This window comes from Inhella crocodyli, assembly GCF_004004565.1.
GTDB lineage: Bacteria > Pseudomonadota > Gammaproteobacteria > Burkholderiales > Burkholderiaceae_C > Inhella > Inhella crocodyli.
Genome location: NZ_SACM01000002.1, coordinates 385,996 through 584,397 on the forward strand (window position 1 = coordinate 385,996; position 198,402 = coordinate 584,397).

General features: G+C 68.2%; 174 protein-coding genes, 2 tRNA genes and 1 other RNA gene (1 of these 177 only partly in view). 112 read left to right on the top strand and 65 right to left on the bottom strand.

The genetic code is table 11. The features are described 5' to 3' along the window. The 6 genes from EOD73_RS09860 to EOD73_RS09885 form a co-directional block, all read left to right on the top strand. Positions 1-568, top strand: partial view of a porin gene (locus EOD73_RS09860; protein ID WP_164846020.1) — the 3' portion only. 404 nt of this gene lie to the left of the window's left edge; the window shows 568 of its 972 coding nt (coding positions 405-972); its start codon lies beyond the left edge, outside the window; the stop codon is at positions 566-568. Positions 569-718: 150 nt separating this feature from the next. Then, positions 719-1,810, top strand: a complete 1,092-nt coding sequence (locus tag EOD73_RS09865; RefSeq protein ID WP_164846021.1) for a porin — start codon at positions 719-721, stop codon at positions 1,808-1,810. 143 nt (positions 1,811-1,953) lie between these two features. After that, positions 1,954-2,937 (top strand): ABC transporter permease, encoded by a 984-nt coding sequence (locus tag EOD73_RS09870; RefSeq protein ID WP_127682822.1) that lies wholly within the window; start codon positions 1,954-1,956, stop codon positions 2,935-2,937. Positions 2,938-2,950: 13 nt separating this feature from the next. Continuing rightward, on the top strand, positions 2,951-3,880 hold the full coding sequence (locus EOD73_RS09875) for an ABC transporter permease (RefSeq protein ID WP_127682823.1): 930 nt from the start codon (positions 2,951-2,953) through the stop codon (positions 3,878-3,880). Positions 3,881-3,891: 11 nt separating this feature from the next. After that, positions 3,892-4,887: an ABC transporter ATP-binding protein gene (locus tag EOD73_RS09880; RefSeq protein ID WP_127682824.1), complete on the top strand. Its 996-nt coding sequence runs from the start codon at positions 3,892-3,894 to the stop codon at positions 4,885-4,887. Continuing rightward, positions 4,884-5,882: an ABC transporter ATP-binding protein gene (locus tag EOD73_RS09885; RefSeq protein ID WP_127682825.1), complete on the top strand. Its 999-nt coding sequence runs from the start codon at positions 4,884-4,886 to the stop codon at positions 5,880-5,882. The genes EOD73_RS09880 and EOD73_RS09885 overlap by 4 nt, the downstream gene beginning before the upstream one ends. A 9-nt stretch (positions 5,883-5,891) precedes the next feature. Here the strand turns inward: EOD73_RS09885 and lptM are convergent, their stop codons facing one another. Continuing rightward, a complete protein-coding gene (gene lptM, locus EOD73_RS18010) occupies positions 5,892-6,053 on the bottom strand; it encodes an LPS translocon maturation chaperone LptM (protein ID WP_375137438.1) in 162 nt (53 codons plus the stop codon). A 21-nt stretch (positions 6,054-6,074) separates the two neighbouring features. Between lptM and cyaY the strand changes: the two genes are divergently transcribed. Then, a complete protein-coding gene (gene cyaY / locus EOD73_RS09895; protein WP_127682827.1) occupies positions 6,075-6,413 on the top strand; it encodes an iron donor protein CyaY in 339 nt (112 codons plus the stop codon). Here the strand turns inward: cyaY and EOD73_RS09900 are convergent. Further along, on the bottom strand, positions 6,403-8,751 hold the full coding sequence (locus EOD73_RS09900) for a penicillin-binding protein 1A (RefSeq protein ID WP_127682828.1): 2,349 nt from the start codon (positions 8,749-8,751) through the stop codon (positions 6,403-6,405). The two genes, cyaY and EOD73_RS09900, sit on opposite strands and share 11 nt — an antisense overlap. A 220-nt stretch (positions 8,752-8,971) precedes the next feature. On the opposite strand from EOD73_RS09900, the gene EOD73_RS09905 reads away from it, so the two are divergent. From EOD73_RS09905 to EOD73_RS09960, 12 genes are all read left to right on the top strand, one after another. Further along, a complete protein-coding gene (locus EOD73_RS09905) occupies positions 8,972-10,051 on the top strand; it encodes a pilus assembly protein PilM (RefSeq protein WP_127682829.1) in 1,080 nt (359 codons plus the stop codon). Continuing rightward, positions 10,048-10,659, top strand: a complete 612-nt coding sequence (locus EOD73_RS09910; RefSeq protein ID WP_127682830.1) for a PilN domain-containing protein — start codon at positions 10,048-10,050, stop codon at positions 10,657-10,659. Before EOD73_RS09905 ends, EOD73_RS09910 begins: the two co-directional genes overlap by 4 nt. 1 nt (position 10,660) lies before the next feature. Continuing rightward, positions 10,661-11,356, top strand: coding sequence for a type IV pilus inner membrane component PilO (locus EOD73_RS09915; protein WP_127682831.1), 696 nt, complete (start codon positions 10,661-10,663; stop codon positions 11,354-11,356). A 62-nt stretch (positions 11,357-11,418) separates the two neighbouring features. After that, on the top strand, positions 11,419-11,883 hold the full coding sequence (locus tag EOD73_RS09920; RefSeq protein ID WP_240660663.1) for a pilus assembly protein PilP: 465 nt from the start codon (positions 11,419-11,421) through the stop codon (positions 11,881-11,883). Beyond that, a complete protein-coding gene (locus EOD73_RS09925) occupies positions 11,880-14,030 on the top strand; it encodes a type IV pilus secretin PilQ (RefSeq protein ID WP_127682833.1) in 2,151 nt (716 codons plus the stop codon). The genes EOD73_RS09920 and EOD73_RS09925 overlap by 4 nt, the downstream gene beginning before the upstream one ends. Before the next feature lie 28 nt (positions 14,031-14,058). Continuing rightward, complete coding sequence (locus tag EOD73_RS09930; protein ID WP_127682834.1) at positions 14,059-16,254, top strand: Ig-like domain-containing protein; 2,196 nt, start codon at positions 14,059-14,061, stop codon at positions 16,252-16,254. After that, entirely contained in the window at positions 16,251-16,802 is a 552-nt protein-coding gene (locus EOD73_RS09935; protein WP_240660664.1) for a shikimate kinase, read from the top strand. Before EOD73_RS09930 ends, EOD73_RS09935 begins: the two co-directional genes overlap by 4 nt. Before the next feature lie 56 nt (positions 16,803-16,858). Continuing rightward, complete coding sequence (gene aroB, locus EOD73_RS09940; RefSeq protein ID WP_127682991.1) at positions 16,859-17,950, top strand: 3-dehydroquinate synthase; 1,092 nt, start codon at positions 16,859-16,861, stop codon at positions 17,948-17,950. A gap of 5 nt (positions 17,951-17,955) precedes the next feature. Then, positions 17,956-19,089, top strand: coding sequence for a deoxyguanosinetriphosphate triphosphohydrolase (locus EOD73_RS09945; protein ID WP_127682993.1), 1,134 nt, complete (start codon positions 17,956-17,958; stop codon positions 19,087-19,089). A 69-nt stretch (positions 19,090-19,158) separates the two neighbouring features. After that, a complete protein-coding gene (locus EOD73_RS09950) occupies positions 19,159-19,860 on the top strand; it encodes a transposase (protein WP_127682835.1) in 702 nt (233 codons plus the stop codon). 183 nt (positions 19,861-20,043) lie between these two features. Further along, a complete protein-coding gene (locus tag EOD73_RS09955) occupies positions 20,044-24,819 on the top strand; it encodes a glutamate synthase-related protein (RefSeq protein ID WP_127682836.1) in 4,776 nt (1,591 codons plus the stop codon). Positions 24,820-24,844: 25 nt separating this feature from the next. Beyond that, positions 24,845-26,332 (top strand): glutamate synthase subunit beta, encoded by a 1,488-nt coding sequence (locus tag EOD73_RS09960; protein WP_127682837.1) that lies wholly within the window; start codon positions 24,845-24,847, stop codon positions 26,330-26,332. Positions 26,333-26,362: 30 nt separating this feature from the next. Here EOD73_RS09960 and EOD73_RS09965 read toward each other — a convergent pair whose 3' ends face one another. The 7 genes from EOD73_RS09965 to EOD73_RS09995 form a co-directional block, all read right to left on the bottom strand. Next, positions 26,363-26,941, bottom strand: coding sequence for a hypothetical protein (locus EOD73_RS09965; RefSeq protein ID WP_127682838.1), 579 nt, complete (start codon positions 26,939-26,941; stop codon positions 26,363-26,365). Between the two features lie 115 nt (positions 26,942-27,056). Continuing rightward, entirely contained in the window at positions 27,057-31,346 is a 4,290-nt protein-coding gene (locus EOD73_RS09970) for a pilus assembly protein (protein WP_127682839.1), read from the bottom strand. A gap of 32 nt (positions 31,347-31,378) precedes the next feature. After that, positions 31,379-32,029: a pilus assembly PilX family protein gene (locus EOD73_RS09975; RefSeq protein ID WP_127682840.1), complete on the bottom strand. Its 651-nt coding sequence runs from the start codon at positions 32,027-32,029 to the stop codon at positions 31,379-31,381. Then, positions 32,023-33,054 carry a PilW family protein gene (locus EOD73_RS09980; RefSeq protein WP_127682841.1) on the bottom strand — a complete coding sequence of 344 codons (1,032 nt, stop codon included), beginning with the start codon at positions 33,052-33,054 and terminating at the stop codon, positions 32,023-32,025. Before EOD73_RS09980 ends, EOD73_RS09975 begins: the two co-directional genes overlap by 7 nt. Further along, a complete protein-coding gene (pilV, locus tag EOD73_RS09985) occupies positions 33,054-33,542 on the bottom strand; it encodes a type IV pilus modification protein PilV (protein ID WP_127682842.1) in 489 nt (162 codons plus the stop codon). The genes EOD73_RS09980 and pilV overlap by 1 nt, the downstream gene beginning before the upstream one ends. Further along, the gene (locus tag EOD73_RS09990; protein WP_164846030.1) at positions 33,536-34,165 is read right to left on the bottom strand and encodes a GspH/FimT family pseudopilin; all 630 of its coding nucleotides are present in this window, start codon (positions 34,163-34,165) and stop codon (positions 33,536-33,538) included. Before EOD73_RS09990 ends, pilV begins: the two co-directional genes overlap by 7 nt. Beyond that, the gene (locus EOD73_RS09995) at positions 34,159-34,602 is read right to left on the bottom strand and encodes a type IV pilin protein (RefSeq protein WP_127682844.1); all 444 of its coding nucleotides are present in this window, start codon (positions 34,600-34,602) and stop codon (positions 34,159-34,161) included. Before EOD73_RS09995 ends, EOD73_RS09990 begins: the two co-directional genes overlap by 7 nt. Positions 34,603-34,850: 248 nt before the next feature. On the opposite strand from EOD73_RS09995, the gene EOD73_RS10000 reads away from it, so the two are divergent. The 6 genes from EOD73_RS10000 to EOD73_RS10025 are packed head-to-tail and all read left to right on the top strand — an operon-like array spanning position 34,851 to position 38,678. Next, positions 34,851-35,660 (top strand): ABC transporter ATP-binding protein, encoded by an 810-nt coding sequence (locus EOD73_RS10000; protein WP_240660680.1) that lies wholly within the window; start codon positions 34,851-34,853, stop codon positions 35,658-35,660. Continuing rightward, on the top strand, positions 35,657-36,439 hold the full coding sequence (mlaE, locus tag EOD73_RS10005; RefSeq protein WP_127682846.1) for a lipid asymmetry maintenance ABC transporter permease subunit MlaE: 783 nt from the start codon (positions 35,657-35,659) through the stop codon (positions 36,437-36,439). The genes EOD73_RS10000 and mlaE overlap by 4 nt, the downstream gene beginning before the upstream one ends. A 27-nt stretch (positions 36,440-36,466) precedes the next feature. Then, positions 36,467-36,940, top strand: coding sequence for an outer membrane lipid asymmetry maintenance protein MlaD (mlaD, locus tag EOD73_RS10010; RefSeq protein ID WP_127682847.1), 474 nt, complete (start codon positions 36,467-36,469; stop codon positions 36,938-36,940). Further along, complete coding sequence (locus EOD73_RS10015) at positions 36,937-37,662, top strand: MlaA family lipoprotein (protein ID WP_127682848.1); 726 nt, start codon at positions 36,937-36,939, stop codon at positions 37,660-37,662. Before mlaD ends, EOD73_RS10015 begins: the two co-directional genes overlap by 4 nt. A 55-nt stretch (positions 37,663-37,717) precedes the next feature. Further along, on the top strand, positions 37,718-38,362 hold the full coding sequence (locus EOD73_RS10020) for an MlaC/ttg2D family ABC transporter substrate-binding protein (protein WP_375137439.1): 645 nt from the start codon (positions 37,718-37,720) through the stop codon (positions 38,360-38,362). A gap of 1 nt (position 38,363) precedes the next feature. Then, positions 38,364-38,678, top strand: coding sequence for an STAS domain-containing protein (locus EOD73_RS10025; protein ID WP_164846022.1), 315 nt, complete (start codon positions 38,364-38,366; stop codon positions 38,676-38,678). Between the two features lie 13 nt (positions 38,679-38,691). Here the strand turns inward: EOD73_RS10025 and EOD73_RS10030 are convergent, their stop codons facing one another. From EOD73_RS10030 to EOD73_RS10040, 3 genes are all read right to left on the bottom strand, one after another. Further along, the gene (locus EOD73_RS10030; protein WP_127682995.1) at positions 38,692-39,555 is read right to left on the bottom strand and encodes a MurR/RpiR family transcriptional regulator; all 864 of its coding nucleotides are present in this window, start codon (positions 39,553-39,555) and stop codon (positions 38,692-38,694) included. A gap of 11 nt (positions 39,556-39,566) precedes the next feature. Beyond that, positions 39,567-41,015, bottom strand: coding sequence for a glucose-6-phosphate dehydrogenase (gene zwf / locus EOD73_RS10035; RefSeq protein ID WP_127682850.1), 1,449 nt, complete (start codon positions 41,013-41,015; stop codon positions 39,567-39,569). Positions 41,016-41,135: 120 nt separating this feature from the next. Next, positions 41,136-42,701, bottom strand: a complete 1,566-nt coding sequence (locus EOD73_RS10040; protein ID WP_127682851.1) for a S8 family serine peptidase — start codon at positions 42,699-42,701, stop codon at positions 41,136-41,138. A 336-nt stretch (positions 42,702-43,037) separates the two neighbouring features. Here EOD73_RS10040 and tal point away from each other — a divergent pair, with 336 nt between their 5' ends. The 3 genes from tal to EOD73_RS10055 are packed head-to-tail and all read left to right on the top strand — an operon-like array spanning position 43,038 to position 46,239. Further along, positions 43,038-43,979: a transaldolase gene (gene tal / locus EOD73_RS10045; RefSeq protein WP_127682852.1), complete on the top strand. Its 942-nt coding sequence runs from the start codon at positions 43,038-43,040 to the stop codon at positions 43,977-43,979. Further along, positions 43,976-45,604 carry a glucose-6-phosphate isomerase gene (pgi, locus tag EOD73_RS10050; protein ID WP_127682853.1) on the top strand — a complete coding sequence of 543 codons (1,629 nt, stop codon included), beginning with the start codon at positions 43,976-43,978 and terminating at the stop codon, positions 45,602-45,604. Before tal ends, pgi begins: the two co-directional genes overlap by 4 nt. Positions 45,605-45,609: 5 nt before the next feature. Next, complete coding sequence (locus tag EOD73_RS10055; RefSeq protein WP_164846023.1) at positions 45,610-46,239, top strand: HAD family hydrolase; 630 nt, start codon at positions 45,610-45,612, stop codon at positions 46,237-46,239. On the opposite strand, the gene EOD73_RS10060 is transcribed toward EOD73_RS10055, so the two are convergent. The 8 genes from EOD73_RS10060 to EOD73_RS10095 all read right to left on the bottom strand — a co-directional run bounded on the left by EOD73_RS10060 (position 46,233) and on the right by EOD73_RS10095 (position 52,887). Continuing rightward, a complete protein-coding gene (locus EOD73_RS10060; RefSeq protein ID WP_127682855.1) occupies positions 46,233-46,433 on the bottom strand; it encodes a DNA gyrase inhibitor YacG in 201 nt (66 codons plus the stop codon). The genes EOD73_RS10055 and EOD73_RS10060 overlap by 7 nt on opposite strands. Further along, positions 46,433-47,188, bottom strand: a complete 756-nt coding sequence (zapD, locus tag EOD73_RS10065; protein ID WP_127682996.1) for a cell division protein ZapD — start codon at positions 47,186-47,188, stop codon at positions 46,433-46,435. Before zapD ends, EOD73_RS10060 begins: the two co-directional genes overlap by 1 nt. A gap of 20 nt (positions 47,189-47,208) precedes the next feature. Beyond that, on the bottom strand, positions 47,209-47,811 hold the full coding sequence (gene coaE / locus EOD73_RS10070) for a dephospho-CoA kinase (RefSeq protein ID WP_127682856.1): 603 nt from the start codon (positions 47,809-47,811) through the stop codon (positions 47,209-47,211). Between the two features lie 10 nt (positions 47,812-47,821). Continuing rightward, positions 47,822-48,745, bottom strand: a complete 924-nt coding sequence (locus EOD73_RS10075; protein WP_127682857.1) for a prepilin peptidase — start codon at positions 48,743-48,745, stop codon at positions 47,822-47,824. A gap of 3 nt (positions 48,746-48,748) precedes the next feature. Beyond that, a complete protein-coding gene (locus EOD73_RS10080) occupies positions 48,749-49,975 on the bottom strand; it encodes a type II secretion system F family protein (RefSeq protein ID WP_127682858.1) in 1,227 nt (408 codons plus the stop codon). 32 nt (positions 49,976-50,007) lie between these two features. Next, positions 50,008-51,732 (bottom strand): type IV-A pilus assembly ATPase PilB, encoded by a 1,725-nt coding sequence (gene pilB / locus EOD73_RS10085; RefSeq protein ID WP_127682859.1) that lies wholly within the window; start codon positions 51,730-51,732, stop codon positions 50,008-50,010. 103 nt (positions 51,733-51,835) lie between these two features. Next, a tRNA-Pro gene (locus EOD73_RS10090) sits at positions 51,836-51,912 on the bottom strand. 45 nt (positions 51,913-51,957) lie between these two features. Further along, a complete protein-coding gene (locus EOD73_RS10095; protein WP_127682997.1) occupies positions 51,958-52,887 on the bottom strand; it encodes a polyprenyl synthetase family protein in 930 nt (309 codons plus the stop codon). A 245-nt stretch (positions 52,888-53,132) separates the two neighbouring features. Here EOD73_RS10095 and rplU point away from each other — a divergent pair, with 245 nt between their 5' ends. The 4 genes from rplU to proB all read left to right on the top strand — a co-directional run bounded on the left by rplU (position 53,133) and on the right by proB (position 55,994). Continuing rightward, on the top strand, positions 53,133-53,444 hold the full coding sequence (rplU, locus tag EOD73_RS10100; protein ID WP_127682860.1) for a 50S ribosomal protein L21: 312 nt from the start codon (positions 53,133-53,135) through the stop codon (positions 53,442-53,444). Between the two features lie 15 nt (positions 53,445-53,459). Further along, positions 53,460-53,717 (top strand): 50S ribosomal protein L27, encoded by a 258-nt coding sequence (rpmA, locus tag EOD73_RS10105; protein WP_127682861.1) that lies wholly within the window; start codon positions 53,460-53,462, stop codon positions 53,715-53,717. 91 nt (positions 53,718-53,808) lie between these two features. Then, positions 53,809-54,864 carry an Obg family GTPase CgtA gene (gene cgtA / locus EOD73_RS10110; protein ID WP_127682862.1) on the top strand — a complete coding sequence of 352 codons (1,056 nt, stop codon included), beginning with the start codon at positions 53,809-53,811 and terminating at the stop codon, positions 54,862-54,864. Beyond that, positions 54,864-55,994: a glutamate 5-kinase gene (gene proB / locus EOD73_RS10115; protein WP_127682863.1), complete on the top strand. Its 1,131-nt coding sequence runs from the start codon at positions 54,864-54,866 to the stop codon at positions 55,992-55,994. The genes cgtA and proB overlap by 1 nt, the downstream gene beginning before the upstream one ends. Here proB and EOD73_RS10120 read toward each other — a convergent pair. After that, the gene (locus EOD73_RS10120; RefSeq protein ID WP_127682864.1) at positions 55,984-56,601 is read right to left on the bottom strand and encodes an RNA pyrophosphohydrolase; all 618 of its coding nucleotides are present in this window, start codon (positions 56,599-56,601) and stop codon (positions 55,984-55,986) included. The genes proB and EOD73_RS10120 overlap by 11 nt on opposite strands. 137 nt (positions 56,602-56,738) lie before the next feature. On the opposite strand from EOD73_RS10120, the gene EOD73_RS10125 reads away from it, so the two are divergent. Genes EOD73_RS10125 through EOD73_RS10135 form a run of 3 tightly spaced genes read left to right on the top strand, consistent with a single transcriptional unit; the run spans position 56,739 to position 60,159 of the window. Further along, positions 56,739-58,481, top strand: coding sequence for a proline--tRNA ligase (locus tag EOD73_RS10125; protein WP_127682865.1), 1,743 nt, complete (start codon positions 56,739-56,741; stop codon positions 58,479-58,481). 5 nt (positions 58,482-58,486) lie between these two features. After that, positions 58,487-59,554: a DUF418 domain-containing protein gene (locus EOD73_RS10130; protein ID WP_127682866.1), complete on the top strand. Its 1,068-nt coding sequence runs from the start codon at positions 58,487-58,489 to the stop codon at positions 59,552-59,554. Next, positions 59,551-60,159: a lytic transglycosylase domain-containing protein gene (locus tag EOD73_RS10135; RefSeq protein ID WP_127682867.1), complete on the top strand. Its 609-nt coding sequence runs from the start codon at positions 59,551-59,553 to the stop codon at positions 60,157-60,159. Before EOD73_RS10130 ends, EOD73_RS10135 begins: the two co-directional genes overlap by 4 nt. A 22-nt stretch (positions 60,160-60,181) precedes the next feature. On the opposite strand, the gene EOD73_RS10140 is transcribed toward EOD73_RS10135, so the two are convergent. The 7 genes from EOD73_RS10140 to hemA all read right to left on the bottom strand — a co-directional run bounded on the left by EOD73_RS10140 (position 60,182) and on the right by hemA (position 65,389). Further along, positions 60,182-60,754: a UbiX family flavin prenyltransferase gene (locus tag EOD73_RS10140; protein ID WP_127682868.1), complete on the bottom strand. Its 573-nt coding sequence runs from the start codon at positions 60,752-60,754 to the stop codon at positions 60,182-60,184. Continuing rightward, positions 60,751-61,065 carry a Grx4 family monothiol glutaredoxin gene (grxD, locus tag EOD73_RS10145; RefSeq protein WP_127682869.1) on the bottom strand — a complete coding sequence of 105 codons (315 nt, stop codon included), beginning with the start codon at positions 61,063-61,065 and terminating at the stop codon, positions 60,751-60,753. Before grxD ends, EOD73_RS10140 begins: the two co-directional genes overlap by 4 nt. Positions 61,066-61,119: 54 nt before the next feature. Then, positions 61,120-61,662 (bottom strand): hypothetical protein, encoded by a 543-nt coding sequence (locus tag EOD73_RS10150; protein ID WP_127682870.1) that lies wholly within the window; start codon positions 61,660-61,662, stop codon positions 61,120-61,122. Positions 61,663-61,736: 74 nt separating this feature from the next. Further along, positions 61,737-62,540: a peptide chain release factor N(5)-glutamine methyltransferase gene (gene prmC, locus EOD73_RS10155; RefSeq protein WP_127682871.1), complete on the bottom strand. Its 804-nt coding sequence runs from the start codon at positions 62,538-62,540 to the stop codon at positions 61,737-61,739. Further along, positions 62,537-63,631, bottom strand: coding sequence for a peptide chain release factor 1 (gene prfA / locus EOD73_RS10160; RefSeq protein ID WP_127682872.1), 1,095 nt, complete (start codon positions 63,629-63,631; stop codon positions 62,537-62,539). The genes prmC and prfA overlap by 4 nt, the downstream gene beginning before the upstream one ends. Continuing rightward, positions 63,628-64,092, bottom strand: a complete 465-nt coding sequence (locus tag EOD73_RS10165) for a GNAT family N-acetyltransferase (protein WP_127682873.1) — start codon at positions 64,090-64,092, stop codon at positions 63,628-63,630. The genes prfA and EOD73_RS10165 overlap by 4 nt, the downstream gene beginning before the upstream one ends. A gap of 43 nt (positions 64,093-64,135) precedes the next feature. Further along, complete coding sequence (gene hemA, locus EOD73_RS10170; protein ID WP_127682874.1) at positions 64,136-65,389, bottom strand: glutamyl-tRNA reductase; 1,254 nt, start codon at positions 65,387-65,389, stop codon at positions 64,136-64,138. Between the two features lie 27 nt (positions 65,390-65,416). Here hemA and EOD73_RS10175 point away from each other — a divergent pair, with 27 nt between their 5' ends. Together EOD73_RS10175 and EOD73_RS10180 are read left to right on the top strand one after the other, a co-directional pair. Further along, entirely contained in the window at positions 65,417-65,692 is a 276-nt protein-coding gene (locus EOD73_RS10175) for a hypothetical protein (RefSeq protein WP_127682875.1), read from the top strand. Positions 65,693-65,805: 113 nt separating this feature from the next. Continuing rightward, complete coding sequence (locus EOD73_RS10180) at positions 65,806-69,126, top strand: S41 family peptidase (protein ID WP_127682876.1); 3,321 nt, start codon at positions 65,806-65,808, stop codon at positions 69,124-69,126. 18 nt (positions 69,127-69,144) lie between these two features. Here the strand turns inward: EOD73_RS10180 and EOD73_RS10185 are convergent, their stop codons facing one another. From EOD73_RS10185 to EOD73_RS10195, 3 genes are read right to left on the bottom strand one after another with little or no spacing between them, the layout of a single operon-like run. Next, positions 69,145-70,755 carry a GMC family oxidoreductase gene (locus tag EOD73_RS10185; RefSeq protein ID WP_127682877.1) on the bottom strand — a complete coding sequence of 537 codons (1,611 nt, stop codon included), beginning with the start codon at positions 70,753-70,755 and terminating at the stop codon, positions 69,145-69,147. 7 nt (positions 70,756-70,762) lie between these two features. Continuing rightward, positions 70,763-71,260, bottom strand: coding sequence for a hypothetical protein (locus EOD73_RS10190; RefSeq protein WP_127682878.1), 498 nt, complete (start codon positions 71,258-71,260; stop codon positions 70,763-70,765). A 9-nt stretch (positions 71,261-71,269) separates the two neighbouring features. Next, positions 71,270-72,682, bottom strand: a complete 1,413-nt coding sequence (locus EOD73_RS10195) for a coniferyl aldehyde dehydrogenase (RefSeq protein WP_127682879.1) — start codon at positions 72,680-72,682, stop codon at positions 71,270-71,272. Positions 72,683-72,872: 190 nt separating this feature from the next. Between EOD73_RS10195 and EOD73_RS10200 the strand changes: the two genes are divergently transcribed. Both EOD73_RS10200 and EOD73_RS10205 read left to right on the top strand, forming a co-directional pair. Further along, on the top strand, positions 72,873-73,817 hold the full coding sequence (locus EOD73_RS10200) for a formylglycine-generating enzyme family protein (RefSeq protein WP_127682998.1): 945 nt from the start codon (positions 72,873-72,875) through the stop codon (positions 73,815-73,817). Beyond that, the gene (locus EOD73_RS10205) at positions 73,814-74,614 is read left to right on the top strand and encodes a substrate-binding periplasmic protein (protein ID WP_127682880.1); all 801 of its coding nucleotides are present in this window, start codon (positions 73,814-73,816) and stop codon (positions 74,612-74,614) included. Before EOD73_RS10200 ends, EOD73_RS10205 begins: the two co-directional genes overlap by 4 nt. A gap of 15 nt (positions 74,615-74,629) precedes the next feature. Here the strand turns inward: EOD73_RS10205 and EOD73_RS10210 are convergent, their stop codons facing one another. The 4 genes from EOD73_RS10210 to icmF are packed head-to-tail and all read right to left on the bottom strand — an operon-like array spanning position 74,630 to position 82,464. After that, the gene (locus EOD73_RS10210; protein WP_127682881.1) at positions 74,630-75,802 is read right to left on the bottom strand and encodes a CaiB/BaiF CoA transferase family protein; all 1,173 of its coding nucleotides are present in this window, start codon (positions 75,800-75,802) and stop codon (positions 74,630-74,632) included. Then, entirely contained in the window at positions 75,799-78,333 is a 2,535-nt protein-coding gene (locus EOD73_RS10215) for an EAL domain-containing protein (protein ID WP_127682882.1), read from the bottom strand. Before EOD73_RS10215 ends, EOD73_RS10210 begins: the two co-directional genes overlap by 4 nt. After that, complete coding sequence (locus EOD73_RS10220) at positions 78,314-79,126, bottom strand: alpha/beta fold hydrolase (RefSeq protein ID WP_127682883.1); 813 nt, start codon at positions 79,124-79,126, stop codon at positions 78,314-78,316. Before EOD73_RS10220 ends, EOD73_RS10215 begins: the two co-directional genes overlap by 20 nt. Before the next feature lie 53 nt (positions 79,127-79,179). Continuing rightward, complete coding sequence (icmF, locus tag EOD73_RS10225; protein ID WP_127682884.1) at positions 79,180-82,464, bottom strand: fused isobutyryl-CoA mutase/GTPase IcmF; 3,285 nt, start codon at positions 82,462-82,464, stop codon at positions 79,180-79,182. Positions 82,465-82,672: 208 nt separating this feature from the next. Between icmF and EOD73_RS10230 the strand changes: the two genes are divergently transcribed. The 3 genes from EOD73_RS10230 to EOD73_RS10240 all read left to right on the top strand — a co-directional run bounded on the left by EOD73_RS10230 (position 82,673) and on the right by EOD73_RS10240 (position 84,797). Continuing rightward, on the top strand, positions 82,673-83,110 hold the full coding sequence (locus EOD73_RS10230; protein WP_127682885.1) for a hypothetical protein: 438 nt from the start codon (positions 82,673-82,675) through the stop codon (positions 83,108-83,110). A 156-nt stretch (positions 83,111-83,266) separates the two neighbouring features. Then, positions 83,267-83,926, top strand: a complete 660-nt coding sequence (udk, locus tag EOD73_RS10235) for a uridine kinase (protein WP_127682886.1) — start codon at positions 83,267-83,269, stop codon at positions 83,924-83,926. Positions 83,927-83,993: 67 nt separating this feature from the next. Further along, positions 83,994-84,797, top strand: a complete 804-nt coding sequence (locus EOD73_RS10240; RefSeq protein WP_127682887.1) for an alpha/beta fold hydrolase — start codon at positions 83,994-83,996, stop codon at positions 84,795-84,797. A 103-nt stretch (positions 84,798-84,900) separates the two neighbouring features. Here the strand turns inward: EOD73_RS10240 and EOD73_RS10245 are convergent, their stop codons facing one another. From EOD73_RS10245 to EOD73_RS10255, 3 genes are all read right to left on the bottom strand, one after another. Then, on the bottom strand, positions 84,901-85,491 hold the full coding sequence (locus EOD73_RS10245; RefSeq protein ID WP_164846025.1) for a chalcone isomerase family protein: 591 nt from the start codon (positions 85,489-85,491) through the stop codon (positions 84,901-84,903). Between the two features lie 145 nt (positions 85,492-85,636). Next, entirely contained in the window at positions 85,637-86,248 is a 612-nt protein-coding gene (locus EOD73_RS10250; protein WP_127682889.1) for a response regulator transcription factor, read from the bottom strand. Further along, complete coding sequence (locus tag EOD73_RS10255) at positions 86,241-88,142, bottom strand: sensor histidine kinase (RefSeq protein WP_164846026.1); 1,902 nt, start codon at positions 88,140-88,142, stop codon at positions 86,241-86,243. Before EOD73_RS10255 ends, EOD73_RS10250 begins: the two co-directional genes overlap by 8 nt. 146 nt (positions 88,143-88,288) lie before the next feature. On the opposite strand from EOD73_RS10255, the gene EOD73_RS10260 reads away from it, so the two are divergent. From EOD73_RS10260 to cobA, 13 genes are all read left to right on the top strand, one after another. Continuing rightward, entirely contained in the window at positions 88,289-89,317 is a 1,029-nt protein-coding gene (locus tag EOD73_RS10260; RefSeq protein WP_127682891.1) for a TRAP transporter substrate-binding protein, read from the top strand. A gap of 25 nt (positions 89,318-89,342) precedes the next feature. Next, positions 89,343-89,993 (top strand): TRAP transporter small permease, encoded by a 651-nt coding sequence (locus EOD73_RS10265; protein WP_127682999.1) that lies wholly within the window; start codon positions 89,343-89,345, stop codon positions 89,991-89,993. Further along, on the top strand, positions 89,990-91,270 hold the full coding sequence (locus EOD73_RS10270) for a TRAP transporter large permease (RefSeq protein ID WP_127682892.1): 1,281 nt from the start codon (positions 89,990-89,992) through the stop codon (positions 91,268-91,270). The genes EOD73_RS10265 and EOD73_RS10270 overlap by 4 nt, the downstream gene beginning before the upstream one ends. A 46-nt stretch (positions 91,271-91,316) precedes the next feature. Further along, entirely contained in the window at positions 91,317-92,813 is a 1,497-nt protein-coding gene (locus EOD73_RS10275; RefSeq protein WP_127682893.1) for a protein adenylyltransferase SelO, read from the top strand. A 121-nt stretch (positions 92,814-92,934) separates the two neighbouring features. Further along, entirely contained in the window at positions 92,935-94,878 is a 1,944-nt protein-coding gene (locus EOD73_RS10280; protein WP_164846027.1) for a methyl-accepting chemotaxis protein, read from the top strand. Positions 94,879-94,936: 58 nt separating this feature from the next. Continuing rightward, on the top strand, positions 94,937-95,545 hold the full coding sequence (locus tag EOD73_RS10285; protein ID WP_127682895.1) for an ANTAR domain-containing response regulator: 609 nt from the start codon (positions 94,937-94,939) through the stop codon (positions 95,543-95,545). Positions 95,546-95,863: 318 nt separating this feature from the next. Next, positions 95,864-97,054 carry a CmpA/NrtA family ABC transporter substrate-binding protein gene (locus EOD73_RS10290; protein ID WP_240660682.1) on the top strand — a complete coding sequence of 397 codons (1,191 nt, stop codon included), beginning with the start codon at positions 95,864-95,866 and terminating at the stop codon, positions 97,052-97,054. A gap of 10 nt (positions 97,055-97,064) precedes the next feature. After that, on the top strand, positions 97,065-97,955 hold the full coding sequence (ntrB, locus tag EOD73_RS10295; RefSeq protein ID WP_127682897.1) for a nitrate ABC transporter permease: 891 nt from the start codon (positions 97,065-97,067) through the stop codon (positions 97,953-97,955). After that, complete coding sequence (locus tag EOD73_RS10300) at positions 97,948-98,742, top strand: ABC transporter ATP-binding protein (protein WP_127682898.1); 795 nt, start codon at positions 97,948-97,950, stop codon at positions 98,740-98,742. Before ntrB ends, EOD73_RS10300 begins: the two co-directional genes overlap by 8 nt. A gap of 19 nt (positions 98,743-98,761) precedes the next feature. Continuing rightward, positions 98,762-101,260 carry a nitrite reductase large subunit NirB gene (gene nirB, locus EOD73_RS10305; protein ID WP_127682899.1) on the top strand — a complete coding sequence of 833 codons (2,499 nt, stop codon included), beginning with the start codon at positions 98,762-98,764 and terminating at the stop codon, positions 101,258-101,260. Beyond that, on the top strand, positions 101,257-101,646 hold the full coding sequence (nirD, locus tag EOD73_RS10310) for a nitrite reductase small subunit NirD (RefSeq protein ID WP_127682900.1): 390 nt from the start codon (positions 101,257-101,259) through the stop codon (positions 101,644-101,646). The genes nirB and nirD overlap by 4 nt, the downstream gene beginning before the upstream one ends. A 138-nt stretch (positions 101,647-101,784) precedes the next feature. Beyond that, entirely contained in the window at positions 101,785-104,550 is a 2,766-nt protein-coding gene (locus EOD73_RS10315) for a nitrate reductase (protein ID WP_240660666.1), read from the top strand. Beyond that, entirely contained in the window at positions 104,547-105,302 is a 756-nt protein-coding gene (gene cobA / locus EOD73_RS10320) for a uroporphyrinogen-III C-methyltransferase (protein WP_127682901.1), read from the top strand. The genes EOD73_RS10315 and cobA overlap by 4 nt, the downstream gene beginning before the upstream one ends. 37 nt (positions 105,303-105,339) lie before the next feature. Here cobA and EOD73_RS10325 read toward each other — a convergent pair whose 3' ends face one another. Further along, positions 105,340-107,046: a methyl-accepting chemotaxis protein gene (locus tag EOD73_RS10325; protein WP_127682902.1), complete on the bottom strand. Its 1,707-nt coding sequence runs from the start codon at positions 107,044-107,046 to the stop codon at positions 105,340-105,342. Between the two features lie 111 nt (positions 107,047-107,157). Between EOD73_RS10325 and EOD73_RS10330 the strand changes: the two genes are divergently transcribed. Beyond that, positions 107,158-107,931, top strand: a complete 774-nt coding sequence (locus tag EOD73_RS10330; RefSeq protein WP_127682903.1) for a type III pantothenate kinase — start codon at positions 107,158-107,160, stop codon at positions 107,929-107,931. 17 nt (positions 107,932-107,948) lie between these two features. Here EOD73_RS10330 and EOD73_RS17795 read toward each other — a convergent pair whose 3' ends face one another. The 6 genes from EOD73_RS17795 to EOD73_RS10360 all read right to left on the bottom strand — a co-directional run bounded on the left by EOD73_RS17795 (position 107,949) and on the right by EOD73_RS10360 (position 114,211). Continuing rightward, the gene (locus EOD73_RS17795) at positions 107,949-108,683 is read right to left on the bottom strand and encodes a potassium channel family protein (protein ID WP_240660667.1); all 735 of its coding nucleotides are present in this window, start codon (positions 108,681-108,683) and stop codon (positions 107,949-107,951) included. 45 nt (positions 108,684-108,728) lie between these two features. Further along, the gene (hslU, locus tag EOD73_RS10340; protein ID WP_127682904.1) at positions 108,729-110,060 is read right to left on the bottom strand and encodes an ATP-dependent protease ATPase subunit HslU; all 1,332 of its coding nucleotides are present in this window, start codon (positions 110,058-110,060) and stop codon (positions 108,729-108,731) included. Further along, complete coding sequence (gene hslV / locus EOD73_RS10345; protein ID WP_127682905.1) at positions 110,057-110,602, bottom strand: ATP-dependent protease subunit HslV; 546 nt, start codon at positions 110,600-110,602, stop codon at positions 110,057-110,059. The genes hslU and hslV overlap by 4 nt, the downstream gene beginning before the upstream one ends. An 84-nt stretch (positions 110,603-110,686) precedes the next feature. Next, positions 110,687-112,489, bottom strand: coding sequence for a hypothetical protein (locus tag EOD73_RS10350; RefSeq protein ID WP_127682906.1), 1,803 nt, complete (start codon positions 112,487-112,489; stop codon positions 110,687-110,689). A gap of 18 nt (positions 112,490-112,507) precedes the next feature. After that, entirely contained in the window at positions 112,508-113,020 is a 513-nt protein-coding gene (gene dksA / locus EOD73_RS10355; RefSeq protein WP_240660668.1) for an RNA polymerase-binding protein DksA, read from the bottom strand. 111 nt (positions 113,021-113,131) lie between these two features. Next, on the bottom strand, positions 113,132-114,211 hold the full coding sequence (locus EOD73_RS10360; RefSeq protein ID WP_127682907.1) for a CobW family GTP-binding protein: 1,080 nt from the start codon (positions 114,209-114,211) through the stop codon (positions 113,132-113,134). 93 nt (positions 114,212-114,304) lie between these two features. Here EOD73_RS10360 and EOD73_RS10365 point away from each other — a divergent pair, with 93 nt between their 5' ends. Genes EOD73_RS10365 through EOD73_RS10395 form a run of 7 tightly spaced genes read left to right on the top strand, consistent with a single transcriptional unit; the run spans position 114,305 to position 122,001 of the window. After that, positions 114,305-115,183 carry a CorC family transporter gene (locus tag EOD73_RS10365; protein WP_127682908.1) on the top strand — a complete coding sequence of 293 codons (879 nt, stop codon included), beginning with the start codon at positions 114,305-114,307 and terminating at the stop codon, positions 115,181-115,183. Beyond that, the gene (gene lnt / locus EOD73_RS10370) at positions 115,180-116,667 is read left to right on the top strand and encodes an apolipoprotein N-acyltransferase (RefSeq protein ID WP_164846028.1); all 1,488 of its coding nucleotides are present in this window, start codon (positions 115,180-115,182) and stop codon (positions 116,665-116,667) included. Before EOD73_RS10365 ends, lnt begins: the two co-directional genes overlap by 4 nt. 56 nt (positions 116,668-116,723) lie before the next feature. Next, complete coding sequence (gene glyQ, locus EOD73_RS10375) at positions 116,724-117,653, top strand: glycine--tRNA ligase subunit alpha (protein ID WP_127682910.1); 930 nt, start codon at positions 116,724-116,726, stop codon at positions 117,651-117,653. Beyond that, positions 117,653-119,791: a glycine--tRNA ligase subunit beta gene (glyS, locus tag EOD73_RS10380; protein WP_205702445.1), complete on the top strand. Its 2,139-nt coding sequence runs from the start codon at positions 117,653-117,655 to the stop codon at positions 119,789-119,791. Before glyQ ends, glyS begins: the two co-directional genes overlap by 1 nt. Positions 119,792-119,801: 10 nt before the next feature. Next, entirely contained in the window at positions 119,802-120,410 is a 609-nt protein-coding gene (gmhB, locus tag EOD73_RS10385; protein WP_127682911.1) for a D-glycero-beta-D-manno-heptose 1,7-bisphosphate 7-phosphatase, read from the top strand. Then, complete coding sequence (locus tag EOD73_RS10390) at positions 120,410-121,183, top strand: lysophospholipid acyltransferase family protein (protein WP_127683004.1); 774 nt, start codon at positions 120,410-120,412, stop codon at positions 121,181-121,183. The genes gmhB and EOD73_RS10390 overlap by 1 nt, the downstream gene beginning before the upstream one ends. A gap of 2 nt (positions 121,184-121,185) precedes the next feature. Next, positions 121,186-122,001: a M48 family metallopeptidase gene (locus EOD73_RS10395; RefSeq protein ID WP_127682912.1), complete on the top strand. Its 816-nt coding sequence runs from the start codon at positions 121,186-121,188 to the stop codon at positions 121,999-122,001. Between the two features lie 188 nt (positions 122,002-122,189). Here EOD73_RS10395 and EOD73_RS10400 read toward each other — a convergent pair whose 3' ends face one another. Next, positions 122,190-123,254, bottom strand: a complete 1,065-nt coding sequence (locus EOD73_RS10400; RefSeq protein ID WP_127682913.1) for an MBL fold metallo-hydrolase — start codon at positions 123,252-123,254, stop codon at positions 122,190-122,192. A 159-nt stretch (positions 123,255-123,413) separates the two neighbouring features. On the opposite strand from EOD73_RS10400, the gene EOD73_RS10405 reads away from it, so the two are divergent. Next, complete coding sequence (locus tag EOD73_RS10405; RefSeq protein WP_127682914.1) at positions 123,414-124,172, top strand: TonB family protein; 759 nt, start codon at positions 123,414-123,416, stop codon at positions 124,170-124,172. 103 nt (positions 124,173-124,275) lie between these two features. After that, positions 124,276-125,031, top strand: coding sequence for an energy transducer TonB (locus EOD73_RS10410; RefSeq protein ID WP_127682915.1), 756 nt, complete (start codon positions 124,276-124,278; stop codon positions 125,029-125,031). Positions 125,032-125,043: 12 nt separating this feature from the next. Here the strand turns inward: EOD73_RS10410 and EOD73_RS10415 are convergent, their stop codons facing one another. Beyond that, a complete protein-coding gene (locus tag EOD73_RS10415) occupies positions 125,044-127,431 on the bottom strand; it encodes a heavy metal translocating P-type ATPase (RefSeq protein ID WP_127682916.1) in 2,388 nt (795 codons plus the stop codon). A 40-nt stretch (positions 127,432-127,471) separates the two neighbouring features. Here EOD73_RS10415 and EOD73_RS10420 point away from each other — a divergent pair, with 40 nt between their 5' ends. Next, the gene (locus tag EOD73_RS10420; protein WP_127682917.1) at positions 127,472-127,678 is read left to right on the top strand and encodes a heavy-metal-associated domain-containing protein; all 207 of its coding nucleotides are present in this window, start codon (positions 127,472-127,474) and stop codon (positions 127,676-127,678) included. Here EOD73_RS10420 and EOD73_RS10425 read toward each other — a convergent pair. Beyond that, positions 127,657-130,395, bottom strand: a complete 2,739-nt coding sequence (locus EOD73_RS10425) for a DUF3857 domain-containing protein (protein ID WP_127682918.1) — start codon at positions 130,393-130,395, stop codon at positions 127,657-127,659. The two genes, EOD73_RS10420 and EOD73_RS10425, sit on opposite strands and share 22 nt — an antisense overlap. 156 nt (positions 130,396-130,551) lie before the next feature. Between EOD73_RS10425 and EOD73_RS10430 the strand changes: the two genes are divergently transcribed. The 13 genes from EOD73_RS10430 to EOD73_RS10490 all read left to right on the top strand — a co-directional run bounded on the left by EOD73_RS10430 (position 130,552) and on the right by EOD73_RS10490 (position 143,643). Continuing rightward, positions 130,552-132,174, top strand: a complete 1,623-nt coding sequence (locus EOD73_RS10430) for a carboxyl transferase domain-containing protein (protein WP_127682919.1) — start codon at positions 130,552-130,554, stop codon at positions 132,172-132,174. Next, positions 132,174-132,710 carry a GNAT family N-acetyltransferase gene (locus EOD73_RS10435; protein WP_127682920.1) on the top strand — a complete coding sequence of 179 codons (537 nt, stop codon included), beginning with the start codon at positions 132,174-132,176 and terminating at the stop codon, positions 132,708-132,710. The genes EOD73_RS10430 and EOD73_RS10435 overlap by 1 nt, the downstream gene beginning before the upstream one ends. Beyond that, a complete protein-coding gene (locus EOD73_RS10440; protein WP_127682921.1) occupies positions 132,707-133,498 on the top strand; it encodes an enoyl-CoA hydratase/isomerase family protein in 792 nt (263 codons plus the stop codon). The genes EOD73_RS10435 and EOD73_RS10440 overlap by 4 nt, the downstream gene beginning before the upstream one ends. Beyond that, positions 133,486-134,394: an alpha/beta hydrolase gene (locus tag EOD73_RS10445; protein WP_127682922.1), complete on the top strand. Its 909-nt coding sequence runs from the start codon at positions 133,486-133,488 to the stop codon at positions 134,392-134,394. Before EOD73_RS10440 ends, EOD73_RS10445 begins: the two co-directional genes overlap by 13 nt. Positions 134,395-134,399: 5 nt before the next feature. Continuing rightward, positions 134,400-135,692 carry an adenosylmethionine--8-amino-7-oxononanoate transaminase gene (gene bioA / locus EOD73_RS10450; RefSeq protein WP_127682923.1) on the top strand — a complete coding sequence of 431 codons (1,293 nt, stop codon included), beginning with the start codon at positions 134,400-134,402 and terminating at the stop codon, positions 135,690-135,692. Beyond that, positions 135,685-136,857 carry an 8-amino-7-oxononanoate synthase gene (gene bioF / locus EOD73_RS10455; RefSeq protein ID WP_127682924.1) on the top strand — a complete coding sequence of 391 codons (1,173 nt, stop codon included), beginning with the start codon at positions 135,685-135,687 and terminating at the stop codon, positions 136,855-136,857. Before bioA ends, bioF begins: the two co-directional genes overlap by 8 nt. 9 nt (positions 136,858-136,866) lie before the next feature. Continuing rightward, positions 136,867-137,868 carry a GGDEF domain-containing response regulator gene (locus EOD73_RS10460; protein ID WP_127682925.1) on the top strand — a complete coding sequence of 334 codons (1,002 nt, stop codon included), beginning with the start codon at positions 136,867-136,869 and terminating at the stop codon, positions 137,866-137,868. A 47-nt stretch (positions 137,869-137,915) separates the two neighbouring features. Next, the gene (gene bioD, locus EOD73_RS10465) at positions 137,916-138,662 is read left to right on the top strand and encodes a dethiobiotin synthase (RefSeq protein ID WP_127682926.1); all 747 of its coding nucleotides are present in this window, start codon (positions 137,916-137,918) and stop codon (positions 138,660-138,662) included. Further along, positions 138,659-139,657, top strand: a complete 999-nt coding sequence (bioB, locus tag EOD73_RS10470) for a biotin synthase BioB (RefSeq protein ID WP_127682927.1) — start codon at positions 138,659-138,661, stop codon at positions 139,655-139,657. Before bioD ends, bioB begins: the two co-directional genes overlap by 4 nt. 31 nt (positions 139,658-139,688) lie before the next feature. Beyond that, positions 139,689-140,303, top strand: coding sequence for a DUF4126 domain-containing protein (locus EOD73_RS10475; RefSeq protein WP_127682928.1), 615 nt, complete (start codon positions 139,689-139,691; stop codon positions 140,301-140,303). Further along, complete coding sequence (locus EOD73_RS10480; RefSeq protein ID WP_127682929.1) at positions 140,300-140,650, top strand: DUF3147 family protein; 351 nt, start codon at positions 140,300-140,302, stop codon at positions 140,648-140,650. The genes EOD73_RS10475 and EOD73_RS10480 overlap by 4 nt, the downstream gene beginning before the upstream one ends. Positions 140,651-140,734: 84 nt before the next feature. Continuing rightward, a complete protein-coding gene (locus EOD73_RS10485; protein WP_127682930.1) occupies positions 140,735-142,738 on the top strand; it encodes an acetyl-CoA carboxylase biotin carboxylase subunit in 2,004 nt (667 codons plus the stop codon). Then, a complete protein-coding gene (locus tag EOD73_RS10490) occupies positions 142,735-143,643 on the top strand; it encodes a hydroxymethylglutaryl-CoA lyase (protein ID WP_127682931.1) in 909 nt (302 codons plus the stop codon). The genes EOD73_RS10485 and EOD73_RS10490 overlap by 4 nt, the downstream gene beginning before the upstream one ends. 18 nt (positions 143,644-143,661) lie before the next feature. Here the strand turns inward: EOD73_RS10490 and EOD73_RS10495 are convergent, their stop codons facing one another. The 4 genes from EOD73_RS10495 to EOD73_RS10510 form a co-directional block, all read right to left on the bottom strand. After that, positions 143,662-145,899 (bottom strand): putative bifunctional diguanylate cyclase/phosphodiesterase, encoded by a 2,238-nt coding sequence (locus tag EOD73_RS10495; protein WP_127682932.1) that lies wholly within the window; start codon positions 145,897-145,899, stop codon positions 143,662-143,664. 91 nt (positions 145,900-145,990) lie between these two features. After that, positions 145,991-148,360: a YgiQ family radical SAM protein gene (locus EOD73_RS10500; protein ID WP_240660669.1), complete on the bottom strand. Its 2,370-nt coding sequence runs from the start codon at positions 148,358-148,360 to the stop codon at positions 145,991-145,993. Between the two features lie 133 nt (positions 148,361-148,493). Beyond that, positions 148,494-150,713 (bottom strand): molybdopterin-dependent oxidoreductase, encoded by a 2,220-nt coding sequence (locus EOD73_RS10505; RefSeq protein ID WP_127682933.1) that lies wholly within the window; start codon positions 150,711-150,713, stop codon positions 148,494-148,496. Next, on the bottom strand, positions 150,710-151,084 hold the full coding sequence (locus tag EOD73_RS10510) for a PilZ domain-containing protein (protein ID WP_127682934.1): 375 nt from the start codon (positions 151,082-151,084) through the stop codon (positions 150,710-150,712). The genes EOD73_RS10505 and EOD73_RS10510 overlap by 4 nt, the downstream gene beginning before the upstream one ends. 179 nt (positions 151,085-151,263) lie before the next feature. Between EOD73_RS10510 and EOD73_RS10515 the strand changes: the two genes are divergently transcribed. Continuing rightward, a complete protein-coding gene (locus EOD73_RS10515) occupies positions 151,264-151,746 on the top strand; it encodes a 3'-5' exonuclease (protein ID WP_127682935.1) in 483 nt (160 codons plus the stop codon). Positions 151,747-151,750: 4 nt separating this feature from the next. Here the strand turns inward: EOD73_RS10515 and EOD73_RS10520 are convergent, their stop codons facing one another. Further along, on the bottom strand, positions 151,751-152,206 hold the full coding sequence (locus EOD73_RS10520; protein ID WP_127682936.1) for a hypothetical protein: 456 nt from the start codon (positions 152,204-152,206) through the stop codon (positions 151,751-151,753). 65 nt (positions 152,207-152,271) lie between these two features. Here EOD73_RS10520 and pyrC point away from each other — a divergent pair, with 65 nt between their 5' ends. From pyrC to EOD73_RS10550, 6 genes are all read left to right on the top strand, one after another. Continuing rightward, positions 152,272-153,318, top strand: a complete 1,047-nt coding sequence (pyrC, locus tag EOD73_RS10525) for a dihydroorotase (protein ID WP_127682937.1) — start codon at positions 152,272-152,274, stop codon at positions 153,316-153,318. Further along, positions 153,315-154,337 (top strand): NYN domain-containing protein, encoded by a 1,023-nt coding sequence (locus EOD73_RS10530; RefSeq protein WP_240660670.1) that lies wholly within the window; start codon positions 153,315-153,317, stop codon positions 154,335-154,337. The genes pyrC and EOD73_RS10530 overlap by 4 nt, the downstream gene beginning before the upstream one ends. Further along, positions 154,334-155,023: a DUF3025 domain-containing protein gene (locus EOD73_RS10535; RefSeq protein WP_127682938.1), complete on the top strand. Its 690-nt coding sequence runs from the start codon at positions 154,334-154,336 to the stop codon at positions 155,021-155,023. Before EOD73_RS10530 ends, EOD73_RS10535 begins: the two co-directional genes overlap by 4 nt. A 43-nt stretch (positions 155,024-155,066) precedes the next feature. Further along, positions 155,067-155,541: RNase P RNA component class A (gene rnpB, locus EOD73_RS10540), an RNA gene on the top strand. A 20-nt stretch (positions 155,542-155,561) separates the two neighbouring features. Continuing rightward, positions 155,562-156,785: a multidrug effflux MFS transporter gene (locus EOD73_RS10545; RefSeq protein WP_127682939.1), complete on the top strand. Its 1,224-nt coding sequence runs from the start codon at positions 155,562-155,564 to the stop codon at positions 156,783-156,785. A gap of 47 nt (positions 156,786-156,832) precedes the next feature. Continuing rightward, on the top strand, positions 156,833-157,711 hold the full coding sequence (locus tag EOD73_RS10550; RefSeq protein WP_205702446.1) for a carbonic anhydrase: 879 nt from the start codon (positions 156,833-156,835) through the stop codon (positions 157,709-157,711). Here the strand turns inward: EOD73_RS10550 and EOD73_RS10555 are convergent. After that, positions 157,695-158,045 (bottom strand): hypothetical protein, encoded by a 351-nt coding sequence (locus EOD73_RS10555; protein ID WP_127682940.1) that lies wholly within the window; start codon positions 158,043-158,045, stop codon positions 157,695-157,697. The genes EOD73_RS10550 and EOD73_RS10555 overlap by 17 nt on opposite strands. Positions 158,046-158,298: 253 nt before the next feature. On the opposite strand from EOD73_RS10555, the gene mraZ reads away from it, so the two are divergent. The 17 genes from mraZ (at position 158,299) to EOD73_RS10640 (ending at position 177,165) form a co-directional block, all read left to right on the top strand. Continuing rightward, a complete protein-coding gene (mraZ, locus tag EOD73_RS10560; RefSeq protein WP_127683008.1) occupies positions 158,299-158,727 on the top strand; it encodes a division/cell wall cluster transcriptional repressor MraZ in 429 nt (142 codons plus the stop codon). A gap of 10 nt (positions 158,728-158,737) precedes the next feature. Beyond that, positions 158,738-159,682: a 16S rRNA (cytosine(1402)-N(4))-methyltransferase RsmH gene (gene rsmH / locus EOD73_RS10565; protein WP_127682941.1), complete on the top strand. Its 945-nt coding sequence runs from the start codon at positions 158,738-158,740 to the stop codon at positions 159,680-159,682. 15 nt (positions 159,683-159,697) lie between these two features. Further along, entirely contained in the window at positions 159,698-159,994 is a 297-nt protein-coding gene (gene ftsL, locus EOD73_RS10570) for a cell division protein FtsL (RefSeq protein ID WP_240660671.1), read from the top strand. Continuing rightward, positions 159,991-161,784: a peptidoglycan D,D-transpeptidase FtsI family protein gene (locus EOD73_RS10575; protein WP_127682943.1), complete on the top strand. Its 1,794-nt coding sequence runs from the start codon at positions 159,991-159,993 to the stop codon at positions 161,782-161,784. Before ftsL ends, EOD73_RS10575 begins: the two co-directional genes overlap by 4 nt. Beyond that, on the top strand, positions 161,784-163,283 hold the full coding sequence (locus tag EOD73_RS10580) for a UDP-N-acetylmuramoyl-L-alanyl-D-glutamate--2,6-diaminopimelate ligase (protein ID WP_127682944.1): 1,500 nt from the start codon (positions 161,784-161,786) through the stop codon (positions 163,281-163,283). Before EOD73_RS10575 ends, EOD73_RS10580 begins: the two co-directional genes overlap by 1 nt. Continuing rightward, complete coding sequence (locus EOD73_RS10585) at positions 163,280-164,680, top strand: UDP-N-acetylmuramoyl-tripeptide--D-alanyl-D-alanine ligase (protein ID WP_127682945.1); 1,401 nt, start codon at positions 163,280-163,282, stop codon at positions 164,678-164,680. Before EOD73_RS10580 ends, EOD73_RS10585 begins: the two co-directional genes overlap by 4 nt. Continuing rightward, positions 164,677-165,855: a phospho-N-acetylmuramoyl-pentapeptide-transferase gene (gene mraY, locus EOD73_RS10590; protein ID WP_127682946.1), complete on the top strand. Its 1,179-nt coding sequence runs from the start codon at positions 164,677-164,679 to the stop codon at positions 165,853-165,855. Before EOD73_RS10585 ends, mraY begins: the two co-directional genes overlap by 4 nt. Positions 165,856-165,857: 2 nt before the next feature. Further along, complete coding sequence (locus EOD73_RS10595) at positions 165,858-167,744, top strand: Mur ligase family protein (RefSeq protein WP_127682947.1); 1,887 nt, start codon at positions 165,858-165,860, stop codon at positions 167,742-167,744. Continuing rightward, positions 167,744-169,063: a putative lipid II flippase FtsW gene (gene ftsW / locus EOD73_RS10600; RefSeq protein WP_127682948.1), complete on the top strand. Its 1,320-nt coding sequence runs from the start codon at positions 167,744-167,746 to the stop codon at positions 169,061-169,063. The genes EOD73_RS10595 and ftsW overlap by 1 nt, the downstream gene beginning before the upstream one ends. Beyond that, positions 169,060-170,154 carry an undecaprenyldiphospho-muramoylpentapeptide beta-N-acetylglucosaminyltransferase gene (murG, locus tag EOD73_RS10605; RefSeq protein ID WP_310733055.1) on the top strand — a complete coding sequence of 365 codons (1,095 nt, stop codon included), beginning with the start codon at positions 169,060-169,062 and terminating at the stop codon, positions 170,152-170,154. Before ftsW ends, murG begins: the two co-directional genes overlap by 4 nt. After that, on the top strand, positions 170,151-171,554 hold the full coding sequence (gene murC, locus EOD73_RS10610) for a UDP-N-acetylmuramate--L-alanine ligase (RefSeq protein ID WP_127682949.1): 1,404 nt from the start codon (positions 170,151-170,153) through the stop codon (positions 171,552-171,554). The genes murG and murC overlap by 4 nt, the downstream gene beginning before the upstream one ends. Before the next feature lies 1 nt (position 171,555). Then, the gene (locus tag EOD73_RS10615) at positions 171,556-172,533 is read left to right on the top strand and encodes a D-alanine--D-alanine ligase (protein WP_127682950.1); all 978 of its coding nucleotides are present in this window, start codon (positions 171,556-171,558) and stop codon (positions 172,531-172,533) included. A 9-nt stretch (positions 172,534-172,542) separates the two neighbouring features. After that, on the top strand, positions 172,543-173,388 hold the full coding sequence (locus tag EOD73_RS10620; RefSeq protein WP_127682951.1) for a cell division protein FtsQ/DivIB: 846 nt from the start codon (positions 172,543-172,545) through the stop codon (positions 173,386-173,388). Continuing rightward, complete coding sequence (ftsA, locus tag EOD73_RS10625) at positions 173,388-174,614, top strand: cell division protein FtsA (protein WP_127682952.1); 1,227 nt, start codon at positions 173,388-173,390, stop codon at positions 174,612-174,614. The genes EOD73_RS10620 and ftsA overlap by 1 nt, the downstream gene beginning before the upstream one ends. Before the next feature lie 95 nt (positions 174,615-174,709). Next, entirely contained in the window at positions 174,710-175,951 is a 1,242-nt protein-coding gene (gene ftsZ, locus EOD73_RS10630; RefSeq protein WP_127682953.1) for a cell division protein FtsZ, read from the top strand. A gap of 85 nt (positions 175,952-176,036) precedes the next feature. Continuing rightward, complete coding sequence (gene lpxC / locus EOD73_RS10635; RefSeq protein ID WP_127682954.1) at positions 176,037-176,972, top strand: UDP-3-O-acyl-N-acetylglucosamine deacetylase; 936 nt, start codon at positions 176,037-176,039, stop codon at positions 176,970-176,972. Positions 176,973-176,982: 10 nt separating this feature from the next. Next, positions 176,983-177,165, top strand: coding sequence for a hypothetical protein (locus EOD73_RS10640; RefSeq protein WP_127682955.1), 183 nt, complete (start codon positions 176,983-176,985; stop codon positions 177,163-177,165). 13 nt (positions 177,166-177,178) lie between these two features. Here the strand turns inward: EOD73_RS10640 and EOD73_RS10645 are convergent, their stop codons facing one another. The 9 genes from EOD73_RS10645 to EOD73_RS10685 form a co-directional block, all read right to left on the bottom strand. Further along, positions 177,179-177,481, bottom strand: coding sequence for a hypothetical protein (locus EOD73_RS10645; protein ID WP_127682956.1), 303 nt, complete (start codon positions 177,479-177,481; stop codon positions 177,179-177,181). 1 nt (position 177,482) lies between these two features. Then, positions 177,483-179,252, bottom strand: coding sequence for an ABC transporter ATP-binding protein (locus EOD73_RS10650; RefSeq protein WP_127682957.1), 1,770 nt, complete (start codon positions 179,250-179,252; stop codon positions 177,483-177,485). Continuing rightward, positions 179,249-181,000 carry an ABC transporter ATP-binding protein gene (locus EOD73_RS10655; protein WP_127682958.1) on the bottom strand — a complete coding sequence of 584 codons (1,752 nt, stop codon included), beginning with the start codon at positions 180,998-181,000 and terminating at the stop codon, positions 179,249-179,251. The genes EOD73_RS10650 and EOD73_RS10655 overlap by 4 nt, the downstream gene beginning before the upstream one ends. Continuing rightward, positions 181,000-181,572, bottom strand: coding sequence for a crossover junction endodeoxyribonuclease RuvC (gene ruvC / locus EOD73_RS10660; RefSeq protein ID WP_127682959.1), 573 nt, complete (start codon positions 181,570-181,572; stop codon positions 181,000-181,002). The genes EOD73_RS10655 and ruvC overlap by 1 nt, the downstream gene beginning before the upstream one ends. Further along, positions 181,572-182,576 carry a phosphatidate cytidylyltransferase gene (locus EOD73_RS10665; RefSeq protein ID WP_240660672.1) on the bottom strand — a complete coding sequence of 335 codons (1,005 nt, stop codon included), beginning with the start codon at positions 182,574-182,576 and terminating at the stop codon, positions 181,572-181,574. The genes ruvC and EOD73_RS10665 overlap by 1 nt, the downstream gene beginning before the upstream one ends. Next, positions 182,573-183,202 carry a lysophospholipid acyltransferase family protein gene (locus EOD73_RS10670; RefSeq protein WP_127682960.1) on the bottom strand — a complete coding sequence of 210 codons (630 nt, stop codon included), beginning with the start codon at positions 183,200-183,202 and terminating at the stop codon, positions 182,573-182,575. The genes EOD73_RS10665 and EOD73_RS10670 overlap by 4 nt, the downstream gene beginning before the upstream one ends. A gap of 28 nt (positions 183,203-183,230) precedes the next feature. After that, positions 183,231-184,589: a tRNA (N6-isopentenyl adenosine(37)-C2)-methylthiotransferase MiaB gene (gene miaB / locus EOD73_RS10675; protein WP_127682961.1), complete on the bottom strand. Its 1,359-nt coding sequence runs from the start codon at positions 184,587-184,589 to the stop codon at positions 183,231-183,233. Further along, on the bottom strand, positions 184,586-184,963 hold the full coding sequence (locus EOD73_RS10680; protein ID WP_127682962.1) for a hypothetical protein: 378 nt from the start codon (positions 184,961-184,963) through the stop codon (positions 184,586-184,588). The genes miaB and EOD73_RS10680 overlap by 4 nt, the downstream gene beginning before the upstream one ends. Positions 184,964-185,050: 87 nt before the next feature. Then, positions 185,051-185,127 (bottom strand) — tRNA-Met (locus EOD73_RS10685). A 49-nt stretch (positions 185,128-185,176) separates the two neighbouring features. On the opposite strand from EOD73_RS10685, the gene ftsY reads away from it, so the two are divergent. Beyond that, on the top strand, positions 185,177-186,388 hold the full coding sequence (ftsY, locus tag EOD73_RS10690; RefSeq protein ID WP_127682963.1) for a signal recognition particle-docking protein FtsY: 1,212 nt from the start codon (positions 185,177-185,179) through the stop codon (positions 186,386-186,388). Here ftsY and EOD73_RS10695 read toward each other — a convergent pair. Continuing rightward, positions 186,351-186,914, bottom strand: a complete 564-nt coding sequence (locus EOD73_RS10695; RefSeq protein ID WP_127682964.1) for a DUF2726 domain-containing protein — start codon at positions 186,912-186,914, stop codon at positions 186,351-186,353. The genes ftsY and EOD73_RS10695 overlap by 38 nt on opposite strands. A 61-nt stretch (positions 186,915-186,975) precedes the next feature. Beyond that, a complete protein-coding gene (gene ffh / locus EOD73_RS10700) occupies positions 186,976-188,337 on the bottom strand; it encodes a signal recognition particle protein (RefSeq protein WP_127682965.1) in 1,362 nt (453 codons plus the stop codon). 85 nt (positions 188,338-188,422) lie between these two features. Between ffh and EOD73_RS10705 the strand changes: the two genes are divergently transcribed. The 8 genes from EOD73_RS10705 to EOD73_RS17650 form a co-directional block, all read left to right on the top strand. Continuing rightward, positions 188,423-189,190, top strand: coding sequence for a cytochrome C assembly family protein (locus EOD73_RS10705; RefSeq protein ID WP_240660673.1), 768 nt, complete (start codon positions 188,423-188,425; stop codon positions 189,188-189,190). Positions 189,191-189,211: 21 nt separating this feature from the next. Next, positions 189,212-189,439 (top strand): PP0621 family protein, encoded by a 228-nt coding sequence (locus tag EOD73_RS18015; protein WP_375137440.1) that lies wholly within the window; start codon positions 189,212-189,214, stop codon positions 189,437-189,439. A gap of 2 nt (positions 189,440-189,441) precedes the next feature. Then, positions 189,442-191,148, top strand: a complete 1,707-nt coding sequence (locus EOD73_RS10710) for a sensor histidine kinase (protein WP_127682966.1) — start codon at positions 189,442-189,444, stop codon at positions 191,146-191,148. Between the two features lie 2 nt (positions 191,149-191,150). After that, positions 191,151-192,590: a sigma-54-dependent transcriptional regulator gene (locus EOD73_RS10715; protein ID WP_127682967.1), complete on the top strand. Its 1,440-nt coding sequence runs from the start codon at positions 191,151-191,153 to the stop codon at positions 192,588-192,590. After that, positions 192,577-193,179, top strand: a complete 603-nt coding sequence (gene ampD, locus EOD73_RS10720) for a 1,6-anhydro-N-acetylmuramyl-L-alanine amidase AmpD (protein ID WP_127682968.1) — start codon at positions 192,577-192,579, stop codon at positions 193,177-193,179. The genes EOD73_RS10715 and ampD overlap by 14 nt, the downstream gene beginning before the upstream one ends. Positions 193,180-193,594: 415 nt before the next feature. Continuing rightward, complete coding sequence (locus tag EOD73_RS10725) at positions 193,595-196,477, top strand: ribonucleoside-diphosphate reductase subunit alpha (RefSeq protein WP_127682969.1); 2,883 nt, start codon at positions 193,595-193,597, stop codon at positions 196,475-196,477. Positions 196,478-196,746: 269 nt separating this feature from the next. Beyond that, positions 196,747-197,886 carry a ribonucleotide-diphosphate reductase subunit beta gene (locus EOD73_RS10730; RefSeq protein ID WP_127682970.1) on the top strand — a complete coding sequence of 380 codons (1,140 nt, stop codon included), beginning with the start codon at positions 196,747-196,749 and terminating at the stop codon, positions 197,884-197,886. Positions 197,887-198,110: 224 nt separating this feature from the next. After that, positions 198,111-198,402: hypothetical protein (locus tag EOD73_RS17650; protein WP_205702447.1), on the top strand; the 292-nt coding region annotated here is incomplete at its 3' end.

The following is a 198,402-nucleotide window of genomic DNA, read 5'->3' on the forward strand; positions in this document are numbered from 1 at the left end:
CTTCCTGGACCGCAACCGCATGGACAACCAGGTGGCGTATTACCTGCCCAAGCTGGGCGACTTCTACGGCAACGTGGAAGTGACGGCCGGCGAAGGCAACACCACCACCTCGGGCAAGAGCACCGTGGGTCGAGCGGGCTACAAGACCAAGCAACTGCACCTGTCGGCGGCTTACGGCCAATTCGGTGCCCTGAACAAGTTGAAGCTGTCGGCCCTGGGCGCCAGCTACGACTTCGGCGATTTCCAACTGCTGAGCAGCTACAGCCAGTACAAGCAGGGTACTGCCTCCCTGAAGGTGACCAACTTGGGCGCCACGGTCAAGGTGGGATCGGGCAAGGTGCTGGCGTCCTATGGTCGCGCCACCGGGGCCAGCAACCGCGAAGCCAACCTGCTGGCGGTGGGCTACGACTACAGCCTGTCCAAGCGCACCACGCTGTACACCACCTTCGGCAGCATCGACAACAAGGGCACGTCCACCTTCGCGCTGGCCGGCGCTGCGGGCGCCTCCCTGCCCACCGCCGGTGGCAAGTCGCGCGGCTACGAGTTTGGGGTCCGCCACAACTTCTGATCGTCGGACGACGGTTCAGGGTCAGGCCGCCTTCGGGCGGCCTTTTTCATGGGCGGCCCCTTTGCAGAGATGTTGGATGTGTGCAACAGCGCGGTTGGGCGACTTGGGGCTTGGCGAGAATCTATTGCATCTCAACCGGAGACATCCCTCATGAGCATGAAGCGTCTTTTCACTGTTTCTGCCCTGGCCCTGGCCAGTTCGGCCGCTTTGGCCCAGTCGAGCGTCACGATTTACGGCGTGATCGACGCGGCTTATCGCGTGGAGTCGACCGTGGCCGCCGGCACGACCGGAGGCTCGATCAAGTCCCTGGCCCCGGGTGGCATGTCGCAAAGCCGCCTCGGCATCAACGTGAACGAAGACATGGGCGACGGCTGGCGCGCGCTGGTGAACCTGGAGCACCGCCTGATGTCCGACACGGGCGCCGCCAGTTCCTCGAGCGACTTCTGGCGCCAAGCTTGGGTGGGCCTGACCACCCCGGTGGGTCGCGTGACCTTGGGTCGTCAGTACAACGTGCTGTTCGACCTGACCACGAGCACCTTCGCTGCCTACAAGTACTCGCCCTACATCGAGCAGTTCAAGCCCGAGCTGGGCGTGGCCGTGGGCAACCGCCAGAGCAACATGGTGAAGTACGCCATCACCGTGGGCGACCTGACGGCCGAAGCGCAAGCCAGCGCCGGTGAAGCCACGGGCGACCGCACCATCGGCGGCATGGCGCGCTACCAGCTGGGCAGCTTCGCCCTGGGCGCGGGCATGATCAACTCCAAGGACCCGGCGGGCAAGCAAGTCAAGGGCACCGTGTTCGGCGGCTCGTACGCCTCCGGTCCGCTGTACGTCAACGCGGCCTACGGCAAGAACAAGTTCGACGCGGGCTTCAACCCGACCCTGATCGTGGCCTACTCGACGGCCCTGGTCAGCCCGGCCACCCCGGCGAACCAGATCCTGTCGGCCATCGCCTTCGACGTGAAGGATCGCGACCTGACCTCGTTCGGCTTCACCTACCAGCTGACGCCCCAATTCAACCTGGGCGCCCAGTACTACCAGTTGAAGCAGTCGCACCGCAGCACCACCCGCGAGAGCAAGGCCAACATGTACTCGATCGTGGGTCAGTACGCGCTGTCCAAGCGCACCGACACCTACGTCGAGTACGACAAGATCGGCATCGCCGCCAGCAGCCCCACGACGTTTGCCAACGGCAGCCGTTCGCGCACGGGCTACATGGTGGGCCTGCGCCACCGCTTCTGACGCGTTCCTGCGTCCAAGCCAAGGCCACCCTCGGGTGGCCTTTTTTATGCGCGGATAACCTTTCGACCTAGGGCGTTTCCGCTTGCGATGCCGAGGCGGGGCCGTGATGATGCGCAGCTTTGCCGGCGCGAGATCGGGTCGATATGTGGGTGTTTGTGATGCGCCGCATGATGCAGGCGCTTTTGGTGATGGGCGCGGTGGCGCTGATTGCCTTTTCGCTGTTCCAGTTCGTGGGCGATCCGGTGTCCAACATGCTGGGGCAGGACGCCACGCCCGAGCAGCGCGATGCGCTCCGGCGCGACCTGGGCTTGGATCGCAGCGTTCCGGTTCAGTTCGCCGCATTCGTGGCCAATGCGGTGCAAGGCGACTTCGGCCTGTCGTTGAAGCAGGGCCGCAAGGTGTCTACGCTCATCGCCGAGTCGTTTCCGGCCACGATGGAGTTGGCCTTGGCAGCGGCCTGCTTCGCGGTGATGGTGGGCATCCCCTTGGGGGTCTACACGGCCTTGCGTCGCGGCAAACCCCTGGCCCAGTTGGCCATGGCCGTTTCCCTGGTGGGGGTGTCCTTGCCCACCTTCTTGATCGGCATCCTGCTGATCATGGTGTTCGCCGTGAACCTGCAATGGTTGCCGAGCAACGGCCGCGGTGAGGTGCTGCAACTGGGGTTCTGGAGCACGGGCTTGCACAGTTGGGAGAGCGCGCGTTACCTCATCTTGCCCGCCATCACCTTGTCGCTGTTCCAACTCGCACTCATCCTGCGCTTGGTTCGGTCCGAGATGCTGGAGGTGCTGCGCACCGACTACATCAAGTTCGCCCGCGCGCGTGGCTTGCCCGAGCGGGTGGTGCACTTCTCGCATGCCCTTCGCAACACCTTGGTGCCTGTCATCACGATCACGGGCTTGCAACTCGGCTCGCTCATCGCTTTCGCGATCATCACCGAGACCGTGTTCCAGTGGCCGGGCATGGGCCTGTTGTTCATCCAAGCGGTGCAGTACGCCGACATCCCGGTGATGGCCGCCTACCTGTGCCTGATTTCCTTGATCTTCGTGACCATCAACCTGTTGGTCGACCTGCTGTACGTGGCCGTGGACCCGCGTTTGCGCGTGGACGGTCGGGCGTCGGGTCATTGAATTGGACGGTGTGATGACCTCTGTGGCGCAAGAGCCCAGCGCGTGGCAGCGCTTTTGGGCCGGCGATGTGATGTATTCCTTCCGCCGCTCGCCGGTGGCGGTGGTGGCGGCCGTGGTGCTGCTGGTGTGCGTGCTGGGCGCGGTGCTGGCGCCCTGGGTCGTGCCGCACAACCCCCAGGACTTGGCCAGCCTGAACCTGATGGATGCCCAATTGCCGCCGGCATGGATGCCTGAGGGGCGGGCGACCTACCTGCTCGGAACCGATGGGTACGGGCGCGACATCCTGTCGGCCCTTTTTTATGGGGCCCGCGTGTCGCTGCTGGTGGGCCTGGGGGCCGTGGCCTTGTCGATGGCCATCGGCATCAGCTTGGGCTTGGTCGCGGGCTTTTTCGGGGGGCGCCTGGACGCCGTGCTGATGCGCGTGTGCGACGTCATGCTGTCGTTCCCAGCGATCTTGGTGGCCTTGTTGATCAATGGTGTGGGGCGCGCCTTGTTCCCGAACGCGAGCGACTCGCTGGCGTATGGCGTGCTGATCCTGGCCATCGCGTTGAGCGGCTGGGTGCAGTACGCCCGCACCGTGCGTGGCTCGACCTTGGTGGAACGCAACAAAGAGTACGTGCAAGCCGCGCGGGTGGTGGGCGTGCCTTCGCTGCGCATCATGCGCCGCCACGTGCTGCCCAACGTGCTCGGGCCGGTGCTGGTGTTGGCCACCATCCAAGTGGCCTCGGCCATCATCACCGAAGCGACCTTGAGCTTCTTGGGCGTGGGCGTGCCCCCGACCAATCCGTCCCTCGGAACCTTGATCCGGATCGGGAATGAGTTCTTGTTCGCTGGGCAGTGGTGGATCACGCTGTTCCCGGGGCTCATGCTGGTGGTCATCTCGCTGTCGGTGAACCTGCTGGGCGATTGGTTGCGCGACGCGCTGAACCCGCGCTTGCGTTGAAAACGGTGTCCATGAATCACTCGAAATCCAGCGCCCCGCTGCTGTCGGTGCGCGATCTTTGCGTTGAATTCCCCACGCGGCATGGCGTGTTGAAGGCCCTGGACCGGGTGTCCTTCGACATCGCACCGGGCGAAATCCTTGGGGTCGTGGGCGAGTCGGGGGCGGGCAAGTCGCTCACGGGGGCGGCGCTGATCGGATTGCTGGAGCCGCCCGGCCGCGTTGCTTCGGGTGAGATTTGGTTCGAAGGCCAGCGCATCGACCAGTTGCCCGCCGATGGCATGCGTCGGCTGCGTGGGCGAAAGATCGGGGCCATCTTCCAAGACCCGCTGACGTCATTGAACCCACTGTTCACCGTCGGGCAGCAACTGGTTGAGACGATTCGGGCCCACCTTCCGCTGAACGAGCGGGAAGCCCGCGAACGTGCCATTGACTTGCTGCGGCAAACCGGCATTCCCGCGCCGGAAGCACGCGTCGACCAGTACCCTCACCAGTTCAGCGGGGGCATGCGCCAACGCGTGGTGATTGCCCTGGCCTTGGCGGCCGAGCCCAAGCTGATCGTGGCCGACGAGCCGACCACGGCGCTGGACGTGTCCATCCAAGCGCAAATCATTGGCCTGCTGCGCAGGGTGTGCCGAGAGCACGGGGCGGCCGTGATGCTGGTGACGCACGACATGGGCGTGATTGCCGAAACCTGCGATCGCGTTGCGGTCATGTACGCCGGGCGTGTCGTGGAAGTGGGTCCCGTTCAACAGGTCATCCATTGCCCGGCGCACCCCTACACCATTGGCCTGATGGGGTCGATTCCTTCCATGAGCAGCGACCGCGAACGCCTTCAGCAGATCGATGGGGCCATGCCCCGGCTCAATGCCATGCCGGCGGGCTGTGCGTTTCACCCGCGCTGTGACCAAGCGGGGCCGCGTTGTCGCCGTGAATTGCCCGCCTTGATGGACGTGGGCAGCACCCGTGCAGCGTGCTGGGTGCATGACGCGGGCGGGGTGGAAGCATGAGTGCCGCGCCCTTGGTGCAGGTCGACGACCTGCAAATGCGATTCGACGTCTCGGCGCCTTGGCTCAACCGGGTGTTGGAGCGCAAGCCGAAGCAGTTCGTCCATGCGGTCGACGGCATCAGCTTCCACATCCAGCGTGGCCAAACCTTGGCCTTGGTGGGCGAAAGCGGCTGCGGCAAGAGCACGGTGGCCCGGTTGTTGGTGGGCCTGTACCGCCCTTCCGGTGGCGACGTTCGCTTCGAGGGGCGAAGCACGCGCGATTGGTTCGCTGCGGCCGACGCGCCTGCGCTGCGGCGCCGTCTGCAGATGATCTTTCAAGATCCCTACGCCAGCCTCAATCCGCGCTGGAAGGTGCGGGACATCGTGGCCGAACCCCTGCGGGAGCACGCGCTGGTCGTGAACGCAGCCGAAGCCGAAGCGCGGGTGGGGGAGTTGCTGTCGCAGGTCGGCCTGAACCCAGCGGATGCGAGCAAGTTCCCGCACCAGTTCAGCGGCGGGCAACGCCAACGGATCTCGATCGCACGGGCCCTCGCCACGGCGCCAGAGTTCTTGGTGTGCGACGAGCCCACCAGTGCGCTCGATGTGTCGGTGCAGGCGCAGGTCCTGAACTTGATGCGCGATCTGCAGCAGAAGAACGGGCTGACCTACCTGTTCATCAGCCACAACCTGGCCGTGGTTCACCACATGGCCGACGAAGTGGGTGTGATGTACCTCGGGCGTTTGGTGGAGTTGTCGGACAAGAAGCGCTTGTTTGCCCAGCCCCGACACCCCTACACACGGATGCTGTTGGACGCGATTCCCGACATCCAACTCACGGGGCGGCAGCGGGCGGCCGTGCAAGGCGAGGTGCCCAATCCCCTGAGCCCGCCGAGCGGTTGCAGCTTCCACCCGCGCTGTCCGCACGCCAACGAACGGTGCAAGACCGAGCGCCCGGTCTTGAGCGAGTTCCAAGGCATTCGCGTGGCCTGCCACGCCGTCGCCGAGGGACGCCTCTAACGCGTCGCCTTAGGGCGAAGGGGCTTCGCTGAAGGCGCTGGGTGGTGGCAAGCGCAGCGGCCCCTTTTGGCCGCACCCCGACAGGGCCCCCAATGCCATCAGGGCCAGCGCCCAGACGACCCCACGTTGCCATGCCATGGCTCCTACACTGCGCGCCCGTTGTGCTTTCATGCCGCCCAGTGTAGAGATGCCATGGCTTCGTTGACCGACTTCGAATACCACCGACTGACCGACAGCCTGCTGCGCCGGATCGAGGCCCAGGCGGACGCGTGGTTGCAAGACGACGTGATCGACATCGACGCCCAGCGCACTGGCGGGCTGTTGGAACTGAGTTTCCCGGACCGCAGCAAGTTGGTGGTGAACACCCAACCGCCGCTGCACGAGGTCTGGCTCGCCAGCAAGGCCGGGGGCTTCCACTTCGCGTGGCGGGAGGGCGATTGGCGAGACACCAAGACCGGGACCCCGTTCGAAGCCGTGTTCAACGAGCAGGCCAGCCTTCAAGCGGGCCGCTCGTTGCGGCTCAGCGCTTGAACAGGTCCAAGATTCCGCGCTTTTCTTCTTCGGTGCCGGGCTTGGGGGCCTGTGCGTCGTCGTCGGCGGTCAAGGCTGAGACTCCCGCCTTGCCGCTGTACTCGTCGAAGTAGTACTCGCCATTGACGACGATCACGCCCTCGGGCGGCTCGTAGGGGCTCACCGGGGTGTTGCGAAGCGCAAACTGCATGAAGTCGATCCAGACGGGCAGGGCGAGTCCGCCGCCGGTTTCCCGGCTGCCCAGCTTTCTCGGCTGGTCGTAGCCAATCCACACCACGGCCACGAGGCTCGGTTGGTAGCCGGCGAACCAAGCGTCGATGGAATCGTTCGTGGTGCCCGTCTTTCCGTACAGGTCAGGTCGCTTCAAGGTGGCTTGGGCCTTGGCGGCCGTGCCGCTGCGAGTCACTTCCTGCAACAGGCTCGACATCACGAAGGCATTGCGCTCGTCGAGCGTGCGATTGGCTTCGGTCAGGCCGGGCTCGGCCGCGCGGTACAACACGCGCCCCTTGTCGTCGGCCACGCGTTGAATCAGCGTGGAGGGCAGGTAATGCCCGCCGTTGGCGAAGACGGCGTAGCCCTCCGCCATCTGGAGGGGGGTGACCGACCCGGCCCCCAGGGCCATGGTCAGGTAGGCCGGATGCTTCTCGGCTTCGAAGCCGAACCGCGTCAGCCATTCCTGGGCCGGGTGCACGCCCACCGAGCGCAGCACCCGGATGGACACCATGTTCTTCGACTTGGCCAAGGCCGTGCGAAGGCTCATGGGCCCTTCGAACTTTCCGTCGTAGTTCTTGGGCTCCCAAGGCTGGCTGCCCGTGACGCCGGCGTCGAAGAACAAGGGCGCATCGTTGACAGTGGTGGCGGGCGTAAAGCCGCGGTCCAAAGCAGCCGAGTAGATGAAGGGCTTGAAGCTGGAGCCGGGCTGTCGCCAGGCTTGGGTGACGTGGTTGAACTTGTTCTTGTTGAAGTCGAAACCACCGACCATCGCCCGAATTGCGCCCGTGTTGGGGTCCAGGGCCACCAACGCGCCTTCGACCTCGGGCACTTGGGTGATGGTCCAGGCACCTTTGGCGTCGGCGAGCAGGCGCACGACGCTGCCACGGCGGATTTGGACCTTGGGGTTGGCGCGATCCGTCAAGCCCGAGCGGACCGGATTCAGGCCCTCACCAGTGATGGTCACGGACTCGCCGCTTTGGAGCAGCGCTTGCACCTGCCGGGGCGAGGCGCTGAGCACCACTGCCGCGACCAGTTCGCCATTGGGGGGGTGGTCAGCCAGGGCCTCTGCCACACGAGCGTCCACCGCGGAGTTGTCGGCGGGCAAGTCAACGTAGGCCTCTGGGCCGCGATACACCTGACGGCGTTCGTAGTCCAAGAGCCCGCGCCTCAATGCGCGGTAGGCCACTTGCTGCTCGTCCGCACGAACGGACAAGGTGACGTGCAGGCCGCGGATGTAGGCCTCGTCGCCGTAGCGCGACACGATTAGTTGTCGGGCGGCTTCTGCGGCGTAATCGGCGCTTGCGGTGCTCACCAAGCCCCGACGAACGTGCAGTTCCTCTTTCTTGGCCTGGGCATGTTCTTCTGCGGTGATGTAGCCGTGCTCCAACATCCGGTCGAGGATGTACTGCTGACGAATGTGGGCTCGGCGCGGGTTGGTGATGGGGTTGTAGGCCGATGGCGCTTTGGGTAATCCGGCGAGCATGGCCGCTTCGGCAATGCTGATGTCCTTCAAGGGCTTGCCAAAGTAGACCTCGCTGGCGGCTGCAAACCCGTAGGCGCGGTGCCCCAGAAAGATTTGGTTCATGTAAACCTCGAGAATCTTCCGCTTGGGCAGGGCGGCTTCGATCTTGAGGGCCAGCAGAATCTCGTAAATCTTGCGGGTTAGGGTTTTCTCGGAGCTGAGGTAGAAGTTCCTCGCGACCTGCATGGTGATGGTCGACGCGCCTTGACTGCGGGATTCCGCCAGATTGGCCAGGCCGGCTCGGAGCACGCCCACATAGTCCACGCCACCATGCTGGTAAAACCTCGAATCCTCGATCGCCAGCACGGCGTTTTGCATGACGGTGGGAATTTCATCGATGCCAAGGTGCTGGCGGCGTTCCTCCCCGAATTCGGCCAGCAACTGCCCTTCCGCTGACCAAACCCGCAAGGGCTGCCTGGGTCGGTACTCGGTGAGCCCCGAGACGTCAGGCAAGTTGGGGTAAGCGCTGGCCAAGACCACCGCCAGCACCAACAAGCCGGCCACGCCCAGTGCCACCAATCCCAGCGCCACCTTGCCCAGGGCTCGCCACCAGCCGAACGGGGTGTGGTGGGGACGGGCATCTTCTGGCGTGGGTGCGTTCATGTGGAATCCAAAGCGAACGAGAAATTATAGAAATCAGGGTTTGCCATCCCAGGCAAACCATGAGTGTGGCCTGAACGCCTCGTTACACCTTGCGGTTGGCCTGCCACGGCTGCACGATTCCTTGCCGTTGGCGGGCGGGAAAGTGAAGGCCCACAAGGGCTTTACTGCTAGCATGCAAGTAAGTTCTTAAGTCATTGGCCATGATGGCCTTGGGGATGACATGGGGTTTCTTGACGGATTGATGGGGCGAAAGCACCCGCCCATGTTGGGGCTGGACGTCAGTTCGACCAGCGTGAAGTTGGTGGAGTTGTCGCAAAACAAGGCTGGCGAATACGTGGTCGAACGTTTCGCCTCCGAGCCCTTTGAGCGAGGCTGGATCACCGACGGCAACATCGAAAAATTCGATGAAGTGGTGGATGCCGTGCGGCGCGTCGTCGCGCGCAGTGGCACCAAAACACGCAACGTCGTCATCGGCATGCCGACGTCGGCCGTGATCACCAAGCGGATCATGCTGCCGGCGGGTTTGCGGGAAGACGAAATGGACGTGCAGGTCGAGGCCGAAGCGAACCAGTACATCCCGTTTTCGCTCGACGAAGTTCGCCTCGATTACTGCGTGGTCGGTCCGAGCACCACGTCCGTGGGGGACGTGGAAGTGTTGATCGCGGCGTCCCGCAAGGACAAGGTGCAAGACCGCCAAGGGGTGGCCGAGGCGGCGGGCCTCAAGCCGGTGGTGCTGGACGTCGAGTCGCACGCGGCGAGGATGGCGATGGCGCGCTTGATCGCCACCCTGCCCAACGAGGGCAAAGACGCCTTGGTGGCCTTGTTCGAGATTGGCGCGGAGACGACCAGTTTGAAGGTGCTTCGCGACGATGAGTTGCTGTACGAGCGGGACCAGGCCTTCGGCGGGGCCCAACTCACTCAACTGATTGCCCGCCAGTACGGGTTGTCGTTCGAGGAGGCCGAGCAGAAGAAGCTCAGCGGCGAATTGCCGGAGGACTACGGCACGGCCGTGTTGGAGCCCTTCATCGACAGCCTCTCGCAAGAGATCGGTCGTGCGCTCCAGTACTTTTTCACCAGCACCCCGCACCACAAAGTGCACTACGTGATGCTGGCGGGCGGCACGGCAACCCTTTTGGGGCTCAAAGAGCGCGTGACCGACCTGACAGGGTTCACGTGCTCGGTGGTGAATCCCTTCGAAAACATGGCCGTGGGCGGCGGCGTTCGTGAAGGGCGCCTACAGCGGGAAGCCGCGGCTTACCTCACGGCCTGCGGATTGGCCATGCGGAGGTTCTTCGAATGATTTTGATCAACCTGCTCCCCTACCGCGAGGAGCGCCGCAAACGACGCAAGCAGGCCTTCTTCGCCGGCATCGCACTTTCACTGCTGTTGGGCGTGGGCGTGTTGGGCTTGGGGTGGCTGTTGCTGCAGCAGCAGATCGACAACCAGAAGCAGCGCAACGACTACCTGACGAGAGAGAACGCCAAGCTCGACGACGAAATCAAGAGCATCGCGTCTTTGCGTCAGGAAATCGAGGACTTGGTTCGTCGCCAAAAGGCCGTGGAGGCTTTGCAAGGCGAGCGCAACCTGCCGGTCAGCATGCTGAACGAATTGGTGCGATTGGCGCCGGAGGGCGTGTACCTCACGGCCGTGAAGCAGAGCGATCGGTCGGTGGAGGTCACGGGTTTGGCGCAAACGCAGGAGCGGGTCTCGGAGTTCTTGCGTGCCGCCTCTCGCGACTCCCAGTGGCTGATCGAGCCGCGTTTGGGCGAAATCAAGCTCGCCAACGTGAGCACCAATGGCAAGGATGCCAAGCGCCTCTTCGATTTTTCGATCCGCTTGAAGGTCAAGTCCATGGCCCCGGAGGCCGATCCCAAGAAGCCGGGCGCCGCGCCGGCAGCGAAGGGTTGAAATGGCAGAAACGTCACGATTCAATGTCCAAGAGTGGGCGCAACAAGCCGGTGAGCAGTTCAAAGGCTTAGACCCGAACGAGCCGGGCCAGTGGCCGTGGCTGCCCAAGCTCGTCACGTTTGCGGCGGTGGCCATCGCGGCCATCGTGCTGGGGTGGTTCTTGGTGCTGGCCGACGTGCAGGCTCAACTGGATGCCGAGGTGGCCAAAGAGCCCGCCTTGCGCGCTGACTTTTCATCCAAAGTGGCCCAGGCGGCCAACCGCCCCGAACTGGAGAAGCAGAAGAAGCAGGTTGAGGAGTACGTGATCCAGTTGGAAAAGCAGCTGCCGAGCAAGGCCGAAATGGATGCGCTGCTGTCCGACATCAACCAAGCGGGCATCGGCCGTGGTTTGCAGTTCGAGTACTTTCGCCCGGGCTCCGAGGTGGTCTTGGATTACTACGCCGAGCAGCCCATCGCAATTCGCGTCAACGGTCGGTATCACGATTTCGGCACTTTTGCCGCCGATGTGGCGAACCTCTCGCGCATCGTGACCTTGCACAACCTGCAGATCGGTCAGGCCACCGCCAAAGAGCCGGGTCTTTTGTTCCTGGAAACCACGGCGCGAACCTACCGCTACTTGGATGCGGCCGAAGTCGATGAGCAAAAGCGCATGAAGGCCAAGGAAAAGGAAAAGGCCAACAAGGGAGGTAAGTCATGAAGCCCTCACTGAATTGGCTGCCGTGCCTGCTCTTGGTTGGATTGGCGGCCTGCGCCTCCGACATGGATGAGTTGCAAGGGTGGGCCGATGCCGAGCGCAAAGCGGCCAAGCCTTCCGTGAAACCCATCGAGGCCCCGAAGCGCTTTGTGCCGCAGGCGTACGAGTCCATCGCGGCGGTCGAGCCGTTCAGCATGCAGAAGCTGAGCGTTGCGGGGAAGCAAGATGCGGTGCAACCGAATTCCTTGCTGACGGCAGAGTTGGCCCGTCGCCGTGAACCGCTCGAAGCCTTTCCGCTGGACAGCATGGACATGGTGGGCAGCATGGCCCGCAAGGATGGCCGGTACGCCATCTTGCGGGTGGACCAACTGCTGTATTACGTGAAGCGCGGTGACTACATCGGCCAGAACTTCGGGCGCATCCTGAAGATCGACGAGGCCGAAATCACCTTGCGGGAAGTGGTTCAAGATTCCACGGGCGATTGGGTAGAGCGAGTGAGCACGCTGCAACTCCAGGAGGCTGCGCGATGACTAAATTGCAGGAGAGCTTTGTGAAGCGAATTGGATGGGCGCTGACCGCCGCGTTGACTTTGACCCTTCCTGGATTGGCCTGGGCGCAAAACGCCATCCGCGCAATTCAATCCTCTCAACAAGCCGGCGTTGACGTGGTTCGGATCGAGTTCGACCAAGCGCTGTCGGCCGTGCCAACGGGATTCACGGTTCAGAACCCGCCCCGAATTGCCTTGGACCTGTCGGGCGTCGCCAACGGGCTGGGGCGCCAAGCGGTCGAAATCAACCAAGGCAACCTGCGCTCGGCCGCGGTGGCACAGTCGGGTGAGCGCACCCGCTTGGTGTTGAACCTCCGCCAGGCCACGGGCTACAAAGCCGAATTGCAGGGCAAATCGCTCGTGCTGGTGTTGGAGCAGGCGGGGACCTTGGCCAGTGCCGGTGAGGCGGTCCACTTTGCCCCCAGCCAGAACGCTGCGCCGCAAGCGCTGCGGGACATCGATTTCCGTCGCGGCGCCGATGGCTCGGGTCGCGTTGTGGTGGCCCTGCCCAATGCGCAAGTGGGCGTCGACATCCAACAACAAGGCCGATTCTTGGTGGTGGACTTCCTCAAGTCGAGCTTGCCGGCCGATCTGCGTCGGCGATTCGACGTGACCGATTTCGGCACGCCGGTGCATTCGATGACGGCCAGCCAGTCGGGCGACCGCGTGCGTCTGACGGTCGAGCCCCGTGGCGACTGGGAGCACAGCGCCTACCAAAGCGACAACCAGTTCGTGCTGGAAGTTCGGCCTTTGCGCGTCGACCCCAACAAGCTCACGCAAGGTCCGGGCTACAACGGTGAGAAGGTGTCCTTCAACTTCCAGAACATCGAAGTTCGGGCGCTGTTGCAGGTCATTGCCGATTTCACGCAGTTCAACGTCGTGACCAGCGACACCGTGGGCGGTTCCATCACCTTGCGCCTCAAAGACGTGCCCTGGGACCAGGCCCTGGAAATCATCTTGCAAGCCAAGGGCCTGGGCCTTCGCAAGAGTGGCAACGTGCTGTGGATTGCCCCCAAGGAAGAGTTGGCGGCCAAGGAAAAGGCCGACCTGGAAGCGCGCGCGGCCGTGGCCTCTTTGGAGCCCGTCAAAACACAGGCCTTCCAACTGAACTACGCCAAGGCCGAGCAGATCAGCAGCCTCTTGATGGGCAGTGGCGGCGGCGCAGCGGCTGGCGGTGGCAGCGGGGCGGCGCCGACGCGCGTGCTGTCCGTGCGCGGCAACGTGGCCTTCGAGCAGCGCACCAACCAACTGTTCGTCACCGACATCCCGTCCAAGCTGGAAGAAGTGCAGGCCCTGCTTCAGCGCGTGGACATTCCTGTTCGCCAAGTGCTGATCGAAGCGCGCATCGTGGAGGCCGACGACCGTTTCGGCCGCTCTTTGGGCGTGAAGCTCGGGGCGTCGGACGTGCGTGGTTTGCAAGGCGGCGTGCCGGGCTACAACCTGAGCGGCAACAACTACCTGAGCTTTGGCAACAACTACGGGGCGTCCTTGAACCAAACGGGTCAAGCCCTGGGCTCGGAGTTCAACAACACGACCTTCTTGAACTTGCCGGCGGCCTCGGTCAACAGCGTCAGTCCGGCCACGATCGCGGCCACGCTGTTCAGTGCCACGGCCAATCGCTTCTTGAACTTGGAGCTTTCTGCGCTGGAAGCCGATGGCCGCGGCAAGGTGGTCTCGAGCCCGCGCGTGGTGACGGCCGACCAAACCAAGGCGCTGGTGGAGCAGGGCGAAGAAATCCCCTACCAGCAGGCCACCAGCAGCGGTGCAACGTCGGTGTCGTTCAAGAAGGCCGTGCTGAAGTTGGAAGTGACGCCCCAAATCACGCCAGAAGGCAGCGTGATCTTGGACGTGGACGTCAACAAAGACAGCCGCGGCATCTTGACGCCACAGGGCTACGCCATCGACAACAAGCACGTTCGCACCCAAGTGCTGGTCGAAAACGGCGGCACTGTGGTCATCGGCGGCATCTTCACGGTTTCCGAAAACGACAACGTCGCCAAGGTGCCGGTGCTGGGCGACATTCCTTACGTGGGGGCGCTGTTCCGCAACAAATCGCGCACCCAGAACAAGACCGAGCTTTTGGTGTTCTTGACCCCCAAGGTCATCAGCGACCGCACCGCGCTGCGCTGAGATTGAGAGGCTTACGATGATTTCTTGGATGGATGCAGTTGTCGTGCGTCGGATCGCGGCGTTGGTGGTCTCGTTGAGCTTGGCCGCTTGCGGCGGTGGCGGTGGATCTGCGGGCGACCCGGTGCTTGGCGGCGGCAGCCCCCCGTCAGGCGGGGGCGGCGGCGGTTCCAGCACGCCCATCGCCAGCATGACCGTCACCCTGTCGTCGACCACCGTGACTGTCGCTTCGCCGGCCACGGTCACGGTCAAAGTGGTGAACCGTGCAGGCACCGCCTTGCCGGGCCAGGTGGTGGAGTTCTCGACCACCCTGGGTTTGGGCAAGTTCAGTGCGCCCTCCGCCCTGACCGACGCCAACGGCGTGGCCACCGTCCAGGTGTCGCCGGCCACGTCGAGCGCGACCGGGGCCGACACCGTGACCGCGCGCACCACCGTGTCCGGCACCGAAATCACGGCGGGCACGGGCTTCCAATTGACGGCGACCAACGTCACGCTGACTTCGTTCACCTCGGACCTGGGCACGAGCCCCTTGTCGGCCTATGGCCAAACGGGCCTGACCGTGGTGCTGGGCAATGCCACCGCGGGCAATCCGGTGAACGTGGTGCTGACGTCCAGTTGCGTCACCCAAGGCAAGGCCACCCTGACGCCGGCTGCCGTGACGACCTCGACTGGGCGCGCTGTGTTCACGTACCGGGACAACGGCTGCGGCGCCCTCGCGGGCACGGACGCCATCCAAGCGTCGGTCACCGGGACCTCGTTGACGGCCTCGCTGTCCTTGAGCCTGACCCAGCCCACCGTCTCGTCGATCGCGTTCGTTTCCTCGACGCCCGACACGATCTACTTGAAAGGATCGGGTTACGTCGAGAACGCCAATGTGAAGTTCCGCGTGGTTGACGCCAACGGCAACGGCGTTCCCCAACAGCAGGTTTCGTTCGAGCCCACCACCCTGGCGGGCGGCTTGCTTGTGGATGGCTCTTCGGCCCCGGCGTCCAAGGTCACCGACTCGAACGGCGAAGTCATCGTTCGCATCAACTCGGGCACCGTGCCCACGCCGGTGCGCGTGCGGGCCACCTTGGTGGGCAGCAACATCTCTACCGTCTCGAGCAACCTGTCGATCGCGGTCGGCTTGCCGTCTCAGCTGAACTACTCGCTGAGTCAAGGCACGATCAACATCGAAGGCTACGACTACGACGGGACGGCCAACACCTACACCATCATTGCGTCCGATCGCTTGGGCAACCCGGTGCCGGAAGGCACCTCGATGAACTTTGTCGCCGAGGGGGGTCAGATTCAAGCCGTGCGCCAATCGACGGTGGCCAATGGGCTGTCCACGACCACCGCCAACTTCCTGAGTTCGGAGCCGCGGCCCTTGGATGGGCGCGTGACGATCGTGTCGTACGCCTTGGGCGAAGAGAGCTTCTTGGACGCCAACGGCAACAACGTTTACGACGCTGGCGAGGACTATCAAGACTTGGGCGACATTTTTGTCGACCGCCTCTTTAACTTCGGTGGCAGAGAGAAGGGAACGGTTTACGTCAGCAGCCGTTTCGATCCGCTCTCGGGCTACTCGGCCTCGGAGGATCAGTTCATCTCGCTGGGCAACTCTGGCAGCTCTGCGTGTGCCACGCCAACCTCACCGCTGCTGGACCTGCGCATTTCGATCCCGGTCAAACCCAATTCGTGCAATCCGGGTTGGGGGCGGGCGTACGTGCGCAGGGCGACGGAAACGATCTTGTCGCGCTCGACGCCGCGACTGTTGTTTGGCACCACGGGCCAAGTCATGTCGCCCGGAACGCTTCAAGCGGCTTCGCTGGCTGCGTGTCCCAGCAAGGTGTCCCTCCGGACGTATTACGACGGAAGCGACGTTCCGCAAACCACCGATTTCTACGTTGCAGGCACCGGTGGCACGTTCTACAACACCGGCACGCAGGGGTCGTTCAGCCTGATCGTGGCCGATGCCAACCCCGTGGCCTACAACCCGATGCCCGCAGGAACGGTGGTGGCCGTGACTGCAACCACGGGCTTGGCCGCAACGGTCTTGGGTGGTTCGCCGGTGCCGAGCACGCCGTATCCGACCGGTCTCGGTGTCAGTTACAAGTTCGATGACACGACCCAAGCGGGCGCCATCACGTTCACGACCACGACGCCCAAGGGTGTGGTGGTCAGCAGCGGCACCATTTCACTGGTCCGTGACGCCGCCTCGGGAACCGTTGTCGCTTGCCCGTGATCGTTAGCCTCGTGGGCTTGCCCGGGTCGGGCAAGTCCAGCGTGGCCCGGCAACTCGGCCGCTCTTTGGGGTGGGCCGTGGTTGACACGGACCACGCGATCGAATCCCGCATCGGCATGCCGATTCGGGATTTTTTTTCCTTGCACGGCGAGCCGGCCTTTCGTGACTTGGAAACCGAGGTTTTGGCCCATTGCCTCCAGCCCACGGAGCCGACGGTCTTGGCGACGGGGGGAGGCATCGTCCTGCGCGACGTGAACCGGGATGCGCTGCGGGCACGCTCCAAAGTCTTCTACCTGCGCACCAGCGTGGAGGAGCTCGTTCGCCGGCTCCGGCACGACACCAGCCGTCCGCTGCTGCAGGGCGTTGATCCGCGCCAAAAGCTGCACGAGTTGTACGCCCAGCGCGACCCGCTTTACCGCAAGGCGGCGCATTACGTGGTGGAAGCCCACCGCCCTTCGGTGATGGGGATGGCCCACTGGATCCAGATGCAGCTGGAGCTCGGCGGACACCTGAACGGCCAGGGGGCCGCGCCTACACTGAGCGCGTGACCACGCCAACCCCTGCTGCTTCCGCCACGTCCGTCGAGCGATTTCCCGCGCTGACGCTGTCTCCATTCAATCCCACGCCCAATGCGGATCCCCTGTGGATCGAGCTCGGGGCTCGTCGGTACCCCATCGCCTTCGGGGCCTGGAACGCCGCGTCGGCTTCTTCGGCGCTGGCCCTCGTGGTTACCAACGAGGTGGTGGCCCCCTTGTACGCCGCCCGGTTGCAAGAAGTGCTGAAGCGCCAACATCGGCTTGTCGACGTCTTGGTGCTGCCCGATGGCGAGGTCCACAAATCTTGGCCCTCGGTGTCCTTGATCCTGGACCGTTTGCTGGAGTTGGGCGCGGACCGTCATGCGGTTGTGTACGCCCTGGGCGGCGGCGTCGTGGGCGATCTGGCCGGTTTCGCGGCGGCCATTTACATGCGCGGCCTGGCCTTCGTCCAGGTGCCTACCACCTTGCTGGCCCAGGTCGACTCGTCGGTGGGGGGCAAGACCGGGTTCAACCATGCGCGCGGCAAGAACCTCATCGGCGCCTTCCACCAACCGCAAGCGGTTTGGATCGATTTGCAAACCTTGGCCACATTGCCCGACCGCGAGTACCGCGCCGGATTGGCGGAGATGGTGAAGTACGGCCCCATCGCGGACCCGGCGTTCTTTGATTGGCTGGAGCGCGAGGCCGACGCCTTGAACGCGCGAGACCCGGCCATCTTGTCGGTTGCGGTGCGCCGCAGTTGCGAGATCAAGGCTGCGGTGGTGGCCGCCGACGAGCACGAGGGCGGTCTTCGCGCGGTGCTCAACCTGGGCCACACCTTTGGCCATGCCCTGGAGGCTGGGCTGGGCTATGGCGAGCTCTTGCACGGTGAAGCGGTGGCCATGGGCATGGTGATGGCAGCGCAAGCCTCGGTGGATGCGCTGGGCTGCGACCCCGCGTTGCTTCGCCGACTTCAGGCCCTGTTGGCGCGGTTGGGCTTGAGCACCGTGGCGCCACGCTTGGGGGCCGACCGCTTCATCGCGCTGATGATGGGCGACAAAAAGAACCAAGGCGGCGCCATTCGCTATGTCTTGTTGGAGGGGATGGGGCGACCGGTCTTGGCCAAGCTCCCCCATGCCCTGGCGCTGCAGGCCATCGCCGCCCACAGCGTGGCCCAGTGAGCGCCTTGGCGCCTTACGCCAGCGACCCGGCCCAGACGCGGGGCCGCCGGACCCACGAAGCCCCCGCGTGGGACCGGGATGCGTTTCAGCGCGACCGCGATCGGATCGTCCACAGTTCGGCTTTCCGCCGTTTGGTCTACAAAACGCAGGTCTTCCTCAACCACGAGGGCGACCTGTTTCGCACGCGCCTGACGCATTCCCTGGAAGTGGCGCAGTTGGCGCGTTCCATGGCCCGCCAGTTGGCCTTGAACGAGGACCTGACCGAGGCCATCGCGTTGGCCCACGACCTTGGCCACACGCCGTTTGGCCATGCCGGTCAAACGGCGTTGAACCAGTGCATGCGGGCGCACGGTGGTTTCGAGCACAACCTGCAAAGCTTGCGCGTGGTGGACCACCTGGAGCGCCGGTATCCCACCTTCGATGGCTTGAACCTGTGCTTTGAAACCCGCGAGGGCATCCTGAAGCACTGCAGCGCGCAGCACGCGCGGGAGCTGGAGGGTCAGGAGCCTGGGGGTGTCGCCGCGCGCTTCTTGCTCGGCAGGCAGCCTTCGTTGGAGGCGCAGTTGTGCAACCTGGCCGATGAGATTGCCTACAGCGCCCACGACATCGACGATGGGGTGCGGTCCGGGCTCTTGGCCATGAGCGAACTCCAGCAACAGCCCCTAGTGGCGCCCATGCTGCAAGAAGCGCTGGACGACGGGGCAGTGCCAGCCGAAGGCAGTCGCGTTTGGCTGTACACCGCGCTGCGTCGCCTCTTGCGCTTGTGTGCCACCGACTTGGTGGCTTCGACGAGAGAGCGCTTGGTCCAAGCGGCGCCCACGGATGCCGAGGCCGTGCGAGTGGCGCCGCCGCTGGTGGGCTTCAGCGAAGCTTTGCGCGCGGAGTTGTCGGAACTCAAGCGCTTCTTGTTCCAGCACTTGTACCGGCGGCCCGAAGTCGAAGGACAGATGGCGAAAGCGCGCCAGGTGCTGACCGATCTTTTCGAGCATCACCTGCACGCCGGCGTGCCGACCACGCCCCCCCCGAATACCTCGCGCGAGCGGGCGGTGGCCGACTACTTGGCCGGGATGACCGATCGGTTTGCGTTGCGCGAGCACCAGCGCCTCACCGGACAGCGCTTGTTCGATTCCCCCGCCTGACGGGGTGCCCAGCGTGCGTTCCAGCGCGCAAAATCGGGGACAGAGTCCTTCCGCGCTTCGCGCCCCGCCATGGCCCGTCAATCTCGCCTGGTCGTTCCCGGCCACCTTCACCACCTGCTGCAGCGCGGCAACAACCGGCAAGCGGTGTTCCTCGACGACGACGACCGCCGCCACTACCTCGACCACCTGCGAGAGGCCACCCGCCTGCACGGGGTTCAGGTGCACGCCTACGTGCTGATGCCGAACCACGTCCATCTCTTGGTCACGCCCAGCACCGACGATGGTTTGGCGCGGGCCATGCAGACCCTGGGGCGCCGTTACGTCACGCAGTTCAACCAGCGTCACGGCCGCAGTGGAACGCTCTGGGAGGGGCGCTTTCGCACGGCCTTGATCGAATCGCCAGCGCACTTCTTGGACGCCTTGGTGTACGTTGAGCAGCACCCGGTGCGCGCGGGCCTGGTCGAGAACGCGTCCGACCACGCTTGGAGCAGCGCTCCCCACCACCTCGGCCTGCGCCGAGATCCCTTGATCGCTGAGCACCGCGATTTCTGGGCCCTGGGCAACACCCCATTTGACCGGGAGGCGGTCGTGCGGCAGGCCTTGGCGCAGGGCCTGCCGGCGCGCACCTTGGACATGCTGGGCCGCCATGCCCACAGCGGCTGGCCCTTGGTGGGGGAGCGGTGGGCGCGAGAGTTGGCCGAAGCGCACGGCCGCCCCGTTCGACCGCGGCCCCGTGGCCGTCCGGTGGTTCCCAAGAAGCCTTCCACTTAACTCTGTCCCCATTTAATCCGGTTGGCTGTTGGGTGTTGTCTACTAAACGACTCTGACCCCATTTGGTTTCGCGTGAGCAACAAGCGCTTCGCGCGTAGGCTCCGACCTGTCATCGCCCTCGGCCCATGGCTCGCGCACTTCCTGCGGCGAGCCTCACCCGGGGAAGCCAGTCGGAGTCTTGCCATGTCCCTGTCCCAAGCCCCCTCGGTTGCCCAGCGCGACCAAGAAATCCAAGCCCTGGCCGAGCAGGGCCTCTACCGGCCCGAGGCCGAAAAGGACGCCTGCGGCGTGGGCTTCGTGGCCCATATCAAGGGCCAACGCAGCCACGCGATCGTCGAGCAGGGCCTGAAGATCCTGGAAAACCTCGACCACCGCGGCGCGGTAGGGGCCGACAAGCTGATGGGCGACGGCGCCGGCATCTTGATCCAGTTGCCCGACGAGTTCTACCGGGCCGAGATGGCCGCCCAGGGCATCGCCCTGCCGCCGCCCGGCGAGTACGGCGTGGGCATGGTCTTCCTGCCCAAGGAACACGCCTCGCGACTGGCCTGCATCCAGGAGTTGGAGCGCGCGGTCAAGGCCGAAGGCCAGGTGGTGCTCGGCTGGCGGGACGTGCCGGTGGATCGCGACATGCCCATGTCGCCCACCGTCCGTGAGAAGGAGCCGGTCCTCAAGCAAATCTTCATCGGTCGTGGCCCCGACGTCATCGTGCCCGATGCGCTGGAGCGCAAGCTCTACGTCATCCGCAAGACCGCCAGCTCGGCCATCCAAGCCCTGCACCTGACGCACAGCCGCGAGTACTACGTGCCCAGCATGAGCTGCCGCACGGTGATCTACAAGGGCCTGTTGCTGGCCGACCAGGTCGGCACTTACTACAAAGACCTGCAAGACCCGCGCGTGGTCTCGGCCCTGGCCCTGGTGCACCAGCGCTTCTCAACCAACACCTTCCCCGAATGGCCGCTGGCCCACCCCTACCGGATGGTGGCGCACAACGGCGAGATCAACACCGTCAAGGGCAACTTCAATTGGATGCGCGCCCGCGAGGGCGTGATGAAGTCGCCCGTGCTCGGCGACGATCTGAACAAGCTCTACCCCATCAGCATGGAAGGGCAGAGCGACACCGCGGTGTTCGACAACGCGCTGGAGCTGTTGGTGATGGCCGGCTACCCGCTGGCCCATGCCGCCATGATGATGATCCCGGAGGCCTGGGAACAGCACGAGCTCATGGACGAGCGCCGTCGCGCCTTCTACGAGTACCACGCGGCCATGATGGAACCCTGGGACGGCCCGGCCGCCATGGTGTTCACCGACGGGCGACAGATCGGCGCCACCCTGGACCGCAACGGCCTGCGCCCGGCGCGCTACATCGTCACCGACGACGACCTGGTGGTGCTGGCCTCCGAATCCGGCGTCCTGCCCATCCCCGAGAACAAGATCGTCAAGAAGTGGCGCCTGCAGCCGGGCAAGATGTTCCTGATCGACTTGGAGCAGGGCCGCATCGTCGAGGACGATGAACTCAAAGCCCAACTCGCCAGCAGCCGTCCCTACCGGCAGTGGATCGAGAACGTGCGCATCAAGCTCGACAGCATCGACGTGCCCGCCACCGGCCCGTCCGCGTTCGCCGACAGCCTGCTCGACCGCCAACAGGCCTTTGGCACCACGCAGGAAGACATCAAGTTCCTGATGAGCCCCATGGCCACCAACGGCGAAGAGGGCATCGGTTCGATGGGCAACGACTCGCCCTTGGCCGTGTTGAGCGACAAGAACAAGCCGCTCTACAACTACTTCAAGCAGCTGTTTGCGCAGGTCACGAACCCGCCAATCGACCCGATCCGCGAAGCGATCGTGATGTCGCTCAACAGCTTCATCGGCCCCAAGCCGAACCTGCTGGACATCAACGCCATCAACCCGCCGGTGCGCCTCGAGGTGGACCAGCCGGTGTTGGACTTCGCCGGCATGCGCCGCCTGCGCGAGATCGCGCAGCACACCCACGGCAAGTTCAAGAGCTACGAACTGGACATTTGCTACCCCGTGGCCTGGGGCAAGGAAGGCATCGAGGCCAAGTTGGCCAGCCTGTGCGCCGAGGTGGTGGACGCCCAAAAGAGCGGCCACAACATCATCTTGATCACCGACCGCCACGCCAGCCGCGAGCAAGTGGCCATCCCGGCGCTCTTGGCCCTCTCGGCCATCCACCACCACCTGGTGCGCGAGGGCCTGCGCACGACGGTGGGCCTGGTGGTCGAGACTGCTTCGGCCCGCGAGGTGCACCACTTCGCGGTGCTCGCCGGTTATGGCGCCGAGGCCGTGCACCCGTACTTGGCCCTGGAGACCCTGGTCGCCCTGCACAAGGACCTGCCCGGTGACCTGAGCGCCGAAAAGGCGATCTACAACTACACCAAGGCCATCGGCAAGGGCCTGTCCAAGATCATGTCCAAGATGGGCGTGAGCACCTACATGTCCTACTGCGGCGCCCAGCTGTTCGAAGCCGTGGGCCTGCAGAAGGACCTGGTGAGCAAGTACTTCCGCGGCACGCCAACGCAGGTGGGGGGCATTGGCATCTTCGAAGTCGCCGAAGAGGCGCTGCGCATGCACCGCGCCGCCTACGGCAACGACCCCGTGTTGGCCAACGCCCTGGACGCCGGCGGCGAGTACGCCTGGCGCGCCCGCGGCGAAGAGCACATGTGGACGCCGGACGCCATCGCCAAGCTGCAACACAGCACGCGCGCCAACAGCTTCGAGACCTACAAGGACTACGCGCAGATCATCAACGACCAGAGCCGTCGCCACATGACCTTGCGCGGCCTGTTCGAGTTCAAGGTGGACCCGACCCAGGCCATTCCCCTGGAAGAGGTCGAACCGGCATCGGAGATCGTCAAGCGCTTCGCCACGGGCGCCATGTCGCTCGGCTCCATTTCGACCGAGGCGCACTCCACCCTGGCCATCGCCATGAACCGCATCGGTGGCAAGAGCAACACCGGCGAAGGCGGCGAGGACCCGGCGCGCTACCGCAACGAGCTCAAAGGCATCCCCATCGCCGATGGCACCAAGGTGAGCCAGGTCATCGGTGCCAAGGTCGTCGAGGCCGATTACACGCTGAAGGCCGGTGACAGCCTGCGCAGCAAGATCAAGCAGGTGGCCTCGGGCCGTTTTGGGGTGACCACCGAGTACCTGGTCAGCGCCGACCAGATCCAAATCAAGATGGCCCAAGGCGCCAAGCCGGGCGAGGGCGGGCAGCTGCCTGGCGGCAAGGTGTCCGACTACATCGGTTTCCTGCGCTACTCGGTGCCGGGCGTGGGCCTGATCAGCCCGCCGCCGCACCACGACATCTACTCCATCGAAGACCTCGCGCAGCTCATCCACGACCTGAAGAACGTGAACCCGCGGGCCGACGTCAGCGTCAAGCTGGTGTCCGAGGTGGGGGTGGGCACCATCGCCGCTGGCGTGGCCAAGTGCAAGGCCGACCACGTGGTGATCGCCGGTCACGACGGCGGCACGGGCGCCTCGCCCTGGTCGTCCATCAAGCACTGCGGCACGCCCTGGGAGCTGGGCCTGGCCGAGACGCAGCAAACCCTGGTGCTCAACCGCCTGCGCAGCCGCATCCGCGTGCAGGTGGACGGTCAGCTCAAGACCGGCCGTGACGTGGTCATCGGCGCCTTGCTCGGTGCGGACGAGTTCGGCTTCGCGACCGCACCGCTGGTGGTGACGGGCTGCATCATGATGCGCAAGTGCCACCTCAACACCTGCCCCGTGGGCGTGGCCACGCAAGACCCGGTGCTGCGTGCCAAGTTCACCGGCCAGCCGGAGCACGTCGTCAACTACTTCTTCTTCATCGCCGAAGAAGTGCGTGCGCTGATGGCGCAGCTCGGCGTGCGCAAGTTCGACGACCTGATCGGTCGCGCCGACCTGCTCGACACCCGCAAGGGCATCGCGCACTGGAAGGCCAAGGGCTTGGACTTTGGTCGCGTGTTCCACCTGCCCGAGGTGCCGGCCGAGGTGCCCCGCCGCCAGGTCGAGACCCAAGAGCACGGCCTGGAAAAGGCCCTGGACAACAAGCTGATCCAGCGGTGCCTGCCGGCCTTGGAAAAGGGCGAGCGCGTGCAGTTCATGGAAGACGCCAAGAACCTCAACCGCTCGGTGGGCGCCATGCTCTCTGGCGAGTTGATCCGGCGCCGTCCGGAGGGCCTGCCCGACCACACCATCTTCATGCAGATGGAAGGGCACGGCGGCCAGAGCTTCGGGGCCTTCCTGGCCACGGGCATCACCCAGTACTTGATTGGCGACGCCAACGACTACGCCGGCAAGGGCCTGAGCGGCGGCCGCGTGGTGGTGCGCCCCAGCATCGACTTCCGCGGTGACGCCAGCAGCAACATCATCGTGGGCAACACGGCGCTGTACGGCGCCACCAGCGGCGAGGCCTTCTTCCGCGGCGTGGCCGGTGAGCGTTTTGCGGTGCGCCTGTCTGGCGCCACCGCGGTGGTGGAAGGCACCGGCGACCACGGCTGCGAGTACATGACCGGCGGCACCGTGGTGGTGTTGGGCAAGACCGGCCGCAACTTCGCCGCGGGCATGAGCGGCGGGGTGGCCTACGTGTACGACGAGGACGGCCAGTTCGCCAAGCGCTGCAACCCGAGCATGGTGGCCCTGGACAAGGTGCTGCCGCGCGAAGAGCAGGAAGCGACGAGTGCACCGGCCAGCTGGCACCGTGCCGGTCAGGGCCCCGAGACCGACGAAGCCATCTTGAAGCGCCTGATCGAGTCGCACCACAAGTGGACGGGTTCCTTGCGCGCCCGCCAGTTGTTGGACCACTGGGCCGACAGCCGCGCCAAGTTCGTCAAGGTCTTCCCGCACGAGTACAAGCGCGCCCTGTCGGAAATGGCCGCCAAGGCGGCCAGCGTCGAGGCAACCGAAGTCGTGGCCAAGGCCGCGGGCAAGGGCAGCAAGACCCGCGCCCCCGCCAAGTAATCAGCAAGCAAGCGAGAGATCCATCATGGGAAAAGTCACCGGCTTCATGGAGTACGCGCGGCTGGAAGAGGGCTACGAGCCCGTGCCCAAGCGCCTCAAGAACTGGAAAGAGTTCGTCATCGGCCTGAGCGCTGAAGACAGCCAAAAGCAGGCCGCGCGCTGCATGGACTGCGGCACGCCGTTTTGCAACAACGGCTGTCCCGTCAACAACATCATTCCGGACTTCAACGACCTCGTTTACCGGCAGGATTGGCAGCAGGCGATTGCCGTGCTGCACAGCACCAACAACTTCCCCGAGTTCACCGGCCGCGTGTGCCCGGCGCCCTGCGAGGCGGCGTGCACGCTCAACGTGAACGACGACGCCGTGGGCATCAAGTCCATCGAGCACGCCATCATCGACCGCGCCTGGCTGGAGGGCTGGGTGCAGCCGCAACCGGCCGCCGTGAAAACCGGCAAGAAGGTCGCCGTGGTCGGCTCCGGGCCCGCTGGTTTGGCAGCCGCCCAGCAGCTGGCCCGGGTGGGCCACGCCGTGACCGTGTTCGAGAAGAACAGCCGCATCGGCGGTCTGCTGCGCTACGGCATCCCCGACTTCAAGATGGAGAAGTCGCACATCGACCGCCGCATCGACCAAATGAAGGCCGAGGGCGTGGAGTTCCGCATCAACACCCTGGTGGGCGATCTGCCCAAGGACGGCCCGGCCGCCAAGGTCACCAACGATGCCACCACCACCATCACGCCGGCGCAGCTGCAGGCCGAGTTCGATGCCGTGCTGCTGACCGGCGGGGCCGAGAGCCCGCGCGACCTGCCGGTGCCCGGCCGCGAGTTGGAAGGCGTGCACTTCGCCATGGAGTTCCTGCCCCAGCAAAACAAGGTGGTGGCGGGCGACAAGCTCAAGGATCAGTTGCGCGCCGAGGGCAAGCACGTGGTCGTGATCGGCGGTGGCGACACCGGCAGCGACTGCGTGGGCACCAGCAACCGCCACGGCGCGGCCAGCGTCACCCAGTTCGAGCTGATGCCCCAGCCGCCCGAGGTCGAGAACCGTCCGATGACCTGGCCGTACTGGCCGGTCAAGCTGCGCACCAGCTCCAGCCACGAAGAGGGCTGCGAGCGTCAGTTCGCCATCGCGACCAAGTCGTTCAACGCCGGCACCGGCAAGGACAAGGGACGCATCAAGAGCCTGACCACCGTCAAGCTCGAATGGAAGGGTGGCAAGTTCACCGAGGTGCCCGGCAGCGAGCAAGAGTGGAAGGCCGACCTCGTGCTGCTGGCCATGGGCTTTGTCGCACCGATCGCGTCGGTGCTGGACGCCTTCGGCGTCGACAAAGACGCCCGCGGCAACGCCAAGGCCAGCACCGACCTCAGCGGCGGCTATGCCACGAACGTGCCCAAGGTGTTCGCCGCGGGCGACATGCGCCGCGGTCAGTCGCTGGTGGTGTGGGCCATCCGCGAAGGGCGCCAAGCCGCCCGGGCGGTGGACGAGTTCCTGATGGGCGCGAGCGACTTGCCTCGTTGATTCAGCGCGGGTGCGAGCCCGCGCCTGACGTCAGCGGCGCTTGTTGCGGTCGAAGCCAAGGCAGGCCCGGGCGGTTTCCGCCTGGCGGCCGGCATGCACTTGCAGGTCGATGCGGTGTTCGCGCGCATCGAATCGCACCGTCCAGCAGCCCCGCTGCCCCTGCGCAGCGGGGTCGTCCACGGCCCGGTCCAGCGCGCTGCGCACCTGGGCCTCGAAGGCGCTGGTCAGGCCCGGGCTCGTCTGGGATTCCCAGGCCACCAGTTCGCCCTGTGCGCCGCGCTGCCAGAACACCCGCACCTGGGCCTCTTGGCCCTCCGGCAACAAGGCGTCGGGCCAATGCACTTGGTCGACCAAGGCTTGTTGCCAGGTGCCGGCGCCGGCGTCCGATGGCGCGGCGGACTCATCGACTTGGAAGTCGATGGCCGACAAGTCGGGCAAGGTGCCGCCTGGCGGCAAGCCGGGGTCGGCCGGGGGCTCGGGAGTCGAGCGCTGCGGCGGGAGCAGCCGGACCGACAGGCGCTCCTCGTGTTGCGACACCGTGCCCAGCTTGGCGTCCCACCGGGTGCCCCAAGGGCCTTGGGCGAGCGGCAGCGCGATCCAAAGCAGCACGCTCGCGTGAAGGAAAGCCGAGGCCAGGGCCGCCCACCGGTGCGATCGTACCGAAGGCAAAAAAACGCCCGACGCTTGGGGCGTCGGGCGTGAGGTCGAAGCAGGAGTCAGGGACTCAGTTGCCACTCAGGTCGCGCCACGAATGGCGTTTGATGCCGCCCGCGTTCGCGTTGAAGGGCGGGGAGTTGACCTCGGGTCCGCGGGGACGGTTGGACACGGTGGTGTACGAGCGCAGTTGCCCCCCTGGCAGCATGCCCACGGTCGACCGCGAGCCGATGCCGTTGTTCAGGTACACACCGGCAACGCCCAAGGCCGTCGGTACGGTGGCGCCCGTGGAGTAGTCGATGAAGTTCAGCCAGCTGCTGCCACCCACTTTGCATACATCGCCTTCGGTGATGATGTTGCTGGTGACGATGAGCGTGCCTAGGGCCAGAACGGGGTCGGTGTTGACCCGTTCGCTGGACACCGGCAGGTCCACGTACCAGCCGCCGTTCGTGGCCAAGTTCACCGGCTCTGGGCTGGGAACCGTGCGCACTGACTCAGCCGCCGAGCAACTGGTGGCGCTGGCCGGGCAGGTGCCCAAAGCCAGGGTCTGTCGAACGAAGGCATTGGCCGAGTCCCGCACGTTGCCGTAGTCTTCGGCGGTCAAGCGGTCCTTGATGCCGTAGATCGACTGCGTCGTCGTGTCGGTCAAGTCGCTGGAACCCATGTAGCGCCCCGTGCCGACGAAGACCATCACGTACGGCCCCACTTGGCCCAGTTCTGGGCGCGAGGTGACCGGTTGCACTGCGTTGCTGGCGTTGCGCAGCGTCGCCAAGCGCTGCGCGTCAAAGTCTGGCGCGCCGACGTTGTCGTTGATGTCAAAGCGCCAAACGTTGCCCAGGTTGTCGCCGCCGTACACCCGCTTGATGGTCGCGTCGGTTTCCCCGTCCTCAAACCATCCCCGGATGTGCGCAAGGCCTGCAGGAGTCGAGGTGCTCCCCTGGTTGGTGCCGATGGTGCGGATGATGGCGCCTGTTGCGACGTTCAAGACGTACAGGTACCCCTTTCCGTCGCCGGTATTGACGTTGTTGTAGCCCGATGCCACGAGCGCCACCCAGGTCCCGTTCTCCAGTTTGCCGATTTCGGGCTTGCCAAAGGTGTAGCCCAGGTTGGTGTCCGTGAATTCCCAAAGCGCGCGCGGGTTGGCCGGGTCCGTCACGTCCAAGGCGAAGTAACTCCGCCCCCCGGCCCCCAAGCCACTGACCAGCACGGTTCGCCATTGGCCGCTGATCTTTACGTCTGCCACCGTCGCGGTAGCGTCCACAAAGTACTGGTGCTTGCCGGAGTACTCCTTGTCGGCCAGTTTGTACAGGTTGGGCAAGACCGCCGTGGGTACGTAGGCCCACTGCTCCACGCCGGTTTCGGCATCGAACGCGTGCAACATGCCATCGTTGGCGCCGATGTACACCATCTTGGCGCGCCCTGACTGGGCACTCTTGTACGCTGCGTAGCCGCTCTCGGTCAGCCCCAATGCCGGGGCTCCCACGTAGACCGCTTCGGAGTTCACCACGTCGCCCAACAGGCTGACACGTTGGCGGAAGGCTTTTTCCACCTCGGAGGGCTGGCCTTCTTGGCTGCGTGCCCCAGCGATGTAGTCCACCAATTGCTCGCCTGCCTTGGCTGCTTGGTCTGCCAGGCTCACGCAGTAGGGGCCCAAAGCACAGAACTGCGAAAGGGCACGACCCGTGGCGGTGATGTGGGGCAATTGGAAGTAGGCACGCTCGCTGGAGGTCATCACGTCCCAGTCGAAGGCCTTCAGCTTGGTGCTCGACGCCGAATCGCCGTCGAACATGAGCACGCGCCGGTTGGTGTTGCTGTTCAACAGGGTTGACGCCGACCAGTCTTGTGCACTGGTTGCCATCACGTCGCCAGTGTCGACGTCAATTCGCTTGCCCAGCAATTCCCCGGTCCACTCGCCGCTCTTGAACGACGACACGAAGATTTGGTTGTCGCCCGCAGTGATGTTGGGGTTGCTCGTCGTGGCCGCCGCCGTGGAGCTCTCGCGAGTGTCGATGAGTTTCAATGCTTCGTACAGGCCGCTGTACAGCGCCGCGGGGTCCCGAGCGCTGAAGTACTTGCCTTCGCCGTTCACGGCGGCATGCCAAAGGTCGTCGACGTTCTGCTGAGAGTTGTTGGCGGGTGCCGGCCACGTGCAAGCCCCCGAGGTCTGCCAGGTGCACACCCCACCTGCAGCGTTTGGCGTCAAGCCGTTTTTGACCGCGTAGAAGTCGCCAGAGTTGTCGTTCTCGTAGTTGGACTTGAACTGCATGAAACCGTTGATGCCCAAGCCCAAGGTGAACGTGCGCATGAACTGGCGCTCGTCCGGCGTGTTCGGATCTGTGCTGTTGCCGCAAACGTCTACGCCGACGGCCCCAGTGCAGTTCGAAGTCGTTCGCAGGTCGGTGTTCCGGTAGTACGCCGCGGCGTCGGCCAGGGTGTTCGATACCGGCACCCGGTCCTTTAGCGCAAATTCGAGCGCGGAGTCCTGATCGCCCACGTTAGAGCCGTCGAGCTTGATGGGGTTGGTGGATTCGTTCCAGTACCCATCGGTCGACAGCAGCGTGTAGTTCGTTTGGCAGGAGTACTGCATGGGGTCGCTGACCGTGACCCCGTCGATCGTGGTGTTCTTCAGCACCCCGCCAAAGTACCGGCCTGCCTGGGACAGCGTGGCCTTCAGCGGCGTTGCGCCACTTGGGGCGGCGGCCCGCATTTTGGCGAACCAGTTGGATTTGTGCGTGCCCGTGAAGGTGTCGACGTTCAGCCAGTCGTAGGTGACGTTCTTGTTCAGCGTGGTGTAGCCCACGCGACGGTTGTCCCCCACGCCCACGAAGGCCCGAGACGCCGACGACTTCATCGATTGCATCCGGGTCTTGTAGTAAGCGTACCAATTGGCGAAGTTGGTCATCTCCTCTTCGTAGGTGCAACTGTCGCCTGCGCAGTCGCTGCGACCCTGGCCCTTGGGGTAGGTGGTGTCGGGCAGGATGTCCACGCGCTCGAACCTGCCTTGGAAGGTGCCCGTCGATGCTGCCGTGTAGCCGCTGAATCGGGGCGCTTGAGACAGCGACCAATTGCAGTTGGCGTGCGAGGTGGCGCTCTTGTTCAAGGTCGCCGTCACGGTCAGGTTGCCGGCGCTCACAGGCGCTGTGATCGTGAAGGTGTCGTTGCTGCCACCGGCAGAGTACCCCGTGGTGCCGGTTTTGGCGTTGATGTTGGCGCGTATGGCGGTGGCCAAGGTGGAGGCGTTTCTCGTCAGCGCAGTGCTCACGCCTTGGAACAGATCCACGCCATTCACGATCAGGGAGCTCACGGCCACCTGCTGAGAGCTGCTGCAGCCCGACGACAGCGTGATGCGAACGCTCGGCGTGCTGGCTGGCACCGCAACGGTTCCCACGACCGAGTACTTCGTCGGGTAGCGGGCGTGCGTGTACGTCGATGTTCGGTTGGCTTGGCAGGAATAAGGGGCCGGGGTGGAGGCTCGCGCATTGGCGTCCGAGTTGCACCACCGCACGGGCGCAGGGACGGTGGCCGTTGCGCTGGATCCGTGCTGGCAATTGCGAAGGTTCTCGCTGTCGCAATACTCGCTGGGCACGATCCGGTAGTAATGCGGCCCGAACTTGCGGTTTTCTTTGGTGGCGGCATCGGGGCTGCCCACGGCGATCTGGCCTTCGCCTGTGGCCACCACCGCATTGAAGACCGTGTAATCGACACCGCCAATCCGCCCCGGCAGCACGTAGTTGCCGTTGCGCAGGCAGTCTGCGGCATTGGTCGTGGAGCACCAGGCCGTGTCGGGGTAGGCGGAGACCAAATTCCGCGTCGATGTTGACTGGACCCCGTACTGGTCGTAAGGGACTGCCGTCCAATTCGAGGTGTTGGTGGCGTTCATCGACGGCCGCTCCGTGCCGTCGGCGTTCACGGCGGGCAGGTAGCGGATGGCCGGGTTGTAGGCTTGGCCATTGAAGTCGGCCGACAAGAAGGGCGGGTGCCCACGCTGGGAAAAAGTGCCTCGATCGATGTCCAGGCAGGTTGCGCTGTTTTGGGCGTTTTGGCAGCACAGGCTGGTGAAGCGGCCCGAGTAGAACGCACTCTCCAAGCCAGCGCCGGTGGACCGGCAGTTTTGACCGCTGCTCCCGTCGGAGCCCACGAAGTCGGGCGCGTAGTCCCAGTCCATCGAGCCCGAATCGTCCAAGATGAACATCAAGTTGGGCTTGACGCTGTTCAAGTTGCTCACCACCAAGGGTGAGGAAGCGATGTCGATCAGGCCCGATTGCGCCGGACTGGCCAGCAGCAATGCCGCGCACAGCCCCGCCACGGATTGCAAGACGGGACGCTGCAGGCGGACGTTGGAGTTCAGGAGTTTGCGCATGACAACCTCACAACAAGGGGGAGACGCGGACGTCAGAGGGAAACGATCGACTGGTGGAAGGCCACGGTGTTGCGCGGTCCGGCCACCCGAACGGTGATGCGGTAATAGATGCGGCCGGGCAGCTTCAGCTTGACACCGGCGCCCTTGCTGCTCGTTTCGACCGAGCTGCTCTGAACGGGCTGGCCTTCGCAATTGCCCGAGACCAAGGGATCACCTTCTGCCGCACAGAGTCGTTGGATGATGTACCCCACCGTGTTGCCGGCCGCATCGGTGGGCAAGGTGTTGACCCAGTTGCCAGCAACCGCCACTTGCTGCCAAAACTGTTCCCAAGTCTGTTGCACCGTCGGGTCCGGGTCTTGGCGCTGGGCCTGGTAGGCCACCGGCTGTCCTGCGCCGATTTCCTTGGTGGTGAACAAGGTGTTCGCTGGCACGTTTTGCGACACCCAAAGTCGCGATTGCTGCTCCAGCCAGGCAATGGCCGTTTCGGTGCCAATCTCTGCAGAAGCCGCCGCCGATTGTTGGAACGCAAGGTTGCCCGCAACTCGGTTGCTCGTGAGCACCGAGCGCATCAGGGCGATGGCCGCCAGGGACATCGCAACCAGCACGATGATCGACAGCAACAAGACCATGCCGCCTTGGCGCTTGCGCATGGTCGAGCGCTGGAGGGTGGAGGGGGTCAACATCCGGTGATCACTCCTTGCCAGGTGACGTTTCGCAGGGCCACCGTGCTTTCGAAGGTCTTGTAGCGGTAGCGCTGCCAGTCCGCATTGCCAGACAAGTCGATGGCCGCACCGGAGGCGCCCGACCATGCAGGCGCCGCCGCGGTGACCGTTTCCTTCTCCAGTTGACCGTTGCGCAACACGAGCGAAAGGCGCAACACCGGCCGGCGATACCAACTGCAAGCCGTGTTGTTGTTGGTTTGGTCGAAGGTGTCGACCACGCTGTCCATGGTTGCCGAGCTGTCAACCCCGTACTGGGCACGCAGGCTCACCACGCCATCGGCCAATTCGGTCCAGTTGGCAGCTGCGGCCGACGTGCAGTCCCGGGTCAGGAAGTCGCACACGACCAATCGCCCGTTCGAGACCCGGTACACCTGAATCACGGGGGCTCGACCCCAGTTGTGCAGTGCGCCATTGGCCACGCCGGCTGCGCCGACGTCGACGCTGACGGTCGAACCGGCAGGTGGGCCATTCACTTGCGTCAGCGCGACGTTGCAAGCCACGCCGCGGTTCTGGGGGGTGGCCACCACAAAGTCCTCGTCGATAAAGGCCTGCGGTGCCGCGACCAAGTAGGTGGTGCCCGCTGGTTGGGCCTGGATGCGGGTGCCTTCGGGCGAACCGATGCCCGTGCCGTACACCACCCGCAGGGTGTCGGTGTTGGCGTCACCCGCCGGCACGGTGGGGTCGTTGATGAAGACGCCCGACAGGTTTGTGACCGTGCGCCCGTTGGGCATGGTCAAGGTGCAGCCGAGCAAATTGGCGTGGCTCAAGCCTTGACCCGCTTGACGCAGGTCCCGTTGAAGCAGGCTCATGGCGATGGCGCCGGTGGTGCCGGCATCGTCGCCGCCGGTGGTGGTGCGCCGTTGGCCCTCAAAGACCTGGAACACTTGCATGATGACGATCACCGCGATCAGGGCCACGGCCACGCCGACCATGAGCTCGATCAGGCTGAAGCCTCGTTGCGCGCGAGGGGACGGGATGCGGTTCATCAACGAATCTCCGTCACCATGGTGTAGTTGCGAACCGGATCGGCCGTGGTGTCGGATGGCATGCGCCACCGCACCGTGATCGTGATGCGAGAACTCGCCGTGATGCCGACTCCGGGTGCCGACGCTGGCAGCGGATTGACCTGCTGGACATCCACGATCGGTGCGTAGGTGCCCACTTGGGGCAAGGTCGCCGCCACGCGGGCTCGCCAAGCGGCGTAGCCCGCCCCGGCGTTGTCACTGTCAAATTGGGCTTGCAGCGTTGCGAAGTCGCGCGGGCCGGACCACATTTGGCCCACCAGTTCGTTGGCCAGCAGCGACGCGTCGGCCCGGGCCTTTGCCATGCCCGACTGCTGCACGGCGTTTGCTTGCAATCCCACCAAGCCGAGGATCCCGACGGCAAAGATCAAGATGGCCACCAGAACCTCCAGCAGCATGAAGCCTTGTTGGGCCTGCAGGCCGCTGCGGTGGCGTGGATGGATGGCTAGCATCGCTGGGGATCTCCAATTGGGACGCTGTCGCTGCACATGCGGACTTGACCCGCGGGCGAGACCAAGACGCGCAGGCAGGTCAAATCGCCGCCCGACTCTCGACACTGGTTGGTGTTGGCCCCAGTCACCGCAAACTCGATTTCGCCGCTGGGCACGGGCGTCAAGCGCCCCAAGCCATTGAACACAACCTCCGTGATCGCTCGGTTCGCTGCGGACCCTTCCACCCGGGTGCTGCCAGTGCCATCCCTGGCGGGTTTCTTTTGAAGGATGCTGGGTGCCGCAGGGGTGTCGTTGATCGGGTTCAACTGGCAATTGCCTTCTACCGAGTCGTCCGCCGCGTCGACCAAATCCACCACCCAATTCGATCCGATGCTGGTGCGTTGGCAAGTGGCGGACAAGTCGGTGACCAACTGAAACCGCACGCTGGCGTTTCGTGCCGTCGCTTCCGCCCGGCTGTACTGCAGGCCCGAAAGAATCGATTCCGCGGTGCCACGGATGCGAATGTTGTCCATCCAGGTGGCGAATGCAGGGACGCCCCAGGCAATCATCACGCCAAGGATGGTGACAACCACCATGGCTTCGATGACGGTGAAGCCGCGACGGGGTGAGGCGCGCATCAGCATTGCCCGTTCTTCTTGGTGACCCAGCACCCGGCGGTTTGGGTCCATCCGGTTGGCAGCGAGGGCGACGACTTCACGTTGGCCTGCGTCACCGTGTACCGAAAGCCCGCCATCTGGCCCTTGCCAACGGCCTGAAGCGTGTACGTCGTGGCATTTGGTAAGCCATCGCAAGAAAAATCAAAGTACTGGCTGGACGAGGAGTCGAGCGTGCAAGGCGGCGCGTTTTCGTAGGTGCGGGTGTCTTGGTAGTACTGCTCCATGCGCACTTGTCGGGCCGCCAGCCCGCTGGTGGCTTCCGGAATCTTGGCTCGGACCACGTAGTCGGTGTAGGCCGGCACGGCCACGGCGGCCAGGATCGTCACGATCACCACGGCCACCATGATTTCCATCAGGGTGAAGCCGCGCTGCGAAGCGGGGTGGGAGCGGTGGGTCAGGGACATGGGATTCCTTTCGGCTGTGGGGATTGTCAAAAACCGGTCCGCATTCGGCCATGCCGCTCGTCGCTGCGGGCCGATCGCTGATCGGTTCGGGGGGTGGTTCGTGTGCGCTATTTCACAGGCGAACCCCGGGGATAGAGGGCGATGCCAATCCCGCGCTTCGCTTGCCCATCCGTGTTTCCCCCTATCATCCGCGCCTTCGCGGGGCGGGGACGCCCGGCCTCTTCAGCCATCCGAATGGGCGAACCTGCTTGAGCAACGACACCCTGATCGAGATCGACAACGTCACGTTCGGCTACGACGCGAGCCGGACGATTTTGTCCAACGTCTCGCTGAAGTTTCCACGCGGCAAGGTCACGGCCATTTTGGGCGGGTCGGGCTGCGGCAAGACGACCCTGATGCGGCTCATCGGTGGCGTGTACGCCCCGACTTCTGGACGCGTCGTGTTCGATGGCGAAGTGATCGACACGCGCAACAAGGCGCAGTTGTTCAAGCTCCGCCGCCGCCTGGGCATGCTGTTTCAGTTCGGGGCCTTGTTCACGGACTTGTCGGTCTACGACAACGTGGCGTTTCCGTTGCGGGAGCACACCGACCTGCCAGAGCCCATGATCCGCGACATCGTGTTGATGAAGCTCAACGCAGTGGGGCTGCGCGGCGCAGCGGGGCTGAAGATCTCCGAAGTCTCGGGAGGCATGGCGCGTCGCATCGCTTTGGCACGCGCCATTGCCCTGGATCCCGAACTCATCATGTACGACGAGCCCTTCGCGGGGCTCGACCTCATCAGCATGGGTGTGGCCGCCAAGTTGATTCGAACCCTCAACGACGTGACGGGAGCGACTTCGCTGGTGGTCAGCCACGACGTGCCCGAATGCATGGCCATCAGCGATCACGTGGTGTTGTTGGCGGCAGGCGGTCGGATCGTGGCGCAAGGCACCCCGGCGGAGTTGATGGCCTCGACTGACCCGGAAACGCGCCAGTTCGTCCGGGGCGAGCCCGATGGGCCGGTCAAGTTCCATTTCCCAGCGCCGGCCATGGGCGTGGATTTCGGGGTGGCGTCATGAGCGACTGGTTGGCCCGCTGGGGCGCGACGGCCTTGGATCAACTGCGTGGCTGGGGCCATGCGGCCTTTTTCGTGTGGGAAGTTCTGAAGGCGACTCCAGCGTCCTTGCGACGCTTTGGGTTGGTGGTGGCGCAGGTCCACGCCATTGGCAACCGGTCCCTCGTCATCATCATGGCGTCCGGCCTGGCGGTGGGCTTTGTGCTCGCCCTGCAGATGTACTACGCGCTCGTGACCTACGGGGCGGCGGAAAGCTTGGGCTTGATCGTCAATTTGGCCCTGGTGCGCGAGTTGGGTCCGGTGGTAACTGCCCTGCTGTTTGCGGGGCGTGCGGGAACCTCGTTGACCGCAGAGATTGGCCTGATGAAGGCGGGCGAGCAGTTGGCAGCGATGGAATTGATGGCCATCGACCCCAAGGCTCGCGTGCTGTCGCCCCGCTTGCTGGGGGGCATCGTCTCCATGCCGATCTTGGCGGTGCTGTTCTCGTCCGTCGGCATCTTGGGCGCCTACGTGGTGGCGGTCCAACTCATTGGCATTGACGCGGGCAACTTCTGGTCGATCATGCAGTCGCAAGTGGACGTGTGGCGCGACGTGGGCAACGGCCTGGTGAAGGCCTGTGTGTTCGGCGTCATTTGCACGGTGGTCGCGCTCTACCAAGGTCACGAGACCGAAGCCACGCCCGAGGGCGTGGCCTACGCAACGACGCGCACGGTGGTGATTGCGTCTCTCTGGGTGCTGGGCATGGACTTCGTGCTCACCGCCCTCATGTTTTCAACGCCCTGAGCCAGGGCGCGGGTGGGAGCGAACGGAATGAACAAACGAAGCATCGAAGTGGGCGTGGGCCTGTTTGTGCTGCTGGGCCTGCTGGGCTTGGTGTTTCTGGCCTTAAAGGCGGCCAATTTGGGCAGTGCCAGCGGTGGCGATGTGTACGCCGTGAGCGCCAAATTCGACAACATTGGCGGCTTGAAAGTGCGTGCGCCGGTCCGCATGGCCGGCGTGACGGTCGGTCGCGTGACGTCCATCAGCCTGGACCCCAAGACCTTTCAGGGTTTGGTGAAGATGGACATCGACAAGGCCTACCAGTTCCCGAAGGACACCTCGGCGAAGATCCTGACTGCCGGGTTGTTGGGCGACCAGTACGTGGGCCTGGAGCCTGGCGCTGACGAGAAGAACCTGGCGGCAGGCGACGCCATCAAGCTGACGCAATCGGCCGTGGTGCTGGAAAACCTGATCGGTCAGTTCCTCTACAACAAGGCCGCCGACGGCGGGAGTGAGACCAAGTGAAGCGCACGGGCGCGGTTCTCGCGCTGGTGCTCGGGCTGAGCGGTTGTGCGAACGTTGCGCCACCCGCCGGCGATCGCCACCCGCAAGACCCCTACGAGGCGATGAACCGAAAGGTCTTCGCCTTCAACGAGCGGCTGGACACCCGATTGCTCAAGCCCACCGCACAGGCCTACGAAAAGTCGGTGCCTGCGCCGGTGCGTGAAGGGGTCCGCAACTTTTTCGGCAACTTGGGCGACGCCTGGTCCGCGGTCAATTGGCTCTTGCAGGGCGAGTTCAACAAGGGCGTCGAACAGGGGGCGCGTTTTGCCTGGAACACGACCTTGGGCCTGGCCGGCGTGTTCGATGTGAGCACGCACTTTGGCTTGGAGAAACGCAGCCAGGATTTCGGTCAAACCTTGGGTACTTGGGGTGTCGAGCAGGGCGCGTACTTGGTGCTGCCGGTGTTGGGGCCGTCCAGCCTGCGCGATGCGGTGGCTTTGCCGGTGAACACCATGGCCGGCAACGGCTACTGGTTCGACAGCCGGACGACTCAGATCGCTGTGCAAGCGCTGGACGTGATCAGCCTGCGAGCCAGCCTGCTGAAGGCGGGTGACTTGGTGGAGGGCATCGCCTTGGACAAGTACACCTTCTTCCGGGATGCCTACTTGCAGCGCCGCGCCACCAAGCCAAAAACCAAGGCCGATGACGACGATTTCGAGGTTCTGCCAGACGCCAAGCCTTGAGCCTGTGCACGCGGCCTTGGTTGCAGCCGTTGAGGGCTCGATTCATCACCACCCCATGCAAAAGACCATGAACACCTTCGCCACATCCCTTCGTCGTTGGGCTTTCGCCCTGAGCGCCGGCTTGGCGGTGCACCTCAGCGGCATGGCCGCCGACAACAGCACCGCCGATGGTTTGGTTCGACAACTCTCCACGGAGGTGGTGGAGGCGGTCAAGGCCGACAAGGCGATCCAAGCGGGCGACCTGGGGAAGATCCAGGCCTTGGTTGACACCAAGGTGCTGCCCCATGTGAACTTCAAGCGCTTGACGGCTTCGTCCGTGGGGCGCTACTGGCGCCAGGCCACGCCCGAGCAGCAAGAGCGCTTGCAGGCGGAGTTCCGCACGCTATTGATGCGCACTTACGCCGGGGCATTGGCCCAGGTGAAGGACCAGCAATTGGCCTTCCGGCCTCTGCGCGCCGCACCCGAAGACACCGAGGTGGTGGTTCAGACCCAAGTGCGTGGCAAGGGCGACCCCATTCAGTTGGACTACCGACTGGAAAAGACCGACAAAGGCTGGTTCATCTACGACATGAACGTGCTGGGCATTTGGCTGGGTGACCAGTACCGCAGCAGCTTCGCGCAAGAGATTTCGGCCAAAGGCATCGACGGCCTGATCAAGACCTTGGCTGAACGCAACGCCAAAGCCGGCAAGGGCGCCTGAGGTGGGCGACACCCTGCTCCGCCTGCCCGCCACGGTGCAACTGGCCAACGCCAGTGCCCTGTGGCGCGAGTGGGAGTCCAAGTTGCGCGCCGAGGCCGCGGGCGTGAGCGCCCAAGCGGGGCGCGAGGTGCGCCTGAACGCCGCCGAGCTGACAGCTTTCGATTCGTCGGCCCTGAGCTTGTTGTTGAGTTGCGCTCGCTTGTGCCGTCAGCATGGCCTGAACTTGGAAGTGCACAGCGCTCCGCCGGCCCTTCGCGATCTGGCCCGCTTGTACGGGCTGGACGTGCTGCTGTGGCCCGGGGCGGTGCCTGCCTGAGCCGGCCTCCGGTTCAGCCGGCTGCGTAGCGCTTGCTGCGCAAGGTTTTCTTGATTTCCTGCAGCATGGGCCGCAGCCGCTCGCCCAGCCGCAGGGCCACCCCGGTGGTCAGCACGTCAACCGCGGTGAGTTGCAGCAAGCGAGACACCATCGGGCTGTAGCGCTCGAAGTCTTCGGGGTGGTCGATGGCCAGCAAGATCTGGCCGGGTGCTTGGCCCATCTGGGCGAGCGGGGAGCCGCTGGCGGTCAAGAAGATGCCCGTGGCCCCTTTCTTGCGGGCGATCTCGGCGGCGTCCAACAGGTCGCGGCTGCGGCCGGAGTTCGACAAAAAGACCGCGCAATCGCCCGGGTTGAGCATGGTCGCGCTCATCATCAGCACGTGGCCGTCGCTGCACCAACTGCTGTGCACGCCCAGGCGGAAGAACTTGTGGTGCGCGTCTTGCGCCACGATGCCGCTGTTGCCCACGCCGAAGAAGTCGATGCGACGTCCGTCGCGACCGGCCTGCGCCAACGCAGCGATGGCGCGGTCGAACGCGGGACCGCTCGCGTCGTTGCGGTAATGAAGCAAGGCCGCAATGGCGTTGTCCACGACCTTGACGATCAGGTCGGCCGGCTTGTCGTCCTCTTCCACGGCGCGGTGCACGAAAGGCACCCCTTCGTTCACGCTGCCGGCCAATTTCAATTTGAAGTCGGCGAGACCGTCGTAGCCCACGCTGCGGCAAAAGCGCACCACGGTGGGCTTGCTCACGGTCGAGCGCTCGGCCAGTTCGCTGACCGGCAAGTTGGCAAACGCCCGCGGATCGGACAGCAACAGGTGGGCCACGCGTTGTTCTGCTGGCGGCAGGGCGGGCAGGGCGGCTTTGATCCTCTCCAGCAGCGCACTCATGGTCACACTTCCTCAGGCCAGGTGAAACCGTCGCGGGCCACCATGGCGCTGGAAGCGGCGGGCCCCCAGCTGCCGGCCGTGTAGGGGCGGGGGGGCTCCTCGCTCGCCGCCCAGGCATCCAGGATGGGGCCCACCCAGCGCCAGGCTTGTTCTTGCTCGTCGCTGCGCACGAACAGGTTCAGCTTGCCGGCGATCGCGTCCAGCAGCAGGCGCTCGTAGGCGCCCACGCGTGCGGCGCCGCTGAAGGCCTTGTCGAAGTCCAGGTCGAGCGAGACCGGGGCCAAGGCCTCGCCAGGGGCGCCGCCTTTGGCGGCCAGCAATTCCAACTCCAGGCCGTCCTCGGGCTGCAGCTTGATGATCAGGCGGTTGGCGCGCTGTGCACCCGGGAAGATGGCGTGCGGCACCTGGCGGAAGTTGATGACGATCTGTGCGTCCCGCGCGGCCAGGCGTTTGCCCGTCCGCAGGTAAAACGGCACGCCGGCCCAACGCCAGTTCTGGATCTCGGTGCGCAGTGCCACGAAGGTTTCGCAGCGGCTGTCAGCGGGCACCTTGGCCTCTTGCAAGTAGCCAGGAACCGACTGACCACCCACGCTTCCGGCCCGGTACTGTCCCCGCACCACGTCCCGAACGACGCTGTCGGCGGTGAAAGGCTTGAGCGCGCGCAGAACCTTCAGCTTCTCGTCGCGGATCGCGTCGGCATCGTTGCTGGCCGGCGGCTCCATGGCCAAGATGGTCAACAACTGCAGCGCGTGGTTTTGGATCATGTCCCGCAGCGCGCCCGTGCCGTCGTAGAACGGTCCTCGCGTGCCAACGCCCAGCGACTCGGCGAGGGTGATCTGGATGTTGGCAATGCTCTCGCGCCGCCACAAGGGCTCGAAGAAGGCGTTGCCGAAGCGCAGGGCCATCAGGTTCTGGACCGAGGGCTTGCCCAGGTAGTGGTCGATGCGGAAGGCTTGCTGCTCTTCGAACACCGAACGGACCACGCGGTTGATCTGCTGTGCGCTGGCCAGGTCGTGGCCCAGCGGCTTTTCCAGCACCACCCGAACGCGGCTGTGGTTCAAACCGGCTGCGCCCAACTGCTCGCAGATTTGCGTGAACAGGTGGGGGCTGGTGGCCAGGTACAGCACCACCGTGTCGGCTTGGCGCTCGCCCAACCACTCCTTCAGCCGCGTGTAGTGCTCGGGCTGGCTGAGGTCCATGCGCCGGTAGAAGACCATGGCGGCGAAGCGCTGAAACTCTTCGTCGCTGGGGCGCTTGTCGCCCTCGACTTCTTTGAAGCGCTCGCGCAGCCAGTCGCGGTACTTCTCGTCGGTTTGCTCATCCCGGGCCACGGCCAAGATGCGGCCGCCTTCGGGCAGCTTGCCATGGCGGAAGGCCTGAAACAGGGCTGGCATCAGCTTGCGCCAAGTCAGGTCGCCAGTGCCACCAAAGAAGACGAGATCGAAAGACATCGGGCTGAACATGTAATTTAGTTACGTCCGGAATGATGCACGGGTTTCGTAACTCGGTCAAATCGACGCCGTCAAAAAAAACGCCCCGGCGAGCCGGGGCGTTCGTCAATCGCGAATGGCTCAGTTGCCGCAGCCCAGGGCCTTGATGCGATCGTCGGCCGCCTTGGCTTGGACCAAACCGAACCCGAACTTGGTGTCGCGACCGACCGGCCCGAGGTCCAAGGCACTCTTGTTCAGCGAGTTCCGCAGTTGGGCGGCCGTGCAGTTCAGGTTGCGGCTCCACACCAGGGCGGCCACGGCCGACACGTGGGGGGTGGCCATGGACGTGCCGTCGAAGTACGCGTAGTTCGAAGGGCCAACGGTCACCGTGGCCGTTTGGCCCAATTGCGTCAGCATGGCGGCGCCATCGGTGTCGGTGGCGGTCACGGACGGGATGGTGGTGACCGTGGTGCCAAGCGTGCCGCCGAAGGCGCCTGCCGTGTTGTTGTAGACGATGGCGCCCACGCCGCCGCTGGCTTGGCAGTTGCTCACCTTGGTGGCGAAATCGACGGTGCCGCGTTGGATCAAGCACACCTTGCCGGTCATGGCGCCGGCCTGCACCGTGTCACCCAATCCAAAGTTGGCCAGGGCGCCGCTGCGGCTGGCGTTGGGCGAGCCTTCCATGTCACCCGGCGTGTACGCGACGCCGGCCACGCTCAAGCTGGAGGCCTTGCCGCTGCCCATGGGCACGGTCGACAGCACCGCCACGCCGGGGCCGGCGATTTCGACCTGGCTGTTGTACTGGGAGAACGTGGCCCAGGCCTTGTTTTCGTCCACCGCCGCCACCGACATCACGCTGCTGTACGAGGCGGGGTAGCTCATGGTGGTGTTGCCGTCATTGCCCGCCGCGGCGATGGACAGGATGCCGCCGCTGTACAGCGAGTCAAAGGCACGCTGCTCGGTCTTGTTGGCGCGACCGCCGCCCAAGGACATGCTGATGACGTTGGCGCCGGCGGCTTTGCACTTGTTCGCCGCCGTGGTCAGGCTGGAGGAGTACGCCCAACCTGCCGCCCCGAACACCTTCACGATGTGAAGCTTGATCTTCTTGTTGGGGTTCACGCCCACCACGCCGGTGCCTGCGTTGTTCACCGCGGCAATGGTGCCGGCCACGTGGGTGCCATGGTGGTTTTCGTCGGTGTACCACCAACCCGTTCCGCTGTCGTACTCGCCCGTCACGTTGACCGAGCTGTCGAGGTCCTCGTGGGCGCGGTCGTAGCCCGAGTCGATGATGCAAATCTTGCGGTTGCCAGCCAGGTCATCGCTCAGCAGATCGGCTTGAACTTGCTTGATGCCGTAGGGCACCTGCTGTCCCAGGGCATAGGGGGTGCCGGTGGACGGCGAGGTCGCCGCAAAGGGGTAGCGCTTGGTGTCCTCTTCCACGTACTCGACGTGGGGGTTGTTTTCCAGCCCCTTCAGGGCCTGCACGGGCACCTCGATGGCCATCGCATCCATGCCGAAGATCTCGTGCTTGATCTGGCCTTTGGCGGCGGCCACCGCCTGCTTCACGGAGGCCTTGCCGCCAGCCTTCATCGACACGATGACGCGAACGGTTTCAGCGGGGGCCGCAATCGCCGGGGCGGACATGGCCAACACGCCTGCCACCGACATGAGCGTCGTGAGGGTGGACGCCTGAATCAAGCTCTTCATGGATCTACTTCCTGGGGGAGTGAAAGGAGGGCGGGTGGCGCCCTGGGGTGGACAAGCGCATCGCTGCCGACGGGGTGGTGAACGGAGGGCCTGCGCTTCGAAGGACTGTAAGAAAACGCATCCAAAAAAGGATGGGGAGCACCCCCAAGAAGACGGAAGGAGATTCCCTATGCGGGTCAACCCGTTACCTGCGGTTACGGACTGCGGGTGGCGGTGTCCCAAGGGCGTGAGCGGAGGTGCCCGTGTCGCCATGAAACCCATGGGGGTGGCAGGCCCCGACAATCGCGGGCCTGCCGTCGCGGCCGTTGTCGTTCTCCCTCACCGCTTCCAATCCCCATGAACCAACTCGAACAACTCAAGCAGCACACTACGGTGGTCGCCGACACCGGCAACTTCCTGCAACTCGCGCAGTTCGCACCCAGGGACGCCACGACCAATCCCTCGCTCATCCTGAAAGCGGTGCAGCAACCCGAGTACGCGCCCTTGTTGGGCGAGGTGGTTCGTGCCTACCCCGGCCTGTCCATGGACGAAGTGGTCGACCGGGTGCTGGTGCGCTTTGGCTTGGAGATCCTGAAGTTCGTCCCGGGCCGCGTGTCGACCGAGGTGGACGCCCGCTTGAGTTTCGACCGCGACGCCACCTTGGCCCGCGCCCGCCGGCTCATGGCCCTGTACGAGGCCGCCGGTGTCGGTCGCGATCGCGTCTTGATCAAGATTGCCGCCACTTGGGAAGGCATCCAAGCCGCGGCCGAGTTGGAGCGAGAGGGCATTCACTGCAACCTCACCTTGCTGTTCGCGTTTTGTCAGGCAGTGGCCTGTGGCGAGTCGGGCATCACGCTGATTTCGCCGTTCGTTGGCCGCATCTACGACTGGTTCAAGAAGTCCGCGGGCGCCGCTTGGGTGGAGGCGGACAACGCCGGTGCCAACGACCCCGGCGTGAAGTCGGTGGCTCGCATCTATCGCCACTTCAAGCAGCATGGCTTGCAGACCGAAGTGATGGGCGCCAGCTTCCGCAACGTGGGGCAGATTCAGGCCCTGGCCGGTTGCGACCTGCTCACGATCAGCCCGGACCTGTTGGCCCAGTTGCAGTCGCTGTCGGCCCCGCTTCCGCGCGCTTTGTCGGCCGCCGGCATCGACAGCCCTCGCGTGCAATTCAACGAAGCGGCATTCCGCTACGCGCTGAACGAGGACGCGATGGCCACGGAAAAGTTGGCCGAGGGCATCCGCTTGTTCGCCGCTGACGCGGTCAAGTTGGAGGCCTTGATCGAGGCGCAGCGATGAGCCGGCGCTGCGACCGCACGAGCGCCTGGTCGGCCCTGCAAGCGCACTTTGCCGCCCAGGGGGCGGCCCAAGACGTGCGTGATGCCTTTCGCCAAGACCCCGAGCGGGCGCGTCGCTGGACCGTCGAGGCGGCCGGTATTCGGGTCGACCTGTCCAAGAATCGGTGGGACGACACCGCCTTGCGCCTGCTGTTGCAGCTGGCCGATGAATGCGATGTGACCGGGCAGCGCGACGCGCAGTTCCGGGGCGACTCCATCAACCACACCGAAGGCCGCGCCGTGTTGCACACGGCGCTGCGCGCGCCTGCTGGCATGGCGCCCTTCGGCGACGAGGTGCAGGCGGCCCTCGACGAGATGTTGGCCTATGCCGAGTCGGTCCGAGAGCGAGCCCGGCAGGGCGGCTTGACCGACCTGGTGCACATCGGCATCGGCGGCAGCGACCTGGGGCCGGCCATGGCGGTGCAGGCGCTGGCACCCTTTGCGCTGCCGGGACTGCGGCTGCACTTTGTGTCCAACGTGGACGGCCACGACCTCGCGGCGGTGTTGCCCCAACTGCGCGCCGATCGAACCCTGTTCGTCGTGGCCTCGAAGACCTTCACCACCCAAGAGACCTTGGCCAACGCGGAAGCCGCCAAGGCTTGGTTCTTGGCAGCCGGAGGTACGGACATCGCGGCGCACTTTGCGGCGACGAGCAGCAACCGGGCCGCGGCATCGGCCTTTGGCATTCGGCACGTGTTTGGCTTTTGGGACTGGGTGGGCGGACGCTACTCCCTGTGGTCGGTCATCGGCTTGCCCTTGGCCATCGCGATCGGCAGCGCCCACTTTCGGTCGTTCCTGCAAGGCGCCCATGCGATGGATCGCCACTTCGCAGAGGCGCCGCCTGCGCAGAACCTGCCCCTGCTGTTGGGGCTGCTGGACGTCTGGTACCGCAACTTCCACGGCTTTGGCAGTCGCTCGGTGGCGCCCTATCACCAAGGGCTTCGCCGGTTCCCGGCCTACCTCCAGCAACTCGAGATGGAGAGCAACGGCAAGTCGGTGGACCGTGATGGAGAGCCACTGCCGTACGCCACCTCGCCCGTGGTTTGGGGCGAGGCCGGCACCAACGGCCAGCACGCCTACTTCCAGATGCTGCACCAGGGCACCGACGTCGTGCCGGTCGAGTTCATCGCCGTGCGTCAGCCGGCGTACGGCTTTCAGCCGGAGGGCGAGTTGAAGGCGCGCTTGGCCGATCAGCACCGCAAGCTGTTGGCCAATTGCTTGGCGCAGGCGCAGGCCCTGCTTCAGGGAAAAACGGCAGAAGAGGCCGCCGCAGAACGCGCCCCAACGGCCAATCCGGCGTTGGCGCCCGAGGTCCTGTCACGACACCGCAGCTTCCCCGGCAACCGGCCTTCGACCTTGTTCTTGTTGGAGCGCTTGGACCCCGCCAGCTTGGGCGCCTTGATTGCCTTGTACGAGCAGCGGGTCTTCGTGACGGGGGCGATTTGGGGCATCAACAGCTTCGACCAGTGGGGAGTTGAACTCGGCAAGGCGCTGTGCAATCAGTTGCTTCCCAGACTGGACACCGGAAACGTCGAGGGCCTGGACGCCTCCACGGCCGCGGCCTTGCTTTGGGCCCGCGGCGGGTGACGGCCTTGGGCTCCCCGCGCGTGGTGTTCGATTTCGGCGCTGTGCTGTTTCGCTGGCGGCCGGCGGTGGTCATCGCGCAGGTGTGGCCCGATTTGGCGCAATCACCGCAGCGCTTGGAGCGCGCGGTGGCCGATTGCTTTCAAGGCTACGACGGCGATTGGGGCCTGTTCGATCAAGGCCTGATCGATGCCGAGGAATTGGCCCAGCGCCATGAACGGCGCTTGGGCTGGCCCGCAGCCCGTGTGCGGGACTTGGTCACTGCGGCTGCTGCCGAGTTGCAGCCGCAGCCCGACGTGCTGGCGGTGCTGTTGGCGCTGCGCGCCCAAGGGCACCGTCTGTCCTTCTTGTCGAACATGCCCAAAGACCTTGTGGCGGCTTTGCGGGAGCGCTACCCCCTGAGCGACTGGTTCGAGGACGGGGTGTTCTCCAGCGAGGTCAAGCTGCGCAAGCCAGACCCGGCCGTGTTCGCGCTTGCCACGGCACGCTTCGGCGAGGCCGTGGGCGACTGCCTGCTGATCGACGACCACCCCAGCAACGTGGCCGCTGCACGGGCGCACGGGTGGCAGGCCGAGCTCTTCACCGATGCCGGGTCGCTGCGAGTCGCCTTGGTTCGACGGGGGCTTTTGCCTCAGTGAACGGCAGGCGGCGCGTCGTCGGGCGGATCGTCGTGGCTGGGTTGGACGGGGACGCGGAATTCTTCGTTGGCCCAAGCGGCGAAGTCGCCCGTGTGGCAGCGCTCGCTGCAAAACGGGCGCCAGCGGTTGCTGGGCGCAAAGATCGCGTCGCCCTGACAGCGCGGGCAGCGCACGATGCGCGGGTTCGCGTCCATCAGGCGCAGAGGCTCAGTTCCAGGGCGGCGTCCTCGGTGGCCGGCCGCAATTTGCCATCGGCGTCCTGACGCATCAAGCGGATCGACACCATCAACCGGTGCCCGATGATTTCCGGCACCAAGCCCAAGTCATGAGCAATGCGTAGGCGCAGCAGTTGATGCTGCTTGGCCCCGCTCAAAGACTGCTGGTACACCCCGCCCTGGGCGGCCACCTTGTGGGGGCTGCCGCTTTCGCGCAACAAGGACAGCAGCAGCGCCACGGCCTGGGCCATGGGCACGACGCTGTCCATCCATTGCAGAAGGTCTTGGCGGCGCTGCGCCGCACTCAGCTGTTGCCAAGCGTGGTAGGCCGGCAGGTCGAACTCGCAGGTGCCGCCCGGGATGGCAAGACGGCTCTTGACGCCCATGAGCATGTCGTTGTTCGCCAACCCAGCGCCCGCTTTGCCGCTCTGGGCATTCAAGGCTTGGAATGCGGCGTCCAGGCGCCCCACCACATCGTCCAGCGCGGACTCCGACACGGCCGGGTTGCCGCGAAAGCTGTTGAACTGCGCCTTGTGCCGTTCCAAGTCCTTGAGCATTTCGCTCTTGAGGTCCGAGCGGGCGCTCGCCTCCAGGACTTCGAACAAGGTGACGATGGCGAAGTGGTGATCGATCGCAGATTCACGGGTCACCAATTGACCCAGGCGGTCGAACAGGTGCTCCAGGCGCAACAGCGTGCGAACGCTTTCGTTGAAAGGAAACTCGTACAGCAACACGGGGCGCACCGAAGGCGAAATCAAGCGCTGGATTCTTCCACAGGCCCTCGCCAATGGCGGCTCAGACCTCGCAAGCTTGCGTTCAATTCAGCAATCGTCAGTTGCGAGTTGTCGATCACGGCGTCGGCCACTTGCCGGCGTTGTGTCCGTGTGGCCTGTGTGGCGATGACCGAGCGCGCCTGCTCGGCGCTCCAGCCTGGGCGTTGCGCTACGCGGCTGACCTGCACTTCCTCGGCGCAATCGATCACCAGCACGCGTTCCACCCGGGCGCGCCAATGGTGCGACTCGGTCAGCAAGGGAACGTCGAAAACCACGGCCGGGGCGTCTGCCGCCTGGCGCAGCGCGACTTCCACGATCAGGGGGTGCAAGATCCCTTCGAGTTGCGCTTTGGCCTGCGGGTCCTCAAAGACCCGCTTTCGCATGGCGACCCGGTCGAGTCCGCCATCCGGGGCGATGAGGTGCTGTCCAAATCGACTCGCGATGGCCGCCATGGCAGGCCCGTCAGGCTGGGTCAATCGGCGAGCAATGGCGTCCGTGTCAACGCAACGCCAGCCCAGGGACTGCAGCATCGCGGCAGCGGTGCTCTTGCCGCTGCCGATGCCTCCAGTCAGCCCGATACGCACGCGGCGCCGCTCAAGCCCAGCCCAGCCAGGCCATGACGCGTTCCTTGCCTGCAAACATGACGACCAGCGCGGCCCCCGCCAAGAAGGGCCCGAAGGGCACGTAACGGCCTTCGCGAAGTGCGCCCGTTGCCTTCATGCCGATGCCGACCACAGCCCCAATGGCCGAGGCCGCCAGCACGATCGGCAAGAGCATCTGCCATCCCAGCCACGCGCCCAGCGCCGCGAGAAGCTTGACGTCGCCCATGGCCATGCCCTCCATGCCGCGCAGCCATTTCCAGGCCTTGGAGATGCCGCCCAACGCCAGGGCGGCACCCACCACGCCCCACAGGGCGTCATTCAGCGGCAGGGTCCACCCCAGCGCAGCGGCCACGAGTCCGGCCCACATCAGGTTCAACGTGAAAACGTCCGGCAGAAGGGTGGTTTCCCAGTCCACGAACGAGGCCGCCAGCAGCACCGCGGCGAAAGCGCACCACAGCAGCGTTTTGGGCTCGGGACCGACGTGCCAGGCGATGGCCGCAAAAAGCGACCCCGTCGCCAGTTCCACCAGGGGATAGCGCGCACTGATCGGCGTCGCGCACGCCGAGCAGCGACCACGCAAGCGCAACCAACCCAGCACGGGCAGGTTTTCGTGCCAGGCCAGTTGATGCCCGCAGGCCGGGCAGGCAGAACGGGGTATCCACAAGTTGTAGCGCGGCAACTTGGCCAAGCCGTCGAGCAGGGCCTGTGCCCGGTTGGCCAGGCCTTGGGCCTCCGTCGCCGAAACGGCCCCGGTGGCGGCCACTTCCTCGTGGGAGGTCAGGATTTCCGCTGCCTCGGTGCTCCATTGCCGCACCAGCATTTTGGGCAGGCGGTGCACCACCACGTTCAAGAAGCTGCCCACGCACAGGCCCAGCAGGCCCAAGGCCCAAGGTGAGTACCACCACTCCATCGGCATGGCTCAAACCACCTGACCGATCTTGAAGATGGGCAAGTACATGGACACGACGATCCCGCCAATGATGGTGCCCAAGATGACGATGATGAAAGGCTCCATCAAGCTCGACAGGGCCGCAACCGCTTCGTCCACCTCGTCTTCGTAAAAGTCGGCCGCTTTGCCCAGCATGTGGTCGAGCGAACCGGACTCTTCCCCGATGGACGACATCTGCATGACCATGACGGGGAAGAGGCCAGAGCCTTGCATGGCCGCGGTCAAGGCCGTGCCGGTCGAGACTTCCCGCTGAATTTGCTCGGTGGCTTCGGCGAACACCGCGTTGCCCGACGCGCCGCCCACGGAGTCCAGGGCCTCCACCAGGGGAACGCCCGCGGCGAACATGGTCGACAAGGTTCTCGTCCAACGGGCCACGGCCGACTTGTAAAGCAGGTCGCCAAACACCGGGATCTTGAGCAGCAGGCGGTCCATGGCCTTCTGCATCTTTTCGCTGCGTTTCCAGGTCTGAAAGAAGAAGTACAGCCCCAGGCCGATCGACCCAAAGATCAGGTACCAATAGGCGACGAAGAACTCTGACATCCCCATCACGAACAGGGTAGGGGCGGGCAGGTCGGCGCCGAACGACGTGAAGACTTCCTTGAAGGCGGGGATCACGAAAATCATGATCACCGCAACGACCACGAAGGCGACGATCAACACGGCGATCGGGTAGGTCAAGGCCGACTTGATCTTGTTCTTCAGCGCCACGGTCTTTTCTTGGTAGATCGCCAAGCGGTCCAGGAGCGACTCCAAGATGCCGGCGGCTTCGCCAGCTTCGACCAAGTTGCAGTACAGCGCGTCGAAATAGATCGGGTGCTTGCGGAAGGCCGTGGAAAGACTGGTGCCCGACTCAACGTCCAAGCGAATGTCGTTCAGCAACTTCGTCAGGCGCGGGTTGGTCGAGCCACGAGCAACGATGTCGAAAGACTGAAGCAAGGGCACGCCGGCCCGCATCATGGTGGCCAGTTGGCGCGTAAAAACGGCAATGTCCTTTTGCTTGATCGGCTTGCCGCCCACCTTGCGCTGCTTCTTGATCTTGCCGACCACGATGCCCTGGCGGCGCAGCGCGACGCTCACCACCGCTTCGGTGGCCGCGCGCATCTCGCCTCGCATGATCTTGCCGTTGCGGTCCTTCCCCTCCCACTCGAACAGATGTCCCTGCTCGCCGCGTTTAGCCGCCGCGCTTGCCGTTGCCATCAGACCTCCAATGTTTCACAGGGCTTGTGCCCCTATTCGTTCGTTGCTGCGAGAACCTCTTCGAGCGAGGTGATCCCCAATCGCACCTTGGACAAGCCGGCCTGGCGGAGGTCACGGACGCCTTCCTTTTGCGCCTGGGTCGCGATGTCCACCGCGGTTCCCTGGCTCAGGATGATGCGTTGCATGTCTTCCGTGATGGGCATCACTTGGTAAACGCCCACGCGGCCCTTGTACCCGTTGTTGCACGCCGAACAACCCACCGGTCGGTAGGGGCGCCACGTGCCGTCCAGGTCTTCCTCTTTGAACCCAGCCCGGAGGAGGGCGTCGATTGGGTAGTCCGCGGGTTGTTTGCAGCTTTCGCACAGACGTCGTGTCAAGCGCTGTGCGGTGATGAGGATCACACTCGATGCGATGTTGAAAGCGGCGACGCCCATGTTCATCAACCGGGTCAAGGTTGTGGGCGCGTCGTTGGTGTGCAGGGTGGACAGCACCAAGTGACCCGTTTGCGCGGCCTTGATGGCGATGTCGGCGGTGTCCAAATCTCGGATCTCGCCCACCATGATGATGTCCGGATCTTGGCGCAGGAACGACTTGAGCGCGGCCGCGAAGTTCAGGCCCGCTTTGTCGTTCACATTGACTTGGTTGATGCCAGGCAAGTTGATTTCTGCGGGGTCTTCAACGGTCGAGATGTTGACGCCCGGCTGGTTCAAGATGTTCAAGCAGGTGTACAGGGACACCGTTTTGCCTGAGCCCGTGGGCCCCGTCACCAAGACCATGCCGTAAGGGCGTTGGATCGCGTGCATCAAGCGATCCTTCTCGATCTTTTCGTACCCCAGGGCATCGATGCCCAACTTGGCCGACGACGGATCCAAGATGCGGATCACGATCTTTTCGCCAAACAGGGTCGGCAAGGTCGAAACTCGAAAGTCAATCGCTTTGGAGCCGAACTTCAGTTTCATGCGCCCGTCTTGGGGCACCCGCCGCTCGGCGATGTCCAACCGCGAAATGACCTTGATTCGCGACGACAGCTTGTCTTTGATGGCGATCGGCGGCTGCGTGATCTCGCGCAGTTCTCCGTCGACGCGAAACCGCACACGGTAATGGAACTCGTAGGGCTCGAAGTGCAAGTCGGACGCACGAAGGTTGATGGCATCCACGAGCATCTTCTGCAAGAAGCGCACCACGGGCGCGTCTTCCACCTCGGCCAGTTCTTGGGCGTCGTCCTTCTTGTCGGTTTCTTCTTCGGCGATGTCGAAGTCGATGTCGCCCGACGTCATGCTTTCCAAGGACTCGGTGGCCGACGTGGCCGCACCTTGGAGGAATTTGGCGAGCTTGTCTTGCTCAACGATCACCCAATCCGATTGCAATTGGGTGGCGAACTTGATGCGTTCCACCACCTCCTGCTCGGTCGGGTCCGCGCCGCCAATGATCAGCCGGTTGCCCCGGCGCCCAAGTGCGACCACTTGGTACTGCACCGCCAATTTGCTGTCGAGGACGTCGCGCGGGAGTCGCTGCGGGTCCACGGCCGACAGGTCGATCAGCGGGACCGACAAGGCTTGCGACAGCGTGTGGGCCAAATCGGCCGCGGACATGGCATTGGCGCCCACGGCGGCCGCAACAAAACTGATCTTCTTGTCGCGCGCTTGCTTGACCAAGTCGTCGGCCGCGCGCTCTTTCAGCTTGCCGGCGTTGACCAAAACGCGTGCCGCGCCCGTCAGCTTGGTGGGCGCGTCGTTGCCAGGGGCATCAGCTTGCATCGGTGACAGTCCAGTGCGTCATTCCGGCACTGTAAACCCAGCGGAGCCGGATCAACCGTTGTGGCAGATACCGATGGCAAGTGATTGATCCAGCGTCAAAAACTGGTCGGGGTGAGAGGATTCGAACCTCCGGCCTCTACGTCCCGAACGTAGCGCTCTACCAGGCTAAGCTACACCCCGATGGTTCGGTCTGCGGGCGGTCACCGACCGCGCCTCATAAGCGCTTTACGAAGAGCGCTCCACCGAACGAGCCGCAAATTCTAGCAGACCTTTTGTCCACTGATTGGCTGGCAGGTCGGCGATGCTTTGCCGTGCATGGTCCGCCTCGGCCAACGCGGCTTGGCGCGTTGCGTCCAGGGCGCCACACCGTTGAACGATGCGAATGATTTCAGGCAGGCGTTCCACCTCGCCGTGAATGACCGCCTGGCGCAAGATCTGTTGGTCTTCGGCAGCGGCCATCTTCATGGCCAGCAGCAAGGGCAGCGTCGGCTTCCCCTCCCGCAGATCGTCGCCCACGTTTTTGCCCAGAAGTTCTGCATCGCCCTCGTAGTCCAGGATGTCGTCGACCAATTGGAAGGCCGTGCCCATGGCGCGTCCGTAGGCGGCGGCGGCAGATTCGGTCGCCGCATCGGCATCGGACAGCAGCGCCCCGAGACGCGCGCTGGCTTCGAACAATTTGGCGGTCTTGTAGCGAATCACGCGCAAGTATTGATCCACCGTGGTGTCCGGGTCGTGGACGTTCATCAGTTGGAGCACTTCGCCTTCCGCGATGACGTTCGTGGCTTCGGCCAGCACATCCAACACGCGCATGCGGTTGCACGACACCATCATCTGGAACGCACGGGAGTACAAGAAGTCGCCCACCAACACACTGGCCGCGTTGCCAAACATGGCATTGGCCGTTTGCTGTCCGCGGCGCAAGGTGGATTCGTCCACCACATCGTCATGAAGCAAGGTCGCTGTGTGGATGAACTCCACGACGGCCGCCAACTCGTGCCGGTGGTTGGCGGGGTCGCCAAGTGCATTGGCGAACATCAACAGCAACTTGGGGCGCATGCGTTTGCCCCCCGCGTGGACGATGTAGCCGGCGATCTGGTTGATCAGGGCGACGTCGGACTGCAGTCGCTGCGCAATCAGCCGATCCACTTGGAGCATTTCGTCGCCGAGGGCTGCGAGGGTCACGGCGTGCGCGTCAGCGCTGGCAAGGGTCTGCACTGTCAAGGATCGGAAGCGAACAAGACTGGAATTATAGGAACGCCCCCTTGCGACCTTCCCTCCGCGGCCAGGGCTGGTGCATTGACCAAGGGTTTGTGCTAGACTCTTGGGCTCTTCGCGCGGAGGCGTGAGGATCGGTGGTCGCTCGGCGCAGGCGGGGCGACAAGTATCTTGAAAGGTCAAACATGTACGCGGTCATAAAAACCGGCGGCAAGCAATACAAGGTTGCTGCTGGCGAAAAGATCAAGGTAGAACAGATTGCTGCGGACGTTGGCCAAGAGATCGTGATCGACCAAGTGCTCGCCGTTGGCAACGGCGCCGAGCTCAAGGTGGGCACGCCCTTGGTGACGGGTGCGACGGTCAAGGCCACGGTGGTGGCCCATGGCAAGCACGACAAGGTGCGCATTTTCAAAATGCGTCGCCGCAAGCATTACAAGAAGAGCCAAGGTCATCGTCAAACCTACACCGAGCTGGCCATCAGCGCGGTCAACGGCTAAGCGCAGGAGTCAGCAATGGCACAGAAAAAAGGCGGCGGCTCAACCCGCAACGGTCGCGATTCGAAGCCGAAGATGCTCGGCGTCAAGGCCTTTGGCGGTCAAGCCGTCACGGCTGGCTCGATCATCGTGCGCCAGCGTGGCACCAAGTTCCATCCCGGCACCAACGTCGGCATGGGCAAGGATCACAGCCTGTTCGCACTGGTTGATGGTCACGTCAGCTTTGCCGTGAAGGGCCCGCTGGGTCGCCACACGGTGATCGTTACGTCGGCCTGAAGCCCGGCGTTTCGACGCGCAAGGCCCCGCATCGCGGGGCCTTTGTTTTTTGGCGCCTAGGATGGGCGCTCAGGTCCACGAGGAGGGATGCATGAAATTCGTAGACGAAGTGACGATCGACGTGGTCGCCGGCAACGGTGGCTCCGGCTGCGCCAGCTTCCGGCGCGAGAAGTTCATTCCATTCGGTGGACCAGACGGCGGCGACGGCGGCAAAGGAGGCAGCGTCTTCGCCGTGGCGGACGTCAACCTGAACACCTTGATCGACTACCGCTATGCGCGGCGCCACGAGGCGCGCAATGGCGAGGCCGGGCGTGGCTCTGATTGCAACGGCGCGGCGTCCGACGATATCGTGCTGCGCATGCCGGTGGGCACCATCATTCGGGACTTGGAGACCGACGAGGTCATTGCCGAGCTGTTGGAGCCTGGCGTCAAGGTGCTGATCGCCAAGGGCGGAGACGGTGGCTTTGGCAACCTGCATTTCAAGACCAGCACCAACCGAGCGCCGCGCCAAAAGACACCCGGTTGGCCGGGCGAAGCCAAAACGCTCAAGTTGGAAATGCGCGTGTTGGCCGACGTGGGCTTGCTCGGGCAGCCCAATGCGGGCAAGTCGACGCTGATCGCTGCAGTGAGCAATGCCCGCCCCAAGATCGCGGATTACCCCTTCACCACCCTCTATCCCAACCTGGGGGTGGTCCGCGTCGGGCCGGAGAAGAGCTTTGTGATGGCCGACATCCCCGGTTTGATCGAGGGGGCCGCTGAAGGCGCGGGATTGGGCCATCAGTTCCTGCGCCATTTGCAGCGCTCGCGCTTGCTGTTGCACCTCGTGGACTTTGCGCCACTGGACGAGAACGTCGATCCGGTGGCCGAGGCGAAGGCCATCGTGGCGGAACTCAAGAAGTACGACGAAGCGCTCTACAACAAGCCGCGTTGGCTCGTGCTGAACAAAGTGGATATGGTCGACGCCGCGGAGCGCGAGGCGAAGGTCAAGGACTTCATCAAGCGCTTCAAATGGAAAGGCAAGGTTTTCACCATCTCCGGCCTGACGCGCGAGGGATGCGAAGACCTCTTGCGCGCCATCTACGACCACGTGAAGGCCGAGAAGGCGCCGCCTGTGAAGGAACACGATCCGCGTTTTGATGAGGTGTGATGTCGGGCTTGTTGGTCGGTGCCAAGCGCATCGTCGTGAAGGTGGGATCCAGCCTCGTCACTGACGAGGGGCGAGGCGTGGATGCTCGAGCGATCGGCGACTGGTGTCGCCAACTGGCTGAACTCCGCCGCGCTGGGGTGGAATCGGTGGTGGTGTCCAGCGGCGCCATTGCCGAGGGCATGAAGCGTCTGGGCTGGTCGGCCCGGCCCCGTGAATTGCACGCCTTGCAGGCGGCTGCGGCCGTGGGGCAGATGGGCTTGGCCCAGATGTACGAGACCCACCTGCGAGCGCAAGGACTGGCCAGCGCTCAAGTCTTGCTGACGCATGCCGACTTGTCACACCGGGAGCGTTACCTCAATGCCCGCTCGACCTTGACCACCTTGCTGGCCCATGGCGTGTTGCCGGTGATCAACGAGAACGACACGGTGGTCAACGACGAAATCAAGTTCGGTGACAACGACACCCTGGGGGCGTTGGTCACGAACCTGTTAGATGCAGATGCACTGGTCATCCTGACCGATCAACAGGGGCTGTACAGCGCCAATCCCCGGACAGACCCTGGGGCCACCTTGGTGCGCCAAGCGGCCGCCGACGACCCAAGTTTGCCCAACATGGCCGGCGGCGCGGGCTCTTCGATCGGCCGAGGCGGCATGCTCACCAAGGTGCTGGCGGCCCAGCGCGCCGCGCGCAGCGGCGCCCATACCGTGATTGCCTATGGTCGCGAGCCGGACGTGCTCCTGCGCTTGCATCGGGGCGAAGCGATTGGCAGCGCGCTGCGGGCCACCAGCGCCAAGTGGGCCGCGCGCAAGCAATGGATGGCCGATCACTTGCAATTGGCCGGACGCGTGACGGTCGACGACGGCGCGCGACGTGCGCTGTGCGAGCAGGGCAAAAGCTTGCTGCCCGTCGGCGTGCGCGAGGTCCAAGGCGATTTCCATCGCGGGGACGTCATTGCGGTGGTGGATGCCTCAGGGCACGAATGGGCCCGCGGCCTGAGCAACTACGCCAGCGCCGAGGCGCGCCTGATGGCCGGCCGGACTTCGGTCGACATCGAAGGATTGCTCGGTTACGTGGCCGAGGCGGAGTTGATCCACCGCGACAACATGGTGCTCAGCGGCGTCAGTCCGTAGTCGACGAGGGATCGGGCGGCTCTTGTGCCGCGACGTCTTGCGCATGGGCGGACTGCGCCACCGCGCCGAAGGGCGACCGTGGCGGCGCGGGCCGGGCGCCGCCCCGCAGGTAGCGGTTTTGGTGGGCATGCCCGGTGCGCGGCAGGAAGCGTGCCAACTCCGTCAGAGCGAGTTGGTAGACCCCACGCTTGAACTCGATCACCGCGTCCAAGGGCACCCAGTAGTCGTTCCAGCGCCAGGCATCGAACTCCGGATGGTCGGTCGCGCGCAGGTTCAGGTCGCTGTCGCGGCCCTCCAACTGCAACAGGAACCAGATCTGCTTCTGGCCCTTGTAGTGGCCCCGGGCTTCGCGCCGGATGTAGTGGTCGGGCACCTCATAGCGCAGCCAGTCGCGGGTGCGCGCAATGATGCGCACGTGCTCGTGGCGCAAGCCCACTTCCTCGTGGAGCTCGCGGTACATCGCCTGCTCAGGCGTTTCGCCGTACTTGATGCCGCCTTGCGGAAACTGCCAAGAGTGCGTCCGGATGCGTTTGCCCCAGAACACCTGGCTTTTGTGGTTGAGCAGGATGATGCCGACGTTAGGCCTGAAGCCTTCTCGGTCGAGCATAATCAACCTCGAATAATGAACTGCCTCGATTGTGCACCGCCAAGGTGCCTGGCTTGGGGCAGTGAAACCCTGGTTCTGACGCGGGCTTGCTGTGTTGCGCGGCAGGCCCGTTTTTCCTTCTGCATGCCGTCCCCGCCATGAAAGCCTCGCAGTTCCTCATCTCCACCCTCAAAGAAGCCCCTGCCGACGCCGAAATCGTCAGCCACAAGCTGATGATGCGGGCCGGCATGATCAAGCGCCTGGGGGCGGGCATTTACAACTACATGCCCATGGGCCTGCGGGTCATCCGCAAGGTCGAGGCCATCATTCGTGAAGAGATGGTGCGCGCTGGGGCGGTCGAGCTCTTGATGCCGGTCGTTCAGCCCGCTGAGCTTTGGCAAGAGACCGGTCGGTTCGACAAGATGGGCCCGGAGCTGCTGCGCGTGAAAGACCGCCACGGTCGCGACTTCGTCATTCAGCCGACCAGCGAAGAGGTCATCACCGACATCGCACGCCAGGAGTTGCGAAGCTACAAGCAACTGCCCAAGAACCTGTTCCACATCCAGACCAAGTTCCGCGACGAACGCCGTCCTCGCTTTGGCCTGATGCGTGGCCGCGAGTTCACCATGAAGGATGCGTATTCCTTCGACCGCGATGCCGAGGCGGCCGGCAAGAGCTACGACGCGATGTTCGCGGCCTACTGCCGCATCTTCGATCGCTTGGGCTTGGAGTACCGCGCGGTGGCCGCCGACACGGGGGCCATCGGGGGCGATCGCTCGCACGAGTTCCAGGTGATCGCGGACACCGGGGAAGACGCCATCGTCTACTGCCCCACCAGCAGTTACGCGGCCAACATCGAACTGGCGGAGGCGCTGGCGCCGGAGGCTGGGCGCCAAGCGGCGACCCAGGCGCTGGCATTGACGCCGACCCCGGGCAAGAGCACCTGCGCCGATGTGGCGGCCTTGCTGGGCCTGCCGCTCACGCAAACCGTGAAAAGCTTGGTGCTGGCCACCGACACGCGGGATGAGCAGGGCAACGTCGTGGCGTCCCAAGTGTGGCTGCTGCTGGTGCGCGGCGACCACGACTTGAACGAGGTCAAGGCCGGCAAGGTCGAAGGGCTGAAAGAAGGCTTCCGCTTTGCAAGCACGGGCGAGATCGAGGCGCACTTTGGGTGCAAGCCGGGCTACCTCGGTCCCATCGGCCTCCAGGGCGTGAAGGTGGTGGCCGATCGAACGGTGGCCGCGATGAGCGACTTCGTCTGCGGGGCCAACCAAGTCGACCACCATTACACCGGTGCGAACTGGGGCCGCGACCTGCCCGAGCCCGACTTGGTGGCGGACATCCGCAACGTGGTGGCCGGGGAGCGCTCGCCCGACGGGCAAGGGGTGCTCGCGATCCAACGCGGCATCGAGGTGGGCCACGTTTTCTACCTGGGCAAGAAATACTCCGAAGCCATGAACGCGACCTTCCTGGCCGAGGATGGCAAGCCCCGCCCCTTCGAAATGGGCTGCTACGGCATCGGGGTGACGCGCCTGCTGGGGGCCGCGATCGAGCAAGGCCACGACGAGCGAGGCATCGTTTGGCCGGTGAGCATGGCCCCGTTCGAGGCGGTGATTTGCCCCATCGGCATGGACCGCAGCGAGGCGGTGCGTGACGCTGCTCAGCAGTTGTATGCCGCGCTGCAGGCAGCCGGGGTGGACGTGCTGCTGGACGACCGCGGCGAGCGGCCGGGGGCCATGTTTGCCGACTGGGAATTGGTCGGGGTGCCGGTGCGCGTGGTGCTGGGAGACCGCGGCTTGAAAGACGGCGTCGCCGAAGTCCAAGGCCGCCGCGATGCGGCAGCCACGGCCGTGCCGGTGGGTGAGCTCGTGGCCCAGGTGAAGGCGCGACTGCAAGGGTGAGCGCCATGCCGCGAGCGCGGGTCGCGTCGGTCGACGCGCTGCGCGCCTTGGCACTGCTGCCGGTCGTGGTGGTGAACGCGATGACCTACGCCGAAATGCCCGGGGGCGGCTTCTTCCCGGCGCTGAGCGACGCCCAGCCCGTGGACTTGGCCGCCTTGCTGCTGGTGGCGACCTTGCTGCAGGGCAAGGGCATCGCCTTGCTCATGTTTTTGTTCGGCTACAGCCTGAGTTGGTCGCGCGACGCGCGCCAGCGCGTGCGCCGCTTGCTGCCGGTGGGGCTGCTGCACGGCAGCTTCGTGTACCTGGGCGACATCGTGCACCAGTACGCCCTGGTCGGTGTGTGGGCTGGGCGCTCGCTGCGTTGGCCCGCGCGGCGATTGCGCCGAGCGGTTTGGGTATGGGGCGGCTTGAGCGGGGTGCTCCTCCTTCTGCTGGGGTGGGCCACGCTGGCGTTCGGGGGCGGTGGGGACGAGCTGGGACCGCGCTTGGTGAACACCACCGCCTGGACCGACTGGTGGTGGCTCAATGCCACGTCCTTTTGGGCCGACTTGCCTTGGGGCTTGCTGGGCTTGGGACCCGTGGCGCTTGCGCTGGTGTACCTGGGGGTGTGGGCGGGGCGCATGCGCTGGTTGCACCACCGGCGCTGGCGGGCGCATTGGGTCCGTTGGGCGCGCTGGGCGCCCTGGACCTTGCTGGCCAACCTGGCGTACGCCGCTGCCACGGTCGTGGCGTTGCAGCACGCACCCCGCGACGCGCCCGGGCTGTTGATTTGGATGGGCTGGCTCGGGCCCTTGACCGTGGCCACTTGGGTGCCTTGGTTGCTCTTGCGTGCGCGCTGGCCGCGCTGGCTGGTGCTGGCGGGTCGAAACACCCTGTCGATGTACGTTGCCGCATCGGCTGGCACCGTGCTGTTGCTCGTCGGCCCGGGCCTGGCATGGCGCCCGTCGGTGGCCGCCTTGGCCCTGGCGGCCGTGGCGCTCTGGCTGGCCTTGGCGTTGGCCAGCGCCGGGTTGGCGGCCACCGGCCGTCGTGGGCCTTTGGAGGCCTGGGTGGGCCGAGGGAGGCCCGCATGAGGCGGCGCGATTGTTGGCTGCCGCTGGCCGGACTGGCCCTGCCGGGGGCGGCACGTGCAGGCGGTCAGTTGGAAGAGCCCCTGGCCGATGCCGTGCGTTCGGCCCTCAGCGCCGCCATCGCGCAAACGGCCCCGCCCAAGGTGCGCATCGAGCGATTCGAAGACCGCGTGACCTACTTGCGCTGGCTGGGTGAGATGGGTGACCGGCTCAAGCGCCGCAAGCCCGAACAGCAAACCCGGTTGGAGTTCTTGGAGACGCTTTGGTACGAGACCAAGCGGGCCGGCCTGGAGCCGGCGCTGGTGCTGGGCTTGATCCAGGTGGAGAGTGGCTTTCGCAAGTACGCCATCAGCAGCGTGGGCGCCCGCGGGTACATGCAGGTGATGCCGTTTTGGGCCCGCTTGATCGGCGACGGCCACGTGCCCAAGTTGTTCCACCTGCAGACGAACCTGCGCTTCGGCTGCGTGATCTTGCGCCACTACCTCGACCTGGAGAAGGGCAACCTGTTCATGGCCCTGGGGCGCTACAACGGCAGCCGCGGGCGGGCCGAGTACCCGAACTTGGTGTTCGGTGCGCGGCGGCAGTGGTTGATGCCCGGCGAGTCCTGACAGGCTCACCGAGCCGGGCCGTTCAGTTCCTCAGGCCGCCCCAGGCTTGGGGCGAGGCGCCCTGAATGCCGCTCAGTTGCAGGACCCGCTCGACCGACTCGTCGATCAAGGCCTGGATGCTGGTGGGCTTCAGGTAGAACGCCGGCAGGGGCGGGAACACGATCCCGCCCATTTCGGTCACCGCGGTCATGTTGCGCAAGTGCGCCAGGTTGAAGGGCGTCTCGCGCACCATCAGCACCAGGCGCCGGCGTTCTTTCAAGGTCACGTCGGCCGCACGGGTGAGCAGGTTGTCGCCCATCCCATGGGCCACGGCGGCGAGCGTCTTCATCGAACAAGGGGCCACCACCATCGCCGCAGTGGCAAAACTGCCGCTCGCGATGCAGGCCCCCACGTCGCCTGGCGCATGGGTGTGATCGGCCTCGGCGGCCAAGGCGTCGCGGCTCAAACCCAGTTCGTGGTGGGCGTTGAGCACGCCCGCGGGCGTGACGACGAGGTGGGTTTCGACCCCCAGCGCGCGCGCGCGGCGCAACAGCCCCAGGCCATAGGCCGCGCCCGTGGCCCCGGTGATGCCGACGACCAGGCGTTGGGGCGTCAAGCTTTGGCCAGCAACTGCTGCAACTCGCCGGACTCGTACATCTCCATCATGATGTCCGAGCCACCGACGAACTCACCGCCCACGTACAGCTGGGGAATGGTGGGCCACTGGGCGTAGTCCTTGATGCCCTGGCGCACATCCGGGTCCTCCAGCACGTTGAAGGTGTGCAGGTCGTTGACGCCGCAGGCCTTCAGGATCTGGACGGCGCGGCCGGAAAAGCCACACATCGGGAACTGGGCGCTGCCCTTCATGAACAGCATGACGCGGTGGCCTTTGACCATCTCGTCGATGCGCTGCTGAACGTCACTCATCTCAACCTCGCTGGAAACAAGGCCGCGATTATCCCGGCCTGCGCCGGGATGGCGTCAGAAGCGGTAGCTCACCCCCACTTGCAGGACGGGCGTCCACTGCAGGCGGCGAAGGCTGTCGTCCAGGCTTTGGGCGAAGACCCCGGTGCTGCTCAGGCGCAGGCCGCTGCCGCCCGAAACCGCCAAGCCCAGGTCAGCGCTGAAGCCCCAACCGCCCTTGAGGCTGTGCTGGCTGTAGCCCAGGCCCAGGTAGGGCTGCTGCAGCTGTGGTTCGTCGGCCCAGGCGTTGAGGGTGCGCTGGCTGAAGCCTAGGGTTTGCGGGCCGGCCGGTGCCAGGCCGGTGCCGACCAAGGAGCTGGGGCCGAGCAGCAGCCCGCCGCTCAAGCGCAGGCCGCTGCCAGTGCCGGCCACGTAGAAGTCGCCCAGCAGTTGGGCGCCCAGCAGGCGCGAGCCTTGCAGGCCTTCGCTGGCCACCAGTTGGACGCGGGCCTTGAAGGGGCCGGTTTGCTCGGGGTTCACCCGCAGGCCGGACTCGGCGTGCGCGCCCCAGCACATGGCGGCCAGGGCGATCAGCAGGGGACGTTGGATGCAGCGGGGCATGGCGGTCTCCAGGGCGGGTTGGGGCTTGATGCTAAGCCGCGCCGCGCCGACCGGGTGAGGAATAAGCCCGGTGTTTACAAACGCCAACAGCCACCGGTACAGCGGCGGTGCCCGGCCAGGTCGCAACGGTGCTGCAGGTCCTGGAAGCCGGCCGCCTTCAAGAGGGCCGCCACGGCATCGGCCTGGTCCCAACCGTGCTCCAGCAGCAACCAGCCGCCCCGCCGAAGGTGGGCCGGGGCGCCGCCGACGATGGCGCGCAGGTCGGCCAAGCCGTCCGGACCGGCCGCCAGCGCCGTGCGGGGCTCGTGGCGCAGGGCGGGCAGGTGGGGGTCGTCGTCTCGGATGTAGGGCGGGTTGCTGGCGATGAGGTCGAAGTCCAGGCCGGCCAGCGGCGCGAACCAGGACCCGAGGTGCCAGCTGACCGAGAGGCCCAGGCGCGCCCCGTTGGCTTGGGCGGTGGCCAAGGCCCCGGCGCTGGCGTCCACGGCGTGCACCTGGGCCGCGGGCCGGCGGTGGGCCAGCGCCAGGGCGATGGCGCCGCTGCCGGTGCCCAGGTCCAGCACCTGGGCGGACGTGCCTGGGGGCAGCAGGTCCAGCGCCCAATCGACGAGGGTTTCCGTGTCGGGGCGGGGGACCAGGGTGTCGGGCGTGACCCGAAGGCTCAGCCCGTGGAACTCTTGGGTGCCGGTCAGGTAGGCCACAGGTACGCCGTCCAGGCGCCGTTGCAGCAGCGCCAAGCAGCCTTCGGGGAGGGGGGCGTCGTCGTGGGTCAGCAGCCACGTGCGCGTCTGGCCCAGGGCGTGCGCCAGCAGGGTCTGCGCCTCCAGCCGGTCCAGGCCCTGCTGGCGGGCCCAGGCCAGGGCCTCGGCCACCGTCATCGCCCTTGCTCCAAGGCGGCCAATTGGTCGGCGGCCTGGGCCTGGGTGAGGGCGGCAAGCACGTCGCCCAGGTCGCCCTCCATCACCTGGCCCAGCTTGTAGAGCGTGAGGTTGATGCGGTGGTCGGTCAGCCGGCCTTGGGGGAAGTTGTAGGTGCGGATGCGGTCGCTGCGGTCGCCGCTGCCCACCAGGCTCTTGCGGGTGGCGGCTTCTTGGGCCTCGCGGGCGATGCGCTCGCGGTCGCGCAAGCGGGCCAGCAGCACGGCCAGGGCCTTGGCCTTGTTGCGGTGCTGGCTGCGGTCGTCCTGGCACTCGGCCACGATGCCCGTGGGCAGGTGGGTGATGCGGATGGCCGAGTCGGTCTTGTTCACGTGCTGGCCACCCGCGCCGCTGGCGCGGAAGGTGTCGATGCGCAGCTCGGCCGGGTTCAGCGCCACCTCGGGGTTCTCGTCGCCCTCGGGCAGCACGGCCACGGTGCAGGCGCTGGTGTGGATGCGCCCCTGCGCCTCGGTGGCGGGCACGCGCTGCACGCGGTGGCCGCCGCTTTCGAACTTGAGCTGGCCGTACGCGCCGTCGCCCTCCACGCGAACCACCAGCTCCTTGTAGCCGCCCAGGTCGGAGGCGTTCTCGCTGACGACCTCGGTGCGCCAGCCGCGGGCGTCGCAAAAGCGCAGGTACATGCGGGCGAGGTCGGCGGCGAACAGCGCCGACTCTTCGCCGCCGGTGCCGGCGCGGATTTCCAAGAAGGCGTTGCGCGCGTCGTCGGGGTCCTTGGGCAGCAGGGCCAGCTGCAGGGACTGGTCCAGCGCGGCCAGTTCGGCCTCGGCCGCGGCCACGTCGTCGCGGGCGAGCTCCGCCACATCCGCGTCCATGCTGGGGTCGTCCAGCAGGGTGCGGCTGTCGGCCAGTTCTTGCTCGCGCTGCTGGTAGCGGCGCCACTGCGCCACCACGCCGGCCACCTCGCTCTGCTCGCTGCCGAGCTTGCGCAGGCGGGCGATGTCGCGGTGCGTGGCCGGGTCTTGCAGGGCGGCGTCCAACTCGGCCAGGCGCAGGGCCAGGCGCTCGAACTGTTGGCGCAGGCTGTCTTTCACAGGGGCTTGACCATGAAGAGGCTGTAAGGGTCGGGCGCGTAGCTGCCGAAGGGGCCGCACAGCGCAAAGCCGGCGCGCTCGTACAGGCGCTGCGCCTCGGGCTGGCGGTTGCCGGTCTCCAGCAGCAGGCGCTGCGCACCGCGCTCGCGCGCCATGGCCGTCAGGCGGGCCAGCAGGCGCTGGCCCAGGCCGGTGCCGCGGGCTTCGGGGGCGACGAACATGCGCTTGATCTCGGCGCTCACCACGCCGTCCACCTCGGCCACCCAAATGCCGGCGCAGCCCAGGGCCAGGCCCGCGTTGTTGCGGGCCACAAAGAAGCTCATCTCTGGGCGGCACAACGCGGCGATGTCGATGCCGTGGAAGCTGGACAAGGGGTACAGCGGCTTCTGATAGGCGTCCAGCGCGTCGATGAGGGCGCGGACGTCGGGCTGGTCAGGGGTTTCGAGGCGGATCGTGGGCATGGCCAAGCGCGGCCCTCGCGGGCCGCGAAGCAGGGTGGGGGCGCTAGCGCTGGCGCAGAAAGAGGCGCTGCAGCAGGGCTTCGAGCTCAGCGCGCTCGGGGCCTTGGGCGGCGTGCAGCTCGGCCAGCAGGCCGTGCAGCAGCTTGTGTTCAACCTGCTGGGCGAAGCCGTCCAACACGGCCTCGGGGGCGTCGCCCTTGGCGAGGTTGCGGCGGGCACGGGCCAGGCTTTGCTCGCGCCACTCGCCCATCTGCGCTTGCAACGCTTGGATCAGCGGCACCGAACGGCGCTGGTCCAGCCAGTGCACGAAGCCCTGCACCCCGGTTTCGACGATGGCCTCGGCCTGCGCCACGGCGGCCTGGCGCTTTTCGCTGGCGGTTTGCACGCGCTGGCTGAGGTCGTCCACCGTGTAGAGGTAGACGTCGCTGAGTTGCGCCACCTCGGGCTCGATGTCGCGCGGCACAGCCAGGTCGACCATGAACATGGGGCGGCGCTTGCGCGACTTGATGGCGCGTTCCACGGCGCCCAGGCCAATGAGCGGCAGGCTGGAGGCCGTGCAGCTGACGACGATGTCGAACTCGCCCAGGCGTTGGCTCAGGTCGGTCAAGGCGATGGCCTGGCCGCCAAAGCGGTGGGCCAAGGCCGCGCCGCGCTCCCGCGTGCGGTTGGCCACCACCAGGGCTTTGGGCGTGCGCGCGGCGAAGTGCGTGGCCGCCAGCTCGATCATTTCGCCGGCGCCCACGAAGAGCACGCGGGTCTCGGCCAGGTCTTCGAACAGCTCGGCGGCCAGGCGCACGGCCGCGGCGGCCATGCTGATGCTGTGCGCGCCGATCTCGGTGCTGGTGCGCACCTCTTTGGCCACGGCGAACCCGCGCTGGAACAGCTGGTGCAAGGTGCTGCCCAGGGTGCCGGCGTCGCCGGCCTCGCGAACGGCGTGCTTGAACTGGCCCAGGATCTGCGGCTCGCCCAGCACCATCGAGTCCAGCCCAGCGGCCACGCGGAAGGCGTGGCGCGCGGCGTCGCCGTGGCGGTGCAAGTAGGTGTGGGCGCTCAAGCTGGCGGCGTCCAAGCCGGCCGTTTCCGCCATGAAGGCCAGCGTGGGCTGGGCCAACTCCGCGGGCCCGGCGACGTAGATCTCGGTGCGGTTGCAGGTGCTGAGCAAGGCCGCTTCGCCGCCGCCCAGTCGGGCCTGCAGGCCCTTCAAGGGGGCCTTGAGCGCGTCGGTGCCGAAGGCCAAGCGCTCGCGCAGCGCCAAGGGGGCGCTGGCGTGGTTGAGGCCCAGGGCAAAAACACTCATAGACCCGGATTCTAAAATTTCCTTCCTATGAGCCCCCTTGATGCTTTGTTGCACCTCGTCAATCTTTTTGCAGCCCCGGTCTGGACGAGCCTGATCTTGGTGGCCTTGGCCAAAGGGTGGGTGTGGCGGCAGGCCTTGCGAGGCGTGGCCTGGCGGCGCTTGTGGGCCGAGTCGGCCCTGCTGGGCAGCGTGGGGGTGGTGATGGCCCTGGTGACCTTGGGGGCCGATGGCAAGCTGCTGGGCTACGGCCTGTGGCTGCTGCTGGCCAGCGTGCCGCTGGGCTGGCGCTTGGCGCGCGCCTGAGCGGGGGTACCCCCGCGGCCCAGGCTGGCCGGGGGCTGGGGTGCCCTTTGGCATTTGGCACGGAGGGCGCAGGCGGCTAGCGTGCAGGGTTTCGTCCCCTGAGTTCTTCGACCATGCGCCATCCCCTCGCACTGGCGGCCAGTTTGCTGGCCGCGTCCCTGTCGGTCTCGGCCGCGCCCACCGGCTTGTTGCGGCAGCCGGCCGTGTCGGCCCAGCACCTGGCCTTTGTGCACGGTGGCGACCTGTGGGTGGCCGATCGCAGCGGTGCCCATCCCCGGCGCCTGACGAGCCACGCCGCCAGCGAGTTCGCGCCGCGCTTCTCGCCCGACGGGCAGCGCATCGCCTTCAGCGCCGCCTACGACGGCAACGTGGACGTGTACGTGGTCCCGGTGGCGGGCGGCACGCCCCAACGCCTGACTTGGCACCCTGGGCGCGACGTGGTCAGCCGGTGGAGCCGCGACGGCCAGCGCGTGCTGTTCGCCAGCCCGCGCGAGGTGCTCAACGGACGCAGCAACCAGCTGTACGAAGTGCCGGTTGGCGGCGGGTTCGAGCGCAAGGTGATGGAGGCGCAGGCCTTCGAAGGCAGTTGGTCGCCCGATGGGCAGCGCCTGGCCTACCGCCCCTACAACATGGCGTATGCCGGCCCCAGCGGCTGGCGCTTGCACCGGGGCGGTTCGACGCCGCCGGTGTGGATCGTCGACCCCGTGCGCCAAACCTGGGCGGCCATCCCGCACGTGAACGCCAGCGACTCCAACCCCGTGTGGGTGGGCGACGAGGTGGTGTTCATTTCCGACCGTGATGGCAAGGCGGCCAACCTGTTCGTCTTCCACACCAAAACCCAGGCCCTGCGCCAGCTGACCCGCGAAACGAGCTGGGACGTCAAGAGCGTGGACGCCCACGGCAGCACCCTGGTCTACGAGGCGGGCGGCCGCCTGAAGTCCATCCAAGTGGACGGCAGCGGTGCCGCCGACCTGGCGGTGGACCTGCGCGCCGACAGCCCGCAGCTGCGCGCGCAGTGGAAGGACGCGGCCGGCAGCATCGAAGGCGCCAGCCTGAGCGCGACGGGCAAGCGCGTGGTGATCAGCGCCCGCGGCGAGGTCTTCACCGTGCCGGTGAAGGACGGCAGCCTGCGCAACCTGACCGAGACCAGCGGCGTGCGCGAGAAGGACGCCCTTTGGAGCCCCGATGGCCAGCGCATCGCCTACCTGAGCGACGCCTCCGGCCGCCGCCACCAGGTCGTGATCCGCCCGCAAAACGACGCCGGACAGCCCGGCCCCGCGGTGACGCACCTGCTGCCCGCCGACGACTACTTCACCCTGAGGGCCTGGAGTCCCGATGGCCAGCGCTTGATCTTGGCCGACCAGCGCTTGCAGTTGCACGCGCTGGACCTGAAGGCGGCCAAGCCGGCGCTGCAGCGCATCGCCGTCAGCCCGCGGCGGCAGGGCTTCGGCGGGGGCTTTGACCTGAGCTTCTCGCCCGACAGCCGTTTCCTGGCCACGACGATCCGCGAGGCCAACCACCTCACGCGCGTGGTGGTGTTCGACTTCCAGACCGGCCAGTTGCAGCCCGTGAGCGACCCGCTGGTCAGCGCCGAGAACCCGGTGTTCTCGCGCAAGGGCGACCTGCTGTTCTTCACGGCCAGCACCAACGCCGGCCCCACCCGCGTGGGCTTGGACATGAGCACCCAGGAGCGCCCGCTGCGTGCCGGCGTGTACGCCGCCGTGCTCGCGGCCGACGGGGCTTCGCCCCTGCTGCCCAAGGCGGGCGACGAAGAGGCGCCGAAGGACGAGCCGAAGCCGGCCGCCCCCGCCGCCGGCACCAAACCCGAGGCCGCCAAGGCGCCCGAGCCCAAGGTCAAGCCGGTGCGCATCGATTTCGCCGGCTTGGCCCAGCGCATCGTGCCCCTGCCGATCCCCGAGCGCGACAACCAGGCGCTGGCCGTGGCCGCCGACGGTGCGCTGTGGCTGCTCGACCGCCGCCAGCCCGGCATCGTTCGCGACGGCAATGCCGGCGGCGATGGGCCCGCACCGGCCGACCTGCATCGCTTCGACTTCGAAGAGCGCAAGGCCAAACTCGTTCGCGCCGGCGTGGCCGATTTCAGCCTGAGCGGCGACGGCAAGAAGCTGCTGCTCGACCTGGGCCGTGGCCGCTTGGAAGTGGCCGACGCCGACGCCAAGGCCGACGCCAAGCCCTTGGACCTGAGCGGCCTGAAGGCCCGCATCGACCCGCGCGCCGAGTGGAAGCAGATCTTTGACGAAACCTGGTGGATGCAGAAGGCCTTCTTCTACGACCCCGCGATGCACGGCTTGGACTGGGACGGCGTGTACCAGCGCTACCTGCCGCTGCTGGCGCACGTGCAGCGCCGCGAGGACCTGAACGAGCTGCTGGTGGAGATGATTGGCGAGCTGCAGGTGGGCCACAACCGCCTGGGCGGGGGCGACGTGCACCAAGAGACGCCCGTGCCCGTGGGCCTGCTGGGCGCCGACTTCACGCACGAGCAAGGCGCGTGGCGCATCGCCAAGATCCACACTGGCGACGCCTTCAACCCCTTCCTGCGCAGCCCCTTGGCCGTGCCGGGGCAGGCCGCCCAGGTGGGCGACTTCTTGTTGGCCGTCAACGGCCAGGCCTTGAGCGGCACGCGCAACCTGTACGCGCTGCTCGAGAACCAGGTGGGCAAGCAGGTCACGCTGACCCTGGCCAAGTCGGCCGACGGCACGCAGGGCCGCCGGCAGATCGTGGTGCAGCCCATCGCCAATGAGGCGGCGCTGCGCCAGTGGACTTGGGTGGAGCGCAACCGCGAGGCGGTTGACAAGGCCAGCGGCGGCAAAGTGGCCTACGTGTACCTGCCCGACACCGGCGCGGGCGGCTTCACCTACTTCAACCGCATGTACTTCGCGCAGGCCGACAAGCCGGCGCTGATCGTCGACGACCGCCGCAACGGCGGCGGCCAGGCGGCCAACTACATCACCGAGCTGCTGGCCCGACCGTACTTGGGCAGTTGGAAGGACCGCGACGGCCTGGTGTTCGACACCCCGGGCAGCGCGATCTACGGCCCCAAGGCCATGCTGATCGACCAGGACGCCGGCAGCGGCGGCGACTTCTTGCCCTACGCCTTCAAGCGCTTGGGCCTGGGTCCCTTGATCGGCAAGCGCACCTGGGGCGGGCTGATCGGCATCTCGGCCAACCCGCCGCTGATCGACGGCGGGTTCGTCACCGTGCCCTTCTTCCGCTTCTTCACGCCCGAGGGCGAGTGGCGCATCGAGAACGAAGGCGTGGCGCCGGACCTCGAAGTCGAACTCGACCCGCTGGCCGTCAACGCCGGCCGCGACCCGCAGTTGGAGGCGGCCATCGCCGACGTGCTGCGCCGCCTGCCGCAAGCCGACCCGAACCTGCCGCGCAAGCAGGCACCGGCGCCTGCGGCCTTGGGCAAGTAAGCGGGAACGCCAGCCCGGTCAGGCCAGCGCCACGGGCTTCGCGCCCAGGCGCTGGGCCAGGCCGTGGCTCAGCCGCGTCACCAAGCCGTAGATGCTGAGCTGCGGGTTGGCGCCGATGCTGGTGGGAAACAGGCTGCCGTCGTGCACGGACAGGTTCTCCCACTGCCAATGGGTGCCATCCGGCCGCGTGACGCCCCGCTCGGGGCTGCTGGCCATGCCGCAGCCGCCCATCACGTGCGCGCTGACGACGCGCGTGAACAGAGGCTTGAGGTCCAGGCTTTGGATGCCAGCGCGGGCGTCGGCCCAGGCGCCGTACGCCGGTGCTTGCTCGTGCAGCGGCTGCACGGTGCGGGCGCCGGCCGCGAACTGGATCTCGGCCATGCTCAAAAAGGCGCGACGCACCGCTTCCATCACCGGGGCGTTGAGCGGGTAGTCCAACTCTGGGCTGCCGTCGTTCTTCAGGCGCACGCGGCCGCCCTGGCTGTCGGGGTGGAAGCCGTCGCGCAGCAGCGCCAGCAGCACCTGGGTGTGGGGGAACTGCGCCAGCTGGGCGACTTGCTCTGTCCCAAAGCCGGCCATGGTCGTGGCCATGATCACCGGGTACAGCGGCGCGGCCTCGAGCTTGTAGCCCAAGGGGCCGTCCACCGGCTGCGTGCCCAGGAAGTGGTCGCTGTAAACGGTCTGCGGCGCGCCGGACCAGCCGTCGATGCGCGCGTCGAAGGTGGCCGCCGACACCACCGTGGGGTGCAAAAAAGTGCGCCGACCCAGGCGACCGTGCGGGTCGGGCGCCTTCGAGCGCAGCAGCAGCGCCGGCGTGTTGATGGCGCCGCCGGCCAGCACGACGTGCCGGGCCGAGACCGTGCACTCCTCGCCCGTGGGCGCGCCGTTCAGGCCGACCGACACGCAGTGCAGGCCCTGCACGGTTTGGCCTTGCACCAGCAAGCGTTCGACGCGGGTCTGCACGAAGAGCTGGGCGCCTGCGTTCAGCGCGGCGGGCACCGTGGTCACCAGCATCGATTGCTTGGCGTTGGTGGGGCAGCCCATGCCGCAGCTGCCCAGGTTCCAACAGCCCTTCACGTTGCGGCGGATGCGCGGCGCCGGGATGCCCAGCTTGGCGGCACCGGCGGCCAGCACGCTGTTGTTGGGGTTCGGGTCGGTGACCCAGTCGTCGACGTTGACGCGGCGCTCGGCCTGCTCGAACCAGGGGGCCAAGGCCTCGGGCGTGAAGTCGCCCAGGCCGAAGTGCTCGCGCCAATGCGCCAGCGTGGGCGTGGGCGTGCGAAAGCTGCTCGTCCAGTTGACCGTGGTGCTGCCGCCCACGCAGCGCCCTTGCAGGATGCTGATGCCCTTGTCGGCGGTCTTGCGGCTGCCGGCGTCTTGGTAGAGCTGTGGGTAGGCGTCGCTTTCGCGCTGCTTGAAGTCGGTGCTGCTGCGCAGGGGGCCTTCCTCGATCAGCAGCACCTTCAGGCCGGCGCAGGCCAGCAGCTCGGCGGTGATGCCGCCACCGGCACCGCTGCCGACCACGGCCACGTCCACGGTGAGGCGGTCGGGCAGGGGGCCGTGCTCGGCGCCCAGGACCTTCCAGCCTTGGGCCAGGCCTTGGCGGATGGGATCGGGCAAGGAACTCATGGGGGACTCAGATCGTCATGGGGCCGGGGTAGCCCATGCGGGCCCAGGCTTCGGGTTGGGCGTAGTGCGTGCCGCAGTGCAGCTCGCGCAGGCCGAAATAGGCCTGTTGGCGCAAGGAGATGCCCGACAGGCGCATGCCTTGCAGGCTGTGGCGCAGGGCCTCGGGGCCGCGGCTTTCCAGCGGCGCTTGGTGGCCGAACAGGCCCACCCGGCCGGCGCCGTTGACCAGCAGGCCCAGCAGCAGGCCGAGCTCGTCGCGCACGGCCGGCTGCAGGGCCCCGATCAACTCGTCGATGCGGTCCAGGTGCCGGTTGAGCGAGGCGGTGTCGGCGGGCAGGGCCTCGGCCAAGAAAGCGCGGGCCAGGGCACCCATGGCCGCGCGGGCCTCGGGGCTGAGCTTGCCCTCGCGCAAGCCCGGCTTCCACAGGGCGGCGGCGCCACCGGCCACGGCCAGCACCACGGCGCTGGCCGCGCCCAGCTGCAGGAATCGGCGGCGTTGGAGCATGGACACCCTTCAGGCGATCTTTTTCAGCACCTTCAGCAGCGCCGCGAAGGCCGTGCCGTAGGGCGGGGCCAGCAGCTGCGTGGCGGCCAGCGAGGGGTTGCTGAACACTGGCTTGCGGTGGCTGAAGGTGTTGAAGCCCCACACGCCGTGGTAGGCCCCTTGGCCGCTGGCGCCCACGCCCCCGAAGGGCTGGTCTTCTTGGCCCAGGTGCCACAGGCAGTCGTTCAGGGTCACGCCGCCGGCGTGCGTGGCTTGCAGCAGGCGCTCGCACTCGGCCCCCACGTCGCCGAACCAGTACAGGGCCAGCGGGTGCTCGCCGCGGCGGATGGTGTCGATGGCGTCGTCCAGGCGGTCGTAGGGCACGATGGGCAGCACCGGCCCGAAGATCTCCTCCTGCATCAACTGCATGGAGGGCCGCACCTTGGTGACGACGGTGGGCATCATCTTGCGCGTGCCGTCGAGCTTTTCTTTGTGCGAGGTGTGCAGCTTGCCGCCTTGGGCCTTGGCGTCCACCACCAGGGCTTGCAGGCGCGCCAGGTGGCGGGCGCTGACGATGGCCGTGTAGTCGCGGTTCTTGGCCAGCGTGGGGTAGAGCTTGCGCATGGCGGCCACGATGGCCTTGGCCAGGGGCTCGACCTGGTCGCGCGGCGCCAGCACGTAGTCGGGGGCCACGCAGGTTTGGCCGGCGTTGAGCAGCTTGCCGTAGGCGATGCGCTCGGCCGTCAGGGCCAGGTCGGCGCTGTCGTGCACCACCACGGGCGTCTTGCCGCCCAGCTCCAGCGTCACGGGCGTGAGGTTCGCCGCGGCGGCCTTGGCCACGACGCGGCCGATGGCGGTGGAGCCGGTGAAGAACAGGTGGGCGAAGGGCAGTTCGGCGAACTGCTTGGCCACGTGGGCGTCGCCCGTCATCACGGTGAACTCGTCGGGCGCGAAGTACTCGGCCACGGTGCGCGCCAGCAGGGCCGAGGTCTTGGGCGTCAGCTCGCTGGGCTTGAGCATCACGCGGTTGCCGGCGGCCATGGCCGCCAGCGCGGGCGCAAAGGCCAGCTGCACCGGGTAGTTCCAGGGCGAAATGACGCCCACCACGCCCAGGGGCTGGGGCATGAGCTTGTTCAGGCCGGGCAGGAAGTGCAGGGCGGTGGGCATGCGCCGCGGCTGCATCCAGCCCTTGAGGTGCTTGAGCGTGTGCTTGATGCCCGCCTGCAGCATGAACAGCTCGGCCAGGTGGGTTTCGTGGTGGCTGCGGTGGCTGAAGTCGGCGCTGATGGCCTCGGCGAAGGCCTCGCCGTGCTTGTCGATCAGGGCCTTGAGGCGGTGGATGCGGTCGCGACGAACCTCCAGCGACGGGTACGGCTCGCGGTGGAAGGCGGCGCGTTGGCATTCGAACTGCAGGTGCAGTTGCTCTTTGAGGGTCGTGTCCATGGGAGGGGCGCGGCGGACCGCCGTTACTGCAAGAAACCAAACAAGGCTATCGCCCGAGTGTGGTGCACCAGGGCAGGGCTTGCCCGGGCTTAGAGGGGACGACCTAGTGCGAAAGTGGTGCATCAGCGTCGATTTGGAGCCCCGATTGCCCGTGTTCGTCCCCTTGATCGCCTGGGTGCTGTTGGCCGCGATGGCGTCCGCCCAGGCCCAAGCCCCCAGTGCCCCCAACCGCTTGGGGCAGCGTTTCGTGGCCATCCCGGCCGGCACGTACCCCATGGGCAGCAGCGACACGCCCGAGCAGCTCGCACGCGATTTCCCGGGCTACCCGCTGGAGCGCTTGCGCGACCTGGCCGACGAAGGGCCGGCTCACCGCGTGCGCTTGCCGGCCTTCGAGCTCGGGCAGACCGAGGTCACCCGCGGGCAGTTCCGGCGCTTCTTGGCCGAAAGCGGCCACGTGCCGCAGTCTTTCAGCGACGGGGGCGGCTACGGCTACGACCCCGCGCACCGGGGCGGCGATGCGTTTGCAGGGCGCGACCCCCGCTACTCGTGGCTGAACCCCGGCTTTGCGCAGGACGACGCGCACCCCGTGGTCAACGTCACCTTCCACGACGCGCAGGCCATGGCCGCCTGGCTGACGAAGGTCGAGGGCCGTCGCTACCGCCTGCCCACCGAGGCCGAGTGGGAGGTGGCCTGCCGCGCCGGCCAGCCCACCCGCTGGCCCCACGGCAACGCGCCCGAGGGTTTGAAGGGCCAGGCCAATGTGTTCGACGCGCGCTCGGCCCGCGACTGGGCGCAGTGGCAGGACTTCGCGCTGCCGCACGACGACGGCTTCGCCTTCACCGCGCCCGTGGCCTCGTTCGCGCCCAACCCCTGGGGCCTGCACGACATGGCCGGCAACGTGTGGGAGTGGGTGCAAGACTGGCACGCGAACTACGAGGTGCCGGCCGACGGCGTGCGCAACAACCCCCAGGGCCCGGCCGACGGCAGTGTGCGCGTGCGCCGCGGCGGTTCCTGGCACACCTGGGGCCTGTACAGCCGCTGCAGTTACCGCAACTGGAACAGCGAAGACACCCGCTACGTCCTTGTGGGCTTTCGGCTTGCCCGCGACATCGCGCCCACCACAATGGCGCAATGAGCCTGAGACGCGTGATCGCCCGGGTCATGGCGGTCTTCCTCAGCGGGTTGGGGGTGGCCGGCCATGGCGCTGCAACTTCGGCGCCGCCCGTTCGCATTGCCACGGGCGAGTTGCCCCCCTACGCCACGGCAGCGCGCCCCGACCAGGGCATCGCATTGAACATCGTGCGACGCGCTTACGAAAGCGTCGGCTACACGGTGCAGTTCACGTTTCTGCCCTGGTCCCGCGCGCAGCTGGAGACCCAGCAGGGCCTGTGGGATGCCTCGGCGCATTGGGGCGCCTCGGCCGAGCGGCGCGCCAAGTTCCTGCTCAGCGACAACCTGCTCACCGAGCAATGGCAAATGCTGCACCTTCGCGACTTGAAGTTCGATTGGCAGCAAGGCTCGGACCTGCGCGCTTACACCCTGGGCTTGGTGCGCGACTACACCTACACGCCCGAACTGTGGGCCGAAGTGCGCGCGGGGCGGCAGCGGTTCGAGCAACCGAGCAACGACGTCTCCGGCTTGCGCATGCTGCTGGCCGGTCGGGTCGACGTGCTGCCGCTGGAGCGCCACGTCGCCTGCGACTTGATGGCCAAGCACCTGAGCCCCAGCGAGCGGGCGCGCCTGATGATGCACCCACGCCTGATGACCGACAGCTTCACGACGCACGTCATCTTTCCACCGCAAAAGCCGGGCAGCGAGGCCCTGCGCCAGGCCTTCAACCGGGGGCTGCAAAAGCTCAAGGACAGCGGCGAGTACAAGCGCCTGCTGCGTGCGGGCGTGGACTGCCCGGCCGATTGGCCCGCCAGCCGCTGAAGCTGGCGCCCAAGCTCAGCGGCCCAGCCAGTCGCTCAACACCGCGTCGCGGTCGGCGTTGAGTTGGGGCGGCGGGCGGTGCAGCGCGGTGGGCGTGGCGCTCAGCCGCAGCGGGCTGCCCACCAGCCTGAGGTCGGGCTGGGCCGGGTGCGGGCTCGGCCACAGCATGTCTCGCGCCAGCACCTGCGGGTCGCCCAGGGCCTCGTCGATGCGCTGCACCGGCCCGCAAGGCACTTTGGCCGCGTGCAACGCCGCCAGCCAGTCGGCCCTGGGCGCCTCGCGCAGGCGATCGGCGATCTGTGGCGTGAGCGTGGCGCGGTGCCGCACCCGCTCGGGGTTGGAGGCGTACTCGGGGCGTGCGTGCCAGTCGCGGTCCAACACCTGGCAAAAGGCGGCGAACTGCCGGTCGTTGCCCACGGCCACCACGAGCGGGTGGTCGGCCGTGGCAAAGGCTTGGTAGGGCACGATGGTCGGGTGCGCGTTGCCCAGGCGCTGCGGCACGGCACCGCTCACCAAGTGGCTGGCACCCAGGTTCGCCAGCATCGCCACCTGCACGTCCAGCAGGCTCAGGTCCAGGTGCTGGCCCTTGCCCGTGGCCTCGGCGTGGCGCAGCGCGGCCAGGATGCCAATGGCCGCGTACAGGCCGGTGGACAAGTCGGCCACGGCCACGCCCACTTTCTGCGGCTCGCCCTCGGGCGCCCCGGTCACGCTCATCAAGCCGCCCTGGGCCTGGATGGCGAAGTCGTAGCCAGCTTCGTCGCACATCGGCCCTGTGTGCCCGTAGCCGGTGATGGAGCACACCACCAGAGAGGGCTTCAAGGCCAGCAACTGCTGCGGGCCCAGCTCAAAGCGCTCCAAGTCGCCGCGCTTGTAGTTCTCCACCACCACGTGGGCCTCCTGGGCCAAGGCACGCAGGGTGGCTTGGTCGGCTGGGTCGTGCAGGTCCAGCGCGATGCTGCGCTTGTTGCGGTTGGCGCTCAGGTAATAGGCCGACTCGGCCGAATCGCCCCCTGCGAACGGTGGCCCCCAAGCGCGGGTGTCGTCGCCCGAGCCGGGACGTTCGACCTTGACGACATCAGCGCCCAGGTCGCCGAGGATTTGGGTGCTCCAGGGGCCGGCGAGCACGCGACTGAGGTCGAGCACGCGAACGCCGCTCAGGGCGCCAGGGACAAATGGGGAGAGGGTCATGAGACGGACGACCAAGTGCGTTCACGAGCCAAGGGCCACTGTGACATCAGGCCTTCTAGGGGTTCGGGCTTGTGCAAGAAGTAGCCCTGCGCATATCCAACTCCCAATGCCTTGATCCGCTCCATGACCCGTTCGCAATCCACGAACTCGGCCACGGTCAACAGCCCCTTGACTTCCGCGACTTCAACAAAGCAGCGGACTGTGACGGCATTCAGTTCGTCTTTGTCCAGGTTGGTGATGAATTGGCCGTCAATTTTCAAAGCGTCTACGTCCAAGCCCCGCAAGTAGCCAAATGACGACGCACCAGCGCCAAAGTCATCGAGGGCGACTCTGACGTCCAAACGGCGCAGTGCGCTGACGAACTGAGACGCCTCGCTCATGTGGGTGATTGCCACCGTCTCCGTGATCTCTAGCCACAGCGCTTTGCGCAACTGCGTGGGTAGCTTGGCAAGCTCTGCCAGTACATCCTGCTGAAACATGCGGTCGGCCACCGACAGGCCCGACAGATTGATGCTGAGGGTGCCTCGCATTCCCTCCAGGTCTTGTCGCAGCAGTTCGAGTACTTTGCGAATCACCCACCTGTCGATGCGTGTCGCCAAATGGAAGCGCTCAGCCGCAGGCATGAACGCGCCCGGGCTGATCAGCGCGCCATCCGGCCCCCGCAAGCGCAACAGCACCTCAGCGTGAGGAGCCGAGTCTGAAGGATTGACCGGTTCGATGCGCTGGCCGAACAGCACAAAACGGTCTTCATCCAGCGCTTCCTCGAGCGTCGATGCCCAGCGGATTTGGCCTTGCCGTTCGTTGATGCTGGCGTCCGCGTCGACCCAGACGTGAACCCGGTTGCGACCTTCTTCCTTGGCGGCCAAGCAGGCGGCATCTGCTGCGTGCATGGCCGCGTCGGCCGATTCCCACCGTGTGTCAATCGGCGCCAGTCCGATGCTGACGCCAACCCGAAAACGCTTGCCCTCGTGTTCAAAACGGAAGTCGTCGAGCCGGGCGCAGATTTGTCGACCGACCCGCTCCGCCTGCTTCACCGTGCAATGCTCCAGCAGCACGGCGAACTCGTCACCGCCCAGTCGAGCTAGGGTGTCTCTGGCACGCAAGCACTCTTGGAACAAGCGTGCCACCTGTTGCAGTAGCCGGTCGCCAGCCGCATGACCGCAGGTGTCGTTGACCACCTTGAAGCGGTCCAGATCCAGGGCCATCACGGAGTGCGTGACGTTTTGGGTGCAGGCCCTATCAAAAGCCTGGTTCAGACGCATCCCGAACTCGGCCCGGTTCACGAGTCCGGTTAACGAGTCGTGCTGTGACCTGAACTTCATCTCATTGGCCAAACGGCGTCGTTGGGTCACGTCGTGGAACACCAAGACAGCCCCGATGAGTTGCCCGTCGCTGCGCATGATGGGCGCGGCTGAATCCTCGATGCCGTACTCGCGACCGTCCCTTGCCAACAAGGCCGTGTCCTCAGCGAGCCACACGACCTGGCTCTTGGATAGGCACGCATCAACTGGGTTGGCGGCCGGTGCTCGCGTCAACTCGTGCACGATGTGGAAAACAGTGTGAATCGATTGGCCTCGGGCCTCATCGGTCGGCCATCCGGTCATCGCCTCCGCCACCGGGTTGAGCCATGTGACGACGCCCTGGGCATCGGTGGTGATGACGGCATCTCCAATCGAGTGCAGGGTGACTTGCAAAAGTTCGCTTTGCTCGGCAAGCGCCTTCATGAGTCGATGACGCTCGCTCACGTCTTGGGCGGCACCCACCCACACACGACCCGTCCCTGCTCGCAACTCCGGAACGCCGACGATGTGCAAGACGCGTGACCCAAGGTGCGTGGAAGAACCCGATGCCATCGTCAAGGTCTCGTCCAACCCCCGTTGCTGTCGCACGCTGCGCATGCCGGCCCGCAGCAACCGAAACCGCTCTCTCGGGCCAAGTTGCTGCATCAAGTCGGAGGGATTCCTTGCACCGCTGCCGGTTTCCAGCAAGTCAGCCAATTCCTGAGACACGGTCACAACGGAAGTTACAGGGTCCCATTCCCAGCCGCCCACAGCAGCCAAGGCGCCGGTTCGGCGCAACGCGGCTTGGCTTTCCATCAACTGGGCCAGCGCCGCTTCTGCCCGAGCACGAGCATGTAACAACTCGGCCTCAAAGCGGCTGCGTTGCGTGGCTTGTAACAGTACCCAGCAGTAGCTGGGGCGACCTTCCCAATTCAGGCGATGGCCATTCAACAGCACGGGCATGTTGCTTCCCGACGGCTGTCGCAACTCAAGGTAGGCCTCGGCGACCAGGCCGTCCCGCAGGACGGTCGGCCAGACGTGCGTTTGCATGAAGACGCGGCTGGGGACTGTTAGCAATCGGTCCAGCGCCGGTGCCGAGTCGTCGTCCTGCCGCGCATCCAGCCAAGACCGAGCGACGGCATTGCAGCGAAGCAACTGCCCGTGTTGGTCGGTCAGCACCACCGCAACCGGCAGCGCATCGATCAGACCATTGGGGTCGACGAGCGCAGATTCAGCCGACGGCTCGGTCAAGGTAGTCACGCATCGCGTTGATGACCAGTTCCGGATTGCTCATGTGGGCGCAGTGACCCACGACGTCCAAAATCCGCAGATCACTCCCTGCCAAATGTGCGTGCATGTACTCGCCCACCGCCAAGGGGGCCAGCGCATCTTGGGCGTGTTGCAAGATCAAGCAGGGACGTGTGACCTTGGGCAAGTCGTCGCGGTTGTCGGCGAAGAAGGTCGCCTCAGCGAAGGTGCGGGCAACGAGCGGGTCGGTGGAGCAGAAACTGTTCGAGAGCTCGCCCGCGACGCGCTCTCCGCCGCTGGCGCCCGCCACCACGGGTGCGAGGTAACTCGCCCACCCCATGTAGTTTTGGTCCATCAAGCGCAGCAGGCCCTCGAGATCCTCGCGTGCGAAGCCTCCGACGTAGCCCGGTGGGTGGTTCACGAAGCAAGGGGAGGGCCCCACCAACACCAGCCGTTCGAACAGTTGGGGCCGTTGGATGGAGGCCAGCAGACCGATGGTGCACCCCACCGAGTGCCCCACAAAGACCACGCCCTCTTGGCAGCCCACTGCCTCGCACACCTCCAAGAGGTCTTGGGCATAGCCAGCGAGGTTGCGGTAACGCGTCGGGTCGTAGGCGGAGCGGTCCGACTGGCCGCTGCCCACGTAGTCGAACAAGACCTGTCGGTGGGTGCCCTCGAAAGCAGGCGTCACGGCCCGCCACATCTGTTGGTCGCAGCCGAAGCCGTGGGCGTAGACCAAGGTCGGCCCTCGCCCCTGGCCGATCACCTTCACGTTGTTTCGCTTCAAAACGTTCACAGCGTTAGCTCCTGCCAGGGGTGGGGCCAATCGCTTGGCCCTGGTTGCTTAGCTTACAGGTTGCGGCGGTACTGCCCGCCCACCTCGAACAGCGTGTTCGTGATCTGACCGAGCGAACACACGCGCACCGCGTCCATCAGCACCTCGAACACGTTGGCGTTGTCCATCACCGCCTGCTGCAGGCGCTGCAGCATGGGGCCGCTGGCCGCCGCGTAGCGTTGCTGGAAGTCGGCCAGGCGGGTGAGCTGGCTCTGCTTTTCTTCGGAGGTAGAGCGCGCCAGCTCGATGTGCTCGGGCACCGGGTCGCCCTTGGGGTTGCGGAAGGTGTTCACGCCGATGATGGGGTACTCGCCGGTGTGCTTCAGCATCTCGTAGTGCATCGACTCGTCTTGGATCTTGCCGCGCTGGTAGCCGGTTTCCATGGCGCCCAGCACACCGCCGCGCTCGGCGATGCGCTCGAACTCGGCCAGCACCGCTTCTTCCACCAGCTCGGTCAGCTCGTCGATGACGAAGGCGCCCTGGTTGGGGTTCTCGTTCTTGGCCAGGCCCCACTCGCGGTTGATGATGAGCTGGATGGCCATGGCCCGGCGCACGCTCTCGTCGGTGGGCGTGGTGATGGCCTCGTCGTAGGCGTTGGTGTGCAGGCTGTTGCAGTTGTCGTAGATGGCGATCAGCGCCTGCAGCGTGGTGCGGATGTCGTTGAACGCGATCTCTTGCGCGTGCAGGCTGCGGCCGCTGGTTTGCACGTGGTACTTGAGCTTCTGGCTGCGCTCGTTGGCGCCGTACTTGTCGCGCATGGCCGTCGCCCAGATGCGGCGCGCCACGCGGCCCAGCACGGTGTACTCCGGGTCCATGCCGTTCGAGAAGAAGAAGCTCAGGTTGGGCGCGAAGTCGTCGATGTGCATGCCGCGCGCCAGGTAGGCCTCCACGAAGGTGAAGCCGTTGCTCAGCGTGAAGGCCAGCTGCGAAATGGGGTTCGCGCCGGCTTCGGCAATGTGATAGCCGCTGATGCTCACCGAGTAGAAGTTGCGCACGTTGTGGTGCACGAAGTAGCTGGCGATGTCACCCATCACTTTGAGTGAGAACTCGGTGCTGAAGATGCAGGTGTTCTGGCCCTGGTCTTCCTTGAGGATGTCGGCCTGCACCGTGCCGCGAACGTTGGCCAGCACCCATTCGCGGATCTTGGCGGCCTCGGTGTCGCTCGGTGCGCGGCCGTTGTCCTGCTCGAACTTGTCCAGCTGCTGGTCGATGGCGGTGTTCATGAACATCGCCAGGATCGTGGGCGCGGGGCCGTTGATCGTCATGCTGACGCTGGTCGCCGGGTCGCACAGGTTGAAGCCGCTGTACAGCACCTTCATGTCGTCCAGCGTGGCGATGCTCACGCCGCTGTTGCCCACCTTGCCGTAGATGTCGGGGCGCGGGGCCGGGTCGGCGCCGTAGAGCGTGACCGAGTCGAAGGCCGTGCTCAGGCGCTTGGCTGGCATGCCCTCGCTCACCAGCTTGAAGCGGCGGTTGGTGCGGAAGGCGTCGCCCTCGCCGGCGAACATGCGGGTCGGGTCCTCGCCCTCGCGCTTGAAGGCGAACACGCCGGCCGTGTAGGGGAAGCTGCCGGGCACGTTCTCCAGCATCAGCCACTTCAGCAGCTCGCCGTGGTCCTCGTACTGCGGCAGCACCACCTTGCGGATCTTGGTGCCGCTCAAACTTTGCTGTACCAGCTGCGTGCGAATCTCCTTGTCGCGGATCTTGACCACGTACTCGTCGCCGGCGTAGGCCGCCTGCAGCGCGGGCCACTGGTCCAGCAGCTTGCGGGCTTCAGGCAGCAAGCGCGCTTCGCGCTCGGCCGCCAGGTCGCCCAGGGCGTTCACGGCGCCGTTCTTCTCGGGGTTGGCCGCGGTCAGCATGGCCTGGCTGGCCTTGAGCTGTTGCACCTCGCGCGCCAGGCGCGCTTGGGCGCGGGCGCGGGCCTTGTAGCCGCGCACGGTGTCGGCGATCTCGGCCAGGTAGCGGGTGCGCGCGGGCGGCACGATGGGCACCTGGTGCGTGCTGTGGCGCGTGCTCACCCGCGGCAAGCGGCCTTCGCCCAGGGCCAGGCCGCGCTCGGCCAGCGCGCCCTTGAGGGCTTGGTACAGCGCGGTCACGCCGTCGTCGTTGAAGCGGCTGGCCATGGTGCCGAACACCGGCATGGTGTCGGGGCTCACCGTCCAGGCCTCGCGGTTGCGCTGCACCTGCTTGGCCACGTCGCGCAGCGCGTCCTGCGCGCCCTTGCGGTCGAACTTGTTGATGGCCACGAACTGGGCGAAGTCCAGCATGTCGATCTTCTCGAGCTGGCTGGCCGCGCCGAACTCGGGCGTCATCACGTACATGGGGATGTCCACCATCGGCACGATGGCGGCGTCGCCCTGGCCGATGCCGCTGGTCTCCACCACGATGAGGTCGAAGCCCGCGGCTTGGCACGCCGCGATGCAGTCGGGCAGGGCCTGGCTGATCTCGCTGCCGAAGTCGCGCGTGGCCAAGGAACGCATGAAGACGCGCGGGCCTTGGCTCCATGGCGAAATCGCGTTCATGCGGATGCGGTCGCCCAGCAGCGCGCCGCCGCTCTTGCGGCGGCTGGGGTCGATGGAGATCACGGCGATGCGCAGGCGGTCGTCCTGGTCCAGGCGCAGGCGGCGGATCAGCTCGTCCGTCAGGCTGGACTTGCCCGCGCCGCCGGTGCCCGTGATGCCCAGCACCGGGGCCGTCTTGGGCGCGGCGTGCAGCGCGGCGGTGAAGGCGGGGTCGGCCTGGCGGTTTTCCAGCGCCGTCAAGGCTTGCGCCAGCGCGCGCCACGCGGCTTCGGTGTGGCCTTGCAGGGCGCTCAGGGTCTTGGGGGCCAGGGGCGACAGGTCGCGGTCGCAGGCCATCACCATCGAGCCGATCATTCCGGCCAGGCCCATGCGCTGGCCGTCCTCGGGGCTGAAGATGCGCACGCCGTGCTGGGCCAGGTCGGCGATCTCGGCCGGCACGATCACGCCGCCGCCGCCACCGAAGACCTGGATGTGCGCGCCGCCGCGCTCCTTCAGCAGCTGCACCATGTACTTGAAGTACTCGACATGGCCGCCCTGGTAGCTGCTGACCGCGATGCCCTGCGCGTCTTCTTGCAACGCGGCGGTGACCACTTCGTCCACCGAGCGGTTGTGCCCGAGGTGGATCACCTCCGCGCCCATGCTTTGCAGGATGCGCCGCATGATGTTGATGGCGGCGTCGTGCCCGTCAAACAGGCTGGCGGCGGTGACGAAGCGCACCTTGTGGGCGGGCTTGTAGCTGGCCAAGGCTTTGGCTTCGGCGGAAAGGTCGGTCATGGATCGGGTCTTCCAAGGTTCGGCCCAGGTCGCGCGCGGCGCCTCGTGAGCACCGGCCGGGAGGGCGGGGGTGGCAGTTTAGGTTTCTTGGGGTTTCGGGCGCTGTCCTCGAAGTCGACCGTGCTGGCTCCTTCGCCCCCCAAGCTGGGAGATCCTTGTGGCGCCCCAGGCCCTCAGAATGCGCTGCGACACAGAAAAAGGGGGCGTCATGAACAAGGTTGGTGGGTGGGTGGGAGCGCTGGGCTTGATGCCCTTGGCGGCCCATGCACTTGGCGGAGAAGGGCTCGTTGGGGGCGTGTTGTTCGGCCTGGGCCTCTTGCTGGTGGTGGTGCTTGGTGGCCTCTGGGGCCTGTGGGGGCTGTTCTGGCGTTCGAAGTGGCGCTGGCTGTTGGGCAGCTTGGGGGGCGCCTTGGCTGGCACCGTTTGGCTGTCCCTGCAGATTTGCAAGCCCGGTGTCTACGGGCAGACCTGCCTCTCGGTAGGGGGGTCGGGAGAAGGCGTTGCCGGCGCACTGGACCTCCTGCTCGTGGCGTTTGTGCTGTTCCTGCTGGCTTTGGCCCTTGGGTCTCGATTGGTCCTGGCTTTCATTGGCGCTGGGAACAGTGGGACCCACGGGGAGGCAAGCGATTCGCCCACGGGGCATTGACCTCAAGCCTGGGGCAGAGTTCCGACGGCAGGGTGGTGCCTTGAAGGGAGAACCACATCGTGACGGGCTGCCAATCGGCCCGGCAGTTCTGCCGAAGGTCAACCAACCGCGGCCGCTTGAGACAATCGCTTGCCGTTCTGTCGTCCTGCCCCTGCCATGCCCAAGCCCCACGCCCCCAAACCTTTCGTCATCGGCGTCGCCGGGGGCAGCGGCAGCGGCAAGTCCACCGTGACGCGCCAGGTGCTGGCCGCCGTGGGGGAAGAGCGCGTGGCGGTGGTCATGCAGGACGACTACTACCGCGACCAGTCGCACATGCCGCCCGAAGACCGGCGCAAGCAGAACTACGACCACCCGGACGCCTTCGACTGGCCGCTGATGGCGCAGCACCTGGCGGCGCTGCGCAAGGGCGAGGCCATCGAGATGCCGGTGTACGACTTCGCGGCCGACAACCGCTCGCACGAGACCATCACCGTCAAGCCCGCGCCCATCATCCTGGTGGAGGGCCTGTTCGCGCTGTACGACACCAAGCTGCGCAACATGATGTCGCTCAAGATTTACGTGGACACGGCCTCGGACGTGCGCTTCATCCGCCGCCTGCAGCGCGACATCACCGAGCGCGGGCGCAGCACCGAGAGCGTGGTGAACCAGTACCTGGACACGGTGCGGCCCATGCACAAGCAGTTCATCGAGCCGACCAAGCGCAACGCCGACGTGATCCTGCCGCATGGGGCCAATGGGCCGGCGGTGGACATCATCACCACCAAGGTCAAAAGCCTGCTGCGCGACCTCGAAGGCGAGCCCGCGGCCCAGACTTGAGCCTGGGGGCCTCTCCGTTCGGCCGTCGCAGAATGGCTGGCATCGCACACGACTGAAAGACCCCGCCATGCCCACGACCCGCCGTCGCCTTTGGACGCAAAGCTTGGTCTTGGGGTCGGCCGCCGCCTTGCCGATTGCCGCGTCGGCCCGCCCACCCCGACACTGGGTCTTGGTGCACGGGGCTTGGCATGGCGGGTGGTGTTGGCGCAAGTTGGTGCCACTGCTTCAAGCCCTGGGGGACCGGGTGTGGGCGCCCACGCTCACAGGCTTGGGAGAGCGCGCGCACCTGTTGGCGCCCGAAGTGGACCTGGACACGCACGTGCGCGACGTGGTGGGTCTCTTGGAAATGGAAGACCTGCACGACGTGGTGTTGGTGGGTCACAGCTACGGCGGTATGGTGGTGACCGGCGTGGCCGATCGCGTGAATGAGCGGGTGGCGGGCTTGATTTACCTCGATGCCTTCATGCCCGAGGACGGCAAGGCCATGCGCGACTACACGCCCCGCCCCGCCTCAGCGCCCACGGCGGCCAGTGCCACCCCAGTGCCGCCGCGGGACTGGCGAGTGCCTCCGCGGCAAACGGCCCTGCAGTTCGGCATTCAGGACCCCGTTGAGGCGGCTTGGGTGCAAGCGCGCTTGCGGCCCCAGTCGGCCGCGACCTTTGCGCAGGCGCTGGCCTTGCGTGAGGGCTTCCCGCATGGGCTGCACCGGGCCTACATCCGGTGCACGGACGATGCATGGTTCGTCGAAGCCGCCCAGCGGGCCGGTCGGCAGGGCATGGCCGTGCGCGAACTGCTCGGCCATGGGCACGATGCCATGTGGACCGCGCCCGAGGCGTTGGCGCGTGTGCTGGCGGAGATCGCACGCGGGTAAGGTGCCGGTCACCGCAGGCACTGCTGCGGCCGCTGCCCATGAAAAACGCCCGCGACTGCGGGCGTTTTGCCGGATGGGCCTGGCAGCCCCAGACCTTGGCGCCTCAGACCTTGGCACCCAGCAGCGCGGCCTTGAGCTTGGGGTCGGCCGGGCGTTCGCCGATGTAGACCTGGAGCATGCAGCCGAAGAACTCTTTGGCGTCGATGGTGGCGACCTTCTCTTGGTTGACCTTGACCACCGTGCCCTGACCGGGCACCGAGTCGAGCGTGAAGCTGTCGCCGGCGACCATCTTCTTCTTGACGGCGAATAGCTCCGACATCTTCAGCACGCCGGGCAGGCAGGCCGATACCTCTTTGGCGCTGAGGTTGCTGTTCATGCCCTGCGACAAGGCGGCGCCCATGAGCTTGCCTTCCATCTCGCGCAGCATTTGCACGTGCAGGCGCTTGGGGCCGGGGGCGCCGGCCACTTCGATGAGGCTGCGCGATTTGCGCGAGACGTAGAGCGCGGCCACGTAAAGCTTGGCGTCGCCCTCGGCGCGCACGCCGGCGCCGTTCAAGGGCACGCGGTGCCCGACGACGAAGTTGTCCACCTCGATCTTGGCGCCGCCCACGTCGATGGTGGGCGAGGCCTGGGCGAGCACGGAGGCCGGAACGACCAGGGTGGCGGCCAGCAGGCAGAGGGCGAAGAGGCGCATGGGGGCGAAAAAGGGCTGTCGCAAAAGGTGAGCGATGTTGCCGCGTGTGAGCGCCGATCCCCTCGGGCGAAACCCGGCCATAGAGGGGGCTCTCCAGGGGCCTGGGGACCCGCGCGTGGCAAAAGTCGCGAGCGACGCCCTAGGGTCAACCCGCGGCCTGCTGGGCGAGCAGGGTGGCCACCTCGGCGGCCGAGCGCACGCCGAGCTTGGCGAACACGCGGGCGCGGTGCACCTCCACCGTGCGCACCGACACGCACAGCTCGTCGGCGATCACCTTGTTGAGCTTGCCGGCGGCCACGCGCTGCATGACCTCGCGCTCGCGCTCGGTGAGGCTGGCCAGGCGCGCGCCGCGCTCGGCCGCTTCCGCGCCTTCGGCGTGCATCGCCCGGGCCACGGCCAGGGCTTGCTCCAGACGGTCGACCAGGGCGTTGTCGCTGTAGGGCTTCTCAAGGAAGTCGAAGGCCCCCTTCTTGAGGGCGGCCACCACCATGGGGATGTCGCCGTGGCCGGTCAGGAACAGCACCGGGTTGGGCAGGCCGCGGGCCAGCAGCTCGTCGTGCAGGCGGGTGCCGCTCAGCGGCTCCATGCGCACGTCCAGCAGAAAGACGCCGGGCGGCGGCGCGCCCAGGGTGTCGAGGTGGGCCAGCAGCGCCGGGCCGCTGTCGAACGCCTGCACGTCCAGCCCGCGGGAGCCCAGCAAAAAGGCGAGTGCATCGCGCACCGCCGCTTCGTCGTCGACGAGGTAAACGTCAGCCATCGTGGGATTCTGTCGAGGCCTCGCCGTCGGGCATGGCCGGCAGGCTGAACGAGAAGCGGGCGCCGCCCAGCGTGGCGGGCCCGACGTCGAGCGCGCCGTGGTGCGCCTCGACGATGGAGCGGCAGATGGCCAGGCCCATGCCCATGCCTTCGGGCTTGGTGCTGTAGAACGGCGCCGTCAGCTGCTCGGCCGTGCGGCCGCCCAGGCCGGGGCCGTTGTCGCACACGTCCACCACCACGAAGCCGCCGGCCTGCCGGGTGGCGATGCGCACCAGGCGCGGCGGGGGCTGGGTCGTCAAGGCGTCGGCGGCGTTGCGCAGCAGGTTGACGACGACCTGCTCGATCAGCACGGCGTCCATCTCCACCGCGGGCAGGTCGGTCGCGAGTTGCAGGTCCAGCTGCACCTCGCGGCGGGCCAGTTCCTTGGCCAGCAGCTGGCAGGCGTCGTGCACCACGGGGTTCAGCGCGGCCGGCTCCAACTGCGGCTCGTGCCGGGTCAGGAACTGGCGGATGCGCTGCACCACCCGGCCCGCCTGCGCCGCTTGCTCGCCCAGGCGCTGCAGCGCGCCCAGCACGCGGGCGTCGTCCACGCCCAGGGTGCGCAGGGAGTTGACGATGCCGGCGTTGTAGCTGGCGATGGCCGTGAGCGGTTGGTTCAGCTCGTGCGCGAGGGTGGACGCGATCTCGCCCAGCATGGTCAAGCGGGCCGCTTGGGCCTGGGCTTCGACCTGCCGGGCCTCGCGCTCGGCCAGGCGCTTGCGCTCGGTGATGTCCAGGCTGGTGCCCAGCCAGCCGACCTGCTGGCCGCGGGCGTCCACCAGGGGCGACTCGAACACCAGCACGTCGATCTCGCGTCCGCTGCGGTGGCGCCAACGGGCCTCGTAGCCCTCGCGCGGGGCGCCCCCGGCCAGGCTGCGCTGGCTGCGTTGCATGACCTCGTCGATCGCGTCAGGCGGCCAGTAGGGCATGGGCGGGGCGCGGCCCACCAGCTCCTCGGCCGACCAGCCGACCATCTCGCAAAAAGTGCGGTTCACGCTGAGCAGGCGGCCCTGGGCGTCGCGGGCGCGCAGGCCCACCAGGGCCGAGTCTTCGATGGCCGCGCGCCAAGCGGCCTCGGTGCGCCAGGCGGCTTCGGCGGCTTGCAGGCGGTGCAACTGGCGGCGCAGCAGCCAGCTGGCCCAGGCGCTCAGGGGCAGGAAGCCGGCGATGAGCACCAGCGCCAGGGGCCGCAGGCCCGAGCCGGTCGGGTCGCGCAAGGTCAGCTCCAGCATCAGGTCGGGGGCCAGCACCTCGTCCAGCTGCACCCGGTGGCTGGGTCGCAGGCCGGTGGCGCCCACGCGCACCGGGGCGTTGACGAGCGAAGCCACGACCTGGTCGGCGCTGTCCACCAGTTGCACGTCGTGCCGGCGGGCCAGCCACCAGGGCACGCCGCGCTGGAGCAGGCGCTCGGGGTCGTAGCGCAGCACCAGGGTCCAGCCCGGCCGCCGTGGGTCGGTCGCCGTGAGGTGCAAGGACAGGGCCCCATCGCCGCGGCTCAGGGGGCGGGCCGGGTACTGGTCTTGCGGCACGTTGGCCGCGTCCAGCAGGGTCACGCTGAGCCACACGCCGGCCATGCCGTCTTCGAGTTCTCGCAGGTCCCGCAACCCGTGCTGGGGGCCGAGTTGGGCGGCCAAGCGGGCCAACCGCGCCTGCTCGTCGGCCAAGCGGGCGCGCAACTGCTGCGCGGTGCTGAGCGCGTCGGCGATCAGCGACTGCCGCTCGGCCTCGCGCTCCTTGGCCTCGTCGGCCCGCGTCCACAACAGCACCGCGGCCACGAACACCAGGGCCAGGGCCAGGGGCAGGGCCCACAGCCAGCGGCGCAGGCCGTCGAGGCGGGGGGCGGCGGAGGGCGTCATGGCGCGCACTCTACGCAGGCCGGCGGCCGGCATGGGAGGGTTCTCCCGAGGGGGCGGCGCGAAATGTGGAAGTCCACAACTACCCGCGCAAGGACACGGTTTCCACAATCGCCAGCACCCCGTTCCCACCCTCCCGGAGACCGACCATGAAAGCCTTTGCCCGCACCCGTTTGACGCTCCTGGCCTCGGCCACCGCCCTGGCGCTGTTCGCCTCGCCCCTGAGCGCGTGGGCGCAAACGCCGCTCGTCATCAAGTTCAGTCACGTGGTGGCGAACGACACGCCCAAGGGCAAGGCGGCCGAGTTCTTTGCCAAGCGCGCGGCCGAGCTGACGGGCGGCAAGGTCAAGGTCGAGGTCTACCCCAACAGCACGCTCTACAAAGACAAGGAAGAGATGGAGGCGCTGCAGCTGGGCGCGGTGCAGATGCTGGCCCCGTCGCTGGCCAAGTTCGGCCCGCTGGGCGCCAAGGAGTTCGAGGTCTTCGACCTGCCCTTCATCTTCGACAACTACGCGGAGCTGCACAAAGTGACGCAAGGGCCCGTGGGCCAAATGCTGCTGGGCAAGCTCGAAGGCCGTGGCATCAAGGGCCTGGCCTTCTGGGACAACGGCTTCAAGTCCTTCAGCGCCAACAAGCCGCTGAAGAACGTGGACGACTTCAAGGGCCAGAAGCTGCGCATCCAGTCCAGCAAGGTGCTGGAAGCGCAAATGCGCGCGGTGGGCGCGCTGCCGCAGGTCATGGCCTTCAGCGAGGTCTACCAAGCCCTGCAAACCGGCGTGGTGGACGGCACCGAGAACCCGCACAGCAACCTGTTCACGCAAAAGATGCACGAGGTCCAGAAGCACGTGACGGTGAGCGACCACGGCTACCTCGGCTACGCCGTGATCACCAACAAGAAGTTCTGGGACGGTCTGCCGGCCGACGTGCGCGGCCAGCTGGAAAAGGCGATGGCCGAGTCCACGGTCTACGCCAACAAGATCGCCAAGGAAGAGAACGACGCAGCCCTGGAAAAGGTGCGCGCCAGCGGCAAGAGCGCCATCTACGTGATGACGCCGGCCGAGCGCCTGGCTTTGAAGAAGGCCATGGTGAAGGTGCACACCGAGATGGCCTCGCGCATCGGGCAGGACACGATCAACGCGGTCTACAAGGAAACCGCCTTCGACCCGAACAAGCTCTGAGCGGCACTGAAAGAACGCCATGCTCATGCGCATCCTCGACCGGCTGGAGGAGTGGCTGATCACCCTCCTCATCGGCACCGCCACCGTGATCATCTTTGCCTCGGTGCTGCACCGCTACCTTTCGGGTTTCGCCATCCCGGGCCTGCAGAACTGGCTGCTGGGCCTCAACTTCGGTTGGGCCCAGGAGCTCTGCATCATCCTGTTCGTGTGGATGGCCAAGTTCGGCGCCGCCTACGGCGTGCGCACCGGCATCCACGTGGGCGTGGACGTGCTCATCAACCGCCTGAACGAAGGCACGCGCAAGCACTTCATCACCTTCGGCCTGCTGGCTGGCGCGTTGTTCACCGGGATCATCGCCACGCTGGGTGCCACCTTCGTGTGGGAGAACGGCGCGCACTACGCCTTCTTCAAGGCGTTTGCCAGCGTGCCCGAGGGCCTGTACGAGGGGCCCACCACGCCCGACCTGGAGTGGCCGACTTGGATCGTCTACTCGGCCATCCCGCTGGGCTCGAGCCTGATGTGCTTCCGCTTCCTGCAGGTGGCCTGGGCCTTCGTGAAGACCGGCGAGCTGCCCCACCACGACCACGGCCACGTGGACGGCCTGGACGAGGAGCCCGATGCGATGTACCGCATGGACGACAACCTGCACCCGCACCCCGGAAAGGGAACGCCATGAGCGCGGCGATTATTTTTGGCCTGCTGCTGGTGCTGATGCTCACCGGCATGCCGATCTCCATCTCGCTGGGCCTCACGGTGCTCGGCTTCCTGTTCACCATGACGCAGGTGCCCATCGAATCGGTGGCGCTCAAGCTGTTCACCGGCATCGAGAAGTTCGAGATCATGGCGATCCCGTTCTTCATCCTGGCGGGCAACTTCCTCACGCACGGCGGCGTGGCCAAGCGGATGATCCGTTTCGCCACGTCCATGGTCGGCCACTTCCACGGTGGCCTGGGCCTGGGGGGCGTGCTGGCCTGCGCGCTGTTCGCGGCGGTGTCGGGCTCCAGCCCGGCCACGGTGGTGGCCATCGGCTCCATCCTGCTGCCGGCCATGGTCAAGGCCGGCTTCCCCAACCGCTTCGGCGCCGGCGTCATCACCACCTCGGGCGCGCTGGGCATCTTGATCCCACCGTCCATCGTGATGGTCATGTACTCGGTGTCCACCAACACCTCGGTGGGCAAGCTCTTCATGGCCGGCGTGGTGCCGGGCTTGCTGCTGGCCTTCTTGCTGGGCTTCACCACCTGGTGGCGCGCCCGCAAGTTCAACTACCCGCGCCAGCCCAAAGCCAGTTGGGCCGAGCGCGGCAAGGCGCTGAAGGAGTCGTTCTGGGGCCTGCTGCTCATCGTCATCGTGATGGGCGGCATCTACAGCGGCATGTTCACGCCCACCGAGGCGGCGGCCATGAGCGCCGTGTGGGCCTTCATCACGGCGGTGTTCATCTACGGCGACATGGGCCTGAAGGACGTGCCGCGCGTGCTGCTGGCCAGCGCCAACATGAGCGCCATGCTGCTGTACATCATCACCAACGCGGTGCTTTTCAGCTTCTTGATGACGCACGAGAACATCCCGCAGGCCATGGCCGACGCCATGATCGGCACGGGCGTGGGCGTGATCGGCTTCCTGATCATCGCCAACATCCTGCTGCTGGCCGCGGGCAACTTCATGGAACCCAGCTCCATCGTGCTGATCCTGGCGCCCATCCTGTTCCCCATCGCGATGAAGCTGGGGATCGACCCGGTGCACTTCGGCATCATCATGGTGGTCAACATGGAGGTCGGCATGTGCCACCCGCCGGTGGGCCTGAACCTGTACGTGGCCTCGGGCATCACCAAGATGGGCATCACCGAGCTGACCATCGCCACCTGGCCTTGGTTGCTGACGATGCTGGGCTTCCTGGTCTTGGTCACCTACTGGCCGGGCCTGTCCCTGGCCCTGCCGCGGGCGCTGGGCATGTGAAGCCCTGGGCGGGCGGGGCGGGCGGCAATGGCGCAGACTGCGCGCCATGAGCGCCTTCCCTGCCTTGCCCCGACTTGCGTTTGACAACAGCTACGCCCGCGACCTGCCGGGCCTGTACGCGCCCTGGCGGCCCGCCACCGTGGCCGCCCCCCGTTCGCTCTACTTCAACGAGGCCTTGGCCCGCGAGCTGGGCCTGGACCCTGCCGTGTGGGGGGGCGAGGCCGGTGCGCCGGTGTGGGCCGGCAACGTCGTGCCCGAGGGGGCCGAGCCCCTGGCCCAGGCCTACGCCGGACACCAGTTCGGCGGCTTTTCGCCCCAGTTGGGCGACGGGCGCGCGCTGCTGCTGGGCGAGCTCATCGACACCCACGGCCAGCGCCGCGACCTGGCGCTCAAGGGCTCGGGCCGCACGCCCTACTCGCGCGGCGGCGACGGCAAGGCCGCTGTGGGCCCCATGCTGCGCGAGGTGCTGATCGGCGAGGCCCTGCACGCCCTGGGCGTGCCCAGCACGCGCGCGCTGGCCGTGGTCGCCACGGGCGAGGACGTCTACCGCGACGAGACCCTGCCCGGCGCCGTGCTCACCCGCGTGGCGAGCAGCCACCTGCGCGTGGGCACCTTCCAGTTCTTCGCCGCGCGCGGCCAGCTGGACGAGCTGCAGCGCCTGCTGGACCACGCCGTGGCCCGCCACCAGCCCGAGGCCGTGGGCGCGCCCGACCGCGCGCTGCGCCTGCTGCAGGGCGTGGCCGAGCGACAGGCGGCGCTCGTCGCGCAGTGGATGAACCTGGGCTTCATCCACGGCGTGATGAACACCGACAACATGACGATCTCGGGCGAGAGCATCGACTTCGGCCCCTGCGCCTTCATGGAGGCCCACGACCCGGCGGCCGTGTTCAGCAGCATCGACCGCAACGGTCGCTACGCCTTCGGCAACCAAGCCGCCATCGCCCGCTGGAACCTGGCCCGCTTGGCCGAGGCCCTGCTGCCCCTGTTCCCCGGAGTGGACGAGGACCCCGAGCCTGCGGTGGCCCAGGCCACGGCCGTGATCGACGCCTTCCCGGGCTTGTTCGACGCGCACTGGCGCGCCGGCCAGCGCGCCAAGCTGGGCCTGCAGAGCCCCCAACCCGGGGATGCGGCCCTCGCCGACGACTTCCTCGCGCTGCTGCACGCGCAGCGCATGGACTTCACGCTCGCCTGGCGCCACCTGGCGCCCGCGGCCGAGGGCGACGAGGCCCCGCTGCGCGCCTTGGCCGCCGAGCCCGAGGCCCTGACGCCTTGGCTGGCCCGCTGGCGCGCGCGCCGGGCGGGGGAGGGCTCGGTCGCTGACGTGGCGCGTCGCCTGCGCGCCGCCAACCCTTGGCTCATCGCCCGCAACCACCAGGTGGAGGCGGCGCTGCAGGCCGCGTCCGACGAGGGCCAGCTGGCGCCCCTCCAGCGCCTGCTGGCGGCGCTGCAATCGCCCTTTGCCGAGGCGCCCGCCTGGACCGACTTGGCCGAACCGGCGCCGCCCGCGGTGACCGCCTGCTACCGCACCTTTTGCGGCACGTGACACGCCGGGCGCGGCGGCGGCGCCCGACCCATCGAAAACCCTAGCGCTGAAGGGGTGAAGGCGAGCGCGGCCTGCACATAGCATGGCCGCAACCGATTGCGTCTCCCCCAAACGAACGACCATGCTCGCCACCTTCTTTGCCCCCGCCGTGCGCCTGATGCGACAACTTCCATTGATTCGGAAGTTCTTCGTCGTTTGTTTTGCCTTCATGCTCCCGCTGGGCTACCTGCTGGTGACCCTGCTTGGCGACCGCCAGGCGGCTCACGAGTTCACGGCCCGCGAAGTGCAGGGCGTGCAGGCGATCGACGCTTTCGAGGACGGCATGCAGCCGGTGTTGACCTGGCGCGGGGCCTACGCGGGTGCGGCGGCGCAGCAGGCCGGCGCCGCCGAGCGACGCGATCAAGCTGCGGCCAAGGCCGACCAGGCCCTGGATGCCTTTGCCCTGCACCTGCGCAACACCAACGATGTGTTGGGCTTGGGCCCCGAGTTCAAAAAGCTTCGCGAGGCCTGGAACGCCACCAAGGCCCACACGCCCGCCTCGGCCCACGAAGGCTTCGAGAAGGCCGACGCCATGGCGGCCCAGGTGCGCAACTTCATCGGCTTCGTCGCCGTGCAGTCCAACCTCGCCCTGGACCCCGACGCCGACAGCTACTCGCTCATGCTGAACTACACCAGCGAGCTGCCCCGCATCCGCGACGCCGCCGCCCGGGCGCGCAGCCTCGGCCGCTTCCTGGCCGACGGCGGCATCGCCGACGACCCCGAGCTGTTCATGGCCTTGCACAACGCGGACGCCCTGATGGGCGATGGCGTCGACCGGGCGCGGCGGGCCTACGCCGACGCCGCGGCCGCCAATCCCGAGGCCATGAAGCCCCTCAAGCTCGAGGTGCTCACGGCGCTGGAGACCCAGGTGCAGGACCGCATCGACCGCGACTTCGCCTGGGGCCGCGCGCCCACCGCCAAGGGCAGCGAGTGGGCGAACCACGTCAACGCCGTGCTCGAGCAGGTGGAGGTGCTGGAAGACCAAACGGCGGCCATCCTGACCGGGCTGCTGATGAAGCGCGAGGCCCTGCTCAAGCGCCAAATCTGGGTGGCGGTGGGCCTGTCCTCGGCCTTCATCGTGCTGGGCCTGTACCTGCTGGCGGGCTTTTACCTGGCGGCGCAAAGCACCTTCAGCGCGCTGGGGCGGCGCATCGAGCGCCTGGGCCACGGCGACTTCACGGCCTTCAAGCCGCTGCTGGGCAAGGACGAGATGGCGCGCGCCGGCAACCTGCTGGGCGAGGCCGTGGACAACCTGGTGATGCTGGTGCTGCAGGTGCGCTCCACCGCCGACGAGATCGCGGGCAGCGTCGACCAAATCGCCGCCGGCAACCAAAGCCTGTCGGAGCGGGGGGCGCAGCTGGCGGCCGTGGTGGAGCAAACCACCGCCAGCACGGCCACGCTGGAAGACGCCGTGGCCGAGAACCTGAGCAGCGCCCAGGAGGCCAACGCCTTGGTGCAAAACGCCTCGGCCGTGGCCGGCCGTGGCGGCGCCGTGGTGGAGCAAGCGGTGCAGGCGATGAACGAGATCACCGCCAGCAGCCGCAAGATCGGCGACATCATCCAGGTGATCGACACCATCGCCTTCCAGACCAACATCCTGGCCCTGAACGCGGCCGTGGAGGCGGCCCGCGCGGGCGAGCAGGGCCGTGGCTTTGCCGTGGTGGCCGGCGAGGTGCGCGCGCTGGCGCAGCGCAGCGCCGAGGCCGCGCGCGAGATCAAGTCCTTGATCCAGGCCTCGATCGAAACGGTGCAGCAGGGCGGCCAACACGTCAACGAGGCGGGCAACACCATGAACGAGATGGTGGCCGCCGTGGGCCGCGTGACCGAGCTGATGGGCGACATCACGCGCCAAAGCCAGCAGCAAACCGAGCAGATCCGCCAGCTGGGCGCGGCGATCCGGGAGGTGGACGCCACCGTGCAGCAAAACGCCGCCATGGGCGAGGAGACGGCCGCCGCCACGGCCACCCTCAGCGACCGCGCCCGCACCCTGTCCGAGGCCGCTGGGCAGTTCCGCACCGACGTTTGAGGCCGCCAAGCGCCCTGTCGGGGGGGGCGCTTGGCGCGAATCTTGCAAGTCAGAGGGCATGCCCAACGCCGCCCTCCCATCCACCCCGAGCCTGCGCGTGCTGCTGGTGGACGACGGCGCGCACCGCGTGCGCCACATCGCCGAGGCCCTGATCCAGCAGGGCCACGTGGTGGTGGGCGTGCTGGCCGAGGCCACGCGCATCCACGATGCCGTGCAGAGCATGCGGCCCGATGTGGTCATCGTCGACGCCGAATCCCCCACCCGCGACACGCTGGAAAACCTGGCCCTGCTGAACGAAAGGGCCCCGCGCCCCGTGGTGATGTTTGCCGAGGACGAGGCGGGCGAGGCCATGCGCGCGGCGCTCAAGGCCGGCGTCAGCGCCTACGTGGTGGCGGGACTGAGCCCGCAGCGCCTGCTGCCGGTGATGCAGGTGGCGCAGGCCCGCTTTGAACAGGAGCAGGCCCTGCGCACCGAACTGGCCGAGGCCCGCAGCGGCGCGGGCCAGCGCAAAAAGGTGGACGAGGCCAAGCGCATCCTCATGGCGCAACTGCGCCTGAGCGAGCCCGAGGCCCACAAGCGCCTGCAAAAGCTGGCCATGGACCGCGGCGTGACCGCCGCCGTGGTGGCGCAGCAGGTGATCGACGCGCACCAGTTGCTTCAGGGTTGACCCCGCCCTGGTGCAGGTGCCCTGCTGCGGTGCACCAAAAGGGCGCAAACCGGGGCGCTTTCCCCAGGGAAAAAAGCTGGCACAGCTCCTGCAATAGAGAAGACGTCACCCGCAACGGGGTGGGTGACAAAGCCCGAAGCCGCAAGGCCGAGGGTGAGTGAGCTGTGTTGGACAAGGGCGTCCAACCAGGCAGGAGCCGCGCTGAATGTCTCCCAGCAACGCACCGACCTGGTTGTGACGCCCTTTTTTTTTGCCTGAGAGGAACCTATGAACCATGCAGACGACACGAACCACGGCCTCAACCGCCGTTCGATCCTCATGACCGGCGCCGCCATGGCCGCCACGGGTGCACTCCCTCAGGCCTGGGCGCAAGGCTCCGACAAACCGGAGAAGGAAGAAGTTCGGATCGGCTTCATCCCCTTGACCGACTGCGCCTCCGTCGTGATGGCCTCGGTGCTCGGCTTCGACAAGAAGTACGGCATCAAGATCATCCCCACCAAGGAGGCCTCTTGGGCCGGCGTGCGCGACAAGCTCGTCAACGGCGAGCTGGACATGGCGCACGTGCTCTACGGCCTGGTGTACGGCGTGCACCTGGGCGTGGGCGGCCCCAAGAAGGACATGGCCGTGCTGATGACCCTGAACCGCAACGGCCAGGCGCTGACGCTGTCGAAGAAGCTGGCCGACCAAGGGGCCGTGGACGGCGCCTCGCTGGCCAAGGTGATGGCCAAAGAAAAGCGCGAATACACCTTCGCGCAAACTTTCCCCACCGGCACGCACGCCATGTGGCTGTACTACTGGCTGGCCAGCTACGGCGTGAACCCGATGAAGGACGCCAAGGTCATCACCGTGCCGCCGCCGCAGATGGTGGCCAACATGCGCGTGGGCAACATGGACGGCTTCTGCGTGGGCGAGCCCTGGAACCACCGCGCCATCATCGACGGCATCGGCATCACCGCCGCCACCACGCAGGACGTCTGGCCCGACCACCCCGAGAAGGTGCTGGGCACCACGGGCGACTTCGTCAAGAAGTACCCCAACACCGCGCGCGCCGTGATCATGGCCGTGCTGGAAGCCGGCCGCTGGATCGACGCCGGCCTGAAAAACAAGCAGCAGATGGCCGAAACCATCGCCGAGAAGGCCTACGTCAACACCAGCGTGGACGCCATCAACCAGCGCATCCTGGGCCGCTACCAAAACGGCCTGGGCAAGACCTGGGACGACCCGAAGCACATGAAGTTCTTCGACGACGGCGCGGTGAACTACCCCTACCTGAGCGACGGCATGTGGTTCCTCACGCAGCACAAGCGCTGGGGCCTGCTCAAGAGCCACCCCGACTACCTGGCCGTGGCCAAGCAGGTCAACCAAACGGCGCTGTACACGCAGGCGGCCAGCCAGCTCAAGGTCAGCGTGCCCAAGAGCGATCTGCGCACGAGCAAGCTGATCGACGGCACGGTGTGGGACGGCAAGGACCCCGCGAAGTACGCCGACTCGTTCAAGGTGAAGGCTTGAGGAGCCCCGCATGGTCGCCGCTGTCTTTCACCTTCCCGCCGATGCCCCACCCGCCGACGGTGCCGCGCCCCTGGCAGTGCGCCCCGCCGAGCCCAAGGCCCCGGCGCCAGCGCCGCGTGTCGAGCGCCGCTTCGACGCCAAGCGTTGGGTGCTTCCCGTCGCCGCTCCGCTGCTGGGCCTGGCTCTGCTGATTGGCGTGTGGGCGCTGCTCACGCAAAACGGCGGCTCGTTTCCGACCCCGAAGGCCACCTTCGAGGCGGCCGTCAAGCTCTTCTCGGACCCGTTCTACAGCAACGGCCCCAACGACCAAGGCATCGGCTGGAACATCCTGAACAGCCTGCAGCGCGTGGGCATGGGCTTCGGGCTGGCGGCCTTGGTGGGCATCCCCTTGGGTTTCGCGCTGGGGCGCTTCGCTTTCTTGGCGCAGATGGTCAACCCCTTGATCAGCCTGCTGCGCCCGGTGTCGCCCCTGGCCTGGTTGCCCATCGGGCTTTTGGTGTTCCAGCGGGCCGACCCGGCCGCCATCTGGACCATCTTCATCTGCTCCATCTGGCCCATGATCCTCAACACCGCCCAGGGCGTGCAGCGCGTGCCGCAGGACTACTTGAACGTGGCGCGAGTGCTGAACCTGTCCGAGTGGAAGGTCATCACCAAGATCTTGTTCCCTGCCGTGCTGCCCTACATGCTGACGGGCGTGCGCCTGAGCGTGGGCACCGCCTGGCTGGTCATCGTGGCCGCCGAGATGCTGACAGGCGGCGTGGGCATCGGCTTCTGGGTGTGGGACGAGTGGAACAACCTCAACGTCGCGCACATCCTGATCGCCATCTTCGTCATCGGCTTCGTCGGCCTGCTCTTGGAGCAGCTGCTGGTCGCCATCGCCAAGAGGTTCAGCCATGAGTGAGTTCATCGAGATCCAGCAGGCCGAGATGGTGTTCAGCACCGGCCGGGGCCGCTTCCATGCCCTGGCCGATGTGAACCTCACCATCGCCAAGGGCGAGTTCGTCACCCTCATCGGCCACAGCGGCTGCGGCAAGAGCACGCTGCTGAACCTGATCGCCGGCTTGCTGTTGCCCACCAGCGGCACTTTGCTGTGCGACAACCGCGAGATCGCCAAGCCCGGCCCGGAGCGCGCGGTGGTGTTCCAGAACCACTCGCTGCTGCCCTGGCTGAGCTGCTTCGACAACGTGATGCTGGCCGTGGAGCGCGTGTTCGGGGGCAGCGAGAGCAAGAGCCAGCTGCGCCAGCGCACCTTGGCCGCGCTGGAGCTGGTGGGCATGGGCCACGCCGCGGGCAAGCGGCCGGCCGAAATCAGCGGCGGCATGAAGCAGCGCATCGGCATCGCCCGCGCGCTGGCCATGGAGCCCAAGGTGCTGCTGATGGACGAGCCCTTCGGCGCGCTGGACGCGCTGACCCGCGCCAAGCTGCAGGACGAGCTGCTGGCCATCGTGGCGCGCACGGGCTCGACGGTGGTCATGGTCACCCACGACGTGGACGAGGCCGTGCTGCTCAGCGACCGCATCGTGATGATGACCAACGGGCCGGCAGCGACCATCGGCGAGGTGCTGGACGTGGGCCTGCCCCGTCCGCGCGACCGCGTGCAGCTGGCCGAGGACCCGCGCTACATCGCGGCGCGCAAGGCCGTCATCGACTTCCTCTACACGCGGCACAGCCACCCCGCCGCCGCCTGATCCCCCTTCGGAGACCGAGATGAATGCACCCGATCGGGCCGTGCAGGGCGCGCTGTTGCCCGCCGACGGCCGCAAGATGAAGCTGGTCTTGGTGGGCAACGGCATGGCCGGCGTGCGCACGCTGGAAGAGCTGCTGAAGATCGCGCCCGACCTGTACGACATCACCGTGTTCGGCGCCGAGCCGCACCCGAACTACAACCGCATCCTGCTCAGCCCCGTGCTGGCCGGCGAGCAGACGCTCGACGAGATCGTGCTCAACCCCTTGAGCTGGTACGCCGAGCACGGCATCACCCTGCACCTGGGCAAAACGGTCTCGACGATCGACCGCGTGAACCGCCGCGTGGTGGCCGAGGACGGCACCTCGGCCCATTACGACCGCCTGCTGCTGGCCACCGGCAGCCTGCCCTTCGTGCCCCCGGTGCCGGGCAAGGACTTGGAGGGCGTGGTGGCCTACCGCGACATCGCCGACACGCAGGCCATGATCGACGCCGCCGCCAAGTACCGCCACGCGGTGGTGATCGGCGGCGGCCTGCTCGGTCTGGAGGCGGCCAACGGCCTGATGCTGCGCGGCATGCAGGTGACCGTGGTGCACCTGGGCGAGTGGCTGATGGAGCGCCAGCTGGACCGCCAGGCGGCCGAGCTGCTGCAGAAGTCGCTGGAGGCGCGCGGCCTGCGCTTTCGCCTGGCCACGAGCACGCAGGCCCTGATCGGCGACAAGTTCGACGGTGCCGGTGGCCGCGTGATGGCGGTGAAGTTCAAGGGCGGCGACGAGATCCCGGCCGACCTGGTGGTGATGGCCGCCGGCATCCGGCCCAACACGGCCTTGGCCGAAAGCGCGGGCCTGCACTGCCAGCGCGGCATCGTGGTGACCGACACCTTGCAGACCGTGACCGACCCGCGCATCTACGCGCTGGGCGAGTGCGCCGCGCACCGCGGCATCGCCTACGGCCTGGTGGCCCCGCTGTTCGAGCAGGGCAAGGTCTGCGCCACGCACCTGGCGCAGTTCGGCATCGGCCGCTACACCGGCTCGGCCATCAGCACCAAGCTGAAGGTGACGGGCATCGACCTCTACAGCGCCGGCGACTTCATGGGCGGGGAGGGCACCGAAGAGATCGTGATGAGCGACCCCTTCGCCGGTGTCTACAAAAAGCTGGTGATCAAGAACGACCAGGTGGTGGGCGCCTGCCTGTACGGCGACACCGTGGACGGCGGCTGGTACTTCAAGCTGTTGCGCGAGGGCCGCAAGGTGGCCGACATCCGCGACAAGCTGATGTTCGGCGAGTCGGGCAGCAACATCGGCGACGTGGGCCACCAGGGGCAGAACCGTGCGGCCGCCATGGCCGATGCCGACGAGGTCTGCGGCTGCAACGGCGTCAGCAAAGGCGCCATCTGCAAGGCCATCAAGGAGAAGGGCCTGTTCACGCTGGACGAGGTGCGCAAGCACACCAAGGCCAGCGCCAGCTGCGGCTCCTGCACCGGCTTGGTCGAGCAGCTGATCATGGTCACCGCCGGGGGCGACTACAGCGCCGCGCCCAAGAAGAAGGCGATGTGCGGCTGCACCGACGCCAGCCACCAGGACGTGCGCGATGCCATCCGCGAGCAAAAGCTGCTGACGCAAGACAGCGTGTTCCAAGCCCTGGGCTGGCGCACCCCCAACGGCTGTGCGACCTGCCGGCCGGCGGTCAACTACTACCGCATCAGCACCTGGCCCAAGGAGGCCGAGGACGACCCGCAAAGCCGCTTCATCAACGAGCGCGCGCACGCCAACATCCAAAAGGACGGCACCTACTCGGTGATCCCGCGCATGTGGGGCGGCGAGACCACGGCCTCGGAGCTGCGCCGCATTGCCGACGCGGTGGACAAGTACCAAATCCCCACCGTCAAGGTCACCGGCGGCCAGCGCATCGACCTGCTGGGTGTGAAGAAGGAGGACCTGGTCAACGTTTGGAAAGACATCGGCATGCCCAGTGGCCACGCTTACGCCAAGGCCCTGCGCACCGTGAAGACCTGCGTGGGCGCCGAGTGGTGCCGCATGGGCACGCAGGACAGCACGCAGATGGGCAAGGACTTGGAGCGCGCCATGTGGCGCATGTACGCCCCGCACAAGGTCAAGTTCGCGGTGAGCGGCTGCCCGCGCAACTGCGCCGAGGCCGGCATCAAGGACGTCGGGATCATCGGCGTCGACTCCGGCTGGGAGATGTACATCGCCGGCAACGGCGGCATCAAAACCGAGGTGGCGCACTTCTTCACCAAACTCAAAACCGCGGAGGAGGTGCTGGAGTACACCGGCGCTTTCATGCAGCTCTACCGCCTGGAGGGCTGGTACCTGGAGCGCACCGTGCACTACGTGAGCCGCGTGGGCCTGGACCACGTGAAGAAGCGCATCCTGGACGACGAGGCCGGCCGCAAGGCGCTGTGGGCGCAGCTGCAGTTCGCGCTGCAGGGCGAGCCCGACCCTTGGTTTGATTTCGACGCGGCGAAAGTGGACCTGCGTCAGTTTGAAAAGGTGGCGGTATGACTTGGGTCGACGTTTGCGCCGTGGGCGACATCCCCGTCCTGGGCGCGCGCCGCGTGGCCCGCCCCCAGGGCATGGACGTGGCCGTGTTCCGCACCGCCACCGACGAGGTCTTCGCCTTGTTGGACCGCTGCCCGCACAAGGGCGGCCCGCTGAGCCAGGGCATCGTGGCCGGCCGCGGCGTGGCCTGCCCGCTGCACAACTGGACCATCGCGCTGGACACCGGCCTGGCCGCGGCGCCCGACGAGGGCTGCACCCCGCGCTTTGCGGTGCGCGTGGTGGACGGCCGCGTGCAGCTGGACGGGATGGAGCTGGCCAAGCACGCGCTGGACCTGTCGCCGCCCACGGCCGGGCCTTGCAGCAAGCGCATCCCGATCACCACGGCCTGAGATGGAAACGAAGTCGACCTGCCCCTACTGCGGCGTCGGCTGCGGACGCGCGCTGCCGCGCGGTCCGCTCTGCGGCGACCGGAGGCACCGCCCTCTCGTCCCCCCGCCGGGCGGGGGGCTCCGCAGCCGGTGAACGCCATGGCCCTGCGCGAGACCAAGTCAACCTGCCCTTACTGCGGGGTCGGCTGCGGCGTCGTCATCGAGCACGACGGCGCCCAGATCACCGGCGTGCGCGGCGATCCTGACCACCCGGCCAACTTCGGCCGCCTGTGCACCAAGGGCACCAACCTGCACCGCACGGCCACGCCCGTGGTGCTGCAGGGCCAGCGCCTGCGCCAGCCCTTGCTGCGCGCCGGCCGGGGCCAGGCGCCGCAGGCGGTGGGCTGGGATGAAGCCAACGCGCACCTGGTGCGCGAGCTGCTGCGCATCCGCGCCGCGCACGGGCCCGAGGCCATCGGTTTTTACATCTCGGGCCAGCTGCTGACCGAGGACTACTGCGCCTTCAACAAGCTGGCGCGCGCGGTGCTGAAGACGCCGCACATCGACAGCAATTCGCGCCTGTGCATGAGCAGCGCCGTCACCGGCTACAAGCAAAGCCTGGGGGCCGACGCGCCGCCCTGCAGCTACACCGACGTGGAGCAGGCCGACTGCGTGCTGGTCACGGGTGCCAACCCCGCCTGGGCGCACCCGGTGCTGTTCCGCCGGCTGGAGGCCGCGCGCGCCGCCAAACTGGCGCGGGGCGCCGGCCACAAGCTCATCGTCGTCGACCCCCGCCGCACCGAAACCGCCGAGCTGGCCGACCTGCACCTGGCGATCCAACCCGGCACCGACGTGGCCCTGATGCACGGCCTGCTGCACGCCTGCATCTGGCAAGGCTGGATGGACGCGGCCCACATCGAGGCGCATACCGAGGGCTTTGCCGCACTCAAGGACCTGGTGCGCGAATGGACCCCGGCGCGCGCCGCCAAAACCTGCGGCGTGCCCGAGGCCGACCTGTGGCGCGCGGCCGAGTGGTTCGCCACCTCGCCGCGGTCCTTGAGCCTGTACTGCCAGGGCCTGAACCAAAGCAGCAGTGGCACCGCCAAGAACACCGCGCTCATCAACCTGCACCTGGCCACGGGGCAGATTGGCAAGGCCGGCGCGGGGCCGTTTTCGCTCACCGGCCAGCCCAACGCCATGGGCGGGCGCGAGAGCGGCGGCATGGCCACCTTGCTGCCCGGCCACCGCGACCCCACCAACCCCGAGCACCGCGCCGAGGTGGCCGCGCTCTGGGGCCTGGGCGCCGACGAGGCCCTGCCCGGACCCGGTCACACGGCGGTGGCCTTGTTCGAGGCCGCGGCGCGCGGCGAGATCAAGGCGCTGTGGATCGCCTGCACCAACCCCGCGCAAAGCCTGCCCGATCAAGCGTTGGTGCGCGCGGCGCTCGAACGCTGCGAGTTCGTCGTGCTGCAAGAGGCCTTTGCCGGCACCGCCACCGCGGCCTTTGCCGACCTGCAGCTGCCCGCGGCCACCTGGGGCGAGAAAGAGGGCACCGTGACCAACAGCGAGCGCCGCATCAGCCGCGTTCGGGCCGCCGTGCCGCCGCCTGCTTTGGCCCGGCCCGACTGGCAGGTCGTGCGCGAGGTGGCGCTGGCCTTGGAGGCCGAGCTGCGCCCTGGCCGTCCCAGCGTCTTCGCCACCGACAGCCCCGAGGCCCTGTGGAACGAGCACCGCGACAGCACCCGCGGCCGCGACCTCGACATCAGCGGCCTGAGCTACGCATTGCTGGACGCCCAAGGCCCGCAGCAGTGGCCCTTCGTGGACGGCCCGCGCGAGCGCCTGTACGAGGACGGCCGCTACCCCACGCCCAGCGGCCGCGCCCGCTTCGTGGCCAGCCCGGTCCGCCCCACGGCCGAGCGCGCCAGCGCCGCCTTCCCCTTCCAGCTCACCACCACGCGCTTGCGCGACCAGTGGCACGGCATGAGCCGCAGCGGCGCCGTGCCGGGGCTGTTCGCCCATGAGGGTGGCCCCGTGCTGCGCCTGCACCCCCAAGATGCCGAGCGCCGCCGCCTGGTGAACGGCGAGCTGCTGCGCCTGCGCACCGCGCGCGGGGCCACCGTGCTGCCCCTGCAAACGGATGCCCGCGTGGGCCTGGGCCAGGCCGACCTGCCCATGCACTGGGGCGCCGAGTTCCTGGCCGGCGACGGCATCAATGCCTTGACCCACGGCGCGCGCTGCCCCGACTCGCAGCAGCCCGAGCTGAAGTTTGCCGCGCTGGACGTGGCGAGCGCCGCATTGCCTTGGCGCCTGTCGGCCTGCGCCTGGGTGCCGGCGGCCGAGGGCGCCGCCTTGCGCGAGCGCCTGCGCGCGCAGCTCAACGCCTTCCCCTACGCCACCTGCCTGCCCGTGCCCAGCGACGACCCGGCGCGCTGCGGTTGGGTGTTGGAGGCCGCCGCCGAGACGGCGCCCGACCCCGCGCTGCTGGCGGCCTTGACCGAGGCCGTGGGCCTGCACGGCCCGGGGGTGCACCGCTACGCCGACGCCGGGCGCGGCCGACTGCGCTTGTTGCGCTTGGACGGCGAGGCCCTGCAAGCCCTGCTGCGCGTGGGCGAACACGACGAAGCCGCCTGGCTGCTGCCCCTGTGGCGCGAGCGGCAAAGCGTCCAAGCCCTGGGCCGCTGGCTGCTGGGCCCCGGCACGCCCCCGAGCGCCCAGCTGGCTGCACCGCGCGCCGCGCAGGTCTGCAACTGCTTCGATGTGCGCGAGGACGCGATCACCGCTGAATTGCGTCGCTGTGCTGGCAGTGCCGACGAGCGCCTGGCCGCGCTGCAAGGCGCGCTGCGCTGCGGCACGCAGTGCGGCTCTTGCCTGCCCAGCCTGAGACGCCTGGTGGCCAGCACCCAACCCGAGGAGGTATCTGCATGACAGCCCTGCACCCTGTGGCCTTGGTGGGCGCCGGCCCTGGCGATCCTGAGCTGCTGACCCTGCGCGCGCTGAAGCGCATCGAGGCCGCCGACGTGGTGCTGGCCGACGACCTGATCGATCCGCGCGTGCTGGCGCTGGTTCGGGGCCGCCTGCTGCGCGTGGGCAAGCGCGGCGGTTGCATCAGCACGGATCAGCAATTCATCCACGCGCTGATGGTGCGCGAGGCGCAGGCCGGCCACCGCGTGGTGCGGCTCAAAGGCGGCGACCCCTTCGTGTTCGGCCGGGGTGGCGAGGAGGTCGACGCACTGCGCGCGGCCGGTCTGGACGTCGAGGTCGTCAGCGGCCTCACCAGCGGCATCGCCGGCCCGGCCGGCGTGGGCATCCCGGTCACCGACCGGCGCCACAGCGCGGGCGTGGTGCTGGTCACGGGCCATCCGGGCGAAGGCTGCCGCGAGCCCGACTGGGCGGCGCTGGCGCGCACCGGCCTGACGCTCGTGATCTACATGGGCGTGGCGCGTTGCGCCGAGCTGCAAGCCCAGTTGCTGGCCGGTGGCCTGCGGGCCGACACGCCGGCGGCGGTGGTGAGCGCGGCCCACACGGCGCGCCAACGCCACGCCATCACCACCCTGGCCGATTTGCCGGCCTGCATCGCCCGCGAAGGCCTGACCAGCCCGGCGCTGCTGGTGGTGGGCGAGGTCGTTCGCCAAGCTGCGCGGGACGCGACCGCTCTGCGCGAGGTGCTGCGGGCCTAGGGCCCCTTCGCGCGTCGACCCCGAGTGGGAGTCGCGCTTAGAAGGTTTCCCAGTCGCCGTCGGCGGCGGCCACCGCCGGGGCGGCGGGTGTCGGCGCCGCCGCCGGGCGCGGTGCCGGTGCCGGCATGGGGCGTGCCACGGGCTTCGGGCTGGCCTTGGCCAGGGCGGGCCGAGGAGCGGGGGCGGGGGCGGCGGGGGCTGGGGCGCGGCGTGCCGAGCCCTCCACGCGGTAGCGGCTGACCAACTGGTGCAACTTCACCGCCTGCTCCTTCAGGCTCTCGGCGGCGGCGGCGCCTTCTTCCACCAGGGCGGCGTTGCTTTGCGACATTTGGTCGAGTTGCACCATGCTGGCGGCCACGCCGCTCAGGTGCTGGTTCTGCTCGGCCGTGCTGGCGCTGATTTCGCCGATCACGTCCGACACCTTGTTCACGTTGCCCACCAGCTCGTCCATGGTGCTGCCGGCGTCGGCCACCAGGCGCGTGCCGGCCTCGACCCGTTCCACGCTGGCGCTGATCAGGGTCTTGATCTCGCGCGCCGCCTCGGCCGAGCGGCTGGCCAGGCTGCGCACCTCGCCGGCCACCACGGCGAAGCCGCGGCCTTGCTCGCCCGCGCGGGCCGCTTCCACGGCCGCGTTCAAGGCCAGGATGTTGGTTTGGAAGGCGATGCCGTCGATGACGCCGATGATGTCGGCGATCTTCTTGGAGCTGGTGTTGATCTGCTCCATGGTGCTGACGACCTGGCCCACCACCTCGCCGCCCCGCTGCGCCACGGTGGCGGCGCTCTGCGCCAGTTGGTTGGCCGTGGCCGCGCTTTCGGCGCTGTGGCGTACCGCCACGCCCAGGTCGTTGATGGCGGAGTTGGTTTGCTGCACGTGCGCCGCCGTGGTCTCGGTGCGCTGGCTCAGGTCCATGTTGCCGCTGGCGATTTCGGCCGCGGCGGTCTGCACGCTGTCGGCGCCTTCGTGCGCCTTGGTCACCATGTCGGCCAAGCCGTCCCGCATCTGCGCCAGGGCCTTTTGCAGGTCACCGAGTTCGTCGCCGCGGTCCACGCGCACCTCGCGGGTGAGGTCGCCGTCGGCGATGTGCTCGGCCAGGCCGATGGCCGACTTCACGGGGTTGATGATGGTGCGCACCAGGTAGAAGGTGCTGCCCGAGAAGGCGATGGCCACCACGATGACCACCGCCAGCACGGCGTAGGTGCTCTTCAGACGGGCGCCGCTGATGTCCGCGCGCAGGGCCGATTCCTGCCGCTCCTGCAGGGCGTGCAAGGACTCGGTGGCTTGCGCCAGCGCTTGCTGGGATGCGGCGGTCTGGGCCTTCCAGGCGGCCCCATCGGCGCCCCCGGCCAGCGCCTTGGCAGAGGCCCCCAGGTAGTCGTCGGCCGCGGCCTGAACCTTGCCCATCACGCCGCGCTCTTCGCTGTCGCTGACCAGCTTGCCCATGCGCGCCAGGCCTTCGGTGATCCGCTGCGTGAGGGCTTTTTGTTGCTCGGCCAAGGGGGCCTTCAGGGCCTCGTCGCTGGCCAGGGCGACCGCCATCGACACGGCCGCGTGGGCCTCGGGCCAGTCGTGGAGCTTGAGGCTGAGCTCCAGCTTCTCCTGTTGTGTGGCCTGTTGCACCTTGGACTCGTCGATCAGGCGCAAGGTGCGGCCCACGAGCAGCACGGCGGTGATGGTCAGCACCACGATCAGGGCGACGACGGGCACCCACATCTGGGTCGCAAGCGACCAGCTTTTCTTAGGCATTAGCACTCCGGGGTTGGCGAGCTGTGTGCTCGATATTAGGGGTAGCGGGAATTCCTTCGCACGCTGTTAGGCTGCGCGCCATTCGCAACCCGTGGAATCGGTGGCACCTTCATGCGACTGCTGGCCATTGACGTGGGCAACACCCGTTTGAAGTGGGCCCTTTTCGAGCGCACCGAGCCCGGCAGCGTGCCGGTGGCGCAAGGCGCCGTGTTCCTCGAGCACATCGACGCCCTGGGCGAGGGCGACTGGCAGGTGCTGCCCGCGCCGGCCCCGACCGCCATCATCGGCAGCAACGTGGCCGGCGATGCGGTGCGCCGTCGCGTGGAGGAGCAACTGGAGTTGTGGGACCTGAGCCCGCGCTGGGTCGTGCCCTCGACATCCGCCGCTGGTGTCACCAACGGCTACGACCACCCCACGCGGCTGGGGGCCGACCGTTGGGTGGCCCTGATCGGCGCGCGTGCGCATGCCAAGGCCAAGGGTTGGGATGGCCCGGTGCTGGTGGTGATGGTCGGCACCGCCGTGACCATCGACGCCCTGGACGCCCAGGGGCACTTCTTGGGGGGGCTGATCCTGCCGGGCCACGGCATCATGCTGCGCGCCTTGGAAGGCGGCACCGCCGGCCTGCGCGTGCCGACCGGCGAGGTGCGCAACTTCCCCACCAACACCTCCGACGCCCTGACCAGTGGCGGCACCTACGCCATCACCGGGGCCATCGAGCGCCAACACCGCGCCTTGCAACAGCACACCGGGCGGGCGCCGATGACGCTGATGACCGGCGGCGCCGGCTGGAAGGTGGCGCCCGCCTTGGGCGTGCCGCACGAGCTGATCGACGGCCTGATCTTCGACGGCCTGCTGGCCTTGCACGCCGCGAACGGCGCGGCCTGAACGGGCCGCCGGCGGCCTCAGTCGCGGCGCTCGTCGCGCAGCGTCTGCAGGTCGGCGCGCAGACGCTTCACCTCGGCGTGCAGTTCGTGGAGGATCTCGCGCTCGACCTCGCGCTCGGCCGACTCGACCCACACGGCGGCGATGGCGGCCGTCACCAGCGACAGGGCGGCGTAGCCCAGCAGCACGACGAACACGGCAAAAATTTTGGCCGCTGGGGTGGTGGGCACGATGTCGCCATAGCCCACGGTGGCGGCGGTGGTGAACGCCAGCCACAGCCCGTCGGCCAGGGTAACGGCGCGGGGCTCCAGCAGCCAAAAGCCCACGCCGCAGCCGGCCAGGATCAGCAGGCTCAGCACCAGCACGTGGTGCAGGCTGCCCCGGGTGATCCAGGGGCGCACGATGCCCACCATGCGCAGCAGGCTCAGCCCGGCCACCAGCAGCCGGAAGGCCAAGGCGGCGCCCGATTCCCGGCTGGTGGGCAAGGCGGCGCTCAGGGCCAGGCCCAGCACCAAGGCCAGGTCCAACCCGCGCTGGGTGCGCTCGCGTGGGCTGCGGGGCGCGGGGCTGCGCCAACGGGCAATGCCCACCACGCAGGCCGCCAGGCCGTAGACCCAGCCCGCGGCGGACAGCGGCAGGTCGGCCAACATCTCCACGTAAAAGGCCGGGATGGTGGCCAACAAGGCCCCCAGCACCGCCCAGCGCCAAGGGGAGGGCGCGGTGAGGTGCGCTCGGTCGGTAGGGGCCCGGTTCATGCCCAAGAGCCTAGGCAGGGCCGGGCGCCGCCGACTTGACCCAGGTCAGAGGATGAAGCGACTCAGGTCTTCGTTGTGCGCCAACTCGCCCAAGCGGGCGTCGACCATCGCCGCGTCCACCACCAGGGTCTGGCCGCCGCGGTTGGGGGCGTCGAAGCTGACCTCGTCGAGCAGGCGCTCCATCACCGTGGCCAAGCGCCGCGCGCCAATGTTCTCGGTGCGCTCGTTGACCTCGTGCGCGATGCGCGCCAGGCGCTCGATGGCCTCGTCGGTCAGGGTCAGCGTCAGGCCTTCGGTGGCCAGCAGGGCCTGGTACTGCTTGATCAGGCTGGCGTGCGTGCTCGTCAAGATGGCTTGGAAATCGGCCACGCTCAAGCTCTGCAACTCCACCCGGATGGGGAAGCGGCCTTGCAGTTCGGGGATCAGGTCGCTGGGCTTGGCCAGGTGGAAGGCGCCGCTGGCGATGAACAGGATGTGGTCGGTCTTGACCATGCCGTGCTTGGTGCTGACCGTGGTGCCCTCCACCAGCGGCAGCAGGTCGCGCTGCACGCCCTGGCGGCTGACGTCGGCGCCACCGACCTCGCTGCGCGACGCCACCTTGTCGATCTCGTCGATGAAGACGATGCCGTTTTGCTCGGTCTTGTGCAGGGCCGCCTGCTTGATCTCGTCCTCGTTGACGAGCTTGGCGGCCTCTTCGTCCACCAGCGCGGCCAAGGCGTCCTTGATCTTGAGCTTGCGGGTTTTGCGCTTGCCCTGCGCCATCTGCCCGAACAGGCCCTTGAGCTGCTCGGCCATCTCCTCCATGCCTTGCGGGCCGAGGATTTCCATCGCCGGTGCCTTGTCGGCCAGGTCGAGCTCGATTTCTTTGTCGTCGAGCGCGCCCTCGCGCAGGCGCTTGCGCATCACCTGGCGGGCGGTGTTGTCGGCCTTGGCCGGCTCCTCGCCGAAGCCCACGGCGCGGGGCGGGGGCACCAGCACGTCGAGGATGCGGTCTTCGGCCGCGTCTTCGGCGCGCATGCGTTGGGCCTTGACCTGCGCCTCGCGCTCTTGCTTGACGGCGATGTCCACCAGGTCGCGCACGATGGTGTCCACGTCCTTGCCCACGTAGCCCACCTCGGTGAACTTGGTGGCCTCGACCTTGATGAAGGGCGCATCGGCCAGCTTGGCCAAGCGGCGGGCGATCTCGGTCTTGCCCACGCCGGTGGGGCCGATCATCAGGATGTTCTTGGGCGAGATCTCGGCGCGCAGGCTGCCCTCAACCTGCTGGCGGCGCCAGCGGTTGCGCAGTGCGATGGCCACCGCGCGCTTGGCCTGGGCTTGGCCGACCACGTGGCGGTCGAGTTCGGAGACGATCTCTTGGGGGGTCATCGCGCTCATGTGAGGATCTCGATCGTGTGGTTCTGGTTCGAGTAGATGCACAGGTCGCCGGCAATGGCCAGCGACTGCTTGACGATGTCGGGCGCGCTCAGTTCGCTGTGGCGCAGCAGGGCCAAGGCCGACGCCTGGGCGTAGGCCCCGCCGCTGCCGATGGCCACCACGCCCTCTTCGGGCTCCAGCACGTCGCCGTTGCCGGTGATGACGAGGCTGTGCTCGCGGTCGGCCACGGCCAGCATGGCCTCCAGGCGGCGCAGCACGCGGTCGGTGCGCCAGTCCTTGGTCAGTTCCACGGCGGCGCGCAGCAGGTGGCCCTGGTGCTTCTCCAGCTTCGACTCGAAGCGCTCGAACAGGGTGAAGGCATCGGCCGTGGCGCCGGCGAAACCGGCCAGCACTTGGTCGCGGTGGAGCTTGCGCACCTTGCGGGCGGTGCTCTTGAAGACGATGTGACCCAGGGTCACCTGGCCGTCACCGCCCAAGGCCACGACGCCGTTGCGGCGCACGGACAAGATGGTGGTGCCGTGAAAGACGGGGGAGTCGCTCATGCGCGGGGTCTCGGTGAGAGGTGCCGGGCGAGCGCCCGGGGAAAGCCCGCAGGTGGGGCCCAGGGCCCCAGGTTCAAGTCCGGCTCAGACGGTTTTGACCTTGATGCGGGCGTGTTCGTTGATGCCCATGGCCCCGAAGAACATGGCCACCAGGCGGTGGGCCTCGGTGAACACCACGGTGCGGTTGTCGCTGCGCTGCTGCAGCACCCAGTTCAACACGTCGCCGGCGGCGATGAAGTCCAGGCGGATGAGGCGGGGGCAGGCGATCTGCACCTGCGTGGCCGTGCCGATTTGGGCGCTGAGCTTCTTGAGTTGCTCGGTGAGGTCGCCCACCAGTTGCCCCATCAGCTCGAGGTGCGCCACCTGGGGGCCGTCGTCACCGGCACCTTCCATGGTGGTCGATTCAAGGAAGGCGGGCATGGAGTCGGAGTGGCGGCTGACCTGCGTGCTGCTCGGGCTCAGGGTGGTCAAGCCACCGCTGGTCATGCGCACGCGGCAGCGCGGGGCCTCCCAGCTCGGCGGCGACACCTCGTAGGTCACGCAGTAGTCGATCGCGGCCTCGTCGAACTGGTCGGGCCGGTTGGCGGCGCGCAGCACTTCCAGGCACAGCATCCACCAGCCGGTGTCCGTGTCGCGCTCGCCCACCGGGCAGGCTTCGCGCACCACCTCGATGAAGTGGTTGCCGGCCAGCCATCGCATTTCGGTGTTGAGCTTGGACCACTCGCGCAGCAAGTCGGTCAGGGGCCCCCGGGCCTCGGGCTCGATGGCCTTCAGCGGGCCCCAATCCAGCACCCAGGGCAGCGGGGCGGTCTCGCAGCGCTTGCGCAGCAACAACAGGCCGTCCAGGTCCAGGCGCTCGGGGCTTGCCCAGTTCACGCCCTGGGCCTTGGGGGCGCTGCTGCCGCTCGGGCGCGTCTCGGCGGCCTTGCGGCCTTCGACGACCAGGCGCGGCAGCGACACCCACTGGGGCGCCGACAGGCCGAAGTGGTGCACGTACTCCACCGCCAGCGACTCGAACGCCTGCTGGTTGCCGGTGGCCCGGTAGAAATCGAAACGGGCCAGCCAGGTGGGGCTGTGCATGTGGCGGGCGCCGTCGGCCTCGGTGAGGGCGACCAGGCTGCGCTCGCAGGTTTCGTTGTCGCCGTTGGCGAAGGCCATCACGGCCTCGTCCAGCTCGGGGTCGTGCGGCAACTCTTCTTCTTCGGGCTGGGCCGACTCGTGGCCACGCACCAACTCGAAATCGGGCGGCGCGGGGGCCAGTTCCGAGGGCACGCCCAATTCGCTGGCCACCTCGAAGCTGAGGGACATCTCCAGCGGGGGCAGGCTGTGCACATCGCTGGGCGCCGCGTCGGACGGGGGCGACAGGCCGGCGCCCATCTTGGCCACGGCCGTGGGCAGTTGTTCGGGCGGCAGGGTCGGCGGCGCCGCCGGCATGGTGGGCGCAAAGGCCGCCGCCGCAGGCCGGGGCGAGGGCACTTCTTTGTCAAAGGGCGGCCGCTGCGTCATGCTGCTGCGGAAGCCCTCTTTGACCATCTGCTGCTCGATCTGGTCGATCTTGTCCTTGACCGCCGAGGCGTCGTCGCGACTGATCTCCGAGGCCACGCGTTCGGCGTCGGAGATGACCGAGCTGTTTTGCTCGCCGGCCGCCGCCAGTTGCTCGGGCGTCAGGCCCTCGCGGCGCAGGCGACGCAGCATGTCGAGTTCGCGCTTGCGCACGAAGTCGTTGCGCCGCTTGCGTTCGATCATGGCGCGCAGTTCGGCCTTGGCCAACTCGCTTTCCGGGTTGTCTTGGCGCGAGTTGATTTCTTTCCAATCCGTGGTCGGGTTGGCGACGAACCGCGCCACCTTGCGCAGGAAGCTGTCCGATTGCTTGGGATCGTCGGCCATGCGCGCGCGAACCGGGACTCAGTCCCCGAACATCTTCTGCTTCATCTCACGGCGTTGCTGCGCTTCGAGCGACAGCGTGGCCGTGGGACGGGCGATCAGGCGACCCAAGCCGATGGGCTCGCCGGTTTCGTCGCAGTAGCCGTACTCGCCGCTGTCGAGGCGGGCGATGGACTGCATGATCTTCTTGAGCAGCTTGCGCTCGCGGTCGCGGGTGCGCAACTCGAGGGCGTGCTCTTCTTCGATCGTGGCGCGATCGGCCGGGTCCGGCACGATGGTCGTGTCTTCGCGCAGGTGCTCGGTCGTTTCACCCGCGTTGTTGAGGATGCTGTCGCGCAGGCTTTGCAGCTTGGCGCGGAAGAACGCCAGTTGCTGGTCGTTCATGTACTCGCCATCGGGCATGGCCAGCACTTCCTCGTCGGTCAGCAGGTGGCCGGGCTTGCCTTTCCAGGCATCGGAGCCGGCTTTGCCCGCCGACCGCGCGGCCGGTTTGGCGCTCGCTGCGGGCTTGTTGGGGGCCAGGGTCTTGCTCACCGTTTTCTCCTTGTGGCCTGAAGGCCTTGTTCTCGTTGCCCCCCACAGGGGGCCGTTCGGGGCCGGGATTGTAAGCAGCCCCTCTTCTCAGCAATTTCCCTCAAATGTCACTCAAACCAGGCAGCCTTCCAAGCCGTGTTCCAAGACGTCGCGCGGCAGGTCGATGCCGATGAACACCATCTTGCTGGTGCGCTTCTCGCCCGCCGCCCACTTGGGCCCCAGGTCCGAGCCCATCAGCTGGTGCACGCCCTGGAAGATCACCTTGCGGTCGGTGCCCTTCATGTTCAGCACGCCCTTGTAGCGCAGCATCTTGGGCCCGTAGACCTGCACGATGGCGCCGAGGAAGTCTTCGAGCTTGGCCGGGTTGAACGCCCGGTCGGCGCGGAAGACGAAGCTCTTGACGTCGTCGTCGTGGTGGTGGTGGTGCGGGTGGTCGCAGTGCTCGCCGTGGGCGTGGTCGTGGTGGTCGTGACCGCAGTGCTCGTCGTGCACGTGCCCGTGATCGTGATCGTGGTCGTCGACCTTGAGGAAATCGGGGTCGATGTCGAGCTTGGCGTTGAGGTTGAAGCCGCGCAGGTCGAACACCTCGGCGATGGGCACCTCGCCAAAGTGCACCTGCTTGTGCGCGGCGCGCGGGTTCATGTGCTTGAGGCGGTGCGTCAGCGCGTTCAGGTCGTCGGCCGACACCAACTCGCTCTTGCTGATGAAGATCTGGTCGGCAAAGCCGACCTGGCGGCGGGCCTCTTGGCGGCTGTCGAGCTGGCCCTGGGCGTGCTTGGCGTCCACCAGGGTCAGGATGGCGTCGAGCACGAAGGTCTCGGCGATCTCGTCGTCGATGAAGAAGGTCTGGGCCACGGGGCCGGGGTCGGCCACGCCGGTGGTTTCGATGACCACGCGCTCGAAGTCCAGTTCACCGCGGCGGCGCTTGGCGGCCAGGTCGGCCAAGGTGGCGCGCAGGTCTTCGCGGATCGTGCAGCAGATGCAGCCGTTGCTCATCTGGATGATCTGCTCGTTGGTGTCGGCGACCAGGATCTCGTTGTCGATGTTCTCTTCGCCGAACTCGTTCTCGATGACGGCGATCTTCTGGCCGTGGGCCTCGGACAGCACGCGCTTGAGCAGGGTCGTCTTCCCGGCGCCCAAGAAGCCGGTGAGGATGGTGGCGGGGATCAGTTGGGGCGCGGGCGTGCTCATGGGGACCAGGCGAGGGGTGCAAAACCCGGCATTTTGGGCCGCTTGGGGGCTTTGCAATATCCTTGAGCCCCTTTTCTTTGTGTGCGTTTCTGCATGCCCGACCCTGCGTCGACCCGAGACCCGGCCTCCGATCCCCGAGGGCTGCTGCAGCGATTCCTGGAGTTCTTGCACCCCGGTCCCGACTCGAAGACCGAGCTGATCGAGACCCTGGCCGACGCCGAACAACGCGCCTTGATCGAGCCGGAATCCCGGCAAATGCTCGAAGGCGTGCTGCGCATGGCCGAATTGAGCGCAGGCGACGTGATGGTGGCCGCGCCCCGCATGGACCTGCTGGACATCGACGCGCCCTTTGAGGCGCAGCTGGCGGCCATCATCGACACGGGCCATTCGCGCTTCCCGGTTTACGAGGGCGGGCGCGACAACATCATTGGCATCCTGATGGCCAAGGACCTGCTCAAGCTGCAGCGGGCCCCCGAGTTGAACCTGCGCACGCTGCTGCGCCCGGCGGTCTTCGTGCCCGAGAGCAAGCCGCTGAACGCGCTCTTGCGCGACTTCCGCACCAACCGGAACCACCTGGCCATCGTCATCGACGAGTTCGGCAACGTGGCGGGCTTGGTCACGATCGAGGACGTGCTCGAAGAAATCGTCGGCGAGATCGAGGACGAGTTCGACGAACGCGGCAGCGAGGGCGTGGGGGGGCTGTACACCCTGGCCGACGGCAGCCAGCGGGTGGCCGGCGACGCGGCCATTCGCGACGTCAACGCGGCCTTCGGATTGGCGATCCCCGAGGCCGATTTCGACACCATCGGCGGTTGGGTGGCGCACGAGCACGGCCGCGTGCCCCGCCGCGGCGAGTCGGTCGAACTGGCCGGGCTGCGCTTCCACGTGATGCTGACGCGGGGCGGTGCGGTGCGCTGGTTCAAGGTCACGCGCGCGACGCCGGCGCCGGCACCGGCGGGTTCCGGCACTTGAGGTCGGCCTGGCGATTGGGGGCCGCGCTGGCGGCGGGCGCGCTGCACGCGCTGGCCTTTGCCCCGTCGACGGCCTGGTTCCTGCAGCCATTGGCCTTGGCCCTTTTGGTCGGCCTGCTGAGCGGCCAAACGGTGCGGCGCGCCGCCTGGCTGGGTGGGGCTTTCGGGCTGGCCTGGCTTGGCGTTGGTCTGTGGTGGCTGTACATCAGCCTGCACGACTTCGGCGGCCTGGCACCGCCCCTGGCGGTGGGGGCCTTGCTGCTCCTGGGGGCTTTCCTGGCCCTGTACCCGGCGGCGGCGGCGGCGGGTTTTGTGGCCCTGCGGCCCCGGGTCCCCGCAGCCTGGGCGCCCCTGTTGTGGGCGGCTTGCTGGCTCTTGAGCGAGTTGGCCCGTGCGCAGTGGTTCACCGGCTTTCCGTGGATCGCCAGCGGCTACGCGCACACCGTCGGCCCCGGCGCCGCCTGGGCGCCTTGGATCGGGGTGTACGGCCTGGGGGCACTCAGCGCGGCCTGGGCCGCGGCCGGGGCCCAGGCGGCCCTGGAGCGCCGCTGGCGCGCGGCACTGGCCTTGAGCGCTGCGGTGGCGCTGGGGGCGCTCTTGCCGCAGTCGTTCACCACCTCCACCGGCAACTTGCGACTGAGCTTGGTGCAGCCCAACGTGCCCCAATCGGCCAAGTTCGACCCGGCACAGATCGACCGCAACCTGGACGCGCTCTTGGCGCAAATCGAGGCGACGCCCGCCGGCGTGGTGGTCACGCCGGAATCGGTGCTGCCCCTGCCGCTGGCCTACCTGCCTGCCGAGGCGCAAGGGCGATTGGCCGAGGCCAGCGTCACGCGCCACCTGCTGGTGGGCAGCTTCCTGGGCAGCGACGAGGCCGGCTGGGTCAACTCCTTGGTGGGCTGGCACCAGGGCCAGGCGCAGTACGACTACGGCAAGCGGCACCTGCTGCCCTTCGGTGAGTTCATCCCGCCCGGCCTGGGTTGGTTCGTGCGGGCCCTGGGCATCCCGATGGACGACCAGGCCCAAGGCGCGCACCAGCGGCCTTGGGCGGTGGGGGGCCAGCGCTTGCGCCCCTTGATTTGCTACGAAGACTTGTTCGGCGAGGACTTCGTGCGCAGCGCCGTCGACGGGCCCGAGGCCGCGACGGTGTTCGTCAACGCCAGCAACCTGGCCTGGTTCGGCCGCCACATGGTGCAGGACCAGCATTTGCAGTTCAGCCAGATGCGCGCGCTGGAGTTCCAGCGCCCGTTCGTGCGCAGCACCAACACCGGCGCCACCGCCCACGTGGACCACCGGGGCCAGGTGCGCGCGCGCTTGGAGGCCCTGACCGCCGGCACCTTGGTGGTGGAGGTGGAGGGCCGCAGCGGCAGCACGCCCTACGCACGCTGGCTGGCCGCCTGGGGCCTGTGGCCCTTGTGGGGCCTGGGCCTGGCCGCGGTGGTGTGGGCCGCAAGCCGCCGTCGTTCCACGCCGGTGGCTCCCTAGAATCCGCCCTCCCTGGGACGCACCCGTTCGCGTCCGGCCACGACGGATTCCCCACCATGCTGAGCTTCCAGCAACTCATCCTGCGCTTGCAGGACTACTGGTCCCAACAAGGCTGCGCGCTGCTGCAGCCCTACGACATGGAGGTCGGCGCCGGCACCAGCCACACCGCCACCTTCTTGCGCGCCTTGGGCCCCGAGCCCTGGAAGGCGGCCTACGTGCAACCGAGCCGCCGGCCCAAGGACGGGCGCTACGGCGAGAACCCCAACCGCCTGCAGCACTACTACCAGTTCCAGGTTGTGCTCAAGCCCGCGCCGGCCAACATCTTGGAGCTGTACCTCGGCTCGCTCGAGGCCTTGGGCTTCGACCTGAAGAAGAACGACGTGCGCTTCGTCGAGGACGACTGGGAGAACCCCACGCTCGGCTGCTGGGGCCTGGGCTGGGAGGTGTGGCTCAATGGCATGGAAGTGACGCAGTTCACCTATTTCCAGCAAGTGGGCGGCATCGACTGCAAGCCCATCACCGGCGAGATCACCTACGGCCTGGAGCGCCTGGCCCTGTACCTGCAGGGCAAGGAGTCGGTGTACGACCTGGAGTACACGCCCGGCATCAGCTACGGCGACGTGTTCCACCAGAACGAGGTCGAGCAGTCGACCTACAACTTCGAGCACAGCGACGTCGAGTTCCTGCTCGGTGCCTTCGCCGCGCACGAGAAGCAAAGCAAGCACCTGATGGCCCAGCAACTCGCGCTGCCGGCCTACGAGCAACTGCTCAAGGCCGGTCACAGCTTCAACCTGCTGGACGCCCGCGGCGCCATCAGCGTGACGGAGCGCGCCGGCTACATCGGCCGCATCCGCAACCTGGCGCGCGCCGTGGCGCAAAGCTACTTGGAGAGCCGCGCCCGCTTGGGCTTCCCGATGGCCCCCAAGGCCTGGGCCGACGAGGTCGTGGCCCAGATCGAAGCCAAGAACAACAAGAAGGCCGCCTGATGTCGACCGCCAACCTGCTCGTTGAACTCTTCGTCGAAGAGCTGCCGCCCAAGGCCCTGAAGAAGCTGGGCGACAGCTTCGCCCAGTTGATCGCCGACGCCCTGCGCGCGCAGGGCCTGGCCGGTGAGGGGGCGGTGACGCCCTTCGCTTCGCCGCGCCGTTTGGGGGTGCACATCGCCGGTGTGGCCGCGAAGGCGGCCGACAAGGCCGTGCGCATCAAGCTGATGCCCGTGGCCGTGGGCCTGACGCCCGAGGGCCAGCCGAGCCCGGCGCTGCTGAAGAAACTGGCGGCCAGCGGCCTGCCGGCCGACGCGCCCTTGGAGCGCGCCCTGGACGGCAAGGCCGAGGCCCTGTTCGCCAACACCGTGCAGCCGGGGGCCAGCCTCGCCCAGGGCCTGCAGCAGGCGCTGAACGACATGCTCAAGGCCTTGCCCATCCCCAAGGTGATGAGCTACCAGCTGGCCGATGGGTGGACCAACGTGCACTTTGTGCGGCCGGCCCACGGCTTGGTGGCCCTGCACGGCGCCGACCGCGTCCCTGTGAGCTTGCTGGGCCTGGAGGCCGGCACCACGACGCGCGGTCACCGCTTCGAGGCGCTCGACCCGCTGGTCACCGTCCCGCACGCCGACGCCTACGCCGACACCCTGCGCAGCCGCGGGGCGGTGATCGCCAGCTTCGCCGAGCGCCGTGAGGCCATTCGCGGCCAGTTGCAAGCGGCCGGCGCCAAGCTCGGTCTGACGCCCATCGACGACGAGGCCCTGCTGGACGAGGTCACCGCCTTGGTCGAGCGCCCGAACGTGCTGACCTGCGCCTTCGAAGAAGAGTTCCTCGCCGTGCCGCAGGAGTGCCTCATCCTGACGATGAAGGCCAACCAGAAGTACTTCCCGCTGCTGGACGCCCAGGGCAAGCTGACGCGCCATTTCCTGGTGGTGAGCAACATCGCCCCGGACGACGCCTCGGCCGTGGTGCAGGGCAACGAGCGCGTCGTGCGCCCGCGCCTGGCCGATGCCAAGTTCTTCTACGACCAAGACCGCAAGAAGACCCTGGCCGAGCGCGTGCCCGGCCTGGCCAAGGTGGTCTACCACGGCAGCCTGGGCAGCCAGGGCGAGCGGGCCGAGCGCGTGCGCGCCATCGCCCACGCCATCGTCAACCAGCTGCGCACGGCCACGGTGCCGTTCACGGTCGACGCCAAGGACCAGTTCGACGTGCTGGACAGCAAGGTCCAGCAGGCCGCCCAGCTGGCCAAGGCCGACCTGCTGACCGACATGGTGGGCGAGTTCCCCGAACTGCAAGGGATCATGGGCGCCTACTACGCGCGCCACGAGGGCCTGCGCGATGGCGTGGCCATCGCCATCGAAGACCACTACAAGCCGCGCTTTGCCGGTGATGCCTTGCCGCGCAACCACACGGGCACCGTGCTGGCCCTGGCCGACAAGCTGGAAACCCTGGTCGGCCTTTTTGGCATTGGCCAGCTGCCCACCGGCGACAAAGACCCCTTCGCGCTGCGCCGCCACGCCTTGGGCGTGATCCGCATCCTGATGGAAAAGAACCTGCCGCTGAGCCTGCCCGAGCTGGTGCGGGCCGGCTTGCAGGCCTTCCCCGAGGGCATGCTGACCCATGCCAGCGCGGCCGACGACCTGCTGCACTTCGCCTACGAGCGCCTGACCGGCGCCCTGCGCGAGCAGGGCTACAGCGCCCAAGAGGTCGATGCCGTCATCGCCTTGCGGCCGTCGCCCTGGGGCGACATCCCCAAGCGCCTGGCGGCGGTGCGGGCCTTCGCCGCCTTGCCCGAGAGCGCGTCGCTGGCCGCGGCCAACAAGCGCGTGGGCAACATCCTGAAGAAGAGCGACGAGGCCCCCGTGGCCTTGAACGACGCCTTGCTGCAAGAGCCGGCCGAGGCGCAGTTGGCGGCCGCGCTGCGGGCCGCGGCGGCGCAGGCGCAGCCGCTGTTCGAGCAAGGCGATTACGCCGCGTCCCTGCAGGCCTTGGCCGTGCTGAAGGCGCCGGTCGACGCCTTCTTCGACGCCGTCATGGTCAACGCCGACGACGCCGCCTTGCGCGCCAACCGCCTGGCCCTGTTGCGCGGTCTGCACGAGGCCATGAACCGCGTGGCCGATCTGTCGCGCCTGGCCCACTGAGCCGATGCCCATGCGCACGGAAAGCCCGACCCACTTGCAGCCGCTGCGGCTGGTCATCCTCGGGCGCGACGGCACGCTCAATCGCTACCGCGACGACCACGTCAAGTCCCCCGACGAGCTGGACCCGCTGCCCGGCGCCCTGGAGGCGGTGGCGCGGCTGAACCAGGCGGGTTGGCACACGGTGCTGGCGACCAACCAGCCTGGCATCGGCCGCGGCTTGCTCGACATGCAGGCCGTCAACGCGGTGCACCAGCGCTTGAACCAACTGCTGCAGGCCAAGGGCGGCCGCCTGGACGCGGCCTTCTTTTGCCCGCACACGCCCGAAGACGGCTGCCAATGCCGCAAACCGCTGCCGGGCTTGCTGCAAGAAATCGGCGAGCGCTTCGGGGCCGTGTTGAGCGAGGTGCACATGGTGGGGGCGTCGCTGCGCGACCTGCAAACCGCCCAAGCCGCTGGCTGCGTGCCGCACCTCGTGCGAGGCGACCGGCTGGCGGCCTTGGGAGAGGCCCAGTTGCAAGAGGTGCTGACCCAGGTGCCCGGCGCGCGGGTGCACGACGACCTCGCGGCCTTCGCCGACGCGCTGCTGGGCGGCGCGGCTGGGGCGGAGTCCCGCGCATGATGACCCGCCTGCGTTCGGCGCTCTTCGTGGCCTGGGGCGTGCTCACGGTCACCCCCTGGGGCTTGACGGCCGTGCTGCTGTCGCCCTTCCTGTCGGCCACGCGCCTGTATTGGTTTTGCATCGCCTGGGTTCGGCTGTTGTTCTGGGGCGCCCGGGTGTTCTGCGGCGTCACGCACCGCTTCACCGGTGCCGAGCACCTGCCCGTGGGCAAGCGCGAGGCCGTGATCCTGCTGGCCAAGCACCAGTCGGCCCTGGAGACCCTGGCCCTGTGCGCCCTGATGCCGCACCCCCTGGCCTTCGTGTTCAAGCGCGAACTGCTCTACATCCCCTTCTTCGGCTGGGCTTTGGGCCGCTTGGACATGGTCCACATCGACCGCAAGAAGCGCAACGAGGCCTTCAACAAGGTGGCCGAGCAGGGGCGCCGCCTGGCCGCCCAAGGCACCTGGGTGATCATGTTCCCCGAGGGCACGCGCATCCCGCGCGGCCAAGTGGGCGATTACAAGACTGGGGGCACGCGCCTGGCCATCGCCACCGGCGTGTCGGTCGTGCCGGTGGCCTGTGCCACCGCCCGCGTGATGCCACCGCGCCGCTTGCTGCTGCACCCGGGCGTGTACGAGATTTCCGTGGGCCGCCCCATTTCCCCCGAAGGCCACAGCGCCGACACCTTGCTTGCCGAAGTGAAGACCTGGATCGAATCCGAGATGCGTCGCATCGACCCCGAGGCCTACGTCGCCACCGCGGCGCCGGCGCCCCAAGCCGGACACCCCGCCTGAGCATGGCCGCTCGCTCTCCCCGGCGCCCGGCGGCGCCGCCGACCGCGCCCAAAAGCGCCCAACTCAGCCTGTTCGAGCCGCCCCCGGCGCCCGCCATCGAAGGCCCCGTGCTGCTCCTGCCCAAGTTGGGCCTGCCTTACACCCTGGGGCGCAGCCGCCGCCGCACCATTGGTTTCAGCGTCAGCACCAAGGGGCTGCGCGTGACGGCCCCCCGCTGGGTCTCGCTCAGCGACATCGAAGGCGTGTTGCGCACCAAGTCCGATTGGATCCTGCGCAAGTGGCACGAGGTGCAAGGGCGCGAGCAGCGCCTCGCGGCCCTGCGCATCGACTGGCAAGACGGCGCCGAGTTGCCCTACCTGGGGCAGGCCCTGCGCCTGCGCTTGGGCGCCGGGCGGTCGGCCCGCTGGGACGCGGGCGAGGGCGACGCCGCCCCCAGCCTGTGGCTGCCGCTGCCCGCGGAGGCCACGGAACTGCAATGGCGTGAGGCCGTGCAGGCCTGGCTGCAGGCGCAGGCCCGCGTGTGGTTCGCGCCGCGCTTGGCCCACTTTGCCGAGCGCGCTGGCGTGGCCGTGCCCAAGCTGCGCCTCAGCGGGGCGCACACCCGCTGGGGCAGTGCCAGCAGCCGCGGGGTTGTCAGCCTGAATTGGCGCTTGATGCACTTCGAACCGGCGGTCATCGACTACGTGATCGCCCACGAGGTGGCGCACTTGCGCGAGATGAACCACAGCCCTCGGTTCTGGGCGGTGGTGGCGTCGCTGATGCCGGGCTACGAGACGCAGCGCGAGGCCTTGCGAGACGCCCTGGTGCCGCCGATCTGACGCCGGCTGGGCGACGGGTGGACTTCCCCCTTTTGGGGGGCTGTGCACGCGAACGCCGGGTGGCCACACTGTCGCCAGCGCTGTCATCACCCGCCTGCCCCTGCAGGTGAGGCGCCGGGCCCCCTGTGGCCCACCATCGAAGAACGCAGTCCGCCGCGCTCCTCTGCCGAGGGCGCGGCGGCGCTGTTTCAGGCCGGACCGAAGCGCCAGGCCCCGTCGGTGCCCGCCCGGCGCGTCAGGCGGCCGGCGAGCCACAGGTGGTTCAGGTGCGCGATGGCCTCGCCCATTGCAAAGGTGGTTTGGTGCAGGTCCAGCGGGCGCTTGAACAGCACGGGCAGCAGTTCGGCCGCCGTCTTGGCCCCGTCCTGCACGGCCGCCATGAGCTCCGCGAGTCGCTCGGCGTGGTGCTGGTGCAACTGCTGTCGCCGCGTGGCCAGGCCCACGAAGGGGCGGCCGTGCGCCGGCAAAACGAGGGTGTCTTCGGGCAGGTCGGCCAAGCGGTCGAGCGAGGCCAAGTAGAGGCGCAGCGGGTCGGCCTCGGGCTCGACATCGACCACGCTGACGTTGGTGGAAATGCGGGGCAGCACCATGTCCCCGGCGATCAGCAGGCCCAACTCTGCGCAGTGAAAGCTCAGGTGCTCGGGCGAGTGGCCGTGGCCCGCGCGGGCCTGCCAGGTGTGACCCCCGATGGTGAAGCGCTCGCAGTCCATCAGGCGCCGGAAGGCGCTGGGAACTTGGGGCACCATGCGCGGGAAGTAGTCGGCGCGGCCGCGGATCTTGGCCAAGCTGTCGGGGTCCGTCAGGCCGTGGCTGCCGAAGAAGGCAGCCGCCGCGTCGCCGCCCATGCCCACCGTGCTCTGGCTGGCCATCCGGCCGATGTGGAAGTCCGTGGCGCTCATCCACAGGCGGCAGCCCCAGCGTTCGCACAGCCAGTGCGCGTTGCCCAGGTGGTCCGGGTGGAAGTGCGTGACGATCACTCGGTGGACGGGGTGGCCTTGCAGCACGCCACTGTCGAACAGGGTCGTCCAGTGGCCCTGCGTGGCGGCGTCGGCGATCCCGCAGTCGACGATGGTCCAGCCTGGGCCGCGTTGTGGGTCGTCGTCGCGCAGCAACCAAAGGTTGATGTGGTCCAGCGCAAAGGGCAGGCCCATGCGCAGCCACAAGACGCCCGGTCGCAATTCGATACATGTGCCCGGTGCGGGCAGGCGGTCACCCCAGGGGAAGTGCAGCGCCGATTCGTGTGCATTGGCCATCCCGCCACGATACACAGGCCCACGCGCCGGACGAACGCCGCGTGCGATCGCGGGATTACCCGGTCCCCCCTGCCGAAGGTCATCCCTACACTCGCGCGCCGTGGTTTGGCAAGCCCCCTGATTGCAAGGGGTGAATCGTTTGGTGACGAAGGGAAGCGCATGAGCCGCCGGTCGAACTGGAAAGCCTGGGTGCTGGCCGGGGCGGTGGTGGCCGGCCCGGTTTGGGCGCAGGCCCCCGCGCCCAAGAAAGACGCCGCCGCGCTGAGCGATGCCGACCGCGCCAAGCGCGACGCCAGCAAGGTTTTCAGCTTCATCAAGTTCCATGCGGTGCGCAGCGCGGCGCCCGCCCCGGCACCTGCCGCAACGGCCCTGGCCGCAGCAGCCCCGGCCGCCCCGCGGGCACCGGACCGGGTCACCGACGCGCCCACCCCCGGCGCCAACGCCGCTCCGAATCCGGCCTCCGGCCCAATCGCCGCGCCCATGGCGGCGGCCAGCGCACCGGCCCCGACCGGGGCGGCCACCGCGGCGCTTGCCGACCCGGCGGCCTTGCTGGCGGCTGCCCCCACCGCCGCGGGTGGCGCGGCCCCGGCCGTGGCGAGTGTGGCGGCGGTGGCAGCGCCCGTGGCGCCAGCGGTGCAGGCCCAGCCGACGCCCGAGCCCGAAGAGTTGGTGGAGTTGGCGCTGATTGAGCACGTCGAGCCCGTGGTGCCGGCCCGGCTGCAAGGCATCGTGCGCAGCGGCAGCGTGATGGTGCAGTTCACCGTGCAGCCCGACGGCAAAACGGCCAAGGTGTTTGCGCGCCCGGGTGGGCAAGTGCGCCTGGCCCAGGTGGCCGTCAAGGCGGTGGAGCAGTGGCGCTTCGCACCGATTCCCGAGCCGCGCGACGTGATGGTCGAACTGGCCTTCAAGCTCGACTGAGCCGCGTGAGTCCGTCTCGCGCCCCGCGTCGCCGCCGGTTTGGGCCACGGCCGTGACTTCCGAGCGCGACGGATCCGACGCTGGCCTCTATCCTCCGCCCCCCATGCTTTCTCAAGACGACAAGGAAATCACGATGAAGCGGTCGCTGCAGTTCAAGCGTCCTTTTGCCGCGATGCGGCCGACGGCCCTGGTGCTGGCCCTGCTGATGGGGGGCGCCATGAGCGCCTGGGCCCAGGCTTCGGGCGAGATCAGCGACGCCGAGCGGGCCAAGCGCGACGCCAACAAGGTGTTCAGCTTCATCAAGTTCCACGCCGTCAAGCCCGCTGCCGCGCCGGCACCGGCCCCCGCGCCCAAGCCGGCCCCCAAGCCCGCGCCGCGCCCCGACACCAGCGCCGCCGCTGCGGCCCCCGCCCCTGCGCCCCAGGTGGCCGCGGTGCCCGCGGCCGCTGCACCGGCGCCCAGCCCCACGGCCTCGGCGGCGGTCGAGCCGCGCACGCTGCCGCCGGTCAGCGAGCCGGCGCCCGCCCCGGCCCCGGTGGCGGCCGAACCTTCGGCCTCGCCGGCGCCCGCCCCGGCCGCCGCGGCCGAGGAAGAGGACGACCCCGGCATCAAGCTGGTCAAGTACGTGGCGCCCGAATTGAACGCCCGCGCCATGGCCGCCATGCCGGGCAACTTCGCCAAGGTGCGCGTGCGCTTCACCGTGATGCCTGATGGCAGCGCCGGCAAGGTGCACGCCGTCAGCAACTCGCCCCGGCCTTTGGCCCAGGTGGCCGTCAAGGCGGTGGAGCAGTGGCGTTTCGAGGGCGTGAAAGAGCCGCAGGAAGTCGAAGTCGAGGTCGACTTCAAGCTCGACGAGTGAGCGCGCGGCGGCTCAGGGCCGCCAGCGGCGCAGGCGCAGGGCGTTGCCCACCACCATGAGGCTGGAGCCGGCCATGGCGGCGGCGGCCCACATGGGCTCCAGGCGCCCGGCCATGGCCAGCGGGATCATCACGGCGTTGAAGCCGAAGGCCCAAACCAAGTTCTGACGGATCACGCGCAGGGTGGCGCGGGCCAGGGCCACGCCGTCGGCGATGTGCCGCAGATCCGGTTTCATCAAGGTCAGGCCGGCCGCTTGGGCGGCCACGTCGGTGCCTTGCCCCGGGGGCGCCATGGCGATGCCCACGTCGGCCGCGGCCAGGGCCGGGGCGTCGTTCAATCCGTCGCCCACCATGGCCACGCGCTCCCCTTGCACCCGCCAGGCCGCGAGGCTGGACAGCTTGTCGGCTGGCAACAGGCCGCCGTGCACGTCGTCGGCCGCCATGCCCAGCGCCGCGCCCACGGCCTGCGCCGATTCGGGCCGGTCGCCGCTCAGGAGGCTCAGTGTGAGGCCCTGGGCCTTCAAGCGCGCCAGGGCAGCTTGGGCTTCGGGGCGCGGTGCGTCGGCAAAGGCCAGCAAGCCCAGCAGGGACGGCTGCGGCGTGGTGGTGGCGATCCAGCTGATGCTGCACCCGCGCTGGGCCAAGGCCAGGCTGCTGGCCTCCAGCGCGCGGGTGCTCACGCCCAACTCGGCCATGTAGCGGCTGGAGCCCATGTGCATCTGCCGCCCCTCGACCTCGGCCTGCACGCCCAGGCCGGCGTGGGCGCGGGCGTTCATGGCCACCACGGTGGGCACGCCGTCCTGGGCCCGCAGCAGCGCGCGCGCCAGCGGGTGCTCGCTGCCCTGGGCCAGGGCGCTGGCCAGCGCTTGGGCCTCCAAGCGGGACAGGGGGGCCACGGCCTCCACCTGCACCAACTGCGGTTGGCCCAGGGTCAGGGTGCCGGTTTTGTCGAAGGCCATGCGGTTCACGCCGGCCAGGGTTTCCAGGGCGCCGGCGTCGCGCACCACCAGGCCGCGCAGCGCCGCTTGACCGATGCCCACGACCACGGCGGCCGGCGTGGCCAGGCCCAGGGCACAGGGACAGGCCACCACCAGCACCGCCACGGCGTGCAGCAGGGCGTTGCTGCCCGCGCCCGCCAGCGTCCAGCCCGCCAGGGTGAGCGCGCTCAAGGCCAGCACGGCCGGCACGAAGCGGGCCGACCAGGTGTCGGCCAGGCGTTGGATGGGGGCCTTGCTCGCCTGCGCGCTCTCGACCAGGCGCACCAGCTGCGCCAAGCTGCTGGCGGCCGGCAGGGCGGTGGCACGCAACTCGATGGCGCCGTCCAGGTTCAGCGAGCCGGCGCGCAGGGGCTGACCGACCTCGCGGGTGACGGGCAAGGGTTCGCCACTCAGGTGGGCCTCGTTGACGTGCGTGCGACCGGCGCTCAGCACCCCGTCGCAGGGCACGCGCTGGCCGGGCTTGAGGCGCACGGTGTCACCCACCTGGAGCTTGGCCAGGGGCAGGGTCTGCCACTGGCCGTTGCGGTGCAACTCCACCGTGCTGGGTGCCAGGGCCTGCAGTTCGCGCAATGCCCCGCCGGTGGCGCGCTTGGCCCGGCTCTCGAGCCAACGGCCCAGCAGCACGAAGGCCACGATGGCAGCGCCCGATTCAAAAAACAGGGCGTGACCGCTGGCGCCGCGGAACGCCAGCCAAGCGCTCAGGCCGAAGGCGGCGCTGGAGCCGAGCGCCACCAGCAGGTCCATGCCGGGCGTGCGGGCCTTCAAGCCCGCCCAGGCCGCGCGGTATAGGCGCCAGCCCGGCGGTCCGAACTGCACGGCCCCGGCCAGCAGGGCCTGCACCAACGGGGGCCAGGCCGCGTGCACGCCGAAGGGCATGAGCAGCATGGGGGCCAACAGGGGCAGGGTGGCCAGCCAGGCCAGGGCCAGGTCGCGCCGCAGCAGGGCCTGTTCGCGCGCCAGCGGGTCGTCGGTTTGCGTGGTCTTCAGCGCGGCGCGAAAGCCCACGCTTTGGGCTGCGGCCACCAGGGCCTGGGCCTCGGTGGCCGGCAGGGCCTGGATGCGGGCGCTCGCCAGCGCCAGGTTGACGTTCACCCCCACCACGCCGGGGACCGCCTGGAGGGCCGCCTGCAGGCGCTCGGCCTGGGGACTGTCATGCAGGCCGTCGACCTGCAGGGTGGCCTGCGTCAGTGGCGCTTCGTAGCCAGCTTCTTGCAGCGCCTGCACCAGCAGCGCGGCTTGCCAGCCCGGGGCCAGGCTGAGTTGCGCCCGGTTCTCGGTCAGCAGCACGTCGGCCTGCAGGACCCCGGGCACCCGCTTCAGGGCGCGCTCCACGTTGCGCACGCAGGCGGCGCAGTGCATGCCGCTGATCAACACCGAAAGGTCCAGGGGGCGTAGGGCGTCCATGGGCTCAGTGTAGGAAGTCGGACCGGCGGACAATCGGCGCATGAACACCGAACACACCTTCCAGGTCCCCGATTTGAGCTGCGGCCATTGCGTGGCCAGCGTCACCAAGGCCCTGGCCCCCCTCGGGGCCCAGGTGCAAGCCGATCCGACCACGAAGCAGGTGCGCGTGAGCGCCCCCGAGTCCGTGGGCCGGGACCGGCTCGTGCAGGCCTTGCAGGCCGCCGGTTACCCGCCGGCCGAGGGCTGAGGCACCGCCGTCGCCACCGATTCGTCCGGATCGGCCGGGGCGGCCGGGGCGGCCGGGGCGCGGTGGCGCCGCACCAAAGTGGCCCGCACGCGCTGCGAGCGCGCAAAGTAGGCCGCCCAGAGCAGGGCCACGCCGATGCCCCGCCAGGCCTGCCACGCCTCGGTGCTGGTCTCGGCGGCTTGCAGCAGGGGGATCGTCGCCGTGGCCGCGCGTTCGGCGAGGCCGAGGCCGGCCACGCCGAGCAAGGTCGCGATGGCCACTGGAACGGCCGCGCTGCGGCGCCGCAGCACCAAAGCGGCCGACAGCGTCAAAGCCAGCACCAGCCCCAGGACGGCCACCAGGGACAGCGCCAAGAAGGGCAAGAGCCAGGGGCTCAAGGTCTCGCTCGCGTGCTGCGCCCACAGGTTCTCCCAGGCCGCGTGGGTGTAGGCCGATCGGCCGTCCCACAAAGCGTGCAGGTGGCGCAGGGCGCTGGCCACCAGCATCAGCAGGGCCAGCAACAGCCAGCCCCCGAGTCCCACCGGGGCGCTGACCGCATCCAGGGTGCGGGGGGCGGGGTCCCAGCGCCACACCCAGGCCGTGCCCCAGGCCGCGATCCCCAGGGTCAGGGTGACCAGCACCGCCGGGACCCAATGCGGGCCGTCGTCGCCCGGCCGGGTCTCCGGCTCGGGGGCGGGGGGCGCCACGGCGCTCGCGCCCTCCGCGGCCGCGGTCTCCTTCGGCGGTGGCGCGCCTTCGTTGTCGTACAGCGCCATGCCGGACTGCTTGCGCACCTGCTGCAGCTGTTCGGCATGGGCGGCCACCCGGTGGACCGGCACCTCGTCGGCCGTGCTTAGGAAGTCGTCCTTCAGGCTCAGGGTGTCGTCCGCGTGGCGAACGCTGCGCGTCCAGCGGAAGGCGTCGCCTTTGACCTCGTGGTCTTCGGCCGGGATGCGCCAACCCGGCGGCAACTTCACCTCGGTGTGCAGTTGCAGTTTCAGGCGCGTGCCCAGGCCCAGCGGGTCGCGCCGCGCCGCCGTGCTGGGGCCGCGGGTCTGCTCGTCCAGGTCGGGCACCTCCACCTGCCCGTCGAAGCGGCCCTTGGCCTCGTTCAGGCGCCAGTAGCGGGGGATGCGATAACGCTCGACCAGCGTGAGCCGGTTGCTCGCGCGGTCGTCTTGCACCTTCAGCGCGCCGTCCAGGGCCAGGCCGGGGTAGCTGCGCGCGTAGAAGCTCTCGTACTGCTTTTCGAGCTTGGCGCGTCCGGTGCTGACCACGGCGCTGCGCAATTGCTCGGCCGCGGCGCCGGTGGCGAGGGTGGTGACCGTCAGCTTGGCGTCCCGGTCGCGGCCGCCGCGCAGGTCCAGCACCGCGTGCACCTCCCGCGACAGGGTGCGTGCCGCCGGGCCGGCCATGGGCACGAGGCCGCGGGCGGCGGGGTCGATGGGCAGGGCCAGGCCGTGGTCGGCCTGCACCCAGTCGGCCGGGCGGCTGCCACCTTGGCCGGTGCGGGTCGGGTCCAGCCAGTAGGTTTCACCGTCCAAGCGCACGCGCAACAGCACGTGGTTGAACACGCCCGGGCTGGCCTGGGTGCTGCCCACCCCCTGCCGCCAGCTGGTGTGCACCAACGCTGCGTGGGCCTCGAAGCCCAGGCCGCGCAGCAAGCTCAAGGCCAGCAAGGTTTTGTCCTTGCAGTCGCCAAAGCGGCGGCGCAGCACCCAGTCGGGGTCGTGCGGCCGGTGCGAGTTGGCCCCGATCTCGAAGCCCAGGTAGCGCACCTCGTCCTGCACAAAGCGCAGCGTGGCCTGCAGGCGCTGGGCGGGTGTGTCGCCCGCCCGGCGCAGCCGGGCCAGCTCTTGCTGCAGCAGGGGGCCGGGCGGGGCCGGTGGTTCGTACAGGGGCAGGGCCCAGGCCACGACGGCGGCCCAGTCGGCGAACTCGCTGTACTGCACCCAGGGGAAGGGGTCGTGCCAGGAAGGGGTGTCGGCCTCGGTGATCAGCGCAGGCACGTCGCGCAAGGACCAGGCGTACACCGTCTCGCTGCCCTGCGTGCTCACGCTGGGGGCGGCGGCGCCGCGCAGGCGTTGCCAGTGCAGGGGCCGCCCGGCGGGCCAGATCAGGCGCGCATGGCGGTGGGCCACGGGCACGCCCCATTGCATGTCGAGCGCCCCCAAGTGGCGACCGCCGAAGACCGGGTTCGCGCCTTGGCGGCTGAAGGCGTAGTCCACCACGTCGCCCTCGCGGATGTCGTCCAGCACCACGCTGGCGGTCAGCCGCCCGTCGAACATCAGCGCGTCCAGGCCGTCCTCCCGCTGCAGCACCTTCACGCGGGCGGATTCCAGTTGCGACACCACGCGCTCGCCGCGCCGCACGGTGAGGTGGTGCAAGGTCAGGCTTTGGTACTCGGGGTCGAACTCGAACTTCAGGTTGCCGATCTGCTCGATGCCCTGGGGCCCCAGGGCTTGGCTGACGACCCGCCGGTACTCCGTGCGTTGCGCGCCCTCGAAGCGCAGCTGGTCGTCGACCAGCAGGTAGCGGACGTCGCCACTGCCGCCCGGCTCGGGGGCCGTCCGGCTGGGCGGCACGGGCACGCTCTGCACCCAGGCTGGCGCGGGCCCGCGGGCCACCGTGGCCGGTGCGCCCCACACGGTGCAGGCGGCGAGGCCCATGGCGAGCAAGGCCAGCAGGCGGCGGCCGAGCGGGATTCCGCCGCGTGGGCGAACGGGGGCTGAGGTCATGGTGCTTCCCTGAGATCGGTGCCCCGGTCTGGGCCGGGTGTCTTTGCGCCCATTGTGGGCACGCCGCGCGCACCGCCTTCTCCGGGACAGCCCAGGGGCAGGTCGCACAGCCCCGACAATGCCGCCCGCTTCGCGACTCCCACAAGGACCCCCCGAATGGCCCACTTGGTCAGCCAGCTCAACCCCCGCTCGGCCGATTTCCAAGCCGCTGCGCAGACCATGCGCGCGCTCGTTGACGACCTCCGCAGCAAGCTCGACCGCATCGCCCAAGGCGGCGGCGAGGCCGCGCGCGCCAAGCACACCGCCCGCGGCAAGCTGCTGCCGCGCGACCGCGTGGCGATGCTGCTCGACCCCGACTCGCCCTTCCTCGAAGTGGCGCCGTTGGCCGCGCTGAACGTCTACAAAGAGAAGGACGGCAGCGACAGCGCGCCCTGCGCCGGCGTCATCGCCGGCATCGGCCGCGTGGCCGGCGTCGAGTGCATGGTGGTGTGCAACGACGCCACCGTGAAGGGCGGCACCTACTACCCGCTCACCGTCAAAAAGCACCTGCGGGCGCAAGAGATCGCGCAGCAAAACCGCCTGCCCTGCATCTACTTGGTGGACAGCGGGGGCGCCAACCTGCCGAACCAGGACGAGGTCTTCCCCGACCGCGACCACTTCGGCCGCATCTTCTTCAACCAGGCCAATCTCAGTGCCGAGGGCGTGCCGCAGATCGCCGTGGTCATGGGCTCGTGCACGGCCGGCGGCGCCTACGTGCCGGCCATGAGCGACGAGACCATCATCGTCAAGAACCAGGGCACCATCTTCTTGGGCGGCCCGCCGCTGGTGAAGGCGGCCACCGGCGAGGTGGTGAGCGCCGAGGACCTGGGCGGCGGCGACGTGCACACGCGCCTGTCCGGCGTGGCCGACCACCTGGCCGACAACGACACCCACGCGCTGGCCCTGGCCCGCCAGGTGGTGGGCAGCCTGAACTGGCTGAAAGCCAACCCGCTGCGCTGCCAAGCGCCCAAGCCCCCGCGCTACGCGGTGGACGAGCTGCACGGCGTGATCCCCACCGACGCCCGCAAGCCCTTCGACGTGCGCGAGGTCATCGCCCGCGTGGTCGACGACTCGGCCTTCGACGAGTTCAAGGCGCGTTACGGCACCACCCTGGTGTGCGGCTTCGCCCACATCGAGGGCATGCCCGTGGGCATCGTGGCCAACAACGGCATCCTGTTCACCGAGAGCGCCAACAAGGGCGCGCACTTCATCGAACTGTGTTGCCAGCGCAAGATCCCGCTGGTCTTCCTGCAGAACATCACCGGCTTCATGGTGGGCCGCAAGGTCGAGAACGAGGGCATCGCCCGCGCCGGCGCCAAGATGGTCACCGCCGTGGCCTGCGCGCAGGTGCCCAAGTTCACCGTGATCATCGGCGGCAGCTTTGGCGCCGGCAACTACGGCATGTGCGGCCGCGCCTACTCGCCCCGCTTCCTGTGGATGTGGCCGAACGCGCGCATCAGCGTGATGGGTGGCGAACAGGCCGCCGGCGTGCTGGCCACCGTGAAGCGCGACGGCCTGGAGGCCAAGGGCGGCAGCTGGAGCGCCGAAGAGGAGGAAGCGTTCAAGGCCCCCATCCGCCAGCAGTACGAGGAGCAAGGCCACCCCTACTACGCCAGCGCCCGCCTTTGGGACGACGGCGTGATCGACCCCGCCGACACGCGCCGCGTGCTGGGCCTGGCCCTGTCGGCCTCGCTGAACGCACCGATCCCCGACACCAAGTTCGGCGTGTTCCGCATGTGATGGCGGCGGTGCTGCGCCCCTGGTCCGACGGCGACTCCATCGCCGAGCTGACGGCCTTGCTGCACGCCGCCTACGCGAGCCTCGCGGCCCAGGGCTGGAACTTCACCGCCGTGGACCAGCCCGAGTCGGTCACGCGCGAGCGCTTGGCCGGCGCTCAAGGCTTCGTGGCCGTGGCGCCCGATGGCCGCCTGGTGGGCACGGTGACGGTCAGCGGCCCCAAGTCGGCCGAGGCCGGCTACCTGGCCGACCCCGCGCCGCCGCTCTACTGCGAGCCCGGCACCGCGGTGCTGGCGCAGTTGGCCGTGCACCCCGATTGGCGCGGCCAGGGCCTGGCAGAGCGCCTGATGGACGCCGCCGAGGCCTGGGCCCACTCGCAGGGCCACGCCCAGGTGGCGCTGGACACCGCCGAGCCCGCCACCGCCCTGCGGCAACGCTACGCCCGCCGCGGCTATGCCGAGTGCGGCCGTGTGCAATGGCAGGGCAAAACCTACGCGTCGGTTTTGATGCGCAAACCTTTGAAGGACGCTTCCGCATGAGCACCCTGAAGATCGACACCCAAGGCGCGGATGGGCGCATCGCCCGCGTCACCCTCAGCCGCCCCGAGGTGCGCAACGCCTTCAACGAGGCCGTCATCGGCGACCTGACCGCCGCCTTCCTGGACCTGGGCGCGCGCAAGGACCTGCGCGCCATCGTGCTGGCCGCCGAGGGCAAGGCCTTCTGCGCCGGGGCCGACCTGAACTGGATGCGCGCCATGGCCCAGTTCAGCTGGGACGAGAACTTCGAAGACGCCCGCCGACTGGCCGACATGCTCTGGGCGATCAACCACTGCCCCGTGCCGGTGGTGGCGCGCGTGCAGGGCGATGTGTACGCCGGCGGCGTGGGCCTGGTGGCCTGCGCCGACGTGGTCGTGAGCACCGCCAACGCCGGCTACTGCCTGAGCGAGGCCAAGCTCGGCCTGCTGCCCGCCACCATCGGTCCGTATGTCGTGAAGGCCATGGGCGAGCGCCAGGCCCGTCGCTACTTCACCACGGCCGAGCGCTTCGACGCCGCCACCGCCCAGGCCCTGGGCCTGGTGCACGAGGTCGTGGCCGACGAGGCGGCGCTGGACGCCAAGGTGGACGAACTGACCGCCGCGCTGTGCGCCAACGGCCCGCACGCCGTGCGCGCCTGCAAGAAGCTGGTGCTGGACCTGGCCGGGCACCCGCTCACGCCCGCGATGCGCGACGACACGGCGCGCCGCATCGCCGACATCCGCGCTTCGCACGAAGGGCAGGCGGGGGTGCAAAGCTTCCTGGCCAAGCAGGACCCGCCGTGGCGCCCCTGACCCCCGCGATGCGCTGGTCGCGCCGATCGGCCCTGGCCGCGATGGCGATGGTGCCGGGAGCTTGGGCCCAAGGCGCCGAGTCGGCTCCCCAGCGCCTGCGCGTGCCCCTGCTGGGGGAGTACGCCGGGGTCGCGAACCTGGAGGGGGACCTGCCCCTGGACCTGCACCTGCCCGCCGGGCCGGGGCCGCATCCCTTGGCCCTGCTGCACCACGAGCGCCGTTACTACACCGACGGCTTCCCAGGCTACGCGGCCATGACCGGGTACCTGCTGGGCCGCGGCTGGGCGGTGGCCGTGCCCCTGCGCGCCGGCTACGGCGAGCGGGAGGTGATGGGCGATCGCGAGAGCCTGAACTGCCGGCGGCCTCGGCCCGATCGGGTGTTCCTGGGCACCACCGTGCAGGCCGCCGCGGTGCTGGAGGGCTTGAGCCGGCACGGCGCCCCCATCGACCGCCAGTGCGTGCTCCACGTCGGGGTGGGCGTTGGCGGCCTGGCCGCCTTGTGCGCGGCGCACTTCTCGCCGCAAGGCGTGGTGGGGGCCATCAACTTCGGCGGGGGCGTGGGCAGCCACCCCGAACGCTTTCCTGGCGAGCCCTGCGGCAGCCAGGCCACGGCCCGGTTCGTGCGCCAACTGGCGCGCACCGCGCAGCGCCAATCGCAGGCCTTTGCCACCTTGTGGCTGTACGCCGAGAACGACCGACACTTCGGGCCCTGGCACGCCCAAGCTTGGTACGGGGCGTACCGCGGTGGCGGCGGGCGCGGCACCTTGCACCGCCTGCCAGCCTGGGGCGACGACGGCAGCCGCCTCATGGCCGAGGGCCGCGAACGCTGGCAGCCCTTGGTCGACGAATACTTGCAGTCCCTGCCCAAGCCTTCCGGCGCGGGCGCCGTTTCCTGAGTTCCATGTCCCGTTCTTCCGACCTGGCCGCGCGCAGCCGCGCCGCCGTCTGGCACCCCTGCACGCAAATGGCCCGGCTCGACGCCGTGCCGCCCCTCCCCATGGTGCGCGGCGACGGCCCCTGGCTGATCGACGCCGACGGCCATCGCTACTTCGACGCCACCAGCGCCTGGTGGACCAACCTCTTCGGCCACAGCGACGCCGGGCTGCAGCAGGCCATCGCGCGCCAGGCGGCCACGCTGCCGCACGTGATGCTGGCCGGCTGCACCCACGAACCCGCTGTTCTGTTGGCCGAGGGCCTGCGCGCGCTCACCGGCGGCGCGCTGGGCCATGCTTTCTTCGGCAGCGACGGCGCCAGTGCCACCGAGATCGCGCTCAAGATGAGTGCGCACTACTGGCGCAACCAAGGCCAGCCGCAGAAGTGCGAGTTCATCGCCCTGGCCGGTGGCTACCACGGCGAAACCCTGGGCGCGCTGTCGGTCACCGACGTGCCGATTTTTCGCGACGCCTACGCGCCGCTGCTGCGGGCCACGCACCTGGCGCCGGCGCTGCACGAGCCGGGCGCGCTGGCGGCCATCGAGCGACTGCTGGTCGAGCTGGACGGCCGCTGCGCGGCGCTGATCGTCGAGCCCCTGATCCAAGGCGCCAGCGGCATGCGCATGCACGGGCCCGAGGTGCTGCGCGCGCTGCGCGCGCTGTGCACCCAGCACGGCGTGCACCTCATCGCCGACGAGATCGCGGTGGGCTGCGGGCGCACCGGCACCTTCTTCGCGTGGGAGCAGGTCGACCCCCAGCATTGGCCCGACTTCGTGCTGCTGAGCAAGGGCATCACGGGCGGCACGCTGCCCTTGTCGGTGGTGCTGACCACCGACACCGTCTTCAACGCCTTCCTCAGTCCCGACGTGGCGCGCGGCTTCCTGCACAGCCACTCGTACACCGGCAACGCCATCGTGTGCGCGGCCGCCTGCGAGGTGCTGCGGCGCTTCCGCGAGTCCGACCTACTGCAGCAACTGCCGCGGCAGGCCCAAGCGCTGCGCGAGGCCTTCGCGCCGCTGGCGCAGCACCCGCGCGTCACCGCGCTGCGCCAAACCGGCATGGTGGTGGCTTTCGACGTGTCCGAGCCCGGCGAGCGCTTTGCCGAGCGCTTCCACCTCGTGGCGCGTCGTAACGAACTCTTGATCCGCCCCATCGGCGCCACCGTGTACCTGATGCCGCCCTACCTGATCGACACGCCCACCGCGCAGTGGCTGGCCCAGGCCGTGCGCGCCACCTTGGACGAGGTCCTGGCCGGTGCTTGATTACCTGCAGCAGCAACTGCGCGAGCGCGAGGCCCAGGCCCTGACGCGCGTGCGCCGACAGGCCGGCACGCCCACCGCGCCGCGCCAGACCATCGACGGCCGGCCCATGCTGGCCTTCTGCTCGAACGATTACCTTGGCCTGGCCCAGCACCCCAAGGTGGTGGCCGCTTTGCAAGAAGGCGCGCGGCGCTACGGCGCCGGCAGCGGGGCCTCGCACCTCATCAGCGGGCACAGCGTGGCGCACCAGCAGTTGGAGGACCGGCTGGCCGACCTCAACGCGCCTTGCATCCCCGGCGCGCGGGCGTTGAGCTTCTCCACCGGCTACATGGCCAACCTGGCGGCGGTGACGGCGCTGGGCGGGGAGGGCACCGACGTCTTTTCGGAGCGCCTGAACCACGCCTGCTTGATCGACGGCGCGCGCCTGGCCCGGGGCCGCAAGCAGGTCTTCGCCAGCGTGGACGAGCTGGCCGATCAACTGCGCACCAGCACCGCGCCGCGCAAGCTCATCGCCACCGACGCCGTGTTCAGCATGGACGGCCACCTGGCCCCGCTGGCCGAGTTGCTGGCCCTGGCGGAGCGGCACGACGCGCTGCTACTGGTGGACGACGCGCACGGCTTTGGCGTGCTCGGCCCCCAGGGCCGGGGCAGCCTGGCGCACTTGGGGCTCCGCAGCGAGCGCCTGGTGCTGATGGGCACCCTGGGCAAGGCCGCCGGCGTGGCCGGTGCCTTCGTCGCGGCCCACCCCGTGGTCGTCGAGTGGTTGATCCAAACCGCGCGGAGCTACATCTTCACCACCGCCGCGCCGCCCGCGCTGGCCCACGCGCTGCTCGCCAGCCTCGACCTGATCGCGGGCGAGGAGGGCGAGCGCCGCCGGGCGCAGCTGGAGCTGCTGCAAGCGCAGTTGGTCGATGGCTTGCAGCCATGGGTCCAAGCCCGGGGCTGGCAGCTTCCGCGCAGCGACACCCCCATCCAGCCGCTGGTCGTGGGCGACAACCAAGATGCGCTGGACCTGGCCGCCCGGCTCGACGCCGCCGGCATCCGCGTGCCCGCCATCCGCCCGCCCACGGTGGCGCCCGGCACCGCACGCCTGCGCATCACCCTGTGCGCCGACCACACGGCCGACGACGTGCAAGCCCTTGTGGCCGCCCTGACGGCTTGCCCGTAAGCTGCGTTCATGTTCGATTTCGGACCCAGTTATCGCGTGTTGGTGGTCGACGACCAAGCCACACACCGCACCATCACCCGCAAGTCCCTGGAGCAGCTGGGACACCGGGTCGTGGAGTGCGCCGTTCCCGAGCAAGCGGCGGCGGTTTTCAAGGTGGTAAGGCCCGATCTGGTGCTGCTGGACGTTGAGATGCCCGAGCACGACGGGTACTGGGTGGCCCGGCAGTTGCGGGCGATCGAGGCGGGCGGCTGGACGCCCATCATCTTTCTGTCCAGCCACCACACCGACGAAGACATCTGGCAGGGGATTCACGCCGGCGGGGATGACTATCTGGCCAAGCCCCTGTCACCGCAACTGCTGACGGCCAAGCTCCACGCCGTGCACCGATTGCTGCAACTTCGCCTCAAGTTGCTCGAGCGCTCAGAGCAGCTGCGAGAGGCCAACGAGCGATTGGCCCATGTGGCGCGGCACGATGCACTCACTGGCTTGCTCAACCGCGGCGGCCTGGACCAAGCCCTGCATGAGGCGCTGCAGCGGTGCCGCCACGCCGGTGCGCCCTTGAGCGTCATGTTGATCGACGTCGATCACTTCAAGGCCTACAACGATGCCTTGGGCCATGTGGCGGGCGACGCCGCCCTGCGTCGCGTGGCCCAGTTGCTGAGGGACGCTTGCCCCAAACCCGGCGACTTGGCGGGGCGCTACGGTGGCGAGGAGTTCGCCCTGCTCTTGCCGGGAACCCCCAGGTCGGGCGCCATGACCTTGGCCCGCGGTTTGCTGCGCATCGTGGCGAGCGCGGCCATTCCCCATCCGGCATCTTCGGTCGGGCCCCACCTGAGCTTCTCGGGCGGCATCACGACCCTGGTGCCCGACGAGGCCAGCACGGCCGAAGGCGTGCTGCTGTGTGCAGACGAGGCGCTGTACGCGGCCAAGTCCCGCGGCCGCAATTGTTTCTACAGCTTTGAAATGCAAATGGACACCGCCGAGCAGCGCGATTTGTTGCGCGGCGTGTGAGCCCGCAGGCTTGGCGTACGGCCCTCCATCTGACGCCCCTTTTCCCCATGTCATTGACCTCCCCTTCCTCTGCCGCCGGGGCTTCGCGCCTGTCGGCCCGACTCTTTTTCGTCACCGGCACCGACACCGAAATCGGCAAGACGACCACCACCGCCGCGCTCACGCACTGGGCCACGGGCCAGGGCCTGCGCGCGGCCGGCCTCAAGCCCGTGGCTGCAGGCCAAGAGCGGCTTGATGGCCGCTGGGTCAATGAAGACGTGTTGGCCCTGCATGCCGCGCAGCGCGCGGACCTGACGATCGAGCAGGTCGGCCCCATCCAGCTGCGCACGCCCTGCGCCCCGCACCTGGCCGCTCGCCTGGAAGGCACGGCGATTCGCCGCGAGGCCGTGCTGGCCGCCGTGCGCGCGCCGCTGGCCCAGTTGGACTTGGCCTTTGTCGAAGGCGTGGGCGGCTGGCGCGTGCCGCTGGACGAAGAGTCGGGTTGGGACAGCGCCGACTTCGCCCGCGAACTGGCCGCGCCGGTCATCCTGGTCGTCGGCCTGCGCCTGGGCTGCATCAACCACGCCTTGCTCACGGCCGAGGCCATCGCCGCCCGCGGCCTGACCCTGGCCGGCTGGGTCGGCAACACCGTGGACGCCGGCATGCTGCAACACGCCGACAATCTCGCCACTTTGAAGGCGCTGCTGCCCGCTCCGTGTTTGGGCGCCGTGCCCCGACTCCAACACCCGACCCCGTCCGCCGTCGCGGCCTGCCTCGACGCGGAACTGCTGAAGAAAGTGCTGCTCACGCCATGAACGCTCCCGTGCAACCCATCCACCTGCACCGCCCCGTGAAAGCCAAAGAGGGCGACTGGACGGTGGCCGAGATCGAGGCGCTGTTCGCGCTGCCCTTTGCCGACCTGATGCACCGCGCGCAGACCGTGCATCGCGAGCACCACAACCCCAACGAGGTGCAGCTCAGCACCCTGCTCAGCATCAAGACCGGCGGTTGCGAAGAAGACTGCAAGTACTGCCCGCAGTCGGCCCACTACGACACCGGCCTGGATGCCGACAAGCTCATGGACCTGGCCGAGGTCAAGAGCGCGGCCGAGGCCGCGAAGGCCAGCGGCGCCACGCGCTTTTGCATGGGCGCGGCCTGGCGCAGCCCCAAGGAGCGTCACATGGAGCAGCTGATGGCCATGGTGCGCGAGGTCAAGGGCCTGGGCCTGGAGACCTGCGTGACCGCCGGCATGCTGCAGCCCTCGCAGGCCCAGCAACTCAAGGACGCCGGGCTGGACTACTACAACCACAACCTCGACACCTCGCCCGAGTTCTACGGCGAGATCATCACCACCCGCACCTACCAAGACCGCCTGGACACCCTGGCGGCCGTGCGCGAGACGGGCATGAAGGTTTGCTGCGGCGGCATCGTGGGCCTGGGCGAAAGCCGCACCCAGCGCGCCGGCCTGGTGGCCCAGTTGGCCAACCTGAACCCGCCGCCGGAGTCGGTGCCCATCAACAACCTGGTGCAGGTCGAAGGCACGCCGCTGGCCGGCACGGCCGAGCTCGACCCCTTCGAGTTCGTGCGCACCATCGCCGTGGCCCGCATCACCATGCCCACCAGCATGGTGCGCCTGAGCGCCGGCCGCGAGGCCATGCCCGAGAGCCTGCAAGCCCTGTGCTTTTTGGCCGGCGCCAACAGCATCTTCTACGGCGACAAGCTGCTGACCACCGGCAACCCGCAGGCCGAGGCCGACAAGGCCTTGTTGCAGCGCTTGGGCATGGCCGTGCAAGAGGTGGCCGCGGGCTGAGGCCCGCGCGGGGCTCTGCAGTTCGCCACCGATGAACCTGCCGCCCCAGCTGGACCTGCCGGCGCTGCTGGCCCTGGCCGCCACGCTGGGTTTGGCCAGCGGCTTGCGCCTGTACGCCGTGGTCTTCCTCACCGGCCTGGCTGGGCGCTTGGGCTGGGTGGAGCTGCCGCCGGGTTTGGTGCTGCTGCAGTCGCCCATGGTGCTGGGCGGCAGCGCTGTCTTGATGGCGGTGGAGTTCCTGGCGGACAAGGTGCCTTGGGTCGATTCCGTGTGGGACGCGGTGCACACCTTCGTGCGCATCCCGGCCGGCGCGGCGCTGGCCTACGGGGTGTTCGGCGGCGGCGACGCCCAGGCCTGGGCGCTGCTGGCGGCGCTGGCGGGGGGCACGCTGGCGGCCAGCGCACACGCGGCCAAGGCGAGCACGCGCGCCGCGGTCAACCACTCGCCCGAGCCCTTCAGCAACTGGGCCTTGTCGCTGGGCGGTGACGCTTTCGTGCCCGCGCTGCTGTGGCTGGGCTGGGCGCACCCGTTCTGGGCCTTGGGCGTGGTGCTGCTGCTGGCCCTGGCCATGGTGGGCCTGGCCTGGGCGCTGTGGCGTTTCATCGGCCGCTTGTGGCGCCGTGGGCGCCCGGAGCCACAGCGATGAGCTGGCTGGTGATCAAGGTCGCCGTCACCGCCGCGCTGGTGGTGGTCATTGGCGAGGTGGCCCGCCGCAGCGACCGCCTGGGCGGCCTGGTGGCCGCCTTGCCTTGGGTGACGCTGCTGGCCTTGGTGTGGATGCAAGCCGAGGGCCAGCCTGTCGAGAAGTTGGCCCGGCACGCGCAGTACACCTTCTGGTACGTGCTGCCCACGCTGCCGATGTTCTTGCTGTTCCCCTGGCTTCTGATGCGCTGGGGCTTTTGGCCGGCTTTGCTGGCCAGTGTGGCCTTCACGGCCCTGCTGTTCTTGGCCTGGGCCTGGGCGCTTCGGCACTGGGGCATCGAGCTGCTCTGAGTCCCTCGCCACCGATACTCCACCCCTTCGCGGCGCGCACCCCGGCGCCGCCAACCAACACCCTACCTCCCACAAGGAGCGCCGATGTTTCGAAAGATCCTCATTGCCAACCGCGGTGAGATCGCTTGCCGCGTGGCCGCCACCGCCCGTCGGATGGGCATCCAGACCGTGGCCGTCTACTCCGAGGCCGACGCCCAGGCCCAGCACGTGCAGGCCTGCGACGAGGCCGTGTGCGTGGGCGGTGCTGCCCCGCGCGACTCCTACCTGCAGTGGCAGCGCATCCTGGAGGCCGCCAAGGCGACCGGCGCGCAGGCCATCCACCCGGGTTATGGCTTCCTGAGCGAGAACGAGGCCTTTGCGCAGGCCTGCGCCGATGCCGGCTTGGTCTTCATCGGCCCGCCGGCCAGCGCCATCCAGGCCATGGGCCTGAAGGCCGAGAGCAAGCGCCTGATGGAAGCGGCCGGGGTGCCCCTGGTGCCCGGGTACCACGGCGCCGACCAGGACCCCGCGCTGCTCAAGCGCGAGGCCACGCGCATCGGCTACCCTGTGCTCATCAAGGCCAGCGCCGGCGGCGGTGGCAAGGGCATGCGGGTGGTCCACAGCGAGGCCGAGTTCGACGCCGCCCTGGCCAGCTGCCAGCGCGAGGCCATCAACAGCTTTGGCGACGCCGCCGTGCTGGTGGAGCGCTACGTCACCAAGCCGCGCCACATCGAGATCCAGGTCTTCGGCGACACGCAGGGCGACTGCGTTTACCTCTTCGAGCGCGACTGCAGCGTGCAGCGCCGCCACCAAAAGGTGTTGGAAGAAGCCCCGGCGCCCGGCATGACCGAGGCCCGCCGCCGCGAGATGGGCGAGGCCGCTGTGGCGGCTGCCAAGGCCGTGGGCTACGTGGGCGCGGGCACGGTGGAGTTCATTGCCGAGCAAGACGGCCGCTTCTACTTCATGGAGATGAACACGCGGCTGCAGGTGGAGCACCCGGTCACCGAGGCCATCACCGGCCTGGACCTGGTGGAGTGGCAGCTGCGCGTGGCCGCCGGTCAGCCGCTGCCGCTCAAGCAATCGGAATTGCGCATCCACGGCCACGCCATCGAGGCGCGCATCTGCGCCGAGAACCCCGAGGCCCAGTTCCTGCCCGCCACCGGCCGCTTGGACGTGCTGCGCTGGCCGGCCGCGTCGCGCTTTGAGCGCAGCGACGTGCGCGTGGACACCGGCGTGATCGAGGGCGACGCCATCAGCCCGCACTACGACTCGATGATCGCCAAGCTCATCGTCTGGGGCGAAGACCGCGCGCAAGCGCTGGCGCGGCTGGATGCGGCGCTGGCGCAAACCCACATCGTGGGCTTGCACACCAACGTCGCCTTCCTGCGCCGCTGCGCCGCCACCGCCAGCTTTGCCGGCGCCGACCTCGACACCGGCCTGATCGAGCGCGAGCGCGCCGCCTTGTTCGGCCAGCCCGGCCTGCCGCTGGACGTGGCCGCCGCCGCCGTGGTGGCCCACACCCTGGCGCTGGAAGCCCAAACCCGCGACGCTGATCCTTGGAGCGCTCGCGACGGCTGGCGCCTGGCCGGCGACGCCGTGCGCCGCTTCGACCTCGCCGAAGGCGAGGCCCACCACGAGGTGCTGCTGCGCCGCCACCACGGCGGCGCCATGAGCCTCACCGTGGAGGGCGCCACCACCCGCTTCGCCGTGGACTCCACCAGCCCCGAACAGCACACCCTGCTGCTGGGCGAGGGCCTGGCCCTGCGCCGCGTGCGCGTGCACACCTACGCCCGCGGCGAAGAGGTCACCGTCTTCGCCCCGCAAGGCAGCGCCACGCTCACCGAGGTCGACGTCATCGCCCGCGCCAGCGAGGGTGCGGCGCCCAGCGGCGGCCGCCTGACCGCGCCCATGCCCGGCAAGCTCATCGCCCTGCACGTCAAGGCGGGCGACACCGTCAAGGCCGGCCAGGCCCTGGCCGTGATGGAGGCCATGAAGATGGAGCACACCCTCACCAGCCCGCGCGACGGGGTGGTCACCGAGTGCCTGTACGCCGTGGGCGACCAGCTCAGCGACGGGGCCGAGCTGCTCAAGTTGGGAGAGGCCGCATGAGCCTTCCCACCCACGTCACCCTCTGCGACGTCGGCCCGCGCGACGGCTTGCAGAACGAAAAGCAGCTCGTCGACACCGCCGTCAAGGTCGAGCTCATCCACCGCCTGCAAGCCGCCGGCATCCGCCGCCTGGAGGCCACCAGCTTCGTCAGCCCCAAGTGGGTGCCGCAGATGGGCGACAACGCCGCGGTGATGGCCGCGCTGCAGCGCCGCCCCGAGGTGGCCGTGGCCGTGCTGGTGCCCAATGCCAAGGGCATGGAAGCCGCGCTGCCCACGCGGCCCGACGAGATCGTCGTGTTCACCGCCGCCAGCGAGGCCTTCGCGCAGAAGAACATCAACTGCTCCATCGCCGAGAGCATCGAGCGCTTCGCGCCCGTGGTGGCCCAGGCCAAGGCGGCCGGCACAAAGGTGCGCGCGGCGCTGAGCTGCGCGCTGGGCTGCCCCTACGAGGGCGACATCGCCCCCGAGAAAGTGGGCGCAGTGGCCGCGCAGCTGCGCGCCATCGGTGTGGACCACCTTGGGGTGAGCGACACCATCGGCGTGGGCACCCCGCGCCGCGTGCAGGCGGCGCTGGAACAAGCGCTGAAGCACTTCCCCTTGGGCGAGGTGAGTGGCCACTACCACGACACCTACGGCCAAGCCTTGGCCAATGTGTACGCCAGCTTGGAAGTGGGCGTGGCCACCTTCGACGCCAGCGTGGGTGGCCTGGGCGGCTGCCCCTACGCCAAGGGCGCCACGGGCAACGTGGCCACCGAGGACGTGGTGTTCATGCTGAACGGGCTGGGCATCGAGACCGGGGTGGACCTGGACGCGCTGGTGGACGCGGCCGCCTTCATCAGCGAGGCCTTGGGCCGGCCGCCGGTGAGCCGCGTGGCGCGCGCCCTGCTGGCCAAGCGGGCCGGCTGAGGCCGGCGACGTCGACCTTCAGGCCGATTTGGCGTTGGCCAGCCAGCCTTCCAGCAGCTCCGAGGGCATGGGGCGGGCGAACAGGTAGCCCTGGCCCTCTTGGCAGCCCAGCGCCAGCAGCTGTTGGGCCTGCTCTTCGGTTTCGATGCCCTCGGCGATCACCCGCATGCCCAGCGTGTGGCCGAGGTTCACCACCATGCCGGCGATGGTGCTGCCGGCGGCGGTGCTCGACTCGTTGACGAAGGTGCGGTCGATCTTGAGGCGCTCCACCTGCAACTGGCGCAGCTGCGACAGCGACGAGAAGCCGGTGCCGAAGTCGTCGATGGCCACGGTGGCCCCGGTGGCGCGGATCTCGGCCAGCATGTGCAGCACCATGTCCAGGTCGTCCATGGCCATGGATTCGGTGATCTCCAGCTCCAGGGCATTGCCTTCCAGCTCGGCATCGCGCAAGGCGGCTTGCAGGGTGCTGATGAAGCGCGGATGGCGGAACTGCGCCATCGAGATGTTCACCGCCATGCGCAGTTGCGCGTGGCCGAGGTCTCGCAGGCGCTTGATCTGGTGGCAAGACGTGCGCAACACGAACTCGCCGATGGCGACGATCAGGCCCGATTGCTCGGCCAGCGGGATGAACTGGTCGGGGGGCACGAACTGGCCGTCTTCGGTGCGCCAGCGCAGCAGGGCTTCCACGGCGATCGCTTGGCGCGTGGCCAGGTCCACCTGCGGCTGGTAGACCACGAACAGGCGCCGCGCTTCGAAGCTGGCGCGCAGGCCCTTGAGCAGCTTGAAGCGCTCGCGCGCGTCCACGCCCATCTCGGCGGAGAAGTACTGGGCCGTGCCGCGCTGCATTTGCTTGGCGCGCTTCAGGGCGATGTGGGCGTCGAGCAGTAGCTCGGAGCCCAGGGAGCTGGAGTCGATCAGTCGCACCAAGCCGGTGGTGGCCGACAGCTGCAGGCGCTCGCCGCTGACCACGAAGGGCTCGGTGAAAGCCTCGGAAATGCGCTCGGCATCGACCAGGGCTTCCGGCCCCATCACGCCGAAGGTGTCGGCCGAGATGCGGGCCATCTCGCTGCGGGTGCCCAGCTGCTCGTTCAGGCGGTGGGCCACGGCCTGCAGCACCTGGTCGCCGAAGCGGTGGCCGAAGGCGTCGTTGATGTCGGAGAAGTCGTCGATGTCGATCAGCGCCAGCGACAGGCCTTCGGGGTTGCGCAGGTTCTGCTCCAGCAACTCGATGAAGCGGTTGCGGTTGGGCAGTTGCAGCAGCTGGTCGTTGTAGGCGTGGTCGAGCAGCTGGCCGTACAGGGCCACGTTGTCGAAGCCCACGGCCAGCGCGCTTTTCAGCGTGTTGAGCAGGGGCTCCATGTCGGCGCTCGGGGCGTGGGGCAGGTGGGTGTGCAGCACCAGCACGCGTTCGTTGGCCAGGTTGAAGTGCAGGTACAGGTTCGCGCCCATGTGGGTGCGGCCCTGGGCCAGGCAGTCGAGCAGGCCTTGGCGCACTTCGGGCTGTTGCACCAGGTCGATGGTGCTGCCCAGCAGGCCGGCGTGGGGCCCCAAGGCAGCCACGATGCGCGCCTGTTCGGGCGGGTCGTCCCGGTGGTGCACGGCCACCAAGCCCTGCGGCAGGGTGTCGAACAGCAGACCGACCTTCTCGAGCGCGCCTTCGGCGTAGCGGGGCAGGGTGCGGACTTGGTTGAGTTCGGTGACCGACTCGACGATGCGCGACAGGCCCCGTTGCGCCGCCTGCAGTTGGCAGATCTGCCGGTACGAGCGGATGGCCGCCGTCAGCACGGTGTAAAGCCGCGTGCGCGTCAGCTCGGCCTTGGTCTTGTAGTCGTTGATGTCCAGGGTGCGGACGGTTTCGATCTCGGGCGCGTAACCCGGCTGGCCGGTGCGCAGCACGATGCGCAGGGCGTCGAAGGTCGGGTTGGCGCGCAGGTGGCGCACCAACTGCAGGCCGGCGTCTTCGCTTTCCATCACCACGTCAAGAAGGGCGACGGCGATGTCGTGCTCGTGGCTCAGCAGGTCGCGGGCGGAGATGCCGGAGTCGGCGTGCAAGAACTCCAGCCCCCGGCCTTCGACGAGCAGGCCCTGCATGGCCAACTCGGTGGCGCGGTGCACGTCTTGGTCGTCGTCGACCACCAGCACGCGCCAAGATTCCGGGGCTTCGGTGCCGCCCTCGGGCGCATGCGCGTCTTCCTCGATCAGCTCAAGGAGGTCGTCGTCGTGCGCGGGATCGGGGGTCGGGGGGTTCTCAGCCATGCGCCGCAGCGGGAGGAGATCAAAAGCCGCACCGAGTATGCGTCAAAGCCCCTCACAAACCGCCCGCCGGGGATAGCGGATAACCCCAGGCTCAGCGGCGCCGGGCGCGCTTGGGCGCCAACTTCGTCTCGCGCGGCGGCAGCCCGGTGTGCTGGGTCAGGATGAGGCCGTCCTTGGGCGTCACGATGCCACGCGGGTCGGGGCTGGTGCGCTGCTGCAAGCGCTGGCTGGGCTTGCTGGGCGGCGTGCTGTTCTTGCGCCGCTCGCTCACGTAGCCGCCGTCGGTCACCGGCTGGAAGCTGGGAATGAGGTGGTGCTTGCCGTTGCCGATGAGGTCGGCCCGGCCCATCTCCTTGAGCGCCTCGCGCAGCAGCGGCCAGTTGTTGGCGTCGTGGTAGCGCAGGAAGGCCTTGTGCAGGCGCCGGCGGCGCTCGCCTTTGACGATGTCGACCTTCTCGCTGTCGCGCGTGACCTTCTTCAGCGGGTTCTTGCCCGAGTGGTACATCGCCGTGGCCGTGGCCATGGGGCTGGGGTAGAAGGTTTGCACCTGGTCGGCACGGAAGCCGTTGCGCTTCAACCAGACGGCGAGGTTCATCATGTCCTCGTCGGCGGTGCCGGGGTGCGCGGCGATGAAGTAGGGGATCAGGTACTGCTTCTTGCCGGCGGCGGCGCTGGCGGCCTCGAACAGCTGCTTGAAGCGGTCGTAGGTGCCGATGCCCGGCTTCATCATCTTGCTCAGCGGGCCGCCCTCGGTGTGCTCGGGGGCGATCTTCAGGTAGCCGCCGACGTGGTGCGTGACCAGCTCGTTGATGTACTCGGGACTCTCGATGGCCAGGTCGTAGCGCAGGCCCGAGCCGATGAGGATCTTCTTGACGCCCTTGATCGCCCGCGCCTTGCGGTAGAGCTGGATCAGCGGACCGTGGTCGGTGTTCAGGTTGGGGCAGATGCCCGGGTAGACGCAGCTGGGCTTGCGGCAGGCGGCCTCGATCTCCTTGGACTTGCAGCCGATGTGCCACATGTTGGCCGTGGGGCCGCCCAGGTCGGAGACGACGCCGGTGAAGCCGGCGACCTTGTCGCGGATGTCCTCGATCTCGCGCAGCACGCTCGCTTCGGAGCGGCTTTGGATGATGCGGCCCTCGTGCTCGGTGATGGAGCAGAAGGTGCAGCCGCCGAAGCAGCCGCGCATGATGTTTACGCTGAAGCGGATCATTTCCCACGCGGGAATCTTGGTCGCGCCGTCGTGCTTGCCGTGTTCGTCGGCGTACGTGGGGTGCGGGCTGCGCGCGTAGGGCAGGTCGAACACGTGGTCCATCTCCGCCGTGCTCAGGGGGATGGGCGGCGGGTTCAGCCAGACGTCGCGCGCGGTGGCGCCTTCGCCGTGGCGCTGCACCAGGGCGCGCGCATTGCCGGGGTTGGTCTCCAGGTGCAGCACGCGGTTGGCGTGGGCGTAGAGCACCGGGTCGCCCTTCAACTGCTCGAAGGCCGGCAGGCGGATGACCGAGCGCTCGCGCGGCGGCGTGATGGCGCGCCCGTCGGTCTTGGTGACGGTGCGGCGCACGATTTGGATCGGCTGGCTGCCGTCGGCGTCGGGCTTGACGCTTTGCGTGGCGCAGTCGGCGCCCTGGGCCGCCGCTACCTGCTCGGTGGTCATGTAGGGGTTGACGATCTCGTCGACCTTGCCCGGGGCGTCCACGCTGGTGGAGTCGATTTCGAACCAGCCGGCCAGGCCCGGGTCGTCGGGCCGGCGCATGAACGCCGTGCCGCGCACGTCGGTGATCGACTCGATGGGTTGGCGCTGCGCCAGGCGGTGGGCGATTTCGACGATGGCCCGTTCGGCGTTGCCGTACAGCAGGAGGTCGGCCTTGCTGTCGACGAGGATGGAGCGGCGGACCTTGTCGCTCCAGTAGTCGTAGTGGGCGATGCGCCGCAGGCTGGCTTCGATGCCGCCAATGACCACCGGCACGTCCTTGTAGGCCTCGCGGCAGCGCTGCGTGTAGACCAAGGTGGCGCGGTCGGGTCGCTTGCCGGCCACGCCGCCGGGCGTGTAGGCGTCGTCACGGCGAATCTTTCGGTCCGCCGTGTAGTGGTTGATCATCGAGTCCATGTTCCCGGCGGCCACGCCGAAGAACAGCTTCGGCCGACCCAGGGCCATGAAGGGCTCGGCCGAGTGCCAGTCGGGCTGGGCAATGATGCCCACGCGAAAGCCTTGGGCCTCCAAGGTGCGGCCGATGACGGCCATGCCGAAACTCGGGTGGTCGACGTAGGCGTCGCCGCTGACGATGACGATGTCGCACTCGTCCCAGCCCAGCTGCTGCATCTCGGCGCGGCTCATGGGCAAGAACGGCGCGGGCCCGAAGCGCTTGGCCCAGTACGGGCGGTAGGCGGTGAGCGCCTTGTCGGCCTTCGGCGGCTTCACCGTCTGCGCGGTGTGGTGGTCGTCTCGGGTGATCGTGGCGGTCACGGGCGGTGCCTTTCGGGATAACCCGCGATTGTCGCCGCGCCAAGGCGCCAAAACCCGAATCCCATCAAGGACTTGGGGTCATGGCGTGAACGATGCGACACCGCGCCGGCTGTCGCGCCCTTCGGCGTCCGGCTCAGGTCGCCGCCACGGCGGGCGCCAGGGTGACGGCCACGCCCGACAGCACCGCGGTGCCGCTCAGCGGGTCGCGGTCGCCCATGGGCAGCAGGGCATTCAGGTTGGCGCCCGGTTGGCGCTGTGCCACGCGCAGTTGCACCCCCTCGCCCCCGTGGCCGAAGCCGTGGGGCAAGCTGGCCACGCCGGGGCGCATCGCGGTTGACACCTCGACCGGCGCGCGCACCTCGCCACTGGCGGAGGTCACGACGGCGATGGCGCCGTCGCGCAGGCCGTGGCGCGCGGCATCGTCGGGGTGAAGCAACAACGTGCAACGGTCCGGCCCCTTGGCCAGCGTGGGCAGGTTGTGCATCCAGGAGTTGTTGTTGCGCAGGTGCCGGCGGCCGATGACGACCATCGCCGGCGCCTGGGCGTTCAAGGCGGCTTCCAGCGCCGGGCCCTCGGCCAGCAGCTCGGGCGGCGCCAGCTCCACTTGGCCGCTGGGGGTTCGCAGCAACTCCGGCAGGCGCGGCTGCAGGGGACCCAGGTCGAGGCCCGCGGGTGCGGCCTTCACCCGGGCCAGGTTGATGCCCTCGCGGCGGCCGAACTGGTCGCCGTACGGCCCCAGGCGCAGGGCCAGGTCCACGATGCGGGCCGGGCCGGGCGCGTCGCCCAGGGCCTGGCGCACGGGGGCCACGAATTCGGCCGGCAGGCTGTGCTGCAAGGCCTCCATCAGCAGGGCTTCGTCCAGCTCGGCGACGGGCGCGCGCCAGTCTTGGCCTTGCACCAGCGCGGTCAGGCGCAGCAGCCATTCCCAGTCGTCGGGCAGGTCGGCGGCCTTGGGGAAGACCGGCTCGCTCCAGCGCGCGGCGTTGCGGTGGGCCAGTTGGCTGAAGGCCGCGTCGTAGTGCGCCACCTCCAGCGCCGAGGGGCTGGGCAGGATGACGTCGGCGTGACGCGTGGTGGCGTTGACGTAGATGTCCAGGCTGACCATGAAGTCCAGCTGGGCCAGCGCGGCGTCGAGCTTGGCGCCCCCGGGGGCGCTGAGGGCCGGGTTGGCGGCGGCGGTGAACAAGGCCCGCACCTGGCCGGCGCCCGGCGTGGTGATTTCCTCGGCCAGCAGGGTGATGGGCAGCTCGCCGTAGACCTCGGGCGCCCCACTGACGCGGCTGCGCCGCCGCCCCAGCTTCACGCCCTTGCCCTGGCCGGGTTGGCCTTGCGTGTTGGCGGCGAAGGCCGGGGCCTTGGGGAACAGGGCGCCGCCTTCGCGGTCGAGGTGGCCGGTCAGGGCGTTGAGCACGTCCACGAGCCAGCTGTTGACGGTGCCAAAGCGCTGCGTGCAGGTGCCAATGCGGCCATAGACCGCGGCGCGCGGCGCGGCGGCGAGGTCGCGCGCCAGTTGGCGGATCACGGCCGCGTCGAGTCCGCAGGCGGCGGCCACGCGCTCGGGCGGGTAGGGCGCCACGAAGTCGCGCACCGCGTCCACGCCCGCGGCGTGGGGGATGGGTCGGGTCAGGCCCTCTTCGAACAGGGTGGCGGCCAGCGCCATCAGCAGGAAGGCGTCGGCACCGGGCTTCAGCGCCAGGTGCTGGTCGGCCAGCTCGGCGGTTTCGGTGCGGCGGGGGTCGACCACGACCAGGCGCCCGCCGCGTTCGCGCAAGGCCTTGAGGCGGCCTTTCACGTCGGGCACCGTCCACATGCTGCCGTTGCTGGCCACGGGGTTGGCGCCCAGCACCAGGAGGAAGTCGGTGCGGTCCACGTCGGGCACGGGCACGCTGAGCCAGTGGCCGAACATCAGCGCGCTGCTCAGCTGCTTGGGCATTTGGTCCAGCGTGCTGGCGCTGAACACGTTGCGCGTGCCCAAGGCGCGGGCCAGGCGGGGGAAGTAGTTCAGCAGCCCGATGCGGTGCACCACGGGGTTGCCCACCACGGCGGCCACGGCGTCGGGGCCGTGCTCGCGCAGGATGGGCAGCAGCCGGGCTTCGATGGTTTCGAGGGCCTCTTGCCAAGTGACGGGTTCGAAGCGCCCGTTGCGCTTGACCAGCGGCTGGCGCACGCGGTCGGGGTCCTCGTGCAGGTCCTTCAGGGCGATGGCCTTGGGGCACAGGTAGCCGCGGCTGAAGGGGTCGTCCTCGGCGCCACGGATGCGCACGACCTGCGTGCCTTCGGTCTCGATGCGCAGGCCGCAGGCGGCCTCGCACAGGGGGCAGATGCGGAACGCGCCCGGCGCAGCGTCGCTCATGCCGCCAGCAGCGCGCGCAGTTCGCGCTCGGCCAGCTTAGGGTTGCCCAGGTTCATCTCCACCAGGCGGCGCAGGTGGCTGATGGAGTCGAGGTCGATCACCGCGCAGCGCAGGCCGGCCTCCTGGTCGGCCAGGTGGACGATCTCGGCCGCCATCTTGATGCGGGCCTCGCCCAACTGCAGGCTCAGCAGGCACGGTTCGCCGTTGTCCAGCTGCGCGCCGGCCGGCAGCTTGACCAGGGCCCCCTTGAGCGAGATGTCGACCAACTGCACCGTGGCACGGCCCACCGTGGTGATGAGTTGCGCCTCGCCGTCGAACTGAATGCGGGCGTGATGGCGGCGGTCGCTGTCCGGGGTGGGGGTCGAGGTCATGGGGCGTTCGGGGTCGGGCTGGGTCGGGCCGTGATGATGCGCCGATTCGGCGGGGGCGGCCAGCCGGGAAACCGATCGCCTGGAAGCGACGAATGCGTCACGCCGGCCCGGTGAAAGCCCCCTTCCGCCGGGCGAGGGGGGCGCCTTAGAGTCGACCACCGACCGCCTTGGAGCCCGCGATGAGCCTGCCCGCTTTACTCGACATCGAAGCCAGTGGCTTTGGCACGGGCAGCTACCCGATCGAGGTGGGCTTCGTGGACGGCGAGGGCGGTTTGTTTTGCACCTTGGTGAACCCGGAGCCCGATTGGGCGCACTGGGATGAAGGCGCCGAGGCGCTGCACGGCATCAGCCGGCCCACGCTGGCCACCCATGGCAAGCCGGCCCGTTGGGTGGCGCAGCAGTTGAACGACCGCCTCGGCGGACAAACCGTGTACTGCGACGCCTGGGCCCACGACTACCCCTGGCTGAGCCGCCTGTTCGACGCGGCCGAGATGTCGCCCCGCTTCAAGCTCGAAGACCTGCGGGCCCTGCTCAAGCCCGAGCAGGCCGTCCGCTGGGACGCCACGGTGAAGGCCGTTCGGGCCGAGTTGTCGATCGGTCGGCACCGCGCCAGCAGCGACGCCAAGGTGCTGCAAATCGCCTACAGCCGCTTGGCGAGCTGAACCTTCAAGGCTTGAACACAGGCTCGACCTTGGCGCGGTCGATGAAGCGCTCGAAGCCGCCCACGTTGGCCTTCACATCGGCATTGGTCATCAGCTCCTGCATGGCCAACTGACCCAGCACTTCGAAGGGCTTGCCCAAGGCGCCCGGCCCTTCGGCCTTGACCAGCGCACGCACCTCGGTGGCGCAGGTGTCGCCGACTAGGCGGCTGAACAAGCCGGCCACCGCGCGCTGCGATTGCTCCTGCTGCGCCGAACTGGCCTTGGACATCTCCTTGATCTCCGGGTGGGCGGCCATGGCCAGGAAGATCCAGCGCGCCAGGTCCTTGCGGTCTCGACCCGTGGTGTTGTCGGCCAAGCAGCGGGTGGCGGCGGCGGTTTCGGCGGGGCCGGCCAGGGCCACGGGGCTGCCCAGCAGGGCGGAGGTGGCCAGCGCGATGGCCAGCAAGCGGTTCGAACACATGGTGGGGGCTGGAAGTAAAGGTCGGCCGCCATGATGCCTTCAAAGCCACGGCCGACAATGGCCGGATGAGCACGCCGCAAGAACTCACCTTCACCCGCCCCGACGACTGGCACCTGCACCTGCGCGATGGCGCCGCCCTGCAGGCCGTGCTGCCGCACACCGCCCGCCAGTTCGCCCGTGCCATCGCCATGCCCAACCTCAAGCCGCCGGTGACGACCACCGCGCAGGCCATGGCCTACCGCGAGCGCATCCTGGCCGCGCGGCCGAAGGACGGCCCCGGGGCCGACTTCCAGCCCTTGATGGTGCTGTACCTGACCGACAACACGCCACCCGACGAGATCGCGCGTGCCAAAGACGCCGGGGTGGTGGCCGTCAAGATGTACCCCGCCGGGGCCACGACCAACAGCGACGCTGGCGTGACCGACGTGCGCAAGACCTACAAGACGCTCGAGGCCCTGCAGCGCCACGGGCTGCTGCTGCTGGTGCATGGCGAGGTGACCGAGGGCGAGATCGACGTTTTTGACCGCGAGGCCGTGTTCATCGACCGCGTGATGAGCCCGCTGCGCGCCGCCTTCCCCGAGCTGAAGGTGGTGTTCGAGCACATCACCACCAAGGAGGCGGCCGAGTACGTGGCCGAGGCCGGGCCGCACACGGCGGCCACCGTCACGCCCCAGCACCTGCTCTACAACCGCAACGCCATCTTCACCGGCGGCCTGCGCCCGCACTACTACTGCCTGCCCGTGCTCAAGCGCGAGATGCACCGCCAGGCGCTGCTCCAGGCCGCCACCAGCGGCAGCCCGCGCTTCTTCTTGGGCACCGACAGCGCGCCCCACGCGGCGCAACTCAAAGAAAACAGCGTGTGCGGCGCCGGCTGCTTCACGGCCCCGGCCGCGCTGGAGCTCTACGCCGAGGCCTTCGAGGCCCTGGGCGCGCTCGACAAGCTCGAAGCCTTCGCCAGCTTCCATGGCCCCGACTTCTACGGCCTGCCGCGCAACACCGGCACCGTCACCCTGCGGCGCACGCCGCTCACCCTGCCCGAGACGCTGCCCTTCGGCGACGCCGTCATCAAACCGCTGCGCGCGGGCGAAACCCTGGCCTGGAGCCTCGTTTGACCCAACCCAAAGTGATGCTGCTGATCGACGCCGACAACGTGTCGATCGACGTCATCGAACAAACCGTCGCCCACCTGCTGGCCGAGTACGGCGCGCTGCACGGCCGCCGTGCCTACTGCAATGCCGAGTGCGCGCTGAAGCACCAGGCCACCTTCAAGCGACTGGGCATCCGGCCCATGGTGAACCTGGCCGCCGGCAAGAACAGCACCGACATCGCCCTGGCCGTGGACACCATGGAGTTGGTGATGCGCGAGCGCCCCGACGTGCTGGCCATCGCCAGCAGCGACAGCGACTTCGCCCCGCTGGTGACCCGGGTGCGCGAAAAGGGCTGCCGGGTGCTGGGCTTCGGCCAGGACGGCAAGACCGGCGACAGCACGGTGGCCCTGTACGACCGCTACGTGCAGTTCACGGCCCGCGGTCGCTTGGTGGAGGAGGGCGAAGCCCGGCCGGCGCGCGGTCGCAGCCGCGCGGGCGGCCGCAGCAGCGCCAAGGCCATCGCCGCGCCGGTCGCCCCAGTGGCGCCGGTCGCCGCCACCGCGCCCGCGCCAACCAAAACCCGCTCGCGCCGCAAGGCCGCCGACGCGCCGCCGACCGCGGCGCCCGTCGCCGCCCCCGTGGCGGTCCCCGTGCCCCAGCCTGCCGTCAAGAAGACCTCGACCCGCAAGGCCTCGGGCAAGCGCGTTGCGGCACCCGCGGTGGACGACGTGATGGCCGCGCTTCTGGCCGAAGACGTCGAAGCGGCCTTTGCCGCGGCACCGGCGCCCCGCGTGCCGGCGCCGGCCCCGGCCGCGACGCCCGTGGGCCCCGCCGCCCGGCCCGACGAGGTGCAGCGCTTGATTGGCGCGGCGCCCGAACTGCAGCAAGGGCAGGCCGTGGACCTGAACCGCGTGGCCGAGGCCCTGCGCAAGCTGGGCCTGCTGGGCAAGAACGCGTCGTCCATTCGGTGGTTGCAAAAGCACCCGATGGCGTTCGAGCTCACGCCGCCCAGCAAGCCCAACAAGGTGCGCTTGCGCGATTGATCCAGGTCCAACTCGCGCCTTGGTTGCAGCCGCTGGCCGGCTGCTTGCCTCTGACCACGGCCGATGCCGTGGCCACGCTCAACGCGCTGCCCGGGGCGCCCCGGCGCTTCGTGCCGGCCGAGGCCTTGCCGGCCGGCGAGGCCTACGAGGCCTTCATCGCCCGCACGGGGTGCGTGCCCACGCGCCATCACCTCCACGACCTGTTAAATGGCCTCGTCTGGTGCGCCGAACCGGCCATCAAGGCCCGGCTCAACGAGCTGCAGGCGGCGCAAATCGCGGCCCATGGCGTGGGCGGTACGCGCGGCCCGGTCCGCGATGCGCTGACCCTGTTCGACGAGAACGGCGCCGTGTGGACGGCGTGTCCCGCGCCCATCGCCCGCGCGTGGCGCCAGCGCGACTGGCACGCGATGTTCATCACCCACCGTGCGCTGTGGGCGACCGTGGCGCCGCCGCGTCTTGTGGGCCACGCGCTCATGGAGCAACTGGCCACGGCCCCCCGCAAGGGCCTGTGCGCCCACGTGCTGCTGGACGATCCGCTGGACTTGCAGCCGCAGGACTGGGCCCGCAAGCCCTTCCTGCCCTTGCCCGTGCTGGCCGTGCCGGGTTGGTGGCCGGACAACGACGTCCCGTCGTTTCTGGACGATCCCCGCGTATTCCGACCGCTGCGTCCGAGCACGGCACCGTGACCATCGCCAGCCGCGCGCGGCAGGCCTGACAATCGCCGCTCGTGAAGACGCCCAGACCGCCGCTGGGGCAAGGCCCGAAAGGGTGCCCTGGAGGAAGGTCCGGACTGCATAGAGCAGCGTAGGGGGTAACACCCCTCCACCGCGAGGTGCGGATCAGAGCAACAGAGACGAGTTCGGCCGGGGAGAGAAGGCGCGGTGCAAGCTGCCACTTCTCGAATCCTCGAGTGTTCTGTCGGCCCCGGCGCAAGCCGGGCGCGCCTTGCGCGAGCAGGGCTTCGGGCGCAAGCCCGAATCCGACAGCACATCGGATGGGGCGAGCGCGCAAGCGCTCGGCGCGGCCGAGGTGAAACGGGCAATCTCTACGCGCAGCAACACCAAGTAGGCCTGTATTGAGGCGGCTCGCTGAGCAGGCGGGTAGGTGGCATCGAGCCGGGGTGCGAGCCCCGGCCCAGAGGAATGGCGGTCACGCCGGGCGAAAGCCCGGTGCACAGAATCCGGCCCATCGGGCGTCTTCACGAACTTTTATCGGACCCCGACCATGCACCCGCAAGCCGCCACGCTGTGGCCCCACCCCCGTTGGCTCTTGGCCGTGCTGCTGGCCGGCCTGGGCATGCTCGGTCCCTTCAGCATCGACACCTACCTGCCGGCCTTCGAGGGCATCGCACGCAGCACGGGCGCCACGCCGGTGCAACTGCAGCAGACCCTGTCCAGCTACCTGCTGGGCTTTGCGGTGATGAACCTGTTCCACGGCGCCTTGAGCGACGCCATCGGCCGCCGGCCCGTGGTGCTGGCCGGCTTGGGCGTGTTCACGCTCGCGTCCGCGGGGTGTGCGCTGTCCAGCACGATCGAAGGCTTGATCTTCTGGCGCGCGGTGCAAGGCATGTGCGCGGGCGCCGGCATGGTGGTGTCGCGCGCCGTCATTCGCGACCTGTTCCCGCCGAGCGAGGCGCAGCGGGTGATGTCGCAGGTCACCATCTTCTTCGGCGTGGCGCCGGCCATCGCGCCGCTGCTGGGTGGCTACCTGTACGTGCACGCCGATTGGCACGCCATCTTCTGGTTCCTGACCGGCGTGGGCGCCGTGCTGCTGCTCATCAACCTGCGGGCCCTGCCGGAAAGCCTGCCGCCGGCCAGCAAGCAGGAATTCGCCGTGCGGCCGCTCATGCAGGGCTACGCCAGCCTGCTGAAGAGCCCGCGCTTCCTGCTGCTGGTGATGGCCAGTGGCATTCCCTTCAACAGCATGTTCCTGTACGTGCTGGCCGCGCCCGAGTACCTGGGGCGCCACCTGGGCCTGGGGCCCACCCAGTTCTTTTGGTTCTTCCTGTGCACCATTGGCGGCATCATGGGCGGCGCCGCCTGGAGCGGACGCGTGGCCGGCAAGATGAAGCCCGAGTCGCAGATTCGGCGCGGCTTCACGCTGATGCTCGTGGGCGTGCTGGCCAACCTGCTCTTGGTCAGCGTGGCACCGCAGCACGCGCGCTGGAGCCTGCCGCTGATCGGCCTGTTCAGCCTGGGCTGGGCCTTCATGGTGCCGGTCGTCACCATCATGGTCCTGGACGAGAACCCGGAGCGCCGCGGCATGGCCTCGTCGCTGCAGTCGGCGCTGTCGGCGGCGGCCAACGCGCTGGTGGCCGGCGCGCTGGTGCCCCTGGTCATGCACTCTTTGCAGGCCTTGGCCTTGACGGCGGTCGGCTTCCTGATGGTGGGCCTGGTGGCCTGGCAATGGGTGCGCCGCCTGCCCCGCATCGGCCGAACTGGGGCCTGATTCCCGTTCAATTCAAGTGGGCCGGCGCGGCGGCCGATGATGGCGGCATGAACTGCCCTTCGCGTCCGACCCTCCTGCCGCCCCTCGCGGCGCTGTGCCTGGCCCTGGCCGCCCTGCCGGGGGCCCAAGCGCAGGAGTCCGACCTGCGCCAGCGCCTGGCCGAGCGCCTGGCGCAACCCGACGCGACCGGTGCGGTCAAGGCCGTGAACCGCGGCGCGACCCGACCGGGCCCGGCCAAGGCGGCCGCGCCCAAGGTGCGCTGGGGCTACACGGGCGAGGGCGCACCGGAACGCTGGGCAGAGATCGACCCGGCCAATCGCCTGTGCGGCGTCGGCACCCGGCAATCGCCCATCGACCTGCGCGACACCTTCAAGGTCGACCTCGACAAGATTCAGTTCGACTACAGGCCCAGCGGCTTCTCGGTGTTGGACAACGGCCGCACCGTGCACGTGGCGGTGGAGCCGGGCAATCACCTGACGGTGCAAGGGGTGCGCTACGCCCTGACGCACTTCCACTTCCGCCGGCCCAGCGAGGAGCGCATCCAGGGCAAGCAGTTCGACATGTCGGTGCAGCTCTTCCACCAGAACGAGGCCGGCCGCCTGGCCGTGCTGACCGTGCTCCTGGAGCGCGGAGACGACCAACCGGTCGTGCAGCAGGTCTGGAACCACCTGCCGCTGGAGAAGGGCGACACGCAGAAGGGCCTGGTGCCCATGGACCTCTCGGCCCTGCTGCCCAGCGACCCGGCCTACTTCACCTACATGGGCAGCTTGACCACCCCCCCTTGTACCGAGGGCGTGCTCTGGTTGGTGATGCGCCAGCCCGTGGGCATCAGCGCCCAGCAGCTGGCGATCTTCGAGAAGCTCTACCCGATGAACGCCCGGCCGATCCAGGCCGGCTCGGGCCGCATCGTCAAAGAAAGCCTGTGAGCCACTGACGCGACGCGGCCACGGCCGCGTGCCAGTCGGGCGCCGCGCCCGCTGCCCCCAAGCCCCACAGGCCCGCCGCGAGCAGCGCGCACAGCAGCGCGCTGCCGATCAGCGCGCGCAAGACCCAGCCCCCAGCCAGCGCCCAGCGGCTGGGCTGGGACAGCCCGTACACCGCCGGCGGCGCCGGCCGCCAGGCCGCAAAGCCTTGCGCCACCACGCCGGCGCCCAAGAGCACGGCCAGCGTGGCCCAGGGCAACTGGGTCAGGACGCGGGCGGTCAACGCCAGGGCGCTCAGGGCCACGGCAAGCAGCAGGTGTTGGGCAAGGCGGGACATGGTGGTGCGGGGAGGCGGGCGGCCAGCATGCTACGGGGACATCCTTAGTTCCTGAGAGAGTACTTTTGCTAACCCTCGCAAGTGCTTCATTTGTTTCAGTTTTTACCGTTGAACCCTGTTCAAAAACGCAGGCTAAGTGCTTGATGCGCTTGTACTTTTTCGTGTTTTAGGGGGTCGCCAAGGCTTCGCTAGGAGGTAAAGTAGAAAAAAGTGGGATAAACGGGAAAAGCGAAGCGTCATCGTGGCAACTGGGGTGTTCACCGGACCGTCGGCCTTGGCCATGGATGCCAAGGGGCGTCTGGCCATGCCCACGCGGCACCGCGAGCCCCTGCAGGCCCTGTGCGGTGGCCGCTTGACCCTGACCAAGCACCCCAGCGGCTGCTTGATGCTGATCCCCGAGCCCACCTGGCAGGCCATGCTGGAGGAGCTGCTCAAGCTGCCCATGGAAGCCGCCGGCTGGCGCCGCTTCTTGCTGGGCAGCGCCCAAGAGGCCGAGATGGACGGCGCCGGGCGCCTGCTCATCGCGCCCGAACTGCGCACCTTCGCCAAGCTGCAGCGCGACCTGATGCTGATGGGCGTGGGTCGTCACTTCGAGCTGTGGGACGCCGCCACCTACGCACTGGACGAGGCCAAGACCATGGACTCGCCCATGCCCGATTCGCTGAAATCTTTCGTCTTCTGAAGGGGTGGCGATGACGGACACCCTGAGCCCGGCCGCCGAACGGGCCCACGCCACCGTGCTGCTGCACGAGGCGGTGGACGCCCTGCTGCACGCCGAGGCCAACCCCAACGGCGTCTACGTGGACGGCACCTTCGGCCGCGGCGGGCACAGCCGCCTGCTGCTGTCGCGCCTGGGGCCGCACGGCCGGCTGATCGCGCTGGACCGCGACCCCGACGCCCGCGCCGCCGCCGCGCAAATCCAGGACGCCCGCTTCTCGCTGCACCACGCCCGCTTCTCCGAGGTGGCCGAGGTGCTGGCCGAGCTCCACGTGCCCGCCATCCACGGGCTGCTGCTCGACGTGGGCGTGTCCAGCCCGCAGATCGACGAACCCAGCCGCGGCTTCTCGTTCCGCAACGACGGGCCGCTGGACATGCGCATGGACCCGACGCGCGGCGAGTCGGCCGCTGACTTTTTGGCCCGCGCCGACGTGCGCACCTTGACGGAGGTGATCAAACACCATGGCGAAGAACGGTTTGCTTTCAAGATTGCAACGGCGCTTGTGGCTCGCCGCGACGCAGGGCACCCTCTCACCCGCACCCGCGAGCTGGCCGAGCTCGTGGGCCAGGTCGTCAAAACCCGCGAGCCGGGCCAGGACCCTGCGACACGCACGTTTCAGGCTCTACGGATTCACGTCAATGCCGAGCTTGAAGAGCTCCAGGGCGCCCTGAACGCGGCCCTGTCCGTGCTGGCGCCCGGCGGTCGTTTGGCCGTGATCAGCTTCCACTCGCTGGAAGACCGCATGGTCAAGCGCTTCATCACCGCGCACAGCAAGGACGAGCCCGACCGCAACGCCCCCTTTGCGCCGCCCAAGGCGCTGCCGCTGCGCGCCGTCGCCCGCATCCACCCCGGCGACGCCGAGGTGGCCGCCAACCCCCGTTCTCGCTCGGCCGTGTTGCGCGTGGCCGAGAAGCTTTGATCTATGTGGGTCCGCATGAACGTCCTGCTGTTGATCGCCCTCGTGGTGTCCGCCGTGCTGCTGGTGCGTCAAACCTACGAGGGGCGCCGCCTGTTCGCTGACTTGGAGCGCGCCAAGGCCGAAACGCGCAAGCTGGAGGCCGACGTGCACCGCCTCCAGGCCGAGCGCGAGGGCGAGGCCACGAACCTGCGCGTCGAGCAGCTCGCGCGGGACCGCCTGCAAATGCGCCCCATCACCCCGGCCTTGACCCTCGGCGCGGCGGCGTCGGCGGCGCCGGCGGCGTCCACGCCGGCCTCGGGGAGCGTGCGATGAGCTGGTTCGGCAAAAAGCAAGGCGACGCCGCCACCACCGTGTGCTACGGGCAAAGCCCGCTGCTCGCCAGCCCCACGCCCGTGCTGCGTTCGCGCGTGCTCCTGGCGCTGGTCGGCCTGTCGTTCGCCGGCCTGCTGGGCCGGGCCTTCTACGTGCAAATCTGGGCCGAGGACTTTTTCCAAGCCCAGGGCGAGGCGCGTTTTGCCGCCACCCTGGAGCTGCCCGCCAGCCGCGGCCGCATCCAAGACCGCCACGGCAACGTGCTGGCCACCAGCGTGGCCACGCCCTCCATTTGGGCCGTTCCCCAAGAGGTGGACCCGGACCCGGGCCGCCGCGCCGAGCTGGCCAAGCTGCTGGGCCTGAAGCCCGCCGAGCTCGACGCCAAGTTGGACACCGAAGGTCGCTTCGCTTGGTTGCGCCGCCAGGTCGACGACGAAACCGCCCAAGCGGTGAAGAAGCTGGGCCTGAAGGGCGTCTACCAAGACCGCGAGTACCGCCGGCAGTACCCCGAAGGCGAGGCCAGCGCGCACGTCGTGGGCTTCACCAACCTCGAGGACAAGGGCCAAGAAGGCATCGAGCTGGCCTACCAAAAGAGCCTGCAGGGCAAAGACGGTCGCCGCGAGGTGCTGCGCGACCGCCTGGGTCGCATCGTCGAGGACATGAACAACACCGTGCCCGCGCTGCACGGCCACGACGTGCAGCTCAGCCTGGACGCCAAGGTGCAGTTCTTCGCCTACCAGTACGTGCGCGACGCCGTGGCCGAGCACAAGGCCAAGGCCGGCAGCGCCGTGGTGCTGGACGCGCAGACCGGCGAGATCCTGGCCCTGGCCAACTACCCCAGCTTCGACCCGAGCAACCGCAAGAACTTGACCGGCAACCAGCTGCGCAACCGCGCGCTGACCGACGTGTTCGAGCCGGGCTCCACCATGAAGCCGCTGGTCATCGCGCAGGCCCTGGAAAGCGGCCGCGTCAAGCCCGACACCGTGTTCAACGTGGCCCCCCGCTCCGTCACCATCAGCGGCTGGCACCCCACCGACGTGCACGCCTACGGCGACCTGACCGTGGCCGGGATCATCCAAAAGAGCAGCAACGTCGGCACGGTGAAGCTGGCCATGCAGATGCCGGCCAAGGAGCTGCACGAGGTGTTCAGTGGCGTGGGCCTGGGCCAACGCCCGCAGCTCGACTTCCCCGGCGCCGTCAGCGGCCGCCTGCGGCCCTACAAGAGCTGGCGGCCCATCGAACAGGCCACCATGAGCTTCGGCTACGGCCTGTCGGCCAGCCTGTTGCAACTCGCCCGCGCCTACACCGTCTTCGCCCACGACGGCGAGCTGCTGCCCATCACCCTGTCCAAGCGCCAGCCGGGTGAGGTGGTGCAAGGCGCCCGTGTCTTCTCCCCCGAAACCGCCCGCGCCGTGCGCGAAATGCTGCAGCTGGCCGCCAGCGAAGGTGGCACCGCGCCCAAGGCCCAGGTGCTGGGCTACAGCGTCGGCGGCAAGTCGGGCACGGCGCACAAGAACGTCGAGGGCGGCAAGGGCTACGCCAGCAACAAGTACCGCAGCTGGTTCGTGGGCCTGGCGCCCATCAGCAAGCCGCGCATCGTGGTGGCCGTGATGGTCGACGAGCCGAGCAACGGCGTTTACTACGGCGGCGCGGTGGCCGCGCCGGTGTTCAGCAAGGTCGTCGAGCACACCCTGCGCTTGATGGGCGTGCAGCCCGACCTGGACGTGCACAGCCAAATCGTCGCGCGCAATGCGCACAAGGGCGACGCGCCCGTGTTGGAGAGCTTCTGATGGGCACGACCGCGTTGAAGAGCCCCGACGCCGCCGTTCGCTGGCTGCAGCAGTGGTGCACGGGCACCCTGCGCACCGACAGCCGCGCCGTGCAACCGGGCGACGCTTTCATCGCCTGGCCGGGCTACGCCAAAGACGGGCGCAGCTTCGTGGCCCAGGCCTTGGCCGCGGGCGCCTCGACCTGCTTGGTGGAGGCCGAAGGCCTGGCCGCTTTCGACTTCCACGACGCGCGCGTGGCCGCTTTGCCCGACCTCAAGCGCCACACCGGCGCCATCGCCGCGGCCTACCTGGACGCCCCGACCGAGGCCATCGACGTCGTGGCCGTCACCGGCACCAACGGCAAGACCAGCACCGCCTGGTGGACGGCCCAAGCCTTGAGCCTGGCCGGCCGGCGCTGCGGCGTGGTCGGCACCCTGGGCGTGGGCGAGCCGCCCAGCCCCGACGGCCGCCGCGCCGCCGCCATCGACTACACCGGCCTGACCACGCCCGACCCCGTGCGCCTGCAGCAGGGCTTTGCCGCCATGCGCGACGCCGGCTTTGCGGCCTGCGCCATCGAGGCCAGCTCCATCGGCATCGAAGAGCACCGCTTGGCCGGCACGCGCATCGCCGTCGCCCAGTTCACGAACTTCACGCAAGACCACCTCGACTACCACGGCGACATGGCCGCCTACTGGGCCGCCAAGCGCAAGCTCTTCGACTGGACCGGCCTGCGCGCCGCGGTGGTGAACGTGGACGACCCGCGCGGGGATGAACTGGCCGCCGAACTGTCTGGCCTGGACGTCTGGACGGTGGGTTTGGCGAACGTGGGTCAGATGGCGCGCTTGAGCGCCCGCGACGTGCACTACACCGCCCAGGGCCTGGCCTTCACGGTGGCCGAGGGCGCGCAGTGCGTGCCCGTGCAAACCGGCTTGATCGGCGACTACAACGTGCACAACTGGTTGGGCGTGCTGGGCGCACTGCGCGCCTTGGGGATTGGCCTGGAAGACGCTGTTGCCGCTTGCGCGCCCGTCACGCCCGTGCCCGGCCGCATGCAGCGCATCGGCCACGGCCGCGAATTGCCGCTGGTCGTCGTGGACTACGCCCACACGCCCGACGCACTGGACAAGGCCCTCTCCGCCCTGAAGCCCCTGACCGCCGCGCGCGGCGGCCGCTTGCACGCCGTGTTCGGCTGCGGCGGCGACCGCGACCGCACGAAGCGCCCCTTGATGGGCGCCATCGCCGCCCGCGTGGCCGACCGCGTGGTGATCACCAGCGACAACCCCCGCACCGAAGACCCGGCGCGCATCCTGGCCGACATCGCGGCCGCCGCGCCGCAAGCGATGCAGCAGGCCGACCGGGCCTTGGCCATCCGCGAGGCCGTGCTGGCCGCCGACGCGCGCGACGTGATCGTCGTGGCCGGCAAGGGCCACGAGGACTACCAAGAAGTGCAGGGCGTGCGCCACCCCTTCGACGACGCGCAGGTGGCCCGCGCCGCGCTGCTGGAAAGGGCCGGCCTGTGAACTGGACCCTCGGCGAAGCCGCCCAGGCCCTGCAGGCGCGGGGCCTCACCGTGGCCCTGGTGGGCGACGCGGCGACGCCCTTCGCCCGCGTGCACACCGACACGCGCAGCCTGCAGCCGGGCGACCTGTTCGTCGCCCTGGTGGGCGAGCGCTTCGACGCGCACGACTTCCTGCCGCAGGCCCAGGCCGCTGGCGCCGTGGCCGCCGTGTCGGCGCGCCCGCTGCCCGCTGGCCTGCCGGGCTTGGTGGTGAGCGACACCCGCCAGGCCCTGATGCAGCTGGGTGGTGCCTGGCGCGCCCGCAAGCAGCTGCCTTTGATCGCCGTCACCGGCAGCAACGGCAAAACCACGGTCACGCAGATGCTGCACAGCATCCTGCGCGCCTGGGTGGGCGAGGGCGCCTTCGCCACCCAAGGCAACTTCAACAACGACGTGGGCCTGCCGCTCACCTTGCTCCGGCTCCGTCAAAACGAAGACGGGCAGTGGCACCGCGCGGGCGTCGTCGAGGTGGGCATGAACCACCCCGGCGAGATCGCCCCGCTCTCCAAGCTGGTCGCGCCCACCGTGGCCCTGGTGAACAACGCGCAGCGCGAGCACCAAGAGTTCATGGCCACGGTCGAGGCCACGGCGCACGAGAACGGCGCGGTGTTCGCCGCCCTGGGTCCGGCCGGCGTGGCGGTGTTCCCCGCCGACGACCCTTGCGCGCCCATTTGGTGGGAGCTGGCCGGCGACCGCCCCCACATGACCTTCGCCCGCACGGGCCAGGCCGACGTCACCGTCGACGCCCTCTGGGCCAGCACGGCCACCGGCGGCCACTGGGCGATGCAGATCCACACGCCCGCCGGCGAGCTGCCCGTGGCCCTGCCCATGCCGGGCGAGCACAACCTGCGCAACGCGCTGGCGGCCACCGCCTGCGCGCTGGCGGCGGGCGCGCCGCTGGCCGCTATCCGCAGTGGGCTGGAGTCGTTCCAGGCCGCCAAGGGCCGCTCGCACCTGCAGCCCCTGCGCTGGAAGGGCGCCGACGCGCGGCTCGTGGACGACAGCTACAACGCCAACCCCGACAGCGTGCGCGCCGCCATCGACCTGCTGGCCTCGCTGCCCGCGCCGCAGTGGCTGCTGCTGGGCGACATGGGCGAGGTGGGGGCCCAAGGCCCGGCCTTCCACGCCGAGGTCGGGGCTTACGCCAAGGCCCGGGGCATCGCCCACGTCTGGCTGGCCGGTGAGGCCTGCCTGCACGCGCTGGCCGCCTATGGCGCCGGCGCTCGCCACTTCGACGACGCCGCGGCCCTGGCCGCGCACCTGCGCGAAGGGCCGGCCGCCGCCAGCCTGCTCGTCAAGGGCTCGCGCTTCATGCGCATGGAACAGGCCGTGGCCGCCCTCAAGGAACTTTCCGAATGATTTACGCCCTGTCCGAGTGGCTGCAAGCGCTGTACCCCGAGTGGGGCTTCCTGCGCGTCTTCCAGTACATCACCTTCCGCGCCGTGATGGCCGCCATGACGGCACTGCTCATCGGCCTGGCCTTTGGGCCTTGGGTCATCCGCTACCTCACCAGCCTGAAGATCGGCCAGCCCGTGCGCGAGTACGGCGTGCAGTCGCACCTCAAGAAGAGCGGCACGCCCACCATGGGCGGCGTGCTGATCTTGATCGGCATCGGCGTCAGCACCTTGCTGTGGTTCGACTGGACCAACCGCTTCGTCTGGGTGGTCATGATCGTCACCATGGGTTTCGGCGCCATCGGCTGGGTGGACGACTGGCGCAAGGTCGTCGACAAGAACCCCGAGGGCATGCGCAGCCGCGAGAAGTTTTTCTGGCAAACGCTCATCGGCCTGCTGGCGGCCTTCTACCTGGCGTTCTCGGTGTCGGAGACCAGCTTCCTGCGCGTGGTCGAGCTGTTCTACCGCTGGGTGGCCAGCGGCTTCTCCACCGAATTGCCGCCCAAGGCCGACCTGCTGGTGCCCTTCTTCAAGACCATCAGCATGCCGCTGGGGGTCTGGGGCTTCATCCTGATGAGCTACTTCGTCATCGTGGGGGCCAGCAACGCCGTCAACTTCACCGACGGCCTGGACGGCTTGGCCATCATGCCGGTGGTGCTGGTGGGCTCGGCGCTGGGCGTATTCGCCTACGTCACCGGCTCCAGCGTGTTCAGCAAGTACCTGCTGTTCCCGCACATCCCGGGCAGTGGGGAGCTCCTGATCTTCTGCGCCGCCATGGCCGGTGCCGGCCTGGCCTTCCTGTGGTTCAACGCGCACCCGGCGCAGGTCTTCATGGGCGACGTCGGCGCACTGGCCCTGGGCGGTGCGCTGGGCACCATCGCCGTCATAACCCGGCAAGAGATCGTGCTCGGGATCATGGGCGGCATCTTCGTGGCCGAGACCCTGAGCGTGATGCTGCAGGTCGGCTGGTTCAAGTACACGAAGAAGAAGTACGGCGAGGGCCGCCGCATCTTCAAGATGGCGCCGCTGCACCACCACTTTGAAAAGAGCGGCTGGACCGAGACGCAGGTCGTCATCCGCTTCTGGATCATCACCATGCTGCTGTGCCTGGTGGGTTTGGCGTCCCTCAAGCTGCGCTGAACATGCTCAACGCGCTCGCCTCCCAATCGGTTTTGGTCCTCGGCCTCGGGGACTCGGGCCTGGCCATGGCCGACTGGTGCGCGCGCCAAGGCGCCCGCGTGCAGGTGTGGGATTCGCGCGATGCCGCCCCGCAAGACACCGCCTTGGCCGAGCGCGTGCCCGGAGCCCAGCGCCTGCGCGGCGCCCTCGAACTGGCGGCCTTGGAGGGCGTGCAGCGCGTGCTCAAGAGCCCGGGCCTGGCGCCGCACGACGCGCGCATCGCCCCGCTGCTGAGCGCCGCGCGCGAGCGCGGCATCGCCGTGCAGGGCGAGTTGGACCTGTTCGCCGAAGCCCTGGCCGCCTTGAAGGCCCGCTGGCAGTACGCGCCCGCCGTGCTGGCCATCACCGGCACCAACGGCAAGACCACGACCACGGCGCTGACCGGCCTGCTGTGCGCCGCCGCCGGCCGGCGCGTGGCCGTGGCCGGCAACATCGGCCCGACGCTCCTCGACACCCTGCGCGAGGCGCTCGAGGCCGAGGGCGGCGAGGCGGCTTTGGATGCCGCCGTGCAGGCCGCGGCCGACGCCACGGCCGCGCGCCTGGCGGCCGTTCAGCCCTTGCCGACCGACGACGAAGCCCCCGACGCCGATGCCGCAGCGATGCTCGCGGCGCCTGCCGGCCCGGAGGCCGCGCCCGAGGGCGGAGCCGAGGCGCCGGTCGCCGCGCCCGACCAGGCCGAACTGCCCCTCGTCGACGAGCAAGGCGTCAGCCTGGCCCAGCTCGACGCCATGCTGCAAACCCACGGCCTGCCCATCGACGGGCCGCCGCCGCTGCCGCCGCAGTTCGCCGCCTTGCCGCAGGTGTGGGTGCTGGAGCTGTCGAGCTTCCAGCTCGACGCCGTGCAAGGCTTCCAGCCCGACGCCGCCGTCGTGCTCAACCTCACGCAAGACCACCTCGACTGGCACGGCGACATGGCGGCCTACGGCGCCGCCAAGGCCCGCGTCTTTGGCAGCGCCGCACCCGACGCCGGCCTGTGGGTGATCAACCGCGACGACCCCTTGGTGGAGGCCCTGGTGCCCACGCCGCCGCCTCCGCCCATGGGTGCACGCGGCAAGCCGCTCAAGGTCACGGTCAAGTGGTCGCCCCCGCGGGTCTGCCGCTTCGGCCTGAACGCCCCGCAAGCCCCGGGCGACTTTGGCCTGGTCGTCGAAGCCGGCATGGCCTGGCTGGTGCGCGCGCTGCCGGCCGACGACACGCCGATCAAGGGCAAGCGCGGCGCCAAGGCCGACGACGAGCTCCAACTCCAACGCCTGATGCCGGCCGATGCGCTGCGCATCCGCGGCCGTCACAACGCCGCCAACGCGCTGGCCGCGCTGGCCCTGGCCACGGCCATCGGCTGCCCGCTCGCCCCCATGCTGCACGCGCTGCGCGACTACCGCGGCGAGCCGCACCGCGTCGAGTTCGTGCTGAACCTGGGCGGCGTCGACTTCGTGGACGACAGCAAGGGCACCAACGTGGGCGCCACGGTGGCCGCCATCGCCGGCCTGGCCGCCGACCGCGAGGGCAGCCGCCTGAGCCTGCTGCTGGGCGGGGACGGCAAGGGCCAGGACTTCACGCCGCTGCTGGAACCGATCCGTCAGCACGCCCGCGCCGTGGCCTTGATCGGCCGCGACGGCCCCGCGCTGCTGGACCTGCTCGCGCCGCTGGCCCAAGCCGGCCTGCCCGTGGCCCTGCACGCCGACCTGCCCGCCGCCACGCGCTGGGCCTTCGAGCGGGCCGAGCCGGGCGACACCGTGCTGCTCAGCCCGGCCTGCGCCAGCCTGGACATGTTCAAGAACTACGCCCACCGGGCCGAGGTCTTCGTGGCCACGGCGCGTGAGATTGCGGCGGACCGCGGGGAGGTGCTGTGATGGCCAAGCTCCCGGGTTGGCAAGGCTTGGGTGCGGCGGGCGACAGCGCCAGCGCCAGCGCCAGCGCCAGCGCCAGCGAAGGCGGCCTCAAGGCTTGGCTGGCGCGGTGGCGCGGCGGCAGCGAGGCCGCGATGACCCTGCCCGTGCGCGATGGCATCCACATCCGCGACAGCCAGCCCAGCCGTGCCCACGGCTTCGACCTGATGCTGGTCTGGATCGTGGTGTGCTTGCTCTGCCTGGGCCTCGTGATGGTCTATTCCGCCAGCATCGCGCTGCCCGACAATCCCAAGTTCGCGCGCTACTCGGCCACGCACTTTTTCAGCCGCCACATCCTGGCCATCGTCATCGGGCTGGGCGTCGCGTCGGTGGTCACCCTGGTGCCGCTGCGCCTTTGGGAGCGCCTGACACCGGTCTTGGTCATCGCCGCTTTCGTGCTGCTGGTGGTCGTGCTCATTCCCGGCGTGGGCAAGGGCGTGAACGGCGCGCGGCGCTGGCTGCCCCTGGGCATCATGAACTTCCAGCCCTCGGAGTTGGCCAAGTTCGCGATGGCCATGTACGCCGCCAGCTACATGGTGCGCAAGATGGACTTGCGCGAAAACTTCCTCCGGGCCGTGACGCCGATGCTGGTGGCCCTGGGCTTCATGGGCATGCTGCTGCTGGCCGAGCCCGACATGGGCGCCTTCATGGTGATCGCGGCCATCGCCATCGGCGTCTTGTTCCTGGGTGGCGTGAACATGCGCATGTTCGCGCTGGTGCTGGCCGTGCTGCTCGGCGCCTTCGTGCTGATGATCACCTTCAGCGAGTTCCGGCGCGAGCGCATCTTTGCCTACCTCAACCCCTGGGACGAGAAGTACGCCCAGGGCAAGGCCTACCAGCTGACGCACAGCCTGATCGCCTTCGGTCGTGGCGAGTGGTTCGGCCAGGGCCTGGGCAACAGCGTGGAAAAGCTGCACTACCTGCCCGAGGCCCACACCGACTTCGTGCTCGCCGTCATCGGCGAAGAACTGGGCTTCGTCGGCGTGCTGATGGTCATCGCCGCCTTCTTCTGGCTGACCCGCAAGTGCTTCTTGATTGGCCGCCAGGCCATCGCGCTGGACCGCGTGTTCGCCGGTCTGTACGCGCAGGGCATCGGCATCTGGATGGGCGGCCAGGCCTTCATCAACATCGGCGTGAACCTGGGCGCCTTGCCCACGAAGGGCCTGACCCTGCCGCTGATTTCCTTCGGCGGCTCGGCCATCTTGATGAATCTGATCGCGCTGGCTGTCGTGTTGCGCGTTGATCTTGAGAACCGACAAATGATGCGAGGAGGCCGCTCGTGAGCCGCCACCTCGTCGTCATGGCCGCCGGCACCGGCGGGCACGTGATCCCCGGCCTGGCCGTGGCCACCGAGCTGCAGCGCCGCGGCTGGACCGTGAGCTGGTTGGGAACGCGCACCGGCATGGAGAACCAACTCGTACCGCGAACGGGCATCCCGCTCGACACCATCGCCTTCAACGGCCTGCGCGGCAAGAACGTCGTGCAAACGCTGCTTGGCGGCCTGCGCCTGCTCAAGGCCTTCTGGGACTGCCGCGCCATCTTGAAGCGCCGCAGCGCCGATGCCGTCTTGGGCATGGGCGGCTACGTCTGCTTCCCCGGTGGCTTGATGGCCAGTTGGCTCAACCGGCCCCTGGTGCTGGTCAACGCCGACGCCACTTTGCTGCTGTCCAACAAGGCCCTGCTGCCCTTGGCCGACCGCGTGGCCTTCGGCTTCGACGGCCCCGCCGCACGGAGTACGAAGCAGGGCCTGGTCACCGGCAACCCGGTGCGCCAGGCCATCGCCGACCTGCCGGCGCCGGCCGAGCGCTTCGCCGGCCGCAGCGGCCCCTTGCGCGTGCTGGTGGTGGGCGGCTCGCTGGGCGCGCGCGCGCTGAACCAGGCCGTGCCCGCCGCGCTGGCCTTGCTGCCGGCCGACGCACGGCCGCGCGTGCTTCACCAAACCGGCAACGCCAACCTCGCCAGCGTTGAGGCCGATTACGACGCGCGCGGCCTGCAGGCCGAGGTGCGGCCCTTCATCGACGACATGGCCGCCGCGCTGGCCGAGGCCGATTTGGTGATCTGCCGCGCTGGCGCGGTCACCGTCAGCGAGTTGTGCGCCGCCGGCGTCGCTGCGGTGTTCGTGCCCCTGGTCGTCAGCACCACCGCGCACCAGCGCGACAACGCCCAGCACATGGCCGCCCAAGGCGCGGGCCTGCACCTGCCGCAGGCCGAAGCCACGCCCGAGCGCCTGGCCGCGCTGCTGCGCGACACCGACCGTGCCCAGTGCCAAGCCTGGGCCGAGCGCGCCCGTGCCCTGGCCCTGCCGGGCGCCGCCGCGCGCGTGGCCGACGAGATCGAACGCCTGACCCCTGAATCGAAAGGACGTGCCGCATGAAGCACGCCGTCAAACGCATCCACTTCATCGGCGTCGGTGGCGCCGGCATGTCGGGCATCGCCGAGATCCTGCACAACCTGGGCTACCAGGTGTCGGGCAGCGACCAAAACGCCAGCGCCGTGACCGAGCGCCTGGCCGGCCTGGGCCTGCGCATCGCCATCGGCCACGACGCCGCGAACTTGGGCGACGCCCAGGCCGTCGTCGTGTCCACGGCCATCCAGCCCAGCAACCCCGAGCTGCTGGCCGCCCGCGCGAAACCCATCCCCGTGGTCCCCCGCGCCGTGATGCTGGCCGAGTTGATGCGCCTGAAGTCGGGCATCGCCATCGCCGGCACGCACGGCAAGACGACGACCACCTCGCTGGTCACCTCGATCCTGGTCGAGGCCGGCATCGACCCGACCTTCGTCATCGGCGGGCTGCTCAACGCCGCCGGCGCCAACTCGCGCCTGGGCTCGGGCGAGTTCATCGTGGTCGAGGCCGACGAGAGCGACGCCTCCTTCCTGCACCTCAGCCCCGTGCTGTCGGTCGTCACCAACATCGACACCGACCACATGGACACCTACGGCCACGACCTGGGCCGTCTGCACCAAGCCTTCCTGGACTTCCTGCACCGCATGCCCTTCTACGGCGCCGCTGTGGTGTGCAGCGACGACGCCGGCATCCAGGCCGTGCTGCCGCGCATCGAGCGCCCCGTGGTTCGCTACGGCTTCAACGCCGACGCCCAGGTGCGCGCCGTCGACGTGCAGGCCCTGGCCGGCGGCCAAATGGCCTTCACCTGCCAGCGCCGCAACGGCGTGACCCTGCCGGACTTGCCCGTGACCCTGAACCTGGCCGGCGAGCACAACGTGCGCAACGCCCTGGCCGCCATCGCCGTGGCCACCGAGGTGGGCGTGCCCGACGGCGCCATCCAACGCGCGCTGGCCGCCTTCCAGGGCGTGGGCCGGCGCTTCCAGCGCCACGGCGAGTGGCCCACGGCCGACGGCGGCCACTTCACGCTGATGGACGACTACGGCCACCACCCGGTCGAAATGGCCGCCGTGCTGGCCGCCGCGCGCGGCGCCTTCCCGGGCCAGCGCTTGGTGCTGGCCTTCCAACCCCACCGCTACACGCGCACCCGCGACTGCTTCGAAGACTTCGTGCGCGTGATGCAGGCGGCCGACGCCGTGCTGCTGACCGAGGTCTACAGCGCGGGCGAGGCCCCGATTCCCGCCGCCGACGGCCGCGCCCTGGCGCGCGCCCTGCGCCTGGCCGGGACCGAACCCCTGTTCGTGCCCGAGGTGGCCGACATGCCCGCGGCCTTGGCCGGCATGACGCGCGCGGGCGACGTGGTCATCGGCATGGGCGCCGGCTCCATGAGCAGCCTGCCCAAGCGCGTGGCCGAGCACTTCCAGAAGGCTTGAGATGAGCACCCCACCCGTCAACCTGAACATCGACCCGCGCGCGCTGGGCAAGGTCGCCGTCTTGATGGGCGGCAGCAGCGCCGAGCGCCCGGTGAGCCTGATGAGCGGCAGCGGCGTGTTGGCCGCGCTGCAGTCGGTGGGCGTCAACGCCCAGGCCTTCGACCCGGCCGAACGCCCGCTGCACGCGTTGAAGGACGAGGGCTTCGACCGCGCCTTCGTGGCCCTGCACGGCCGCGGCGGCGAAGACGGCTCGCTGCAAGGGGCGCTGGAACTGCTGGGCGTGCCCTACACCGGCTCGGGCGTCATGGCCTCGGCCATCGCCATGGACAAGACCACCACCAAGCGCCTGTGGTCCACGGCCGACATCCCCACGCCCGCCTACCTGAGCCTGTCCCGCGAGGCGCTGACCCGCGAGCGCGTGCGCACCATCCCCGACGAGCTGGGCCTGCCCGTGGTCGTCAAGCCGCCGCACGAGGGCAGCAGCATCGGCATCACCAAGGCCAAGGGCTACTCGCAGATGCAAGACGCGGTGACCTTGGCCCTGGGTTACGACGACGAGCTGCTGTTCGAGCAGTGCATCGAAGGCCCCGAGCTGACCTGCGCCGTGCTGGGCGAGGGCGCCAACGCCGTGGCCCTGCCGGTGATCGAGATCCGCGCCGAGGACGGCAACTACGACTTCGCCAACAAGTACGAGACCGACACCACCCAGTACCTGTTCGGCAGCTTGCCCGCGGCGCTCGAGGCCGAGGTGCAGCGCCTGGTGCTGCAGGCCTACCGCCTGCTGGGCTGCCGCGGCTGGGGCCGCGCCGACATCATGCTGCGCCAAAGCGACCAGCGCCCCTTCCTGCTGGAAATGAACACCAGCCCCGGCATGACCTCGCACTCGCTGGTGCCCAAGGCGGCGCAGCAGGTGGGCATCGACTACCCGCACCTGTGCCTGTGGCTCTTGGCCCAGGCGCGCCTGGACCGCAAGGCCTGAACCCCGACCATGTCCGTCGCCGACGCCCTCCGCGCCCCGCCCGAACTGCCCAGCGATCTCCGCTGGATGCAGTGGGGTGCGCGGGCCTTGTTCGCCGTGGCGGTCGTGCTGGCCGTGCTGCTCGCGGTCCTGTGGGTGGCCAAGCGCCCGGCCTTGCAGTGGCGGCAGATCGTGGTGCAGGGGGACGTGACGCGCAACAGCCTGGCCACCTTGCGCGCCAACGCCTTGCCCCACGTGCGGGGCAATTTCCTGACGACCGACCTGGCCAAGACCCGGGCCGCGTTCGAGGCCGTGCCCTGGGTGCGCCGCGCCGAGATCAGGCGCGTGTGGCCGGCGCAGTTGAAGGTGACCCTGGAGGAGCACCGCGCCGTGGCCACCTGGGACGGCCGGGGCGACTGGGGCGAGCCGCCCTTGGAGCGTGCGCTGCTCAACAGCCATGGCGAGGTGTTTCACGCCAACCTCGGCGAGGTCGAGGACGAGGACCTGCCGCAACTGGCCGGCCCCAACGGCAGCGAGGCCCAGGTCTTGCGCCTGTGGCAAACCCTTGGAGGCCTGTCCGGCCAAGACGATCGCCTGGCGCTGACCCGGCTCGAGCTGAGCGGTCGCGGCTCCTGGCGCGCCACCTGGTCCAGCGGCGCCACGATCGAGCTGGGACGGGGCACCCCCGACGAACTGCTCGAGCGCTACCGCCAGTTCCTGCCCCACGCCCTGGCGGTGGCCCGGCGCTTCAACACCCAAGTGCAGTCGGCCGACCTTCGCCACCCCGACGGTTATGCGCTGCGCCTGGTCGGCATCGGCACCCAACAAACCCCCGCCAAACCGGCGAACAAACCCATCCCCAAGAGGAAACCCTGATGGCCAAGGAATACAAGGACCTGGTGGTCGGCCTGGATATTGGCACGGCCAAGATCATGGTCGTCGTCGGCGAAGTCATGCCCGGCGGCGATTTGCGATTGGCGGGTTTGGGTTTGGCCCCGACCCAGGGTTTGAAACGCGGGGTGGTCGTGAACATCGACGCCACCGTCCAATCCATCCAGCAGGCCTTGAAAGAGGCCGAAATGATGGCCGACTGCAAGATTTCCAGGGTTTTCACGGGGATCACCGGCAGCCATATTCGGGGGCAGAACTCGACGGGCATGGTCATCGTCCGTGACAAAGAGGTCACCCAGGTCGATGTGGCCCGGGTCGTGGAAACCGCCAAAGCCATCAACATTCCCAACGACCAACGGCTCTTGCTGGTGGAACCGCAAGAGTTTGTGATCGACAACCACGAGGTCAAAGAACCCATTGGCATGAGCGGCGGGCGGCTCGAGGTCAAGGTGCATATCGTGACCGGGGCGCAAAGCGCGGCGGAAAACATCGTCAAGTGCGTGCGGCGCTGCGGTTTGGAGGTGGAGCAGCTGGTGCTGAATCCCTCCGCCAGCAGTTTGGCCGCCTTGACCGCCGACGAGCGCGAGTTGGGCGTGGCTCTGGTCGACATCGGGGCCGGCACGACCGACGTGGCCATCTTCACCGGCGGCTCGATCCGGCACACGGCGGTCATCCCCATCGCCGGCGACTTGATCACCTCTGACATCGCGATGGCGCTGCGCACGCCGACGAAGGACGCCGAAGAGATCAAGATCGAGCACGGCGTGGCCAAGCAAATGCTGGCCGATCCGGCCGACAACGTCGAGGTCCCGGGTCTGGGCGATCGGGCCCCGAGATTGCTTTCCAAACAAGCACTTGCCGGGGTTATTGAACCCCGTGTCGAGGAAATCTTTTCCCTCGTTCACCAAGTCATTCGGGAATCGGGCTACGAGGAATTGCTCAGTTCCGGCATCGTTTTGTCGGGCGGCTCGGCTGTGATGCCGGGAATGATCGAACTCGCCGAAGACATCTTCCTCAAACCCGTTCGGCGCGGGAATCCCACCTACAGCGGCCCCTTGTTCGACATGGTCGCCAACCCGCGCAGCGCCACCGTCATGGGTTTGCTCGAAGAGGCCCGCCTGGCCCGCGTCCGGGGTATGAAAGTGCAGCCGCCCGGGTCCATGAAAAACATGATGCAGCGCTTCAAGGATTGGTTCGCTGGCACGTTCTGACGCACTTTCTGGGTCCGATCCCCTAAAAACAGGGACCGACACTCTTTATTTATGAATCGCCGCGAGGCACAATTGCAGGATTACGGAGGTTTGGTATGGCCATTGAAATGATCGAGGAATTCAACCAGGGCGCTCGCATCAAGGTCATCGGCGTGGGCGGGGGCGGCGGCAACGCCGTCGAGCACATGATCGACCAACGCGCCCACGGCGTGGAATTCATCGCCGCCAATACCGACGCCCAGGCGCTGTCCCAATCCCGCGCCGACCAGGTGATCCAGCTCGGTGCCTCGGGCCTGGGCGCGGGCGCCAAGCCCGAAGTCGGCAAGACCGCCGCCGAAGAGGCCGAAGTGCGCATCCGCGACACCCTGGAGGGCACCGACATGCTCTTCATCACCGCCGGTATGGGCGGCGGCACCGGCACCGGCGCTGCGCCGGTCATCGCCAAGGTCGCGAAAGACATGGGCATCCTGACGGTGGGCGTCGTCACCAAGCCCTTCGACTTCGAAGGCACCCGCCGCACCAAGATCGCCGAAGCCGGCCTGGCCGAACTCGAGGCCAACGTCGACTCGCTGATCGTCGTGCTGAACGACAAGCTCTTGGACGTGCTGGGCGACGACGCCACGCAAGACAGCGCCTTCGCCTTCTGCAACGACGTGCTGAAGAACGCCGTCGGCGGCATCTCCGACGTCATCAACCGCCCGGGCTTGGTCAACCTCGACTTCCAAGACGTGCGCACGGTCATGCAAGAGCCGGGCAAGGCCTTGATGGGCACCGCCCAGGCCACCGGCCCCGACCGCGCCGCCAAGGCCGCCGAGCAGGCCATGGCCTGCCCGCTGCTGGAAGGCATCAACCTCACCGGTGCGCGCGGCGTGCTGGTGCTGATCGCCGCGTCGCGCAGCACCTTCAAGCTGGCCGAATCGCGCGCCGCCATGAGCGCCATCAAGCGCCTGGCGCACGAAGACGCCCACGTCATCTACGGCACCGCCTACGACGAAAGCCTGGGCGACGCCCTGCGCGTGACCGTCATCGCCACCGGCTTGGCCGGCCAGGCCCAGCGCCAAGCGCCGGTGCTGGTCGAAACCCGCCGCACCGGCACCGACAACCTGCCGGTGCTGACCCAGGCCGTGTCGCCCGGGGCCGTGCAAGGCAGCGCCACGCAGGGCCTGGCCCCGCACCCCATGATGGGCCAAGGCGCTGGCGCGGGCGGCGACTTCGACCAGCGCAACATGCCCAGCGTGTGGCGCTTTGGTCGCGCCGCCCAAAAGGTGGACGCGCTGGCCGCCTCGGGCGTGGACGACATCGAGATCCCGGCTTTCTTGCGCCGTCAAGCCGACTGAGGCCTCACGGCATTCATCACGCCGATAGAAAAGGCCCGTGCCCTTGCACGGGCCTTTTTGCTTCCAGGCTCCGACAATCCAGTCCATGGTTGCCCAACGAACCCTTCAATCCCTGACCCGCGCCGTCGGCGTGGGCATCCACAGCGGTCGCCGGGTCGAGCTCGTGCTGCGGCCGGCCCCCGTCAACACCGGCCTGGTATTCCGCCGCACCGACCTGGCCCAGCCCGTTGACATCCCCGTGACGCCCTTGAGCGTCTGCGACACGCGCATGGCCACGACCATCAGCCCCGGCGGCGATCCCGGGGCGCCCAAGGTGCAGACCATCGAGCACCTGCTCAGCGCCTGCGCCGGCCTGGGGCTGGACAACCTCGTCATCGACATCAGCGCCGACGAGGTGCCCATCCTGGACGGTTCGGCCGCCAGCTTCGTGTTCCTGCTGCAGTCGGCCGGGATCGCGTTGCAGGACGCCCCCAAGCGCTTCTTGAAGGTCAAGAAGCCCGTGGAGGTGCGCCGCGGCGAAGGCAAGGGCCTCATGTGGGCCAAGCTGGAGCCGCACCACGGCTACACCCTCACTTTCGAAATCGAGTTCGACAACCCGGCCGTGGCCGCCACGGGGCAGCGCACGACCTTCGACATGGGCTCCGGGCTCTACAAGAAGGAAATCGCCCGCGCCCGCACCTTCGGCATGACGGCCGACATCGAACTGATGCGCTCGCGCGGTCTCACGCTGGGCGGCAACATGGACAACGCGATCGTGGTCGACGACTACAAGATCCTCAATGCCGAGGGCCTGCGTTACGACGACGAGTTCGTGAAGCACAAGATCCTCGACGCCATCGGCGACATGCAGGTGGCCGGCCACCCGCTGCTGGCGGCTTACACCAGCTTCAAGGGCGGGCACGCCTTGAACAACTTGCTGCTGCGCGAGCTGCTCAAGGACGAGGCCAATTACGAGATCGTCAGCTTCGACGACGCCCGGGACGCTCCGGCGGGTTTCGCCGAACTGGCCCCGGCCTGGTGAGCCGCCCGTGATGCTGGGTTTTCGCCTCGTCTTCGGCCTGCTGCTGCTCACGGCGCTGGGCCTGCTCGTCACCGCCTGGGTCAAGCGCGACCCACGCTGGCAGCGCCTGGCCGTCAAGCTGCTGATGTGGACCCTGGCCGCGGCCTTCGGCTTCTTCGCCGTGCTCATCGCCGAACGCCTGCTTGGCGGCTGAGGCCGCCCGGCGCTCAGTCGTCGGGTTGGAAGTGCGCCAGCAGGCGCTCGCCCCAGGCCAGTGGGCCGGTGAGCGTCAGGGTCACGGTCACCCAATCGCCTTCGTCCTGGGTGTCGGTGTGGGCGTCCCACACGCCGCCGTCTTCCTCGGGGCCCTGGGGGCCGGGCGCATGGCGCTCGGCCCAGCGCATCACCTGCGCCACTTCGGCGTGCACGGCGGCCCCAAGGTCGCGCTGCGTGCTGGCCATGGCCTCCCAGCAGCCGCGGTCGCCACCGTCGTCGTCGGCCGAGAAGGTCAGGTACTGCAACGCGGGCATGTCAGTCCTCCAACTGCTGCAACTGCACGAGGCGTTGGTAGACGCCGCCGTCCACCGCCATCAGCTCGGCGTGGGTGCCTTGCTCGACCAAGCGGCCGTGGTGCAGCACCAAGATGCGGTCGGCATCGCAAACCGTGGACAGGCGGTGGGCCACGGCGATCACGGTGACCCGGCCGCGCAGCTGCGCCAGGGCTTCGCCCAAGCGGGCCTCGGTCGCGCTGTCGATGTTGGCCGTGGCCTCGTCCAAGAGCAGCACCTTGGGCCGTCCGGCCAGCGCGCGGGCCATGGCCAGCAGCTGCTTCTGACCGGTGCTGAGTTGCACGCCGCCTTCGCCCAAGAGCGTGTCGTAGCCCTGGGGCAGGGCCACCAAGGTGTCGTGCAGGCGGGCGGCTTGCGCGGCGGCTTCCAGGTCGGCGTCGCTCAGGTCCATGCGCCCCATGCGCAGGTTGTCGCGGGCGCTGGCCGGCATGAGCTGGGGCTCTTGCGGCACCAAGGCCAAGTCGCGGCGCAGCGCGGCCTCGTCCAAATCGGCCAGCGGCTGGCCGTCCACCCAGACCTGCCCGGCGCGCGGCGGGTAAAAGCGCAGCAGCAGGCTCAGCAAGGTGCTTTTGCCGCTGCCCGTGTGGCCCACCAAACCCACGAGGCTCCCCGCCGGGATGCGCACGTCGAAGGGGTGCAACACGTCGGGCCCGTCGCCGTAGCCGGCGCGCAGGCCGTCGAGGTGCAAGGCCCCGGCTTCGATGCGCGCGGGCCCTTGCGGCGGTGCTTCGGCCGGCTCTTGCAGCAGGACCCCCACGCGGGCGGCCGCCACCAGGCTTTGCTGCAACTGGCCGAACTGCATGGTGATCTGGATCAGGGGCTCCACCACGCGGGCCAGGTAGGCCAGGAAGGCGTACAGCAGGCCGACCTCCACGCCCGAGAGCTCGCGGCGTGCGAAGCCGTAGATCAAGGCCACCATCAACAGCACGTTGAGCAGGTCCAGGGCCGGGCGCAGCAGCCAGGCGTTGGCACTGAGCTCTTGCATGCGCGCCGCGTAGTGCTGGGCGTTGTGGCCGGCAAAGCGCCGGCCGAAGCGGGGCAGGGCCCCGCTGGCCTGGAGCACCGCCATGCCAGCCAGGTTCTCGGCCAATTGCGCGTTGATGTCGCTCTTCAGGGCGCGGGCCTGCGCCACGGCCGGTGCCGACAGGCGTTGGTACAGCCACACGATGCCGACCATGGCCGGCGCCAGCAAGGCCACGATGAGCATCAGGCGCCAATCCAGGTAGGCCATGGCCGCCAGTGCGCCGAGCACCACGATGCCCGAGTCCAGCATCACGTACAGCACCTGGCGGTAGAGCTGGTTCACGCTCTCGGTGTCGTTGGTCACGCGACTGACCAGGGCCCCCGTGATTTGCGTGTCGAAAAAGCGCATGGGCAGCGCGAGCACGTGCGCGTACACCTGCTCGCGCAGGCGCCGCACGGCGTTGCGCGCCACGCCCGCCATGCGCGTGAGTTGCGCATAGCGCACCACGCTGGCGGTGATGCCCGCCCCCAGCAGCGCGGCCAGCAGCCCCGCCATGCCAGCGACATCGTCAAAGCGGCCGGGCAACAGGTAATGGTCGATGTAATGCTTGCCCAGCAGGGGCCCCACGGCCTCGAGCGCCGCGGCCAGCACCAGCCAGGCGATGCCCACCAGCACCGTGCGGCGCTCGGGCGAGGCCATGCGCCACAGCAGGCGCGTGGCGTCGCCGGCGCTGGACTGGGCGGTGTCGCGGGCGTTCGAGGGCGTCATGCCAGGGAGGCCTCCAGCTGCTGGTAGCGCCATTGCGTGGCGTACCAGCCGTTCAGGGCCAGCAGCTCGGCGTGCGTCCCACGCTCGCTCACGCGGCCCTCGCGCAACACGACGATCTCGTCGGCCTCCATGGCCGCACTCAGCCGGTGGGTGACCACCAGCAGCGCGCAGGCCGGGCGGTCCTGGCGAAGCTGCCGCAAGGCGCCCAAGATTTGTGACTCGGTGCCGGTGTCCACGGCCGATAGCGCATCGTCCAAGAGCAGCAAGGGCGCGTGGCTGAGCAGCGCGCGGGCGATGGCCACGCGCTGGCGCTGGCCGCCGCTCAGCGAGACGCCCTTCTCGCCCACCACTGTGGCGTAGCCCTGGGGCAGGCGCAGCACGTCCTCGTGCAAGGCCGCCAGGCGGGCGGCGGCCTCGACCTCTTCGTCCCGCGCTTCGGGTCGGGCCAGGGCGATGTTGTCCCGCACCGAGGCGCTGAACAAGAAGGGCTCCTGCGGCACCCAGGCGATGGCAGCGCTGAGCGCCTCGCGACGCCAGGCGGCCAGCGGCGCGCCGTCGAGCTCGATGGCCCCTTGGCGCGGCGCCCATTGGCGCAGCAGGCCGCGCAGCAGCGTGGTCTTCCCTGCGCCGGTGGGGCCCACCACGGCCAGCACGCGCCCCGGGTCGAGCGCCAAAGTGACCCCGTGCAGCACCTCGGGGGCGTCGGGGCCGTAGCCCAGGTGCAGCTCGGACACGCGCAGCCGGGCGCGCTCGACCGGGCCACGATCGCCGCTGTCTACCAGGGTGTCGGGCGCCTGCAGCACCGGGGCCAGGCGCGTCCACGCGGCGCGGCCACGCTCCAGCAAGGAGAGCACCCAGCCCGCGGCGAACATCGGCCAGATGAGGTGGCCGAGCAGCATCGTGAAGGCGGTAAGTTGACCCACGCTCAACTCGCCCTGGGCCACGAGGTAACCGCCCATGCCCAAGGCCAGCACCGTGGCCGTGGTCAGCGACAGGCCCACGGCCGGTTCGTACGCGGCTTCCCAGCGCTGGGCCCGGAAGCTGGCCTGCACCGAGGCCTCGGCCCAGCGGCCGAAGGCCGCCGCTTCTTGGCCGGCCAGGCCCATGGCCCGCACGGTGCGCAAGTTCGTCAGGCTTTGCTGGGCTTGGCGGCTCATGCCCGAAAAATGGTCCAATGACTGCGCCCAGGCTTGGTGCACCCGTTCCGAAATCGCCCAGAAGGCCCAGGCCATGAAGGGAAAGGGCAGCAGGGCCACCAGGCCCAAGCGCCAGTCGATCCCCACGACCATGGTCAGCAGCACCAGCACGAAGGTCATCGTGCCGTCGAAGCCCGCCAGCATGGCCTCGCCCGAGGCCTGCTCCACCGCGTCCACGTCGTTGGTGGCCAAGGCCATCAGGTCGCCGCCCCGCTGCACTTGAAAGTAAGCCGGCGCCTGTCGCCCCAGGTGCTCGAACAGTTGCACGCGCAGCTGCTGGCCCAGCTTGAACGACGCGCCGAACAGCACCAAGCGCCAGCCCACCCGCAGGCCGTACACGGCCAGCCCCGCGGCGAGCAATCCGCCCAGCGGCGCCCACAGCGCGTCGCCCCGCAGGCCGCCGGCCACCAGGCGGTCGACCATGCCGCCCACGTGCCGTGGGATCCACACCTGCAACAAGGCGATGGCGAACAGCATCAGTGCCGCCGCCGCGTAGGCGCGCCGGTGCTGCCCGATGAATTGGCGCAGCAGCGCCCCCAAGGTGGCCGGCATCAGTAGGTCCGGCCGCCCTTGAACTGCGCGTGCTGGCGCCGCAGCAGGCTGCCCTTGCTGGCCATGGCCGCGAAGCTGACGCTGGCGTGCGCGTGCATGATGGCCAGCCCCAGCGCGTCGGCCGCGTCCTTGCCGGGCACCCCAGGCAGCTGCAGCAGGCGCTGCACCATGGCCTGAACCTGCTCCTTTTTGGCCAGGCCGTGGCCGACGACGGCCTTCTTCATCTGCAGCGCGGTGTACTCGCTGACGGCCAGGCCCTCGCTGGTGAGCGCCGCCAGCGCCGCGCCACGCGCTTGGCCCAGCAAGAGCGTGCTTTGCGGGTTGACGTTGACGAAGACGATCTCGACCGCCGCGCACGCTGGGCGGTAGGTCTGAACCACCTCGCGCACGCCTTCGAACAGGATCTTGATGCGCCCCGGCAAATCGCCCACGGGGATGCCGGCGCCGGTGGTTTTGATGGTGCCACTGGCCACGTAGGCCAGGCGCGGGCCGTCGGCGTCAATCACCCCAAAGCCGGTCGTCTGCAAGCCCGGGTCGATGCCCAGGATGCGTTGCAAGCCGGGGGCGGCCATCAGAGTTGGAAGTACCAGCGCACCGAGTGGAAGAAGATCGGCGCGGCAAAGCACAGCGCGGCCGTGCGGTCCAGCAGGCCGATGGCGCCGGTGATGGCGCTGCGGTTGCCCCAGTAGTGCACGCCGGCCTCGCGCTTGAGCGCCTTCATGACCAAGGCGCCCAGGGTGCCCGCGCCGGCCGCGATGAAGGCCAGCACGAAGGCCTGTCCGACCTTGAACGGGGTCATCCAGTACAGCAGGGTGCCGGTCATGGCGCCCGACAGGGAGCCGATCCACCACACCCGCTTGCTGAACGAGCGGCTGATGCGGCGCGCCACCGGCCGACGCCGCAAGGTGCGGCTGGCCACTTCTTGCATCACCTGCGCGACCGAAACGACCATCACCAAGAAGAACAGCAGGAAGGCGCCCCGCCCTTGGTAGCGCGGGAAGTCCAGCAGCAGCAGCGCCGGACCGTGCGAGAGGCCGTAAACGCAGACCATGATCCCCCACTGGATCTTGGCGTTGCGTTCCAGGAAGCGGCGCGGGTCGTCGGCCAAGGCGCTGATCACCGGGATGGCCAGGAAGGCGTAGACCGGGATGAACACCGTGAACAGGTCGAAGCGCCGCAGGGCAACGATCACGTACTGCGCGGGCAGCACGAAGAAGAAGGCCGCGATCAGCGCCCGGTGGTCGCTGCGCGTGGTGTGCTGAAGGGTGATGAACTCGCGCAGGCAGAAGAACGAAAACAGCCCGCACAACAAGGTGGCCCCGACGGGGCCGCTGATCCAAGCCAGCCAAAACAGCACCGCGCCCACCCAGGAGGCGTTGAGGTCGCGCTTGAACTGCGCCCGCGCGCTGCGCGGGTCGACCTGCAAGGCTTCGGATGGGTGCTTCAGCCGGTAGAGCAAGCCGCCGATGGTCACCACCAGCAGCAGGCCGAACAAGATCGCGAACAGCAGGGCCACGTGGGTGGCCGCGTCCTGCGCCTTGAGCTGGCGGAACATGGAAACGATGGTGTCGATCATGCGCGCCACCCGCCCGGCTTGAGCGCCATCATTTCAGCGCGGGTGCGTTCCAAGAACGCCTTCTTGTCTTCGCCCTCCAGCACGCGGGTGGGCGTGCCGAAGGTGACCGTGCACAAGATGGGGACGGGCACCACCTCGCCCTTGGGCATCACCCGCTGCACGTTGTCGATCCAGGTCGGCACGATCTGCACGTGCGGGAACTGCTCGGCCAGGTGGTAGATGCCGCTCTTGAAGGGCAGGGGCTCGCCCTTGGCCGAGCGCGTGCCTTCCGGAAAGATCAGCAACGAGTCGCCGTTGTTGAGCGCGTCGACCAAGGGCTCCAAGGGGTCCTCGTCGGGGTTGGCCCGCGTGCGGCTGACGTACACCGTGTTGAACACGTCGGTCGTCAGCCACTGCTTGAACTTGCTCTTGGTCCAGTAGTCGCGCGCCGCGATCGCCCGCGTGCGGGGGCGCAACTCGGCCGGCAAGGCGGCCCAGATCAGCACCAGGTCGAAGTGGCTCTGGTGGTTGGCGATGTAAATCCGCTGCTCGTTCGACGGCGGGCAGCCCTTCCAGTGGCCTTGCGCGCCGGTGATGACGCGGGCGATGAAGGCCAACAACGGGCCCATGAGGTCGGCAAGACGCATGCGCGGGATCGTAGGCGCCCGACGGCGCTCAGGCGCTCGTGGTCTCCACCAGCGGCACCGCCCCGCGCAGGCTGTGCGGGTAGGCGTCGGTGATGGTGACGTCGATCAACTGGTTCATCAGCCGCTCATGACCCGGGAAGTTCACGATGCGGTTGCACTCGGTGCGGCCCATCAGCTCGGTTGCGTCCTTGCGGGCGTGGCCGGTGACCAGGACCTTCTGCGTCGAACCCACCAGGGTGCGGCTGATGTCCCAGGCGTGGGCCTCGATGGCGGCTTGCAACTGCTGCAGGCGGGCCACCTTGACCTCGTAGGGCGTGTCGTCCGGCAGGTTGGCCGCCGGCGTGCCCGGGCGCGGGCTGAAGATGAAGCTGAAGGAGGCGTCGAAGCCCACGTCTTCGACCAGCTTCATGGTCTTGGCGTGGTCCTCGTCGGTTTCACCGGGGAAGCCCACGATGAAGTCGGAGGCGATGCGGATGTCGGGCCGGATGGCGCGCAGCTTGCGCACCGTGCTCTTGAACTGGATGGCGCTGTAGCCGCGCTTCATGGCGGCCAGGATGCGGTCGGAGCCGTGCTGCACCGGCAGGTGCAGGTGGTTCACCAACTGCGGCACCTTGGCGTAGGCGTCGACCAGGCGCTGGCTGAACTCGTTGGGGTGGCTGGTGGTGTAGCGAATGCGCTGGATGCCGGGGATTTCGCCCACGTACTCCAGCAGCAAGGCGAAGTCGGCGATCTCGCCCGTGTTGCCCATCGCGCCGCGGTAGGCATTCACGTTTTGGCCCAGCAACGTCACTTCGAGCACGCCCTGGTCGGCCAGGCCGGCGATCTCGGTCAGCACGTCGTCGAAGGGGCGGCTCACCTCTTCGCCGCGGGTGTAGGGCACCACGCAGTAGCTGCAGTACTTGCTGCAGCCTTCCATGATGGACACGAAGGCGCTGCGCCCTTCCACCTTGGCGGGCGGCAGGTGGTCGAACTTCTCGATCTCGGGGAAGGAGATGTCGACCTGCGGTTGGGCCTGGGCGCTGCGTTGCGACAGCAACTGCGGCAGGCGGTGCAGGGTCTGCGGGCCGAAGACCACGTCGACGTAGGGCGCGCGCTCGATGATGGCCGCGCCTTCTTGGCTGGCCACGCAGCCGCCCACGCCGATCTTCACGCCCTTGGCCTTGAGGTGCTTGACCCGGCCGAGGTCGCTGAAGACCTTCTCTTGCGCCTTTTCGCGCACCGAGCAGGTGTTGAACAGGATCAGGTCGGCCTGCTCAGGGTCGTTGGTCTTCTCGTAGCCCTCGGCCTGGCGCATCACGTCGGCCATCTTGTCCGAGTCGTACTCGTTCATCTGGCAACCGAAGGTCTTGATGTAGACCTTCTTGCCCGTCGTCACCGGCGCGCTCATGGCTTGATCCAAGTTTGGGTGGCGGCATCGAAGCGCCAAGCGGCGGCTTCGGCGCGCGTTTTGGGCCAGCGCTTGTTGGCCGTTTCGGCGGCGTTCAGCACCCAAACGTCCTTGATCAGGCCGTCGGACTCCTGCGTGTAATGCACCACGCGCTTGCCCTGCGCCGTCATTTCGCCCGGCGTCACCAGCAGGTTGTTCTCGTTGCGGATGCGGCTGCCCGGCGCCAGGCGGGCGGGTTTGCCGTTCAGTAGCACGGACGGCGCCACCTGCACTTGCAGGTCGCCGCGCAGGGCGTCGGCCGGAAAGGGGCGGTGGGTTTGGGCGTGGGCCGCTCCTGCGAAGGCAAGGGCGGCGATCAAGGCACAGCGAATCATGGGGTTCATCCAGGGGCTGCAATCGGTGCCGATTCGGCACAAGGAACAAAGCCCCGAGGGCGTGGGCCAACGGGGCTTTGGGGATTTTGGTGGCGCTTCAGGGATTCGAACCCCGGACCTGCGGATTATGATTCCGTCGCTCTAACCGGCTGAGCTAAAGCGCCAAGAGCCCGCTAGTATAGCCACATCCAACGGCGGCATCAAGCCCTCTCCATGTTCAGTTTTTTCAAGAAGAAGACCGAGGCCGACGATGCGTCGAGCACGGTGTTCACCGCCGTCGCCTTCGCCGACGTGCCCGGCCTCCCGCCTTCCGCTCCCGCCGAAGCCCTGCCGAGTGGGTCTGCGCATGGGCCCGCCGCTGCAACGCCCGCGCCGGCGGCGGCCGCCGAGACGGCAGCCGCCGCCCTGATGCCCAATCGGGAAGTCCCAACGCCCGCTGCCGCAATCCCGACCGAGGTCGCAGCGCCACCCGTGCAGGCCGCTGTGGCCCCCGAGCCGGCGCCGGCGCCCCGCATGGGGTGGATCGCGCGCTTGCGCGAGGGCTTGAAGAAGACGGGCTTGAGCTTGGCTGGCGTGTTCAGCCGCACGAGCATCGACGAGGCCCTGTACGAGGAACTCGAAGAGGCCTTGCTGATGGCGGACACCGGGGTCAAGGCGACCCAGTTCCTGCTGGACGAGTTGAAGCGGCGCGTGCGTGAGGCGCGGGTGACCGACCCGCAGGCCGTCAAGGGCCTGCTCACCGACGTGCTGGCGGAGTTGCTCAAGCCGCTCGAGCGGGGCCTGGAAGTCGGCCGGCACCTGCCCACCGTCATGATGGTGGTGGGCGTGAACGGGGCGGGCAAGACGACCAGCATCGGCAAGCTGACCCGGCACCTGTTGGACGCCGACCAAAAGGTGCTGCTGGCAGCGGCCGACACCTTCCGTGCCGCCGCCCGCGAGCAACTGGCCGTTTGGGCTCACCGGGCCGACGGCGCGGCCAAGGGCTCGGTGGACTTCGTCAGCCAGCAGGGGGCCGATCCCGCCGCGGTGAGCTTCGATGCGGTGAACGCGGGCAAGGCGCGGGGCGTCGACGTGGTGATCGCCGACACGGCGGGCCGCCTGCCCACGCAGTTGCACCTGATGGAAGAGCTGAAGAAGATCCAGCGCGTGATCGCCAAAGCCCAGGCCGACGCACCCCACGAGGTGCTGCTGGTGGTGGACGGCAACACCGGTCAAAACGCCTTGGCCCAGGTCCGCGCCTTCGACGACGCGCTCAAGCTCACCGGCTTGGTGGTGACCAAGCTGGACGGCACGGCCAAGGGCGGCGTGCTGGCGGCGATCGCGCGCGAGCGCCCCGTGCCGGTTTACTTCATCGGCGTGGGCGAGAAGCTCGAGGACCTGCAGACCTTCAACGCAAGAGAGTTTGCGCAGGCCTTGCTGAGTTGATGGCAGCCCGCACCGTGGCGGTGCTGGTGAAGCGTTCGACGTCCCACTCGATGACTGGCACGCCCGCGGCCTGAACGACGCGGCACAGGCGATCCCGGCGACGCAGCGCGCGTGCGCTCAACCCCTCCGGGGGCATCAACACCACGGCCACGACGCGGCTGGCGAGGTCGCAAACGGCGAAATCGGCGCTCAGGTAGCCGATGCGCGCCATCCACTCGGTGTAAGACCGGCGCGCCGGCACGCGCACCAGCCGCGACAGGGGCACCTGCGGCCACACCCAGTGTTCGGGCAGGGCCGCCACCAGCGCGGTGTGGACGGTGCGCTCGGTGCGTCCGAGCACCCGGGTGACCTCCGGGGGCCAGGCGGCCACCGTGTCTTCGGCCCGGTGGGCCCGGTGCTCGGGGAACAGGCGGGCCTCGGCGTTGGGGTCGCGCCGCTGCTGCCACCAACGGACCCAGGGGGTGTGGCGCCACCAGTGGGCGAAAGGCGTGTCGAACGCGGGGGCGGTGGGGCTGAAGGGCGGCATCCGCGCAGTCTGCGCCGGTGCCGCGTCGCGCGACGTAAGCGAGCGTGAGCGCTCGTGTCCGTCAGAAGCCCGGCAGCCCGCCCTTCATGCCGCCCATGCGCTTCATCATCTTCATCAGCCCGCCGCCGCGCATCTTCTTCATCATGTCGCGCATCTGCTCGAACTGGTTCAGGAGCCGGTTCACTTCTTGAACGTGGACCCCAGCGCCCCCGGCGATGCGCTTCTTGCGCGTGGCCTTGATGAGCTCGGGCTTGCGGCGCTCCAGGGGGGTCATCGAGTGGATGATGCCGCGCATGCGCCGCATGTCGCGCTCGGCGCGGTCCATCTGGTCGGCGCCGGCTTTGGCCGCCAGTTGGGCGGGCAGCTTGTCCATCAAGCTCGACAGGCCGCCCATCTTCTGCATCTGGGACAACTGCATCAAGAAGTCGTCGAGCGTGAAGGCATCGCCCGCCTTGAGCTTGTCGGCCAGTTGCTTGGCGGAATCCAGGTCGACGCTCTTCGTGACCTCCTCGACGAGGGCCACGATGTCGCCCATGCCCAGCACCCGGCCGGCGTGGCGTTCGCCGTCGAAGGCTTCCAGGCCGTCGATCTTTTCGCTCACGCCAGCGAACTTGATCGGCACGCCGGTGATGGCCCGCACGGACAAGGCCGCGCCGCCGCGCGAGTCGCCGTCCAGCTTGGTCAGCACCACGCCCGTGAGGGGCAGGGCCGCCTTGAAAGCCTTGGCCGTGTTGATCGCGTCCTGGCCTTGCATGGCGTCGACAACGAACAGGGTCTCGACGGGCTTCAACTCCGCGTGCAGGGCCTGGATCTCGGCCATCAGCACCTCGTCGATGGCCAGGCGGCCGGCGGTGTCGACCAGAAGCACGTCGAAGTAGTGACGGCGGGCGTGGTCGATGGCGGCGCGGGCGATGTCCAGCGGCTTCTGGTCGGGCGTGGACGGGAACCACTCCGCGCCGGCCTGGGCCGTGACCGTTTTGAGCTGCTCGATGGCCGCGGGGCGGTAGACGTCGCCCGACACGGTCAGCACCTTCTTCTTGCGCTTCTCGATGAGGTGCTTGGCCAGCTTGGCCGTCGTGGTGGTCTTGCCGGCCCCTTGCAAACCAGCCATCAGGATGACCGCCGGTGGCTGCGTGGCCAGGTTGAGGTCGGCCACGCCTTCGCCCATCGTCGCGGCGAGTTCCTTGTGCACCAGGCCCACGAGAGCCTGGCCCGGCGTGAGCGAGCCCACCACCTCCTGGCCCAAGGCCTTGTCCTTGACGCGCTGGATGAAATCCCGCACCACGGGCAAGGCGACGTCGGCCTCGAGCAGTGCCATGCGCACTTCGCGCAGCATCTCCTGGACGTTGTCCTCGGTGATGCGCGCTTGGCCGCGCATCGTCTTGACCAGCCGGCTCAGGCGATCGGCAAGGGTGGAAGCCATCGGGGGTGTCGGCGCCCGCCTTCCCAGGAGGGCACCCGTAAACTAGATCGATCGATTTTAGTGAGCGCGCCGTCGTCACCCCACCTTGATCCTCACCCTTTGCAGCGCAGTGGCCCTTTTGGCCTACGCCGCCGCGGCGTGGCGCGGTCGGAACCCGCAGGGCATGCCCTGGCTGTGGGCCGGCTGGGCTTGGCAGGCAGCGGCCTTGGTCGTTGACATCGGGGGGGTGGGGGCCAGTGCGCCCGGCGCGCGCTTCGGCGTCGGGCCCGCGCTGTCGCTGACGGTTTGGTTGGTCTTGACCGTGGCGATGCTGGAGGGGCGCTGGCTGCCGTTGGCGGCCTTGCGGCGCCCCATGGCGTTGGCCGCTGGCCTTGGCGTGGCCTTGGCCTGGGCCCTGCCCGGTCAGGCCCACCACGCCAGTTCGCCCTGGGCGCCGGTCCACTGGGCGTTGGGCCTGGCCTCGTACGGCTTGGTGGGCACGGCGGTCTTGCACGCCTGGTTGATGCAGCGGGCGGAGCGACACCTGCGCGACGCCGCCACGGCGGCGTCGCCGGGTCTGCCCCTGCTGCGCTTGGAGCGCCTGACCTTCCAGTTCGTGGCCGCCAGTGTGCTGGTCCTGGGGGCGGCCTTGGTGCTGGGCGCCGGGTTCAGTGCGAAGTGGCAGTGGGACCACAAGACGGTGTTCGCGGTGCTCTCCTGGTCGGTGCTGGCCGGCCTGTGGCTGGGCCGCTGGCGCCTGGGATGGCGGGGTCGCCAAGCGGCCCGCTGGTTGTACGTGGGCAGCGCGCTGCTGTTGCTGTCTTACGCGGGGTCGCGCTTCGTGCTCCAGGTGCTGCTGGGCCGGACGGTCTGAGGGGGTCGCTTGCTGCGTGTGGTGTTGTTGCTGCTGGTGCTGTTGTTGGTGCTTGCCTGGTGGGGCCGGCGCGGGGCCAGGCGCGACGCGCCACCCGCGGCGCCGCCACCGACGCCTGAAGGGCGCGAGCCCATGATGCGCTGTCCGCATTGCGGGGTGCACGTGCCACAGAGCCAGTCTTGGCCGGGGCGGGGCGGGGCGTTCTGCAGCGCCGAACATCGCGCCGCGCACGAGTCCGGCACTCCGTGACCGTGAGCGCGCCCCTGCTGACGCGGCTCTTGTTCCTGCGGCCGCGCCGGGCCGACGCCAACGACGGTTTCATGCGCTTGGTGCGCGGGTTCGTTCGCGCGCGGGCGGTGCTGGCCTTGGCGCTGCTGGGCTCGCAGGGCCTGGTGCAGGCGATGGTCAGCAACCTCAAATGGGAGGTGCTGCTGCTGTGCGCGGTGTACACCGGGGTGACCCTGCTGCCGGTGATGTGGCCGCAGTTCCTGCGCGGCACCAACCGCGCCAGCCTGTCGGGGCTGCGCGGCTGGCGTTGGTGGGCCAACATCGGCGTGGACGTGGTGGTGTTCAGCCTGTTGCAGGTTTTGGACCCGAGCTCTTCGGTGCCCTTCGCGGCCCTTTACATCCTGCCGGTGCTGATGAGCGGGGTGCTGGCGCCGCGCCGCATGGCCTTGGCCGCGGCGTCCTTGGCCTCGCTCGGCTTGCTGGGCGGGGCCGTTTGGGTGGGCTTGGCCGCGCCGGATTGGTCGGTGCGTTGGACCGGGTCGGGTTTGGCGGGTTTGGGCTACTTCGCCGTGGCCTTGCTGGCGGCCGAATTGGCCGAACGCTTGGCCGGCGAGCAACGGGCGGCCCAAGGCAGCCGGGCGTACGCGCGGCAGCAGTCGGCCTTGAACCAATTGGTCATCGACGAGCTTCGCGAGGGCGTCTTGGTGCTGGACCGCGACGGCTTGGTGCGCGCGGCCAACCCGGCGGCGCGCGCGCTCTTGGGCGACCGGCAGCCGGTCGAGGCCGTCACCTTCCCCTTGCGTGGCGTGCCGGCTTGGTCCGAATTGCAGGACGCGGTGGACCGGGCTTGGCGTCAGGGGCCGCAGGGCTTGGAGCGCGCCAATGTGGTGCTGCATTGGCCCGAGGCCCCGTCGCGCCGATTGCGCACGCGGCTGCGCTTCATCCGCAGCGCCGAGGCGGATGGGGCGGAAGACCTCTGTCTGCTGCTGATGGAAGACCAGGCCACGCTCGTGGCCCGTGCCCAGCAAGAAAAGTTGGCGGCCATGGGCCGCATGTCGGCCAGCATCGCCCACGAGATTCGCAACCCGCTGTCGGCGATTTCCCAGGCCAACGCGCTGCTGGCCGAAGACTTGCAGGCGGACGTTGGTGCGCAGCGCCTGGCCGCCATGGTGGACAGCAACGTCAAGCGCTTGCAGCGCATCGTCGACGAGGTGGCCCTGCTCGCGGCGCCCTTGCCGGTCGAGTCGGCCCGCCTGGACGCCAAGGCCTTGGTGCAGGAGGTGTGCGACGACTGGCTGCGAACGCAGCCCAAAGGGACCGGCGAGACCGTGGCACTTGCCCTGGACCCGGCGGTGGGCGCCGTTCAGTTCGACGCCGAGCACCTGCGCCGGGTGCTGATCAACCTGCTCGACAACGGTTGGCGCCACGCCCAGGATGCCCCGCCCGCGTGGCTGCAGGTGACGCTCGACACGTTGGACGAACGCCAGGTCCGCTTGGCCGTGGTCAACCCGGGGCCGCCGATGTCGCCCGAGGTCGAGCGGCACATGTTCGAGCCCTTCTTTTCGTCCCGGAGCCGCGGCTCGGGGCTCGGCTTGACGATTTGCCGTGAGCTGTGCGAACGCTACGGTGCGCGGATCGACTACCAAGCACGCCTGGTGCAAGGCACGCCAGCAGTGGCCTTCGTCGTCACGCTGCGGGGACTGCCCGCCTTGAACGCAGAATCGCACTGACCATGGCGACCACCCCTTCCGACCGACTGCTCGTCATCGACGACGAGCCCGATCTGCGCACGCTGTACGAGATGACCTTGCTGCGCGAGGGCTACAACCTAGTCAGTGCGGGCACGGTTTCGGAGGCCCTGGCCTTGCTGGAGCAAGAGCGCTTCACGGCGGTGATCAGCGACATGCGCTTGCCCGACGGCTCGGGGCTGGACGTGCTGGCCTGGCTGGAACGCGCGCAGCGGCCCGAACGGGTCGTGGTCATCACTGCGCACGGCTCGGCCGAGAACGCCGTCGAGGCCCTCAAGGCGGGGGCCTTCGACTACCTCACCAAGCCCGTGGACCTGCGGCAGTTCCGCAGCGTGGTGGCCAGCGCAACGGGCCGGGATGCGCAACGGAGCCGGCGCGAGGCGGCGGCCAGCGCGCCGCTGGTGCGCAGCGAGGCCCTGGGGCGACTGGCCGGCGAGAGCGAGGTCATGCACCAGGTGCGTGCGCTCATCGACAAGGTGTCGCGTTCCATGGCGCCCGTGCTGTTGCAAGGCGAAAGTGGCACGGGCAAGGAGTTGGTGGCCCGCGCCATCCACGGCCAAGGACCCCGTGCCGGGCTGCCCTTCGTGGCGGTGAACTGCGGGGCGATCCCCGAGCATCTGCTGGAGGCCGAGTTCTTTGGCTACCGCAAGGGTGCCTTCACCGGTGCGGCGGAAGACCGCGAGGGCTTCTTCCAAGCGGCGCAGGGCGGCACGCTGTTCTTGGACGAAATCGGCGACCTGCCCCTGGCCATGCAAAGCAAGCTGCTGCGTGCCATCCAAGAGCGCGCCGTGCGGCCGGTCGGTGCTGTGGCCGAGACCCCGGTCAACCTGCGCCTGGTCAGTGCCACGCACAAGGACCTGGCGGCCGAAGTGACTGCCGGTCGCTTCCGGCAGGACCTTTTCTACCGCCTCAACGTCATCCAGATCCGTGTGCCGCCGTTGCGCGAGCGCCTGCAGGACCTGGACGACATCGCCCAGGCCTTGCTGCAGCGCATCGCCGCCGACGCTGGCGTGGTGCCCGCGCCCAGCTTGAGTGCCTCGGCCCTGCAGCGGCTGCGGGCCTACCCCTTCCCTGGCAACGTTCGGGAGTTGGAGAACGTGCTGCACCGCGCCTTGGCGCTGAGTGGGGGGCAGTTGTTGGAGGCCGAGGACCTCGACCTGCCCGACGCCCAGGGTTTGGCCCTGCCCGTCGAGCGCGAGGCCGAGCCCGTGACGGCGCCCACGCCCTTGGCCGAAGGCCCGCTGCCCGACGACCTGGCCGCCTACCTGGACCGGGTGGAGCGGGTGGTGCTCGAGCGGGCGCTGGCGGCGCACCGCTACAACCGAACGGCCGCGGGCGCCAGCCTGGGGCTGTCCCTGCGGCAGATGCGCTACCGGATGGCCCGCTTGGGCATCGGCGGCCCCGAAGGCGATGGTGGTGCCTGAGCCGCGTCGTAAGGTCCCGGTGGCTTGGGACGAGGGGTGGTGGCGGCCAGCGCGGCGCAGCCCGTCGCCCAACCAGGGCGAGCGCCCTGCCGGCCTGGCCGTGGACCTGGTGGTGCTGCACTCCATCAGCCTGCCGCCCGGCTGCTACGGCGGTCCCGAGGTGGAGGACCTGTTCCTGAACCGCCTGGACACCACACGGGATCCCCAACTGGCGGCGCTGGCCGGCTTGACGGTGTCGGCGCACTTCTTCATTCGGCGCGACGGGGAGTGCGTGCAGTTCGTGCCGGTGCACCGCCGGGCCTGGCACGCCGGGGTGTCCACGTTCCAAGGTCGGCCGGCCTGCAACGACTTCTCGGTGGGCATTGAACTCGAGGGCCTGGAGGGGCGGACCTTCGAGCGGCGGCAGTATGGGGTGTTGACGCAATTGCTCAAGGCCTTGCGACAGGTGCTGCCTTTGCGGGCAGTGACCGGGCACGAGCACATCGCCCCCGATCGCAAGCGCGACCCCGGCCCAGGCTTCGATTGGGTGGGCTTGAGGCGCCAGCTCCGTTGGTCGCCCGCCCGCTTCCCGGATGTGCCAACGGCTTGATTTTCCGGGCCCGCCGGGGGAGATTGGGCTCGCCGGGCCCGTGAAATCGTGCTCGCCCGGCCAAAAGCGCCGTGGCGCGCGTGCTGGCGCGATTTCGGGCGGTTTTGCGTGGTGTGGCAGGCCATGAATTCGGCCGCTGTCAAGCGGGCAAGCACGCTAGGGATAGTGGTTGAGGGGGCTGGGGGCACTAGATATAGTGGCTGTGCTATCCTGACACCCTCTCGACGAGCAGCAGCCCGCCGAAGGGTTCTGCCGCCGGCAGGACCCCTTGGCCAGGCGCCCCGGCGGCCCGCCATGGGCCCCTCTTGAGGTGGTTTGGGGCCCGACTGCCGTCTCCCGTTCAACGCTCCTTCGTTCTTTCCGTCGGGTGTCGCCCATGGCGCGCCCGTTGTTGCCCCTTTTTCGAGGAATTTCCATGCACAGCATCCACAGCAGCACCGCCGATGCCCCGCGCCTGGCTCCGCATGCCGCCGACGTGGCGAGCACGCCCAGCGCCTACACGGCCTACCAAATCATTCGCCGCAACGGCGCGGTGGTTTCGTTCGAGCCGAGCAAGATCGCGGTGGCGCTGATGAAGGCCTTCTTGGCGGTGCATGGGGCGCAAGGTGCGGCGTCGGCCAGCGTGCGCGAGACGGTCGACGGCCTGACCGAGGCGGTGGTGCGCGCCCTGCTGCGTTCGCGCCCGGGCGGTGGCACCTTCCACATCGAAGACGTGCAAGACAACGTGGAGCTGGCGCTGATGCGCGGGGGCCACCACGAGATCGCGCGCGCCTACGTGCTGTACCGCGAGCGTCGCAGCGCCGAGCGCGCGGCCAAGGGCGAGGCGCCGGTCGCGGCGCCGGCCGCCGCCGAGCTCTACGTCACCGACAACGGCCAACGCCGTCCGCTGGACCTGGCCGCGCTGCAGGGCGTGATCGCGGCGGCGTGCGCCGGCCTGGGCGCGGAAGTCCGGCCCGAGCCGATCCTGGCCGAAACCCAGCGCAACCTGTACGACGGCGTGCCCCTGGACGAGGTCTACAAGGCCGCCATCTTGTCGGCGCGCACGATGATCGAGAAGGAGCCGGGTTACACCCGCGCCACCGCCCGCTTGCTGATGCACACGATCCGCAAGGAGATCCTGGGCCGCGAAGTCACGCAAGCCGAGGCCGGTGCCGCCTACCTCGAGTACTTCCCGAAGTTCATCAAGAAGGGCGTCGACGCCGAGCTGCTCGACCCCCGTCTGGCCCAGTACGACCTGGCCAAGCTGGCCGCCGCTTTGAAGAGCGAGCGCGATTTGGCCTTCGACTACCTCGGCCTGCAGACCCTGTACGACCGCTACTTCCTGCACATCAAGAAGACCCGCATCGAAATGCCGCAGGCCTTCTTCATGCGCGTGGCCATGGGCCTGGCGTTGAACGAGATCGACCGCGAAGCCCGCGCCATCGAGTTCTACGAAGTCCTGTCGAGCTTTGACTTCATGAGCAGCACGCCCACGCTGTTCAACAGCGGCACCCTGCGTTCGCAGCTGTCCAGCTGCTACCTGACCACCGTGGCCGACGACCTCGACGGCATCTACGAGGCCATCAAGGAAAACGCGCTGCTGAGCAAGTACGCCGGCGGCTTGGGCAACGACTGGACCCCGGTGCGCGCGCTGGGCAGCCACATCAAGGGTACCAACGGCGAAAGCCAGGGCGTCGTGCCCTTCCTCAAGGTGGTGAACGACACCGCCGTGGCGGTGAACCAAGGCGGCAAGCGCAAGGGCGCCGTCTGCGCCTACTTGGAAACTTGGCACCTGGACATCGAAGAGTTCCTGGAGCTGCGCAAGAACACCGGCGACGACCGCCGTCGCACCCACGACATGAACACGGCGAACTGGATTCCCGACCTGTTCATGAAGCGCGTGATCGAAGGCAAGGACTGGAGCCTCTTCAGCCCCAGCACCACGCCCGACCTGCACGACCTGTTCGGGGCCGACTTCGAGAAGGCCTACGTGGCGTATGAAGAGCGCGCTGCCCGCGGCGAGATCAAGCCCTACAAGAAGGTGGCTGCGCGCGACCTGTGGCGCAAGATGCTCACGATGCTGTTCGAAACCGGCCACCCTTGGATCACTTTCAAGGACGCCTGCAACGTGCGCAGCCCGCAGCAGCACGCCGGCGTGGTGCACAGCAGCAACCTGTGCACCGAGATCACGCTGAACACCAACGACAGCGAGATCGCCGTCTGCAACCTGGGCTCGGTCAACCTGGCCCAGCACTTGAAGGACGGTCAGATCGACCACGAGAAGGTGCGCCGCACCGTGCGCGTGGCCATGCGCATGCTCGACAACGTCATCGACATCAACTACTACGCCGTCAAGAAGGCCCGCGACAGCAACCTGCGCCACCGCCCGGTCGGCCTGGGCATCATGGGCTTCCAGGACGCGCTGTACCAACTGCGCATCCCCTACGCCAGCCAAGAGGCCGTGGACTTCGCCGATCGCTCGATGGAAGCGATCTGCTTCAACGCCTACTGGGCCAGCACCGAATTGGCCGAAGAGCGCGGTCGCTACAGCACCTACAAGGGTTCGCTGTGGGACCGTGGCATCCTGCCGCTGGACACCCTGAAGCTGTTGGAAGAAGCCCGCGGTGGTCACGTCGACGTCGACCGCAGTGCCACCCTGAACTGGGACTCGCTGCGCGAACGCATCGCCCAACACGGCATGCGCAACAGCAACTGCGTGGCCATCGCCCCCACCGCCACCATCTCGAACATCATTGGCGTGGACGCCTCGATCGAGCCGAGCTTCGGCAACATCTCGGTCAAGTCGAACCTGTCGGGCGAGTTCACCGTGGTCAACGAGTACCTGGTGCGCGACCTGAAGAAGCTCGGCCTGTGGGACGAGGTCATGGTCATGGACCTCAAGCACTTTGACGGCTCGCTGCGCCGCATCGATCGCGTGCCCGAAGAGCTGAAGAACCTCTACGCCACCGCCTTCGAGATCGAAACTGTGTGGCTGATCGAAGCCGGCGCCCGTCGCCAGAAATGGATCGACCAGGCGCAGAGCCTGAACATCTACATGGCCGGCGCCTCGGGCCGCAAGCTCGACGAAACCTACAAGCTGGCGTGGACGCGCGGTCTGAAAACCACCTACTACCTGCGCACCGTGGGCGCCACCCACGCCGAGAAGAGCACCGTGTCGAAGGCCGGCCAGCTCAACGCGGTGTCGGCCACGCCCTTGGCTGCTGTGGCGGCGCCGGCCATGGCCGCCGAGCCCGAGCTGCCCGCCACGGACATGAAGTTCTGCAGCATCGACAACCCCGATTGCGAGGCCTGCCAATAAGCGCCTTGAGCTCGGGTTCGCCCGGCCTTCGTGGCCGGGCGAGTTGCGGTGCTGACGTGGCCGCCAAGGGCCTGCTGCAGGCCTTCTGGGTTCGATGTTTCGGGTCGGTTTGATCGAAAGATTGAACGTTTAAACGTTCGAGTATTTAAACGTTCAAGGGTTTCGATGCAATCGAGCAACGGAATTCCAAACGCGTCACGAACGTTCGCAAGAAATCGCTTGGTGATTTGCGAACAGTGATTTGATAATTTGCAAGAAGAGGAACGCCCATGTTGCATTGGGAAGACGAAGCCAAAACCAGCAATCCTTTTGCTGCACCGCCCTCGGGCTCGATGACCGGCCATGCCCCGGTCGGCGCCAGCGTCACCCCTTCCCACGGTTCCGACACGGCGCACCGCGTGAACGTCGCGGACAAACGCATCATCAATGCGAAGACCGACGTCAACCAATTGGTGCCCTTCAAGTACAAGTGGGCTTGGGAAAAGTACCTCGCCACCTGCGCCAACCATTGGATGCCGCAGGAAGTGAACATGAGCCGCGACATCGCGCTCTGGAAAGATCCGAACGGTTTGACGGACGACGAGCGCCGCATCATCAAGCGCAACCTCGGTTTCTTCGTGACCGCCGATTCGCTGGCCGCCAACAACATCGTGTTGGGCACCTACCGGCACATCACGGCGCCCGAATGCCGCCAGTTTTTGCTGCGGCAGGCATTTGAAGAGGCGATCCACACCCACGCCTACCAGTACATCGTGGAGTCGCTGGGCCTGGACGAGGGCGAAATCTTCAACGCCTACAACGAGGTGCCCTCGATCCGCGACAAGGACGAGTTCCTGATCCCCTTCATCGAGGCGATCATGGACCCCGCCTTCAAGACGGGCACGCCGCAGGCCGACCAGACCTTGCTCAAGAGCCTGATCGTCTTCGCGTGCTTGATGGAGGGCCTGTTCTTCTACGTTGGGTTCACGCAGATTTTGGCGATGGGTCGCCAAAACAAGATGACGGGCGCGGCCGAGCAGTACCAGTACATCCTGCGCGATGAATCGATGCACTGCAATTTCGGCATCGACCTGATCAACGCGTTGAAGATGGAAAACCCCCATCTCTGGACGGCCGAGTTCAAGGCGGAAATCAAGGCCTTGTTCTTGAAGGCCGTGGAGCTGGAGTACCGCTACGCCGAGGACACCATGCCCCGTGGTGTCTTGGGATTGAATGCCGCGATGTTCAAGGGTTACCTGCGCTACATCGCCAACCGCCGTGCGGTGCAGATTGGATTGGATCCCTTGTTCCCGAACGAGGAAAACCCTTTCCCTTGGATGAGCGAAATGATCGACCTGAAGAAGGAACGCAACTTCTTCGAAACCCGGGTCATCGAATACCAGAGCGGTGGGGCACTGAGCTGGGATTGATGAGCGGGCCCGAGGCAGGGGCCGGGTTGATCTGACGACGAGGTTGGTGATGCAAACAACGGTCGCTGGTGGCATTCAGGCGCAGAACCTGGAGTGCCAGCGGCCTTCGAAATTCATTGCGCAAGCGCCAGCACCCGGGTGCTGGCGGGCGTGCAGTGAATGACCGTACCGCCGCAATACGGTTGTAGGCGGACGGTGTTCTTCCCTTGATCAAGGAGATAACCATGGCAACTGCAACGAAGAAGGCCGCCCCGGCCAAGAAGGCCGCTCCGGCCAAGAAGGCCGCCGCCAAGCCGGCCGCCAAGCCCGCCGCAAAGAAGGCTGCTGCCAAGCCGGCCGCCAAGCCCGCCGCGAAGAAGGCTGCTGCCAAGCCGGCCGCCAAGCCCGCTGCGAAGAAGGCTGCTGCCAAGCCGGCCGCCAAGCCCGCTGCGAAGAAGGCTGCTGCCAAGCCGGCCGCCAAGCCCGCTGCGAAGAAGGCTGCTGCCAAGCCGGCCGCCAAGCCCGCTGCGAAGAAGG

What these genes read in the sequence shown, in the direction of transcription:
- EOD73_RS10365 (WP_127682908.1), top strand. Translation starts at nt 114,305, where the DNA reads ATGCCCGACCCTGCGTCGACCCGAGACCCGGCCTCCGATCCCCGAGGG.
- ftsL (WP_240660671.1), top strand. Translation starts at nt 159,698, where the DNA reads ATGAACGTCCTGCTGTTGATCGCCCTCGTGGTGTCCGCCGTGCTGCTG.
- EOD73_RS10415 (WP_127682916.1), bottom strand. Translation starts at nt 127,431, where the DNA reads ATGGACGCCCTACGCCCCCTGGACCTTTCGGTGTTGATCAGCGGCATG.
- EOD73_RS09915 (WP_127682831.1), top strand. Translation starts at nt 10,661, where the DNA reads ATGGCAGAAACGTCACGATTCAATGTCCAAGAGTGGGCGCAACAAGCC.
- gmhB (WP_127682911.1), top strand. Translation starts at nt 119,802, where the DNA reads ATGCGCACGGAAAGCCCGACCCACTTGCAGCCGCTGCGGCTGGTCATC.
- EOD73_RS09910 (WP_127682830.1), top strand. Translation starts at nt 10,048, where the DNA reads ATGATTTTGATCAACCTGCTCCCCTACCGCGAGGAGCGCCGCAAACGA.
- EOD73_RS10180 (WP_127682876.1), top strand. Translation starts at nt 65,806, where the DNA reads ATGCGCCATCCCCTCGCACTGGCGGCCAGTTTGCTGGCCGCGTCCCTG.
- EOD73_RS10575 (WP_127682943.1), top strand. Translation starts at nt 159,991, where the DNA reads ATGAGCTGGTTCGGCAAAAAGCAAGGCGACGCCGCCACCACCGTGTGC.
- glyS (WP_205702445.1), top strand. Translation starts at nt 117,653, where the DNA reads ATGTCGACCGCCAACCTGCTCGTTGAACTCTTCGTCGAAGAGCTGCCG.
- pgi (WP_127682853.1), top strand. Translation starts at nt 43,976, where the DNA reads ATGAGCCGGCGCTGCGACCGCACGAGCGCCTGGTCGGCCCTGCAAGCG.
- EOD73_RS09930 (WP_127682834.1), top strand. Translation starts at nt 14,059, where the DNA reads ATGGATGCAGTTGTCGTGCGTCGGATCGCGGCGTTGGTGGTCTCGTTG.
- EOD73_RS10460 (WP_127682925.1), top strand. Translation starts at nt 136,867, where the DNA reads ATGTTCGATTTCGGACCCAGTTATCGCGTGTTGGTGGTCGACGACCAA.
- EOD73_RS10250 (WP_127682889.1), bottom strand. Translation starts at nt 86,248, where the DNA reads ATGGCTGACGTTTACCTCGTCGACGACGAAGCGGCGGTGCGCGATGCA.
- EOD73_RS10285 (WP_127682895.1), top strand. Translation starts at nt 94,937, where the DNA reads ATGCCCAACGCCGCCCTCCCATCCACCCCGAGCCTGCGCGTGCTGCTG.
- EOD73_RS10655 (WP_127682958.1), bottom strand. Translation starts at nt 181,000, where the DNA reads ATGCCGGCCACCTTGGGGGCGCTGCTGCGCCAATTCATCGGGCAGCAC.
- tal (WP_127682852.1), top strand. Translation starts at nt 43,038, where the DNA reads ATGAACCAACTCGAACAACTCAAGCAGCACACTACGGTGGTCGCCGAC.
- EOD73_RS10195 (WP_127682879.1), bottom strand. Translation starts at nt 72,682, where the DNA reads ATGGACACGACCCTCAAAGAGCAACTGCACCTGCAGTTCGAATGCCAA.
- ftsY (WP_127682963.1), top strand. Translation starts at nt 185,177, where the DNA reads ATGTTCAGTTTTTTCAAGAAGAAGACCGAGGCCGACGATGCGTCGAGC.
- glyQ (WP_127682910.1), top strand. Translation starts at nt 116,724, where the DNA reads ATGCTGAGCTTCCAGCAACTCATCCTGCGCTTGCAGGACTACTGGTCC.
- EOD73_RS09870 (WP_127682822.1), top strand. Translation starts at nt 1,954, where the DNA reads ATGTGGGTGTTTGTGATGCGCCGCATGATGCAGGCGCTTTTGGTGATG.
- EOD73_RS10185 (WP_127682877.1), bottom strand. Translation starts at nt 70,755, where the DNA reads ATGAGTTCCTTGCCCGATCCCATCCGCCAAGGCCTGGCCCAAGGCTGG.
- EOD73_RS10260 (WP_127682891.1), top strand. Translation starts at nt 88,289, where the DNA reads ATGAAAGCCTTTGCCCGCACCCGTTTGACGCTCCTGGCCTCGGCCACC.
- ftsA (WP_127682952.1), top strand. Translation starts at nt 173,388, where the DNA reads ATGGCCAAGGAATACAAGGACCTGGTGGTCGGCCTGGATATTGGCACG.
- EOD73_RS10615 (WP_127682950.1), top strand. Translation starts at nt 171,556, where the DNA reads ATGAGCACCCCACCCGTCAACCTGAACATCGACCCGCGCGCGCTGGGC.
- EOD73_RS09950 (WP_127682835.1), top strand. Translation starts at nt 19,159, where the DNA reads ATGGCCCGTCAATCTCGCCTGGTCGTTCCCGGCCACCTTCACCACCTG.
- nirD (WP_127682900.1), top strand. Translation starts at nt 101,257, where the DNA reads ATGACTTGGGTCGACGTTTGCGCCGTGGGCGACATCCCCGTCCTGGGC.
- EOD73_RS09905 (WP_127682829.1), top strand. Translation starts at nt 8,972, where the DNA reads ATGGGGTTTCTTGACGGATTGATGGGGCGAAAGCACCCGCCCATGTTG.
- cobA (WP_127682901.1), top strand. Translation starts at nt 104,547, where the DNA reads ATGACAGCCCTGCACCCTGTGGCCTTGGTGGGCGCCGGCCCTGGCGAT.
- lpxC (WP_127682954.1), top strand. Translation starts at nt 176,037, where the DNA reads ATGGTTGCCCAACGAACCCTTCAATCCCTGACCCGCGCCGTCGGCGTG.
- EOD73_RS10515 (WP_127682935.1), top strand. Translation starts at nt 151,264, where the DNA reads ATGAGCCTGCCCGCTTTACTCGACATCGAAGCCAGTGGCTTTGGCACG.
- EOD73_RS10080 (WP_127682858.1), bottom strand. Translation starts at nt 49,975, where the DNA reads ATGGCAACGGCAAGCGCGGCGGCTAAACGCGGCGAGCAGGGACATCTG.
- EOD73_RS09970 (WP_127682839.1), bottom strand. Translation starts at nt 31,346, where the DNA reads ATGCGCAAACTCCTGAACTCCAACGTCCGCCTGCAGCGTCCCGTCTTG.
- EOD73_RS10360 (WP_127682907.1), bottom strand. Translation starts at nt 114,211, where the DNA reads ATGAGCACGCCCGCGCCCCAACTGATCCCCGCCACCATCCTCACCGGC.
- EOD73_RS10125 (WP_127682865.1), top strand. Translation starts at nt 56,739, where the DNA reads ATGAAAGCCTCGCAGTTCCTCATCTCCACCCTCAAAGAAGCCCCTGCC.
- mraY (WP_127682946.1), top strand. Translation starts at nt 164,677, where the DNA reads ATGATTTACGCCCTGTCCGAGTGGCTGCAAGCGCTGTACCCCGAGTGG.
- ruvC (WP_127682959.1), bottom strand. Translation starts at nt 181,572, where the DNA reads ATGGCCGCCCCCGGCTTGCAACGCATCCTGGGCATCGACCCGGGCTTG.
- EOD73_RS09920 (WP_240660663.1), top strand. Translation starts at nt 11,419, where the DNA reads ATGGATGAGTTGCAAGGGTGGGCCGATGCCGAGCGCAAAGCGGCCAAG.
- EOD73_RS10325 (WP_127682902.1), bottom strand. Translation starts at nt 107,046, where the DNA reads ATGCCTAAGAAAAGCTGGTCGCTTGCGACCCAGATGTGGGTGCCCGTC.
- murC (WP_127682949.1), top strand. Translation starts at nt 170,151, where the DNA reads ATGAAGCACGCCGTCAAACGCATCCACTTCATCGGCGTCGGTGGCGCC.
- EOD73_RS09885 (WP_127682825.1), top strand. Translation starts at nt 4,884, where the DNA reads ATGAGTGCCGCGCCCTTGGTGCAGGTCGACGACCTGCAAATGCGATTC.
- rsmH (WP_127682941.1), top strand. Translation starts at nt 158,738, where the DNA reads ATGACGGACACCCTGAGCCCGGCCGCCGAACGGGCCCACGCCACCGTG.
- EOD73_RS10510 (WP_127682934.1), bottom strand. Translation starts at nt 151,084, where the DNA reads ATGACCTCGACCCCCACCCCGGACAGCGACCGCCGCCATCACGCCCGC.
- EOD73_RS09865 (WP_164846021.1), top strand. Translation starts at nt 719, where the DNA reads ATGAGCATGAAGCGTCTTTTCACTGTTTCTGCCCTGGCCCTGGCCAGT.
- EOD73_RS10495 (WP_127682932.1), bottom strand. Translation starts at nt 145,899, where the DNA reads ATGGCTGAGAACCCCCCGACCCCCGATCCCGCGCACGACGACGACCTC.
- pilB (WP_127682859.1), bottom strand. Translation starts at nt 51,732, where the DNA reads ATGCAAGCTGATGCCCCTGGCAACGACGCGCCCACCAAGCTGACGGGC.
- EOD73_RS09975 (WP_127682840.1), bottom strand. Translation starts at nt 32,029, where the DNA reads ATGTTGACCCCCTCCACCCTCCAGCGCTCGACCATGCGCAAGCGCCAA.
- EOD73_RS10440 (WP_127682921.1), top strand. Translation starts at nt 132,707, where the DNA reads ATGAGCACCCTGAAGATCGACACCCAAGGCGCGGATGGGCGCATCGCC.
- EOD73_RS10400 (WP_127682913.1), bottom strand. Translation starts at nt 123,254, where the DNA reads ATGGCCAATGCACACGAATCGGCGCTGCACTTCCCCTGGGGTGACCGC.
- EOD73_RS10330 (WP_127682903.1), top strand. Translation starts at nt 107,158, where the DNA reads ATGCGACTGCTGGCCATTGACGTGGGCAACACCCGTTTGAAGTGGGCC.
- EOD73_RS10210 (WP_127682881.1), bottom strand. Translation starts at nt 75,802, where the DNA reads ATGACCCTCTCCCCATTTGTCCCTGGCGCCCTGAGCGGCGTTCGCGTG.
- EOD73_RS10135 (WP_127682867.1), top strand. Translation starts at nt 59,551, where the DNA reads ATGAGGCGGCGCGATTGTTGGCTGCCGCTGGCCGGACTGGCCCTGCCG.
- mlaD (WP_127682847.1), top strand. Translation starts at nt 36,467, where the DNA reads ATGAACAAACGAAGCATCGAAGTGGGCGTGGGCCTGTTTGTGCTGCTG.
- lptM (WP_375137438.1), bottom strand. Translation starts at nt 6,053, where the DNA reads ATGAAAGCACAACGGGCGCGCAGTGTAGGAGCCATGGCATGGCAACGT.
- EOD73_RS09960 (WP_127682837.1), top strand. Translation starts at nt 24,845, where the DNA reads ATGGGAAAAGTCACCGGCTTCATGGAGTACGCGCGGCTGGAAGAGGGC.
- EOD73_RS10550 (WP_205702446.1), top strand. Translation starts at nt 156,833, where the DNA reads ATGAACTGCCCTTCGCGTCCGACCCTCCTGCCGCCCCTCGCGGCGCTG.
- EOD73_RS09880 (WP_127682824.1), top strand. Translation starts at nt 3,892, where the DNA reads ATGAATCACTCGAAATCCAGCGCCCCGCTGCTGTCGGTGCGCGATCTT.
- EOD73_RS10650 (WP_127682957.1), bottom strand. Translation starts at nt 179,252, where the DNA reads ATGACGCCCTCGAACGCCCGCGACACCGCCCAGTCCAGCGCCGGCGAC.
- EOD73_RS10275 (WP_127682893.1), top strand. Translation starts at nt 91,317, where the DNA reads ATGAGCGCCTTCCCTGCCTTGCCCCGACTTGCGTTTGACAACAGCTAC.
- EOD73_RS10665 (WP_240660672.1), bottom strand. Translation starts at nt 182,576, where the DNA reads ATGATCGACACCATCGTTTCCATGTTCCGCCAGCTCAAGGCGCAGGAC.
- EOD73_RS10350 (WP_127682906.1), bottom strand. Translation starts at nt 112,489, where the DNA reads ATGGCCGACGATCCCAAGCAATCGGACAGCTTCCTGCGCAAGGTGGCG.
- EOD73_RS10095 (WP_127682997.1), bottom strand. Translation starts at nt 52,887, where the DNA reads ATGCTCCAAGTGGATCGGCTGATTGCGCAGCGACTGCAGTCCGACGTC.
- EOD73_RS10265 (WP_127682999.1), top strand. Translation starts at nt 89,343, where the DNA reads ATGCGCATCCTCGACCGGCTGGAGGAGTGGCTGATCACCCTCCTCATC.
- rplU (WP_127682860.1), top strand. Translation starts at nt 53,133, where the DNA reads ATGTACGCGGTCATAAAAACCGGCGGCAAGCAATACAAGGTTGCTGCT.
- hslU (WP_127682904.1), bottom strand. Translation starts at nt 110,060, where the DNA reads ATGAGCGCGATGACCCCCCAAGAGATCGTCTCCGAACTCGACCGCCAC.
- pyrC (WP_127682937.1), top strand. Translation starts at nt 152,272, where the DNA reads ATGAGCACGCCGCAAGAACTCACCTTCACCCGCCCCGACGACTGGCAC.
- cgtA (WP_127682862.1), top strand. Translation starts at nt 53,809, where the DNA reads ATGAAATTCGTAGACGAAGTGACGATCGACGTGGTCGCCGGCAACGGT.
- EOD73_RS10680 (WP_127682962.1), bottom strand. Translation starts at nt 184,963, where the DNA reads ATGATTCGCTGTGCCTTGATCGCCGCCCTTGCCTTCGCAGGAGCGGCC.
- EOD73_RS10435 (WP_127682920.1), top strand. Translation starts at nt 132,174, where the DNA reads ATGGCGGCGGTGCTGCGCCCCTGGTCCGACGGCGACTCCATCGCCGAG.
- EOD73_RS10020 (WP_375137439.1), top strand. Translation starts at nt 37,718, where the DNA reads ATGCAAAAGACCATGAACACCTTCGCCACATCCCTTCGTCGTTGGGCT.
- icmF (WP_127682884.1), bottom strand. Translation starts at nt 82,464, where the DNA reads ATGACCGACCTTTCCGCCGAAGCCAAAGCCTTGGCCAGCTACAAGCCC.
- EOD73_RS10580 (WP_127682944.1), top strand. Translation starts at nt 161,784, where the DNA reads ATGGGCACGACCGCGTTGAAGAGCCCCGACGCCGCCGTTCGCTGGCTG.
- EOD73_RS09875 (WP_127682823.1), top strand. Translation starts at nt 2,951, where the DNA reads ATGACCTCTGTGGCGCAAGAGCCCAGCGCGTGGCAGCGCTTTTGGGCC.
- EOD73_RS10315 (WP_240660666.1), top strand. Translation starts at nt 101,785, where the DNA reads ATGGCCCTGCGCGAGACCAAGTCAACCTGCCCTTACTGCGGGGTCGGC.
- EOD73_RS10175 (WP_127682875.1), top strand. Translation starts at nt 65,417, where the DNA reads ATGAGCCCCCTTGATGCTTTGTTGCACCTCGTCAATCTTTTTGCAGCC.
- EOD73_RS10430 (WP_127682919.1), top strand. Translation starts at nt 130,552, where the DNA reads ATGGCCCACTTGGTCAGCCAGCTCAACCCCCGCTCGGCCGATTTCCAA.
- EOD73_RS10390 (WP_127683004.1), top strand. Translation starts at nt 120,410, where the DNA reads ATGACCCGCCTGCGTTCGGCGCTCTTCGTGGCCTGGGGCGTGCTCACG.
- hemA (WP_127682874.1), bottom strand. Translation starts at nt 65,389, where the DNA reads ATGAGTGTTTTTGCCCTGGGCCTCAACCACGCCAGCGCCCCCTTGGCG.
- EOD73_RS10405 (WP_127682914.1), top strand. Translation starts at nt 123,414, where the DNA reads ATGAGCCGCCGGTCGAACTGGAAAGCCTGGGTGCTGGCCGGGGCGGTG.
- zwf (WP_127682850.1), bottom strand. Translation starts at nt 41,015, where the DNA reads ATGTCTTTCGATCTCGTCTTCTTTGGTGGCACTGGCGACCTGACTTGG.
- hslV (WP_127682905.1), bottom strand. Translation starts at nt 110,602, where the DNA reads ATGAGCGACTCCCCCGTCTTTCACGGCACCACCATCTTGTCCGTGCGC.
- EOD73_RS10120 (WP_127682864.1), bottom strand. Translation starts at nt 56,601, where the DNA reads ATGCTCGACCGAGAAGGCTTCAGGCCTAACGTCGGCATCATCCTGCTC.
- EOD73_RS10150 (WP_127682870.1), bottom strand. Translation starts at nt 61,662, where the DNA reads ATGCCCCGCTGCATCCAACGTCCCCTGCTGATCGCCCTGGCCGCCATG.
- EOD73_RS10725 (WP_127682969.1), top strand. Translation starts at nt 193,595, where the DNA reads ATGCACAGCATCCACAGCAGCACCGCCGATGCCCCGCGCCTGGCTCCG.
- EOD73_RS10480 (WP_127682929.1), top strand. Translation starts at nt 140,300, where the DNA reads ATGAGCTGGCTGGTGATCAAGGTCGCCGTCACCGCCGCGCTGGTGGTG.
- EOD73_RS10645 (WP_127682956.1), bottom strand. Translation starts at nt 177,481, where the DNA reads ATGCCCGCGTTGCAGTACCTGACCTTCTCGGCCGACGACGACGGTGGC.
- EOD73_RS10670 (WP_127682960.1), bottom strand. Translation starts at nt 183,202, where the DNA reads ATGCGTCTTGCCGACCTCATGGGCCCGTTGTTGGCCTTCATCGCCCGC.
- ftsZ (WP_127682953.1), top strand. Translation starts at nt 174,710, where the DNA reads ATGGCCATTGAAATGATCGAGGAATTCAACCAGGGCGCTCGCATCAAG.
- EOD73_RS10425 (WP_127682918.1), bottom strand. Translation starts at nt 130,395, where the DNA reads ATGACCTCAGCCCCCGTTCGCCCACGCGGCGGAATCCCGCTCGGCCGC.
- EOD73_RS10555 (WP_127682940.1), bottom strand. Translation starts at nt 158,045, where the DNA reads ATGTCCCGCCTTGCCCAACACCTGCTGCTTGCCGTGGCCCTGAGCGCC.
- EOD73_RS09955 (WP_127682836.1), top strand. Translation starts at nt 20,044, where the DNA reads ATGTCCCTGTCCCAAGCCCCCTCGGTTGCCCAGCGCGACCAAGAAATC.
- EOD73_RS10230 (WP_127682885.1), top strand. Translation starts at nt 82,673, where the DNA reads ATGAACAAGGTTGGTGGGTGGGTGGGAGCGCTGGGCTTGATGCCCTTG.
- ffh (WP_127682965.1), bottom strand. Translation starts at nt 188,337, where the DNA reads ATGGCTTCCACCCTTGCCGATCGCCTGAGCCGGCTGGTCAAGACGATG.
- EOD73_RS10490 (WP_127682931.1), top strand. Translation starts at nt 142,735, where the DNA reads ATGAGCCTTCCCACCCACGTCACCCTCTGCGACGTCGGCCCGCGCGAC.
- ntrB (WP_127682897.1), top strand. Translation starts at nt 97,065, where the DNA reads ATGGTCGCCGCTGTCTTTCACCTTCCCGCCGATGCCCCACCCGCCGAC.
- bioA (WP_127682923.1), top strand. Translation starts at nt 134,400, where the DNA reads ATGTCCCGTTCTTCCGACCTGGCCGCGCGCAGCCGCGCCGCCGTCTGG.
- EOD73_RS10060 (WP_127682855.1), bottom strand. Translation starts at nt 46,433, where the DNA reads ATGGACGCGAACCCGCGCATCGTGCGCTGCCCGCGCTGTCAGGGCGAC.
- EOD73_RS10205 (WP_127682880.1), top strand. Translation starts at nt 73,814, where the DNA reads ATGAGCCTGAGACGCGTGATCGCCCGGGTCATGGCGGTCTTCCTCAGC.
- EOD73_RS10255 (WP_164846026.1), bottom strand. Translation starts at nt 88,142, where the DNA reads ATGACGCCCTCCGCCGCCCCCCGCCTCGACGGCCTGCGCCGCTGGCTG.
- EOD73_RS10520 (WP_127682936.1), bottom strand. Translation starts at nt 152,206, where the DNA reads ATGTGTTCGAACCGCTTGCTGGCCATCGCGCTGGCCACCTCCGCCCTG.
- EOD73_RS10420 (WP_127682917.1), top strand. Translation starts at nt 127,472, where the DNA reads ATGAACACCGAACACACCTTCCAGGTCCCCGATTTGAGCTGCGGCCAT.
- EOD73_RS09980 (WP_127682841.1), bottom strand. Translation starts at nt 33,054, where the DNA reads ATGAACCGCATCCCGTCCCCTCGCGCGCAACGAGGCTTCAGCCTGATC.
- EOD73_RS17795 (WP_240660667.1), bottom strand. Translation starts at nt 108,683, where the DNA reads ATGAACCGGGCCCCTACCGACCGAGCGCACCTCACCGCGCCCTCCCCT.
- EOD73_RS10300 (WP_127682898.1), top strand. Translation starts at nt 97,948, where the DNA reads ATGAGTGAGTTCATCGAGATCCAGCAGGCCGAGATGGTGTTCAGCACC.
- EOD73_RS10545 (WP_127682939.1), top strand. Translation starts at nt 155,562, where the DNA reads ATGCACCCGCAAGCCGCCACGCTGTGGCCCCACCCCCGTTGGCTCTTG.
- EOD73_RS09925 (WP_127682833.1), top strand. Translation starts at nt 11,880, where the DNA reads ATGACTAAATTGCAGGAGAGCTTTGTGAAGCGAATTGGATGGGCGCTG.
- ampD (WP_127682968.1), top strand. Translation starts at nt 192,577, where the DNA reads ATGGTGGTGCCTGAGCCGCGTCGTAAGGTCCCGGTGGCTTGGGACGAG.
- EOD73_RS10270 (WP_127682892.1), top strand. Translation starts at nt 89,990, where the DNA reads ATGAGCGCGGCGATTATTTTTGGCCTGCTGCTGGTGCTGATGCTCACC.
- udk (WP_127682886.1), top strand. Translation starts at nt 83,267, where the DNA reads ATGCCCAAGCCCCACGCCCCCAAACCTTTCGTCATCGGCGTCGCCGGG.
- EOD73_RS10280 (WP_164846027.1), top strand. Translation starts at nt 92,935, where the DNA reads ATGCTCGCCACCTTCTTTGCCCCCGCCGTGCGCCTGATGCGACAACTT.
- proB (WP_127682863.1), top strand. Translation starts at nt 54,864, where the DNA reads ATGTCGGGCTTGTTGGTCGGTGCCAAGCGCATCGTCGTGAAGGTGGGA.
- EOD73_RS10075 (WP_127682857.1), bottom strand. Translation starts at nt 48,745, where the DNA reads ATGCCGATGGAGTGGTGGTACTCACCTTGGGCCTTGGGCCTGCTGGGC.
- mlaE (WP_127682846.1), top strand. Translation starts at nt 35,657, where the DNA reads ATGAGCGACTGGTTGGCCCGCTGGGGCGCGACGGCCTTGGATCAACTG.
- EOD73_RS10485 (WP_127682930.1), top strand. Translation starts at nt 140,735, where the DNA reads ATGTTTCGAAAGATCCTCATTGCCAACCGCGGTGAGATCGCTTGCCGC.
- EOD73_RS10640 (WP_127682955.1), top strand. Translation starts at nt 176,983, where the DNA reads ATGCTGGGTTTTCGCCTCGTCTTCGGCCTGCTGCTGCTCACGGCGCTG.
- EOD73_RS10240 (WP_127682887.1), top strand. Translation starts at nt 83,994, where the DNA reads ATGCCCACGACCCGCCGTCGCCTTTGGACGCAAAGCTTGGTCTTGGGG.
- EOD73_RS10190 (WP_127682878.1), bottom strand. Translation starts at nt 71,260, where the DNA reads ATGCTCCAACGCCGCCGATTCCTGCAGCTGGGCGCGGCCAGCGCCGTG.
- EOD73_RS10165 (WP_127682873.1), bottom strand. Translation starts at nt 64,092, where the DNA reads ATGCCCACGATCCGCCTCGAAACCCCTGACCAGCCCGACGTCCGCGCC.
- EOD73_RS10130 (WP_127682866.1), top strand. Translation starts at nt 58,487, where the DNA reads ATGCCGCGAGCGCGGGTCGCGTCGGTCGACGCGCTGCGCGCCTTGGCA.
- EOD73_RS10040 (WP_127682851.1), bottom strand. Translation starts at nt 42,701, where the DNA reads ATGAAGAGCTTGATTCAGGCGTCCACCCTCACGACGCTCATGTCGGTG.
- EOD73_RS10395 (WP_127682912.1), top strand. Translation starts at nt 121,186, where the DNA reads ATGGCCGCTCGCTCTCCCCGGCGCCCGGCGGCGCCGCCGACCGCGCCC.
- EOD73_RS10410 (WP_127682915.1), top strand. Translation starts at nt 124,276, where the DNA reads ATGCTTTCTCAAGACGACAAGGAAATCACGATGAAGCGGTCGCTGCAG.
- prmC (WP_127682871.1), bottom strand. Translation starts at nt 62,540, where the DNA reads ATGACGGTGGCCGAGGCCCTGGCCTGGGCCCGCCAGCAGGGCCTGGAC.
- grxD (WP_127682869.1), bottom strand. Translation starts at nt 61,065, where the DNA reads ATGAGTGACGTTCAGCAGCGCATCGACGAGATGGTCAAAGGCCACCGC.
- EOD73_RS10730 (WP_127682970.1), top strand. Translation starts at nt 196,747, where the DNA reads ATGTTGCATTGGGAAGACGAAGCCAAAACCAGCAATCCTTTTGCTGCA.
- EOD73_RS10715 (WP_127682967.1), top strand. Translation starts at nt 191,151, where the DNA reads ATGGCGACCACCCCTTCCGACCGACTGCTCGTCATCGACGACGAGCCC.
- EOD73_RS10290 (WP_240660682.1), top strand. Translation starts at nt 95,864, where the DNA reads ATGACCGGCGCCGCCATGGCCGCCACGGGTGCACTCCCTCAGGCCTGG.
- EOD73_RS10620 (WP_127682951.1), top strand. Translation starts at nt 172,543, where the DNA reads ATGTCCGTCGCCGACGCCCTCCGCGCCCCGCCCGAACTGCCCAGCGAT.
- EOD73_RS10200 (WP_127682998.1), top strand. Translation starts at nt 72,873, where the DNA reads ATGGCGTCCGCCCAGGCCCAAGCCCCCAGTGCCCCCAACCGCTTGGGG.
- cyaY (WP_127682827.1), top strand. Translation starts at nt 6,075, where the DNA reads ATGGCTTCGTTGACCGACTTCGAATACCACCGACTGACCGACAGCCTG.
- EOD73_RS09900 (WP_127682828.1), bottom strand. Translation starts at nt 8,751, where the DNA reads ATGAACGCACCCACGCCAGAAGATGCCCGTCCCCACCACACCCCGTTC.
- EOD73_RS10695 (WP_127682964.1), bottom strand. Translation starts at nt 186,914, where the DNA reads ATGCCGCCCTTCAGCCCCACCGCCCCCGCGTTCGACACGCCTTTCGCC.
- bioD (WP_127682926.1), top strand. Translation starts at nt 137,916, where the DNA reads ATGTCATTGACCTCCCCTTCCTCTGCCGCCGGGGCTTCGCGCCTGTCG.
- ftsW (WP_127682948.1), top strand. Translation starts at nt 167,744, where the DNA reads ATGGCCAAGCTCCCGGGTTGGCAAGGCTTGGGTGCGGCGGGCGACAGC.
- miaB (WP_127682961.1), bottom strand. Translation starts at nt 184,589, where the DNA reads ATGAGCGCGCCGGTGACGACGGGCAAGAAGGTCTACATCAAGACCTTC.
- EOD73_RS10245 (WP_164846025.1), bottom strand. Translation starts at nt 85,491, where the DNA reads ATGCGCCTCTTCGCCCTCTGCCTGCTGGCCGCCACCCTGGTCGTTCCG.
- EOD73_RS09995 (WP_127682844.1), bottom strand. Translation starts at nt 34,602, where the DNA reads ATGTCCCTGACCCACCGCTCCCACCCCGCTTCGCAGCGCGGCTTCACC.
- rpmA (WP_127682861.1), top strand. Translation starts at nt 53,460, where the DNA reads ATGGCACAGAAAAAAGGCGGCGGCTCAACCCGCAACGGTCGCGATTCG.
- nirB (WP_127682899.1), top strand. Translation starts at nt 98,762, where the DNA reads ATGAATGCACCCGATCGGGCCGTGCAGGGCGCGCTGTTGCCCGCCGAC.
- EOD73_RS10475 (WP_127682928.1), top strand. Translation starts at nt 139,689, where the DNA reads ATGAACCTGCCGCCCCAGCTGGACCTGCCGGCGCTGCTGGCCCTGGCC.
- EOD73_RS10505 (WP_127682933.1), bottom strand. Translation starts at nt 150,713, where the DNA reads ATGAGCGACGCTGCGCCGGGCGCGTTCCGCATCTGCCCCCTGTGCGAG.
- bioB (WP_127682927.1), top strand. Translation starts at nt 138,659, where the DNA reads ATGAACGCTCCCGTGCAACCCATCCACCTGCACCGCCCCGTGAAAGCC.
- EOD73_RS10595 (WP_127682947.1), top strand. Translation starts at nt 165,858, where the DNA reads ATGCTCAACGCGCTCGCCTCCCAATCGGTTTTGGTCCTCGGCCTCGGG.
- EOD73_RS09990 (WP_164846030.1), bottom strand. Translation starts at nt 34,165, where the DNA reads ATGCTGATGCGCGCCTCACCCCGTCGCGGCTTCACCGTCATCGAAGCC.
- pilV (WP_127682842.1), bottom strand. Translation starts at nt 33,542, where the DNA reads ATGCTAGCCATCCATCCACGCCACCGCAGCGGCCTGCAGGCCCAACAA.